Source organism: Vibrio sp. S/42/10, from assembly GCF_029890535.1.
GTDB classification, from domain to species: Bacteria; Pseudomonadota; Gammaproteobacteria; order Enterobacterales; family Vibrionaceae; genus Vibrio; species Vibrio cyclitrophicus.
Genome location: NZ_JAKMZC010000012.1, coordinates 1 through 169,172 on the forward strand (window position 1 = coordinate 1; position 169,172 = coordinate 169,172).

The 169,172-nt window shown below is 42.6% G+C and carries 143 protein-coding genes and 4 pseudogenes; 66 read left to right on the forward strand and 81 right to left on the reverse strand.

What is annotated here, in order from left to right:
• Nucleotides 1-757: 757 nt before the first annotated feature.
• Nucleotides 758-1,459, forward strand: coding sequence for a hypothetical protein (locus L8S15_RS13820; RefSeq protein ID WP_280573665.1), 702 nt, complete (start codon nucleotides 758-760; stop codon nucleotides 1,457-1,459).
• 381 nt (nucleotides 1,460-1,840) lie between these two features.
• Here the strand turns inward: L8S15_RS13820 and L8S15_RS13825 are convergent.
• Nucleotides 1,841-2,866: pseudogene (locus L8S15_RS13825) on the reverse strand (IS110 family transposase).
• A gap of 89 nt (nucleotides 2,867-2,955) precedes the next feature.
• Here L8S15_RS13825 and L8S15_RS13830 point away from each other — a divergent pair.
• Nucleotides 2,956-3,678: a hypothetical protein gene (locus tag L8S15_RS13830; protein ID WP_016788688.1), complete on the forward strand. Its 723-nt coding sequence runs from the start codon at nucleotides 2,956-2,958 to the stop codon at nucleotides 3,676-3,678.
• Nucleotides 3,679-3,887: 209 nt separating this feature from the next.
• On the opposite strand, the pseudogene L8S15_RS13835 reads toward L8S15_RS13830, so the two are convergent.
• Nucleotides 3,888-4,475 (reverse strand): annotated as a pseudogene (locus tag L8S15_RS13835) (transposase).
• 151 nt (nucleotides 4,476-4,626) lie between these two features.
• On the opposite strand from L8S15_RS13835, the gene L8S15_RS13840 reads away from it, so the two are divergent.
• The 13 genes from L8S15_RS13840 to L8S15_RS13900 all read left to right on the forward strand — a co-directional run bounded on the left by L8S15_RS13840 (nucleotide 4,627) and on the right by L8S15_RS13900 (nucleotide 10,779).
• Complete coding sequence (locus L8S15_RS13840) at nucleotides 4,627-5,037, forward strand: hypothetical protein (RefSeq protein ID WP_010441004.1); 411 nt, start codon at nucleotides 4,627-4,629, stop codon at nucleotides 5,035-5,037.
• A gap of 107 nt (nucleotides 5,038-5,144) precedes the next feature.
• Nucleotides 5,145-5,522 carry a hypothetical protein gene (locus tag L8S15_RS13845; protein ID WP_016768474.1) on the forward strand — a complete coding sequence of 126 codons (378 nt, stop codon included), beginning with the start codon at nucleotides 5,145-5,147 and terminating at the stop codon, nucleotides 5,520-5,522.
• Between the two features lie 147 nt (nucleotides 5,523-5,669).
• Entirely contained in the window at nucleotides 5,670-6,179 is a 510-nt protein-coding gene (locus L8S15_RS13850; protein ID WP_171343984.1) for a ClbS/DfsB family four-helix bundle protein, read from the forward strand.
• Between the two features lie 86 nt (nucleotides 6,180-6,265).
• Nucleotides 6,266-6,622 (forward strand): hypothetical protein, encoded by a 357-nt coding sequence (locus tag L8S15_RS13855; protein WP_016789330.1) that lies wholly within the window; start codon nucleotides 6,266-6,268, stop codon nucleotides 6,620-6,622.
• A gap of 44 nt (nucleotides 6,623-6,666) precedes the next feature.
• Nucleotides 6,667-7,197, forward strand: a complete 531-nt coding sequence (locus tag L8S15_RS13860; protein ID WP_016797689.1) for a GNAT family N-acetyltransferase — start codon at nucleotides 6,667-6,669, stop codon at nucleotides 7,195-7,197.
• Nucleotides 7,198-7,330: 133 nt separating this feature from the next.
• Nucleotides 7,331-7,795: a GNAT family N-acetyltransferase gene (locus L8S15_RS13865; RefSeq protein WP_016797688.1), complete on the forward strand. Its 465-nt coding sequence runs from the start codon at nucleotides 7,331-7,333 to the stop codon at nucleotides 7,793-7,795.
• Between the two features lie 141 nt (nucleotides 7,796-7,936).
• Nucleotides 7,937-8,374 (forward strand): GNAT family N-acetyltransferase, encoded by a 438-nt coding sequence (locus L8S15_RS13870; protein WP_280573674.1) that lies wholly within the window; start codon nucleotides 7,937-7,939, stop codon nucleotides 8,372-8,374.
• Nucleotides 8,375-8,483: 109 nt separating this feature from the next.
• Nucleotides 8,484-8,681: a hypothetical protein gene (locus L8S15_RS13875; protein ID WP_016768471.1), complete on the forward strand. Its 198-nt coding sequence runs from the start codon at nucleotides 8,484-8,486 to the stop codon at nucleotides 8,679-8,681.
• Between the two features lie 168 nt (nucleotides 8,682-8,849).
• Entirely contained in the window at nucleotides 8,850-9,254 is a 405-nt protein-coding gene (locus L8S15_RS13880; RefSeq protein WP_016788687.1) for a DUF1801 domain-containing protein, read from the forward strand.
• A gap of 176 nt (nucleotides 9,255-9,430) precedes the next feature.
• Nucleotides 9,431-9,763, forward strand: a complete 333-nt coding sequence (locus tag L8S15_RS13885; protein ID WP_016768469.1) for a hypothetical protein — start codon at nucleotides 9,431-9,433, stop codon at nucleotides 9,761-9,763.
• 62 nt (nucleotides 9,764-9,825) lie between these two features.
• Nucleotides 9,826-10,107, forward strand: coding sequence for a hypothetical protein (locus tag L8S15_RS13890; RefSeq protein ID WP_010440984.1), 282 nt, complete (start codon nucleotides 9,826-9,828; stop codon nucleotides 10,105-10,107).
• 89 nt (nucleotides 10,108-10,196) lie between these two features.
• Nucleotides 10,197-10,529 carry a YnfA family protein gene (locus L8S15_RS13895; RefSeq protein ID WP_010440983.1) on the forward strand — a complete coding sequence of 111 codons (333 nt, stop codon included), beginning with the start codon at nucleotides 10,197-10,199 and terminating at the stop codon, nucleotides 10,527-10,529.
• A 34-nt stretch (nucleotides 10,530-10,563) separates the two neighbouring features.
• The gene (locus L8S15_RS13900) at nucleotides 10,564-10,779 is read left to right on the forward strand and encodes a DUF6434 domain-containing protein (protein ID WP_010440981.1); all 216 of its coding nucleotides are present in this window, start codon (nucleotides 10,564-10,566) and stop codon (nucleotides 10,777-10,779) included.
• Between the two features lie 87 nt (nucleotides 10,780-10,866).
• Here L8S15_RS13900 and L8S15_RS21850 read toward each other — a convergent pair.
• The 5 genes and pseudogenes from L8S15_RS21850 to L8S15_RS13920 all read right to left on the reverse strand — a co-directional run.
• Nucleotides 10,867-11,113, reverse strand: a pseudogene (locus tag L8S15_RS21850) (hypothetical protein); the annotation flags it as partial.
• Between the two features lie 11 nt (nucleotides 11,114-11,124).
• Nucleotides 11,125-11,457 carry a DUF3316 domain-containing protein gene (locus L8S15_RS13905; protein ID WP_010440976.1) on the reverse strand — a complete coding sequence of 111 codons (333 nt, stop codon included), beginning with the start codon at nucleotides 11,455-11,457 and terminating at the stop codon, nucleotides 11,125-11,127.
• 585 nt (nucleotides 11,458-12,042) lie between these two features.
• Nucleotides 12,043-13,008, reverse strand: a complete 966-nt coding sequence (locus tag L8S15_RS13910; protein ID WP_016788682.1) for a porin — start codon at nucleotides 13,006-13,008, stop codon at nucleotides 12,043-12,045.
• A gap of 173 nt (nucleotides 13,009-13,181) precedes the next feature.
• Entirely contained in the window at nucleotides 13,182-13,793 is a 612-nt protein-coding gene (locus tag L8S15_RS13915) for a hypothetical protein (RefSeq protein ID WP_016797687.1), read from the reverse strand.
• 49 nt (nucleotides 13,794-13,842) lie between these two features.
• Nucleotides 13,843-14,763: a LysR family transcriptional regulator gene (locus tag L8S15_RS13920; RefSeq protein ID WP_016766855.1), complete on the reverse strand. Its 921-nt coding sequence runs from the start codon at nucleotides 14,761-14,763 to the stop codon at nucleotides 13,843-13,845.
• 404 nt (nucleotides 14,764-15,167) lie between these two features.
• Between L8S15_RS13920 and L8S15_RS13925 the strand changes: the two genes are divergently transcribed.
• From L8S15_RS13925 to L8S15_RS13935, 3 genes are all read left to right on the forward strand, one after another.
• Nucleotides 15,168-16,346: an efflux RND transporter periplasmic adaptor subunit gene (locus L8S15_RS13925; RefSeq protein ID WP_016786444.1), complete on the forward strand. Its 1,179-nt coding sequence runs from the start codon at nucleotides 15,168-15,170 to the stop codon at nucleotides 16,344-16,346.
• Nucleotides 16,347-16,358: 12 nt separating this feature from the next.
• Nucleotides 16,359-19,487, forward strand: coding sequence for a multidrug efflux RND transporter permease subunit (locus L8S15_RS13930; protein ID WP_102308837.1), 3,129 nt, complete (start codon nucleotides 16,359-16,361; stop codon nucleotides 19,485-19,487).
• A gap of 433 nt (nucleotides 19,488-19,920) precedes the next feature.
• Complete coding sequence (locus L8S15_RS13935) at nucleotides 19,921-20,844, forward strand: LysR family transcriptional regulator (protein ID WP_010440963.1); 924 nt, start codon at nucleotides 19,921-19,923, stop codon at nucleotides 20,842-20,844.
• Between the two features lie 269 nt (nucleotides 20,845-21,113).
• Here L8S15_RS13935 and L8S15_RS13940 read toward each other — a convergent pair whose 3' ends face one another.
• From L8S15_RS13940 to L8S15_RS14040, 21 genes are all read right to left on the reverse strand, one after another.
• On the reverse strand, nucleotides 21,114-22,616 hold the full coding sequence (locus tag L8S15_RS13940; protein ID WP_280573686.1) for an efflux transporter outer membrane subunit: 1,503 nt from the start codon (nucleotides 22,614-22,616) through the stop codon (nucleotides 21,114-21,116).
• 11 nt (nucleotides 22,617-22,627) lie between these two features.
• A complete protein-coding gene (locus tag L8S15_RS13945; RefSeq protein WP_280573804.1) occupies nucleotides 22,628-25,756 on the reverse strand; it encodes an efflux RND transporter permease subunit in 3,129 nt (1,042 codons plus the stop codon).
• 10 nt (nucleotides 25,757-25,766) lie between these two features.
• Nucleotides 25,767-26,879, reverse strand: a complete 1,113-nt coding sequence (locus L8S15_RS13950; protein ID WP_280573687.1) for an efflux RND transporter periplasmic adaptor subunit — start codon at nucleotides 26,877-26,879, stop codon at nucleotides 25,767-25,769.
• 99 nt (nucleotides 26,880-26,978) lie between these two features.
• Nucleotides 26,979-27,857 (reverse strand): LysR family transcriptional regulator, encoded by an 879-nt coding sequence (locus L8S15_RS13955; RefSeq protein ID WP_010440956.1) that lies wholly within the window; start codon nucleotides 27,855-27,857, stop codon nucleotides 26,979-26,981.
• Between the two features lie 152 nt (nucleotides 27,858-28,009).
• Nucleotides 28,010-28,669, reverse strand: coding sequence for a sugar transferase (locus L8S15_RS13960; protein WP_065612507.1), 660 nt, complete (start codon nucleotides 28,667-28,669; stop codon nucleotides 28,010-28,012).
• A 9-nt stretch (nucleotides 28,670-28,678) separates the two neighbouring features.
• Nucleotides 28,679-29,866 (reverse strand): glycosyltransferase family 2 protein, encoded by a 1,188-nt coding sequence (locus tag L8S15_RS13965; RefSeq protein ID WP_280573697.1) that lies wholly within the window; start codon nucleotides 29,864-29,866, stop codon nucleotides 28,679-28,681.
• Complete coding sequence (locus L8S15_RS13970; RefSeq protein ID WP_065106937.1) at nucleotides 29,863-30,963, reverse strand: glycosyltransferase; 1,101 nt, start codon at nucleotides 30,961-30,963, stop codon at nucleotides 29,863-29,865. Before L8S15_RS13970 ends, L8S15_RS13965 begins: the two co-directional genes overlap by 4 nt.
• A 329-nt stretch (nucleotides 30,964-31,292) precedes the next feature.
• The gene (locus tag L8S15_RS13975; RefSeq protein WP_016793293.1) at nucleotides 31,293-32,717 is read right to left on the reverse strand and encodes a chain-length determining protein; all 1,425 of its coding nucleotides are present in this window, start codon (nucleotides 32,715-32,717) and stop codon (nucleotides 31,293-31,295) included.
• Nucleotides 32,714-33,832, reverse strand: a complete 1,119-nt coding sequence (locus tag L8S15_RS13980) for a glycosyltransferase (protein WP_016797680.1) — start codon at nucleotides 33,830-33,832, stop codon at nucleotides 32,714-32,716. The genes L8S15_RS13975 and L8S15_RS13980 overlap by 4 nt, the downstream gene beginning before the upstream one ends.
• On the reverse strand, nucleotides 33,825-34,610 hold the full coding sequence (locus L8S15_RS13985; RefSeq protein WP_280573701.1) for an acyltransferase: 786 nt from the start codon (nucleotides 34,608-34,610) through the stop codon (nucleotides 33,825-33,827). Before L8S15_RS13985 ends, L8S15_RS13980 begins: the two co-directional genes overlap by 8 nt.
• A 93-nt stretch (nucleotides 34,611-34,703) precedes the next feature.
• A complete protein-coding gene (locus L8S15_RS13990; RefSeq protein ID WP_280573703.1) occupies nucleotides 34,704-36,077 on the reverse strand; it encodes an O-antigen ligase family protein in 1,374 nt (457 codons plus the stop codon).
• Nucleotides 36,078-36,388: 311 nt separating this feature from the next.
• On the reverse strand, nucleotides 36,389-37,546 hold the full coding sequence (locus L8S15_RS13995) for a glycosyltransferase family 4 protein (RefSeq protein ID WP_016792522.1): 1,158 nt from the start codon (nucleotides 37,544-37,546) through the stop codon (nucleotides 36,389-36,391).
• The gene (locus L8S15_RS14000) at nucleotides 37,527-39,056 is read right to left on the reverse strand and encodes a sigma-54 dependent transcriptional regulator (protein ID WP_102286221.1); all 1,530 of its coding nucleotides are present in this window, start codon (nucleotides 39,054-39,056) and stop codon (nucleotides 37,527-37,529) included. The genes L8S15_RS13995 and L8S15_RS14000 overlap by 20 nt, the downstream gene beginning before the upstream one ends.
• Nucleotides 39,057-39,267: 211 nt before the next feature.
• Complete coding sequence (locus L8S15_RS14005; RefSeq protein WP_016792524.1) at nucleotides 39,268-39,690, reverse strand: Hpt domain-containing protein; 423 nt, start codon at nucleotides 39,688-39,690, stop codon at nucleotides 39,268-39,270.
• Between the two features lie 396 nt (nucleotides 39,691-40,086).
• The gene (locus L8S15_RS14010; RefSeq protein WP_010440936.1) at nucleotides 40,087-41,331 is read right to left on the reverse strand and encodes a glycine betaine/L-proline ABC transporter ATP-binding protein; all 1,245 of its coding nucleotides are present in this window, start codon (nucleotides 41,329-41,331) and stop codon (nucleotides 40,087-40,089) included.
• Nucleotides 41,324-42,223, reverse strand: a complete 900-nt coding sequence (locus tag L8S15_RS14015) for a proline/glycine betaine ABC transporter permease (protein ID WP_102286224.1) — start codon at nucleotides 42,221-42,223, stop codon at nucleotides 41,324-41,326. Before L8S15_RS14015 ends, L8S15_RS14010 begins: the two co-directional genes overlap by 8 nt.
• A 259-nt stretch (nucleotides 42,224-42,482) precedes the next feature.
• On the reverse strand, nucleotides 42,483-43,475 hold the full coding sequence (locus tag L8S15_RS14020; protein ID WP_010440931.1) for an ABC transporter substrate-binding protein: 993 nt from the start codon (nucleotides 43,473-43,475) through the stop codon (nucleotides 42,483-42,485).
• 612 nt (nucleotides 43,476-44,087) lie between these two features.
• Nucleotides 44,088-44,777: a tyrosine-protein kinase family protein gene (locus L8S15_RS14025; RefSeq protein WP_010440929.1), complete on the reverse strand. Its 690-nt coding sequence runs from the start codon at nucleotides 44,775-44,777 to the stop codon at nucleotides 44,088-44,090.
• Entirely contained in the window at nucleotides 44,777-46,876 is a 2,100-nt protein-coding gene (locus tag L8S15_RS14030; protein ID WP_016795303.1) for an SLBB domain-containing protein, read from the reverse strand. The genes L8S15_RS14025 and L8S15_RS14030 overlap by 1 nt, the downstream gene beginning before the upstream one ends.
• Nucleotides 46,873-47,706, reverse strand: coding sequence for an OmpA family protein (locus tag L8S15_RS14035; RefSeq protein WP_016790727.1), 834 nt, complete (start codon nucleotides 47,704-47,706; stop codon nucleotides 46,873-46,875). The genes L8S15_RS14030 and L8S15_RS14035 overlap by 4 nt, the downstream gene beginning before the upstream one ends.
• A gap of 61 nt (nucleotides 47,707-47,767) precedes the next feature.
• A complete protein-coding gene (locus tag L8S15_RS14040) occupies nucleotides 47,768-48,097 on the reverse strand; it encodes an STAS domain-containing protein (protein WP_010440922.1) in 330 nt (109 codons plus the stop codon).
• Between the two features lie 298 nt (nucleotides 48,098-48,395).
• On the opposite strand from L8S15_RS14040, the gene L8S15_RS14045 reads away from it, so the two are divergent.
• Nucleotides 48,396-49,238 (forward strand): DNA ligase, encoded by an 843-nt coding sequence (locus tag L8S15_RS14045; RefSeq protein WP_102286226.1) that lies wholly within the window; start codon nucleotides 48,396-48,398, stop codon nucleotides 49,236-49,238.
• Between the two features lie 143 nt (nucleotides 49,239-49,381).
• Here L8S15_RS14045 and L8S15_RS14050 read toward each other — a convergent pair whose 3' ends face one another.
• Nucleotides 49,382-50,752, reverse strand: a complete 1,371-nt coding sequence (locus L8S15_RS14050; RefSeq protein ID WP_010440918.1) for an MATE family efflux transporter — start codon at nucleotides 50,750-50,752, stop codon at nucleotides 49,382-49,384.
• A gap of 162 nt (nucleotides 50,753-50,914) precedes the next feature.
• On the opposite strand from L8S15_RS14050, the gene L8S15_RS14055 reads away from it, so the two are divergent.
• Nucleotides 50,915-51,523, forward strand: a complete 609-nt coding sequence (locus tag L8S15_RS14055) for a riboflavin synthase subunit alpha (RefSeq protein ID WP_280573715.1) — start codon at nucleotides 50,915-50,917, stop codon at nucleotides 51,521-51,523.
• Nucleotides 51,524-51,740: 217 nt separating this feature from the next.
• Here the strand turns inward: L8S15_RS14055 and L8S15_RS14060 are convergent, their stop codons facing one another.
• Both L8S15_RS14060 and L8S15_RS14065 read right to left on the reverse strand, forming a co-directional pair.
• A complete protein-coding gene (locus L8S15_RS14060) occupies nucleotides 51,741-51,944 on the reverse strand; it encodes a CPXCG motif-containing cysteine-rich protein (RefSeq protein WP_280573717.1) in 204 nt (67 codons plus the stop codon).
• A gap of 93 nt (nucleotides 51,945-52,037) precedes the next feature.
• The gene (locus L8S15_RS14065) at nucleotides 52,038-52,904 is read right to left on the reverse strand and encodes a fructosamine kinase family protein (RefSeq protein ID WP_010440913.1); all 867 of its coding nucleotides are present in this window, start codon (nucleotides 52,902-52,904) and stop codon (nucleotides 52,038-52,040) included.
• Between the two features lie 546 nt (nucleotides 52,905-53,450).
• Between L8S15_RS14065 and L8S15_RS14070 the strand changes: the two genes are divergently transcribed.
• Nucleotides 53,451-53,795, forward strand: coding sequence for a DUF3802 family protein (locus tag L8S15_RS14070; RefSeq protein ID WP_010440912.1), 345 nt, complete (start codon nucleotides 53,451-53,453; stop codon nucleotides 53,793-53,795).
• A 154-nt stretch (nucleotides 53,796-53,949) separates the two neighbouring features.
• Here the strand turns inward: L8S15_RS14070 and L8S15_RS14075 are convergent, their stop codons facing one another.
• Nucleotides 53,950-54,435, reverse strand: a complete 486-nt coding sequence (locus L8S15_RS14075; protein WP_016768083.1) for an NlpC/P60 family protein — start codon at nucleotides 54,433-54,435, stop codon at nucleotides 53,950-53,952.
• 104 nt (nucleotides 54,436-54,539) lie between these two features.
• Here L8S15_RS14075 and L8S15_RS14080 point away from each other — a divergent pair, with 104 nt between their 5' ends.
• On the forward strand, nucleotides 54,540-56,588 hold the full coding sequence (locus L8S15_RS14080; protein ID WP_280573721.1) for a methyl-accepting chemotaxis protein: 2,049 nt from the start codon (nucleotides 54,540-54,542) through the stop codon (nucleotides 56,586-56,588).
• A gap of 156 nt (nucleotides 56,589-56,744) precedes the next feature.
• On the opposite strand, the gene L8S15_RS14085 is transcribed toward L8S15_RS14080, so the two are convergent.
• Nucleotides 56,745-57,554 carry a sterol desaturase family protein gene (locus tag L8S15_RS14085; RefSeq protein WP_016784874.1) on the reverse strand — a complete coding sequence of 270 codons (810 nt, stop codon included), beginning with the start codon at nucleotides 57,552-57,554 and terminating at the stop codon, nucleotides 56,745-56,747.
• 74 nt (nucleotides 57,555-57,628) lie between these two features.
• On the opposite strand from L8S15_RS14085, the gene L8S15_RS14090 reads away from it, so the two are divergent.
• Together L8S15_RS14090 and nagK are read left to right on the forward strand one after the other, a co-directional pair.
• Nucleotides 57,629-58,369 carry a tRNA-uridine aminocarboxypropyltransferase gene (locus tag L8S15_RS14090; RefSeq protein ID WP_171343986.1) on the forward strand — a complete coding sequence of 247 codons (741 nt, stop codon included), beginning with the start codon at nucleotides 57,629-57,631 and terminating at the stop codon, nucleotides 58,367-58,369.
• Between the two features lie 163 nt (nucleotides 58,370-58,532).
• Complete coding sequence (gene nagK / locus L8S15_RS14095) at nucleotides 58,533-59,441, forward strand: N-acetylglucosamine kinase (RefSeq protein ID WP_146493351.1); 909 nt, start codon at nucleotides 58,533-58,535, stop codon at nucleotides 59,439-59,441.
• Between the two features lie 136 nt (nucleotides 59,442-59,577).
• Here nagK and L8S15_RS14100 read toward each other — a convergent pair whose 3' ends face one another.
• The 6 genes from L8S15_RS14100 to L8S15_RS14125 all read right to left on the reverse strand — a co-directional run bounded on the left by L8S15_RS14100 (nucleotide 59,578) and on the right by L8S15_RS14125 (nucleotide 64,928).
• Entirely contained in the window at nucleotides 59,578-59,844 is a 267-nt protein-coding gene (locus L8S15_RS14100; RefSeq protein WP_004733780.1) for a DUF2960 family protein, read from the reverse strand.
• Between the two features lie 251 nt (nucleotides 59,845-60,095).
• Nucleotides 60,096-61,913, reverse strand: a complete 1,818-nt coding sequence (locus L8S15_RS14105) for a bifunctional molybdopterin-guanine dinucleotide biosynthesis adaptor protein MobB/molybdopterin molybdotransferase MoeA (RefSeq protein WP_280573725.1) — start codon at nucleotides 61,911-61,913, stop codon at nucleotides 60,096-60,098.
• Nucleotides 61,913-62,497, reverse strand: a complete 585-nt coding sequence (gene mobA / locus L8S15_RS14110; protein WP_010440899.1) for a molybdenum cofactor guanylyltransferase MobA — start codon at nucleotides 62,495-62,497, stop codon at nucleotides 61,913-61,915. The genes L8S15_RS14105 and mobA overlap by 1 nt, the downstream gene beginning before the upstream one ends.
• Entirely contained in the window at nucleotides 62,475-63,194 is a 720-nt protein-coding gene (locus L8S15_RS14115) for an energy-coupling factor ABC transporter ATP-binding protein (RefSeq protein WP_010440897.1), read from the reverse strand. The genes mobA and L8S15_RS14115 overlap by 23 nt, the downstream gene beginning before the upstream one ends.
• A 10-nt stretch (nucleotides 63,195-63,204) precedes the next feature.
• Nucleotides 63,205-63,903: an ABC transporter permease gene (locus L8S15_RS14120; protein ID WP_016784878.1), complete on the reverse strand. Its 699-nt coding sequence runs from the start codon at nucleotides 63,901-63,903 to the stop codon at nucleotides 63,205-63,207.
• A 218-nt stretch (nucleotides 63,904-64,121) separates the two neighbouring features.
• Nucleotides 64,122-64,928 (reverse strand): substrate-binding domain-containing protein, encoded by an 807-nt coding sequence (locus L8S15_RS14125; protein ID WP_016768075.1) that lies wholly within the window; start codon nucleotides 64,926-64,928, stop codon nucleotides 64,122-64,124.
• Between the two features lie 302 nt (nucleotides 64,929-65,230).
• Here L8S15_RS14125 and L8S15_RS14130 point away from each other — a divergent pair, with 302 nt between their 5' ends.
• The 3 genes from L8S15_RS14130 to L8S15_RS14140 all read left to right on the forward strand — a co-directional run bounded on the left by L8S15_RS14130 (nucleotide 65,231) and on the right by L8S15_RS14140 (nucleotide 70,629).
• Nucleotides 65,231-66,694 carry a sigma-54 dependent transcriptional regulator gene (locus L8S15_RS14130; protein ID WP_016799945.1) on the forward strand — a complete coding sequence of 488 codons (1,464 nt, stop codon included), beginning with the start codon at nucleotides 65,231-65,233 and terminating at the stop codon, nucleotides 66,692-66,694.
• The gene (locus tag L8S15_RS14135; RefSeq protein WP_102286237.1) at nucleotides 66,684-68,711 is read left to right on the forward strand and encodes a cache domain-containing protein; all 2,028 of its coding nucleotides are present in this window, start codon (nucleotides 66,684-66,686) and stop codon (nucleotides 68,709-68,711) included. The genes L8S15_RS14130 and L8S15_RS14135 overlap by 11 nt, the downstream gene beginning before the upstream one ends.
• A gap of 298 nt (nucleotides 68,712-69,009) precedes the next feature.
• Entirely contained in the window at nucleotides 69,010-70,629 is a 1,620-nt protein-coding gene (locus L8S15_RS14140) for a methyl-accepting chemotaxis protein (RefSeq protein ID WP_016791633.1), read from the forward strand.
• Between the two features lie 143 nt (nucleotides 70,630-70,772).
• Here L8S15_RS14140 and L8S15_RS14145 read toward each other — a convergent pair whose 3' ends face one another.
• Both L8S15_RS14145 and L8S15_RS14150 read right to left on the reverse strand, forming a co-directional pair.
• Nucleotides 70,773-71,660, reverse strand: a complete 888-nt coding sequence (locus tag L8S15_RS14145; RefSeq protein ID WP_010440875.1) for a mechanosensitive ion channel domain-containing protein — start codon at nucleotides 71,658-71,660, stop codon at nucleotides 70,773-70,775.
• 1 nt (nucleotide 71,661) lies between these two features.
• The gene (locus L8S15_RS14150; protein WP_010440873.1) at nucleotides 71,662-74,007 is read right to left on the reverse strand and encodes an AAA family ATPase; all 2,346 of its coding nucleotides are present in this window, start codon (nucleotides 74,005-74,007) and stop codon (nucleotides 71,662-71,664) included.
• Between the two features lie 461 nt (nucleotides 74,008-74,468).
• On the opposite strand from L8S15_RS14150, the gene L8S15_RS14155 reads away from it, so the two are divergent.
• Entirely contained in the window at nucleotides 74,469-76,052 is a 1,584-nt protein-coding gene (locus L8S15_RS14155) for an ABC-F family ATPase (RefSeq protein ID WP_010440871.1), read from the forward strand.
• A 175-nt stretch (nucleotides 76,053-76,227) separates the two neighbouring features.
• On the opposite strand, the gene fdhD is transcribed toward L8S15_RS14155, so the two are convergent.
• Nucleotides 76,228-77,073 (reverse strand): formate dehydrogenase accessory sulfurtransferase FdhD, encoded by an 846-nt coding sequence (fdhD, locus tag L8S15_RS14160; RefSeq protein WP_010440869.1) that lies wholly within the window; start codon nucleotides 77,071-77,073, stop codon nucleotides 76,228-76,230.
• Between the two features lie 353 nt (nucleotides 77,074-77,426).
• Between fdhD and L8S15_RS14165 the strand changes: the two genes are divergently transcribed.
• The 11 genes from L8S15_RS14165 to cobB all read left to right on the forward strand — a co-directional run bounded on the left by L8S15_RS14165 (nucleotide 77,427) and on the right by cobB (nucleotide 89,031).
• The gene (locus tag L8S15_RS14165) at nucleotides 77,427-77,891 is read left to right on the forward strand and encodes a DUF3305 domain-containing protein (RefSeq protein ID WP_010440867.1); all 465 of its coding nucleotides are present in this window, start codon (nucleotides 77,427-77,429) and stop codon (nucleotides 77,889-77,891) included.
• Nucleotides 77,881-78,552: a DUF3306 domain-containing protein gene (locus L8S15_RS14170; RefSeq protein WP_010440866.1), complete on the forward strand. Its 672-nt coding sequence runs from the start codon at nucleotides 77,881-77,883 to the stop codon at nucleotides 78,550-78,552. Before L8S15_RS14165 ends, L8S15_RS14170 begins: the two co-directional genes overlap by 11 nt.
• A 300-nt stretch (nucleotides 78,553-78,852) precedes the next feature.
• On the forward strand, nucleotides 78,853-80,514 hold the full coding sequence (locus L8S15_RS14175) for a 4Fe-4S dicluster domain-containing protein (protein ID WP_016797694.1): 1,662 nt from the start codon (nucleotides 78,853-78,855) through the stop codon (nucleotides 80,512-80,514).
• A 9-nt stretch (nucleotides 80,515-80,523) separates the two neighbouring features.
• On the forward strand, nucleotides 80,524-81,156 hold the full coding sequence (locus L8S15_RS14180; protein WP_010440860.1) for a molecular chaperone TorD family protein: 633 nt from the start codon (nucleotides 80,524-80,526) through the stop codon (nucleotides 81,154-81,156).
• 76 nt (nucleotides 81,157-81,232) lie between these two features.
• Nucleotides 81,233-81,433 (forward strand): twin-arginine translocation signal domain-containing protein, encoded by a 201-nt coding sequence (locus L8S15_RS14185; protein WP_016768068.1) that lies wholly within the window; start codon nucleotides 81,233-81,235, stop codon nucleotides 81,431-81,433.
• Between the two features lie 10 nt (nucleotides 81,434-81,443).
• A complete protein-coding gene (locus L8S15_RS14190) occupies nucleotides 81,444-84,299 on the forward strand; it encodes a formate dehydrogenase subunit alpha (protein WP_016792532.1) in 2,856 nt (951 codons plus the stop codon).
• A gap of 11 nt (nucleotides 84,300-84,310) precedes the next feature.
• A complete protein-coding gene (fdh3B, locus tag L8S15_RS14195; RefSeq protein WP_010440854.1) occupies nucleotides 84,311-84,919 on the forward strand; it encodes a formate dehydrogenase FDH3 subunit beta in 609 nt (202 codons plus the stop codon).
• A gap of 13 nt (nucleotides 84,920-84,932) precedes the next feature.
• Entirely contained in the window at nucleotides 84,933-86,006 is a 1,074-nt protein-coding gene (locus tag L8S15_RS14200) for a formate dehydrogenase subunit gamma (RefSeq protein WP_016768065.1), read from the forward strand.
• On the forward strand, nucleotides 85,990-86,406 hold the full coding sequence (locus tag L8S15_RS14205; protein WP_010440849.1) for a hypothetical protein: 417 nt from the start codon (nucleotides 85,990-85,992) through the stop codon (nucleotides 86,404-86,406). The genes L8S15_RS14200 and L8S15_RS14205 overlap by 17 nt, the downstream gene beginning before the upstream one ends.
• Before the next feature lie 413 nt (nucleotides 86,407-86,819).
• Nucleotides 86,820-88,040, forward strand: coding sequence for an ammonium transporter (locus L8S15_RS14210; RefSeq protein WP_193846651.1), 1,221 nt, complete (start codon nucleotides 86,820-86,822; stop codon nucleotides 88,038-88,040).
• A 256-nt stretch (nucleotides 88,041-88,296) separates the two neighbouring features.
• Nucleotides 88,297-89,031: a Sir2 family NAD+-dependent deacetylase gene (gene cobB / locus L8S15_RS14215; RefSeq protein ID WP_010440846.1), complete on the forward strand. Its 735-nt coding sequence runs from the start codon at nucleotides 88,297-88,299 to the stop codon at nucleotides 89,029-89,031.
• A 94-nt stretch (nucleotides 89,032-89,125) separates the two neighbouring features.
• On the opposite strand, the gene L8S15_RS14220 is transcribed toward cobB, so the two are convergent.
• The 5 genes from L8S15_RS14220 to potA form a co-directional block, all read right to left on the reverse strand.
• Nucleotides 89,126-90,163, reverse strand: coding sequence for an extracellular solute-binding protein (locus L8S15_RS14220; protein WP_016767212.1), 1,038 nt, complete (start codon nucleotides 90,161-90,163; stop codon nucleotides 89,126-89,128).
• Between the two features lie 219 nt (nucleotides 90,164-90,382).
• Nucleotides 90,383-91,417: an extracellular solute-binding protein gene (locus L8S15_RS14225; RefSeq protein WP_010440842.1), complete on the reverse strand. Its 1,035-nt coding sequence runs from the start codon at nucleotides 91,415-91,417 to the stop codon at nucleotides 90,383-90,385.
• A 148-nt stretch (nucleotides 91,418-91,565) separates the two neighbouring features.
• Nucleotides 91,566-92,336, reverse strand: coding sequence for a spermidine/putrescine ABC transporter permease PotC (gene potC, locus L8S15_RS14230; RefSeq protein ID WP_010440840.1), 771 nt, complete (start codon nucleotides 92,334-92,336; stop codon nucleotides 91,566-91,568).
• Entirely contained in the window at nucleotides 92,336-93,193 is an 858-nt protein-coding gene (gene potB / locus L8S15_RS14235; RefSeq protein ID WP_016767210.1) for a spermidine/putrescine ABC transporter permease PotB, read from the reverse strand. The genes potC and potB overlap by 1 nt, the downstream gene beginning before the upstream one ends.
• Nucleotides 93,177-94,292 (reverse strand): spermidine/putrescine ABC transporter ATP-binding protein PotA, encoded by a 1,116-nt coding sequence (gene potA, locus L8S15_RS14240; RefSeq protein ID WP_010440836.1) that lies wholly within the window; start codon nucleotides 94,290-94,292, stop codon nucleotides 93,177-93,179. The genes potB and potA overlap by 17 nt, the downstream gene beginning before the upstream one ends.
• Before the next feature lie 330 nt (nucleotides 94,293-94,622).
• Between potA and L8S15_RS14245 the strand changes: the two genes are divergently transcribed.
• From L8S15_RS14245 to ttcA, 4 genes are all read left to right on the forward strand, one after another.
• A complete protein-coding gene (locus L8S15_RS14245; RefSeq protein WP_010440834.1) occupies nucleotides 94,623-95,462 on the forward strand; it encodes a hypothetical protein in 840 nt (279 codons plus the stop codon).
• On the forward strand, nucleotides 95,455-96,303 hold the full coding sequence (locus L8S15_RS14250; RefSeq protein WP_010440832.1) for a glucosaminidase domain-containing protein: 849 nt from the start codon (nucleotides 95,455-95,457) through the stop codon (nucleotides 96,301-96,303). Before L8S15_RS14245 ends, L8S15_RS14250 begins: the two co-directional genes overlap by 8 nt.
• A gap of 121 nt (nucleotides 96,304-96,424) precedes the next feature.
• Nucleotides 96,425-97,075 (forward strand): DUF2987 domain-containing protein, encoded by a 651-nt coding sequence (locus tag L8S15_RS14255; protein WP_010440830.1) that lies wholly within the window; start codon nucleotides 96,425-96,427, stop codon nucleotides 97,073-97,075.
• A 320-nt stretch (nucleotides 97,076-97,395) separates the two neighbouring features.
• Complete coding sequence (gene ttcA / locus L8S15_RS14260; RefSeq protein ID WP_010440828.1) at nucleotides 97,396-98,289, forward strand: tRNA 2-thiocytidine(32) synthetase TtcA; 894 nt, start codon at nucleotides 97,396-97,398, stop codon at nucleotides 98,287-98,289.
• Between the two features lie 121 nt (nucleotides 98,290-98,410).
• Here ttcA and uspE read toward each other — a convergent pair whose 3' ends face one another.
• From uspE to ccoN, 10 genes are all read right to left on the reverse strand, one after another.
• Nucleotides 98,411-99,361 (reverse strand): universal stress protein UspE, encoded by a 951-nt coding sequence (gene uspE, locus L8S15_RS14265; RefSeq protein ID WP_010440827.1) that lies wholly within the window; start codon nucleotides 99,359-99,361, stop codon nucleotides 98,411-98,413.
• A gap of 132 nt (nucleotides 99,362-99,493) precedes the next feature.
• Entirely contained in the window at nucleotides 99,494-100,240 is a 747-nt protein-coding gene (locus L8S15_RS14270) for an FNR family transcription factor (RefSeq protein WP_010440825.1), read from the reverse strand.
• 86 nt (nucleotides 100,241-100,326) lie between these two features.
• Nucleotides 100,327-101,001: a sulfite exporter TauE/SafE family protein gene (locus L8S15_RS14275; protein WP_010440823.1), complete on the reverse strand. Its 675-nt coding sequence runs from the start codon at nucleotides 100,999-101,001 to the stop codon at nucleotides 100,327-100,329.
• On the reverse strand, nucleotides 100,991-101,263 hold the full coding sequence (gene ccoS / locus L8S15_RS14280; protein WP_010440820.1) for a cbb3-type cytochrome oxidase assembly protein CcoS: 273 nt from the start codon (nucleotides 101,261-101,263) through the stop codon (nucleotides 100,991-100,993). Before ccoS ends, L8S15_RS14275 begins: the two co-directional genes overlap by 11 nt.
• Nucleotides 101,263-103,635 carry a heavy metal translocating P-type ATPase metal-binding domain-containing protein gene (locus tag L8S15_RS14285; protein WP_280573756.1) on the reverse strand — a complete coding sequence of 791 codons (2,373 nt, stop codon included), beginning with the start codon at nucleotides 103,633-103,635 and terminating at the stop codon, nucleotides 101,263-101,265. Before L8S15_RS14285 ends, ccoS begins: the two co-directional genes overlap by 1 nt.
• A gap of 5 nt (nucleotides 103,636-103,640) precedes the next feature.
• Nucleotides 103,641-104,120 (reverse strand): FixH family protein, encoded by a 480-nt coding sequence (locus tag L8S15_RS14290; RefSeq protein ID WP_010440816.1) that lies wholly within the window; start codon nucleotides 104,118-104,120, stop codon nucleotides 103,641-103,643.
• 85 nt (nucleotides 104,121-104,205) lie between these two features.
• On the reverse strand, nucleotides 104,206-105,180 hold the full coding sequence (gene ccoP / locus L8S15_RS14295; RefSeq protein WP_010440814.1) for a cytochrome-c oxidase, cbb3-type subunit III: 975 nt from the start codon (nucleotides 105,178-105,180) through the stop codon (nucleotides 104,206-104,208).
• A complete protein-coding gene (locus L8S15_RS14300; RefSeq protein ID WP_009846708.1) occupies nucleotides 105,180-105,356 on the reverse strand; it encodes a CcoQ/FixQ family Cbb3-type cytochrome c oxidase assembly chaperone in 177 nt (58 codons plus the stop codon). Before L8S15_RS14300 ends, ccoP begins: the two co-directional genes overlap by 1 nt.
• A gap of 9 nt (nucleotides 105,357-105,365) precedes the next feature.
• Nucleotides 105,366-105,986, reverse strand: coding sequence for a cytochrome-c oxidase, cbb3-type subunit II (gene ccoO, locus L8S15_RS14305; protein WP_016767204.1), 621 nt, complete (start codon nucleotides 105,984-105,986; stop codon nucleotides 105,366-105,368).
• A gap of 11 nt (nucleotides 105,987-105,997) precedes the next feature.
• A complete protein-coding gene (gene ccoN, locus L8S15_RS14310; protein WP_008221953.1) occupies nucleotides 105,998-107,431 on the reverse strand; it encodes a cytochrome-c oxidase, cbb3-type subunit I in 1,434 nt (477 codons plus the stop codon).
• A gap of 252 nt (nucleotides 107,432-107,683) precedes the next feature.
• Here ccoN and L8S15_RS14315 point away from each other — a divergent pair, with 252 nt between their 5' ends.
• The 6 genes and pseudogenes from L8S15_RS14315 to L8S15_RS14340 all read left to right on the forward strand — a co-directional run bounded on the left by L8S15_RS14315 (nucleotide 107,684) and on the right by L8S15_RS14340 (nucleotide 114,032).
• Nucleotides 107,684-108,049 (forward strand): hypothetical protein, encoded by a 366-nt coding sequence (locus tag L8S15_RS14315; protein ID WP_280573764.1) that lies wholly within the window; start codon nucleotides 107,684-107,686, stop codon nucleotides 108,047-108,049.
• 115 nt (nucleotides 108,050-108,164) lie between these two features.
• Entirely contained in the window at nucleotides 108,165-109,349 is a 1,185-nt protein-coding gene (locus L8S15_RS14320) for an FIST N-terminal domain-containing protein (protein WP_016767202.1), read from the forward strand.
• Nucleotides 109,349-111,073: an ATP-binding protein gene (locus L8S15_RS14325; protein WP_010440805.1), complete on the forward strand. Its 1,725-nt coding sequence runs from the start codon at nucleotides 109,349-109,351 to the stop codon at nucleotides 111,071-111,073. Before L8S15_RS14320 ends, L8S15_RS14325 begins: the two co-directional genes overlap by 1 nt.
• A gap of 275 nt (nucleotides 111,074-111,348) precedes the next feature.
• Nucleotides 111,349-112,260, forward strand: a pseudogene (locus L8S15_RS14330) (ISNCY family transposase); the annotation flags it as partial.
• A gap of 225 nt (nucleotides 112,261-112,485) precedes the next feature.
• Nucleotides 112,486-113,085 carry a porin family protein gene (locus tag L8S15_RS14335; RefSeq protein WP_010440796.1) on the forward strand — a complete coding sequence of 200 codons (600 nt, stop codon included), beginning with the start codon at nucleotides 112,486-112,488 and terminating at the stop codon, nucleotides 113,083-113,085.
• 332 nt (nucleotides 113,086-113,417) lie between these two features.
• On the forward strand, nucleotides 113,418-114,032 hold the full coding sequence (locus L8S15_RS14340) for a DUF2971 domain-containing protein (protein ID WP_280573768.1): 615 nt from the start codon (nucleotides 113,418-113,420) through the stop codon (nucleotides 114,030-114,032).
• 88 nt (nucleotides 114,033-114,120) lie between these two features.
• On the opposite strand, the gene L8S15_RS14345 is transcribed toward L8S15_RS14340, so the two are convergent.
• The 4 genes from L8S15_RS14345 to matP form a co-directional block, all read right to left on the reverse strand.
• The gene (locus L8S15_RS14345) at nucleotides 114,121-115,341 is read right to left on the reverse strand and encodes a hypothetical protein (protein ID WP_016767715.1); all 1,221 of its coding nucleotides are present in this window, start codon (nucleotides 115,339-115,341) and stop codon (nucleotides 114,121-114,123) included.
• Between the two features lie 142 nt (nucleotides 115,342-115,483).
• Nucleotides 115,484-115,795, reverse strand: coding sequence for a hypothetical protein (locus L8S15_RS14350; protein WP_010440791.1), 312 nt, complete (start codon nucleotides 115,793-115,795; stop codon nucleotides 115,484-115,486).
• A 104-nt stretch (nucleotides 115,796-115,899) separates the two neighbouring features.
• On the reverse strand, nucleotides 115,900-116,208 hold the full coding sequence (locus L8S15_RS14355; protein ID WP_010440789.1) for a DUF3634 family protein: 309 nt from the start codon (nucleotides 116,206-116,208) through the stop codon (nucleotides 115,900-115,902).
• A 21-nt stretch (nucleotides 116,209-116,229) separates the two neighbouring features.
• The gene (gene matP / locus L8S15_RS14360; protein WP_010440786.1) at nucleotides 116,230-116,685 is read right to left on the reverse strand and encodes a macrodomain Ter protein MatP; all 456 of its coding nucleotides are present in this window, start codon (nucleotides 116,683-116,685) and stop codon (nucleotides 116,230-116,232) included.
• Nucleotides 116,686-116,874: 189 nt separating this feature from the next.
• On the opposite strand from matP, the gene L8S15_RS14365 reads away from it, so the two are divergent.
• Both L8S15_RS14365 and fabA read left to right on the forward strand, forming a co-directional pair.
• A complete protein-coding gene (locus L8S15_RS14365; RefSeq protein ID WP_010440784.1) occupies nucleotides 116,875-118,527 on the forward strand; it encodes a Lon protease family protein in 1,653 nt (550 codons plus the stop codon).
• A gap of 70 nt (nucleotides 118,528-118,597) precedes the next feature.
• Nucleotides 118,598-119,113, forward strand: a complete 516-nt coding sequence (gene fabA / locus L8S15_RS14370; protein WP_010440782.1) for a bifunctional 3-hydroxydecanoyl-ACP dehydratase/trans-2-decenoyl-ACP isomerase — start codon at nucleotides 118,598-118,600, stop codon at nucleotides 119,111-119,113.
• A 248-nt stretch (nucleotides 119,114-119,361) separates the two neighbouring features.
• Here fabA and rmf read toward each other — a convergent pair whose 3' ends face one another.
• The 14 genes from rmf to L8S15_RS14440 form a co-directional block, all read right to left on the reverse strand.
• Nucleotides 119,362-119,535 carry a ribosome modulation factor gene (rmf, locus tag L8S15_RS14375; RefSeq protein ID WP_016767713.1) on the reverse strand — a complete coding sequence of 58 codons (174 nt, stop codon included), beginning with the start codon at nucleotides 119,533-119,535 and terminating at the stop codon, nucleotides 119,362-119,364.
• A 160-nt stretch (nucleotides 119,536-119,695) separates the two neighbouring features.
• The gene (locus L8S15_RS14380) at nucleotides 119,696-121,408 is read right to left on the reverse strand and encodes a DUF3466 family protein (RefSeq protein WP_046209385.1); all 1,713 of its coding nucleotides are present in this window, start codon (nucleotides 121,406-121,408) and stop codon (nucleotides 119,696-119,698) included.
• 9 nt (nucleotides 121,409-121,417) lie between these two features.
• Nucleotides 121,418-123,334, reverse strand: a complete 1,917-nt coding sequence (locus L8S15_RS14385; protein WP_016767711.1) for an ABC transporter ATP-binding protein — start codon at nucleotides 123,332-123,334, stop codon at nucleotides 121,418-121,420.
• On the reverse strand, nucleotides 123,312-123,572 hold the full coding sequence (locus tag L8S15_RS14390; RefSeq protein WP_012603885.1) for a glutaredoxin family protein: 261 nt from the start codon (nucleotides 123,570-123,572) through the stop codon (nucleotides 123,312-123,314). The genes L8S15_RS14385 and L8S15_RS14390 overlap by 23 nt, the downstream gene beginning before the upstream one ends.
• A gap of 26 nt (nucleotides 123,573-123,598) precedes the next feature.
• Nucleotides 123,599-125,719: a bifunctional 23S rRNA (guanine(2069)-N(7))-methyltransferase RlmK/23S rRNA (guanine(2445)-N(2))-methyltransferase RlmL gene (gene rlmKL, locus L8S15_RS14395; protein WP_010440775.1), complete on the reverse strand. Its 2,121-nt coding sequence runs from the start codon at nucleotides 125,717-125,719 to the stop codon at nucleotides 123,599-123,601.
• Nucleotides 125,720-126,226: 507 nt separating this feature from the next.
• Nucleotides 126,227-126,775, reverse strand: a complete 549-nt coding sequence (locus tag L8S15_RS14400; RefSeq protein ID WP_102286255.1) for a cell division protein ZapC — start codon at nucleotides 126,773-126,775, stop codon at nucleotides 126,227-126,229.
• Between the two features lie 204 nt (nucleotides 126,776-126,979).
• Entirely contained in the window at nucleotides 126,980-127,990 is a 1,011-nt protein-coding gene (gene pyrD / locus L8S15_RS14405; RefSeq protein ID WP_065100841.1) for a quinone-dependent dihydroorotate dehydrogenase, read from the reverse strand.
• 307 nt (nucleotides 127,991-128,297) lie between these two features.
• On the reverse strand, nucleotides 128,298-133,139 hold the full coding sequence (locus L8S15_RS14410; protein ID WP_016783652.1) for an NAD-glutamate dehydrogenase: 4,842 nt from the start codon (nucleotides 133,137-133,139) through the stop codon (nucleotides 128,298-128,300).
• A 228-nt stretch (nucleotides 133,140-133,367) separates the two neighbouring features.
• A complete protein-coding gene (locus L8S15_RS14415; RefSeq protein WP_010440766.1) occupies nucleotides 133,368-133,586 on the reverse strand; it encodes a DUF2835 domain-containing protein in 219 nt (72 codons plus the stop codon).
• Nucleotides 133,587-133,829: 243 nt separating this feature from the next.
• Nucleotides 133,830-136,436 (reverse strand): aminopeptidase N, encoded by a 2,607-nt coding sequence (gene pepN, locus L8S15_RS14420; protein WP_016792149.1) that lies wholly within the window; start codon nucleotides 136,434-136,436, stop codon nucleotides 133,830-133,832.
• Between the two features lie 217 nt (nucleotides 136,437-136,653).
• Entirely contained in the window at nucleotides 136,654-137,337 is a 684-nt protein-coding gene (locus tag L8S15_RS14425) for a hypothetical protein (protein ID WP_010440762.1), read from the reverse strand.
• A 273-nt stretch (nucleotides 137,338-137,610) separates the two neighbouring features.
• Entirely contained in the window at nucleotides 137,611-139,605 is a 1,995-nt protein-coding gene (gene prc, locus L8S15_RS14430; RefSeq protein WP_016767706.1) for a carboxy terminal-processing peptidase, read from the reverse strand.
• Nucleotides 139,606-139,622: 17 nt separating this feature from the next.
• A complete protein-coding gene (proQ, locus tag L8S15_RS14435; RefSeq protein WP_010440758.1) occupies nucleotides 139,623-140,246 on the reverse strand; it encodes an RNA chaperone ProQ in 624 nt (207 codons plus the stop codon).
• 97 nt (nucleotides 140,247-140,343) lie between these two features.
• Nucleotides 140,344-140,835, reverse strand: a complete 492-nt coding sequence (locus L8S15_RS14440; RefSeq protein ID WP_010440756.1) for a GAF domain-containing protein — start codon at nucleotides 140,833-140,835, stop codon at nucleotides 140,344-140,346.
• An 89-nt stretch (nucleotides 140,836-140,924) separates the two neighbouring features.
• On the opposite strand from L8S15_RS14440, the gene L8S15_RS14445 reads away from it, so the two are divergent.
• The 4 genes from L8S15_RS14445 (at nucleotide 140,925) to rsmF (ending at nucleotide 148,324) form a co-directional block, all read left to right on the forward strand.
• A complete protein-coding gene (locus L8S15_RS14445) occupies nucleotides 140,925-142,721 on the forward strand; it encodes an ABC transporter ATP-binding protein (protein ID WP_016783654.1) in 1,797 nt (598 codons plus the stop codon).
• 54 nt (nucleotides 142,722-142,775) lie between these two features.
• The gene (locus L8S15_RS14450) at nucleotides 142,776-144,113 is read left to right on the forward strand and encodes a paraquat-inducible protein A (protein WP_029189206.1); all 1,338 of its coding nucleotides are present in this window, start codon (nucleotides 142,776-142,778) and stop codon (nucleotides 144,111-144,113) included.
• The gene (locus L8S15_RS14455; protein ID WP_010440750.1) at nucleotides 144,100-146,757 is read left to right on the forward strand and encodes an MlaD family protein; all 2,658 of its coding nucleotides are present in this window, start codon (nucleotides 144,100-144,102) and stop codon (nucleotides 146,755-146,757) included. The genes L8S15_RS14450 and L8S15_RS14455 overlap by 14 nt, the downstream gene beginning before the upstream one ends.
• A 145-nt stretch (nucleotides 146,758-146,902) precedes the next feature.
• Complete coding sequence (rsmF, locus tag L8S15_RS14460) at nucleotides 146,903-148,324, forward strand: 16S rRNA (cytosine(1407)-C(5))-methyltransferase RsmF (protein WP_016792148.1); 1,422 nt, start codon at nucleotides 146,903-146,905, stop codon at nucleotides 148,322-148,324.
• Between the two features lie 341 nt (nucleotides 148,325-148,665).
• On the opposite strand, the gene L8S15_RS14465 is transcribed toward rsmF, so the two are convergent.
• Entirely contained in the window at nucleotides 148,666-149,574 is a 909-nt protein-coding gene (locus L8S15_RS14465) for a S1-like domain-containing RNA-binding protein (protein WP_016767702.1), read from the reverse strand.
• A gap of 28 nt (nucleotides 149,575-149,602) precedes the next feature.
• On the opposite strand from L8S15_RS14465, the gene L8S15_RS14470 reads away from it, so the two are divergent.
• Nucleotides 149,603-150,958: a hypothetical protein gene (locus tag L8S15_RS14470; RefSeq protein WP_010440743.1), complete on the forward strand. Its 1,356-nt coding sequence runs from the start codon at nucleotides 149,603-149,605 to the stop codon at nucleotides 150,956-150,958.
• A gap of 62 nt (nucleotides 150,959-151,020) precedes the next feature.
• Here L8S15_RS14470 and L8S15_RS14475 read toward each other — a convergent pair whose 3' ends face one another.
• Together L8S15_RS14475 and L8S15_RS14480 are read right to left on the reverse strand one after the other, a co-directional pair.
• Nucleotides 151,021-151,506: a DUF4442 domain-containing protein gene (locus L8S15_RS14475; protein WP_010440741.1), complete on the reverse strand. Its 486-nt coding sequence runs from the start codon at nucleotides 151,504-151,506 to the stop codon at nucleotides 151,021-151,023.
• A gap of 159 nt (nucleotides 151,507-151,665) precedes the next feature.
• Nucleotides 151,666-152,553 (reverse strand): putative PEP-binding protein, encoded by an 888-nt coding sequence (locus L8S15_RS14480; RefSeq protein WP_010440739.1) that lies wholly within the window; start codon nucleotides 152,551-152,553, stop codon nucleotides 151,666-151,668.
• Between the two features lie 208 nt (nucleotides 152,554-152,761).
• Between L8S15_RS14480 and L8S15_RS14485 the strand changes: the two genes are divergently transcribed.
• Both L8S15_RS14485 and L8S15_RS14490 read left to right on the forward strand, forming a co-directional pair.
• A complete protein-coding gene (locus tag L8S15_RS14485; RefSeq protein WP_010440737.1) occupies nucleotides 152,762-153,820 on the forward strand; it encodes a 3-deoxy-7-phosphoheptulonate synthase in 1,059 nt (352 codons plus the stop codon).
• A 12-nt stretch (nucleotides 153,821-153,832) separates the two neighbouring features.
• Nucleotides 153,833-154,315, forward strand: coding sequence for a YajQ family cyclic di-GMP-binding protein (locus L8S15_RS14490; RefSeq protein WP_010440735.1), 483 nt, complete (start codon nucleotides 153,833-153,835; stop codon nucleotides 154,313-154,315).
• Between the two features lie 199 nt (nucleotides 154,316-154,514).
• On the opposite strand, the gene L8S15_RS14495 is transcribed toward L8S15_RS14490, so the two are convergent.
• Nucleotides 154,515-155,456 carry a bifunctional precorrin-2 dehydrogenase/sirohydrochlorin ferrochelatase gene (locus L8S15_RS14495; RefSeq protein WP_010440733.1) on the reverse strand — a complete coding sequence of 314 codons (942 nt, stop codon included), beginning with the start codon at nucleotides 155,454-155,456 and terminating at the stop codon, nucleotides 154,515-154,517.
• A 481-nt stretch (nucleotides 155,457-155,937) separates the two neighbouring features.
• Between L8S15_RS14495 and L8S15_RS14500 the strand changes: the two genes are divergently transcribed.
• From L8S15_RS14500 to L8S15_RS14525, 6 genes are all read left to right on the forward strand, one after another.
• On the forward strand, nucleotides 155,938-156,966 hold the full coding sequence (locus L8S15_RS14500; RefSeq protein WP_010440731.1) for an amino acid ABC transporter substrate-binding protein: 1,029 nt from the start codon (nucleotides 155,938-155,940) through the stop codon (nucleotides 156,964-156,966).
• A 71-nt stretch (nucleotides 156,967-157,037) separates the two neighbouring features.
• Nucleotides 157,038-158,243: an amino acid ABC transporter permease gene (locus tag L8S15_RS14505; RefSeq protein ID WP_010440729.1), complete on the forward strand. Its 1,206-nt coding sequence runs from the start codon at nucleotides 157,038-157,040 to the stop codon at nucleotides 158,241-158,243.
• 1 nt (nucleotide 158,244) lies between these two features.
• On the forward strand, nucleotides 158,245-159,342 hold the full coding sequence (locus L8S15_RS14510) for an amino acid ABC transporter permease (RefSeq protein ID WP_010440727.1): 1,098 nt from the start codon (nucleotides 158,245-158,247) through the stop codon (nucleotides 159,340-159,342).
• Nucleotides 159,343-159,364: 22 nt separating this feature from the next.
• On the forward strand, nucleotides 159,365-160,129 hold the full coding sequence (locus tag L8S15_RS14515) for an amino acid ABC transporter ATP-binding protein (protein ID WP_010440725.1): 765 nt from the start codon (nucleotides 159,365-159,367) through the stop codon (nucleotides 160,127-160,129).
• A 280-nt stretch (nucleotides 160,130-160,409) separates the two neighbouring features.
• Nucleotides 160,410-161,075 carry a Bax inhibitor-1/YccA family protein gene (locus L8S15_RS14520; RefSeq protein WP_016767698.1) on the forward strand — a complete coding sequence of 222 codons (666 nt, stop codon included), beginning with the start codon at nucleotides 160,410-160,412 and terminating at the stop codon, nucleotides 161,073-161,075.
• A 157-nt stretch (nucleotides 161,076-161,232) separates the two neighbouring features.
• The gene (locus tag L8S15_RS14525; protein ID WP_004733621.1) at nucleotides 161,233-161,562 is read left to right on the forward strand and encodes a TusE/DsrC/DsvC family sulfur relay protein; all 330 of its coding nucleotides are present in this window, start codon (nucleotides 161,233-161,235) and stop codon (nucleotides 161,560-161,562) included.
• Between the two features lie 50 nt (nucleotides 161,563-161,612).
• Here the strand turns inward: L8S15_RS14525 and yccX are convergent, their stop codons facing one another.
• Nucleotides 161,613-161,900 (reverse strand): acylphosphatase, encoded by a 288-nt coding sequence (gene yccX, locus L8S15_RS14530; protein WP_010440721.1) that lies wholly within the window; start codon nucleotides 161,898-161,900, stop codon nucleotides 161,613-161,615.
• Between the two features lie 88 nt (nucleotides 161,901-161,988).
• Between yccX and L8S15_RS14535 the strand changes: the two genes are divergently transcribed.
• Complete coding sequence (locus tag L8S15_RS14535) at nucleotides 161,989-163,392, forward strand: methyl-accepting chemotaxis protein (RefSeq protein ID WP_280573797.1); 1,404 nt, start codon at nucleotides 161,989-161,991, stop codon at nucleotides 163,390-163,392.
• Between the two features lie 135 nt (nucleotides 163,393-163,527).
• Nucleotides 163,528-164,721, forward strand: a complete 1,194-nt coding sequence (locus tag L8S15_RS14540) for a class I SAM-dependent methyltransferase (RefSeq protein ID WP_016797718.1) — start codon at nucleotides 163,528-163,530, stop codon at nucleotides 164,719-164,721.
• An 82-nt stretch (nucleotides 164,722-164,803) separates the two neighbouring features.
• On the opposite strand, the gene L8S15_RS14545 is transcribed toward L8S15_RS14540, so the two are convergent.
• On the reverse strand, nucleotides 164,804-169,159 hold the full coding sequence (locus L8S15_RS14545) for an Ig-like domain-containing protein (RefSeq protein ID WP_280573801.1): 4,356 nt from the start codon (nucleotides 169,157-169,159) through the stop codon (nucleotides 164,804-164,806).
• Nucleotides 169,160-169,172: the final 13 nt, after the last annotated feature.

Below are 169,172 nucleotides of genomic sequence, written 5' to 3' on the forward strand. Positions count from 1 at the left end.
AGCATTTTTATAACCGTTATAGACTGCACTCAAGTCTTGGATATCGAAGCCCGCATGAATATGAAGTCATGACGGGTTAAAGAAGATAGGGTGTCCATTTTATCGGGTGAAGATCATTCGCAACGCTTGGCATTTTTACTCTGCGTTGCGTTTAGTGTTTAAGGTGGTATGCGGAAGCATCGGTATTGCGTTGCTCACACCTTAACAGGGCGTTAGCAGTCTACATCACTCGATGGCAAATTTTGTGACAAATCGAAGTTTTTTCGTTAAAATCATCTTTATTATTAATAATTTATACGCTATGGGATGTAGGATTGGGGACTTTTGAACAAAGTGAAATGCCTGGACTTATCAGTAAGTTTTCTAGTGCTATCTTGACTGGAGGTAGCTGGCTGTTTCCGATAGGCTTACTGCTAATGACATTTCTTATGAAATGTTTTGTGTACAAGCGAATTTCTGGGCTTAACTTTTATCGCTCATTAATTGTGTTGCCTATTGAAATTAAAACAGTAGCGTGTTCATTCGTATTTGCATCTGCAGTACTTCAACCAGTTCATGCTATTGGGTTATTGTCAATGGCAATGCTTGGTCTGTTCGTATTGGGTGTATCAATTGGCATTTACAATTATCTAGAGGTAGACAATATAACCCAATTGAACTCAAAAAGAGCGAACGCTTATCTTTTCTTATCATTTATAGTGTCTGCTTATATGCTTCATTTCTCAATTTTAGTTATGCAAGTCAGCGAGGTTGCAAAATGATTGACATTAATAGCCTTGCGATTGAAACGCTAATCCAGTCAATGCCGACAATGCTTATGATTGCGGTAGGTTTTGTTTCTATAAGGGGATTGCTAGCTTCTTACTTAAAATCAAAAGAGTACAGTAAGGATAGCTATCGTAAAGATCTAGAAGTTGAAATTGCTAAACTCAATGCCAGAATGACTATGAGTCAAGATCGTTTTGAAAGTGTCAATCATCTAGTAATAGGTGGTAACCAGAAAATCCGCAAAGATAGCGCTGATGACTTTCTAGAAAGGATGGGTGTAAGTAAGGATGTTGAGGTTAAAAGTAAGACCGTCTTTGTTTTAACTCCTTTCAATGATGAATACGATAAAGACTATCAATGGGTTAAAGAGGCATTTGTAAGACATAAATATACTTGTACTAGAGGTGATGATGTCAAAGTCCAAAATAACTTGTTACCCCATATCATTAAGGAAATGTTAAGCTCGAAACTTGTTGTTGCAAATATTTCAGGGCGAAATCCTAATGTATTTTACGAGCTTGGTATTGCTCATGCGTTAGGTAAAGATGTTATATTAATATCTCGAAGCGAAAAAGATATAACCTTTGATTTGTCTTCTTCTCAAATAATTATTTACCAAGATAAAGAAGATCTTAATTCTTCTATTAATGAGTGGTTGGTTAGCCTTTTAGAGTCAAAATTAGACAGCTAACAAAGCATTTAAGAGTGATTCCCAACGCTTGGAACTTTTCATTCCAGCGTTGGGTTTTGTGTTTATGGTGGTATGGTTAAGTTTCGTGGTAGCGTTGCTCACACCTTAATGCGGCTACATGGATTCCCCCGGTTGTCAAACATCCGCTAAACTTATGTTGATGGGTTTTGGACTGCCGCTCTACATTCGGCCTACTTATCGACGATTCGCATACGTCGTGGCCCTGATGACTTTGCGCGACTGCGGTGCCTTATTCGTTAGATGACATCTAGTGTGTCCGCCGCATTAACAGGCTCTCCGCAAGTGGTCTTAACCTATCTCCATCATTAGCGTCTGCAATGACCCGGTGGGTTTAACTCTTTATGCTGCTTAGTTTTTTATTTAAGCAGCATAGTTTTCGTATTCTGTTTGATTGTGTAAAAGCGACCATATAATTCGTGCGTTCTTCGCGGCCAGTGCCACTATTGCTCGGTTCATTCCTCTTCGTTCTAGAACGCCGCGACACCACTGACTTAACTTATCTTGCTTGTCGCCAAGGTTGGCAATCACGGTCCTTGCGCCATGAACTAATAGTGTTCGTAAGTATTTATCACCGTGTTTGGTTATTCGGCCTAAGCGAGGTTTTCCTCCTGTGGAATATTGCTTTGGTACGAGTCCTAGCCAAGCAGAGAAATCACGGCTTTTATCAAATTGAGAGCCATTGCCTATCGAAGCGAGTATCGCAGTAGCGGTTTGAGGACCGATGCCTCGAACCCTCATCACTCGTTGAACATTAGCGCTGACCTTAGCAAAAGAATCAAAGACTTGTTCAGTATCGGCGATACGTTGATTCAATTCACCAAGGTGGTGATAAGCATCGGCTATTACTGTTCTAGCGAGATGTGGCAGTTCATTTTCTGCATCTTCGAGCATTAAGGGAACCAGTTTCATCAATGAAGAGCGACCAACGGGAATGATCAACCCGAACTCAGAAAGTAGGGCGCGCATGCGATTCATAAGCGCGGTGCGTTCACGAACCCAATGCTCTCTCATTCTATGTACCGATAAGATAGCTTGTTGCTCGGGGGACTTAGCAGGCACAAAGCGAGTTGATGGCCGCTGAACAGCTTCTCATATGGCAACGGCATCATTAAGGTCGTTCTTTCCCTTGGTTCGATAAGGAATTACGTATTTAACAGCCATAATGCGGGTGTCGTGACCCAGTTTATTGAGTGTTCTTGCCCAATAATGTGCACCACCACACGCTTCAACACCTATACGCATGAGTGGCATATTTGCTATTGTAGTCAGTAGTTTAGAGCGGGTTACTGACTTATGAAGTATGACCTTACCATTTTGGTCTACGGCATGAAGACTAAAGTGGTTTTTAGCTAGGTCGATACCGCAGAAATAAGAATAATCAGACATGGTGCCTCCGATGCATTTAAGTACCACATAAGTGTGGCAGATCCTCGGTAGGGGGAATCCATGTCATTCGTTAGGCAAACAGAGGAAATATGAACAGCAAAATTCAGAATCGAATAGAAAAGAATGAGATGATGCTTTCCAGTATCGTAAACACCTACTTTCTAGCTGATCAAAATCAGAAGTTGTTCGGCCAATTATTAGACAACCCCGATTTACTTGCTCGTTGGGATGGTTCGTACGCAGCCAGTGGAGCTAACAGTATTCGATTTTCTCTATATATGTACGTACTGTCAGAAATGCGAGCAATCTTGTTCGATACGCACAAGAAAGTAGCAAGCATTCATAATGTTTTTAAGAGCCTTGAAGACGAAAGCTTTTTAAATCAATTAAGAAAATGGTTTTGTGACACGAGCCAAAAGGAAATTCTATCATTTGACGGAGATTTATCTGAGGACACAAAAGACTACATCCGCGCAGAGGATAGCAAGTTGAAAGCAACTTGGTTTGATCAACTTCTTGAGCAGGCAACTACCAATTATGAAGTGCTGCTTACTTCTGAAATTGGTTCACGGGTAAATAATGCTAGAAATAAAATGATATCCCATAAAGAATTCCAATCTGCTGATGGTTCGGGGCGAAGAGTGTTTGAAGCCAATGACTTCGGTTTAGTTTACTCTGATGCAAAAGACATTATTGAAATGTCTCATGACATCATTTTTCCACTATATAGCCTATTTACTAAGTCTCACTTTGATAGTGAACACTCAATGAATCATCACAAAATTGTTGCCGAAGAGTTTTGGGCGAAATAGTTTGCCTAACAATAAATTTAAGAGTGATTCACAACGCTTGGCGGTTTCACTTCAGTCTAGTTTTGTGTTTATGGCACAATCCGTTAGGTAAGGTAGTGGCGTTGTTCACACCTTAATTTGGCGTTGTATTGTCATCATTTGATATTGCTTTGACTCGGTGAGTGTTAACCGTTTACATAGTTATTCTTGTACTCTTTTCCTGTTGTTAATCATGCCCATATTATACGAGCATTCTTTGCTGCTAGGGCGACAGCTGCTCGTTTATAGCCTCGTCGTTCAACGAGTTGATTTAACCAAATACTGTTGCGATCGGTTTTCTCTTTACATCGTGCAATAACAGTTCTTACGCCATGAATAAGTAGAGTGCGAATGTGTTTTTCGCCTCTTTTGCTAATGCGACCAAGATGGACATGATCACCTGTTGAGTATTGTCTTGGAACCAACTCTATCCAAGCGGCAAATTGGCGGCTAGAGCCAAATTGTTTGGCGTCATTTACGGTCTCGACACTGGCACTGTGTTCATCGACTCCTGGAATATCCATATCCATCAGGGCTTTGGCTGAAGCCATCTCAGGGACTAAACCAGAGACTCTGCGATCATAGTGCAGTATTTCTAGGTTAAGGTATTAAATCTTGTTCGATAGATCTTGAAGCAGTTCTCTCGCTCAAAGGTGTGCACCAGAGCAAGTCTCGATGCAAATGAGGCAGAGCGGTAACTTAGCGAATGTGTCTAAGATTTTGTTTTTTTTAACAGTTTTGCGTAGGATGCACTTGCCATATGCATCAACGATGTGAATACTAAACGCATTCTTGTCGAGGTCACGTCAATAGTTTGAATGGTGGGTATAGTAACTTCTAGTTCTTAAGCGTGTACTAAATAAGTATGCCACACAGAGTGTCAGGTAGAAGGAGTCTATATCATTCGTTATATTTTTTATCGAGAATTATATGAAAAAATTATTGTTATCAACTATTGCTTTAATAATGGTCGCTGGTTGCCAGTCTACACCGGTTCAGAATGAAGAAACGACAATAGCTGATGTATTAAAAGCTTCAGTTAACGCAATTAACAAAATTGCACCACAAATGGTTGATAGTGAGACCCGAATTGATAGTTCGTATGCAGTTGAAAATAAGTTGGTGTATAAATACACCTTGATAAATTACAGCGTGGATGATTTCGATACTGAAAAAGTCCAAGAAATAATTACTAAGCAAGTAACCGGTTTTGTTTGTACTTCGCCAGGGATGGAATATTTTGTAGATAATGCTATCGATATTTCTTACCATTACTACGATAAAGATAGTAAATACATCACGGAAGCTAATGTAAAAACGGCGGACTGTTCAAAAATCTAACAAGTCACTCAAAAACGGAAAGATTACTGTTAGCTCTCGCTTGTGCTCGCACATTTTAGCCAACCGTATTTTTTCGCCTAGCTTAGCGCTATAAATGAGGCGGTGTAATGGTTATTAAAGCGGTTAAAGCACAGTATCGATTACCGATGAAATATCAAAAAATCACGTCTTATGTTGGTTTTTTTGGTGTAATTTTGGGCATCTTCTTCTGTATTAAATCAAGCATGCTGTTAACAGGTTGGTTTGGCGTTGATCTTAATTTACCGTTAAGCCAATTAGATGGTTCAGAGTATGGTGTTTATCAATTTCTAGGTTCACAGATCTTAGTGCTAGTATTGTCGGTGTATGCCGGTGTTGTATGTGTCGCGAGTGTTTTTTCTTTAGTAATGTGCCTTTTAGGCAAGTTTAGTTTACGTGAAGCAATTAGTTATACGTTGTTCTCTAAATTTCCTAAGGCATGGATGAATCCATACTCAAATTTATAACAAACCATTTAAGTAGATTCTCAACGCTTGGCATTTAAGGTTTAAATCAGCTTTAGGGATTACGGCACAATTAAGCACCACATAAGTGTGGCAGATCCCCCCCTATAGGGCGAATCCATGTCATTTGTTATGTTAATGGAGGTTAAAATGTCTTCTGTACCAAGAAATAAGGATGAATTGGAGCTAGCTATAAACTCGATATTTCCGAAACTCATGGCTGATTATCGTTCAACTCCAGAAAGGAAAGTTCGTACATTTGGAGTAGAGGGGAACGTCAAAGGTACAACCATTAGCGTTAGTGATACAGTGGCTTACTTGATTGGTTGGGGTAAGCTCGTTCTTAAATGGCATCACCAAAGATCTCAGCATAAACAGGTAGATTTCCCGGAAACTGGTTACAAATGGAACCAATTAGGCCCACTCGCCGAAAGCTTCCACGAGGAGTATCGTGATTGGAAATACGATGATTTACTCATTGAACTTGAGTCGACGGTTAACGAGATACTTTTACTCATTTCAAGCTTAAGTGACCATGATTTGTATGGTGTTGCGTGGTATGAACAATGGACTTTGGGGCGCATGATTCAGTTTAATACGTCATCACCTATGAAAAACATACGTACTAAAGTTCGGCGTTTCAACCGAGAATTCACATAACAAGTAGTAAAGCAGGACGTCAATGCTTGGTATTTTACGATACGTTGGGTTTTGTGTTTACAATGGTAGGTTTAGGAGTATTGAAAATGTTTTTTTCTAGTTCATATCAACCCTTAGTTAATGGCACTCATTTGTGTGAAGAGTTGGCTAGGTTTTTATCCAAAAACAAAAGTAACTTTGAACAGAAACTAGTTCCAGATCTGTCTCACATAGATCATATGGCTCACAATGTTAATGGTATTGAAGTTGTAAAGATTTCTTACGTGAGTTCCAATCAATATCAACTCGACTATTCATACGATTGGGAAGTCTATCGTGGTTGCTCTGACATGAATGACGCTGGTATCGAGCATGGAAGGGTACTGTTTGTCCTCAATGATAACGGTTCCATTGAAATTGATTTCCCTGAATATGAAGAGCGTGATACATGTGATGAATTTTAGTACTGACAAACGGTTTATAAGCACTTGTTAACATCGGAGTTTAGATGGAAAGTGAAAGATTAAAATTGGAACCTCCTTCCTTAAATTATATCGATGCTATGTATGGAGTCATTGAGGAATGTAAGCAAGATCTCTCCCAGTTTTTGCCTTGGGTTTCAGGCTTATTATCTAAACAAACTTTAGAAGATAACACTAAAGAAGCAATGGTGAATTTTGCCAGCTGTACTGGTGAATTTTGGTTTAATATCATTGAAAAGAAAACAGGGTTGTTTATCGGCGTTGTAGGTTTTATTGTCAGAGATAAATCCGTACCATATTTTGAAATTGGCTATTGGTTACAAACTTCAAAAACTGGTTTTGGCTACATAACTGAAGCTGTTGGTTTGGTTGAACAATACGCTTTTCATGACTTATTAGCACTACGATTAGAAATTAGAATGGCAGCGTCAAACCTTAAGAGTCAGGCTGTTGCAAAGCGTTGTGGTTATGAGGCTGAAGCAACACTAATTAACTCTAGGCGACTGCCGTCAGGTGAGATCGATAGCACGATGATTTATGCTAAAACGCGATGCTAACAAGCCATTTGATCAATCCAAGCAGACAGCCAACACGTGGTATTTTAAATTCCAAATTTGTTCAGAACTCACATTGAATTTCAAAACAAGGCGTTATATCGTTTTCTGAGTTCATCGTTTTAAAGGATTAGACATGATTAAGCTCAGACCAATGACCTCAAGTGAATATCCAGCTTATTGTGATTATTTTATTGATGATTACAGTCGTGAAATTGTTGAAAACTATGGTCATTCATTGGATAGGGCGATTGAATTGGCTAATCAGGATCTTCTTCGTAGTTTTCCAAATGGCTTAGAAACTAACGTTCATGCGTTGTTGTGCGTTGAATCGGGTTCAGAATTGGTTGGTTATTTGTGGCATTCAATTAATGCAGCTGACAAATCCACGTTTATTTATGACTTCTTTATTTTTCCAAACTTCCGTAATAATGGTTACGGAAAATTGGCAATCTCTGTTCTTGAATCGCAATTGAAATCGGTTGGTATTGAACAGATAAAGCTGAGAGTTGCTTACCAAAATCAGAGAGCGTTAAAGCTGTATCAAGAAATTGGCTTTGCTATTTCTGGCTACAATATGTCAAAGAAAATAGTCACTTAACATTCTCGATATAGTACATCCACCCAATTTGCTATCTTCGCCACTCTAGGCTACTTTTGGTTTACCGCGTTGAGTGGTAAGTTTGGACTTAATCGCATAGCAGAGAACGTGTTATGCAGGTATTAGGCTTACGGAGTAGGAATGGATATTTCCCTCAGACAGGCAAGTGAAAAAGATATTCCTTTTTTACTTTCACTGCGCGATAAAACGATGAACCAATATTTGGAAGATGTTGGTATATCAACAACTAACGAAGAGCATGAAAAGCGAATACGCTATGAATTTGCGCATGCGAAAATCGTTGAGTTGGACAATGAACCCATTGGATTATTCAAGGCTACCTACAATAAAGATCTTAACTACTGGCATTTGGTGCAAATTCAAATTGATCCCGAATACCAAGGTTTAAAGATTGGTAGGACGTTGATTAATGGATTGATCGAGAAAGCTGTAATAACGAGCTCTAAAATAGGTTTAAGTGTCATTAAAACCAATCCCGCTCAACAGTTGTATTTGCAGATGGGTTTTGTGATTGTGAAAAAAGCGGATGATGAGTACTTGATGGAGCTGCAAGCGTAACAAACACTTAAGTAGAACTGTCTCTTGAATAAGCATAGAGTCATTGACGCACCAGGTCTAAGTACAACAGTTGAACGATGGTCACGACAAAGAAACCAAGGGAATCAACATGAAACAACGAATATTCAGAAATATGCAGTTAGCTGTAAGTATTGGATCTGGTTTTGCGATCTATCAGTACTTTTTTATGACAGACGGTGCGTTTGATTTTTATGGGCCAATTGTGGTGTCTGCTTTTACGTTTGTAGTTAGCAGTATTGGTACCGTTCTAAAAGAAATAATCATGCGCAAAAAGGAGACTGCGTGAGAATAGTGGAAGCAAGTCGGTCTGATCTAGAGTATTTCTTCGAGTATATAGGAGCGCTGCTTCTTGAAAATGTGGTTTGGGTTCAACAGGACACTTAGCAAGCTATATAGCCAAGCATAGTTTGAGTTAGCAGCGCCTTTATATCGCAACAAGTGAATCGGAGGTTCAATGGACAAAGCAATCAAAACACATTTCGACGAGTATCCTGATGATGTTCGGGGCCGGCTTGAAGAGTTACGTTCATTAATCTTTGAGCTTTCCTCTGATTTGGGTTTAGGTGACGTCGAAGAGTCTCTGAAATGGGGTGAGCCGAGTTACAGCGTTAAGACAGGCAGCCCAATTCGAATCGACTGGAAATTGAAATCGCCAAACAACTATTTCTTGTTTTTTAACTGTCAAACAAAGCTAGTCGACACATTCAGAGAGTTACACGATGGTACGTTGGCATTTCAAGGTAATCGGTCAATCGTCTTGAACCTAACAGAACCACTTCCAAAGGCGCCTATTAAGCAGTGCTTAGAGCTCGCCTTAACTTATCAGCAACGAAAACATCTACCGCTTCTTGGCGCGTAATTCTCACGCGCTGTTATGTGCTCAACTGAATGTGATTAAAATTTGAAAAGTACGCTTGCAACTGATTTACAAGGCTTGGCACTTCTCGTTTAATGCTAGGTTAGTGTTTAACGTCTTATGGTTTAGGTTAGTGGCGTTACTCGGACCGTAAAGTGATATATGAACAAGGACAGTTTATGAGTCAACAAGAAATCTTTATAGGGTTTATTGCTTATGGGCTTATCAGTAGCGTTATTGGATTTTTTACATTTTTTGTCATCAAAAACGCTAAGTTCAAACAAGCGTTGTGGACTTTCCAGAATGTTACTTTTGGTATTTTCTTAATTGGATATATCTATTTATCGGGTGGTGGAGGAGCAAAATTGTTGGTCTGGGTTCCATTGGTCACTTTAGTTTCCATTTACAATGTCCACTCTGTAAAATTTTGTAGTTCATGTGGAAAAACTAACACAAGAAAAAGCGGATTCTCGGCCATAAAATCATGTGGCGATTGTGGTAATACTTTATAGTGAAGCATCGACATAACAAGACGTTAGTGTCATCTTGAGTTTCAGCTTAAAAAGGAAGTGGTATGAATTTAGATAAAGCGAAGAAACGGATTGCTAAACAGGTTAAGAAAGGCGACAACGGCTACCCTAAAATTACGTTAGCGTACTTTGGCCCAACAAAAGAGGTTGCAACTCAAGTAGCCGTCCAATTTGTAATGGGCGAGGGAGACAGTGTTCAAGAAGAGCGTTTTTCTTGTGAAACTGAAATTAGAGATAATGAGCTCATTCAAACAACCTTACTCAAGGTAATCGAACGCGCTAATGTTAACTCAGTGATTGAAGTTGAAGGCGTAACTGTTCTCTAGCTTTCAATATCTAGTTTTTATTTTGAGTCTCGATCCTAAGGTGGCTCTATATTTCTGCTAGCTTGATTGGTTAGCCGATAAGGTATTTTGTGATTGAATTTAAAACAGTAGGTCTTTTTGTATTAACTGCGATAGCGGAAATCGTCGGCTGTTATTTGCCTTACCTTTGGCTTAGGCAAGATAAGAGTATTCTGATTTTAATTCCGGCTGCAATTAGTCTTGCTGCGTTTGCTTGGTTACTCACTCTACATCCGACAGCGACAGGTCGGGTTTATGCGGCATATGGCGGTGTGTATATCTCGGTTGCATTGATATGGCTGTGGTTGGTTGATGGCGAAAAACCGACAACGTGGGATATGGTAGGTGGCTCAATCGCTCTACTTGGTATGGCGATTATCATGTTTGGTCCTCGAAACGCGTGATTCATGTATTGAGCGAATAGAAGAGGTTAAAGCCATGGAAAAGGTTGATTGGCATAAGAATAAAATTGACGACAGTACCGTTATTACAGATAGCTACAAAACGACTCAGAATGTTCGCCGATATTTCAAATCCCAATTTGGTGAGCAGTTTAAATTCAACCGTGATTTTATGCTTTGGATGAAAAGTGCGACTGGGTTGACAATGGGTGATGCCTTGAAAGAATGGGCTAAGCGACATCCAGACAGTTGAGTTTTATATAATGACAAAAATACCGCTGATCGAGTCAGCGGTATTTTTTATTGAGAGCATTGGTTTGAAGAGTCGCGTATAGCTTCTCTAGTTTGCAGAAGCTAATTCGACACTTTGTATTTCACTAGCAACTTGCCAATCTCCACCTAACGCTTTATATACCGCAATCGTGGTGTTGATTATTTGAAGCTTTTCGGCCACTTGGCGATCTCGTATCACTTTTGTTGCTTTGTTCGTCGAACAAAGGCAAATAATCGACTAGGCCCGCTTTATATAATGACTTCGCTTTGCTTACGGCGTTATCCACGGCGTCTGTTGCTTCATCTATGCGTTTGGGTTTCTAGATTAGTCACGGTCAAACGCAGTGAATGCGTAGTCTTGCTGTAGGTTTGCTTGATATTTACCACTTTCTATTTGTTCAACTGATACATTTGATTCACCTAGGTGTACGTTACGTACAAAGTGATGTTGATTCGTTGGTAACGTTGCTTTTAGCTCTTGATTGCTCATTGTATTTAGTGAAGAAGCAAACTCTTCAGCAGCGTTTTGTGCCTGTTTCTGAGTGGCAAAAACACCCACATTTAGATCGGCTTCACGATCAATTTGAACCCAAGAAGATGAAGCGAAAGAAGCTGAAGTAAATGCAATAGTTGCTGCAAGAGTAATAATGCGTTTCATAATGTAATCCTCAAATAATTTTATTTTCTTGAGGCGCTTTGCCTCGGTACAACGCTATTATTATGCAGAATTGAAGTGTGATAAATATCACATTCTTCTTTTCACTGATGTTAAAAATGCACGAATAAAGGCTTGGTTTTCCATTTTTGACCCAGGTGTGGTGACATTTTTAACGTTGGAGGTGTTTTTATACAGTTTGTGAAGCTTATAGAAACTATTAAATGAAGAGATCATCTAGTGACAATGCAGCTAAAGGTATAGCTACGTAATAATTTTATATTTTCGATTTTTTTCTTTGAGAGGTTTATGTTTTTAGTGAAAGTGAAAGTGAAAGTGAAAGTGAAAGTGAAAGTGAAAGTGGCGGGTGTTTGATAGGTAAAAAAAGCAGCAATAAATTGCTGCTAGAATATTTCGCAGTTAATAAGTAACTTTCAAAGGCAGTGGGGAAAGTCAACGAGGTAAATAATATTTTAAATATAGTGATTTGTCTCGATAATAAATAACCATACATTGTGGTAATACTTGCATCAAGCTATCTTTAGATATAAAAAAGCCCACTATAAGTGGGCTTTTTCTTGATTAATATTAGAACGAGTAGCGAAGTGCTAACGCTAAAATATCATCTTCACCGTCTACGTCGGTGATCTTGTATTCAGCAAGTGTTTTGAAGTTAGGAGTTAGGTTGTATTCACCACCTAGTGAGTAGTAATCAACTGTATCTACACCGTCTTTCTCTAGGTTGTTATAACCGATTAGAGCGTTAAGCTCTTTAGTTACCTGGTAAGTAACGACTGCTTCAATACCTTCGTAGTCAATATCGTTATCCGTACCATCTTTTTCCCAGTTCTCGCCATCGCTGAACACTACTGCAGCGTACAGATCTTCGTAGGTGTATGAAACTGCTGCCGTTAGAAGTTCAGAATCTGCGCCAGCAGCTGCACCTTCACCTTCGTTGTAACCTAGTGCTACTTTCATGCCAAACGGCAGTGCATAGTCTGCTGCAATGCCGTATGAAGAGGCATCTGTTGAAACTTGGTCATTCTCGCCTTGGTAGCTTACGTGTACATTAAGAGCATCGTAAGAACCCGTTGCTTTGAATACAGAATCTGAACGGCCAGTACCAAATAGATCAGCACTTACACCTGCAGCTTCGTTACCAAACTCTGGGAAGATATCTGTGTAATCAGACACTAGTGTTACTGCACCAAATTGGCGACCGTAGCTAACCGTCCAAAGCTCAGAACCCACACCTACGTAACCTTTACGTACGTCAAATTCGTCTTCGTTTTCGTTGCCGCTATTAGATTTAAATTGCAGCTCGTACAAACCGAATGCATATAAATCATCATTAATTTGAGATTTTCCGTCTAGGCCAACACGGATGTAGCTTTGGTCTCCGTCGATATTTTTATCACTAGAAAAATAGTAAGCACCTTGAGCTCTACCGTGAATATTCAGTTCAGTTTCTGAATCAGAGTAAACTTGTGCTGCATTAACTGCAGAGCCAAAGATTGCGGCACCAATTGCCAGCGAAATGATTTTCTTGTCCATATTTTAATTACCACTACATTGTGTTTTAAGTCGAAGTAATTATCTATACACATGGATTATTTAAAAGTGAGTAATTATCAATTAACTATGGTAAATAATAAGCACAAGTATTTGGTATAAAATATTCTATCTTATTGTTTTTCGATCTTTTATCAAAAATGATAGGAACTTGGTTATCTTTTTTCTCTTATTAATATAATTCCAGAGAGAAGGAAAGAGTAACCGAAGAATTCTAGTCCTTCTTCAACTAGTGTTTTTATATCTCTATTGTAGCCATCACCTAAAAAATCCATCCAGAAGCCTTTGTAGCCGGCAATGCGAGAAAATATAAAGAACATAAAGAAACCGATGACCCAGATAAGAAAACTATCTGTAGTGAAAAATCGGTTTGCTCCAGCAATGATGCTTTTTTGATTGGAAAGCAGTTTATAGAAGATTATTGCTGATATGACACTAGCGGGGACCTTCCAAAAGCCATGAAAAAAGAACAACTCAAACACTTGGTCAAGTTCTCTCGAAACGAGCAGTAACATGATCAGAGAATGAATTTTTAATATCGATGAAAAGGCATGACTCTCTCGCGCTTTGAAGTAACTGATTAGTGCAGTGCCTAGAAGGATAACAACCTGGCTGATCTCAAGTACAGAGCTCTCTTTGGTATGAGAGTCAAAGTGAATACTAATGTAAGCAATGACTAATGTGAGTACGCAGCTATGTAAAATAATGAACGTATCAAAAATGCGGTTGCCGCGTCGTTCGTCATAAATTGGGCTGATATATTGCATTATATGAATCCAGAAAGTGGTAAAACGATAGAGTAAAACGGGAGCCTTGTTACAAGTAGGTTTCCCAAATCGGCGTTGTACCAATTTCATTCTGTATTGAGTCGATAAACAGCTTGGCGAGAGGTTGTTGATTACGGTGTGAGTACATAGCAAATATATCGCTGTGAGTTGATAGTTGGTATTCAGGTAGAAGTTGTACAAGTCCTTGTTTTTCTAGTTCTTCCTGTAGCATGAATTGCCCAATAACAGCATAGCCAAGGCCGTCTTTCACTGCGTCCATGATGAGATCAGTTTCGTTTACCTTGTACTTGGCATTCATATTGAAGGTTTTGATTTCACCAGCTTGTTCGTCATCGACAATTCTAATCTTGTCCGATATGAAAGATTCACTTGAGTAAACCACCGCTGGTAGCTCTATCAACTTTTCCAGTGTTTGCGGATTACCGTGTCTTGCTAAGAAACCTTCTGAAGCAATGATGGCTAATTTATTGGTCGCAAGTTTGCGCACAATCATGTTCGACTCGCGAATTGGGCCGATGCGAAATACAACGTCGTAACCTTCACTGATCACGTCAACTTTATGATCAGAGAGTAAAACTTCTACCGTAATGTAGGGGTACTTGTGCATGAAGCTTTTGACGGCTTTTTTAAGGTATGTACGACCAAAGAACGACGAACTCGAGATCTTTAAATGACCCCGCGGCTCAGCGTGAAAAGTGTCTGCAAGCTTTTTGGTCTCAGTCAGCAGCTCACGTATTTTCTTCGCCTGTTGGACCATCTCTTCGCCAGCATTGGTGAGTGATAGCGATCGGGTCGAGCGGTTGAGCAGTCTTAGCCCTAGGCTGTCTTCTAATTTTTTTATCTGTTTAGACAGTGCGGAACGGTCAATGTGGTTCCTATCGGCCGCCTTTGCAAAGGTGCCGTATTCAGATACGTCGAGCAGTAGTTCCAGTTGAGTAGCTAAGTCCATACTCAAACTCCTAGTAATATTTTTGCAATTAGATGTGATGAAGTGCGCATTCTACAAAACCTATTCGCAAAAATTATGGTTTTATTTGCACTTTACTAGTGTGTTTTGTGCACCAATATCGAGATACTTCGATAACTCTTCCGTTAGGCCATGAAAGTGTACAAAGAGTATGCAAATGTCCTCTAGTTAGACGTAATGGTTATTTTGTAGATGAAAATACAATAACGGTAATAGCTTGCTGGTAAAGAGGCTGAAAAGTACGTTGAACCCGTGATAACAAGGGTTCAACGATCAAGTCGGGTTTTCAATCGTGCAAATTAGGCATTACTAAATGTTTGAATTGGGGGCTTTTCTGCATCACCGCACCTTCTTAGAATAGCCGCCGCAAATAGGTGAGGTTATTTATGTATAAAAAAATGATTGCTGCTAGCGTGTTGTTAGCAGTGCTTAATGGGTGCAGTGGCGAAGAGGCAAAGGCCTTAGCGCCATCGAAGGTTCTTCCTGAACTCGATATTGCACAAGTGGCGCAAGAGCCAGTACAACAGTGGTTTACTTACACCACACGCATAGAAGCGCCCAAAGAAGTGTCTTTAATGCCGCGAGTGTCGGGAATGATCGAGACGATTGAGTTTCAGGATGGACAACGAGTGGAAAAAGGCGATCTGTTAGTGACACTAGATGCTCGTCCATTTGCTGCTCGTGTTGAACAGCTTAAGGCTCAGAAGTCGAGTGCACTAGCCGCACTTTCTCAAGCCAAGAGTGAACTTAAGCGTGCGGACGAGTTGATTAAACGCAGAGCTATATCTGCAGAGCAGGCTGAAACGCGTTCTACAGCGGTGAAGCAACGTGCGGCGGAGCTGTCAGCAATTGTGGCTCAATTGAAATTAGCTCAACTAGACTTGGATTTTACACGTATCTATGCGCCCATCAGTGGCACAATTTCTCATGCTTTTATCACTGAAGGTAACAACGTTAATCCCAACCAGAGTGTGCTTACAGACATCGTCTCTAATGGAAAGGTATATGCGTACTTTAATGTGGATGAACGTACTTGGAACCGATACTTTTCTAGAACGACTGTAGAGTCTGAATTACCAGCTCGTCTTACTCTGTCTGGGCTATCTGATACATCGGTCACGGGGAGAGTTGACTTCGTTGATAACGCCATTGACATTAATACGGGTACGTTGACTGTGCGCGCCGTTTTCGATTCAAATAAACATCCTTTGTTGGTAGGTTCGTTTGGCCGTGTGCAAATCACAACCAGTGATGAGCAAGATGTTTTATTGGTTCCAGAGCGAGCAATAGGTACAGACCTAGAAAACCGTTTTGTTTTAACGATGAATGAAGCAAATGTCTTAGAATACCGACCTATAGAGCTGGGCGAGCGCTACGGTAAGTATCGAGCTGTTATTAGTGGCCTAGAGAGCAGTGATTACATTGCGGTAAATGGTCCAGCAAAGGTTGGGCCAAATACTGAGATTATTCCACGTCCTGTGGATCTTGATCTTTCAAGTACGCGATTGACATTGGCGAAGCTAGAAACGCAAGAGCAAAGTGTCTCTTCGATGCAAGGTCAATAGGAGTAGAGAATTATGAAATTTGCGCACTTCTTTATTCAGAGACCCATTTTCGCATCTATGCTTTCACTACTCATTCTTATTGCCGGTGGTATTTCTCTGTTTCAATTGCCGGTCAGTGAGTATCCTGAAGTAGTTCCTCCAACCGTAGTGGTGACAGCCAATTATCCAGGTGCCAACCCGAAAGTGATTGCTGAAACGGTTGCTACACCATTAGAGCAGGAGATCACCGGCACCGAGAATATGCTGTACATGTTTTCTCAAGCGACGAGTGACGGTCGTATGACACTAACGGTTACTTTTGCTCTAGGGACTGATCTGGATAAGGCTCAAGTACAGGTACAAAACCGTGTGAATAGTGCGCTTCCGCGTCTACCGCAAGCGGTTCAACGCCTAGGTGTTATCGCAGAGAAAGCGTCACCCGACTTAACGATGGTGGTTCATATCTACTCGCCAGATGAGAGTCGAGAAATCAGTTACCTGTCTAACTACACAAATCTCTACATCAAGGATGAAGTCGCAAGATTAGGTGGTGTGGGTGACGTGCGGCTATTCGGCGGCGGTGAATACTCGATGCGCCTCTGGCTTAACCCAGATGAACTCGCTTCTCGTAACCTAACCGCGATGGATGTGGTTAATGCTGTACGTGCCCAAAACCAGCAAGTTGCAGCAGGCTCGTTGGGTGCGCAACCTGCGAGTATCGATAACCAATTTCAGATTCTGTTAAATGTAAAAGGCCGTTTGGCAGATCTTGATGAATTTCGAGATATCGTAGTCAAAGTTGGCAAAAACGGTGGAATAACACGTCTTCGCGATGTCGCTGAGGTCGAGTTAGGTCAGAATACCTATGCGTTAAGAGCAATGCTGAATGGCAAACCTGCAGTGGCGATGCCGATTTTCCAGCGACCGGGTTCTAATGCAATTCAGTTGTCTGATGATGTACGTTCTGTTATGGCGAATTTATCTGAGAAGTTTCCACAAGGTGTCTCTTATGAGATCGCGTATGACCCTACCGTCTTCGTACGAGAGTCTATTGATGCAGTCATTCACACGTTGTTGGAAGCGATCATTCTCGTTGTGATTGTGGTGATATTGTTTCTGCAAACATGGCGAGCATCAATCATACCGATTATTGCAGTCCCAGTGTCTTTGGTCGGGACATTTGCAGTCATGCAGTGGTTAGGCGTGTCTATTAATACCTTGTCTCTGTTTGGTTTAGTGCTCGCAATAGGCATTGTTGTCGATGATGCGATTGTGGTGGTTGAGAATGTTGAGCGGAATATTCATAACGGTCTCTCTCCATTGGATGCGACAAAACAAGCAATGTCGGAAGTTACAGGGCCAATCATCGCGATCGCTTTGGTCTTGTGTGCGGTATTTGTACCAACGACCTTTATTACTGGTTTATCTGGCCAGTTCTACAAACAGTTCGCATTGACGATTACGATCTCGACCATCATCTCTGCGTTCAACTCTTTGACGCTGTCGCCTGCGCTTTCTGCTCTTCTGCTTAAAGAGAAGGACGCCAAGCCAGATTGGTTGACACGTGTATTGGATACCATCTTTGGGCGTTTTTTATTTGCACCGTTCAATAGACTGTTTGATGCAAGCTCAAATCAATACCAAAGCTTGGTTAAAAAGCTCATTCGAATGAGTGCGATTGTTGTCGTGATCTACTTTGGTTTACTCGGTAGCACAGCGACCTTGTTTAACGCAGTGCCAGGAGGCTTCATCCCGCAGCAAGATAAACAATACTTGGTTGCAATAGCTCAATTACCTGATGCAGCGAGCTTAGACAGAACCGATGCAGTAATCCGTGAAATGGAGCAAATGGCGCTCGAAATTCCGGGGGTGGCGCAGACAATCTCTTTCCCTGGGCTTTCAGTGAATGGTTTCACTAACAGCCCAAATAGCGGCATTGTTTTTGTTAGTTTGGAGTCTTTTGATAAGCGTACGACGCCGGATCTCTATGCTAATGCTATTGTTGCTGAGCTCAATAAGCGTTTTTCTGCTATTGATGAAGCGTTTGTTGGGATTTTCCCACCCCCTCCAATTCAAGGCCTGGGCTCTACAGGTGGATTTAAATTGCAGATTGAAGACCGTTCGAATAAAGGATTCGAAGAGCTATTCAATCAGTTAAACCAAGTGATTCTGGAAGCGCGCGCTCGCCCTGAGCTCATAGGTTTGTATTCGACCTTTAGGGTTCAAGTTCCGCAAATGGAGATCAACATTGACCGCGAGCAGGCTATGTTACAAGGCATTCCGCTTGAGCAAGTGTTTGATGCATTACAGGTTTACCTTGGCTCTTTATATGTCAATGATTTCAATTTGTTTGGTCGTACTTATCAAGTGAACGCACAAGCGGACGCGAATTTTAGGGTCGATCCGAAACAGATTTTGAAATATGAAGTGAGAAACGCTCGCGGTGACATGGTGCCTTTAGGAGCTGTGCTGGAAGTCGTTCCATCAATTGGTCCAGACCGAGTGATGCACTACAACGGATACCCAAGTGCAGAGCTTAACGGTAGCCCAGCATTTGGTTACAGCTCTGATCAGGCTCAAAGTGCTATTGAAGAGGTACTGGCGCAAACCCTATCTGAAGGTATGGCTTATGAATGGACGGAGGTGACATACCAACAGATCATTGCGGGTAATACCATGGTCTATATCTTCCCATTGGTCGTGCTACTGGTGTTTATGGTTCTGGCGTCTCAGTATGAGAGTTTAACTTTGCCATTCTCTATTATTTTGATTGTGCCTATGACCATCTTATCGGCGTTGGCTGGGGTTTGGTATGTTGGGGGAGATAACAACATTTTCACTCAAATCGCCTTGATTGTGTTGGTAGCCTTGGCAAGTAAGAACGCGATCTTAATGGTTGAGTTTGCAAAAGAGCTAAAAGATCAGGGACAAAGCCCACTAGATGCTATTGTGGAGGCGTGTCGGTTGCGTTTACGTCCAATCTTAATGACTTCCATTGCTTTCACTGCGGGTGTTATTCCGTTAATGCTTGCCACTGGTGCTGGTGCAGAAATGCGTCAAGCGATGGGAACCGCGGTTTTCTATGGCATGCTTGGCGTAACCGTATTTGGGTTATTGTTAACGCCAGTCTTTTATATGTTGGTGAATAGAAAGCGGAATTGAATCTAATTCTAATTGAAGATTAGGCCTAAATTGAAAAGCCCTCTAACGTTTGTCGTAAGGGGCTTTGTTTTTGATATCTGTTGTCTGTCGAATAAAGGGGTTATCTTTCTCGGGAAAGCATACCATTAATAGTTTTCTGCGTTAGCTCACTGACTTGATTGATGTTTTTCTGTTTATATCTTTCTAATTTTGCTTGTTGGTGATCTTTTTAGTTGTCTTGTGTGGGGTTAGCAGACTGCATTGCTTTTTCCTTGCGTATGAACTCATTTCGTTGTGGTACATGAAAAACGACCGATCACCTCATGGCTTGGGCTTGAAGATTAACTACATAGTACTTATTACTGTATTAGGCGCTGCCTAATAATTTTATAAATTTAAGTGACACTTCATGTGCAGTAATATCTTGTACAAAGTGTCAAAGTTGGACGAAACAATGGACTTAGCAACACGATTAGAACTGCTTCTTGAAGTTTCCAAAGCAGGATCTTTTGCCAAAGCTGCAGATAGGCTGAACGTTGATCGCTCTGTTTTATCAAAGCAGGTAAAACAACTTGAGGAGCACTTAGGTGTAAGGTTGATCAATCGCACAACCCGCTCACTTTCGTTCACTCATGTAGGAAAACAGATCGTAGAGCAAGCAGTGAAGGTGAGTGAGTTGCTTGAAGATACGGAAAATATAGCCGCGTGTTTCTATAAAGAACCTATCGGTAATCTCCGTATATCGAGCACGACTCTGTTCGGTCGTCGGTTTCTGCAAAAAGCAGTTGAGGAGTTTCTAACTCGTTACCCAAGAGCGTCGATTGAATTGATACTAGATGATAGCCGTGTTGATTTGGTGGGCGAGGGGTTTGATATTGTCTTTCGTATTGGCCCAATGAGAGATTCGTCGATGATTGCCAAGAAGCTTGCCGACAACAAAACGGTCATAGTTGCCTCAGAAGCATTTATTGATAAGCACGGTATGCCACGCAGCCCAGAAGAGCTGACGATGTTACCAAGCATTATCTACTCACATGCAGGTTTTGTTGCGGACAAAGTTCAGTTCTATCTAGAGAGTAACACTGGGGAGCTTGAAACTTACGCCCTAAAAGGCAACTACCGAGTGAACGAGCCTGAGTTAATTGTCGAAAGTATAAAAGCCTCGCTCGGTTTTGGTCAGATAGGCCAATTTATGCTGAATGAAGGTTTGGCTGAGCAAGGTTTGGTGCAATTGTTGCCAGAGCGCGAAATTCCGTCTTTTGGTGATATCTATGCTATGTACACTCATCGAAAGCAGTCGCCGCTGGTGTTGGCCTTTATTGAAATCGTTCAAGAGATCATTGGTACACCACCAAGCTGGGAGAAGCACTTCGCTTAAAGAGAAAGATATATCAATCAGCTACTTGGTAGGCCTAGTTATTAATTATGCATTCAGTACAGCATGGTTTTTTTGTACGGATTGGTGTTGCCTGAGGTTACAGGCCCGTTGACATCCGGAATTACGGATAGTTTTCAGAGATTGAAACCTGCATCTTCATGTTGAGCAGGTAAAGATAGTTGAGTTTTATATAATGACAAAAATACCGCTGATCGAGTCAGCGGTATTTTTATTGAGATCATTGGTTTGAAGGGGTGTGTATAGATTTCCTAGTTTGCAGAAGCTAATTCGACACTTTGTGTTTCACTAGCAACTTTCCAATCTCCACCTAACGCTTTATATACCGCAATCGTGGTGTTGGCCGTTTGAAGCTTGGCGGCTACTTGACGATCTTGCATCGCTTTTTGTTGTCTTTGTGCGTCGAGTACCGACAAGTAATCAACTAGACCCGCTTTGTATAATGACTTCGCTTTGCTTACGGCGTTGTCCACGGCGGCTGTTGCTTCATCTATCCGCTTTTGGTTTTCTTGGCTTCTGCCATAAGCGAACAATGTTGAGTCTACTTCTGCAAACGCGCTGTCTACCGAGTGTTGGTAGTTAAGCGCAGCAGAACGGAATCTAGCTTCGTTCATTTCCACCATGGCTTCACCCCTGCCACCATCGAATACATTCCAACTGATGCCTGCAGATGCAGCCCAACCGAACGAGTCGCTACTGAACAGATCATCAAAGCTACCTGCGGTGATACCTGGTGTGCCCGTTAGGAAGAACTTCGGATAGCGATTAGCAATGCTGGCGCCGAGTTCTTCGTTAATCGCCGCCATTTCACGTTCTGCGATTCGGATGTCTGGGCGTTGTTCCAACAAGTCAGAAGGTAACCCCGTAGGGATAATGTCTGTCATTCTTGGCAAGGTAAATTCGACAGCTAAACGCTGATTCACGCTTATGAGTGATTGACCTAACAATACTGCCATACGCTGCTTGTGAACTTGCTCTGCTATCTCCAGTTGCGGCACGATAGACTCTGTTCCGGCAAGCATTGCTTTGGCTTGAGCAAGGTCTAGTTCAGAACCATAACCACTTCTTACAACCTTGGTGACCAGTTCCAGTGTTTGCTTTTGATCTTGAATGTTCTCAAGGGCAATCGCTTTACGTTCTTGAGCGCCACGGTATTGCAGGTAGTTGTGAATCACATCTGCGGTGATCAGTGTGTTCAAACCGGATTGGAATATTTCAGCTTGTTCAATACGAATCGTTGCGGCGTTGGATTGCTTGTCAATTCGACCAAACAAGTCCATTTCCCATGCTATGCTCGCACCTAAGAAACTACCATCGTGTTGCGCTTCCAATAACGACATGCCTGTTGCAGATTCAACTGCGTCTGACGCCCCAAAGACTGGGCCGAGTAGGGAGTCGTTCTCACTCAGTTGATAGTTGTAGTAACCGCCGCCAACGTTCACTGTGGGTACTTTGAACGATTCAACGACACTCTTGTACGAGTTAGCGATCTTGATGCGTTCTGCCGCCAATTTAAGAGGGATGTTTTGGTTTTGAACGTCGGTCACTAATTGGTTTAGCGTAGGATCATTAAATTGCGTCCACCAGTGACGGTGTTGTTGGTTTGTCTCGCTGTGGTTCTCGCTATTCTGGCTGTAGAGAAAAGTTTCAGCCATTGTTGTTTGTGTTTCTTCGTAATCAGGTCCAACCGCACAACCTGTAAGCAGTAGTGCTAGGGCAATAGGAGCCACTTTAAACCGAGGTAATAGATACATGTTTATGCTCCTTATTTGTTAATGTTTGGTTGGTTATCATTTGGAGTTCCACTGACTGTACAATTGGGTGTTGCTTCAAGGGTGACAATTGCATCTTGAATGGCTTCGTTGACCGTAGTCGCACTCTCTTCTGAACGATAGAAGAGCTTATATAACGCAGGCATTACGAATAGTGACAATACGGTTGCAGCGGCAAGACCACCGATAATGGTTGCGGCCATTTGATCAAATAGCAGGTCGGTTAACAGTGGAATCATGCCAAGAGCAGTGGTTAACGCCCCCATTGAAATTGCCATGGTTCGGTTTACGGTAGCTTCTTTAATCGCGTCTGATAATGAACGACCATTGGTACGCTCAAGCTCAATTTGATCCATCAACACGATGCCGTTTTTGATGATCATCCCCGTGAGTGTTACTGCACCAATCAATGCCATAAATCCGAACGGTTTATCTAACAGCAATAAGCTGAACGTTGCGCCAGTTGCAGCTAATGGCAAGGTAGTGAATATGATAACGGGCTGTTTGAAACCATTGAACATCGCGACCAAGATAATCACCATTAACAAGACTGCTTTTGGAAGTTGCTTGAGAATATCGCTTACGGCTTTGTGTTCGTCATAATATTCGCCACCCCATTCAAGGCTGTAACCATGAGGTAGGTGAATCGCTTCGATTTGATCTTTGATGGAGTTTCTGACAGCCGCTGGCGTGGTGTAACGACCCACACCTGCTTGTGCTGTGATAGTTTTCACACGGTCACGACGCCAAATCATAGTTTCTTCACTGGTGAGTTCGAACCCATCAATAACTTGACCTAGAGGCACGCTGTGCACACCAAGTAGTGAACGCACAGGCAGTGTTTCTAGTGATTCAATTGAGCTTTCAGTTCCACGTAGTTGGATCGTCACCAACTCATCGTTTAGGTTCATGCGGCCAAGAGGCATGCCTTCAGACGCACGCTTCATTGCAAAGGCGATATCTGCTCTATTAATACCCGCTAGGCGAATTTTGTCTTGGTTGATGATAGGTTCAACCACTTTACTTTTCTGGCGCCAGTCATCACGAACGTACTTGGTATCGGGGTGCTCCGCTAGAATCGCTTGAGCTTGTTCAGATAGGTTGTGTAGAACGTTAACATCAGGGCCTGAGAAACGAGCTTCAACGCTGAATTTATCTGAGGTTGCGAGTTTTAAGCTTCTAAAGCGTGGGTCGGCGTTTGGAAATTCCTCAGTTAACCATTTGTCACCACGAGCAATTAATGGACTCAATGAAGGGAAGTCAGTCGCGTTGATTAAAATTTGGCCGTACGCAGGGTCAAACGGTTCTGGTTCAATGGTTACGGAGAAACGTGGGGCACCGGCACCGACATAGGTTGAAATGCTGGTCACTTCCGGTTGTTCTAATAACCAAGCTTCGATACGCTTCATGTCTTCCGATGTTTGCTCCACCTTTGCGCCATTCGGTAGCCAATAATCCAAAAACAGGATAGGTCGGTCGGCTTGTGGAATAAAGTTAACAGCAATACTTGGAATTGCGAGCGCCGTTACTAATATCAATGGAACCAGAGCGCTCAATGCTTTTAGCGGGTTATCTACGGTCCAATTAACACTCTTACGGTATAAGCTGATTTTAGTATTTTCTTTTTGCTTCGTTGGCTTGATGAAGATCCAACACATCAGTGCAGTGAAGGTCATCGCGACAAACCAAGATAACAACAGAGATGAAGCGATGATTAGGAATACTGAGCTAGAAAACTCGGCGGCATCTGTTTTTGAGAAGATAACTGGGCTTGCACCCATGATAGCGATGACGGTTGCACCAAACAGCGGTGTAGCGGTTTCTTTTACTGAATCTATTGCCGCTTTAGTACGGTCAATCCCTTTGTTGATTTTAACAATCATCATATCGGTTATAACAATCGCGTTATCGACCAACATACCTAACGCCAAGATGAACGTGCCTAACGAAACCCTATGCAAATCAATAGAAGTTAAGTTCATGTAGATTAGGGTCAGTAGGATAGTCAGGATCAAGCTAGTACCAACGATCGTGGCACTCTTTAGTCCCATGAAAACGGCAAGTACGATAAATACAATCGCGACACTTTCAACTAAGTTGTTGACGAAATTATCAATCGATTTTTGCACTTCATCTGGTTGATTGGCAACGGTTGCGATATCAACACCGAGTGGAAGAGTCGCTTGGAAATCATTCACGATACGGTTGATGTCATCGCCTAACGAAACAACGTTAACGCCAGTAACAGGGCTCATCGCTAAGGTCACCGCGGGTGAGCCGTTATAGCGATTTTCAGTCATCATTGGTTCTTGGTAACCCATGGTGACTTCAGCAATATCACCCAGGCGAATTAGGCCTGTGCCAAATTCACTTACACCGCCTTTAAGCATTAAGTTTTTGATGTCTTCCAGAGACGAAAACTCACTGGATTGTTGAACCCGGATTCTTTCGCTACCCGCGGAAAACTTACCCGCTTCAAATGTTGCGTTTTGCGTGTTCAGTTGACTCCAAACTTGTGCCATCGATAGACCGTATTGAGCCAGCCGTTCGTCTGGGATATCAATATGCACGACGCGAGGTTGAACGCCGTGTAGCTCGACTTTTTTAATGCCATCAACGGTTTTGATGCGTCGTTGTAATTCTTCTGCGTAACGGCGCAATTCGACAGGTGATGCATCTTCACTGTGTATTGAGAAAAGCATGCCATACACTTCAGAGAATTCGTCTTGTACAACGCTGATTTGGGCGGTACTGGGCAGAAGTATCTTCATATCAGACACTTTACGACGCAATAGATCCCACTCTTGTGGTAATTGGTCTGATTGTAGTGACTCCTTCAAGTCTACAAATACCATCGACATACCAGGGCGAGACAGCGAACGAAGTCGGTTTAATGTCGCCATTTCTTGAAGCTTAGTTTCGACGGTGTCAGTGACTTGTTGTTCAACTTCTTCAGCTGAAGCGCCAGGGTATAGAGTGACGACCACAGCGGTTTTGATGGTGAAGCTTGGATCTTCAAGCTTGCCTAAATCGAAATAAGAGAATAGGCCTGCGATCACACTCAATGCAGTGAAAAACAGGATGAAGGTGCGTTGTTTGATCGCAAATTCAGCTAGATTCATCATGGTCTACCTACAGGCTCTTGACTTGGATATTTGAGAAATGCTGACCTTCGATCACGTACTGAGAGCCGCTAACGATCACGTAGTCGCCATCTTTCAATGTCGATTCAACACATGCTGAGTCTTTGTTAAGCGATACAACATTAACCATTACACCTTGTGCTTGTTCGTTTTCGATCGTGAACACTTGCTCGATACCCGATTGATTCACGATGGCTGAATAAGGTAGACAGAAGTTGTTAGAGATTGCACCTAGCTGAGTCGACAAGGTTACTGCTTTGCCCGGTAAGAGTTGTCCAGATACTTGTTCATCAGTGAGTAACGCTAAACGGTAAGTCACTGAGTAGGTTTGCTTGATTGGATGTGGCTGAGTCGAGATCTCACTGGCGTAAGCCGTTAGTTGATGTTTTGACCCATACCAACTGATTCGCGATTGTTGATCTGAGCTGAATTTATGAATGAGATTTTCAGGGACATCAATTTTAACTTCAAGTTGGTCCGGGTTGTGAATCGTAAACACAGAGATGCCCGGTAGAACTTGCTCGTACTGATCGAAGTTGGAAGAAGCAACGATTCCATCGAAAGGCGCGAGCAGTTGAGTATAACGAATGGCGTCTTTGGTACGGCGAATGTTTTGCTCAACGACTTTAACGGCTGCTTCGCTACGCTCGTAACCACTAATTGCTCTGTCTAGGTTAACGTTAGCAATGGCGTTGTCATCAATCGCTTGTTTTACACGTGCGAGTTCTGCCTTGGCAAGTTTGTGTGCTGATTTCGCCTCTAATGCGCGAGCTTGTAACTCCTCTAACGCAACTTGGTAGTCGTGCGGGTCAAGTTCTGCTAAAGGTTGACCTTTAACTACGGTATCACCGGTCGACACTAGGATCTTTTGGATGGTGCCGGGAACACGAAATGCCACGCCTGCGGTTTCAGAAGATTGCAGTTTACCTGTAAACGATTTGTGAGTTTGATTCGCTAGTGGTTCTAGCTGAACGACTTGAATCGGGCGATCTTGTTTTTTCTTCTGACCCATGCCAGATGGTGTGGTTACAACGGATTGGTTACAACCGATAAGAGACAGAAGAGTCGCTGCAAGTAGGGAATAGCGATAGATTGGCATCATGAATTGCTCCTAAATATTGATAGAGCAATTGTATCTAGATGTAAGTCAGAGATAATCAGTGTTAACGGTATAACACTGTCATGCTAATCATGACAATAACTAAAGATTTGGCAGTTCTTGTAACAAGAAATCAATCAATAATTGGCTAGCATGACTCAATGCCTTGCGTTGTGGATACAACAACCAAGCCTCATCTTTTCGCATAGTATCGGTCGGGAAAAGGTTAATCAGTGAACCGTCTTTGAGCTCTTGCCTCACCATGAGTTCTGGTAATAGAGCGATACCTCGATGACGTGTTGATGCGCCTTTTACGAAACCGATACTGTCGCTGACGATAGAAGGTTCGACCTTAACTACTTGGCCTGATATCTCCCATTCTTTGTCTATATCGCCGCTTGGCCAGCGAAAACAAACACACGGAAAACGAGAGAGTTCTTCAATCGTTGAGGGTTTGCCATATTTCTCAATGTATTCTGGACTAGCAACAAAAATACGTTGTAAATCCATCACCTTACGCGCCACCACGTTGGAGTCACTTAAGCGGCCACCATGCATGGCGAGATCTAGTCCTTGGCGGTACATGTCAAGAAAGCCGTTACTGATACTTCTTATATCGAGTTCAACCTCAGGGTATAAATCTTGGAATTTAAAGAGCGTAGATTGAACGATATCGCCTGTCTCTGGAAGCAAACCAATTTTCACACGACCGTGTGGAACTTCTAAAAGGTTAGATGCCATGTGGTTGGCTTTTTCAAGTGCACTTAATGCTTTCAGTAACTCGTTATAATAAAGCTCACCTGACTTAGTGACCGATAAACTTCGAGTGGTACGAAAGAACAATTGGATATTGAGTGTTTTCTCTAAATCGTTGATCCGTCGACTGACATTCGCACGTGGTAGATCTAATGCGTTAGCTGCAGCGGTAAAGCTACCAAGTTCAACAACGGTCGTGAATAGTTTAAGGTCTTCGATTTTCATAATGATGGACGTGTTCGAATGCTGACTTGGGATAATTGGTTGGTATCGTATATCAAATGGTATATAAAATCGAAAAAACCGATGAGCAATGATGAACTCATCGGTTTTAGTTAAATTAGAATCTAGCAATGGTAAGCAACAAAATCCAAAGTTTAGCGACCGCGTCCGTCCAACATAACAACAATTGTTTTAGTAATGATGCTTAGATCTGCTGCAATCCAAGATTTAACAGAGCATAGACTCAGAGCGTAACTGTGATCAAAACCGACTTTACGACGAACATCATCTATGCACGTGTCATAACCTTGATTAACTTGAGCTAGCCCCGTGATACCAGGCATTACGCCGTATGTGCGGTCAGCGAAGTATGGAATTTCATTTTCCAATTTGTTGTAAAAGGTTGGACGCTCAGGGCGAGGGCCGATCAGCGACATCTCACCTTTTAATACATTAAATAGTTGTGGAAGTTCATCAAGACGCGTCTTTCTCAGAAACCGCCCAACAGGGGTGATGCGAGGATCGTTCTGAGTCGCCCAAACCGCACCAGAACGTGTTTCTGCATCTTCGTACATGCTGCGAAACTTCATGATTTCAAATATTTCCATCTTCTCAGGTGTTGATTTACCAACGCGCAATTGACGATAGAAGATCGGCCCGCGTGAGGTTAGCACAATAGCCAGTGCTATAAATGGGAACACCGGAGATAAGATAACTAACGCGAATAAAGAGCTTACAAAATCAAAAGTACGTTTCGCGCGAGCAATTTTATTTTGGTATAAGTTTTGGTTAGATAGTTGGTCAATGTTCATCATGGTCAGTCCTTAACGATTAGCTCGAGTCCAAGCGGCGTTTTCGAGTCCTAGTAGGTAACGTATGCCACCAATGAAGTTGGCATAATGACCAACGATTAAATATGAAATTAAAGAAATCGGTTTATTAGTGAGATTCTTAGGCATGATGTAACCCAGTACACCGATGCTATAAACAGCAATTTGCGCCCAAAGCATGACTTCGAATACTAAATAATCTCTAAGAAGAACTGAGCACACTAAGCAAACAATCATTAAATAGGGTGTTAACAGTCTTAATCCTTTTCCGGAGAAGAACGCAAACGCGATACCTTTAAATTTGGGGTTGAATAGGCCAACTAATCGAATTGCTTGCTGCATATTGCCTGCAGAAATCCTTAATCGACGTTTAAAGTCAGTTCTCAAGTTGGATGCTTCAAGCTCTAATGCCACCATCTGTGCTTCGTATACCGCGATGAAGCCTTGTTTTACGATTTGCATAGGTAAAATGAAGTCATCATTGATGGTATTTAGAGGCAGTGGCTCAAACAAGCTCGTTCTAATTAAATAGAAAGCACCGTGAGAACCTAAACTAGAGCCCATCGCCGCTTCGCACTCTTTAACAACGGTTTGATACTTCCAGTAAGTGTTTTCACCTTCGTTCCCAGTAGGGCATAGTTGATAAGTCGCATTAACAACACCAACCTTGTCACTTTCAAAATGCGCACTTGCGATTAACAGTGCATCCAATGATATCAACGCTGAAACGTCACTCAATGCTGTGATGTCACTTGTTATGCTCGTCACTTCTTCGTTGATAACAGAAACTTTTCCTCTGTTTTGTACATGGTCATGTATTTCAAAGTAAATATCGCTGCACATCGCTTCTTGAATGGTCATCTGCGCGATTTCGACCGTGTTGTCAGTACATCCGTCGCAGGCAATAATCACTTGCAATTTCTTTTTAGGGTAATCAAGAGCGGATAGGTTACGAATCTTGTCTGCTATCCATTGTTCTTCATTAAATGCAGGCACAAGGATAGTGATAGTTGGAAGTGTGCAGTCTTGCTCTACATCTTTATAGCAACGAGAGTTTTCGCTTACAGTACGAGCTGGATGGTGTCGTGCATACCAACGTAACAGTATTGGATATGCTGCGTGGTGATAAACAATCAAAGCGCTAGAAAACAAAAATAAGCCAGCGAGTATCCAATCGTTCATGCGAAGGCTCCTTCAGAAATGTCGTTGTAAGAGGAGACCATTTTTACAATGTCGAAATGTTCAAGTACGTAACTCCGTGGGGATAAAAAGCATTCATTTTGGTTTTCTAACAATGCGTTGGCGAGCCCAGTAATGCTGCCACTTTTAACAAGTGTGCCACTCACTGGGCATAAAGTTTCATCAACCGCTCCAACGTTCATTGCGACCGTCGGGATGTTGCAGGCTTGAGCTTCAAGCGTTGAAAGCGGTAAACCTTCATATCGGGATGGAAGGCAGAATACGTTTAATGCACCATAGAAGGTTGCCATGTCTTCAACTAAACCAAGAAATATTACGCGCTCATTTAATTGCAGTTTGTTGGTTAATGCTGCCAATTGTTCACGCTTAGAACCGACTCCAGCAAATGCCACTATGGTATTGGCTGGTAGTAGGGCAAGCGCTTTGATGAGTTGGTCTTGGCCCTTAACTTGTTCTAGTCGACCTGCGCAACCAATAATATGTTTGTCGAGTGGCAGATTGAGTTTCGCTCTGGCCTCTGTTATTGGCTGCGGTCTAAATTTGTCACAATCGACGCCATTTTTAATAGTAATGATGTTTTTGTAAGAGAAGGCGCGGCAAAGTTGTTTGTAAACACGAGTAGCATCAGCAACGAGAGTGGGCTGAGCGGCTTTCAATGCAAGAGCTTGCAGGCGACGACGTTTAGTGTTGTTTAGGTGCCATGCGTCGTGCTCGGTGTGAATTCGTGTTGGCACTCCCGTTATGCGTGCAGCATAGCCGGCGTACAGCAATGGGCCAATGTGATGAGTGTGAACCACGTCTGGGCGGATAGCTTTGAACGCTTTAATTAGCTTGAGAATGACATTGAATTGAACGCCTGGCTCTTTGTCTAGAAATACGATTTGGTTGTGGTAAGACTCTAGTTTCGGCCAATTATCGATAGATTCTTGCTTTGTTCCCTCTAAGCTTACAATCAGCACCTGGTCATACGGTTTAGCAAAGCGAAGCAAATCTAAGGTAAGTGTCTCTAGACCTCCGGGTGCAAGGTGCTGAACAACATGTATTACCTTCTTTCCATGTTTAGCGAGTTGGTTTCCCATAATTTTCTCCCTGCAATAAAATGGTCTAAGTTTGTTCGATGTTATTTTCTCATTAGACAATTGCACGAGTTATGCCAACTTATTAATTGTTATTTATCATGGCCTTATGTTTTTTCTTATGTTGTTGCTTTGTCATTCTCAATATAGGAATCAAAACACAATGATGGAATGAGTGAGTGAAAGCGAAGGTAAAGTACATGCTTAAACTGGCAGATGCTCAAAGATCAGGAATAAATAATAGTCGAAGAGTGAATACGTTTAGAAAGAGAAACACCAGCACTGAGCTGGTGTCTTGGTTCAAATTTAAATCGGCGTAGCTGGTTTTTGAACTAGCTCATTCTCGGAATAACAGTGATCACTGGCACACCTAAAATGTCTTCGATTTCTTCCTTACGTTTAATGGAAGAGTCGAACAATTCGAATAACACTGCCAAACCTATACCTAAACCAATTCCAGCTACTAGTCCTGCTAGGACAAACACGAAGGTTGGCATGTTTGACTTTACGCTCGGAGTGAACGGTAAATCGATGATTTTAACTCGTTTGTTCTGTTCGAATACACCTAACGACCCGGTTAGCTGAGCCATTTCATAACGTTCCGTCAACTCATCGTACAGTTGACGTTTGATATTCACATCACGTTGAAGTCGATACATCTCTTTGGCGTTTTCACCGAAATTGTTAGCCTTGTTTTCTAACTCAAAGATCATTGTTTTCAGGCTCTTGGTCTCTTCGGTTAATGATTCAAATTGAGCTCGAACTAATTGCAAGCTGTGTAATTGGGTCACAAGAAGTGGTTGAGTATCTGATAACTTGTTCAATGTGGTGCTACTGGCAATGTCCCATAACTGATCACTGTTCATACTCGGTTGTTTTAGATCGAGTAGCATTTTTCTTTCGTTCTCAAGGCGATCTAATTCACGAACTTTTGCTTGCACGGCACTGTGTCTGTCGGTGTATTTGGCTTGTAGCAAAGTGAGTTCACTACGAATATCAATAATCTGATCTTCTAAGCGCCCAATCACGGGGTTGGTTTTTGATAATTGTTGATCAATCGAACCTAAACTTTTTTTAACACCAGATAATTCCGCTTCTTTTTCTGCAAGTGTTTGTTTGAGTGAAGCTAAACGATTCAAGCTCTGACTTTGCACTTCTGGTGTTGAGTGTACGTTTTCATTTACATAGAGCGCTAATGCTTCTTCTGCATCAGCGAGTTCGGCACTGCGTTCATCAATATGAATTTTCAAAAAGTCACTAGAATCTTGAATGGATGAACGTTCCGGGGCTAACAACTGCTCAATAAAGTGTTCGCTGACAGACTGAAGGGTCGCTTCCATACCAATCGATGTGTTTGAGCTTAGGCTGATTTTGAGAAAATCTTTGCCTAGCTGAGTCACGGATAAACGTTTAGACAAATCAGATATAATTTCCTCACGGTCCAAACTCGACATCTTTGGAGTAATCAGTTCAAGCTCTTCTGCTACCGAATAGAGGACATGACGGCTATGAAGCAGTGTTCTAAGTGCACTGATGCGATCTTTAAGCATAGTTGAAACGGCAATGTCCTCTAAAAAAGGGTTCATCTTCGCCGTTTCTTGAATCAACATACTGGTATGAGCATCATATTTTGTCGGCGCTAGCTTACTCACGCCGAAACCAACGAAAGGAAGGATAAGAATCGGTACCATAATTACGTAACGCTGACGCCACGCCGCGTTCAAAAGAACTAATAGTCGCAATTTAAGATTATTCATAATAGCTCCAACATCCAATGTACGAAGTTACCACGGTTCTGCCAGCTGTCTTTTTCAACGATTGATATCGGTGAATTTGAAAGTTGGCGAGCTCTATCGAGTGCCTTTATCATTTGTTGTGCGTTGTTAACGGTTGTAACGTGTTCTTGATAAGGCAAGAGAGCAGGGAATGGCGTTGTAACAATAGGCGTTCCTGCTGCTAGGTATTCCATGAGTTTTAATGGACTACATGCGCGAATTTGTTCGTTATCAACGAAAGGCAGCAGACTCACATCCCAGTGCTGGGAATAACTTGGTAACGTATGATGTGGTCGTGGTCCAAGGTAATGCACGTTATTAAGTGTCGGCAGCGCTAAGTTATCTAATTCGTTTGGGCCAATAAAGACGAAATCCCATTCCGGCATTGCGCTAGCAACATGTCCAATCATTTCATAATCTAACCACTTAGATAAGCTGCCATAAAAGCCCGCGATTGGTCGATGATTACTCGGCAAATCGTCCGCTCTAACTGTTGGTGTTGAGAAGAGACCAACATCGACTCCGTGTGGCAATAGTTGAGATTTATCTTCAGGAAATTTAGTCATGAGCTTCTTGCTTGCTGCAAAGATTAGATCTGACTTTTCGATGAGTTCATATTCATGCTCAGTAATGGTTTGATGGTCAACACCGGCTAAGGCGCTGAAATCGTCTCCACAATAATAAACCACTGCAGATTCGCCAAGGTGACCACATAGGTCAACAGCCGTGGGAAGTGATGTCCAAAGAATTGGAGCGTAAAGGTTGAGCTCTGCAATAATCGGCTTAAGTTGTTTCAACATCATTCGTTGCGCCAGCTTTCTCGATAATTTAGACGCTGGTGCCGGTATCGTCTTTAAATTGACGACTGTAATGTTGCTTTGCCCATTTGAGTCGAGCATATTCTGTGTTACTGCGTTTGTCTTACCCAATAGTTTGTTGAACGCACGAGAGACATCTTTTACTGAAAGTTTAGGCTGTCTCAAACCAATTGAATTTACCCAAAGCACTTTGTGTGTTTTAGCAAGATGACGAACAAGATGTTGAGTCGATGACGGAAGACCGCCAAAGTCTTCACCGAATACGATTAAATCACGCATGATCACCTCCACGAGTTTCAAATGAATCAAATGCATCAGATTTCTTCACTTCTTCGGACTTAATTTGACCAACGACTCGAGCAGGATTACCTGCGGCGATTGAAAACGAAGGGATGTTTTTCGTAACCACACTACCAGCTGCAACAACAGCGCCTTCGCCAATGGTCACGCCACCTTTTATAGTGACGTTAGTGCCTAACCACACGTCTTGCTCAAGAACAATGTCGCCGATTTGTTGAGGGTCGTCACCTTCACCTGCAGCTCGACGTTTTGCATCAAGCGGGTGGCCAGAGTACCCAAACAAGAATGCACCGCCAGCGATGCGAACATTGTCTGAAATGATGACTTTACCTCCCACGGCAATCGTTGACTGCCAACCAATATCGACATTACTACCAATGGAAAGAAGAGGGTGCTCTAAGCACTCTAATGGCTGAGTACAGCCTGAAAATGTACTGTGGCCAGAGATACGACAGTTATCGCCAATTGAAATCTGTAGTGGACCGCTCACAAATGGCAAGCCACCGTATAGATACAAATGCTTTCCACATTGAGCGATTCTGCCTTTGAATGTGGGCGTCCAGTAGAAGAATCGGGTAAAGCCAGAAACCATATTTGCAACCAACTTGTGTGCTTGGTATAGGCAGCGATTAAGTATTTGTGGGGTAGGTAGCTCGGCGCTTCTTAGGTCTTTCAAAATGAAAAATACATTTCTAATTCGAGAATTAGGATGAAATTTAAGCCAATGTTTGAATTGATGTATGGATGCTGACGTCATAATGAAGTTCCTTCTATGTTGTTATATAGATGTACTTTCACATTACGTGCCACTAAATTTATTTATTTATTTCAGTTAGTTAGAGTTTTTCTTTTAGGTTGTCTCATTTTGACAAGCAGTATGAGACACGTTTGATACGCAAACTGTGAGTGCAGCTAGAATGTAAATTGGCCAGTTGAAGCCTTGTGTGAGGAAGGTGCCAGATACTATGGTACCGACTAAACCGGCATACACGGCATAAGCGACGGCATTAAGTTCGGGTACGACAGACGTACCGGCTTGAGATAACCGTGCTAGTGTGGCTCTTGAGGTTCTGATTAACGAGATAATCAAAGTGACAAAAATGACTAAGCCAATAAAGCCTGTTTCTGCCAGAACGCCAAACCATGTGCTGTGAACTGCGTGATTCAAGCCGTCCCAATAGGAGCTATAGAAGAAGTAGTTTGAGTAGAAGTTATTTAAGCCAACACCTGTCAATGGATTTTCTACCGCCATTTTAAAGGCCGCTTCCCAAGCGTAAATTCTCCCCATGGCAGATTCATCAATACCTTGTTCCGCTGCCCCTCCAGATGATCTATCGCCTATACCTGCGACAAAATAGAGTACTATCGCGCCGACCGCCCCCAATGATATTAATAGCACTTTTGAACGAATGAGTTTCAGAGCAAAGATACCAACAACCGCAATCGAGCCAAGTAACCCACCTCGGCTTTGAGTAGCGATAATCGCAACTAACAATAAGACACAAACTAATGCACTAATTATCCGCTTGAAATTGGAAATACCGGGTGTAATGGTTTGGCTAATGGCGAATGCGAGCGGGAAAAGCAACACCAAGGCGAGATCGTTCGGGTCACCGAGCATCGAGCCTAAATCTCGTCCAATAGTCACCCTAGAACCTTCGACAATACCAATACCGTTTACTGAATTATAAACAGCGATGATACTCACCAAAGCCCCTGCATAGATAATAGTCATCGCTGTCTTTGCGAGGTTTTCCGTCGTATTAACCAACCAAGTAATGGCGAGCGTCATGACGATGATCTTCCAATAAATGCTTTTAAATTCTGCAAATGCGATTGAACGGCTAGATGCGAACACAAGGCCAACAATGGTCAGCAACCAAAAGATGGCCAGCCAGCTCAGTGAATGGTGCCAGAATATCTTAAGCTCTCTACTGATTAACGAATGCCATAGCAGTGCCGATAATGCTCCCAAAGATAACAGTAGAGGTATCTTTAATGGGTAAAGTTGAGGTAGTGCCTCATGAATTCTGAAGAATGAAAATACGACGAACAAAAGCACAAACCAAAACGCTTTATTGATAACGAATAAAGCGCCCAGCGGTATAAAGGCAAGCACGATAACCACCGCAGGATGAGGAACTAAATACCAAGCAGCACCAATTATTAGACTCATGGTTGAAAGCCCAATAATGAGTGGTGTTCTGTTGGCTTGGTAGTTCATCGCATCTCCTTGCGGCTTGCACATCAACGGATTCAGGTAGTCGAACTTTCTGAAAACTATCATGATTAAAATTTACGAAATATCGGCTTCTAAACTCAATAGAAAAATTTTGCGCGTATTAATAGATAGCAAGGTGAGTGCCACATGTGAATTGTAATTAAATCATTGAATTTAATGATTATTTACCTGGCAGGTTTCGATGGGTTTTGAGGTTATTTCAAATTGAGAATCAGATTGAATAGAAGCGTTACAGAGATCGAATTGGTTAACTAGACAGAATCTATCAACGAAAAGCGTTGATTCGATGAAAATTAGCAATCATAGCAATCCAATATTTGGGGAATAACCGCTTGTGGAGAGTACCTTTCGACGATCGTGTTTCTTGCTTTATGACTCATCGCTGTTTTTCCTTTAAGTGAAAGTCGCAACCAATTTTTTAAGCAAGTGTTGAGTTCAGTTTCATTTTTGGCAATGTAACCACTGGTTTGATGTTCAATCAATTGTGGTAAATTACCAACCGCAGCCGCGATTACTGGAATACCACGTACCATTGCTTCGAGTGCCGCCATCGGTAATCCTTCATATCGAGAAGGTATCACCAACACATCGATGATTTGCCAAGCATAATCCATACATGATTGGTGTCCATGGAAAGTAAGATTGGTAGGCGGGTTGTTCTCTAATATTTGCCTTTCTGGGCCATCTCCGAAAATATGAAATCGATGACTTGGGTGTGAGTTGGCCAGCGTCACGAACCTATCGGCTGCTTTTTCGTGACTCAAACGCCCAACAAAACCTATATCATAGATAGTTGTCGTATCTTCTTTAACATCTTTAACGAAACCAGAAGCAAAAAGGGACGATGGGCTTTCTGGAATTGAAATGAAATTATTGAGCAGTGTCGTTTGAGAGGGGATCTTATCCTTTATTTTGTCGCTCACTACTAAAGAGTGATTTGAGATAAAACCACTGTATCGATCTAAAAAATCGTACAACCACACTTTTCCTGTTGGCGTTTCACCGGCATGGTAAGTGGATACCTGATACAACTTGTTGGGCTTGACCAAGGATAACTTTGTCACCTTACTCATGATACTCGCTTTATAGCCGTGAGCATGAATGAGACATGGTCTATGTTGGTCAACAGCTTGTCTGATCTGCGACAACACATTCGAACCATTCGGTGCAAGATCGCAAAGGTTACAAAAGGGGATTTGTAATTGAGTTAAGCGTTGAATGATTGGAGGTTCTTGGGTGAACTTGGTGAGAAGGACGACTCTTACTTGTTTTTGGTGCTCAATTAAACCGAGGGCTAATTCAATAACATGAGTTTCGATTCCTCCAAAGGTTTGGCTGTCGATCAACAACCAAATCTCGTTTGACTTAATTTTATTTGGATCAAGAGCCAATTGTTCTTGATCCGATGTAAGGTGTGTTAGGACCGTATGACTAGGCTTGATTGTACTCATCTTCCGATTCCCAAGCCTGTTTCTTACGATAAACAGTAGAAGGGCTTAGCTCTAGCAATACTGCTGCATTTAGTACATTACCATCACAATGATTAATCGCGTGTTGAATGGCTTCGCGTTCAATTTGCCACATCGGACGAATTGCACCGTCGGTGGTCATTAATGGCGGTGTCATTGGTGCCTGTTGCGCTGGTATTTGATGATGTTGAGTTGCAGAGTTGAGTTCGAGTTCCTCTGGTGTCAAGGGTGGTAACTTGGTTTCAGGGGTCGCTGAATGTTGGGGGACTGCTACTGGCGACATATTTCGTATCGGATTGACACTTTTGGACGTTCTGATGTCCGTTTTATTAATTGGTGGCGGCACTATATCTTTAGTCACACTGGTTTCATTGTTCAACACCACGATATTTCTAATGACATTCTGCAATTGACGAACATTGCCTGGCCAAGGATAACGCTTCAACAACGCTTGCGTCTCTTTGTCTATCGATCTGAATTTTTTCTTATCTTGCTTGGCATATAGCTTCAAGAAGTGGTTCGCCAAGGTGACAATGTCACTCCCGCGTTCTCTTAGTGGTGGCATCTCGATAGGCACAACGTGCACACGGTAGTATAGATCTTCACGGAACCGGCCTTCTTCCACTTCAACCAGTGGATCGCGGTTGGTTGCGCAGATGATTCGAACGTCGACTTTAATCTCGCGGTTACCACCGAGTGGTGTGAAAGTACCTGTTTGTAAGAACCTGAGGAGTTTTTTCTGCATCTCCAGTTCCATTTCACAAAGCTCATCGAGAAATAAGGTGCCGCCATGAGCTTGCATGGCTGAACCTTTTCGATCGGTTGTCGCACCAGTAAAAGCACCTTTGATATGACCGAAGATTTCACTTTCCATTAGGTCTCGAGGTATAGCGCCACAGTTAATCGCAACGAACGGTTTATCGCTACGTTGACTTTCTTGGTGTATCGCTTCCGCACAGACTTCTTTACCTGTACCACTCTCACCATTGATAAAAACACTGGCTGTAGTTGGCGCAACTGAGTCAATGATTTTGTAAACGGCTTGCATCGGTAGGCAAGAGCCTATGAAATTATGGAATCGGTCACGATCGAATTTGGTTTGAATATCGTCGACCAAGTTTTCGAGCTTCGCTCTGCGCAAGTGAAGATTAACCGATGTTTTTAAGCGATCTGCTTGAATGGGTTTTTCCAAGAAATCTTCTGCACCTCGTTGAATGAGGTCAACGGCGATATTCACAGAGCCGTGCGCTGTTGCAATGATAACCGCAGTCGGAACCTCGTTCTCACTGATCCAATCTAAGACCTCTTCGCCTGGCATATCCGGTAGTTTTAAATCGAGGATGACGAGCTGTGGTGCATGTCTCTTTATAAATGTTTTGGCTTCAGCGCCAGTTTCGACATGAAATATGTCGTATGGCTCATCTTTAACGTACTGTTTATAAAGTACGGCAAGGGAGGTGGAGTCTTCAACCAACAATACTTTAGGGCGCATTGTATAATTCCTTTTGAAACTTTATCCTAACCAATCAATAACATAGTGATATGTGGCCATCAATACGAAACTAGTGTAATTGTTACCTACCGCATGCAATATTCTAATAAACAATTGGCTTTAGCGATCGCTGACACTGACTATGCTTAAGTTTGTCTTTACAAGAGTGATGTTATAGCGGCAACTAGCCAACATTGATATTCAAATAGGTTTAACCAAAGCCTTGGTCTTTTCTTTTTAGTAGGGCTTTAATCGAACGTTCTGCAAGCTCTAACAGTTCATCAACTCTAAGAAATACTTCATCATGCTTTTGTTCTAAACATTGTTTTTCTAACGTTCGAGCGAGCACAGACAGAGGGCGGTTACCTAACGCGAGTGCAGTGCTGCCGACGGTATGAACTTCAAACTCTAGAGCTTGAATATTGTTATTTTTGGCTGCTTGTCTTACTGCGGCCAAACGGATTTGTGATTCTTCTACGTAATGATCGATTAAAATTGGAATAATCTCTGCACTCGTATCACGAATCATTTGTTCTAAGATACTTTCATCTACAAGCTCTGTATCGGCCAGTTGTGCATTCGCTTGTTCATTCAAACCAGCAGATGTCTCTGAAGCTAAAGTCGAATTATTCACACTAAATCCTTTCATTGTGTGTTGAGGAAATGCGTTAGCTTGAGGCTAATATCCATGAGTATTATTAAGTTTTAGTCATTTTCTAGAATAATTTCAACTGCTTGGCTTAAAAACCATGGCATGAATCAGTTAATATGGAGTGTGTATCTAGTAAAGTTATAGAAGTAATACTCTGATTTTTCTAATATTTACTCAAGAAATATGAACTTAGATGATTAGTAAACGAATTTGCATTAGATTGAGTCAGAATGACAAGCAAAGAGACGCACGCTGAAAGCTAAGAAAAGAAAAAGGCCACTGCATTTATTCATACAGTGGCCTAGGCTATTGCAGTTAGTTAAGTGCCAACTAACGATAAACTCCGAAGCTTAAAAGCTTAAGAGCGAACAAATTAAGCTAAGAAGCCTTATCGATATCAATCTTTGGTTTCGGCTTTGGGGCTGGCTCTACTTCTTCCTCGCTATTCTCAGTGAATATTTCAGCAACAGCACTTCGTTCTAGTTCGCCTTTAAGATTACCATCTTCATCAACAACAGGTAGGGAGTAATCACATGACATTGTATCAGGCAATATTTCTTCGATAACAGCATCAGGAAGTACCGCTGGTACTTCCTCATATATCTCTTCACTGAAGTCGTGTACTGACACATCTTCCACGGCGTCTTGCAGGCTTTCTTGAGTGACTAAGCCTTGATAGCCCTCATCTGTTACGTGGTAAGCGTAATCGTTTTTCAGCATCTTCATTTGAGCAAGCGCACCTTCAATCGTTTCTGAAGTGATGCGGTAAAGAGGAGGCTGCATCACCGTCTCAACCGTTAATGCACGCGCGCGGTTCACGTCTTTTACAAATGCTTCAACATAATCATCCGCAGGGTTAAGCAGAATTTCGTGAGGCGTACCTTGTTGGACCAACTCACCATCTTTCAAAATTGCAATTCGGTCACCTAAACGTAGTGCCTCGTCGAGATCGTGGGTGATGAAGATAATCGTTTTATGAAGTTTCTCTTGTAGCTCGATCAGTTGATCTTGCATTTCGCTTCGAATCAACGGATCGAGCGCCGAGAAGGCTTCATCCATCAGTAGAATTTCAGCGTCAGTACATAAAGCACGCGATAAGCCGACACGTTGTTGTTGACCGCCAGAGAGTTGAGCAGGGTATTGTTGCTCATAACCCTTAAGCCCAACGGTTTCAAGCCACTCAGTCGCCTTTGCTAGCCGCTGCTGTTTCTTGATCCCTTGAACTTCGAGACCGTACGCAACGTTTTCAATGACCGTTCGATGGGGCATTAAACCAAAACGTTGAAAAACCATCGACATTTTATGGCGTCGAAACTCTTCTAGTTCTTTGGTATTAAGGTTCATGACATCAATACCTTCGACGGTGATCTTACCTTGAGTCGGGTCAATTAGGCGGTTGAAGTGACGAATTAGTGTCGATTTACCAGAACCAGAAAGCCCCATGATAACGAATATCTCGCCACGGTTAATTTCTAGGTTAATCTCTTTTAAACCAACAGTGTGACCAGTGTCTGCCAATATGGCATCTTTGTGCTCGCCGTTGGTAACTCGGTTCATCACTGACATTGGTTTTGGTCCAAACACTTTGTATAGACCACTAATTTCAATCAATGGTTTAGTCATGTTTGAATCCTCCTAGGTGTGCGTTGGTTCTACGTGCATAAGCTTGTGAAGCTCGGTCAAATAAGATAGCCAAAGCCACAATCGCGAAACCATTCATTAGGCCTAAAGTGAAATATTGGTTAGTGATTGATTTAAGAACCGGTTGCCCTAAGCCTTTAACGCCAATCATTGAGGCGATAACAACCATAGACAGTGCCATCATGATGGTTTGGTTGATACCGGCCATAATCGTTGGCATCGCAAGCGGTAACTGAACACCCCACAAACGTTGTTTCTTACTTGCCCCGAATGCTGTCGCGGCTTCTAACACTTCTTTATCTACTAAGCGTATACCAAGGTTAGTAAGACGAATTACTGGTGGGATAGCGTAAATCACAACGGCGATTAAACCTGGGATTTTACCAATACCCAAAAGCATCACTACTGGGATTAGGTAAACGAACGCAGGCATGGTCTGCATGATGTCGAGGAGTGGTGTCACGATTGATTGCACGCGATTAGAACGAGCCATCGCGATACCAATTGGGATCCCTAGGAAAATGGAGACTAAAGTACATACTGTTATAATACTGAGTGTCCGCATCGTATCTTCCCACATACCAAAGTAACCGATGAGAAGCAGGGAGCAGATACAACCCAAAGCCAATTTCCAAGAACGACTCGCGGCGTAAACTAGAGCGGTACAAACGCCAAGTACGATAAGCCAAGGGGTCGAAATAAGGAGTTTTTCAAACCAAACAAGGAAGGAAAGAAGGGGATCAAATAGTGATTCGATCATTTCTCCGTATTCACGGGAAAATTCACGGTATGCGCCATCTAGCGCCTTTTTTATTGCTCGCAAATCAGAGCGTTCCATCTCAGGAAAGCTTGATAACCAATTGCTGTCAGCCATTTTTATATCCTTATAGTCCGGAGCCACTTGTTCGTTAAGCTAACCCCATTTTTATAAGTTAGGGGTAATTAAAGTAGTGTTAGCGAACAAGGCTCCGAATCATGAATAACATCAAGTATAGCGACGTTATTTCCATTTTATTGAGCGTAATGATTGTTGAACTGCAGTTATCGTTGACTCCTAGCTATCAGTGAATCTAGCGATGTTCAAAAATAACGGCGATCAAACTTAGTAAGTTTGGCTATTGCCAAACGTAGTATTACAGCTCAGCTTCAACTTTCTTAGCCACTTCTTCCGAAACCCATGGGTGCCACACTTCTGGGAACTCGCTCAAGAAATGGATACTCGCTTCTTCACCATCTGCTTGGTTATCTTCCATCCAAGCAAGAAGTGAGTTCATTTTGTCGTTAGTGAAACCACGCTTTGTAAAGTAGTCGTACGCTTCGGGTGCGCGTGACGCAAAACTTTCTGTCGTAATAGTATGGACTGGCGAAGGCGGGTACATGGTAGCTTTCGGTGAGTCACAGTCTTCTTTAGTTGTACAGTTAAGGAACTCTTGTTCGTCAACGCCACTTCCAAAGTCAACTTTCACCATGTCGTATTTACCAAGAACGGCAGTCGGTGCCCAGTAATAACCAAACCAAGCTTCTTCGCGTTCGTAAGCTTTTGCGATCGACCCAGATAAACCGGCACTCGATCCTGGGTCAACAATAGTGAAGCCGCTATCTTCTAACTTAAGCGCTTCAAACAAGTTTCCGGCACTAATTTGGCAGTTCCAACCAGCTGGACAGCTGTAGAATGCAGATGTATCTGGGTCCTCAGGGTGTTTAAACATGCTTGCGTTTTTACGTACACCTTCGATGGTCGCCATCTCCGGGTACTGTTTAACTAAGTAAGCTGGAACCCAAAAGCCTTCTTCACCACCGTTTACTAGTGCTTTTCCTGCATAGCGGAGGCGTTTCTCGTTCACACCTTTATCAAGTGCGTCTTTAAGGCTGTTACTCCAAAGTTCTGGTGCGACATCGGGTTGGCCTTTTTCAATCATAGAAGTGCCAGTTGGCATGGTGTCACCAGGGATAAGTTCAGCGTCACAACCATAACCATGTTCTAAGATGAATTGGTCGATATTGGCGATCAGTGTTGCAGAGTTCCAGTTCATATCTGCGATTGTTACGCTGCCACATTCTCCAGCGTTAGCATTACCGCTGGCTGCTGCTACTAACAAAAATACGGAGCTTAACTTGTATTTCATATTGAGTTTCCTTTCTCTTTAATAATACAACCAAGCTAATCAAGGTCACTTGACTAACTAAATTGCTCGATGGTGATCCTTTCTGTGTATTGAACCATTTGAGCAGAAGGAGGGATGGGATAAAACAGAGTAGATAAGCGCGCAAAGCAGATAAGTGTGATTCGCTTGATTCATCCACTGTGTTTCACAGCCATCGGATAACTTTGTCAAACTATTACAAATTCGTCAAAAACCACCTCTATTTATAATCTTAGGGAATAATCGTACAAATTCCATCTTTGATGCGATCTACGTGGCACTTTAACAGTCTGGGTCACATTCCAGCGAAATTAGGCACAGAGGTGTTGATTTTAGAGTGGATTTGAAGGTGCTAAGACCATGATTGGCGAGTGTGAAATGCGTTGAATGTGCTTTAAAATCTGATTTTAACAGTTAATTTCGGCAAAAATTATCAATTTTGATTTGAGTGAAAAGTAAAGGGAAACGACTAAACAGGTCTCTGTCACTTTAGAATGGCAGCGAGTAAATGCTATTTAAATCTTATTATCTGACGAGCTCGAAGTATTTGATACAAATGGTGCCGAAACCTAATTCTGTTGAAGAATTAGGCCATCACATTGGTAAATTCAAGAATTCATTGCGATGAAGTCTATTCGCCAAGTTGTCGCGAACTTTTTGAGGGATAAACTTCATCCGATTCACCTGTCTAACAAGCTCTTGAGCAAAACTAGGGTGTTGTTTCATGTTCATCACACAACCCATCATAGAAATACTCTTCGCTTCGAGTAATTTCTTCGCTTGAGCAAGGTGATGGATTGATGTTTCTCCGTAAGCAACAACCAGCAGCGCACCATCACAAGCACTCGCAACCGATTGAGCTGGAATATTGCCTTTATTAATATTGAGCAAAGGTGAGGTGTCAACGATCACACGGTCATACTTTTCTAACCATTGAGTCACTGCTTTTTGAAGCGTTGCTGGGTCTTTATATGCCAATTGAGTCGATACCACGTCCGGAGCTGGGACGCCTATGAACATGCGCTGTGATTCGATGTGTTCAATAAGTTGCCCCGACTGATCTTCTTCAAGCACGTTCACATTCTTAAAAGCGGGATTAAACAAGTTAAGATCAACATATAGAGTCGAATGACCCGCCAATAAGAAACGCTCTGCAAGTGCAGTAGCAACAGATGTTACGCCGTCACCAGAGTGGCAAGCAGTGACACAAATTGAACGTTGATCGTTAAGTTCTGAAGCTAGGTACAATTGTTCAACTTCGGCATGTGTTGCTGAAATAGTCATTATAAAGCTCCTATTAGGACGATAGTGGTCGTGATGCGTAAGATGTCGTCTAAACCTACACGTGCTTTTTCAATAAAGCTTTCACGGCGGTCAGGGATGTAAATCGTGTCTCCTGCGCGCAGCACCGGTAGGTTGTAAATATTGGCAGTTTTACTAAATTCAACAAGGTCAAAGGTGCGAGCTTGCCCTTGGCAGCAAGACATGTTCACAATGGTAATTTTTTCTACGTAAGCACTGTCTGTAGGGCCTGCGGCTTCGGCCAAGATATCAAGAATGGTCATGTTGTCATTAAACACATATCGACCAGGGTTGTTAATGGCACCAAGGACACGAACCGTCTCTTCTTTTGGTGTATCTAACCAGTTTTTGCCTTTTTCTGGGATGTAGATTGTATCCCCAGTAGTTACGTTTGGCAGTAACGATTCATCACCTGTTTCAAAATACAGCGACAGGTTCAGTTTACTGACCTTAGAATAAGTTTTATCGCGATGTGTAACACGAACATTATGTATGTCAGCGTCCTTAGTTGGACCATCAGCTGCTGACAAGATATCTAAGAAGTGCATGTCTTTTGTAAAGCGGTAACGACCTGGCGCATTCACTTGTCCAAAAATGTAGATTGAAGCGTCTGAGCTTTGACGTACCCATTGTGATTTATTGTCGGATGGGTCTTGTGGTAAGTCGTGCACTCTTACGATAGAACCTGCTCGTATATAAGGCATTTGATCACGCGGTGCGCCATTTTTAATGAACTCATCAAGATTAAACACAACTAACTTTCTACCTGTCACAACTTCAATCTTTGAGGTGTCTGCACGTAGTGTTGGACCGCCAACATGTGCTAACAAGCCCATGAAGTTCATTTCATCTGACCATTCGATACGGCCAGGTCGGTTCACTTCACCAATCACGTTAACGGCTCTGTCTGGTGTGATTTTTAACCATGATTTTTCGTTCATGTCTGTTTTCTCAGGAACAAAAATCGCATCACCCGCTTGAATTGAAGGGGGAGCTGAATTTGCAAGACCTTCTGTATAAGCGGCCAGATCGAACTTAAGTACGCGACCGTTGGATTTGATCACACGGATTTGTCTCGATTCAGCAAAGCGAGTAGGGCCTCCTGCGTTAGCCAATATATCCATAAAGGTCGCGCCTTTTTTTCCTTCAAAAGCACCAGGCGCAGCAACTTCACCCATGACATAAACCGTGTTCGCACCAGATTTAATCTCTTCTTCCTGTTTAGGGACAAAAACCGTTGAACCCGGACGGAGAATTGGAAGCATGCTTTCATCGCCAGAATCTAGATAGCGCTTTAAGTTGAACAGAGTCGGTGTGTTGTTCGAGATAACACGGATTTGCTCGACACTTGCGTAACGCGTTACGCCACCAGATCGCATCAATACGTCGACTAAGTCTGAGTTTTCTTTATAGGTAAAAGAGCCTGGAGCATTTACTTCACCAAAAACCTTGATAGAGTTACGAGAATCAGCGCTATCACCTGAGTTAGCAAGCTTCGCGGCATCAAACTCTTGTTCAATGTTGCCCACTAAAGGAGACGCTGGAACAAACAACGAATCGAGCGATTGAAGGGTTGGAAGAGTTGATTCGTCCCCTGAATCTAAGAAACGTTTGTAGTTAAATTCTGTGTTATCGGAGCCACGCTTTAGGATGAGTTTGTCTAATTGTGCACCGGGACGTAAACCACCCGCAGCATACAATGCCATCTGAATGCTAGAACCCAGTGACAATGTGTACTCACCAGGTTGCTCAACGTAACCTTGGACAGAGATAATAATTTGCTGTTCTTTCACATAAACGGAAGCGTTTGATAGATCTTTGTAAGCGGTTGCCAGTGCCTCTAACACTACTTTATTTAATTGGTCATTGTCGTAACCCGCAACAAACACAGTGCCAACTTCAGGAAGGGTAATTCGGCCGCGCTTGTCGACTTGGAAGCCTGTGTTCAAAGTGCTTTCACCAGGTACATTAACTTGAATAAGATCGCCCACTTGTACTGCACCTGTAAACTCATCTTCAGCAGTGGTCAGTGTCGAAAAACAAAGCGAGATGCTGAAAATCAGCGTCATTATAATTTTCATAGCGCACCTCCCATTTTCTCAGCATTTTCAGGCGAAATAATTTCAATACTTACTCGGCGATTGGTCAGGTGTGTCCCGTCTGTTTCACCTTCGAAAAGTGGTACGGTTTCACCAACAGAAACAGCTTTAATTCTAAGAGCATCTAACCCAAATATAGTTAGATAACGTTCTACTTGTTTAGCACGTCCCAGTGCCAATTTGTCGTTGTATTCTTCAGGACCTGAAGCATCGGCATGACCAGTGACAACTAAGTCCAGCGATTTGTGTTCTTTCAATAGGTTGGTCGCTTCAGCAAGTCGTCCCATGTATTTTGGGTTAACTTCAGTTGAGTTTTCAGCGAATTGGTTGTCGACGTTGAGTAAATCGTACAGTTGCTGAATGACAGAAAGTTGCATACGGAATTGGTTTTCGTTTTTAGGTGGCTCGCAACGCGCTTGAGAAGTCACGTAATCAAGTTGAACTTCCAGTTCATTCAAGCGCTTTCTTTGGATAACCAAATCGTTAGCTGCATCTAACAGCAATCCGCCTTGCAGTTCACGAGCGATACGGTTTTGTTTTTCGATAGCTTGAACGACAGCCGCAGGGAAGCACCAACGTGCCCCTTCTTGTATTAGGGCATCTAGATGGAGTTTTGCTAGTTGCCAATCGAAACGCAGGCCGTGTTCTGGGCCTAGAGGTTCGTCTGGCATAACAGGCGAGAAATCTGAATTTTGATAGTTTGTGGAATCGTAACTTTCAGCTAATCCGCCGGTACCATGTTCTGGGTAGCTTGTGCAACCCAGAAGTAGAGCAGACAGAGAAAGGGCTATGTAGTTTTTCAGTATTTTCATGCCAACGTCCTTGTTTTTTCTTTTTATTATTATTTTTTGTTACTTCTAGCTTAGTGGATCTTCATGAATTAGTAGGATTTTTTGAGTTAACTGGGATCGCGTGACCGATGCGTAATAAATTCATGATTTCAAGTGGTTGGCCTGATACATTTTCTAAGCGCATGTTCCTTTCTCGCTCAGTAAGACGTTTGAACATGTATACAATAGCCCCCACGCCTGATGAATCAAGAAACTGAACTTGGCTGAAATCAACTTCGATTTCTTGGTGACCATCGTTTGAAATAACATCATCAATATCGGTTTGAGCATCTCGGCTACCCGCTGCGTCTAGGTTACCAAAAATTGAAAGAGTCAATGTGGTTGTGTTTAAGTCAATCTTACGTAATTCCATAGCGTTATCTCCTTGAATGTATGAGTTAACAAGAGCACGTAATATGCCAACTTTTATATTGTTTATTTTCAATAGCTTAAATTGGTGTTTGTATTGGTTATCATATTGAGAAAGTTAAATTCTCATTCTGAGAACTAAAAATGAGTGGCTTTTTGAGAGCTATAACCAATTAGTTTTGCGAATGAAACGCTAGTCCGAATAAGGTTGATGGTTGAGTCGCATCTTTAATTAAATACCACATACTGAAACTAAGGACCATTTAGGATATAGCGTACTTGGGATAAAAAGAGAGCAAACAATGAGATTAACGAAATTGGCGATTGCGACCCTTTGGGCTTGTTCATTCACATCTCATTCTTCTTACTTACCACCAGAACACTTGGTTTTAGCCAACAACTACCAGCAAGGCATCGATGTTTCTCAATACTGGACCAGTGAAAAGCTAGATGGTATTCGAGCCTTGTGGGATGGCGAATATCTTTATACTCGCAATGGCAACCGAATTTATGCACCTAATTGGTTTATAGAAAAACTGCCAAAAGTTCAGTTAGAAGGAGAGTTGTGGGCTGGAAGAGGTAATTTTCATATCGTTCAACAAACTGTTTTGGATCATATACCCAGTGATACCGCATGGAGAAAGATTGATCTTATGTTGTTTGATATGCCTGGCGCAGCAGGTGATTATCAGAAACGCTATTACAATATTATTCATTGGGTCAGTGTGATTAATGAGTCCCACGTTGGTTATGTCGAGCATTATCCAATTCATAACGAAGAGACCTTGTTTCACCAATTAGACAATGTGGATGAACGTAATGGTGAAGGTTTGATGCTGCGTAAAATCACCAGTCGCTATCAAGCAGGTCGAAGTAATGATTTGTTGAAATTGAAAAGGCACCACGATGCCGAAGCAACGGTGATTGGCTATAAAGGTGGGACGGGTAAATACAAAGGAATGATGGGTTCGATACTGGTTCATACCGAAGAGGGTGTTGAGTTTTACATAGGAAGCGGGTTTAGCGATAAATTGAGATTGGCGCCGCCAGAGATTGGTAGTCGAATTACCTTTCGATACAACGGATTCACTCAAAATGGCAAGCCCAAATTTGCGCGTTTTGTCAGAGAGAAAAGTGAATATTAAGACATACTCGATATAGTGACCCGACAAATGCTATATCGACTTAAAAATAAATGCCTGTCTACACTTACCTTATAAAAAGAGCCCTGTAAATCAGAGCTCTTTTTATATGCGGTATCGATTCTTGCTGTTTGTTGAGAGCTAAATTAACGAGAACTAAACTCGAGCTGCACGTCATCATCCTGTTTATGCATCCAATGAAGACGCATGCCTAGCATAATAGCGGCTGATGTTAGACCGATAATGAAACCAATCCAAAAGCCGTGAGCGCCCATTGGTTCAACAATCCAATCTGTCATACCTAAAATGTAACCGATCGGTAGGCCAAGTAACCAGTATGCGACGAAAGTAATGTTAAAAATCGATCGCATGTCTTTGTATCCACGAAGAGCGCCCGCAGCTATCACTTGAATTGCATCAGTACATTGATAAACCGCAGCGAAAATAAGCAGCTGCATTGCAATGGTGATTACTGCTGTGTTTTCTGTGTAAAGCAATGATACTTGCTCTCTGAACAACACTGTCAGGGCCGCTGTCATCAATGCAGTCACCAAACCAACGATGATGCCAACATGTGTAGCAATCTTTGCGCCTTCGGTATTGTTTTCACCTAACTTATGACCAACACGAATACTGACAGCAGCGCCTATACTCATTGGAATCATGAATATCAAAGACGAGAAGTTGATCGCAACTTGGTGCGCAGCAACAATCAATGAGCCTAATGGAGCGACCAGAAGCGCAACAACAGCAAACAAGGTCACTTCAAAGAACAGAGCAGCAGCAACAGGAAAGCCGAGTTTGAACAGTCGAATTTGTGCCTTTAACTCTGGTTTATGGAATTGACCAAAGATGTTGATCTTCGCTAGTCGTTTTGAAGTCAGCACATACGCAAACAACAGAGCAAACATTATCCAGTATACGATAGCGGTTGCGACGCCACAGCCAACACCACCAAGAGCCGGTGCGCCAAGCTTACCGTATACAAACATCCAGTTGAGCGGGATATTCAATAACAAACCGATAAAACCAATGACCATCGCGGGTTTCGTTAAAGACATGCCGTCAGTAAAACTTCTCAAAGTTTGAAAAAGTAAGAAGGCTGGTACCGCAAACATGACTGCATACATGTAGCCAATGGTTTTTTTCGCCATTAAGACTTCTATATCCATCAGCTCAAGTATTGCTTGAGTTTGGAACAGTACACCGATGATTGGTAATGAGATAATTAACGCAAGCACTATGCCTTGTTGAATTTCGTATGGAATCTTTGCTTGTCTACCAGAACCGTTAAGTTGAGCAACAACAGGGACCAATGCCATCAGCAAGCCGACACCGAACAAAATCGAAGGCAACCAAATACTCGCAGCAATAGATACTGCGGCCATATCAATCGCACTTACGCCACCTGCCATCACAGTATCGACAAAACCCATTCCGGTTTGTGCCACAGATGCGATCAACACTGGGGTCGCAAGTTTGATTAGATTCAAGGCTTCTTCTTTGTAACGATGCACAAATTACTCCAGATTAGAGATTAAATTAGATTGAAAATGTGGGAATGGACACTCTGAAGAAATCAAAGACGCTGATCATTAAGCTTCCACTGGACGAATCATAAAGAAATGTCACAATAACTGCTATGAAAAACTGTTACTAAAATGCTAAATAGGAATCTTATGTTTACAGGTATCGTTCAAGGTATGGCAACACTGGTTGCGATAAACAAAAAAGAGTCGTTTCAAACCCATACCATTGAGTTGACAGACAAAATGGTAGAGGGCTTAGCGATTGGTGCTTCAGTAGCTCACAATGGCTGTTGTTTAACGGTAACTGAAATTTCAGGAAACCGTGTTGCGTTTGATTTAATGCAAGCAACGTTAAGATTAACTAATCTCGGTCAGTTGAATATTGGGGAAGAAGTAAACGTAGAGCGTGCAGCTAAGTTCGGTGATGAAATTGGTGGCCACAGCATGTCCGGACACATTACGCTAATGGCAAAACTAGTTGAAGTCATCAAAACGGAAAACAACCGTACACTATGGTTTGAAATGCCTGAAGCGTCGATGAAGTACGTGCTAAGTAAAGGCTACATTGGTGTTGATGGATGTTCACTGACTATTGGTGAAGTCGAAGACAACCGTTTCTCTGTGCATCTCATTCCAGAAACATTGAATCGAACTTTGTTTGGAGGACGTGAAGTCGGAGATGAGGTCAATATTGAATTCGACCCTCAAACACAAGCGATCGTCGATACCGTTGAACGTGTTATGGCGAACAAAAAGTAGCCTGAACCGTTAGCTTTAGGCTGGCTTGCACGTTTAACTATGATGGTTAAACGAATAAAAGTTGAAGCTGGCGGCTGAATAACTAGTGAAAATCACAAGCTGTATCATTCGATGGCTTAAACAATAAAAAGAGCACTTGATGTGCTCTTTTTAGCTTTGTTGTTGCTAGTATGACTTTAGGTATGTGGCAACAGTCATACTTGTTAGCAAACCTTTTTTAGAAAACCTGTTCGTCATCGGCATCAATCGATAGGTTTATCCTATCTCTAACTTCGTCGACCTGCATGTCCAAGTGAATGGCGTTGCAGCAAGCGGGGCAGTCATCGTAAAAATCCTGACTGCCATTGGAGGCGTCGAGCGTTATGCTGATTGCATGCCCGCAATGAGGGCAGGACATGTGTTTTTCTGTGTATTTATGCATGGCAAGTTCTCCTCACTGTAACTGATACTAACCTAAGTCGCTTATATCGATCGTGATAGCTTGAATCGTTTTGGCCAACCACCATGATTGGTACTAAACGGCTTGAATCTTCTGAATACATGCTTCGGTTTGCGCTAAATATTCGCCGCCAAATTGATTGCAGTGATTGAGAAGATGGTACAAGTTATAAATGTCTTTTCGATCAGTATAGCCAACGTCCAAAGGCATGACGCTTTGATAGCCTTCATAAAACTCTTGAGGGAACCCATGAAACAATTCTGTTAATGCAATATCACATTCATGGTCACCCCAATAACATGCAGGGTCGTAACAGATAGGGCCAAACGCTGAATTAGCCACGTTACCATTCCAAAGATCGCCATGAAGTAGTGAAGGGGGTGGGTTACGGCTCGCTAGTCGCATATTCACCATGTCGACTATATCGTCAATGTCGCCAAATTCGATGCCTTTTTCTTTCAACAGCTGAAGTTGGAAACCAATACGTTGTTCAGAGAAAAAACGTCCCCATTTTTTATGCCACGGATTAGGTTGAAGAGTAATGCCTATGTAATTGTCTTGATCGCAACCGAACTCTTTTTGCTCTCCCCATTGATGAAGTCGGGCAAGCTGTACACCAAAATCAAAGCTGTTATTGCCAGTTTCAAGCGGCTTAGTTGGCAAGTAATTCAGGATAATGAACGAGCACTCCTTAGTCTTACCAATAAGCACAAGCTCAGGTACATAAACGGTGGAGGTATCTCTTAATAAGCGCAGGTTCTCAGCTTCTATTTCAAATTTAGGTAGAAACTCTCGTTGATTTACCTTAACAAAATAACGCTCATTGCCGTCGCTAATCATATAGCAATCGTTAATGTCACCACCAGAAACCTTAGTACGTTCAGTGATCTGAAAGTTGAATAAAAGTGTATCTGAAAGCTGTTGAGAAATGGCCTGCCACATAGGAAATCCTCAAAGAACGGTTGGTTAGAAATACGGTTTGTTGATTAACAATAGTTTAGGATAAAACTGAGCGATTTATAGACGCACTAGTCAATGTTCTTAATTCTAAGCCTTCTTATGATGAATGAATTGGCTAATCTGTGAACTCAAGCTAATTCAATACCATTGATAACTCGATAAAAAATGACAAATGGTAGCCATATGCACTTTGGAATAAACCTCACAGTTGACGTTCAATGTTAGGCTACTAACTAGAAAAGTGCGCATGGGTTGTTATTGTTTACGCTTAAATTTTAGTAGGTACTCATGCTAGGGTAAGTCATGGATAGCAAAACTTATGTTCTTGCGTATTTAAAAATGTTGAAAGCTATTGCTAAGTCGAACTTTCTGGCTTTATTTGTATATTGATTCAATTTTGAGCTTAAATGCTAACAGGGATCATTTAAATACGACTTTTGATAATAAAATGATGACAAATGACTTCATTTACATAGTATTAGCTTAATACGTATTAATCTGCTCTAGAGCTTAAAACGGAGATTTATTGTGGTTGTAGAAACCGATGGCTATTTGGCTTTAATCGAGCACTTATCGTTCAATTTGGATGTATTTACCAACAGTAATGGTGATACAGGAAATGAAAGTGTAGAAGACATTGTTACTGACATGATTTCAACCAACATCATGGCTATCTTTGAACAAAATCCTGAACTGCACTCTAGCGTGCGCTTTCAATTGTTGAAAGAAGCAGATGCCGTAGTCGCTGATTTAGGTGAAGTGCTTGCGGGCGTTTGGGCAAAGAAAGCAACTAACGAGCAGATTGTGTTCCTAGACGAATACATCGCCTTAGTTAAAAACTTATTTGATACTGCTGTCGCTAAATACGATTAACCGTCAGAGCTTATTTCTTTAAGCATTAGAAGTTTTAAGCACCAGTATTTTGAACGACTCTATTTGAAGCACTAATATTTTAAGCGTTAGTGCTTCTTACGTACATCTATTCACCGGGTCGTAAGCGTTATCAAAGAGGCGAAAGACTGACGCGTTATATGCGCCTAAAGTGCCAAAACTTCGAAGCCCAATAAGGGTTATCCAACCTTGAGATAATCACACCTTTAGATGTCGATGCATGTAAGAACTGTTTGTTTCCCAGATAAACACCTACATGTCGTACTTTTGGTGAGGTTTTGAAAAATACTAAGTCACCACTTATTGCTTGCTCATACGCAATTTCTACACCTTGTTTACTCTGATCTTTGGTTGTGCGCGGCAAAGCCTGTTGCGTTGCATTCTGAACAGCGATTTGAACGAAAGCCGAACAATCTATTCCTCGAAATGAAGTGCCGCCAAAATGATAAGGGACACCTTTCCATTGCTCGTACACGCTCAAATACGCATTTGCGGTAGCTTGCTCTGATTTCGATAAGGGTTTTGACGGTACTTTATTGTAACTAAAAGGCGGTGGCGTAGAGCTACAAGCAGTCAATGTTACTAAAGTTATTGTAACTGCAAGCATTTTTCTGATTTTCATATGTAACTCTTCTGACAAAAAACTGAAATAAAAACGTCATCAACGACTTCTAGTATACGGAACAACTTAAGGATATCTCTTTTCGTAGTCAAACTGGATTTCACATGCCCGACACAAATTTATCAATAAAACCTTCACGTTATACATTCTCGCTCATTCAAACCGTCACTGCTGTATTTATTTCGATTCTTTTGCTCGTCACCTTTTTATCGATGGTCAGTATTCGAGGTGTAGAGCGGGTTGGAGGGCATTTTGATACGTTGTCTGAACAAGCATTGCCCCTAGCACTAAACAACGCTCAGTTGACGCAGAGCGTATTAGAACAAGTAAAACTCCTTACCTACAGCACGCAATCAACCGATTTAGACACACTCAACACGACACGATCAGCAATTGAGCAATTAGCTGCAGAGAGCAATCAAACGCTAGACGAACTTCTTTTTATTTCTCAATCCTTCCCCGATGCGATTTCTCTAGAGCAAAAGCAAAGCCTGATTGATGATATGGCTCAGCTACAACATATGACCAACAGCGTGTTATTGGCTCAGATTGATATTCAAGGTAAACAAAACCTCATTGATAGCCAAATAGGAGGGTTTCGCTACGGTGTTAGTTCTATTGGGCCTGAAATGAATCGTATTAGCTCTTTTTTAGTTCAGAATAACCCCGAAGCACATGATGCCGCTAACCGATTCACGGCAAGTGCTTCGGCAATGGCGAACACATTCTTAATGCTGTTGATGCAATCTGACTTAGACAAAGCGGAAGATGAATTTCGAGAGTTAAGAAATCGCATTGCAGGAATAAACTTAGCGTACGACGATTTTTCAGAATGGCATCCAGATATTGTTGAGTTTGCCAGCCTGACTGCACCTTATGACATGGTGAAAGAAGGATTCACAGAAGAAGGGGTGATCAAACAGATCCTCTGGAAATTAGAGTTAGCTGAAAAACAAAAACAGAATTTAGCTGAAGTCATTACCTTAGCGAACAAGGTTATCGGCACACTGAATCAATTATCATCGACGGCTTCACACTTGATTGATGCAAGTGAGTTGATTGTAAACCAAACCATCACTAACATTGACAGGGTGTTATTCACTAGCGGTTTAGTGATCGCTGTGATCATTATTATTTCGTGGCTTGTGCTACGTCATTGGGTCAACAAAGGCTTAAAAAACATTACCCAGCAGCTGAATTTACTCGCCGAACATGACTTTTCTAAACAAAGCGAATTAGTAGGGCCATTAGAGCTGCAGGTTATCGCATCACAGTTAAATACCGTCGTAGATTCCACCGCCGACTCAGTTCGCTTGGTCACTCGAAACTGTGAAACACTTTATCAAACAGCAGAAGTTAGTCACGATGCTGCAGAGCAGACGAATTCAAGCTTAAACGAGCAGAATGAATCTCTGCAAAACATGATCACAACGATTACTCAACTTGAAGCTTCTATAGGCGAAATTGCACGTATCTCGAATGCATCGAACGATGACGCTCAATTAGCGGAAGATGAATCGGTCACCGGAAGTCAGGTGGTTGGCTTGAATCAACAGCGTCTTCAGGCATTAGAGCACTCGTTAAGCTTGAACGAAGAATCGATGGCAGATCTAGACGGGCGAGTAAAACAAATTCGTGAAATGGTTGATATGATCAGTGGCATTGCTGAAAACACCAACTTATTAGCCCTTAATGCTGCGATTGAAGCTGCACGTGCCGGAGAACAGGGCCGTGGCTTTGCAGTGGTTGCAGATGAAGTAAGAAAACTGGCGAGCGGTACATCCCAGCAAACCACCAATATTCGCAGCATGATGAATGAGCTGGTGGCTGCAGCTGATCGATCTCGTATGTCAGTCAGCGAGTCTCGAAGCGAAATGGCTAATGCATTGAAAACCAGTGGTGATGTAAAACAAGCTTTTGAGAAAATCGACGTAGCAGTCAGCCAGATAAAAGGTAGAGTTGAGCAAATCATGGTCGCAACCGAACAGCAAGCTCGCGCTACTGTTGATGTAACCCATTCCATTACACGCGTGTCAGAGCAGGGCGAAAACACTAAGCTACAGCTAGAGTCTATGATTGAAAGCTCAGAGCAAGTTGCTGACATTGCAGGGCACCAACAAGCGATGCTTCATAAGTACGTATTAAGTAGATAACCAGTTAGAAAAGATTTCTCTGAATAACAAGCCAGCGTCTCGATACCAAGAGCAAGGCGCTTAAACTCATTATTAGCGCGGAATGACTAATAAATGGTTTGAGCGCCTGCTTTTTTTGGGCCTTATATTGAAAGATGGCATGTAGAAAACAAACCGCTACTTTGATTTTCTTGAATGTGGGTAATGGACAAATGGTTGACGCAGCATGAAATCCAATCTCTGTTCTTTGCCATCTTGTATCTCAGGCACGCCAATGTGGACGTGATCGTGTCCAAGCATAGGCTGGGCACGATAAGTCTTAAACCAGATATCCCAAACCGATAAAAAGAAGCCAAAATTAGAATGGGTTTCTTTCACAATGACCGAGTGATGAACACGATGCATGTCTGGTGTCACAATCACTTTTCTCAATCGCTTATCAATCCAAAGTGGTAGACGTGCATTACTGTGGTTAAACATCGCGCTCGCGTTAAGCACAATTTCAAATATCACCACGGCAATCACTGGAACCCCAAGGGTGATCACTAAACTCACTTTGATAAGCATAGAAAGCATCATCTCAATTGGATGAAATCGTGTACCTGTTGTGACATCAATATCTAGGTCGGCATGATGCACTCGATGTAATCTCCAAAGCCAAGACACACGATGAAACACCAAGTGTTGCAGGTAAATGGCGCAATCCAACAGCAATACACAGATCAGTACAACGAGTTCTTTAGGAAGTGACAGGGTATTAAATAAACCCCATTGATTGTCTTGTGCAATGACAGCCGCTTGGAATGCAGCAATAGGAATAAGTGTGGCTAGCAGAAAACTGTTGAGTGCAACCAACGCAAAGTTGTTCCCCCAACGGAACCACTTATTTTGAGTTAGCGTTTTGCGTGGAAAACGGTACTCCCAAATCGCACATAATCCAAAAACGACAATAAAACAAACAAGGCGAAGCAGTGATGGGTCTTGCATGGGAATTCCTTCTATCATTCTACGGTCACTGTAAGTACAATCGTGCAACTTTTCTAGATCTATCGTTATTATCCATGAGAATCCACGCTTTTCACCGTTTATATCAACACCGCTTGTCTATTGCTACTAAGCCGTTTAACGCGCGCGGGTGCAAAGTCGTGCGATGCGAATACTGCAAAATAAAACAAGACAGCTGCATCTGCGAGCATCAACCGAATATAGATACGAATGTCGCTACGATGTTGATCTTGTCAGACAACGAAATCTTGAAGCCAAGCAATACAGGCCGATTGATTGTTGATACGGTCAAAGACAGCTATGCCTACCTTTGGCACCGTACTGAGCCGAATCAAGAGATGCTTGATGTTCTAAAGGATGATAAATATCAACCCATTGTTGTATTCCCTGAAGGCTACACCGATGACAAAACGCGAGTAGTTCAAGATTTACCACAAATGCGCGATCCTAATAAAACACTTCTTCTTATCTTCATCGATGGTAGTTGGCGTGAAGCGAGACGCATCTTCCGCCGTTCAGAGTATCTGCAAGATTTACCTGTGTTGTCGATTGAGCCTGAATCGGTTTCTCAATACATGATGAGAAAGTCAGATAACGAACAACACCTCTCAACGGCAGAAGTCGCCAGCTTAGTTTTAAAGCAAGCTGGAGAAGAAGAGGGCGCGAAGACTTTACAACTTTGGTTTGAAGTATTTCGTGAAAGCTACATGTTAAGTAAGACGCGTTATAAGTCAGATCCGACTAAACCTAGCTTGAATGCTTTCATAGAACACAGCAAAAATGAGAAGTCACTCTAACCTTTAACCGCTATGTGCTGACTTGTTGTTCAAACAGACTCGAACACAAGATAAGTTTGTTATCTATCACGGTTTGTAGGGGGAGTGTTATGGATAATGCTCCTTAGTTGTTTATTTACAAAATTTTATTTGCCCGAATTTAGGGAAGAATTGGAGAGATTTCATGTATTACGGCTTCGATGTTGGCGGCACAAAAATTGAGTTTGGTGCATTCAACGAGAAACTTGAGCGAGTGGCAACAGAGCGTGTACCGACGCCAACCGATAACTATCAATTATTACTTGATACGATTGCTGGTTTAGTAAAAAAGTACGATAACGAACTGTCTTGCGAAGGCAAAATTGGCCTTGGCCTTCCTGGCATGGAAAACGCAGACGATGGCACTATGCTTGTTGTTAACGTACCTGCATCAACAGGTAAGCCGCTACGTACAGATCTAGAAGCGCTTATCGGTCGTAGTGTGAAAATCGAAAATGATGCGAACTGTTTTGCGCTTTCAGAAGCATGGGATGACGAACTTAAAGATGAACCTTCAGTTGCCGGCCTGATTCTTGGTACTGGTTTCGGTGGCGGTTTAGTCTTCGACGGTAAGGTATTCTCCGGTCGTAACCACGTGGCAGGTGAGCTAGGCCATATGCGCCTTCCTATCGACGCATGGTTCCACCTTGGCGACAACGCACCGCTACTAGGTTGTGGATGTGGCAAGAAAGGTTGTCTAGACAGCTACCTATCTGGTCGTGGCTTTGAGCTGATTTATGATCACTATTTTGGTGAGAAGAAAAAAGCAGTTGAAATCATTCAAGCTTACAACGAAGGTGAAGCAAAAGCTGTTGAGCACGTAGATCGTTTCATGGAGTTATTGGCTATCTGTTTTGCAAACCTATTCACAGCGCTTGACCCGCATGTTGTTGCGCTTGGTGGTGGCTTGTCTAACTTTGAGCTTATCTACGAAGAGATGCCAAAACGTATTCCTAAATACTTGTTGCCTGTGGCGAAATGTCCGAAAATCATCAAAGCAAAACACGGTGATTCAGGTGGCGTTCGTGGTGCTGCATTCCTTAACATTAAGTAATCTCAACTTAACGTTAAGCGATTAAAAACTATAAATAAAAATGCCGCAATCTCGAAAGAGGTTGCGGCATTTTTTATGATTTAGTGTTTTTGTTGCTAGAAGCTAGAAGCAGCAAAGAAACAAGCTCCAAGAGGACTTACTTCTTCTTTTTGCCAACACCAAGGTTATCTTTTTGCTTCAACGTAAGCTTGGTAAAGCCAAGCTTACGGAAATAGTTATCTTGGTAGTTACGAACAGCTTTAGTATCAGAAATAAACTCAAGCTGTTGCTCAGTTTTTAGATACTCAGTGATGTCGATACCTTCAGCTGCCGCTACAGCTTCTTGAATCGTGCGGTGTTCTTGTTTAGAAAACAGTAACTCTTTGTCTTCGTCTTTATAAGTGTACAGAATGGTACGAGCCATGATGCTCTCCAATAGAATTATTACTTTGCGCGCACTCTACATAAAAACCGTACGTGGCTCAAGGCAATGGTAAGAAATCTTAAGATTATCGCTTATCGCGATCTAAGCTTTTTGTCTGTCAGGAAACGAACAGGTTGTCTTTCACGAAACGAATAAACAGAAAGCCCCTTAGTATCGAACGATCAATATAGGGGCTTCGTCTATCTTTTAGTAAAGTCTGCTAATTCAAATTTAAGCTAATGAGCTTTAAATTAAACACGACCCTGCAGTGGAATAATCGTGACTGTCTCACCAACTTTCACTGTATCAACCGCTGGCGAGATTTCGATTAAGCAGTTCGCTTCGCTCATAGAGCGCAGAATGCCTGAACCTTGTTTGCCAGTAGTTTTCACTTCAAGCACACCAAATTCACTCATCGAGAACACACCACGGCTGAACTCAGTACGACCTTGGCGTGAACGTAATTGCTCAGTCGCTACCGCGTTTGCTTTCACTGGTGTCCAGTTGGTTTGTCCTTGCAGTTTACGGATTGCAGGTTCAACGAAATTAATAAACGACACCATTACCGCGACAGGGTTGCCCGGTAAACCGAAGAATGGTTTGTTTTCAATCTTACCGTAAGCAAGAGGGCGACCTGGACGCATATTGATACGCCAGAAGTTAATTTCACCTAGTTTGTCTAGCGCGAGTTTAATGTAGTCGGCATCACCAACTGAAACACCCCCAGACGTTAGTACCATATCAGTTTCCAACGACGCAGCATGAAGCACATCCATCATCTTTTGTTCGTCATCTTCGATGATGCCGTAATCGACAATGTCACAGCCAAGCTTTTGAAGCATGCCGATAATAGTAAAACGGTTTGAATCGTAGATAGAGTTTGGTTTTTGCTCGCTACCGGGCGCTTGAACTTCATCACCCGTCGAGAACACGCCCACTTTTACTTTACGTAGAACAGGACATGTACCAAAACCTAACGACGCCATCATGCCCATTTCTGGTGCTTCGATGCGTGTGCCACGTGTAAAGACGGGTTGGCCGATTTCTAAATCTTCACCCGCCATACGGACATTTTGTCCAACCGAGATTTTAGCACCAGGGAAGCTAACTGTGTAGCCTTCTTGAACGGCTTGCTCACGCATAACAACCACATCAACGCCTTCTGGCATTGGTGCGCCCGTCATGATCTTAACAGCTTCACCCTGTTTAACGGTTTTGTCGTAGCTATGGCCAGCCATAACTTCAGCAACCAGTTGGTAGCTATCCAATTCTAAGTCTTCACTGCGAATCGCGTAGCCGTCCATTGCAGAGTTGATGTTTTGAGGCACATTGATTGGTGAAATAACATCTTCAGCCAATACGCGGCCGTAGCCTTGTAGTAATTCAACACTCTCTGTGAGTTCGAGCGCGTCAATACTATCGACGATCTTTTGTTGGCCTTGCGTAACGCTTAGGCCAGCAGGAGAGAATGAGTCACAGCACACAACAGGTGTATCGTCTTTTGAAGATGAACACGACGCTGTTTTGCTTGTTGTCGATGAAGAATCAAATGACTGAGCATATTCGATGATGAAATCACGAATCGCGTCTAAGTCGCTGATCGCCATTTGTGGCAGTTCGGATTCCACTTGTCTGTCTGCAGCAATGGCAATAATGTTGTCATCATTCGGATATAACCATGGTTTACCTACTTCATCTCGGTGCAATTCAATTTTAGGAAAAGCGATGTTCTTACAGCCTTCAACCAAAATCAGATCAAGTGTGTTGGTATCAAAGCGAGTCAGCAGGTAATCAAAGTCAGCTTCGGCTTCTGGCGTTTCTGTCATCATCACGTGACGGTTACGCGAAGCGATCAGCATTTGATTGGCTCCAGCCTTACGTAAGCGGTAACTGTCTTTACCCGGCTTATCGACATCAAAATCGTGGTGAGCATGTTTTAACACACCAACTTTTAAACCCGATTCAGTCAATAACGGAAGCAGAGCTTCAAGTACCGTTGTTTTTCCTGTACCGCTATAAGCAGCAAAGCCCAATAAAGGAAGGTTAGGGCGTTGTGTTGAATCTTTCATTATTGAAGCGTTCCGAATTGGGTGAGTTCTTCTGGCGTGTTCAGATTAACAAAGCAGTTAGGTGAATCGCTAAAATCGACATATTCCGTGACACACTCTTTGTATAGCAAGATGATCTTACGATCACCACGTTCCAAAAACGCTTCTAGCTTTGGCAGAACACGTTTGTGGAATAGAGTGAATACAGGTTGTTTAAATTCGCCATCATGCGCGACAAGAATGTCACTGTCTTCTTTAACTGCAGAACAAAAACGCTCAACAAGGTCGTCACTGATTTGTGGGCTGTCACAAGGGACAAAGCCGACCCAATCTGTGGTCGCGTTTTGAAGGCCAGCATGAATGCCACCTAAAGGTCCTGGATAGTCAGGAAATGAATCGGAAACAACCGGAGCAAATGCCTGGTAACTGTCTAGGTTGCGATTGGCATTGATAGTAATGCTGACATCTTGCTGTGACAGTTTATTAATTACGTATTGAATAAGCGGAGACCCGTTGAGCTCAACGAGTCCTTTATCTTTCCCGCCCATACGACTGGCCTGTCCGCCAGCCAAAATAACCCAACTAGTTTGCGTGGGAAGCAGCATAAATATTCTCTTGTGCTCTGTTTTTTTGAATAATTTGCAGAAGCGGTGATTCAGTCAAAGTGTTGTCTTTAATCCACCATTGCTTCTTACATAAATCGGTTAACGCGTTGGTTTGATGGCTAGTAATGACCAAACTTGCGCCTCTCTGAAGAAGATCTTCAGCCATAATCACCAATCTTTCAATAGATTCTTTATCTAAAGAGGCACTTGGTTCATCCATAAGCAAGATTGAGGGCTTTAGAATCCAAGCGCGCGCCATGGCAACGCGTTGACGTTCACCACCAGACAGCACAGAGATGTGCTCGTCTGCTAAGGTTTCCAAACCTACCATTCTCAGCGCGTTAATTATTTGAGCTCGCTTATCTTTTTGGCTCTCTTTATTAAAGCGAATACCATAAGCGACATTTTGGTACACCGAACCATCAAAAAGATAAGGGGTTTGGTGTAAATAGATGATGTCCTTGAACTTCAGTCTCGGGAATAAAATCTGCTGCCAACTTTGGGTAGGAGATTGAATGCGTCCAGAGCTAGGTTGGATAAGTCCTGACAAGATTTTAAGTAGGGTCGTTTTACCAACGCCATTATCACCTTTAAGATAAATGGCATCATTAGGGCCAATCGACAATTCGGGAATATGGAACAAAACACGCTCTTTGTAGCGCATTGAGATTTGCTGCGTTGTTATTTTTATACTCATGACAGCGTTCCTAAGTTCTTAAATAGCCTTTTCCTCTCACACTAGAGAGAAAAAAGTTAAGGGCTAATGCCAGTGCAAGTAAAACCATACCCAGCGCGACACCTTGTGCGAAAGCGCCTTTATGACTCTCCATGGCAATAGCCGTTGGGATATTTCTTGTCATCCCCATAATGTTGCCACCAACCATCATCGAACAGCCCACTTCAGTGACGATGCGAGAAAATGCAGCGATGGTGGCAGCCATTAAAGGAAAGCGAGTTTCCCAAATTAAAGTACATGCCACTCGAGTGGTTGATACTCCCAGGGTACGTGCAGTTTCAACCGCGCGACGGTCACTGGCTTGCAGCGCACCATGCATCATTGCGACAAGGATCGGGAAACAGATCAGCATCTGACCTAAGATCATCGCCTGTTGCGTGAATAGCAGTTGCCAATCGCCCAAAGGGCCAGAGCGCGATAGCATCATGTACATCAGCAAGCCGATTACGACAGTCGGAATAGCTTGTAAGGTGTTAATCACGGAAAGCAGCGCCCACTTCCCGGGAAACTCTGTGTACGCTAATAAAAAAGCCATGATGATTGCAGGTACGATCACCAGTGAAATGGCGGACAAAGACACGCTGAAAGATACCGCGACGATTTTCCACAATTCGTAGTCAAAGCTCACTAGTAAATTTAATGCATCAAGCGTTGTTTGCCATAAGGTCATGATGTATCTCGTTTCGATCGACAATAAGTCTTAGTAGGTATGACTGATTTAATCATAGCTGACTGAATTTGCTTGAGGCTTAATTGGTCAGCTATCGTATCTTAAAGTGGTCTTTTGCAAGAGTCGTTGTTAACAAAAGCTAACAGCTTTTACCAAGTAACTTTCATGAACATTATTTCTTCATTAATGTCACTTGGTAAAGGATAGTGCTTTGTTGACTACTCTGCGCTAGCAACAAACAACTGCTTACCGTGAAGCTTAAAGTCGTTGATTAGCTTTTGACCTTTCGGGTTCACCAACCAATCACTGAATACTTTCGCTGCTTGGTAGTTGATGCTTGGGTAACGTTCTGGGTTCACCAAAATAACTTGGTAAGGGTTGAAAAGGTTTTTGTCGCCTTGGAACAACACTTTAAGATCAAGTTTGTTTTGGTAAGCCAACCAAGTTCCGCGGTCTGTCATGGTATAACCTTGCATCTCTGATGCCATGTTTAGGGTAGGCCCCATACCTTGACCAACGCTGCGATAACCACCGAAGTTGGGTTCCATTTTAGTTTGAGCCCAAATACCCATCTCTTTTTTGTGAGTACCTGAATCGTCGCCACGAGAAACAAAAGTAACGTTGTTTTCTGCAATGGCTTTGAATACTTCAGCGACGTTTTCTTGAGACGCAACCTTAGCAGGATCCGTTTGAGGGCCAACGATAACAAAATCGTTGTACATCAGCTTGCGAGGTAGAACACCGTAGCCTTTTTCAACGAAGTTCGCTTCGGCCTTAGGAGCGTGCGTCATCACAAGATCAACATCACCATTTTCGCCCATGCGAAGTGATTTGCCTGTACCTGCAGCGAGTACGTCGACTTTGATACCAGAATCCTTTTCAAATTCAGGTAATAAGTAATCGAGCAAACCAGAATGATAAGTACTTGTCGTGGTTGCAAGTTTGATATGAGTGGTGTCTTCTGCGCTGCTAGCCGTGTAACTGACGATAGATAGAGCTGCAAGGGTTAAGGGAATTGCTTTCATTATTATTATGTCCATTCTGTTATAAATGAATGACATGCCTTCAGTATAAAGGGCTCAAAGAAGGTCATGTACATAAGATGCTAATTGTTGTAATTAGAAATCATCACCTTACAAGCAAGCTTGATGCCAATAAATCATGCATCAGATCTCATTAAATTACTGTTATTTCGGACTAAGTTGCGCCATTTGACGCGAAAAATTGAACCAAAACATGAGCTAGGACAAAATGTCGCATATTGCCCCTGTAGCACAAAAGGTTAATTGGTACACTCTGTCCCAACTTTCACTGTGGGCTTATCAATATGTCTTTACCTAGTTCAACTGCATCTAATCTCAACCCAAACACATTGACTCAATATCAAGCATTTTCTGTCTTGGTGGTCGACGATGAAATTGGCATGCAGGCCATTTTGAAAAAAGCACTAGGTAAGTTCTTTGGTAAGGTCTCAAGTGCGGGTTCTGTAGAAGAGGCTGAGGTCCTCCGTTGCAATGAGCATTTTGATCTGATCGTTCTCGATATTAATCTTCCAGGTCGTTCTGGTATTGAGTGGGAAGAAGCCTTTAATGATGCAGATAAGCGTGCAGATGTCATTTTCATGACTGGTTACGCCGATCTAGAGATGACCATATCAGCGCTTAAGCTTGGCGCTTCTGATTTCATTCTAAAGCCGTTCAATTTGGAGCAGATGATACAAGCCGTACTTCGCTGCATGGATAAGCGCTTAGACCAACGAATGCAATATGCGCTAAAGCGAGATGTTAGCCGTCATATTAAAACCGAATTGATCGGTAATTCAGACAAAACCAAACAGCTTAAACAACTTATTAGTCAGTTTGCGCCATCAAGAGCCTCAGTGCTTATCGAAGGTGAATCCGGAACAGGTAAGGAACTGGTCGCGCGTGGTGTACATGAAGCCAGCAAACGTACGGGGCCATTTGTACCGATTAACTGCGGCGCGATTGCACCAGAGCTTTTAGAAAGTGAGTTGTTTGGTCATACATCAGGTGCATTTACTGGCGCGAAAAAAAATAGAGAGGGTCTCTTTAGAGTCGCAAGTGGTGGCACACTGTTCCTTGACGAAATAGGTGAGATGCCATTACCAATGCAAGCAGCTTTATTACGAGTTTTAGAGCAACGTACGATTCGTCCTGTCGGCAGCGAGAAAGAGATCGCCGTCGACGTTCGAATTGTCGCTGCGACCAACCGAAACTTACAGGATGAGGTCGACAAAGGACATTTTCGCCGTGATCTCTTCTATCGACTCAATGTACTTAAGATAGATGTTGTTCCTCTTAGAGAACGTCCATCTGATTTGATTGAGCTTGTTCCGTACTTTACACGTTTATTATCAAGTGAACTTGGTATGCCTGTCCCTAATTGGGCGCATGAAGATATCTTGGCAATGAACGAGTACGAATGGCCGGGGAATATCCGTGAGCTTAAAAACTTAGTCGAACGATGCATTCTATTAGACAAGCCACCAGCTCACTATTGGCGTGAGATTAACGGTGATCCAGCACCAACGAGTATATCAGTGACGGTGTCACATGGGTCTGAAGTGCCTAACTTGGAAAACTATGACGCGGCAGAAGGGTATCCAAACAGTTGGACACTCAAAGAAGTGGAAAAAGCACATATTGAGCAACTAGTGAGTTTTCACGATGGCAACAAATCTGCTGCAGCGAGAGATCTCGGTGTTGCACGAAAAACGTTAGAACGTAAGTACAAAGATTGGAACACAGAAGGTTCTGAATATGCCGATTAGACGTCTTTGGTGGTCTAAGTGGACGTTCCGTTTCAAAACAATGGTACGTTATCGCTTATTGTTCCTGACATCCGCTCCGATTATCTTAACGCTCTGCGCATTGGTTGCCATTACCTTGTATTGGTCGGTTCATTATACGTGGCAGGGCGCGTTAATTGATGTCGATGAGCGTTTGGATGTCGCAGACAACAGTATTCATTTGATTCAAAGCCAACAAGCTTATAATGTTCAAGCGTTTGCTGAGTCTTACAATTTCCGAGTAAAGCTCACCAGTAATGGTTCGAAAGAAGACTTCACTCGCTGGGTGTCAGAGAACAAGAAACGCTATAAGCTCGATTTTCTACGCTGGCGCAGTGTTGAGCAAATGGACAAAAAGCTTGAATACCTTGATCTTACGCACAAAGAGTCCTTTTTTAATGTGCTTACTCAAGATGAACTGAATGAACTCGATCGCAATCTAGCGAAACAAGCCGAAGTACCAATACTCAACGGGCACGATGTCGAAACTCGAGGTTTGGTCAGTCGCACTGTTGTGTCAATTAGAGACAAACATGACCATGTAATTGGTTTTCTTGATGGCGGTATTTTACTCAATAATAGTACCCAATTAGTTGATCAGATCAGCAATCTGATATACCCACAACGCGATGGTTTTAATCGACGTATTGGTACCGTTACTGTATTTCTAGATGATCTTCGCGTTAGCACGAACGTTCCGCTAAGTAGCGAGGACAGTGCAGGACGCGCTATTGGTACTCGCGTCTCCAACGAAGTTCACACAAAAGTGCTCAATGAAGGCAAAGAGTGGCTTGACCGTGCATATGTTTACGATGCGTGGTACATCACCGCTTACCAGCCGATCCATGACCAATTCGACAACGTCATTGGCATGCTTTACACCGGTTATCTAATTTGGCCTCTCATACAAACTTATTTAACTAATCTCGGTGAAATAAGCATTACCATTGTATTGCTATTGCTAGCTTCGGGTTTGATCGTCCATCGTGGCGCGCGTGATCTTTTCAACCCAATTGAACGCATTCATAAAGTCGTCAAGCTTGTCCAAATGGGGCAAGACAAGCGAATTGGTACGCTAGGATTGGATGATCAACACGAACTGACACTGCTCGCTAAACAGTTTGACAAGATGTTGGATCTTCTACACGAGCGTAATCAAGAGATTCAACAAGCGGCGTCAGAATTGGAATGCAAAGTTCATTCTCGTACCGCGAGTTTGAAAGAGAAAACTGAAGAGCTTGAGCTTCACATTCAACTACTCAACCAAGCGAGAGATAAGCTGGTGGTCAATGAAAAGTTGGCAGCACTAGGCGAGTTAACCGCAGGAATTGCGCACGAGATTAATAACCCAACAGCCGTGATTTTAGGCAACGTAGAGTTGATGAAGTTTGAACTAGGAGATGACATTGGTCGAGTCAACGAAGAAGTCCAAGCTATCATGGAACAAATCGATCGAATTCGAAACATCACACGAAGCCTGCTTCAATACAGCCGACATGGCGGTGTTCAAGACGAAGTCACATGGCAACATATCAACCCGATAGTAGATGAGAGCATCACATTAGTGAAAACGGGCGCTAAGAAGAAAGGTATTGTTTATGTCTCTAACCTTAGTGCAAAAACATCTGTTGAAGTTAATCGAAATCAACTGCTACAGATCCTCGTGAACTTACAAATGAACGCGATTCATGCCATGGATGGGCAAGGTACATTGACGATTTCAAGTGAAGATTGGGTTGAAAATGGTGTGTCTCATGGCGCTATCGTTCATGTTAAAGATGAAGGCTGTGGTATTAAGGAAGAACAACTAAAACGTATTTTCTCGCCTTTTTATACCACCAAACGCGACGGTACAGGCTTAGGCTTATCAGTCTCTCAAAGTATCTTGAGTCAGACTGGTGGTGAAATCCGAGTTGAATCTGAGGTAGGCAAGGGAAGTTGCTTTAGTATCTACCTTCAACAAAAAGCAAAACCGCAATTGCTGGTGTCCAACCTCTAAACTAAATACCTGATCGAACCGTTACTTACGCTTAGATTCGATCCTCCGTTAGAGGTTACCTAATTAGACCTCTAACGTTCCTGGGCTTCTCTCTTTTTTCTGCCCAGGCACGCAAATCACGTCCTACTAATCTATCACAAGCCAAATCTCAACCTCTGCCTGTTTGACGAGTGCCTCTTTTTGATTATGTAACACAGTGTATATTCTTCAGTCTTGATGCATATCATCTGAACTGTATGAAATTTTGATACCTTGATCGAAAATTCATAATCAAAACAAATAATAAAGTCAGTCAGCTATGAAATTAAGTAACCTTTCTATCAAATCAAAACTCGTATCCATTGTCATCTTATCGGTTGTTCTCTTGGTAATGACGTCTACTTTTAATCTAATACAGCAGCGCGCGAGCTCCATGGAGGAACGGCAAGATAAGCTAAGTGCTCAAGTTGAAACTGCAGTCAGTTTGGCGAGCTACTATTACAGCCAACGTAACGTGCTTGGCGAAGCAGTCGCAAAAGAACAGGCTCTACGCGCAATCGAGACACTTCGCTATGACAGCACCAACTATTTCTGGATCTTAAATCAGCAGCTCAACATTATTAGCCACCCATTAAAGCCCGAACTGAACGATACGAATGCGGGCAACTTAAAAGATGGTGCGGGTAAACATCACTGGCGCGAAATGGTCACCATTTCTCGTTCTCCTGCGGAAAAAGGCTTTCTCGATTATCAATGGATGAGCCCTCAAGGTGAACTCAAAGACAAGATTTCATATGTACAATTATTTCCTGAATGGAACTGGGTGGTTGGCTCTGGAATATTAGTCGCAGACATACAAGAGGCATTTTACGCATTAGCAATCAAAGAAGGGCTGGTTGCCGTGGTGTTCTCAGTCCTTTTGTTTGCGATGGGTTATGCGATTTCCAATAATATTCTTGTACCACTCGACAAGCTTATCGGTAACACTCATAAAATTGCCGATGGCGATCTTCGTGTCCGCATGAACATGATGCGAAAAGATGAACTCGGCGATATGAGCCATCAGATCGATACCATGTTAGATAAACTTCAAAGTACGTTGCGAACCGCGAATGAGTCTGCCGACTTATCCAGCAATATGGCGAGCCACATAGCTCAAGCGAGTGAAGAAGCCGCAACCAGTGTTAACTCTCAACATGCACAACTTGAGTTATTGTCTACCGCGATGACAGAAATGAGTGCGACCATTTCTGATGTTGCCGTAAATGCCGAAAACACAGCAGAGAGCACCAATAAAGTGGTGGATCATGCGAATCAAAACGACCAAAACATGCAGGTGACCTCCAAAACGATATCTCAAGTTTCAGAAAACATTTCGACAGCGAATGACCTTGTGAGAGACCTACAATCCGGTGTGACTGAGATAAGCCAAGTGGTGAGTGTGATACGTGATGTATCCGAACAAACCAACTTATTGGCGCTAAATGCTGCGATTGAAGCGGCACGTGCTGGTGAGCAAGGAAGAGGGTTTGCAGTGGTTGCAGATGAAGTTCGTAACCTTGCGAGTCGTACTCAAAATTCAACCAACGAAGTCCAACACACAATAGAGAAACTCACTCAGCAAGCAGAACGAACCTACAAAGCGATGCAAAGCAGTAATGAGAAGGTCGATCATAGTGTCGTCGCTTCCAATGACACGCGCCAACAACTTGATGTGATTGTTACTGAATTACATAACGCGAACGACATGGTGGCACAGATTGCTGCAGCCTCGGAGCAGCAGAGTGCGGTAGCAACAGAAATGAGTGAAAGTGTCACTGGCATTCATTTAGCCGCGAATGAAGTTCTACAAGCATCACAATCACTGGCAGAAGACAGTCAGAAAATGGCTAACACCACAGAGTACCTAACAGAACAGTTGAAATACTTTAAGGTATAAACCCAACAACTCTTACTCTTAGTCTTTCCGCACATAGAAACCTCATAAAAAAACACCTCCGCACTTGAGATAAGTTAGGAGGTGTTTTTGTTTATCGATAACGAGAAGGTTAATTCACTCTCCAAGCGTTAAACCGACTTCGATTAATGCGCAGCCACTGAAATTTTCGGAGGGTTGATATTGTGCTTTCTGAACTCCTTCATTACACGCAAAGTAATGTCGGTTTCAAACAACTTCTCATATGCGGTGTCCACTACGTAAGCTTTACAAGTTAGTTGTATCGCTAAGTAGTTATCCGTAATCGTCTGTTTTACTAAAACCGTGACCGGCTTAGGTAAATGAATATAGCGACTTGAAGAAGCCGCTTCTTGGATTAAGTCACGGGCTAGAGTGATGTCTTCATTCATTCCGACGTAAAACGGAATCACCACCTGCATATCCAACGCACCATAGTTACCACTGGTAGTGACTTCATTTAAGAACTTGTTGTTTGGAATTGTGATGATGTCATCATTCAAAGTTCTCATGCGCACAGAACGCAAACCAATCGTAATTATGTCGCCGTAATTACCTTCAAACGTGACGCGATCACCAACTTGAAAGGGTCTATCGATCATCACCGTGATACCCGCGATAAATGATGCTGCCAAGTCTTTAAGCGCAAAGCCTACTGAAACAGCAAGAGTACCCCCAATCAAAGCCAGTATTTGGTCGTTAATTCTAAAACTCATCATGAACACGATAAGACCCGTGCTTACGTAGATAAAGAACTGAGTAAACGACTGCAGTTTTTGTAGCAACATTCTATATTGCACAAACTGGCTACCAAAGCTGGTCACCAACGAATTGATGAACTTAAGCAACAGCCACATTGCTGCAATAACGATCATGGAGAAGAACACACCGCTCCATCGTACCAAGCTTGCAATCTTAGAGATGTTCTCTACGTTGGCTAACTCTTCCGTTGCATAGGTCGGAAAACTCACGGTAGTCGCTAAGCCAACAAGTAATAGGACAAATAACTTCTTCATTTCACTTCACCAATAAATGTTGACGGTCGAGAACGTTAGTAATGTGACGGAACCAGTGATCCGATATCTTAGCCTTGTCTTCATTCCAACCAATGTAACCGCGACTTTCGAAATAACGCAGAATCCCGGTAATCTCAGCAATACTCAACTGAGTACATTCAGACAGCACTTCTGGCGACGCGATTTCCAACTGCACGATAGAACGAAGCACAGCCAGCATAGGTTTAGGCATGTTTTCTAGCTCTTGAGCTTCTGGTACGTGGAACAAGCGTACCACGGCTTGATCTGTCTCTTTATTTCGATTCAGAGATAAACGGAAGAAGCGCAGGGCAACGGTAGGGTTACCATCGGAGTAATGCCATAGAATTCGATAAAACCCTTTACGAGCGCGTTCCTCTTCTGTCATGTCATCTTGATCCCACTGCTTAGGAACCACCAAGCCATCAAATGACAACGGCTTTTCTAACTCGTTGTTGATGCGACTCGTTAAAAGCTCACTCACTTGTTTTTCTGTCCAACGAGGAAGGAAGCAAACCAGGTCAAACAACAAGCGCTCACCACGAGCTCGATCAACAAAGCGCCAGCTTGATTTGGCAATCGACATGACTACACGGTGATTTTTTTTAGAACGACGAAGCAAGTTTGTTAGGCGGATAAGATCAGATAATCCGCCCACCATAGGCTTGACTAAGCGCTGTGCATTATCAATCGCAATAAGATAAGTGGTTTCGCTTTTACGTAGATGCGCCAAAATCTGAATCTCGGTGGCTTCCTCATCCAAACCAATACTCACTGCTAGATGGGCTAGGAACTCTTGGTACCCCGCATATGGGCAGCTTACGTAGACTGGTTCGGCATTTGACACCTTGTGCAGCAGGGTATAAAGCAGAGTCGTTGAGCCAACACCACGCTCGCCAGACACGATACAAATTGCAGGGCTATCTGACATGAGGTAGCGAGAAAGCTGTTTCACCTCGTCGCCGGCATAATCAATAAGCGTGCTGTCTATTGAACCCGGTAAAATGTATTCAAAGGTTTGGTCGCCTTTTATCCTCACTAAATTCTGTTGGTTCTTATCAAGGTCAGACTGTTTCGCCACTTCAATTCGAAACAAATAAGCTAAGGCTTGACTAAACAGAGTGTAGTTAGAAAGTAGAGCCATGATTCGATGCTGAAAGTTATAAACACTCAACCAAGCGATCCCCAGCGCTGTTGCAACAATATTAAGGAGAAAAGTGTCCTTACGGTTTACCGCCCAATTGACCCATACTGGTCGATCGGAGATGTGTTGTAATGTATCGAATACTTTTGCTCGCCATAATCGAAGAACTGAGATAGTAACCAACACAAACCAGAAAAACAGAACGCTGTATATCCAACTGTAGATCGTGCCTTTGCCCAGGGTTATGCTCGATATTTGCAGAATCACACCCGCAATAATGAAGCTCCACACATAACGGCGAATTGTTGATAGACGCAGAGCAATCACTTCTTGATTAGATGTGCGGCCTAAACGGTAAGCAAATTCGAGGATAAAGCTAATCGCAATCGAGCCACCAAGAATCCACCATGTGAAGATCTCAAGGAAAATCAGGTGTTGCAGGCTAGAGATGCTAGAAAGTACTCTCAATGAAAGTGTAATGGCAATTAGCCAAGCAATCGCTCGATCAGCGCGGCTGATATACCAAATCACGCGAACTAGGAAAGGAGGGTTCGTTTTCGCTTCAAGAAAGTTAATTCGAAACAACTCAATCAAGCGAGTGCTGTTGGCAAGCCACCACACTAAACCGAAGTAGATGAACAACACTTTTAACGACGCGCCAATCACAGGTACGGGCGAAATAAAGATATCGTTAACTAACGCCTTGAAGCTACGGATCTGAAAATAGACCAGATATTCAACGTTGAGCTTAGTCAGATCCCACTCTTGTTTAAACTGAGTTACCCCATAAGGGCCAAAACCTGTCAGGCGTTCTTTGTTTGCAGTGGTCGTCTGTTCAAGCAGGTGCTGCTTACTGACGTTCAAACTATTCAATGTCACGTAGCTTGACTCAACCGCAAACCACAGATCGACATTGTTGTTTTCTTTGTAGGCTAACAACTGCTGGTCAAATGTCGTGATTTGCTGATTTTGAACTCGAAGCACTTCAGCCAATAGAGTGTTGACTTTGCGTTTATCCAATTCATCCATAAACAAAGGATCGGGTAGGGCATTGATACGGTTGTCCAGATCTTTGACTGCGTTCGATACCTGAGGTTGTGATTGTAAGTCATATTCCAAGTTGGCATGACTGGGCCAAGAGAGCATGGCTAATAAAAGCAATAAGAAGCGCGATAGTGAACGCATAAAAATCTCTTAGAATTATGAGGTTAGGATTACTATAGTTAGTTAATCTTGCTTTGTGAAATCTAACCACTTTTCGGGGGCGAGTACTTTATTCCTGTTTCTTTCATCATTGTCATGAAATTGTCAGGGATTGGGCTAGTATTTGAGCAGTTAGCTATGTCGCTGGTTGCTAGGCTGAAAGCAGGTTCAACTATAACAATGCGCCATGCGATATATTCAATTATCAGCATTACATCAGTCGTAATATAAAACCCAATAACGACTGGTGTTCGCTACTTTGTTTATCTTGAAGAAAGACATTTTTTCTCTGCAAAATAGAAAATCAAAAGTGTGAGTCAGCTCAAACTATGATTTGGCAAGGTTATCACTCACTTAATGGTTAGTAATTGCAATCAATACTTGCAGTTAAAGCCCTGAACAAGTAACGTTGCGGCGTTTTTCACATTAAAAAGGTAACGGCATTGATCTCCACAGCAAATATCACCCAACAATTCGGCGCTAAGCCACTTTTCGAAAATATTTCAGTTAAGTTCGGCGAAGGCAACCGCTACGGTCTAATCGGCGCGAATGGCTGTGGTAAATCGACATTCATGAAGATCCTATCAGGTGAACTTGAGCCGACTGCCGGTAACGTAAGCTACGATCCAAATGAGCGCGTTGCAAAGCTAAACCAAGACCAATTCGCTTACGAAGAATTCACGGTAATCGACACGGTTATCATGGGTCACAAAGAGCTTTGGGCTATTAAACAAGAGCGTGACCGCATTTACTCTTTGCCAGAAATGAGCGAAGAAGACGGCATGAAAGTGGCTGACCTTGAAGTTCAGTTCGCTGAAATGGACGGCTACATGGCAGAAGCGAAAGCGGGTGAGCTTCTTCTTGCGGTAGGTATTGAAGAATCAATGCACTTCGGCCTGATGAGCGAAGTAGCACCGGGTTGGAAACTTCGTGTTCTATTGTCTCAAGTACTGTTTGCAGACCCGCATATCATGCTTCTTGACGAACCAACGAACAACTTGGACATGGACACCATCAAGTGGTTGGAAGATACGCTAAACCAACGTAACTGCACAATGATCATCATTTCGCACGACCGTCACTTCCTAAACTCTGTTTGTACACACATGGCTGACCTTGATTACGGCGAACTTCGTCTATTCCCAGGTAACTACGATGAGTACATGACGGCTGCGACTCAAGCTCGTGAGCGTCTACTGTCTGACAATGCTAAGAAGAAAGCACAAATCGCTGAACTTCAAACGTTCGTTTCTCGTTTCTCTGCTAACGCATCTAAAGCGAAACAAGCGACGTCTCGTGCTAAACAAATCGATAAAATTCAACTAGACGAAGTTAAAGCGTCTAGCCGTCAAAACCCATTCATCCGTTTCGAACAGTCAAAAGAGCTATTCCGTAACGCGCTTGTGGTTGAAAACCTATCTCAAGGTTTTGAAGAAGACCTATACAGCAAGTTCGATGCAATCTTCGAAGTTGGTGAGCGTGTTGCTATCATCGGTGAAAACGGTGTAGGTAAAACAACACTACTTAACACACTAGCTGGCGCTCTTGAGCCTCGCACTGGTGAGTACAAGTGGTCTGAAAACTCAAACATCGGTTACTACGCTCAAGATCATGCTCATGATTTCGAAGAAGACATGAACCTGTTTGATTGGATGAGTCAATGGCGCCAAGAAGGTGAAGACGAGCAGGTTGTTCGTGGTTTCCTAGGTCGTATGTTGTTTGGTCAAGATGACATTAAGAAATCTGTAAAGGTTATTTCTGGTGGTGAGCAAGGTCGTATGCTTCTTGGTAAGATTATGATGCATAAGCCAAACATCCTACTAATGGATGAACCAACAAACCACATGGATATGGAGTCTATCGAAGCGCTTAACTTGGCTCTTGAGAACTACAAAGGCACATTGTTCTTCGTATCTCACGACCGTGTATTTGTAGACTCGCTAGCGACCCGTGTTCTTGAAATCAAAGATGGCAAGATCAACGACTTCCGCGGTACATACGCTGAATTCTTGAAAGCTCGTGGCTAAGCATTAAGCTGACCTTAGTTTCCTACTCAGCAGGTGGGAAACTTGAAGCTTTAACTAAGAAAACGCCGTCATACTGAAAAGCATGACGGCGTTTTTGTATCTATATATTGTGAGCCACTAACTCTTCACATCAGAATTTCACATTAAAAGCAGTTAGTGAATCACCAAGTCAAACTCACGCTTTTTGTCCGGGTGCTGATTGTTCACCTTTCACATCAAAATCGATCTTGTCTGCACCGGTGAACACTTGGAAACGTAAACCTTTAGCACGAGCAATCGTTGTGATACCGAACTTCTGAGCCAAGTCTAAGCCCATTTGCGTTACGCCAGAGCGTGAGAGCAGAACAGGGATACCCATCTGCGCAACCTTAATCACCATCTCAGACGTTAAACGCCCTGTGGTATAGAAGATCTTATCTTCACCTGACTCTTTGTTAAGCCACATCTCACCAGCCAATGTATCAACGGCATTGTGTCGGCCAACATCTTCAACAAACGATAGAACCTTGTCGTCTTTGCAAACCGCACAACCGTGCACCGCGCCGGCTTTCTTGTAGGTATCATTATAATGAGTCAATGCTTCAAGCGCTGTGTAGATTTCAGATTGCTTGATCTTGTTTTGAGGCACTTGGTAATCTTCCAACTGCTTCATCACGTTGCCATACATGGTGCCCTGACCGCAGCCAGAGGTCACTGTTTTCTTCTTAAGCGCTTGCTCAAGTTGGCTCGTATCTTCTTTGGTAATAACCGCAGCAGAGCTGGTTTCCCAATCGATGATGATAGATTCAACCGCTTCGGGATCGGAAAGGAAGCTCTGGTTTTTCAAATAACCTAATACTAATGACTCAGGACGAGAGCCGAGTGTCATCAGGGTTACGATCTCTTTCCAGTTCAACATCACGGTAAGAGGGCGTTCGCAAGCGATCTGTTTAGTTAGTTTCTCACCATATTCGTCGAACACTTCAACTTCGATTGTCTGAAGTGGGTTTTCGCTGGTTTTTATTATGTTTGGTTTTACCACAATCACTTCCTACTTAATGAGATAGGTTTGTAACAAGGAGGTCTAGCACCGCTCTGTTAATTGATTCTTTAGTTCATACTTAAAGCAAATCTCATTCCAAAATAACGGGGATTGATGGAAACATGAAGCATTAGATTAAAATAGCGCAAAATATGAGAGTTCATCGTGTGGAGTTGTATGAAACAACCGCTATCAACTAACGTTATAGTGACAACTTGATGGCGGACGCTATAGATACGCTCTCGCAATTAATCCATATTGGCGTGTTTATTGCTTTATGGGGTGTATATGATTGCGCACAGTACAAAATGTCCAAAGTGCATTCAGACCAAAGAAAATCAATTGGGTGAAGTATGTCTGAGACAAAAGAATTCAAAGAACAATATGAAAAAACTGAAGCAGCTTGGCCAATCGGTGTCCAAAGAATAGAGAAAGAGATCAAAACAGGTATCTGGGTAACCACGCAATGGGAATTGACGGGATTTGAACTGTCGCCAGAATACGATACCCAAGACGTTTGTTTGCTTCAATTACATAAAGACGAGCGTACAGACTACCGTTTCAACCTAAGCTCTCAGCAACCTAAGCTATTCTTAGTGATGGATAACGTCGATTCTGGTGTTAAGCCTGTGATTCAGTTACTTACGGCATCACAAACCGTTGCAGGGCAATACATGGACGGTGACAACCAAGTACTTTCATACGACATTCCGTTGCCTGTACAAGCTTGGATGGAAGCGTTCATCGGTCGTCATGGCGAGTTATTAGAAGCAAGACGTAAAAAACGCAAAGGCGCGGGTCGATCAAATGGCAACTAACTTTTTTAGTCGTTGGTCTCAACGAAAGCTTGATGAATCTACTGACGAGTCTCAGGAAACAGAACAAACGCTTGAGATAACTGAATCTTCTTCTGAGATTTCGTCAGGTCAGTCAAATGCATCCTCTGAGATCGAACAAGTCGATACTGAAGCTTCTACTGAAACGACGTTGTCATCAGCAGGCGCTGAAGAGGCGACTGATGTTCAAGGTTTAGCGCCAGAAGAAGACGTTTCTGTTGCTCAATTATTGGTTTCAGAAGCATCAGAAAGCGTAAAAAAAGCGGCGTTGCGTAAATTATTCCTCTCAGAAGAGTTCAACGTTCGTGATGGTTTAGATGATTACGACGATGATTACAGTAATTTGAAGTCTCTTTCTGAAGGGGTTGCGGAAACCTTGCGTGATTGGGTTAAAGATAAAACAGAAGAAGAAACTACGCTAGAAGAAGAGCAAGTCATTGATAATAAAGATGAGGGTGACGTTTTAGAAGGTACTGAAAGCGATCTTGAGGTCTCTGACAATGAACTTGAAACGTCAGAAAGTGCCGAAATAGCCGAAGAAGAAAAAGAACTGTATAAAAACACAGTTCCCGATATTGGCGCTGCAATATCAGACGAAGCTGACCTGAAAAAAATGGGACAAAATATACCACACAAAGAATAGGTACATTTTGACTAAACACTCAATGAACCGCTTGCGACAAAATGTCCCAAGCGTTTTTTTTATTCTTAATTCAAATGATAATTACGCAAGAATTCACTCTAACCTATTGAAATGAAATGGATATTAAATTGGCATGGCATTTGCTAAATAACGTTTATTATCAACTTTTTTGTAGATAGCCTGAGTAAGATTGACTTGTTGAGCAATCTCAAACGGTTAAGCGATTACTCAGCAAGTTCTCGAACGCTAACTACAATGAAGGTTGAACAGATTATCCATGTCCAAAGATGGAACTGAGCAATGCTTAAACAATTATTAGAACAAGCAACTTCAAATAACGCTAAAGCAAGACTGTATGCCTTTGAAAATACAGTTGAGTTAACAAATCTGATTCCACCTACTGTTAGCTACGAAAGCGGCGGTAACACTCTTATTATTGGTCCAACTGCGATCATTGAAAGTGCTGCAGCTCAATTACCTCAATTGACGAGCCTAACCTTATTGTCAACAGACGGCGAGAAGGGCACAAACCCGGAACTGTACTTCGCGAATTCGGTTCAAGTATCCGGTTTCCTTGGTACGTTTGAAATCGTGATCGAAAGTAAAGGCACATCAAGCAATCTGGCGAAAGTCGCGATTAATCACGATTGTTTCGATGTTGTTCTGGACTTATGTCTGAATAGCTGCATGACAGAAGAAGTCCCTGTACCGGGTTATTACCCAGTAGGCCGCGGCTATCCAAAGCTGGCTGAAGCGTTAGAAGAGATTCCAACGTTAATGGGCACGTTTGATAAGCCTAAATTCTTCCGTTTAGACACAGATCTTTGCGCACACAGTTCACGTGGCGTTAAAGGCTGTGAGCGTTGTGTTGACGCTTGTCCTGCTGGCGCACTGTCGAGTGAAGGTTCAGATAAAACAGGTCACAAGATCGAGATTAACCCCTATCTATGTCAAGGCGTTGGGACTTGTGCAACAAGCTGTCCTACAGAAGCGATTACCTATGCGCTTCCAAATCCTGACGATACTCAAAAGTTCATTGAACGTACGCTAGCTAACTATGAGCAAGCGGGCGGTCTGGATCCTATCGTGCTTATCTGTAGCTCACGTCATGAAACCTACAATGTAATGGCGCTTAAAGCTCTGCCGGATAACGTGATTCCGGTTGTCGTCGAAGAACTGCCTTCTATTGGTGTCGATACGTGGTTTGCAGCTTTGGTTAATGGCGCGACTCAGGTTCTGTTTGCGGCTTCTCGCTTTATGCCAGAAACCATCATTCGTGTTCTGAATAACGAAGTCGGGATCGCTCAAGAGCTTCTTGACCAAATCGGTATTCCAAAAGAAACCATTGATATCCTTTATCTAGAATCGCTTCGCGAAGGTCCTCCGACATTGTGTGTGGATTCGTTTGACCTTGCACTTGGCGATCTTCAAGGCAATAAGCGTCAACGTTTGTTCACAGCACTTGATGCGATGTCTTCATCTCGTATTCCAGTTGAGAACATTGTTGAGCTTCCTTCGAATGCACCATACGGCACGGTTTCATGTGAAAGCAAAGATTGTACTTTGTGTATGAGTTGTGTGGCGGTGTGTCCAACACGTGCTCTGCATACCGACGGTGCGTCTCCATCGCTTAAGTTTGTAGAACAAGACTGTATTCAATGTGGTCTGTGTGAAAAGGCATGTCCTGAGAACGTACTTACTCTGACTCCTCGTATGAATTGGGTGAAAGAAGAACGTCAGAAGGCGGTTGTAATTCATGAAGAGAAAGCAGCGGAATGTTTACGTTGTCATAAGCCATTCGCACCACAGTCTATGATTGACATGCTACAGAACAAGTTACGCGGTCACTCTCATTTCTCGGATGAGACAGCAATTAATCGTATTGCGATGTGTGAAGACTGCCGTGTGGTAGACATGTTCGATTCAATGGCTCAAGACCCATTGAAACAATTGAAATACTAGGAGTTCGCCTTGGATACTCATTTAGATCAAGAACAGACACTAAGAACTGAAATCTATCTGGTTCTTTCTGCATTGTTTCGTAGCGCACCTTCTGAAGAGGTGATCGACTTTCTCAAGACGCTAGACATTGAAGCATCAGAAAGCGCGATGCAGAAGGCTTGGATTGCGATTCAACAAGCAGCAACCGAATCAAACCGCGAAGCATTAGAAGACGAATATCAAGACTTGTTCATTGGCATTGGTCGTGGGGAGATTGTTCCATTTGGGTCTTGGCATAGAACAGGATCGATGATGGAGAAACCATTAGCTGAGATCCGTCACGATCTTGAATTGCTTGGCATTGAGCGTGATGAGCAGGTTAAAGAGCCTGAAGATCATATCGCGGCTCTTTGTGAAGTAATGGCGATGCTAACCGATGAAGAAGACGCGTTACAACAAGCCGTTTTCAATAAACATATCGGTCCTTGGTTTAACTCATTTACACGTCAGCTTGAAGCAGCAGAGAGTGCCAACTTCTACAAATCTGCAGCTCAGCTATGTGAAGCATTCTTAACGTTGGAGCAGGTTCGTTTCAGCGTGAATACAAAAAGTAGTAAACACAAATTAAAGATTGATGTGAAAAACGTCACTGATTACGAGTAATCGAGCAGTACGCGATTATATCGATAGAGGGGCATGAAGCCTCCAAAAAGATCTACCGCAAGGTAAGGAAGCAATGATGAAAGATAATAAAGAAATAGATACAAGCCGTAGAGACTTACTCAAAGGTTTAACGACTGCAGCCGTTGCTGGTGCCGTTGTCGCTGGTACAACCAAAGTGGCAACCGCTTCAGAAACGGTTGAAATACCTGAAAAAGACGTGAAGAAGACGGGCTATCGTGAAACGCAACATATTCGCGATTACTACGACACACTTTAGGAGATAACGGATGAAATTTGTCAAACGCTCCGATAGTGTGAGCAAAGAAACGAATCAGCTAGGTGTGTCTCGTCGCGCCTTCATGAAAAACACTTCACTTGCTGCTGGTGGCGCGGTTGTAGGCGCAAGTCTATTCGCACCGGGCATGATGAAGAAAGCACAGGCTAAATCAGTCGATCCAGAAGCGAAAACAGAAGTAAAACGTACTATCTGTTCTCACTGCTCCGTAGGTTGTGGTATCTACGCTGAAGTTCAAAATGGTGTATGGACGGGTCAAGAGCCTGCTTTCGATCACCCATTTAACGCTGGTGGACACTGTGCGAAAGGTGCAGCACTACGTGAGCACGGCCACGGTGAACGTCGTCTTAAGTACCCAATGAAATTGGAAGGCGGTAAGTGGAAGAAGCTTTCCTGGGAACAAGCGATTGAAGAAATCGGCAACAAGGCGCTAGAACTGCGTAAGGAATCTGGCCCTGATTCGGTTTACTTCCTCGGCAGTGCAAAACACAGTAACGAGCAAGCTTACGCATTCCGTAAGATGGCGTCTTTGTGGGGAACAAACAACGTTGACCACCAAGCTCGTATTTGTCACTCAACCACAGTAGCCGGTGTTGCGAACACTTGGGGTTACGGTGCGATGACAAACTCGTTCAATGACATGCACAACTGTAAATCAATGCTATTCATTGGCTCGAACCCTGCAGAAGCTCACCCGGTTGCGATGCAACACATCCTGATCGCGAAAGAGAAGAACAACTGTAAAATCGTAGTTGCGGATCCTCGTCGTACGCGTACTGCTGCGAAATCTGATCACTATGTTTCTCTTCGCCCGGGTTCAGATGTTGCCTTCATTTGGGGCATCTTATGGCATGTATTTGGAAACCAATGGGAAGACAAAGAGTTTATTCGCCAACGTGTATTCGGTATGGAAGAAATCCGTGAAGAAGTGGCGAAATGGAACCCAGCAGAAGTTGAACGTGTGACAGGCGTAAGCGAAGAAGACGTTTACCAAACTGCGAAACTACTTTCTGAAAACCGCCCGGGGTGTATTGTTTGGTGTATGGGTGGTACTCAACATACTACTGGTAACAACAACACACGTGCTTACTGTGTCCTTGAGCTTGCGCTAGGTAACATCGGTAAATCAGGCGGCGGTGCAAACATTTTCCGTGGACACGATAACGTACAAGGCGCAACTGACCTTGGCGTACTGTCTGACACACTTCCAGGCTACTACGGCTTGTCTGAAGGTTCTTGGCGTCACTGGTCTAAAGTCTGGGAAGTTGACTTTGACTGGATCAAAGGACGCTTTGACGACAACGCATACGGCGGTCAAAAACCAATGAACAGTGCAGGTATTCCTGTATCTCGTTGGGTTGATGGTGTGCTTGAAGACAAAGACAAGATTCGCCAACGCGAAAACATCCGCGCCATGTTCTACTGGGGTCACGCGGTGAACTCTCAGACTCGTGGTCCAGAGATGAAGAAGGCGATGCAGAAGCTGGATATGATGGTTATTGTTGACCCATACCCAACAGTCGCGGCAGTAATGAACGATCGCTCCGACGGCGTTTACTTGCTTCCAGCAACCACTCAATTTGAAACCTACGGCAGTGTAACGGCGTCAAACCGTTCTCTACAGTGGCGTGACAAGGTTGTTGATCCTCTGTTCGAATCTAAACCTGACCACGAAATTATGTACCTTCTTTCTAAGAAGCTTGGTTTCTCTGATCAGTTGTTCAAAAACATCCGTGTTGAGAACAACCAACCACTGATTGAAGACATCACTCGTGAATTCAACAAGGGTATGTGGACAATCGGCTACACAGGTCAAAGCCCAGAACGTTTGAAAGAGCACCAACAAAACTGGCACACGTTCCACAAAACCACGCTTGCAGCAGAAGGCGGCCCAGCAAATGGCGAGACTTACGGTCTTCCGTGGCCATGTTGGGGCAACCCAGAAATGAAACACCCAGGTACGCACATCCTTTACGATACGTCTAAACCGGTAGCAGAGGGCGGCGGTAACTTCCGTACTCGTTTCGGTGTGGAGTTCGAAGGTCAAAGTATCTTGGCGGAAGACAGCTACTCGAAAGGCAGCGAAATCAAAGACGGTTACCCAGAATTCAGTGACAAACTTCTGAAGCAACTGGGTTGGTGGGACGATCTAACCGCAGAAGAGAAAGCTTCAGCGGAAGGTAAGAACTGGAAGACTGACGTTTCTGGTGGCATCCAACGTGTGGCTATCAAGCATGGTTGTATCCCGTTTGGTAATGCGAAAGCACGTGCAATTGTTTGGACATTCCCAGATCGCGTACCTCTACACCGTGAGCCACTTTACACACCACGTCGTGACCTTGTTGCTGATTACCCAACTTGGGATGACAAAGAAGCGATTTTCCGTGTACCTACGCTTTACAAGTCAATTCAAGACCAAGACAAGTCTGGTGAATACCCAATCATTCTGACTTCTGGTCGTCTGGTTGAGTACGAAGGTGGTGGTGAAGAAACACGTTCTAACCCTTGGCTAGCAGAACTTCAACAAGAGATGTTTGTTGAAGTGAACCCGAAAGACGCAAACGACATTGGCTTCAAAGATGGCGATGATGTTTGGGTTGAAGGTGCAGAGAAAGGCCGTATCAAGGTCAAAGCGATGGTGACTCGTCGTGTTAAACCGGGTTTAGCGTTCTTGCCGTTCCACTTCGGTGGTAAGTTCGAAGGCGAAGATTTGCGTTCTAAGTACCCTGAAGGCACTGATCCTTACGTTATTGGTGAATCAGCCAATACCGCAACCACATATGGTTACGACCCTGTCACGTTGATGCAGGAAACGAAAGTAACCCTTTGTAATATTCGTAAAGCGTAAGGAGTCTTAAAATGGCTAGAATGAAATTTCTTTGTGACACCAAACGTTGTATTGAATGTAACGGTTGTGTCACTGCATGTAAGAATGAAAATGATGATGCTCTGGAATGGGGTATTCAACGTCGCCGCGTTGTAACACTGAACGACGGTGAACCGGGTGAAAACTCTATCTCAGTAGCATGTATGCACTGTACTGATGCACCTTGTATGGCTGTGTGCCCAGCAGACTGTTTTGAACATACAGAAGACGGCATCGTACTTCACAATAAAGATCTGTGTATCGGTTGTGGTTACTGTTTGTTTGCTTGTCCGTTTGGCGCACCTCAATTCCCTAAACAGGAAGCATTTGGTGAGCGCGGTAAGATGGACAAATGTACCTTCTGTGCTGGCGGCCCAGAAACAGAGCCTGGTTCTGTGGAAGAGCGTCAGAAGTACGGTGCGAACCGTATTGCTGAAGGCAAACTGCCAATGTGTGCTTCGCTTTGTTCGACAAAAGCGCTGCTTGCCGGTGATGCTGAGCAAGTCTCTGATATCTTCCGTCAGCGTGTTGTAGAACGCGGTGCGAAAGGTGCTGGCTGGACAGACGGCAACGACCTTTCTTACGATGCGATGAAGAGCTAGTTAGGAGAGACATATGCTTACAATGTTTAAGCGTCTCTTCCTTGTTGTGCTGCCGATGTTGGCAGCACTAACAATGCTGTCTCCTTTGAGTCATGCATCTGAGACGAACTCATCACAAACTCAATCGAGCTCTGCTGAAAGAGAAATCACACAACTTGCTGGCGCTGATTTTTGGCGACAAGTAAGAAACGGTGAGGAAGGTTACACCACCTCTCAATCTGCTGAGCACGGTGTGTTGATCAGTACTCCAGGTCAAACGTGGTACATATTGAAAGAGAAGTGGATGTCGCCAGCCGGTGCTGTTGCTATCTTTGGCAGTATTGCTTTCGTTACTTTAATGTACGTTGTGATTGGCCCATTAATGCTAAGTGCGCCAAGAACGGGTCGTAAGATCAAACGTTGGTCTCGACTGGATCGTGCGTTGCACTGGAGCATGGCGTTTACTTTCTTAACTCTCGCGTTCAGTGGTTTGATGTTGGTTTACGGCAAGCACTTTTTGAAACCCTACATTCCAACTGACCTTTGGGGCTTTATCGTTCTATTGGCGAAGCAATACCACAACTACATCGGCCCGATTTTCTATGTGCTGTTGATGGCTGTTCTTATCAAGTGGTGGCGCAAGTCGATATTTAAAATGGTGGATGTCCAGTGGTTCATCAAACTGGGTGGTATGGTCGGGAAACATAAAGGTTCTCATCCATCGGCAGAATTCTCGAACGCGGGTGAAAAAGCGCTGTTTTGGCTGTTAATTGTGATGGGCAGTGTGGCGGCAATCAGTGGTTTGGTGTTGGATTTCCCAATATTCGGTCAAACACGCCGCCATATGGAACTTTCAAACCTTGTTCATATGATCGCCGCTCTTATCCTTATTTGTGGCTTTGTGTTCCACATTTATATCGGTTTGTTCGGTATGGAAGGCGCATTAGAAGGTATGGTAACAGGCGAAGTTGATGAAACCTGGGCTAAAGAGCACCATGACCTTTGGTACAAAGAAGTGATGGAACAAGAGAAAAACGGCGTTGAACAAAGCGCTAACGTAGCAACAGAGAAAACGGAAGGGGTGAATAAGAATGAACAAACCTCATAAGGGTATTTGGGTTGCTTACATCCTAAGCTGCTTTACACCATTTACTTGTCTTCTCTCTGGTGTGATTGCCATTATCTACGCGGGCTATCGTTTAGATAAAGGCGAAGACGGCGAAGTCGTGGATACCCATTACTACGGCTTGATTCGCTCGTTCTTCTTGAACCTGACGTTTTTTGTTGTGCTTATCGTCACGGTAGCGACCTCTAACGGCGTATTGATCGGTGTGAACGATTACTGGTATCAAAACCATATTATCGATGACATCGCTTACTACATTCCATATGTAGGCATGTTATTTGGTGGTGTGGCGATTGTGGTTTGGTTTATTCGTATGTATCAAGGCATGCAGCGTTTAAGTCAAAACCTACCGCAAAACCCGACAACAGGTCCAAACCTTTAAGCGTTTATATGTAAGTCGTTTGGGTTACCAAACTCGATAATAACTCCTTTGTCGATGAGTTAACTCTAATCAGCGAAAGACATTAAAAGCCCAGTGATTCATTTCTCTGGGCTTTTTGTCGTTTGGTCGCTAGGTAACTGATCTAATGCCCTACAATGACCGCATCAATATAGTGCAAATCCCTCAATTGGTGCAATCAGTTATCAAATATTTTCTCTTTCTGAGAACCAATAAAGTGCACTTTAGAAATTAACCACTAAAAATCAATAACTTAAAATCAAACTCTGTTGCACGTTTTTTGCGTAACCAAGTTGGAACGCATCTTGCGTTTACTGTTGAGTCTTTAATTAATTGCAGCATCAATTCGCACGAATCTAGTGCAATTGAGACAAAAGCTAAGGGAGAAAGCTTTAATGAGTCAAACGGTTACCCAAGTTAATAGCGCAGTAGAAAGCTTGACGCAGAGTTCAGACACTCTATTTCTATTATTAGGCGCGATCATGGTCTTCTTAATGCACGCAGGCTTTGCATTTTTGGAAGTTGGTACAGTAAGAAAGAAAAACCAAGTTAATGCATTAGTTAAAATCCTCTCTGATTTTGGCGTCTCTGCTATAGCTTACTTCTTTATCGGTTATTGGGTCGCTTACGGCGCGCATTTCTTTGCTGACGCAGAGACGTTATCGCAAGGCAATGGGTATGAGTTGGTTAAGTTCTTTTTCTTAATGACGTTTGCAGCCGCCATTCCTGCCATTGTTTCTGGTGGTATTGCAGAGCGTGCTCGTTTCTATCCAATCCTTATCGCAACTTTGTTTACCGTTGGTTTCGTTTACCCATTCTTCGAAGGCATCATCTGGAACGGCAATTTTGGTTTCCAAACTTGGCTAGAAAATCAGTTTGGTTATGGATTCCATGACTTCGCAGGCTCTGTTGTGGTTCACGGTGTTGGCGGTTGGATTGCATTGGTCGCAGTTTACTTCCTTGGCATGCGCAGAGGTCGAATCCGTGCAGGTAAGCACACCAACTTCGCGCCATCGAACATTCCATTCTTAGCGTTAGGTTCTTGGATTTTATGCGTAGGTTGGTTTGGCTTTAACGTGATGTCTGCTCAAGCTATTAATGGGATCAGTGGCCTAGTAGCGATGAACTCATTAATGGCAATGGTTGGCGGTATTCTTGCGGCTCTAGTCGCAGGTAAAAATGACCCAGGCTTCATCCATAATGGACCTTTGGCTGGCTTAGTCGCTATTTGTGCCGGTTCTGACTTAATGCACCCACTTGGCGCTTTAGTGACTGGCGGCGTGGCAGGCGCGCTGTTTGTTTACTTATTTACTTACATGCAAAACAAAACTCAGATTGATGATGTACTGGGTGTTTGGCCTCTACACGGCGTATGTGGCGCTTGGGGTGGCATTGCGGCAGGTATCTTCGGTCAGCAAGCATTCTGGGGGCTAGGGGGGGTGAGTTTCGCGTCTCAGGTTGTTGGTACATTAGCGGGTATCGCTGTTGCTCTGATTGGCGCTTTGATTGTTTATGGCGTACTTAGCAAAGTGACAGGTCTACGCTTGAGTGAAGAAGATGAATTCAACGGTGCTGACCTTTCAATTCATAAGATCTCATCGATCAACGAAGACTAACGTTGGTCACTTCGAAGATTCATAGACTCTTCGAATCAATATCAGTGAAAAAACTAAGCGGCTTCGGTCGCTTTTTTTGTGTCTGGTGAAAACAACTAAGAGTTTTAATAACAGAGCCAAATGATAGACAAGCGAGTTCTGTCACAAATAACTAATGAATTCAGTTGGCTAAGACTATGGTCTAATCCCTAAAACTATTGTTGGAATTTGAACAGTGCTAAGCTGTTACAAAGTGACATATTGAAAAGGACGTTATATGCATTTCCCATATCGAAATATCGTAATTCTTACTGGCGCCGGCATCTCTGCGGAATCAGGAATACAAACATTCCGAGCACAAGACGGATTATGGGAAAACCATAAAATCGAAGACGTTGCGACACCTGAAGGGTTCGAGAAAGATCCGGATTTGGTACAAGCGTTCTATAACAAGCGTCGTCACGGCCTGCAAAGCGAAAACATCCAACCAAATTCGGCCCATAAGGCGCTAGGCGAGCTTGAAGACAAACTTGATGGAAAAGTAACAATCATCACACAGAATATCGACAATCTGCACGAGAGAGGCGGTAGCAACAACATTATTCACATGCACGGTGAACTGCTTAAAGCGCGCTGCAGTGAGTCGAATCAGGTTATCGACCATAAAGACAACATCGAGACAGGCGAGCTTTGTCACTGCTGTCAGATTCCCGCACAGATGCGTCCACATATTGTTTGGTTTGGTGAAATGCCATTAAGAATGGGGGATATCTACTCGGCATTAGAAGAAGCAGACCTTTTTATCTCGATTGGTACATCTGGCGTCGTCTACCCAGCGGCAGGATTTGTACATGATGCGAAAATGCATGGTGCACATACAATAGAAATCAACCTTGAACCAAGTGCAGTAGAGAGTGAGTTTGAAGAGAAGCGTTACGGTAAGGCAAGCATTGAAGTGCCTAAACTGGTGGGTGAGTTATTATGTACAGAGAAGGGTTCTTTAACGGCCTAGGCCTTGTCTTTAATAAAGCACATCAGTTTCTTAATCTGAAAAAATAAAGCGGCTTACGCCGCTTTATTTACTTAACTGATTACCTAACAAAAACTTAGTTATTTACTTTAAGTTTTTGGAAATACTCGTCGTAGATAACGCTCGCTTCACCAACTTCATCTTGCCATACACCGTTATCCATTACTGACTGTGGTGGAAAAACGTTCTTATCTTCAGAAAATTCTTTCGGAAGAAGAGGGTAAGCTGTTTTAACTGGCGTTGGGTAACCGATCTCTAGAGCAATTTTCGCAGCGTTCTCTGGGCGAAGAAGGAAGTCGATCATCTTATGAGCCGCTTCAGTGTTCTTAGCACCTGCTGGAATTGCTAGGCTGTCCATCCAGAAGATAGCGCCTTTTTCTGGCCAGATAATGTCAATCGTTGCGCCTTCTTGGCGTGCCATGTAAGCAGAGCCATTCCAAAGCATACCAAGAGACACTTCACCAGCTAGGTAAGGGTTCGCTGGGAAATCTGAGTTAAATACCAATACGTTTGGCATTAGCTTACGAAGTTCTTCGTAGGCTTCTTTGATTTCTTCAGGGTTAGTCGTGTTTGGAGAGTAGCCCAGTTTAGATAGAGCGATATGGAAAACCTCACGAGAGTCATCCATCATCATCAATTGACCTTCCCACTGCGTATCCCACAGATCGCCCCAGTTTTTAACTGAAGACTTGTCTAGCATATCTGAGTTGATACCAATACCCGTTGCGCCCCAGATGTATGGGATCGAGTAGTTGTTGTTTGGGTCAAATGGCTTATCTAAGTAATTTGGATCCAAATCAGCAAAGTGGCTTAGCTTAGTTTTATCAAGCTCTTGAAGCATGCCTTCTTTACGCATCTTAGAAACGAAGTAAGTAGAAGGAACCACTAAGTCGTAACCCGTACCTTGAGTTTTTAACTTAGCGTACATGCTTTCGTTAGACTCATAAGTTGAGTAATAGACTTTGATGCCAGTCTCTTCTGTGAAGTCTTCTAAAACTTCATTTGGAATATATTCAGACCAGTTGTAAAAATACAGTTCTTGGTCAGCTGCGAAAGAGGGTGTAGAAAGTAAAGTAGCAGCACACAATGCGCCGGTATACAGTGTTTTTTTCATTACTGTTCCGTTCATTTGTTTGATTTGGAGCTGGGTAGTGAACCCAAAGTAAAAGGATTTCTAAAAATCGCGCTATATTATAGCAGTGATATAACAAAATAGGCAGCCTAAGCTGCCTGTTCATTGTTATTCTTCTTTTTAACTTATTGATTATCTAGGTTGGGTTGTTATGTAAACCAGTGGCTTACAACCAATTGGATAACGGCCAAACGAGTTAATTTACTGACCGGCTTTAAGCTTCATGAAGTAATCTTCGTACTTCACAGTCTTGTCGCCAACCGCAGCTTGCCATTCAACGCGGTCAAGGTCTTCTTGCGATGGGAACAGAGCCGGGCTGTCTTTGAACTTCTCATTAGACGCTTTAACGGCTGTTAGGTAGCCTGTATCACGAGAGATTTGCTCAGCAATTTCAGGGCGAAGTAGGAAGTCGATCATCTTATGAGCTGCTTCTACGTTTACCGCGCCAGAACTGATGGCAAAGTTATCAACCCAACCGATGCCACCTTCTTTAGGGAAAACCAATTGAATTGGTAGACCTTCGTTTTGCGCAGCAGCAGCAGAACCGTTCCACAGCATACCAAGACCCACTTCACCAGACATGTAAGGCGAGCCTGGGTTGTCTGAGTTAAATACTAGAACGTTTGGCATTAGCTTTTTTAGCTCAGCGTAGGCTTCGTCGATCTCTTTCTCGTTTGTTGTGTTACCAGAGTAACCTAACTTACGTAGCGCAATGTGGAACACTTCACGAGTGTCGTCCATCATCATCAGTTGACCTTCAAGCTCAGGCTTCCATAAATCAGCCCAGCTTTGGAAATCTTCTGGATCGTACATATCAGTGTTAACAGCTAGGCCCGTAATAGCGACAACATGTGGAATAGAGTAGTCGTTGTTCGGGTCATATGGCTTATCTAAGTAATTTGTATCTAGGTTCGCAAAATTGTTTAGCTTGGTTTTGTCGATCTTTTGAAGCATGCCTTCGTCGCGCATTTTAGACACGAAGTAAGTTGAAGGAACCACAAGGTCGTAACCTTTATTGTGCGTTTTCAATTTTGCGTACAAAGTTTCATTCGATTCGTAAGTCGAGTAAATCACTTTGATGCCAGTTTCATCAGTGAACTGTTCTAAGATCTCACTGTTGATGTAAGGTCCCCAGTTCATGAATACCAACTCTTTGTTATCTTTTGCAAACGATGGTGCAGATAACATTGAAAGCGCACATGCACTACCAGCTAATAGAGTAGCCCATTTTTTCATTGACGTTAGCTCCAAACTAAACGTTGCCCGAAGGCAGTAGATAGAAAAACAGAATGGCAATTTACCATTCTGTTTATTAATAACACTTTTGTTAAACTTCAAGTATCTTAACTTCTTATCAAGTCAGCCTTTGTATAGAGTAGGAGACTTACTTGATTTTCTCTCTTGCTAACAACTGGGAAATAATCACCAGTACTAACGACACCACTAACATCACTGTTGCTAGGGCGTTGACCTCAGGAGAGATACCCACTTTAACCATTGAGTAAATCTTCAGTGGTAATATTTCATAGGTTGGGCCAGTTACGAAAGAGCTTATGATCACATCGTCCAAAGACAGAGTGAAGCTCAATAACCAACCCGCAGCAACCGCTGGCTTAGCAAGTGGAAGGATGATCTGTTTTAGAATCGTCCACTCGCTTGCCCCTAAGTCTTTTGCGGCTTCTAGCATCTTCACATCAAAGCCATTCAAGCGACTGTAGACCGTTACCACAACGAACGGTAAACAGAAAGTAATGTGCGCTGCAAGTAGGGTAAAGAACCCAAGTTGTACACCCATTACCAAGAATAGCGCAAGAAGCGAAATCGCCATTACGATATCTGGTGACATCATCACGATGAACAACATGCCATTGACGATGCCTTTACCTTTAAACTGGTAACGGAATAGGGCAACCGCAGTTAGGCTCCCTACAATTGTGGCAGCTGTTGCTGAGAATACCGCTACGTTGATCGAGTGCCATGCTGCCTGCATTAGGCTGTCGTTGTTAATAAGCGCGTCATACCATTTAGTCGTGAAACCACCCCATTTCATACCAAACTTATTGGCATTAAACGAGTTAGCAATCAATACGACAATAGGTAGGTATAGAAAGGCGTATACCAGCGCCATAAAGCTGAACTTAACTGTGCGACCCATTAGTCTAGCTCCACTTTCTTGTTCAATAGCTTACCTGCTCGGTAGTAGGCATACAGCATCACAGCCATTGCCATGGTCAGTGCGATACTCGTCGCTGCGCCAAACGGCCAGTCTCGAGCGTTGAGCACCTGGCTCTTAATCACATTACCAATCAATAGGTTTTTAGCTCCGCCTAATAGGTCAGAGATGTAGAACATGCCTAACGCAGGAAGAAGTACTAATAAACAACCACCGATGATGCCTGGCATTGTCAAAGGAAGTACCACTTTCAATAGCGTTTGCAGTTTGTTCGCGCCTAAATCTTTCGCGGCTTCTAAATACGTATCATCCAGTTTTTCAATCGCTGAATACAACGGCAGAATCATAAACGGAAGTAGGATATACACCAAACCGATCATTACTGCTGTTTCTGAGTACATGATACGTAGCGGCTTATCGATAATGTCTAACGCTAACAAGCCTTTGTTTAAGACACCTTGCGTACCCAGTACAATCTTCAATCCGTATGTACGAATCAAAGAGTTAGTCCAGAATGGCACTATCACTAGGAACAACATGATCGGACGCCACTTCACAGGCATTTTTGCCACGATGTAAGCGAACGGGTAACCAACAATTAAACAAAGTAGGGTTGCGACAATTGCCATATAGAAAGAGTGCATTAACACTTTAAAATACAGCGGGTCAGCCAAACGCAAGTAGTTATCGAGAGTGAAAGTCATCTCGATCAAGTTTGCTTCATCACGAGTTAAAAAGCTCGTCCCGATGATCATGATGTTTGGAATCATCACGAACAAAACCAGCCACCCTGTAATTAAAGCAACAATCGCGCTTTGTAAATTAAACTTCTTGCTCATCTTCTAGTACCACTTCCCAGCTCTCAACCCAAGTTACTGCAACTTTTTGGCCCAGTGAGTGATCAACATCAGGGTCATCTTCGTTGAAGAATTCGCTAACCATGACACGCATACCAGATTCAAGTTCTACCACTGAATCTAGTGTCATTCCTTTATAGGTTCGCTCGACAATGTGGCCAACAATACCGCGTTGCTCCGACTCTTTGATTTCTTCGATACGAAGATCTTCAGGGCGAAGCAATACTTGCAGTTTTTGGCCCGGTGTTACGTCTTTATCGTGATAGATAATTGATTCTTCACCTTCGATTGTCGCAACAATGCGTTTTTCATCTTGACGAGATTTCGCTGTCGCTTCGAATACGTTAATTTCACCAATGAAACGAGCAACAAATAAGTTCTTAGGCTCTTCGTAAATTTCTCTTGGTGTTCCATCTTGTTCAATCACACCATCACGCATAACTATAATACGGTCTGACATGGACAACGCTTCTTCTTGGTCATGTGTTACAAAAATAAACGTGATACCAAGTTGGCGTTGCAGTTGCTTAAGTTCGATCTGCATTTGTTTACGAAGTTTGTAATCAAGAGCAGAAAGAGATTCGTCCAGTAAAAGAACTTTAGGCTTATTAACGACAGCACGAGCGATTGCGATACGTTGCTGTTGACCACCAGATAACTGGTGTGGCTTTCGTTGTGCCATTTGTTCTAAGCGCACCATTTTCAAAGCGTCCATTACGCGAGGTTCAATCTCGGTACTTGGAACTTTCTGCATGCGTAAGCCAAACGCCACATTGTCGAAAACGGTCATATGTGGGAATAGGGCATAGCTTTGGAATACAGTGTTAACATGCCTTTGTTCAGCAGGAACTTGTGTTACATTCTGATCAGCTAATAGTATTTGACCACTATCTGCCGTTTCAAAACCCGCAATCATTCTTAGTACGGTTGTTTTACCACAACCTGATGGGCCTAAGATCGTGAGAAACTCACCATGATTTACATTTAGATCAAGATTGCCGATGACTTCTTTGCCATCGAAACTTTTACTAATGCCAGTAAGCTGTACGACTGGCTTTCCTACTGATTTTTTAGCGTTCAACGTCTGTTTTTCTCCACCTTGGTTCTTTTTGAGACCTGTTGCTATACACTTTTAAGGCGCGCATCATAATCACCAAAAACGTGAATTCAAAGCCTTTTTTGTTATTAGAAGACAAAAAATTTCGCAGGTAAAAGTAAACATCCTTTACCATACTGTAATTTACAAGGTTTACATCCCAATAAGTGTCTAATTATTAACCATTAAGGCATAAAAGCAAGGCTTGTTACAGATTCATATTTTAGTTTGTATTCGACATATGAGTATAATGAAGCCAATTTTTTATCAATAAGTTAGGTAGCTTCGATAAAGTAAGCACACCTAGGTATCATTATGAACAACGACATCGAAAAAGATTTTAATTTAGGCGGTAATATCAACCGTGCTCTTTCAGGGGATTATGAGCTTAAAGCAACAGCTGTATTCCAAGAAGCTTGGAAGCATACCGTTAGTCACTTTCTTTCGTTTTCTCCTGCGATTGTTGCTCTTATGTTCGTGCAACTGGCTATTTTCTATATAGCATTGAAATTACAACTGGGTGATCCTGCCATCATCCTAGATGCCGTTATCGACCCAGAAGCGTTTACACCACAGATTGTTGAATCTATTTTCATTGCTAACTTTAGCTATGAAGTAGTGAGTGCACCTATTTACGCAGGCATCAGCCTAATGGCAATGAGCCATGCGGCAGGCTTGCGAACCAAAACGCGTCATATTGGTAAAGGTTTGCAATTTACTGTGCCTGTCATCTTAGTGACCTTGTTCAGTCTAATGTTGCAAGGTATCGCAGGTATGCTATTACCGTTTCTTTCTATCTACTTCTCATTAGCTTTCAGCCATTCAATTCTGTTGATTTGTGATAAGAAAGTGCCTCCTATGCAATCTTTATTGCTTTCTCTACGAGCAGTAAATAAGAAAATCTTCACCGTTGCGTCTATTTATTTAATGGTGATGTTGATGTTTATTGTTGCAGCGATGATGTACGGCATTGGTTTGATCTTCGTACTTCCATTCTTTTTCCACGTGAAAGGTATTCTTTATCGTGAAATGTTTGGCATCAAGTTGAAGCTTATTGCGTCAGATCGTCCAAGTAACGATGACGACAGTAACAATGATGGCAACAACAGTAACAGCGACGATAACAACAAAAATCCACAGGTGTTCGATGCGTAATAATGCTCAAGCAGGCGTTGGAAAATCTCTGGCGTTGAAAGTAACCGCACTGGCGATCGTTGGTTCTATCTCATTAGTTGGCCCATACATTTACCAAGAAGAAGAGCGTCGACGCACAACAGAGCAAAGTTCTAATTCAATCAATCAATTTGGTGACTTGTCGGTTTCTTCAAGCGCACCTGATTTTGCTGCTATCGAAGATGTAAACGAGAAAAAAGACACTTTCTTTTCGTTCTTACGTCCAAGCATCAATATTGAAAATAAACGTATTACGAAAGAGCGTGTATTTTTGACCAAGATTTCAGAGTCAGGTTTGAGCAATATTGACGCTGAAGGTACGTCGTATGCAAAAAGGCTAGGGAAATTGTACAGTTTACCAGTGCCACCTTCAGGTTTAGATCAATCTTGGCTAACTGAAATGCTGAACCGCGTAAACGTACTGCCAGAAGCGCTTGTGCTCACACAGGCTGCTAATGAATCGGCTTGGGGAACATCGCGTTTTGCCACCAAAGCAAACAACTATTTCGGACACTGGTGTTATACCAAGGGTTGTGGCCTTGTTCCGCTACAACGTAACGAAGGTAGCTCGCATGAAGTCGCCACATTCTCTTCAAGCCAAGAATCCGTGCACCGTTACTTCATGAACCTTAATCGCAATCGTGCTTACGCAGCTCTAAGAGCGATTCGTGCAAAACTTGCTGCGCAAGGTGATGATATTTTAACAACCGAGACAGCGACAGAGCTCACCAATGGCTTGTTAAAATATTCTGAGCGAGGTTCAGACTATGTGACTGATTTACAAGCTATGATCCGTCATAACGCGGTATACTGGAAAAAGTAACTCGATTTGATATCAGTTGGTTGCCTTTCATAGTAGGTTATGACCAATCGGCATTACATAAAGAGCAGCTCATGGCTGCTCTTTCTATTTATAAACGCTCAACTTTAACAAGATTATAATAATGAAAAAGACAGCACTCGCTTTATTAGCCTCATTAAGCCTTGGGGTCTCTTTACCCGCTGCAGCGCAAGAGTACATGTTCACGTATTCTAAGCTCTACACACAACTTAAGAACAATACCAAAGAAGGGCACGATGACGTCAAAGTTGCGGTCTTCTTTGTTGATCAACAAGCTCAAACAATTTGCCACATCAGCAAAGCGTGGATGGAAAAAGAAGAGCACTACGAAGAGCTAAAAGTATCTCCAACACATGAATTACTTTTACCTGTAGATCAAAACCTTCGTTCAGCAAACCCACTTATCTTTGTTCAAACTCAAGAGCAAGAATGTGCGTATTCTTTGGTTGTAATGACTCAAGAACCTTTGGCTGGAACAGTTGAGGTTGCACTACTGGAAAGCCTGTTACCACAGATGCAAGCGATGTTAGAAGACGTCAGCGGCATGTTCTCTAGTTGGTTCACGCCGGATGTTGAAGGGTTAACCTTGGAATTTGATAATAAGCTTGAAGGCAACATCGCGCTGTCTAACGGTAAGCAAATCCCAATCACACAAGGGCGTGCTAAATTCACTTTAGAAGAGCTGAACGGTAGTGACAGCATCACGTTGCCAGAGCCAACGGTTCGCGTATTGCCGTACATTCCCGCGCAATAATTTTAAACGGAATCTTTGTTAATGGGGTAAGCGTTAGCAGAATCCTTCCCCTAAACTTTCATGACATACCCTTAAGCAGCCCGATCGAATTAGAGCAGGCTGCTTTTCTTTATCTACAATACATACCTAGATCTGGCCTAGACGCGTTTCTCTAGCCGTTTAAGAGGCTTATCGAATAATAAAAGCAGAAACTTTCTATTACTCAGCTTGTTTATCCTACCGTTACTATTTCAACATGAAATAAAAATCCGTATAATCCACGCCCTAAAACAGTCCCACTAGCAATCTACAGTCGGTAATACGACGGTGTGAGAGTCGCAATGAACCAAAACGATAATAGAAAAGAAACACTTGAATTCAACAAACTTCAGAAACGTCTGAGAAGAAATGTTGGAAATGCCATCATCGACTACAACATGATCGAAGAGAATGACGTAGTAATGGCGTGTATTAGTGGCGGTAAAGATTCATTTGCGATGCTAGACATTTTGCTACGTTTACGTGAAGCAGCACCGATCAAATTTGATGTTGTGGCAGTAAACCTAGATCAAAAACAACCTGGGTTCCCTGAACACATTCTTCCTGAGTACTTTGAAACGCTGAACATTCCTTACTACATCGTAGATAAAGATACGTATTCAGTGGTTAAAGAGAAAGTGCCAGAAGGCAAAACAACGTGTGGCCTATGTTCTCGTCTTCGTCGTGGTACTTTGTACTCGTTCGCAGAAAAGATTGGCGCAACTAAGATCGCACTAGGTCACCACCTGGACGACATCGTTGAGACCATGTTCCTGAATATGTTCCACGGTGCACGCTTAAAGGCTATGCCACCAAAGCTTCGTTCAGATGATGGACGTAACGTTGTTATTCGTCCACTGACTTACTGCCGTGAAACGGACCTAATCCAATACGCTGAGCACAAAGAGTTTCCGATTATTCCTTGTAACCTGTGTGGCTCTCAAGAGAACCTACAGCGTCAGAACATTAAAGCAATGCTAATTGATTGGGATACTAAAACGCCAGGTCGTGTTGAGAAGATCTTCAAGTCAATTCAAAACGTAAGCCCAAGCCAACTAGCTGACCGCGAGTTGTTTGACTTCGTGAATCTTCCACTAGACCGTAGTGAAGACCGTAAAGCGTACGAATTCGAAGAAGCTGAAATTTCATCTTCAAACATTGATGAGTCTATGTTCATCGACGTAACGAATGTTTAGCCATTTGAGTCGATAAAGACGATGTTAACCATTCTGTATTTGGAATGGCACAGCTCTAGATAAACAAAAACGCCTCAAGCAATGCTTGAGGCATTTTTTATAAGTTAAATTTGCCGCTGACTTAACCTTTCGAAAGGTTAGGGTCTAGTGGGCTCACGTAACCTGACGGTTTAAGAGCCAACACGTCACAGTTAATCTTGTCGATAACATGTTCCGCGGTGTTACCGATAAACACAGCAGACAAGCCAGTACGGCCAGTTGTACCAAGAATAACCATCGCAGCGCTGTTTTCAGACGCAACACGTGGGATAACATCTTCAGGCAAGCCTTGCTCAACCACGGTTTGCTCTTCACACATACCGTGTTTCTGGCGTAGTGCTTTCATCGCGGTTAAGTGATGGCCACGAACTGCATCAGTATAAGAGGTTGGGTCAAACTCGGGCAATTCGATTGTGATATTCGCTGGTGTGACCGGGTAGGCGTTAACCAAGAACGGTTCAGCATCCAAACGACCAGTGATCTCAAGTAATCGGTCGACCATTGTATCATTAAGCTCTAAGTGAGCTTCAGTTTCAGAACCTACGTGAACGGAAGCAAAAATCTTCGCATGCTCTGGCCAGAACTCATTCTTAACCAGTAGCACTGGGCTAGGGCATTTTCGCAATAGATGCCAATCCGTTGGAGTGAAGATCACGGATTCTAAGGTATCATGCTTACGCGTGCCTTTGATCAAAATATCGTGCTCACCACTGTAGATTTCTGCAATGATGGCCTCATAAGGGCGATTATGCCAGACCACTTGAACGTTGAATTCGATAGCATCATCAAGGTAAGGTTCTGCGACTTTATTCATCCAGATTTCACGCTGATGAATGACACCTTTGCGCATTGCGTCTCTTTCGTCGACAGAAAGCATCGATGTCATCTCATATGAGAAATCATAGATAGACAAAAAGAAAGTGATACGACTCGTTGAAGTGCTTTTCTTGGCGAGTTGGATAGCACGAACCAGAGCAGGTTGCTCATCGTGATTAATGTCTGCGACAACTAGAATTTTGTTATAGATACTCATAACTAAGCCTACTTTTTAGACCGAACATATAAATAATGTAGCGTAGTTATGGGGAGATTAAGAGAAATATAAGAGGTTTTAAGAGAGAAACATGATGTAGCTCATTATTGAACTACATCATTGATATCTAGACTATTCTTTTGAAACGCCAGCAAGTTCCATCAGCGCATCGTGATCTTCGATAGTGATGTATTTGCCTTTAACGCTCAAGATGTCTGCTTTTTGGAAACGACCTAAAAGACGGCTAATTGTCTCGACAGTTAGACCTAAGTAGTTACCAATGTCGCCACGAGTCATCGTTAAGCGGAACTCTCTAGGGCTGAAACCACGTTGAGAGAAGCGTGTAGAAAGGTTGTAAAGGAATGCTGCAAGACGTTCTTCCGCGTTCTTCTTAGAAAGAAGCAGAATCATTTCTTGGTCACCTTTAATTTCATTACTCATCAAGCGCATAATTTGCTGACGCAATTTAGGCATTTTCCCTGACAAGTCATCAAGAATCTCATATGGAATTTCACATACCATAGAAGTTTCTAGTGCTTGAGCGAAACTAGGGTGTACATCACCCGTAATCGCGTCAAAGCCAACAAGATCGCCCGCTAGGTGGAATGCAGTAATCTGCTCATCACCTTGTTCGGTAATCGTGTAGCTCTTGATCGTTCCAGAGCGAATAGCGTATAGAGATTTAAGCTCGTCGCCGGCTTTAAATAGCTCTTGGCCTTTTTGAATAGGTTTCTTTCTCTCAATGATCTGATCAAGTTGATCGAGTTCAGATTCATTCAAAGTAAATGGGATACAGAGCTGGCTAATACTACAATCCTGGCAGTGGATTGCACAGCCACCAGACTGAACTCGTTTCGTCACAGGCTTTTCAGAAATCATAACAATCTTTCACTATTTGATATACGTCAATATTTTAGCATTCCTTCACCCGGTTGGGTAGTAAAAAAACCGGATTAAAGGAAGCTCTATACGGTATAAATAATGAGCTGTAGCGCCATATATCCGCTATAGATGCCATAAATGAGGATTAAAATTGCGCCTAGTTGGCGAAATAAGTCAGCTTGTTGCAGTTTCTTGAGAAAACTAGCGCCCATTCCCACCGTTAACATGGCAGGAAGAGTGCCTAAGCCAAATGCGAGCATAATTCCCGCTCCGTTATACCAACTTCCTGATACCGCAGCCCACGTAAGCATTGAGTAAACAAGGCCACATGGTAACCAACCCCAAATGAAGCCAAACGGCAACGCATGACTAGGGTGTTTTAGCGGCAAAAATGATTTCCCAAGAGGAGATATATAGCGCCATAGTTTTTGCCCAACTTTTTCAAAGAACAGCAAACCAAACCACCACTTACCAATATATAGTCCCAAGATGATCATGAACACCGCAGCAAACAGGCGAAGCCAAGCTAACAAGGTATTGAAATCGCTCAACTGTCCAATAGAAGAAATGGCACCACCAATCAGACCGCCAATAACGGCATAACTTGATAAACGGCCGAGGTTGTAAAGTAGGGGAATGAAAGGAGAAGGTTTAGCGTTGCCAATCGATAGAAGCGAAGCAATACCACCACACATTCCCATGCAATGGCCTGCACCGATCAACCCAACAAGAAAGGCTCCGATCCAATCAGGCGTCATCATTCTTTTTTTCTAAGTCTGTTTGGATTTCTAAGTCAACGTGATTTTCCTCAGAGGTAAGAGTAATCACTTCGGCTTTTCTTTTCACAACAGGTTTGCTGTCGGAGTTATTGTGAGCATGGCTGTCTTCATCAAAAAGAATATTGTGGCCTTGGCGTTCAAGGTCTTCAAACTGCTCACTTTTAACGGCCCATAGAAAGATTCCGACAGCGATACAAACAAGCACGATCGCGATTGGAATGAGGATATATAAACTTTCCATTATTTACCTTGCTCTTTTAAAAGCCTTAACGAGTTAGACACAACAATAATAGAGCTAGCAGACATGCCAACAACGGCAATGTATGGAGCAACCAAACCTGCGACAGCCAGTGGAAGGATAAGTAAGTTGTATCCCAATGACCACGCTAAGTTTTCACGGATTATCTTACGCGTTTTTAGTGCCAATGTACGCGACTTAAGTAATCTATCGAGTTTATCACCTAAGAGCACCATGTCAGCCGAGGCTTTCGCTACATCCGTACCGCCACCCATCGCAACGGATAGGTGGGCGCCAGCAAGGATAGGCGCATCATTAATGCCATCGCCAACCATCATTGTGATGTCGCTTGCGTCTCTAGAGTTGAGGTAAGCAAGCTTATCTTCTGGTTTCGCGCTAGCAACAATATCGGCAATACCAATTTCTTCCGCAACAGGTTTCGCGTTAATCAAAGAATCCCCAGTAAGCAACGTAGTTTTGATACCTGCTTCTTTGAACTTTTTTATAAACTCAATACTTTCTTTACGAATTGGGTCTTCATAAGTAAACGTTGCGATATGACGACCTGTCATCGACAAATAAATACCATTGCTTTTAGATGGTTGAGATTCACCTAGAATAAACTCGCTACTGCCAATCGCAACTTTTTGTCCGTTCCATTCACCAGTGATGCCTGAGCCAATCACGTTGTTAACAGATTCAACTTCAACATCATCTGCAATGAAGGCTTTGAACGCTTTGGCAATAGGGTGGTTAGCGTGTTGTTCGAGACTAGCTGCTATTTGTAAACAAGTGTCTTTATCGAGATTTGCAAAAGTTTCAACTTGGCTGATACGAATATCACCTTCAGTTAAGGTTCCCGTCTTATCAATGATCAAGTGATTCACTTTGCAAAGCGTTTCAAATACGTGGCCTTTGCGCAGCAAAATACCGAAGTTACCCATGCGGGAAGTTGAACACGTAATCGCTGTAGGTGTCGCAAGAGAGAGAGCACAAGGGCACGTCGCTACTAAAACTGAAAGCATGATCCAGAAAGCATCTTCTGGACGTGTTTGGTGCCAGTAAAACCAGGTACCGAATGAGATAATTAAAATTACCGCCACAAAGTATCTAGCCACTACATCGGCAATTTCAGCAATTCTAGGTTTAGAAAGTTGAGCTTCATCTTGAAGGCGAACTATATTGGAAATCACTGAGTCCGCTTTTGACGTCATCACTTCCAATTCAAACGATTCATCGCCATTCAATGTACCAGCGAAGACCGTATCACCCTCATTCTTAAACACATGGATAGATTCGCCTGTCAGCATGGATTCATCGATATGAATTCTGCCAGACAATACTTTGCCATCTGCGGGAATATGTTCACCCGGTAGAACGCGAATTTGGTCGCCAACCTTCAAAGTTTTAACCGGAACTTGTTCACCGTCTAGCGTTGTCGCCATAGCAGGAACTAGCTTTAGTAGGTTTCCGCTCGCAGCCGCAGCTTTTCGGCGTGCTCGCATTTCAAGGAAACGGCCAAGCAATAAAAAGAAGGTGAACATCGAAATCGATTCGAAGAATACTTCACCTTGCTCGGTTACCGTTGCCACTAAACTCGCGATGTAGGCAAATAGTAAAGCGATCGACACCGGAACATCCATACCCAGTGTTCGGCCTTTAATACTGCGCCAAGCATTGACATAGAAAGGTAACGCAGAATAGAGCAGTACAGGCGTTGCAAAGATCAAACTAACCCAGCGGAAGTAACTTTTGAATTCAGGCTCCAGGCTACCAAACACTTCAAGATAAAGTGCCACAGCCAACATCATGACTTGCATGGTCGCCAAACCAGCAACACCAAGACGATAGAGGTAGTTTTTCATCGAGCGATGATAGGCGGCTTCTTGTTGATCGGCTTCAAAAGGTGCAGCTTTGTAACCTAGTGTATGTATTGCCGATAACAACTCGCTAAGTTTCACTTGCGTATTATCCCAGCTAAGCAAAGCACGATTAGTGGTTGTATTTACACGAATACTGCCAACACCATGTTTTGAGGATACTTGCTTCTCAATCAGCCATGCACAGGCAGCACAAGACACACCATCAAGTGACAGCGTCACTTCTGAGGTGTTTTCTGAGTTACGAACGAACTCTAATTGAACATCTTCATTATCATAATGACTGAGTGCTAGAAGTTGCTCTGGCACGAGATCAGCTTTCTCAGCTGGAGCGGTGCGGTATTGATAATAAGAAACCAAACCGCTATCAACGATGGTCTGAGCTACGGTCTCGCAGCCCGGACAACACATCTTACGAGCCGATCCTAGAATCTCAACTTCAAAATCCGTTTCCGCTGGTACATCTTCACCGCAGTGATAACAGGATTCACACATAAGCTTTAATTCGTTAGTTGAGTAGGTGTATCAATAGGAAAGTTCATGCGGCCTTGCACCAACCATTCAGAGTCATGCGGAGATAGTTCAATAAACCATGGACCTTGCATTTCGTGGTCTAGAGTCAGCGTATAGTTACCCTTCGCATCAGCAGTAAGAAGCTGCGTGAAATCGCGGTCAGGCAATGTTCTGTGCACGAACATAGCGTTAATAGCAGGGAAGTGGTCAAGCTTACCTTTGTCGAGAGTAATGACAACTGAGTTACCTTTCTCGTTAACGGTAGCTGATAGGCCGAGTTCCTTTGCAATATTTACTTTTGAAATATCGACGTTAATGCCTTTTCCTTTTTTATAGTAATCCTCAGTCACTAAATCGACAGAGTTTTGAGTGAACACAATCACCGTCATAATCGTCCAAATCACAACTGTCGCCGGCAACGCGATTAAGAACCACGGCCAAAACTGTTTATACCAAGGCTTTACCATAAAAAATATCTCAAAAAAGAATAAAAAGAAGGGGTTATAAAATAAAGGAAAGACAGCCCCTTAGAAAGAGGCTGTTATTGAAATGTTACTTATTATCCGAGTTGCTTAAGCTCCAAACGTACGATGCAACAAGCTGAACTTTGTCTTCGCCTAGAATATCTTTCCAAGCGGGCATTACGCCAGAACGTCCGTTCATTACTGTTTCAGTTACATCAGCACGAGAATCGCCGAACAACCAATCGCGGTCTGTTAGGTCAGGTGCACCTACTGCAGGGTTACCCTTACCATCAGTACCGTGACATGCAGCACACACGACGAAACGTGCTTTACCTGCTTCAGCTTCACGTACATTAACACTACGACCAGAAAGGCTAAGAGTATAGCTAACTACTTCTTTAACACCTTGCTCGCCTAGAGCGTCTTTCCACGCTGGCATTTGACCAACACGACCGTGCATGATCGTCGTAACGATAGCTTGTGGTTCACCACCATATAGCCATGCGTCATCAGTTAGGTTAGGAAAACCTTTCTGACCACGAGCATCAGAGCCGTGACACTGAGAACAGTTTTGCAAGAATAAACGTTGGCCTACTTTGATTGCGTCAGAGTCTGATGCAATGTCAGGGACAGAACGTAAACCATTTTCGTCGTGAGCTAGCTTTTTGAACGCTTCACCAAAGTAGGTGTTAGCATCATCAAGCTCTTTCGCGTACTCGTCTAATTGTTTGTTTGCTTGAGCCGCAGCGATTGAAGAGCGAGACTCTTCGATACTGCGAACTTCTTGGTTTGAACTTGTCCAACCGAGTAGGCCTTTAAAGTTGCCAAGGCCAGGGTATAGAGCAAGGTAAACCGCTGCAAACACAATTGTACTGATGAAAAGGTATGTCCACCATTTTGGTAGTGGGTTATTAAGCTCGCGAATACCATCGTATTCGTGGCCCATATCATGACCTTCTTCTACGCCTGTTCTATCTTTAAAACACCAACGAAGTAAGACCGCACAACCAATTAGGGTACCAATCGTAATCGCACTAACCCAGATACTCCAGAATGTACTCATTACTTTGTCACTCCTTGATTTTTAGAACTTGTTGCCGGCTCGTCGTCTGCGAACACAAGGTTCGCGTCTTCGTCGAAACGTGATTTACGATTCTTGCCATATGCCCACCAAACGATGCCAATGAAACAAGCAAAAACAGTAACAGTCCAAACACTTTGAAATGTAATAATATCCATAATTATTCCTTATTTCATTGCGTGGCCAAGCGATTGAAGGTAAGCGATGATTGCATCCATCTCTGTTTTTCCTTCAACATCTTGTTTAGCGTTAGCAATTTGTTCGTCTGTGTAAGGAACACCAAATTGATTACGGAAGAGTTCAAGCTTCTGTTTAGTCAATTTGCCATCAAGTACGTTCTCAGCAAGCCATGGGAAACCAGGCATGTTTGATTCAGGAACAAGTTCTCGAGGGTCTAGAAGGTGAACACGGTGCCACTCATCAGAGTAACGATCACCAACACGCGCCAGATCAGGACCTGTACGCTTAGAACCCCATAAGAATGGGTGTTCCCAAACGCTTTCGCCAGCTACAGAGTAGTGACCATAACGTTCAGTTTCAGAGCGGAAAGGGCGAATCATTTGACTGTGACATACGTTACAACCTTCGCGGATATAGATATCACGACCTTCCATTTCCAGAGCAGAGTAAACGCGTAGGTTTTCTACAGGTTCTGTTGTCTGCTTTTGGAAAATAAGAGGGGTGATTTCTACTAAAGCACCAAAGCTGATAGCAATAACGATCAAGATCGCTAGTAAGCCAACGTTTTTCTCGACCAACTCATGGCGATTATTTGAATTTGAGCTCATTCTAAATCTCCTTAAGCCGGTTGAGGGATAGCTTTAAGGCTATCTTTAGGTGCTGAAACAGTTTTGTACGTGTTGTATGCCAATAAGAACATACCAGATAGGAAGATGAAACCACCTAAGAAACGTACAAAGTAGAACGGGTAAGAGGCTTCTACAGACTCTACAAAGCTGTAAGTCAATGTACCGTCAGAGTTAACTGCACGCCACATCAGACCTTGCATCACACCAGAAATCCACATTGCAACAATGTAGAAAACCGTACCAATCGTTGCTAACCAGAAGTGAACATTAATTAGAGATACAGAGTACATACGCTCTTGACCAAATAGTTTAGGAACTAAGTGGTAAACCGAACCGATAGAAACCATAGCAACCCAACCTAACGCACCAGAGTGAACGTGACCGATAGTCCAGTCCGTGTAGTGAGATAGTGCGTTAACCGTTTTAATTGCCATCATAGGGCCTTCGAAAGTCGACATGCCGTAGAATGATAGAGAAACGATTAGGAAACGTAGGATCGGATCGTAACGTAGCTTATGCCACGCACCAGATAGAGTCATGATACCGTTGATCATGCCACCCCAAGATGGAGCAAACAGTACCAAAGACATAACCATACCTAGAGATTGAGTCCAGTCTGGAAGTGCAGTGTAGTGTAGGTGGTGAGGACCAGCCCAGATATACAATGACACAAGAGCCCAGAAGTGAACAATCGACAAACGGTAAGAGTAAACAGGGCGACCAGCTTGTTTAGGGACGAAGTAATACATCATACCTAGGAAACCAGCTGTCAATAGGAAGCCTACCGCATTGTGTCCGTACCACCATTGCACCATTGCATCGATCGCACCGGAGTAAATCGAGTACGATTTAAACGCAGATACAGGAACAGCCAGGCTGTTAACGATGTGCAACACGGCAACCGTGATGATGAAGGCTCCGAAGAACCAGTTAGCTACATAAATGTGCGATGTCTTACGCTTAATCATGGTTCCGAAGAACACGACCGCATAAGCTACCCACACAAGAGTAATAGCAATATCGATTGGCCATTCAAGTTCTGCGTATTCTTTACCAGAGGTTAAACCTAACGGTAAAGTAATTGCAGCGGACAGGATAATCGCTTGCCAACCCCAAAAGGTAAAGGCTACGAGAGGACCACCAAAGAGACGCGTCTGACAGGTACGTTGTACAACATAATATGATGTTGCAAACAGCGCACTTGTACCGAACGCAAAAATAACCGCATTAGTATGCAGGGGACGTAAACGACTGTACGTCAGCCACGGCGTATCAAAGTTTAGCTGTGGCCAAACTAATTGAGCGGCAATCAAAACACCAACGCCCATACCGACAATACCCCACAAAATTGTAACGAGGGTAAATTGACGGACGACCGTATAGTTGTAGTTTTGTTCAAGCTGCTTTTCTTGGCTCATTTGCATGCTTCCAATTTCTTATTTACTACACTTTACTTCCAACACGACTCACGTCGTAATGCCACCCAAATTAGAAAAGGAAATTCAGCCTATTCAGGGCTTTATTTCCACTTGCTGATTTTAAAAAAAAGTGGCATTTTCAACGCGACACTATACTTGAATTAACAAATCAATGACAGAGTAGTAACCTTACGCTTGGTCTGGAATTGGATTTTTATTTAAAAACTTTGAACTTTGTAACAAGGAGTAAAGATTATAATGGCGGCACAAAAGCTAACAAAGGGCAGGCTTGTTCAAATTATCGTCATGTTGGTTGTTTTAATAGCTGCATTTACTTGGAGAACAGTAACATACGACAATTACGCGACGGTGAACTGTATAATTTCAAAACCTTGTGAATTTGGTATTGATAAACATAATGTTTTGATTTCGGGTGATAGCCTAGGGTATTCAATTGAAACATCTGAAACTGGCAAATTTATCATTAGTAATAATGGAAGCGAAATTTTAGAAGAAAAAAGCCCAACCAATTGGCTTTTACAAACTAGTGCTAAGACCTCCTCAATAACAGTTACATTTCCACAACAGGTAAGTACGTTTTCTGTAAACCTTTCAAAAGAGTAATAAGGCCAAAACTGAGTTACTCCTCGGTTCTTTTGATAGAAATATGTACCAAATCAGTGAAATACAATGCATTTAAGTGTTATAAAGAGTGCATTAATAAAGTTTCCAGAAATCTATGAAATTTCTATCAAAAGTCTCTTATGCCTTAAGTGAAAACATCGCGATAGATGAGTTGCTCAGCGGGGTCGAAAACGCCGAGGAAATTGCTTGTCTTATTTGCTACTGCACAGAAGAGTACTCGACGCTCGCTGTACAGCGCTATTTAGTAGATGCTCTTCCAAACAGTCCGATACACGGATGTACCACCTGCCACGGTATCATGACCGAAACTGGGTTCCATTCTGGACCTGTGATTGGTGTACTTATCATCTATGACTCAGGGATCAACGCTTATGGTACTGGTATTGAGCACTTTGGTGAAACCATAGAGCACAGTACCTTCAACGCCATCGATAAAGCACTACAGAACGCCAATCGAGAAGGTGAAATACCCGACCTCATCTTGCTTCACTCGACGCCTGGCAATGAAGAAAAAGTGATGACAGCGATCGATAAGAAATTCGGTACTGAGGTGCCTATTATTGGTGGAAGCGCTGCCGACAACCAGGTTTCTGGAAATTGGAGCATATTTACTGAAGAATCGATCTCTATCAATGGCGTGTCACTAACCGTCATTTTTGCCTCTCAATCTATCTACTCATCCTTCAGTGCTGGTCATACTCCCACTGGTTATTCAGGTATAGTGACCAAAGTAAGAAACAGAATTTTGCTGGAAATAGACCACCGGCCGGCCACAACCGTTTACAACGAATGGACAAACTTCCATTTAGGCGGTAGCGATGATGGATATATTTTCGAAAAATCCTCTGTCTATCCACTGGGCAGAAAAGTCGGTTCTTCATACGATTATCCATATTTCAAATTATCACATTCAATTAGAGAAACAGAATGCAATGGAATCGAGCTGTTCACTGACATCAATAAGGGCGATACTATTTATTTGATGCAAGGTTCTAAGCAACAGTTAATCAGCCGAGCTGCAAACATAATCCATTCTTCTTACTATAATGATATGGATCTCGAGGAAAAATTAGGCGCTATCAACATATTTTGTGCCGGACCTATGCTACATCTGAAACAAGACATGGACGAGGTTTGCGATCAAATAAATCAAGCACTTAATGGGCTGCCATACATCTGCCCATTTACTTTTGGCGAGCAAGGAAGACTCTCTGGTGGCGAAAATGCACACGGAAATTTAATGGTGTCATCTGCAACTTTCTATAGGTTAAAAAAGTAATGAGTTCTGAAGGTCAAGAAGCACTGCAAGAAGCTCGTATTGAACTGCAAAAGCTAAAATCCCGTGAGCGTAAACTGGCTGAAGAGAATAGAGTGATCTTGTCTACTATCTCTGCGATCAGCAAGGCAAGTAACATATCAGAGATATTCTCAAGCTTGGAATATGTACTCAAAAAATACATTAAGTTTGATGACTTTATTGTGGTATCAAGGGTAGGGAAGGAAGGTGATTTCAAAACCCTGCTGACCAATAACAAAGTCTTCGAACAGATGTTGTGGACTGATTGTGGCAAGCTATCGCGTGTCATCAACGGAGAATGTGCCATCCTTTTTGAACCCAAATCATTGGGTGAATTCAACTCTTTGCATCCCATCGTTCTCGACCAAATTAATTCAGTTCTCATTACAGGTATTGATAGTGGGCTGACACAATCTGTTATTATTTTCGTCCATTCCAACACCAAGCACTTTAGTATTGAGACCAAAGCAACCCTAAACCGTTTTCGACCACTGATAGAGCGTGCTGTTTTCGATATTGAGAACAAAGAAAAGCTTGAAGCCACTGTTCGAGAACGTACTGCAGAGCTTGTTACAGCAAGAAAAGACGCGGAACGAGCGAACAAGGCAAAGTCTGAATTCTTAGCTATGATGAGCCATGAACTGAGAACGCCTTTAAACGCTATTATAGGATTGATTGACGCATTAAAATCCACACAGTTAAATGAAGAACAACAATCTATACTGCTTAATATGAGCACATCATCTGAGCTTCTATTAGCGATCATTAGTGACGTATTGGACTTTTCCAAAATAGAATCGGGATGTTTCTCACTTGCACCTCAATGGACCAATGTTAGAGACACTGTAACTTTTGTTTTATCTGAACAAATAAAAGCAGCAGACGAAAAAGGGCTTCAACTCACCGTGACCAGCGATATCCCTGAAGGTGAACTTCATTATATTGACCCGAGCCGCTTGGCACAGATTCTCTTTAACCTAATTGGCAATGCGATTAAGTTCACTAACCGCGGACATGTTCACGTTTCTATTGAATACCGACAGAGTTCATTCTACATAACAGTTGAAGACACCGGGATTGGTATCAGTTCACAGAAACTTTCTTCATTATTTAGTCCGTTCATTCAGGCCGATAGCACAATAACTCGTAGATTTGGCGGCACCGGTTTGGGTTTGGCCATCACGAAACGACTTGTTGAACTCATGCGTGGGCGTATATCTGTAGAAAGTGAACCGGACAAAGGCTCGAAATTTGAAGTACAGTTGCCGGTACTTACCAGAGTAATTAACGATCTCGTAAACGACGAACAGAATGAATGTGCACAAGAACTAAGAAGCCGTTATTCAGTATTAGTTGTCGAAGACAACCCAACGAATCAGATGGTAATCAAACTGATCCTAACGCGACAAGGCCACGAAGTATTTATTGCAAGCAACGGTGAGGAAGCGATTGGCTTTGTTGAAAGAGGCAATGATTCGATAGACATTATTTTAATGGATGTTTCTATGCCAGTAATGGATGGCTTGACCACAACCAAATGTATGAGAGACGCAAACATTCAAACGCCAATCGTCGCGCTAACAGCACACACATCAATAGAAGATAAATATTCCTGCTTAGATGCTGGTATGAATGATTTCGTTACCAAACCAGTGAGAACCAAAGAAATCACCGAGGCAATTGATAGACTGATGCTTGAGATCTAATAAACGTATTCTTAATCGAAGATTAGGAAATATGTTTATTAGGTATTTTATGGTAAATAGCCTCACTGTTAAATAGACTCCTAATTTGAAGCCTAATGGAATGATGGGGCGTTATAGAAAGAGACTAATACTATGCTTGTTAAACTCAATTTAACATAATATACATAATACGCACTGAGCTTGTAAGCGCAAAGTTAAAATGTCCCTTTAGCTCATCACCACTAGGCTTAATTGATATTGGTAAACGCTATGGACATAACAACATGCTGCTGACTATGAGTGATTCAGAGATCAATCGTTTTAAAGTAATTGAAGATGTGTGTCAGCGACGGATACGTCGAGCCGATACTGCCGAGATCCTCAGCTTGAATGTCCGTCACATCCAACGCCTGATGAACCGACTTCGTAAATACGGTGCGAGCGGATTGGCTCATCGCGCTCGCGGTAAGCCTAGCAATCATCGTTATTCAAGTGGTTATCGAAACTCGGTGCTAAGCCTTGTCCGTGAAAACTACAGCGACTTCTCACCAACACTCGCTCAAGAAAAGTTATCTGAGCTGCACAACGTGCCCATATCAAACGAAACTTTACGTCAATGGATGATCGCCGACGGACTGTGGCTTCCACATTCACAACGCAAACCTCGGGTCTATCAGCCTCGTTACCGTCGTGATTGCTTGGGTGAACTTATCCAAATTGGCGGATCCCATCATGACTGGTTTGAAGGCCGCTGTGACAAATGCTGCCTATTGGTGTTCATTGATGATGTGACTGGCCGTCTGATGAACCTAAGATTCAGCGAGACAGAATCCGCGTTTGACTACATGATGACCACGCATGAATACCTTAATGAGCACGGTAAACCCATCGCATTTTACAGTGACAAGCACTCTATTTTTCGAGTGAACCAGGAGAAACACAAACAAGTTGGCCAAACTCAATACGGCCGTGTGTTGAAAAAACTGACCATAGAACTCATCTGTGCCAAGAGCTCTCAAGCTAAAGGCCGCGTTGAGCGAGCCAACCTCACGCTGCAAGACCGACTGGTTAAAGAGATGCGCTTACAAAGTATCGACACCATCGAACAAGCCAACGCCTGGCTTCCCTACTTCATCGACGATTTTATCCATCGCTTTGCTAAGCCCGCTCAATACCTGAAAAACATGCATCGTCAGGTTCGAGAGTCAAAGTAAGGACTCGACGATATTTGCTAAATGACCATCCGACAATAAGTTACATCGTAACATAATTAAATTGTCTGATCTCACCCGTTAAAAAACTACGGTATTGATGTTTTTATTAATGATAAGCATTAAAAATCAGATAGTTAACGGGCATTCTCATTGATTTAAAAAGCTTGTATTTGATAACATATTCCCCAGATAAATAACTCATTATATTAAAGGCTTAATATGAAAATCCGCATGGTCGCTCTATCCTTCTTCACCGCTTTTGGTATCAGCTCTCAGGCTCTTGCTAATGACAATGAAAAACCTTCTAAAGATCTTGGTAGCTTTTATACTGGAGTTGATATCGGTTTTTATAATGAAACTGAATTAGAATATCGCGGGAGTGCAATTGAAGATTCATCTGACCTATCCGACCTTAGTTATAATTTAGTTGGAGGTTATGAATTCAATACCCACGATGTTGTAAAACTAGGAGTAGAAGCTGAATACCGAAAAATAGGTAAAGTGAACTTTAGTGATGTAATGGATATTGAAGGACAAGCTTTCTTCTTAAACGTAAAACCAAAATTCATTGTTAAAGGTGATGTATTAGATTTATACGTATCCCTTCTAGCTGGTATAGGCTCTATGGACATGGAAGCGCGTGCCTTTGGAACCTCCGACTCTAAATCAGAAGTTGGTTACCAAGTTGGTGGTGAGTTTGGCGCCATAGTTACAGACAATATTGACATTCATGTTGGCTATCGCTTTGCACAGGTCGAAATTGAATCTATAGATGTCTCACCTCAAACTGCTTACCTTGGCGCAAGGTACCACTTTTAAACCACCTTCAATATGAAGAACTATACAAATTAAGCCGAACTCATTTAGTTCGGCTTTGAGTTAATCGTTAAATTGAGTTTATCCATGCTTTTTAACCCTACCTGTGCACTCTATTCCGTTACGTTGTATCTTTCTCCACAATACATCAACGCTAACGATAAACAATGTAAAACAAACTACTAACAACAGAAGCTATTTTGTGTTTAAACTTTGATCTATCAATCAGTTATAAGAACAAACAGGGCACTTAAGCAATCAAATGTAATGCATTCGCACTTACATTGTAATTTAAAATGTTAACATCAGGCAATTTTGTAAAATAGGTGTTTGATATGTTACCCAAGCTTTATAAGTTCAGATCCCTTAATGATAGAAATATACAATCGATATCTGAATGCTCGCTGTGGTTTGATTACGCGAAAACCTTTAATAACCCTTTTGAATCTAACCATGCGTTCAACGAAAACCTTCAAAACGATTTCAAAGTCATGTGCTTTTCTCAGTCCAGTGACCACCCTATATTGTGGTCACAATATGGCGATAATTTTAAAGGTATGTGTATCGAATATGATCTTAATTTTTATCGTGGCAAAGCTAAACTCAACTGCTTTGAAGTCCAGTATGAAGATGACCCAACCATTTTTAATTCGTCTCCTATTATCGACTTCAAGACTCATTTTAAAACAGCTAAACTGGGAGCCGAACTGTTTAAGATTAAGCATGCAAATTGGCGTTACGAACAAGAATATCGATGGGTACTGCCTAATGAAGAGATTGTCGGGCATAAATTGTATCTGAATAGAGAATGCTTGAGATCTGTGATTCTTTCGGAACACGCTCCTGTTGATAGGAAACTGAAAGTTCTGATGACATGCCAAAGCCTCGGCATTCCAGTCAAGCATGCTATTGCTCAGCAGAATTCATTTACTTTCCAAGCAATGAACTAAGCTCTACTGTCACGGAATATGGTATTATAAAAAGTTACACCGCAACAATAATCGCCACATAAATTGTGGCTCTTTTGGTTTTCTACACCTACATATGAGTCGTTAACTTGCCTGGAACTTTGCTTTGTACCTGGCTAATCGTCGCCGCTGCCATTTGCACTGTAGAGAACCAATACGGGCGATGTTTAGCGTTGAACAAATCACTATTATCTAACGCCTCATATATAGAAAACTTCCTTCCTTGAGCCAGTGCTGCGCCATAAACCGTTCGTTCAAGAGCAGGAATATCATTAACTTCCTCAAGAAGCGCACGCTTTATAAATTGGTTACTTGGGCTCCAGTCAATGAAATCAACAAGATTTTTAAGTAATTTGAGTTCCAATTGCTCTACCATAGCCTCAAGAAACTGTGTGTTTGGTAGTACTTCAGTGCAAGCGTAATATTCATCATGCTTGTCACTTGCATCTCGGTAACCCAACATAGTTTTCACTAGTGCATCTTCAAACGTTGAAGAAAAGTGGTTACAAATTAAGAACAAAGGCAGCACTCTCAACACACCAAGAAGGATACCAACATTAGGCTCTTTTACTGAGGTTTCTTGAAGTCGAAGTCGCGTCACGTTTGACGTTACTACTAGATGTTGCCAGACCTTAGGGACGATATGTTTAATATTGCCATCATTCCACTTGATAAGCTGCTGGCTCATCAGTAAAGGAAACAATAAACGGCAATTTTCAATTCCTATCTGTCGTGCTGCAACTTTGGGGTCAAGAATGACCTTTGCTTTCTTACCGTACTTGTCTGTGAATTCACGGTTAGAAACAAACTCTATTAAGCTTGAGCTCAATGACCTACTTTTGGCCGATATCTCATGGAGCTTAGAAAAATTTAAGGATGGCGAATAAGCAGTACTAGCGAATTGATTGTAATCTGGTAGATCAGAAAACAAAGAACTTATTAAGGTGCTTTGAAGCTTTTCCAGCATCAGAGCTGAGGCGACATTGCTCACATCATCGATAACGTATCGCAATGTTTGTTGCTTCGCGACGACTTTCTCTCGATGTGCATTAACTCTGTCCTGCTCACAACGCAGCAAAACACGTTGATTGTGAGATATTCGGTCACACTCATCGAATATGACGCTATCACAGTATCGATTTTCTAAACTCAGTAATGTGTCTACTGTGGCTTGCTCAAGCTTATACTCTGGAGAGATTAACCATCGATTAAAGCGAGCCTCAATATTAATTGAGACCTTTCTAGAAATCTCAATGACTTCCGGAGTGTAATTTTTATTTGCTAACAACAACCGTGACTTTCCTTTGCCCTAAGTGTTTTTCGTCTGCATATTCTGCCTTTATAATAAAACTAATATTAATGGAAATCAGAGATTGGTTCACGAAATTGTTTCAATTAAATTAAGGTTATCTAGTTATAGTGCGTTATAGCTATCATTCTGTGATATGTAACCGGATAAACTTCTCAGGAAAGCTGTATTTGTACTTTTTCTTTTTTGGTAAATGCTTTTTGGCCTGTTTACAGATTTGAGGATCGCCCGATGTTCTTACTCTTTTGATTCTTGTATAGCCTTTGAAATGCTTCATCTCAATCATCAGGTCGCAATAGCCCACTACGTCAACATTGCTCTTGCTGACACCTTTGATGACAGTCGCTTTAATCTTCTTTGCTACTGGATTAGTCAATGCATCATCACTGAGTACGTGTAAGGATAAGAAATAAAAAAAGAATATTAGGTATTTCATACTGGTCTCAATTATTAAGTTGGAGAACAGTATGCAAGTAATTGAGATAAATTGAGGACTAACTAAGTATGGCTATTCACCAACCGAGGCTTAATTTTCGACAATTACGCTTTCTTTGAACCTCTAGACTTGAAGCCGTTGTGCGGAAACACGTTACGAATACGTTGTTGAACATTTTTAGGTACCTCTTTAGTGAACTTAAGATTATAGCCAGAGCGTTTTGCGTACACTTTTAGTTCACCTTTAAAGGCGTTGTTATTACCAATTTCTTGAAGGTTATGCTTAAAACTCGGAGGAAGATGACCTTTAACCTGTTCAATAACGCCGTCGTTGAATTTGATTTTCAATACGGGTCTATCTATTGCCACTAACCAAAAAACCAAGACTGCACCGATTAAGATTACATACATCATAATGTCACCACTTATTGATGATTACTTGTCGTCAGAAAGAAGTTTACTCAAGTCTTCTTTAAGGCTTGTTACTGTCTTACTAGCCTGCTCACTACGAGAGGCTTCGCTCACAAGGTATTCAATGGCATCCGATAACGTGCAGCCCAATTCGTTCGCGCGTTGAGATAACTTTTCCCAGACGCGGTAATCAAGGTCGATTGATTTCTTTTTTGTGTGAACTTGTTCAGCATTGAAATGGCGTTTTCGCTTCGCTCTGATCGCTTGTTTAAGCTTGTTATCGAGCTCAGGAGACATGTTGTTAGAGATCCATTCGAGAACGCCTGTAGGTTGGTGTTCAAGCTTCAATAAGGCTTGTACAGCAACGTCAGCTTCGCTTGAATCAATATGGCAAGTGATCGATTCGCCTTCTTTCCATTTCTTGACCAAATAGTTCCATTTCCAACCACATTCCAAGTTTTCAAGTTGCTGATATTTCATGTCTAATCTCGAGTGTAAAACCTAGTGACAGCGTAACCCAAAGCGGGCTAATTAACAATTATTGTCTTGAAAGAATAGACCAAGATCATACTTATATTAGCTTAGTGATTAGTAACTACAACATAGAGCTACAAGCGAGATCGGTTTTTCTATATACTCCGTACCTTATTACCATAATCAGAAACCTAAATGACTCAAGTAGATTGGCGACATGTAACGCCTCAGTATGACGAATATAGTGCTCAATTAGAGCAATTCCCTGACATCTCGCCTTTCCCATTTTCAGACATTCAACATCGATTTAACGATGCGCTAACCCGCTTTGTCCGCTTGTCCAACCTTTCGCGTGTTTTACTTGTAAACGCCCAGGACAACTCAATCTATCGTCAAATGATTGTTGAATCTTTAGTCACTGCATTAGATGATCACACTCTGCCGGTTATAAAAACCGAATCTTTAAATGCTGTTTCTTTGTTTGATCAAGTTCAATCAAAAGACGGTAAAGTCATCGTGACAAAACCCGGCTTACTCGCAAGAGCAAACAACGGCTATTTGATCGTTTCAGCTAACTTGATCTTAGCGAATCCTGGAAGCTGGTTGTTGCTAAAATCAGCCCTGCTTGGTGAAGCTGTAGAGCCGGTCAGTAGTAATCCTGAACACTTAAATCAATCACCTACTTTACCCCTTGCCTACAACATTAAACTCATTGTTGTTGGAGACAGAGCTCAATTAGGTGACCTTGATTATCTCGACAGTGATATTCAAACAGGGTTTTGCCTGTTCAGTGAAATTGAGCAAGACATCAAGCTTTCACAAGACACTTTGACGCAATATCTTGGATATCTAAAGTGGCTTCAGCAACGCTATGAATTACCTAACATCACACAGCAAGCGTTGACGGGGATTCTTACCGCCGGAGCAAGAGAAACTGAAGATCAAAGTTATATCCCGCTGTGCCCAATTTGGCACAATGCGCTATTGAACGAAGCACTCGTGGAAGCGAGCAACGGTGAGATTGATATTCACCATATCCAACAAGCATTACAACACAAATATAACCGAGAGTCGTATCTACCTGAACGCGCTCTTGATGATATTCGAGATGGACAGGTCATTATCGAAACTGAAGGTGAACAAGTTGGTCAAGTAAATGGATTAACTGTTATCGATGTGCCTGGACACCCTGTCTCTTATGGGGAACCCGCTCGTATTTCTTGTGTTATTCACTTCGGTGATGGCGACATTGCTGACGTTGAACGTAAAGCTGAGCTTGGTGGTAACCTGCACGCTAAAGGGATGATGATCATGCAAGCTTTTGTTAGCAGTGCACTCAACCTTGAAGATCCCCTACCGTACGCAGCTTCTGTGGTGTTTGAACAGTCGTATTGTGAAGTTGATGGCGATAGCGCTTCTCTTGCTGAACTGTGCTCTCTAGTGAGTGCGCTTTCTGAGTACCCTATCAATCAGCATATTGCGGTAACAGGGGCTGTCGATCAGTTTGGTCGTGTACAAGCGGTTGGTGGGTTAAACGAGAAAATCGAAGGATTCTATCATGTGTGTAAGCACAATGGCTTAACCGGCGAGCAAGGCGTGATCCTTCCAAAATCTAACTTAAGGCATCTGGCTCTTAAACCTGACCTTATTGAAAGCATCAAAAATGAAGAATTCCATATTTGGTCTGTTTCTAATGTAGATGAAGCGATTCCTCTGATTATGAACAAACCATTTAGAGACGATGAACAAGAAAGCGTTCTGAGTAAAATCGCGGAACGTATTGAAAACTTTGAAAGACATGAGCACCCTATTGGAATTGTTGGACGCATCAAAAACTGGTTTGTCTAGTACTGATCGGACTTGTTTAGCGTACACCTGTTCACTAATATGCACCTATCAAAAATCGGAGTAATTGATAATGCAAAACAAACGTGATTCTTACACCCGCGAAGATCTTCTAGCATCAAGCCAAGGCGAACTATGGCCAGAAGGTCCTCAACTACCAGCACCGAACATGTTGATGATGGATCGCATCACTAAAATGTCTGAAACTGAAGGTGATTTCGGTAAAGGTTTGATTCTTGCTGAACTGGATATTACTCCTGACCTATGGTTCTTCGACTGTCACTTCCCTGGTGATCCAGTAATGCCTGGTTGTCTAGGCCTTGACGCAATGTGGCAGCTTGTTGGCTTCTACCTTGGTTGGGTTGGCGGCAAAGGTAAAGGCCGAGCTTTAGGTGTAGGCGAAGTGAAATTCACAGGTCAAATTCTACCTACAGCGAAAAAAGTAACTTACGAGATCCACATGAAGCGTGTTGTTAACCGTCGCCTAGTTATGGGCCTTGCTGATGGTCGCGTACTTGTTGATGGTAAAGAGATCTATGTTGCTAAAGACTTGAAAGTTGGCCTTTTCCAAGATACGTCAGCGTTCTAATCGGCTTGATGTATTTTAATAAAGCAGCCAAAGGCTGCTTTATTTTTGCTCCAATAAAATCAGTTATAGTGTATCAGGATACCTAGACCTAAATATGAAATAAGTTAAATCCACCAGCAAAACGCACTTGTGATAGCGAAACTATAATACTTTATAGCTCTGGGGAGCTTAGCACTCGTCTGAAACTAACAAGGCTCCAATGTTTCAATCAACAATGGAGCCTTGACCTTGAATTCTTTGCGCCCTATCTATTTATAGAGTCCTGCATTTTTATCATCTTTGGCATCACGCCAACCACCTAACCAATAAGACCGAGAATCCATTTGGCTGTATGGGCAAGCTTCTTGCGACCTACCATTTAAACCAGCTTTGTAGCCTTGAGATTGTGCTCGTTCTAGTCGATCACGCTTTTGTCTCTTCATAGTGCAGTCCTCATACGGGTGTTGATTTACTAACATACAATGATTACAACTTAGCGGAGTTTTTGTGACTCCAACTTTAAGAATCGAACAATTTTTTACTTTTCTCAAGGCGAAAAAAAGCCCGAATTCAGAAATGTGAACTCGGGCTCAAGAGATAAAATTATTTAAATTTTCTACGGAACCCTAATAGACCAAGAACAGTCAAAGTTAACCAACCTAGACTACCGCCTTGACGATCAACTTTTTCTGTATCAGCGCTGCGAGTTTGGATATCGGCTTTACCTTTACCAGCGATAGGAATCAACTTAACAGCAACAACCTCTTCAACTGCATTAGTTGCTGCACCGCCACAATACGAGTTATGTGACGTTGTATCGTATGGTTGTGTTGTTCCACCAACGGTACACTTGATAGCTGTAGCTGAGATCACACCTGCATCATTGATATCGGAAGCATCAATAATTCTGAACTTGTTGTTATCTCCAGACGCGTTGCCGTCATTTGTTAGATCATCTAACCACCAAGCTTGGCCATTAAAGATGTCTACACGACGCTCATCTTTCGAGGAGTCGACATTGTATGGGTAGATAAAGCCTCTATGTCTACGCTCACTACCATCAACCTCACGAGTGGTTTCTGCATCTATTTGACCGACAAACTCATTGAAGTTGTTAACGGCTTTAGCTTCACCACTTGAGCCACCAAAGAAGATACCACCAGACAGGTATGTTGCCGTCGGAGTCACTGCAGATGCATCCGTAACAACGAAAATCTTATTACCTGCACTACCGCTCTCTGGTACATAACCATTACGCTTAGAATAACCCACAGCAAACAAGTTATCGTTGATGTCAGTAGCAACGGAGTTACTGTATCTCGCATCATCGTTAGATGAACCAGACTTAACCTCTGCACCGCTAATAACTTTCGTTGACCAAGAGCCTGAAATGTCTAATGAATCACTAACAAAAACACTTGCGTTCATGTCTTGAAGGTCGCCATTCCCATCTACAGTGTTGTAACCGACACCATAAAAGATCGAACTCGACTCAACAATTGAACGCATACTGCCTTGAGCAAAATAATCGCCTTGTTGGGCATTACCACTTCTGACCCAATCAATTTCTTTTGTTGTTGTGCCACCCCAAATTGCCGCTTTAGAAGCAAACGCCTTATCTGGTTCAGAAGTGTCAGTCGGATCAAATTCTTCAGAGATACTACCTACATTGTAAACGGTACCGTTGCTTGCCGTTATCGCTTTCCAAGCACGAGTTTCTGAAGCTCCAGTTGGCGCCGCTGTCGTCGTAAACAATGCATTATTGCGAATATCATCTTTGGATTTGATCCCCACAGGTTGGGCATTCTCATCTAAAGAATTGATTACCGTATTGCGAGTTTCAAAAGTATCCCCACCTTCAACAAACGCTTTCGCATTTACGTGAGTAAGGTCATTTCTTTCCTTACTCCAAGTGTCATTCCAACGGTTTTCAGCCCAACTTTCACATGTAGAATATCTCAGCTCTCGATAACAATAGTTTTCGAAATCATCACGCTCTTGAATGTACTGAAATGGTGCATCCATTGCGAATGGTACTTCTTCACGATAACTTACCGCTTCAAGCGTATCGCGAGTCTCACCAGCAAGTTTAAATGCACTATCGGTACAGTTGGTTGCAGCTGAATCGAAGCAACCTAACGCAAGCTCATTCGTTCCGTCTGTCGCAACACCAGGTTGAATCGCCACACCATAGATTTCAGAGGCACCTGTAATTGAAGGAGTGACTTCAACGACCTTGTAAAGCGCAGCATTGGCATTAGTTGCAGCTAAAACTAATGCTGCAACTGTAGTTAATTTAAATTTAGTACAAGTCATTATTACTTCTTAACTTTCCTGTTGTAGTGCCTCGAGCTCTTCCCAGCGCTCAAAAGCAACTTCAAGCTCCTGCTCTGCTGCAGATAGCTTATCTAAAACTGGTTGTGTCTGCTCTACAGATTTTGAAAAGAAGCTGGGATCGTTGACTTCTTCCTGAAGAGTTTCAATTTGAGTTTCCAATTCTTCTAAACGCATTGGTAGCGCTTCTAGTTCTCGTTGTAGCTTATACGATAACTTCTTAGGTTTAGCCTTAACTGGCGCAGTTTTGGGAGTTTCCTCAACTACTTTCTCGGGCTTTGATGGCTTTTCAACCTGTCGGTACTCTAATGCCTGCTTTCTTTGCTGCTGGGCATCATGGTAACCACCAACAAATTCTTCAATAACGCCATTACCTTCAAAGATCCAACTTGTCATCACCGTATTATCAACAAACTGACGATCGTGGCTCACTAAAAGAAGTGTACCCTGATAGTTGGCAAGCAAATCTTCTAAAAGTTCCAAAGTTTCTATATCTAGATCGTTGGTCGGCTCATCGAGAATCAATAAGTTGTTCGACTTAAGGAAGATACGAGCTAATAACAGACGGTTTTTCTCACCACCAGATAGTGCCTTTACAGGAGTACGAGCACGTTTAGGAGAGAATAAGAAATCTTGCAGGTAACTCAGTGCATGGCGCTCACGGCCGCCTACTGTCACTTCTTGCTTACCATCCGCTAGATTATCAATTACAGACTTCTCAGGGTCTAGGATTTCACGATATTGGTCGAAGTAAGCCACTTCCAGCTTAGTACCACAATGCAGGCGACCTGAATCTGGCTTAAGTTGATCAAGAAGCAGTTTAAGCACCGTACTCTTACCACAGCCATTAGGACCGATCAGAGCAATACGATCACCACGCATGATGTTGAAGCTAAAGTCTTTAACAATCTCTTTGCCTTCAAAACCAAAGTTAAGATTTTCTGCTTCGAATACAATCTTGCCTGAGCGTTGACCATCATCAATCTGGATAACCGCTTTACCCTGCACTTCACGACGATTGATACGTTCTTCACGCAGCTTCTTGAGAGCACGCACACGGCCTTCGTTACGAGTTCGACGAGCTTTGATACCCTGACGAATCCAAACTTCTTCTTGAGCAAGCTTTTTATCAAATTCAGCGTTCTGCATTTCCTCAACACGCAACGCTTCTTCTTTCTCTAATAGGTAGTTTTCGTAATCCCCCGGGAAAGAGCTCAGTTTACCGCGATCAAGATCAACGATACGTGTTGCCATCGATTTAATGAACGCACGGTCATGCGAGATAAAGATGATTGAACCACGGAAGTCTTTCAGGAAGCCTTCTAACCATTCAATAGTTGCAACATCCAAGTGGTTAGTCGGTTCGTCTAGAAGTAGAACGTCTGGATCACACACTAATGCACGCGCAAGCGCAGCTTTACGTTGCCAACCACCAGACAAATCGGTCAGTTTGGTTTCAGCAGTCAGCTTAAGCGCCGCCATTACGTTACTTACACGATCTTCGAAACGCCATGCGTTTGCGTGATCTAACTGCTCTTGAACACGAGTAAGACGGTTTAGGTTCTTTTCACTTGGGTCAGTACCAATGAGATCCAAAAGATCATGATAGATCTTCAGTTGCTCGCCAATTTCAGCTAAGCCACCAGCAACGTAGTCATAGACGGTACCTTGCTCATTACGCGGGGGATCTTGCTCTAAGCGAGATACAACTACATCTTGTGTGATTTGCATCTTACCGTCGTCCATGATGATATTCCCTGACAGGATCTTCATCAACGTAGACTTACCCGCGCCATTGCGCCCTACTAAACACACACGTTCATTTTCTTGCAGTGCAAAGTCCGCACGATCTAATAACGGGTGATCGCCAAACGCTAATTGCCCGTTATGAATTGTAAGTAATGCCATTCTTTTTTAACCAATCATTAAGTTCTAACAAGCCAAATGGCCAGTTAAGCTCTGAGCTTTGAGAGAAGTCAGAGCTTTCAAATTTGAGCACCGGAATAGTGACCCCGTAACGGGAAAAGAGCTCATCATCAAATGCAATGTCGACAACGTTGACGTGATGGCTAATGTTTAACTGTTCCGTGAGTTTGAATGCCATCTCACATAGATGGCACCCTTCTGTACTGTAGAGAGTCAGCACTCTATATCCTTATACAATCTCTTTGATTATTTGTGTGTAATCAACCAGCAGTTATGAATATGCTTATTACGAGAGAAATCTAATGGAAGCGTCTTAGCTGAGATATTCTGAGCTTTAAGACCTAACGCTTCTAGACCTTCTAGATCCATCTTAAAGTGACGCTTGTTGTTGGAAAACACAATCGTACCTTCTTCACGAAGAAGACGCTTAAGGTTTTCCATCAACTGAATGTGATCACGTTGAACATCGAAAGATTGATCCATACGCTTAGAGTTTGAGAACGTAGGTGGATCAATAAAAATCAGATCGTAAGAACCCTGCTCTTTAACCAACCATTGTAAGCAGTCAGCTTGCACAAACTGATGTTGACGACCAACACGACCATTAAGCTCCATGTTCTGCTTTGCCCACTCAAGGTAGGTATTCGACATGTCAACCGTTGTTGTAGAGCGTGCGCCACCTACTGCAGCATGAACAGATGCACTGCCAGTGTAAGCAAACAGGTTTAGGAAATCTTTACCTGCAGCCATCTCACCGATACGACGACGAGTGATCTTATGGTCTAAGAACAAGCCTGTATCTAAGTAATCATGAAGATTAACAATGAGTTTAACGCCGTACTCGTTCACTTCTAGGTTAGATGAATCTTGAGCCATTTTTTGATATTGAGAACGGCCTTTCTGCTTCTGACGAACCTTAAGAACCACGTTGTTTGCTTCAACGCCCGTTACTTGAATAGAAGCACGGATAATGTCGGTTAGACGGCGCTTTGCTTTATCTTCTGGTACATCTTTAGGCGCTGCGTATTCTTGAATCACAAGGTGGCCTGGGTATACATCAATCGCTACATTGTATTCTGGTAAGTCAGCATCATAGATACGGTAGCAATCTAATTGCTCTTTCTTAGCCCACTTGCCAATTTTACCGATGTTCTTTTTAAGACGGTTTGCGAAATCAGGCGCAATCAGCTGTTCTTGCTCGCCCGTTGGACGTTCTGACATCGGACGATCTGAAATTGAATAGTTTTTTTGGTGACACGGTAACGCACCGTTGTTCAATTTGAACTGTTTTTCTGCACGCATGCGTAAACAGCTAAGTAGTTCGTCTGAACTAGAAAAGATAGACGCGTTACAACCACCAAATTCAGCTTTAAGCTGCGCGCCGAATGCTGTGTAAAGAGCAATAAGACCCGGCTCGGTACCAAGACGTTCACCGTAAGGCGGGTTAGAAACAATCACACCATCAGTAAACTCTGTAGGACGCTTAAGCTTTGCAGCATCGCCTACTTCGAATTCAATCAACTCTTCAACACCGGCACGACGAGCATTGTCACGCGCAGTTTTGATCATACGTTCATCATTGTCGTAGCCATAGAACTTACATTCCACTTTCTTAACACCACGACGACCTTGAACGTTCGCTTCAGCTTTCACTTCAGCCCATAGCTCTGGTTCGAAATCTTCTAGTGATTCAAAACACCACTTCTGACGTTTAACACCTGGAGCCATGTTTGCAGCCATCATCGCCGCTTCAATCACTAACGTACCTGAACCACACATTGGATCTAGGAAAGGCTTAGTTGCGTCCCAACCACTACGAAGAAGAATCGCGGCAGCAAGAGTTTCACGTAGTGGTGCTCGACCTGATTCAGGACGGTAACCACGTTGGTGAAGACCGCTACCTACCATATCAACACCAAGAATCGCTTTATCACGGTGTAAACGAACGTGGATACGAATGTCTGGGTTCTCTTTGCTAATAGAAGGACGAGGTAAAGACTTCTTCTCAAAGCAATCAACAACGGCATCTTTTACTTTCATCGCACCGTATTGGCTATTACGGATTTCGTTGTTCGTACCATTGAAGTCAACAACAAAACGCTTAGAGCTATGGAATTGATTTACCCAGTTAACCGCTGTGGTTGATAGGTACAAATCCATGTCGTCCATACAAGTGAATTCAGAAAGGACACGTACAAATCGAGAAGCCAAACGGCTCCACAAACAACAACGATAAATTTGCTCATTGGTGGCTTTGAATTTAACACCTGCTTGAACAGGTTTTGCGTTTGTAATCCCTAGTTGGGTTAGTTCTTCAACTAATAAATTCTCAAGGCCATTTGAGGTAACCGCTAGATATTGATTCATAGTGTTCTTTTATTGATAAAAATGAGCTCGATTATACCTGAATTTATTACCAGAGCATCACACTAAACTCGTCTTTTCATTGAATCTTTCGACTAACTGGCTAGCAAGTGCACAGTGTCGAAGCGATCGCTTACCCACATTCCCTTAGGACATAAGATTTACTAAACCAACATGATTTGTGACCTAACATCGCCCAAAGTGGTGATTTGAATTTATATTCACATCAAAGTTGGTATATACCAGGTTAAATTCATGAGTGAAAGTTAGCTACAAATGACAATAAACAAGGAATAAATTCGAGTTATTTACACTTTTGGTGATAAAAACAGGCAGGAATTAAGGCGAAAAAATAGTCGAGTGTTCACTATTTAAATGGATAACAGGTGATGTATTTATCAGAATGAGGTTTTTTAGGCACAAAAAAATCGGCTATTAAGCCGATTCTGAGGAAGGTTTTGTGAATTGTGCGCTGTAATATGTGCTAGAAATAATGCTCTAGATTGGAGCTTAACCGACCATCGCTATGTGGCCGTGATGAAGAATAGCGTTCGCGTTTACCATTCTGTCATGCATCACCTTAATAGAGTCACCAAATCGAAGTCCTTTTGAAGGGGTAAGTAAGAACTCTTCTAGGTCGACAAAAGCACATAGGCTCGCACACTCTCCCACTTCTAGTACGATGAAGTAACCTAAGCTATGCTCGTTACTCATTTGTACTATGTCCCCCTCTTGAGGGTGTTCATGGCTTGTACCTTGTGAGTCGAAAAACCAACTCTTAGGCTGCACAGGCTTGTGGAAGCGCTTTGCTGCCACACAATAAAGTGCAAGTTCAGCTTGACGAGGCTCAGACAGTTCTAAGCCAGAAATTTGTTCTTTGAAGGTTTGGTATGAGGATGCGTCATCAACGGTGAATTCATTATCTCTAAACGCGCAGTCCACCAGCTTATTGCGGACCAGATTCGTTTTGAAAATCATATCCTCTCCGAGGCTTAGCATTAATGAACATTGCTGCTCATCGTAATACCAATTCCATGTATCGCTAGGTTTAAGCATCATTTCGTCTCACACTGTTGAACCATTCCATTAGGTAAAACGCAAAATTACCTTCAATTACAGTAATTTTACTGAGCAATAGGCAAAAAAAAAGAGGAAATGAATTCCTCTTTCTTATCGCTTTTCTCTACAACTCATTGAGTTACAGTGTCTCTTTTAGTAAGACGATACCGGATTATAGCCTTTGACTACGATCGATTTTACGAACTATAGATTTTTGACAATATCGCCTACAAGACCTGGGCCTTTATAGATAAAGCCAGAATAAACTTGGACAAGTTTAGCACCTGCCATCATTTTCTCTTTTGCTGCGACATAAGAGTCAATGCCACCTACCCCAATGATCGGCAGTTTGTCACCAAGTTCTTCGTGAAGTTTACGAACCACTTCTGTACTACGAGATTGAACTGGACGCCCACTAAGGCCACCCGCTTCATCGCAATGCTTCATGCCTTCAACAATTGAACGATCCAACGTCGTGTTGGTTGCGATCACACCATCAATCTCATTTTTGACCAATGATTCACAAATTTGTTTAATCTCGTCGTCGCTTAGATCCGGAGCAATCTTAAGAGCAAGAGGAACATACTTGCCATGCTTCTCCTCCAGTTCAGATTGTTTCGCTTTAAGTTCAGACAACAGATCGTCTAGAGCTTCACCGTATTGCAGAGAACGAAGTCCAGGAGTATTTGGTGAAGAGATATTCACAGCAATGTAACCCGCGTATTGATATACCTTCTCCATACAAATCAGGTAATCTTCTGCGCCCTTTTCAATTAGTGTGTCTTTGTTCTTGCCGATATTGATACCTAAGATGCCGTCGTAGTTTGACTTCTTAACGTTCTCAATCAGATTGTCGACGCCTAGGTTATTGAAGCCCATGCGGTTGATGATACCTTCAGCCTCAACAAGACGGAATAAACGAGGTTTGTCGTTACCCGCTTGTGGACGAGGAGTAACAGTCCCGACTTCAACGAAACCAAAACCCATTGCGCCAAATGCATCAATACATTCGCCGTTTTTATCTAGGCCAGCAGCAAGGCCAACTGGGTTTTTAAAAGTAAGACCCATGCATTCTACAGGTCGGTGAGGTAACTGTTGGCGATACAAAAGATCAATAGGTGTGCCTGTGAAGCGTTTGAAATTTTGAATTGCAAGATCATGTGCCTTTTCGGCATCAAGTTGGAAAAAGCCAGTTCTGGCTAGACGGTAAAGCATTGTGCCTCCGATAGAAAAAAGCCCCGTGTAAACGGGGCGATATTATTTACTTATTTACTCAACTATTCAATCTATTACTGTCTGTAGGGGTAAGATAATCGAGTTTGTTAGCGAATGAGGTTCTTTATTAAGCAAACGATACCGTTTCTATAAACACTCGCTGAGTTTGAGTATCATTCACCCTACTACTTCACTTTGTTCCCTTTAACCTAAGCATAATCACTCAATCAAATGAGTAGTTCGACTTTTCCAAACAAAAAAGGCAGACCTTATGGCCTGCCTTTGTATTATCGTCTTTATCTAATCGCTAATCTTTAGACATGCAATTAAGATTTAACAGCATCAATTCACGCAATGCCACTGAGAACTTAGCAAACTCGTGAACCGAACCTACTTTGAATTCGTTCAAGATACTTTCCCAGCGATGTAGAGAAACAGAGTTATTTTCCATCCAATCATCAAGCGCTTTAATCACATCGATGTCCGAAGCACAACCACAGTTGAGTACTTGGCCAGTTAACTGACGTTGTTGCCAATCCAGATCTTCTCTGAATGCTGCACGCGCCAGTGCTTGCCAGTTGTTGTCTACAGCTTGGCCATTGATTTGCTTCAAGAACCAGTGCAATGACAAACGGTCGCCAAGGTTGAAGTAAAGCTTAGACGCTTGTTGTACTGTTTTACCGGTTTCACGAGCTACTGTGGATATATCCAGCGCTGAGTATAAGCTAGACAAACGTGCGACTGAATTAGCCAGTTCTGCATTCACGCCCTGGTCAATCCACACTTGAGCCATTGCTTGATGCTCTTCTACTTCTGAAGCCACAAGATTTTCATCCAGATTCTCAGTTATCGTAACTACATCACCTTGGTATAACTCAATCAATGCATTCACCGATTGCTTACCTGTACGATTTCTTAGCAACCAACGAGCGAGTCGACGAAGAGTACGGCGTACATGGTAAAGCAACTCGTATTGAGCTTCAGAGCTTGAGATGTTATCGAGTTCACGAATACTCTTAAGCACCTGACCTAAACCGTAGATTTCGCGAGATGCTGCGTAAGCATTAGCGATATCTACAATATTTGCGCCCGTCTCTTCTTGCAAGCGAGTCACAAAATTGCATCCCATTTCGTTAACCATTTGGTTAGCGAGTGCAGTCGCAATGATTTCTGCACGCAATGGATGGTTATCCATATGCTGAGAGTAGTTACGACGTAACGCAGTTGGAAAGTATTGCATCAACTGTCGAGCATGGAACTCATCATTCGCAATATCATCACTCACAAGATCTTCTTTAAGTACCATTTTACCGTAAGCAACAAGTACAGAAAGCTCTGGTCTTGTTAGGCCTTGACCCTGCTTTTCGCGCTCAAGCAATGTTTCGTCATCTGGGATATATTCCAAACCACGATCCAAGTACCCTGCTTTTTCCATTGTGTGAATAAAGCGGATTTGCTCTTTGACTAAGCCAACACCTTGGTGCTCAGTAACCGAAATAGATTCGGCTTGGCAGTATGCGTCGTCTAGTACGATTTCGCCTACTTCGTCTTCCATAGACTCAAGAACTTGGTTACGTTGTTTGACGGTTAGATCACCATTAGACACCAAACCATTCAAGAAGATCTTAATGTTAACTTCGTTATCCGAGCAGTCTACACCACCAACGTTATCAACGAAGTCAGTATTAACTCGACCGCCCGTTAGAGCATATTCAATACGACCCAATTGAGTCATACCCAAGTTCCCACCTTCGCCAACAACCTTGGCCTTTAGGTCGCGACCATCGATACGTAGAACGTCATTTGCACGGTCACCTACATCAGTATGAGTCTCGCTTGAAGACTTAACATAAGTACCAATACCACCGTTCCAAAGTAGATCAACGTTCATAGACAGGATCGCTTTGATCAAGTCATTTGGTGCCATTGATGCTTTCTTCGTGCCCAGCATTTTCTGTATTTCAGGTGTCAGAGAGATAGACTTCGCTCGGCGAGAGAAGATGCCACCACCTTGAGAAATCAGGTCTTTATTATAATCTTCCCAGCTTGAGCGAGGTAGATTAAATAGACGATCACGCTCTACCCAGCTTGACGCTGATTCTGGGTTAGGATCAATGAAGATGTGCATGTGGTTAAACGCAGCTTGTAAACGGATGTGCTTAGATAACAGCATGCCGTTACCAAACACGTCACCAGCCATATCACCAACACCTATCGCAGTGAAGTCTGTGGTTTGACAGTTAATACCCATCTCACGGAAGTGACGCTTAACCGATTCCCAACCACCTTTTGCTGTAATCCCCATGGCTTTATGGTCATAACCATTAGAACCACCCGATGCAAACGCGTCTCCTAGCCAGAAGTTGTACTCTGCAGCAACTGAGTTAGCCAGATCTGAGAATGTCGCGGTACCTTTATCCGCAGCAACAACTAAATATGGGTCGTCTTCATCATGACGAACGACGCTCTTAGGTGGGATAACCTCACCCTCGATGATGTTGTCTGATACGTCGAGTAATGCACGGATGAAGCGCTTATAACAACGTTGACCTTCAGCGAAGATTTCATCACGGCCAGACATCATATGCTGACGCTTACAAACGAAACCACCTTTTGCACCAACGGGCACAATCACCGTATTCTTAACTTGCTGTGCTTTAACTAGGCCTAGAATCTCCGTACGGAAATCCTCTTGACGGTCTGACCAACGTAAACCACCACGCGCAACTTTGCCGCCACGTAGATGCACACCTTCAATGTCCGGTGCGTAAACGAAAATCTCAAATACAGGAACCGGTGCCGGGATATCTGGAATCTCACTTGGTCTCATTTTCAGAGCCAACCAAGGCTTAGATTGCTTATTTTCATCTACTTGGTAGTAGTTAGTACGCAGCGTGGCAGTGATCATTTCCATGTAGCGACGAATGATACGATCATCATCCAAGCTTTCTACGTGATCCAACTGCTCAGTGATCTTCTTGATAAGATCTTGTTGGCCCTTCGCGCTACCCTTGAGTTTAGGATCAAAACGCTTGCCAAATAAGCTGACTAGACCTTTTGCTAAATCTGGGTAATGAGACAGTGTGTCTTCAATATATTGTTGACTGAATGGGAAGCCAACTTGGCGCATGTAGCGTGCATAAGCACGTAAAATTGAAATTTCACGACCAGAAAGACCCGCGCCTAGCACCAAGCGGTTGAAACCATCGCTGTCTAACTCGCCCGCCCAAATTGCCGCAAACGCTTGTTGGAAAAGATCACGAGCTTCACGAAGATCAATTGTCTTGTCACTCTTATGCAGCATTGAGAAATCCAAGATCCAATATGTCACACCATTGGTTTTACGGACTTCATATGGAGATTCACCGATAACGCGCAGGCCAAAATTTTCAAGCATTGGCATTACATCTGAAAGGTGGATTGGCTCATCACTGTGATAGAACAACTTCAAACGAACGGCTTTTGAATCCGCCGCTTCTTCTTGAGGACGGTAGAAAAGCATACCCAGTTTGTTGTCTACACTTAACGCTTCTAAACGTTCGATGTCAGCAACAGCTGAGCCTGGCATCATGTCCTCTTTGTACGAACGTGGGAATGCACGCATATACTCTTTCGACAATGGAAGGCCTTTGCTTTCACCAAAGTTTGCAATGATTGATTCAGAGAGACGGTCATCCCATGTAGACGATACTTCCATTAAATTTTGCTCAATTGTTTTCACGTCCACATCCATGTTGTTGTTATCAACACGAACAATATAATGCGTTCTCGCCAGTGGGCTTTCAGAGAAGTATGTTGTGAATTCCACTTCCTGCTCACAACCAAAGTACTGCTTCAAGATGCGTTGTGTTTGACGGCGAAGCTCAGTGTTGTAACGATCTTTTGTTACGTAAACCATACAACTAAAGAAACGGCCAAACGGGTCTTTGCGAACAAACAAGCGCAGAAGATCACGATCTTGCATTTGTACGACACCAGTGCCCACTTCGAGTAGCTCTTCTTCTCGAGCTTGAAGCAATTCATCTCGTGGGTAGTTTTCAAGAATATTGTGCAGTGCTTTGTAAGAATATGAACCCTCACGGTAACCACTCGCGTCTAAGATACGCTCTACTTTTTCACGAACTAGAGGAATACTTTCAACGGTTTGGTTATAAACGGCTGAAGTGTAAAGGCCTGTAAAGCGGTGCTCGCCAATGACCTTACCGTTCTTGTCGAATTTCTTAATGCCAATGTAGTCATTGTAAGCTGGGCGATGAATGCGAGAAGCCGTGTTACCTTTAGTTACGATAAGTACATAAGGTTTTTTCGCTTCTAGACGTGCCGAGTCAGAAAATTCAGACAGCTTAACATTGCGAACGCGATCTGAATTTGCGAACAAACCAAGGCCTTGCTCTTTAGTCGGTTGCAATTCAGTGTCGCCATTCACAGAAACAAGGTCATATTCCTTGTAGCCCATAAACGTAAAGTTGTGCTCACCTAACCAACGAAGAAATGCCAATGTTTCATCAAAGCGCTGGCTGTCGACAGGAATGGTATCTTTCTGCTCTTCAACTTGGTTAGTAACTTCTCCAAGTCTTTCTACCATTTTCAGCCAATCGTTAACAACAAGCCCAGTGTCGGTAAAAATATCCAGCAGTTCCGTTTTGAGCGCTGTCATTTCAGCTTTGCTGCTAAGACGGTCAACTTCGATATGGAAAAGCGATTGGAATGCACCTTCGTTATTGCTAACGCCGACAACACTGCCCTTATCAGAGCGAGATATTTGAGTTGGGTTGTGAAGCATAAGGTGAGAAGAAAGATCGAGACGGGTTAATGCCATTTTTACTGAATCAACCAGGAATGGGCTGTCTGGTACTACAATCTCTACGATTGTGTGAGTAGACTGCCAACCTTGACGACTTACTGTTGGGTTAAATACTCGAACAGAGATTTCGTCGGCTTTTTTTTCATTGATGTGATGCCATAAGCTAACTACAGCACCATATAAATCGGATTCGTTTCTCTGAGTCAAGTCGTCGTGAGAAACATTACTAAACAAGTGTTGAGCAAGTTGAGTTACGAGAGGTCGATGAGCAAGGTCAAGTTTGTCTTGAATCAGTTTGTAAACTTTTTCAAGTAAAACTGGAACCACAGTTTCACGTGCGGTCATAGTCACACTCCACAATTAGAATTATATTTTATTATTAGGGGGATCACTTAATCTGGTGTTTGAAACTCGCTGTTGAGCGCTTTTCTACTAACGAGTTAAGTAAAGGTAATGCATTCATTTATTGTAAAAGCATTATTGAAAAATAGTTAATTGTTTTGGAGGTGGTAGGAGGTGAAATGTTTGATTATGTGATTAAGATTCCTTTTAACTCACTAGGCATGCCAAGCTTTACAGAGCTTCTAACTTAATAAACTTATTTTTTTGGTCAGTTGTCAGTCTAAACCGCCCTCTAACACCTATTTGTGTAAGAAATGGTCTGAATCGAGTTGCAGGTAACTGTAGACGTAAACCTGTCGTTGTTATCACTTGAACTTTGCTTGCCGCCCCAGAATAACTCACCAAGAATTGCTGATACGAAATGTTAAGTTGGAAAATATAGTGATTCATACGATACCTGTATAAATATACAGTGCCGGTGTTTTTTGGCACAAATGGGTTAAAATTAGCAAAGTGTTAGCGCTTATAGCTATGTTCGCACATGCCTATGTTCGTATACGTCTATGGTCCATATACTATGTTTAAGATTTAAAACGACATTTAGGCCTCTAACAAACTGAGTAACATTGAAAGCAAAAAATCAGTGACAGATTCCTCTGTCACTGATTTAGTTTACCTGTTTTATCGCTTAACTTAAGCCTCTAGTGCTTTATTCACTTTTTCAAACAGATCTTTAGCTAAGTTATCCATGTTCTTGAGCGTCTCAAGTTCTTTTATGATCAAAGCTTGACGCTCATCGTCGTATTTACGGAACTTAAGCAGTGGGTCTATTAAACGCGACGCCACTTGCGGGTTGCTGCTGTTAAGCTCGCGTAAGATTTCACCAGCAAACGCATAACCTTGACCTGACTTGTCATGGAATTGAACCGGGTTCATATTTAGGAATGAGCCAACCAAATTACGGGTACGGTTCGGGTTCTTCAAACTGAACGCTTGGTGCGACATCGACGCTTTGATCACGTCAAGCGCGCTTGCACTTGGGTTTGTACCTTGCAAGGCAAACCATTTGTCCATAACAAGGCCATCGTGTTTCCACTTGTCACTGTAATCTGCCATCAAGGTTTCACGACATGCTAGCTGTGCACTGTTGGCCGCCCCCATTGCAGCCATAGTATCTGTCATGTTGTTTGCCTGTTGATACATAGTCACAACCAAATCATTACCCTGTTCAGTATGAGCTAAGTAACTTAGGCAAACTTTACGCAGAGTACGCTTACCAATCGAATCATGATCAATTGTGTATTCAGTTAATGCATGACTGTGATAAACCGCAGACAGTTCATCTTCCAACTCTTTCGCTAATGTCACTTTCATCGCATTTAATACCGACGCAACTGCATCGATATCGACGCGATCATACCAACCAGAAACTTCGTTGTGACTTGGCAATGAAAGCATCTCTGCAATAAATGCAGGCTCCAATGAGTCACTAAGCAATACTCCACGGAACGCATCTACAACAGAAATTGAAAGTTCAAACTCTTCACCTTGTTGAACTCTTTCAACGTTACTGCGGATGTACTTAGCCAGTAGCATTTGACCCGCATCCCAACGAGAAAACTCGTTGCGAGCATTAACCATCAAGAAGATCAGCTCTTCATCTGAGTAATCGTACTCAAGTTTCACTGGTGCAGAGAATTCACGAAGTAATGATGGGATCGGTTGCTCAGAAACGTTTTCAAACACGAAAGTCTGTTCCGCCTCTTTCACATCTAGCACATTGTGAACTGACTTTCCGTTACGTTGTAACTCAATCACATTACCCGTAGCTGTGTACAGTTCTATATCAAAAGGAATATGTAGAGCTTGCTTTTCCGTTTGCTCATGAGTTGGAGCCGTTACTTGTCGAGTTGTTAACGTGTACTGTTTCTTCTCTGCATCGTAATGGCTTTCAACCGAAAGTGTCGGCGTACCTGATTGGCTATACCATAAACGGAACTGAGACAGATCAACACCCGATGCATCTTCCATTGCCGCTACGAAGTCTTCACACGTTGCTGCCGTGCCATCGTGACGTTCAAAGTACAACTTCATGCCTTTTTGGAAACCTTCCTCACCCAACAATGTGTGGATCATTCGGATCACTTCACTGCCCTTTTCGTATACCGTTAATGTGTAGAAGTTATTCATTTCTATCACTTTTTCTGGGCGAATTGGGTGAGACATTGGACTCGCATCTTCAGCGAATTGTGGCCCGCGGATAATACGAACATTGTTGATACGATTTACTGCGCGAGAGCCAAGATCAGAAGAGAACTCCTGGTCACGAAACACCGTTAAACCTTCTTTCAAGCTTAACTGGAACCAATCACGACAAGTAACTCGGTTACCCGTCCAGTTATGGAAGTATTCATGACCGATTACTGCTTCAATACCAAGGTAGTCTGTATCTGTTGCTGTTTGGTCATTAGCTAAAACGAACTTAGAGTTGAATACGTTCAAGCCTTTGTTTTCCATCGCACCCATATTGAAGAAATCAACGGCTACGATCATGTAGATGTCTAAGTCATACTCAAGATTGAAACGCTCTTCGTCCCACTTCATGGAGTTAATCAAAGAAACCATCGCGTGGTTTGCGCGGTCTAGATTGCCTTTGTCGACAAAGATTTCTAAATCAACATTACGACCAGATTTTGTGGTGTATGCGTCACGAAGTACATCGAAGTCACCCGCAACTAAAGCAAACAAGTACGCTGGTTTTGGATGTGGGTCTTGCCATTTCACCCAGTGACGACCATTTTCAGCTTCGCCTTGATCTACTCGGTTACCGTTACTGAGTAAGAATGGATTCTCTGCTTTGTCCGCAATGACAGTTGTCGTGAACTTAGCCAGAACATCTGGGCGATCCATGTAGTAAGTAATACGACGGAAACCTTCAGCTTCACATTGAGTGCAGAAAGCACCACCCGATTTGTATAGGCCTTCAAGCGCACTGTTCCCCTCAGGGTTCACCTCAGTCACGATGGTCAACGTAAAGTCTTTCGGTAAAGCGTTCAGAATAAGCTGAGTTTCAGATAGCTCGTACTGAGTCCACTCGTTACCTTCAACTACAACAGAAACCAGCTTCAAGCCTTCACCATCAAGTACTAAGGTCGAGCTATCTCTCTCTTGCTTAACACTAGACACCGCCGTAATGATGGATGCTGAATCGTACAAATCGAAAGTAAGGTCGATTTGAGAAATAGTGTGAGATGGTGATTGATAATCTTTACGATACTTGGCTTGAGGTGTATGTGCCATGACGGGTTCCTTTTGATCGTTATACGTAATTTTTCTTAACTGTATATATCTAAAGGTTGAGCGCCAAGAACACAAGAGGAAAGTTAAAAAAAGAAGGCATTGTTGGAAAATGCCTCCATGTTTTGCTATTTTTTCAATCAAATCAGAAAGGAACGCCTAAGAAATGACCTGTACACCATATTATCAACGAACGGCGTTTTACAAATAAACCGAATACTTATCGAATACGATTGAGCACCGCAAACATATCTCCCTCTTCACCTTGAAGGGTCAACACATCGCTATTTAGTGTGTAACGCGTACCGTGTTCACCATTTTCATATAAGAGCACCAACTGATCACCCTCTGTGTAATAAACACCACGACGAACCACTTCACTGCCCACTTCATCGGATACTCGGAACATAAATACAAAGTCAGGTTGAAGTACTAAATCCATTTTTTGAATGTTACTTGCCCGCAAGTCACTACCTGAAAGTTCGGCACTTGACCAAATCCCAGCCAAGGCGTTTGGCAACGCTTTGGTAAACATAACACCATTAAGGTTCAGCATATTGTGATTACTGCTATAGGCGTAAACCTGAGGTTCTGAAGTATTCAAACCAAGGATGAGCGTATCTTCATTGGCGTTATACAAACCTTCCCAATGGTCAACGCTGTAGTCTTTCTTCTGAATATCAATGGTGAACGAGTAATTAGAATCAAGGGTCAATTTGATCGCCCTGAAATTTTCAGTGCCTTGATCTGGTTCCGGATTCATTAAATACCAATCACCAAGCAATAAAGGAAGATCAAAATGGGATAGATTACTGTCGCTTTTTGATTGTTGCGTGCTTGAAGCAACCTCGCTCCCAAAAGCAACAAAACTTACACAAGATAAAAATAGTAGAATCCATTTCATAAACGTCCCCTCGTTTTCTTTAAGCTTAGGCACGTAATGAATAGAAAGCGAAAAAATACGATCCAAGTCACTAAATTTTAAATGCGAAGTAACTTAAATGTCATTATTAAACGCAAAATAGAGCTAGATACCCTGAATATTGGATGTGTTTTGCGTCGATCCCGACCGATACGGTCAAATATTTCTGTCAAATATTAGGTATAAAAAAAGCGAGCCTAAGCTCGCTTTTTAAATTATGTATCTTTAAACAATCACCTTTGATAGGTAACTGCTCTACTTTTTGATCATATCCAGCATGATAGCAACAGACTCATCAAGGTAAGCATCGGGAGCTTCGTAGTCTTTAGGAATATCATCCAACGTTTTAAAAGCTTCTTGCTTAGCAGCCTTTTGACGTTGATTAATACGTTCTAAGCGGAGTACATCTGCTTCATCGCTTTCTTGCTGACGAATCTTTTCATTAAGAGAAAGGTCGTTATCATCTTTATCTGCTTTATACTTTTCAATATCTTGTGCAATAAAGCCAAACTCCATGTCAGTCGCGATACGAGCTTGGTGTTGAGCGGTTAAAGCTGCAACTTTTTCATCGTTACGCTGTAACACTGAGTAATTCGCTTTATCGATACTATCCCAAGGCAGAGCGTTATCTTCAACACTTTCCCCAGTATCTGCCGGGTCAATTGGCGTTGGGTAAGCAATATCAGGCACTACACCTTTGTTTTGCGTACTGCCACCATTGATTCGGTAGAATTTCTGGATTGTGTATTGAACGTAACCCAACTCTTTATCGAACAAATCATAAATATGATTCAAAGAGCGATGCTGTTGCACCGTACCTTTACCGAAAGAGTTTTCACCCAAAATGATTGCACGACCGTAATCTTGCATCGCGGCTGCAAAGATTTCAGATGCTGAAGCACTATAGCGATTCACCAATACCGTCAACGGACCTTGGTAACTGATTTGACCATCAGTATCGCTGTTCACTTTAACACGACCGTAGCTATCACGAACCTGGACAACGGGGCCCTCTTTGATAAACAACCCAGAAAGTTCGGTTGCTTCAGTGAGTGCACCACCACCATTATTTCGAAGATCGACAATGATACCATCGACACCTTGCTCTTTAAGTTCGGTGATCAGTTTATCGGTATCTTTAGATAGACCAACATAGAAACTTGGTACTTCGAGTACACCAATCTTCTTGCCATCTTTCTCGATGACTTCTGATTTAACAGCTCGGTCTTCTAAACGAATCTTATCGCGTACAATTGTGACAACGTGACTTTTTGCATCTTTACCATCAGGCAAAATCTGTAGCTTAACTTTGGTCCCTTTCGGGCCTTTAATCAATTGCACTACATCGTCTAAACGCCAGCCGATAACATCTACTATCTCTTCGCCATCTTGACCAACACCAACAATACGATCGCCATCACTTAGTTGTTTGCTATTTGACGCTGGGCCACCAGCAACTAATGAGCGAATAATGGTGTAATCATCTGTCATCTGAAGCACAGCGCCAATACCTTCTAAAGATAGGTTCATCTCAGATTGGAATTGCTCTGCATTTCTTGGAGAAAGGTAACTGGTGTGCGGATCAACTTCACGCGCGAATGCGTTCATGTAGATTTGAAAAGCATCTTCATTGTGCGATTGCGTAATACGCTTCATCGCATTGTTGTAACGCTTTTCCAAAACTTCTTGAATCTCTGGCCACTCTTTACCAGTGAGTTTTAGATTCAACGCATCGTATTTAACGCGTTTTCTCCAAAGCTCATTCACTTCAGCGATATCTTTTGGCCATTCAGCTTCACTACGATTGAGTTCAATACTTTCATCGGTATCAAACTTAATCTCTGTATCAAGCAAAGACAATGCATATTGAAAACGTTCAAAACGCTTCTGCATAGACAAATTATAAACATCAAATGCAATCTGGTTATTGCCTGCTTTCAACTGATCATCAATTTGTATGGATGAAGCAGCGAAAGAGTCAATATCAGCTTGAGTGAAGATATTACGATTATAATCCAGCATCTCTAAGTAACGATTAAAGATAGCTTGAGAGAAATCATCGTTGAGATTGAAGTGTTTATAGTGAGAACGAGTAAATCGAGAAGTAACACGTTTACTAGCAGTTTCGTGTTGGACCTCAGGAGCGAGTAGAGGTAAATCGTCCTGATCTAATTTGGCTTCGAGAGCCTGAGCTGAAGCTGCTAGCCAAAAGCTAGCAGCAATCAGTGTCAATTTTGAACGGCATTTCATGCGTAGGAGTATCTCCTTTAAGCGCGCAAGTGCTCCGCTTTAACAACCATTTGTAGGCCGTTTGCTAACTGAACACGCACATCTTCCTTATTGATTTCAACAATGGTCGCAGCCATGTTTCCTTTACCCATGTTCACATTTACTTCGTTGCCAGCGACAAATTCGTCAGCGTTCAAAGCGCGTGTTTCAACAGGCTTTTCTACTTTTGGAGCTTTAGGCGCTTGACGACGAGGCTGTTGAGCTTTCTTCGCCTTAGGTTTCGCTTTGCCTTCTTCACGAGCTTTCTGTGCTTGTTCTTTACGACGAGCTTGCACTTTAGCTTTGCTTTCTGCAAGTGTAGCTTTAGCGTGCTCTACATGCTCTTCTTCTAATGTGCCACACGCGTTGCCGTCTAGGTCAACACGATCTGCGCCAGCTTTTACGCCGTGCAGATAACGCCATGATGATGTGTACTGTCTTAACGCTGCACGAAGCTGAGTCTTACTGACTTTTTCGTCTTCATTTAGACGTTCAGCAAGATCTTGAAAAATACCAATTTTAAGTGGTTTTGCTTCACCTTCTAGAGTAAAGCATTTAGGGAAACATTCAGCAATATATGCGATAACTTCTTTGCTGTTTTTTAACTTTTCAGTGTTTTCCATGTGGGTTCCTGGTTTTTGCGGTTTTCCGCGAGCATTAAGAAAATATTTTTACGTATTATAGAGAGATGCTTGGGAAAAACCACAGTAAGAGAATAATTTATGCCTTGTTCGCGTGCGAATTAAGCAGCTTTTCCACTTCTGCCATGAAAAATGTCAATCCGTCTTCGTCTATTTGCGAAAAACGACCAACATTTGGGCTATCTATATCAAGAACGCCCGCTACTTTTCCGTCAATTGAGAACGGAATAACGATTTCTGAGTTACTCGCAGCATCACAAGCGATGTGACCTTCAAACTCATGAACATCATGAATGCGTTGAACTGTATTCGTCGCAACCGCAGTTCCACACACACCACGCCCTACAGGAATTCGCACACAAGCAGGTTGACCTTGAAAAGGACCAAGTACTAGTTCGTCTTTTTCCTTAGCTTGGTCTTGCTTTATTAAATAGAAACCCGCCCAGTTCAATTCATCCAATTCCATAAACAACAGTGAACTTATATTAGCTAGATTAGCAGTTAGATCGGTTTCTGATTCAATTAATGCAACAGCTTGTTTGGTTAAGCGTTGGTAATGTTCTATTTTCATATTAGCTTCCAATTAAATTGAGACTTCCATTATCAAGAGAACGCAGTAAAATGCGGCCATCAAACTAAATAGGACTTATTCTCATTACAATGAACAATTCAGAAGACACTATTAGCCGTTCTTGGTTAATAACTCAAGTAAAAAAACACAAGTCCAAATTACTGTTTGCTAACATTATTGCCATTTTTGCAACTCTCATTAGTGTCCCTATCCCGTTGCTGATGCCACTAATGGTTGATGAAGTTTTACTTGATAAGCCGGCCTCTGGCTTAGAAATGATGAATCACCTGCTTCCATCATCGTTACAAACACCCACAGGTTACATTGCGCTAACTTTGCTGTTAGTCATCCTCATGCGAACGACCAGTCAAGCATTGAATATTCTGCAGGGACGTCAGTTTACGCTTGTATCCAAAACAATCACCTACCAAATGCGTAGTAAGATGATAGATAAGCTTGGGCGAATCAGTATTCGACAATACGAGACCAAAGGCAGCGGAGGTATTAATGCTCACCTAATTACAGACATAGAGACCATTGATAAGTTCATTGGTTCTACCCTATCTAAATTTATCATCAGCTTTTTAACTGTGCTCGGAACGGCGATCGTTCTACTGTGGTTAGAATGGCGACTAGGTCTCTTTATCTTACTGGTCAATCCTGTTGTTATTTATTTTTCTCGTAAACTAGGCAGCAAGGTAAAACACCTTAAGAAGTATGAAAATCAGTCTTTCGAACATTTTCAAAACCGCTTAGTAGAAACCTTAGATGGCATTTATCAGCTACGAGCAGCCAATAAAGAACGAATTTTCCTAGATGAACTTAAGGTCCAAGCGAACCAAGTAAGAATCGATGCCGACAAGTACGCATGGCAATCTGAAGCTGCAGGTCGTGTTTCATTTTTGCTGTTTTTACTAGGCTTCGAGCTTTTCCGTGCGGTTGCGATGCTAATGGTATTGTTTAGTGACTTAACCATTGGTCAAATATTCGCGGTATTTGGTTACTTATGGTTCATGTTAGGTCCCGTCCAAGAATTGCTGGGAATTCAATTCTCTTGGTATAGCGCCAAAGCCGCATTGCAACGTATCAACGACTTACTTCAATTAGAAGAAGAAAAACGACCGATAAGTAAGATCAATCCGTTCAATGAAGATAAAGAAGTGACAGTAGACATAGACAACGTTACATTTTCTTACACATCAGAAAACACTGTTTTAAATAAACTATCGCTGCATATTCCAGCAGGTAAAAAAGTCGCTTTAGTCGGCGCTAGTGGTGGTGGAAAATCAACACTGATCCAACTGCTCATTGGGGTTTATCAGGCAGATTCAGGTTGTATACGCTTTAACGATGAAACCACCGATGACATTAGCTTTGACGTAATTCGAAGTCAAATTGCCGTTGTTTTACAACAACCTATACTCTTTAACGATACATTGAGGCATAATCTGACCCTTGGAGCCGAATACGATGAAATGTCGTTATGGCGATCTCTAGAAGTTGCTCAAATGCAAGACGTGATCAAGCAACTGAGTAATGGTCTTGATACTCAAATAGGCCGAAATGGCGTTCGCTTATCTGGCGGTCAAAGACAACGCCTAGCCATTGCCCGCATGGTGTTGAGTAATCCGAAGTTTGTTATTCTTGATGAAGCAACATCGGCATTAGATACTGCAACAGAGGCGGCACTACACAAAGCATTAAGCGAATTTTTGAAAGATCGCACAACTTTGATTGTGGCTCATCGATTATCAGCGGTGAAACAGGCCGATCTAATCTATGTTTTAGAAGACGGGCAAGTGACACAAACGGGAACACATGGTGAATTGGTTGAACAGCAAGGACTATATCAAACACTCTATGGCAGTGTGCAATCGCACGCCTGATGTATGTTGTTCCGAGCGTTTAAGTGAGATAAAAAGCCTGGCTTACGTTTCAACTTGGGAGGTCGCGTGACCTCCCCATCATTAACTACCCCTTTATCAACTCAACACCAGTTGTCAACTAAATCTCCGTTAACAGCTGAATCTTCGTTAACAACCGAGCACCAGTGCGACAGCAGCTCCGTACGTCTTTGTCAGGGTTGCGAACTCCCGGTTGATAAAATGGACATCCCACACGGCAAATCCGCGTATTGCCCTAGATGTGGCACCCAACTTTATCGAGGTGGTACACCGAGTCTTTCCGGAAATCTAGCAATCGCCATCACTTGTCTGTTGCTGTTTATCCCTTCTCACTTTTTTGAATTCATTAGTATCCGTCTGATTGGGGTGATGATTCCAGCTACATTGCCATCCGGTGTATTTACGTTAATGGGAGAAGGCTTCCCACTACTTGGTTTACTAATATTATTCTGTAGCTCAATAGCACCGTTACTGGTGTGCAGTTCTGTACTCATCACCCATGTATCACTACGTTTTAAGATTTTTGTGCCATTTCGCTATTCGCTAGCGATTATCCAAACCCTTAAACACTGGATGATGTTAGACGTATTCTTGGTAAGCGTCGCGATTTCCTGTTTCAAACTACAAGATTACTCTGACATTTTTGTCGGCCCAGGATTGATAGGTTTAATTCTATTGCAGTTGTGTAGCGTGTTACTGGTAAGTCGTATTAGTGTGAGACGTTATTGGGAAGCATGGGCCAAAGAGTCAGACTACGCGTTCGCCGAGAGTAAGAACGTTCATTGTCATAACTGCCACCTATCTCAACCTGATGGACATGCTTGTGTGCGTTGTCATCATGAGTTGTATCACCGTAAGCCCTACTCTGTACAAAAGACGTGGGCGTTGTTGTTTGCAGCGACCGTCGCCATCATACCGGCAAACGTCATTCCAATATCGATCCTGATTACCAACGGACAAAGACTGGAAGATACGATTCTCTCAGGCGTTGCTTCACTAATTAATAGCGATATGTATGGCATTGCAGTGATCATTTTTGTTGCCAGTATTGTCGTGCCTGTGGCAAAAATTCTTGGCCTTGCTTACATCCTAATTTGTATTCAAACGAAGCGCGCGGTCTACCACAGACAACGTATGACCATCTACTTTATTGTTAAATGGGTGGGGAAATGGTCCGTAATGGATCTGTTCGTTATTTCGATCATGATGACCTTGGTCGACCGTGGGCAAATTTTAAATTTTACACCAGGTTATGGTGCTGTGGCTTTTGGCGTCGTGGTTGTTCTCACGATGTTGGCAGCTGAAAGCTTAGATCCTAGGCTAATTTGGGATAACTACACCTCTAAAGATGAGTCAGTGAATGAACAACAATAACCAATCACAAACGTCATATTCACCAGAAGTCAGGAAAAACAAGGGCATCTCGCCTTTGTGGATTCTTCCTATTTTGACTGTCGTGCTCGCCGGTTGGCTGGTAATGAAGTCAATACACGATGCTGGTCAACGTGTGCAAATCTACTTCTCAGACGCTGCGGGGTTAGTCGCAGGACGCACAACCATTCGATACCAAGGCTTAGAGGTCGGTATGGTTCGTGACATCACATTATCTAAAGACCTATCTAATATTTACGTTGATGCTGATATCTACCCTGAAGCTAAAAAGTTACTGTCGAAAGGCACGCGCTTTTGGTTAGTGAAACCAACGGCGAGCTTATCCGGTATCTCTGGGTTAGATGCGCTGGTGTCCGGTAACTATATTGCGATTCACCCAAGTGAAACCAAAGAAGAACCTGAAACCGTATTTCATGCATTGGAGTCATCCCCTTCCGATCTCTTGGCGTCTGAGGGGCTTAACATCTCTCTTACAACTAAAGATCTCGGCGGCGTGTCTATTGGTTCTCAAATAGTCTATCGCAAGATTCCAATTGGTGAAGTCTACAATTACCAGCTCAACGACAACGCGAAATCAGTGACAATTCAAGCTGCAATTAAAGATGAATATAGCCACATAATCACTGATCAAAGCCGTTTCTGGAATGTAAGTGGCTTGGGGGCGAGTATTGGTTTCTCTGGCGTTGATGTTCGCTTAGAAAGCTTAAGTGCTCTATTAGGAGGCTCAATTGCGGTTGATTCACCTGGAGAAGGTCAACCGGTCGAGATGAACACCAAATTCAAGCTCTACCCTGATTTGAAAACTGCGGGTCGTGGTATTTCGATCCAAATCGCCGTTCCGGACGACAACAAGATCAGTGCGACTGGCGCTCCAATCATGTATAGAGGCATTGAAATTGGACAAATCACCAACTTATCTTTGAGCGAAGGTCGCGAACACGTGATTGCTTCTGCTGCTATCCAACCTGCATTCAGTGACTTTTTAAACAGCGGCAGTAAATTCGTTCTAGAAGAAGCGGAACTGTCGCTAACAGGGATGAAAAACATCGCGAATTTGGTAACCGGCAATTTCCTTACCTTGGTACCCGGTGAAGGTGACAAGGCTCGCAAGTTTACTGCTATTCGTAAGAATGAGTTCAGTCAGGAACAAGAGAAGTCGGTCTCGATTCGTCTAACGTCGAACAATTCATTTGGTTTAGATGTTGGAACCCAGTTGTTATACAAGGGAATCGCTGTGGGCTCTATCATTAACGTAGGGTTAGTAGAAGGTGTCGGTACTGGAAGCGACAAGCACGAAGTGTTCATGGATGCTTTAATCGACAACGAATACTCTCACTTGATTAAAAGCCACAATCGATTCTTTGTTACAGGCAGCGCGACTGCAGAACTAACAGAGTCTGGATTAAGTGTAACAGTACCACCTGCTAAACAATTACTGTCAGGCTCCATCAGCTTTGTGAGCGAAGGTAAAAACCAATCTCGCACCCATTATCAACTATTTCAAAGTAAATCATTGGCAGAGATAGCAAAGTTCAATCAGACTGGTTCAAAAACATTGTCATTGTTTGCTAGTGAGTTACCTTCAATTTCCAAAGGAAGCCCACTGCTCTATCGTAATCTTCAAGTCGGCAGTATCTCAGATTTCCAACTCGCTGATGGCGGCGTAAGAATTAAAGTTACGATTGAAAACCGCTATACGCACCTAATCAACAAGCATACTGTTTTCTGGAACCGATCTGGTGTAGAAGTAGATGCGTCTTTGGCTGGGATCAGTATTAAAGCTGCACCGGTAAAAACACTGATTCAAGGTGGTATCGCCTTTGATTCGTTACCTGGAATCGACAACAAACTAGGCGACGTATGGAAATTATATAACGATTCGAAGTCAGCTCGTAAATTTGGTCGTGCCATTACGATTACTTCTGCAGGCGATCAAGAAGTCAGCAAAGGTACTACCATCAAATATCAAGGTGTCACAGTTGGTGAAGTGACCTTAGTTATTCCTAACTTTAACAAAGGTGGCATTGAGATTACGGCTCGCATTTTACCCGAGTATGTCGACAAAATTGCGGTCGCTAACAGTCATTTCTGGCTCGCAGAACCAGAGATTGGGTTGAACGGTATTAAGAACGTTTCCGCATTAATATCCAAATATATCAACGTCGAACCAGGCCAAGGTGAAAGAAAAACGAAGTTCAAACTGAGCAAAGGGCCTGTCCAGCCAGAAGGAAAGATATTCCAACTGCAAAGTGAAACACGAGGGTCTGTATCGGAAGGAACGCCTATCTTATTTCGTGAGTTAGAAATAGGTACCGTTATAGATGTCCAGCTCGGCGAATTTGCAGACCGCATTATCTCAACGATTCAAATTAAGCCTGAATTCGCATACTTGATCCGTGCAAACAGTGTATTTTGGAACGTTTCTGGTGTAGATGTTTCTATTGGCCTCACAGGTGCAAACATCAAAGCTGGGACCGTTGATAGCCTAATCAGAGGTGGGATAACTTTCTCAACGCCACCAACGAATGAACTACAACCTTTGGCAAGTGAAGACCAGTCTTTCTACTTATATCCGCAAGCGGAAGATGAATGGAAATCATGGAGAACGGCTATACCTAAGCCATAAGCCGAACTTCTGTTACGGTACATATAAATTTAACTAAAAGTGCAGCCATTGAGCTGCATTTTTATTGTTTGAAACAAATATGGTTTAGGACAATCTCATTTTGCTTTAAACTGCCCGCATTAACGCTATAAATCGAGATACCCTTTTGCACGCTAACGTATATATCCCAGAAGAATTCCTAACTCACATTAAAGGCATTATGCCAAGCCACTTGAACATGGCTTCTTTTATCGCATCTTGTCAAAAGCCACTTCGTAAAAGTATTCGAGTAAACACACTAAAGATCAGTGTCGAAGACTTTCTCGTACGTGCGAAAGATAAAGGTTGGGAACTGGAACCTGTGCCGTGGTGTGAAACGGGATTTTGGATCACCGCTAATGAAAGCGAGACGCCTTTAGGCAATACAGCTGAACACATGTCTGGCTTATTTTATATCCAAGAAGCCAGCTCTATGATGCCACCTTCTGCATTGTTTCAAAGCGAAGAAGACTATCAAGCCGTGTTAGATACAGCAGCTGCACCCGGCTCTAAAACAACGCAAATCGCGGCGCTAATGAATAATCGCGGCGTACTGGTTGCCAATGAGTACGCTGCAAGCCGAGTGAAAGTACTTCACGCTAACATCGAGCGTTGTGGCGTTCGCAATACAGCGCTGAGCAATTTTGATGGACGAGTATTCGGCGGCTGGTTACCAGAACAGTTTGATGCCGTATTACTCGACGCCCCCTGCTCTGGTGAAGGTACGATTCGTAAAGACGCGGATGCCATGAAAAACTGGACGTATCAATCAGTGGTCGATATTGCTAATACCCAGAAAGACCTGATTGAAAGTGCGTTCCACGCGCTAAAGCCTAACGGCGTATTAGTTTACTCGACTTGCACATTAAGCACAGAAGAAAACCAACAAGTATGTCATCACCTAAAAGAGACTTTTGGTGACGCAGTAGAATTTGAATCCCTTGAATCACTATTCGACAACGCAAAAGCAACCACGACGGAAGAAGGCTTTCTTCATATATTCCCACAGGTATATGACTCTGAAGGTTTCTTTGTCGCACGCATCCGTAAACTGGCATCTGTTACTCCACCAGAAGTTAAAAAACGCCTGGGTAAATTCCCATTTGAAAAAGCGTCAAAGAAAGTTCAACAAGAAGTCGCTGAACAACTGATGAGCACGCTTGATATAGAATTACCAACTGATACTCAAGTATGGATTCGCGATAAAGACGTTTGGTTGTTCCCTGAAGCATTAGAGCCAATGATTGGTGAGTTCCGCTTCTCTCGTATGGGCATCAAGATCGCTGAAACTCATAAAAAAGGCTACCGATGGCAACACCAGGTGGCGACAACACTGGCTACAGGCAACGAAACTAATATTGTAGAGCTATGTATTGAAGACGCTCGAGAATGGTTTATGGGGCGCGATGTACGTCCTGAAGGCCTATCGGGCAAAGGAGAAGTATTGGTGAAGTATAACGGCGCAATCATCGGCCTTGGAAAGTGGGTAGGTAACCGAGTTAAAAATGGCTTACCAAGAGAGCTGGTACGCGATAAAAATCTTTTCTAATCCTACAATTAAAGGCACCGCCGTCTTTTATGCGCAAAAAACAAAAAGCCCAAACAACGTGAGTTGTTTGGGCTTTTTCTATTTCACTTGAGAAACTATTAACTGTTTTATAGCAACAGTGCGATTAGCGCAAATTAAAACATTGTCAAATCAACGTTTAATTACATAACCATCAATTCAAGTCACTATTTGTGTGATGAAAAATCGCATAATGGAGAATTTAAACTAGACTTTGCTCTATTAGACACAGAACTACAACGATTAGCGTAGGCTCTTCGGAGCCCTTTCCCCTAAGCCCAAACAGGAAGGTTTGGGCTTTTTTTTACCTATAATAGTTTCGCTTATTCAGCTAAACGGATGCCTTCTTTATCGATAGCAATCTTGCCTGACTTGTACAAACCGCCGATCGTCTTTTTGAATGTGCCTTTACTGGTTCTGAATGCAGAGAAAATCGCTTCAGGTGAAGACTTGTCATTCAAAGGCAAGAAGCCACCTTTCTTCTCAAGCAAATCCAAAATCTTAGTGCTTAGATCATCCATCTTGGCCACACCGATTTTTTGAAGAGACAGATCGATTTTTCCGTCTTCTTCACGAACGTTCTTGATGTAGCCTTTCAACGTTTTACCAATGAACAACTTGCCGATGATATCTGATGGGAAGATCATGCCCCAGTGTTCACCGTTCACGATCGCTTTGTAACCAAGTTGGCTGCGCTCAGCGATGATAAGATCTACTTGCTCATTTTGCTTATAAGTCGCAGGCGTGTTGTCTAACCACTTGTTAAACTTCGTTGTACCAACAATGCGGCTAGATGCTTTATCAATATACACATATACTAAGATTGATTGACCTTCGTTTAAACGTCCGCGCTGCTCGCTGAAAGGAACCAGTAGATCTTTCCCTTTCACGCCCCAGCTCATAAATGCACCGGTACTGTTTACACCTTCAACCGTCATTAGGCCAAACTGCCCTACTTGAGCTATGGGTTTTTCAGTGGTTGCTGCGATCTGGTTGTCAGAATCAATGTATAAGAAAACATCTAACTTTTGACCAATTTCAACACCTTCAGGAGTAAACCGTTTCGGAAGCAACACAGTTCCATAGTCGCTAGCGTCAAGGAATACACCGAAGTCTGCTTGTTTTACTACTTCTAAATTGTTTATTTGACCAATATTAATCATCAAGATTGTCTCTACTTTAAATTTGGCGGTGATTATACGTGATCTCTGATATGCTTTCGCTAGTTTCATTCATATTTTTACATTCTAGGAGACATCGTTGATCACCGTTGATAAACAAGATGCGATAACACTTAAAATTAACCATGCGATGGCAAAAACAAAAAAGCTCGACATGGACGTTTATCTATTCATTCCCGGTGAACTCGGGCTGACGCCTGAAGTGCTTTCTGAAAGTGCATTTTTTTATAGCTCGATTACACAAAACCGTGCCTACTATAGTGATAAAACACTGTTACCACTCGTACACAGTCGTTTGGCAAAACGTGGACGCTTATCAACGACTCAATATCGTGTGAGTTTGAGTTTGTTCGCATATCAATACGTTATTGCTTTAGATAAAGCCGTGAGCAGCTTAAACAAGACAGATAGTGACGACGTAACGGCTGATGAGGTCGACGAAGTCATTGAGCTTGCGTTAGATATCTTGAAAAAGCTCCGCCGAAGCATTCCTTATGAAGAAAACCTCAAACGCTACTACGCAAACATTGATAACTACCTTTCTTGGTACACAGAGCAAAAGTTCTTGTCACTGGTCTCACATATGCCACGTGGCAGTGAATATTCAACCATCAAAGAACGCCTTTTAATACTATGCGAAAAAGAGACGGCTCACCGGAAGCTCAATCGCTACAACTCCACGAGAGTTCGAGAAGACGTCACTCGTTTGAGCAACAAGATGCGTTTATTGCGCCGCTTGATTGAACACCCTATCGTGCTCAAAGAAAAGACCACCTCGATGGGAAAAAACGTAAAGCGTGCAGTTAAAGGTATCGCTACCGGTTTGGTGATGGTGGTCGTGACAACAACCGTTATATTAGCTCGTGATTTCTTGGGCGAGATTACCGCTTCTTTTATCGTTTCGATGTCATTTATCTATGCGTTGCGCGAGATCTTCAAAGATGACTTAAGAGATATCCTTTGGCGCTGGCTTCGTAAGGGCAAGCCAAAATGGAAACGTCGCTACTTTGATCCGACGACCAACAAATCAGTTGGCCACAAATTAGAATGGCTGGACTACGCGAGCTTTTCTAAGCTAGCTGATCGTATTCAGTCGATCCGTAAGAAGCGCGTGGTACAGCGTGAAGAACAAATTCTGCACTATCGTTCACATACAGAAATGTCTACCTCAACCTTCATGAGTGGTTACGAAGAGACTCGTGAAACGCTTTCTATCAGCTTGAGAGCTCTAACCCGTCTAATGGATAAAGGGTCGAACAAGGTTTATCGCTTGAACGAGGGGCAAGTGAGTCGTGAATCAGTAGAAAAGCGCCATCTACTCAACTTGATCATCAAAGAGAACAATCACGACAACGAACCAACATATTACCGTTGGAAAATCGTTATGAACCGTTCAAAAATTGTTGATATTGAAGAGATTAGCCAAGAATCGTAGAACGCCGCAGTATGTGGTAATCACATACTGCGATTTTGGTTTGTTATTGTTCGATATGAAATTTAACGCTTTGAAGGAACTTTTTTAATAGACAGTGTCAATTGAAACTCCGCCATGGGTTCATCACCATGTAAAGAAGGACAAGTCGCGATGATCGTTACGGTTTGATTAACACGTTCGCCAGTCGACATTGTTTCAGCCAGCATAGTATTGATGAGTTCACCGTCATTACATGTAAAATGCACATCAGCTTCAGGACGCTTTAAGAAGTTTCCCGTCACCTCTTTAAATGCTAACGATATTTTTTCCCCTTGCTGTTGGGATTTACTCATCGCAAGAAAGCCCCCGGCAACATCTGCGCCCACAGCTAATACACCAAAATACATACTATTTAAGTGATTCTTCGTTCGTCTTTTTAGGGGGATCTTAAGCTCGACATGCTTGTCATCAAGGGCGAGTAACTTCGGCCTGCATAACCAAATTAATGGCACTTTGAACATGCCAAACATAGTTAAGTAGAGATTTGCTTTTTGTAGAGGGGTTAGCATCCGAGTCACCTAGCATAATTAGTCCTCTGACCAGTTAATAGACTCAAGATCAAAATGTCAAAAAAATGTTACAAAAAAGAGATATCATCGGCAATGATATCTCTTTCATTCTTAAAGCATTAGTGTTTCAAATCAAACTTATAAACGTTGCGAATTGAATTACGCGGTAATCACCGTTTCAACGCCTTCAAGATCTGCGATATAGCCTTGTAAACGAGGGTAATCAACCAAACCTTGAGTCACCAGCAATACAGGTTTCTTCGCGTGCAACGTTGCTTTAACGATCATATCCAATAGGGTAATAACGGCCTCATTTTGAGGGTCAAAAGCATGTTGTTGAGCTTCATTTTGTTTATCTACACCTAATGTAAAAGATGCCAAGCTATCAACATTAACCACTACACCATCAAAATAATGCAGTAATCGTTCACTCAACAATACCGCTGACGGTACATCGCAAGAGAACAGAACTTTCAAACCGTTGAGGCCACGTGGTAAGCCTTGCTCGGCAAGCAAATCGATAATCTTCGCGGCATCACTCAATGCGCGAACGTAAGGAACAACCACTTCAACGTTGATACCCTGCTCTCGCAATGTTTTGATCACCTGACACTCTAGCGCGAATGCCTTGCTGTATTCCTGTGTCGCGTAGCGAGCCACACCACGAACCCCAAGCGCTGGGTTAACTTCTTCTACTTCACAATGACCACCTAGCAATGAACGGAAGCCATAACTATCTGCGCTGCTCAAAGCAATCCGAACTTTAGTGTGACTAGGTTGAATTGCCGCTTGAATTGCCACGACAAGTGTAGATACAAAATGTTCATCGACAGTCTTATCACCAAGAATGGCATTTAACGAGGTTTTCTCTATATCAGAAAGAGTCTCTATATGACTTTCAATACTTGGGTGATAGAAAACACGGTCCATAACCAATTCAGATAATGAAACGTAGAGATGGTTGGAATTATTATTATCGTTATAAGAAGGCAGCACATCACCTAAGACAAGTTCTGGGTGCAAAGTGCTTTGATTTTCTTGAGTCATTGCTGCTCCAGCATTTTTATATTGTGTTCAAACGAAAATACCGATAGCTGCCTGTTAATACAAGTGAAAATCCCCTATTTGCCGCCGCGCTGCTGATAAAAATAAGAATATTAGCAATAACAGAGATAACTTTGACTTAAGAGAGTTTATTCCTCTGTTCAATTCCGTTATCTTAACCACTTCGCAATAGAATAAAAAAAGCTATCACATGCCATTAAAAACTGATGAGTTGAGAACCCAAGCTCTGGGTCCTATGCCAACTCCTGCCGAATTAGGCAATGCACACCCTATTACTGACGACGTTGCTGAGCGCATTAAAAATTCTCGCCGCCAAATCGAAGATATCCTAACGGGTCGTGATAACCGCTTGTTAGTTATCGTTGGCCCTTGCTCTGTACATGACACAGATGCAGCTCTTGATTACGCAGAGCGTCTAAGCCAAATTCAAGAACAGTATAAAGATGAACTGTTCGTCGTAATGAGAACCTACTTTGAGAAACCTCGTACTGTTGTAGGATGGAAAGGTTTGATCACCGATCCTAACCTTGACGGCTCGTATGCTCTTGAAACGGGCTTAAACAAGGCTCGTAAGCTTTTGCTAGACATCAATAAACTTGGCCTTGCTACTGCAACTGAGTTCCTTGATATGATCACTGGCCAATACATTGCAGACCTGATCACTTGGGGCGCGATTGGCGCTCGTACAACAGAATCTCAAATTCACCGTGAAATGGCTTCTGCACTGTCTTGCCCTGTTGGTTTCAAGAACGCAACTAATGGCAACATCAAGATTGCTATTGATGCTATTCGCGCTGCGCATGCTTCACACTACTTCTATTCTCCAGATAAGAATGGCCGCATGACAGTTTACCGTACTTCTGGTAACCCATACGGTCACGTAATTCTACGTGGTGGTGACAAAGGCCCGAACTTCGATGCTGAATCTGTCGATAACGCATGTAAGCAATTAGCTGAATTCGAACTTCCTCAACGCTTGGTTGTAGACTTTAGCCATGCTAACTGTCAGAAACAACACCGTAAGCAGTTAGACGTTGCACAAGATATTTGTGAACAGATAAAATCTAACAAGAATCAAATTGCAGGCATCATGGCGGAAAGCTTCATTGTTGAAGGCAACCAGCCAATGACAGACATCAATAACCTAGAATACGGCAAATCTATTACCGACCCATGCCTTAGCTGGGAAGATACTGCAACAATGCTCGACATGCTTGCAACGGCAATTAAAGATAGAAATTTAGCTTAAGGACACAACACAATGCCATCATTTGACATTATCTCTGAAGTAGAATCAGTAGAACTACGCAACGCTGTAGACAACGCTAACCGTGAACTATCGACTCGTTTCGATTTCCGTGGCGTAGAGGCTAGCTTTGATTACAAAGATGAATCAGTAAAACTGAGCGCTCAAGACGATTTTCAGCTAAAGCAGATGCGCGATATTCTTCGTAGCAACCTGACAAAGCGTAATGTTGATCCTAACGCGATGGAAGCAAAAGCCGCTGATCAAACAGGTCGAACTTGGCACCAAACGGTTATTTTTAAGCAAGGTATCGAAACGGATGTCGCTAAAAAAATCGTCAAGCTAATCAAAGACAATAAAGTGAAAGTTCAAGCCGCTATCCAAGGCGACAAAGTTCGTGTAACGGGCAAGAAGCGCGATGATCTGCAAGCGGTTATGGCCTTAGTTCGTAGTGCTGAGCTTGGTCAACCTTTCCAATTTGATAACTTCCGCGATTAATTATACTGACAATAAAGCGACGGCTTTAATCACCGATCGCGAATAGGCAGCACCGCAGAAGGTGATTTCGATACATAAACAATTATCGAAGATGCAATTGGAAAAAAGCCACTTCTTTTAGGGAAGTGGCTTTTTATTTGTCGGAGCATTTTTCCAGAACATCGACAGTCTATTTAGATTTTTCCGAAAAGCTCTTTCCTCAATCTAATACTCTCGCAGAAGACAGTTTCAGATCTTTACCTGCCAGTAAATTAAACTCTACGCTTGCTGGTGGAATGAAGACACACACTCTTAAGTTTTCCGCTCTTGCTTGCTCTAACTTGGTAGAAAGCTCACCACTGTTAGCATAGCTCTCCCTTTCCGCGTCTCGACGACACAAATCGACGAACTCGAATGGACAATCATTCGGAGCAAGAACAAGCTCCGCTTCTTGCATCAAACGTAAAGCTTTCATTGGTAACAGCTCAATATCTTGCTCGAACTCAATCCAAGTGACCTGTCCTTCATTGTCAATGCCTTCAGTCAACGCTTGTTGGTAATACGCTTCTAATTGCTCTCTGTCTGCCACCTGCTCTATAAAACTTGATGACAGAAACCGTTCCCAAAACTTACGACGCTCGTCGACAGTTGGGAATGACTCTTTGATCGAATTGCGTTTTGATGCACCAAAATCTGCGATCAACCCTATGTTTTGCGGAAGTATCGTTTCGAGTTTTTCTCTAATATTTCTCACTAAAACAGGTGATGCACCGCCGCTAGAGATCGCAATTTGGATTCTTCCGCGATTTATCATCGAAGGAGTAATGAAGTCACAATAAGGCAAATCATCGACCACATTGACTAAAATACCCAGTTTTTTCGCATCATTATGTACTTGATGGTTAAGACTTGGATTGTCTGTAGTCGCCCAAACTTGTAGATAATCTTTTGAGATAATTTGTGACGAGTAAAAGTTTTGTACCCAATGAAGTTTACTCTCGTCAACTAGCTGCTTTAAGTAAGGTGCAACCTTGGGAGACACCAAAGTCACATTAGCCCCTGCTCTTAATAAGCTATCTACTTTTCGGCAAGCAACCTCACCCCCACCAACCACTAGAATTGGCTTATTCTCTACATCCAAAAACATTGGGAAATAACGCATGTTCTTCCTTGAGACTACTTCAATAACTATTCAACCATGCTACCAAATTTGGAGCACATTAATAACTATCCAAGTGTAATAAAAATATTTATTCACCAAATTTCAACATTTCTTAAGTTTAATGTTTCATCATTGTGATGTTGATTCAGAATATTTATCTAGTCGATTATCAATATAAAAATCTAAATCTTGTTGCACCAACAGTGTGAACCGTTGCACTATTTACATTCACTTAACATTTGGTCATTCTAATTGTGTTCGGATTTGTGATTTCATTCAAAATTCTTTTTAAATTATACATTTGTGAAAGTACGGATCCTTTCCTAACCTTATAAACAGTTGCTTAAATCGCACACAGTTTCATTTGCAAAATGCAACAGGTTTGATTTGAGTAACAAGGTCATAGAAAACGCAACACATATAGAAAAACTCAAACGAGCACGAGTATCAGGTGTCACCTGGTTAACAAGGAAGGATACAAATGACAAATAAACTAACACTTCTTGCTTCAGTAGTAGCTGCATCAACTGCGATGATGGCAACATCAGCATCAGCGGCAGAAAGCACTCTGGACAAAGTCACATCTCAAGGCTTTCTAACTTGTGGTGTAAGTACAGGTCTTCCAGGGTTCTCTAACCCTAACTCAAAAGGTGAATGGGAAGGAATCGATGTTGAGTATTGTCAAGCGCTTGCAGCGGCTGTACTCGGTGACAAGACTAAAGTTAAGTATGTACCTCTAACAGCTAAAGAACGTTTTACTGCGCTTCAATCTGGCGAAATCGACGTACTATCTCGTAACACAACATGGACATTACATCGTGACACGGCTCTTGGTCTGAACTTCGTTGGCGTTAACTACTACGATGGTCAAGGCTTCATGGTTAAGAAAGATCTTGGTCTTACAAGTGCTCAAGAACTTGATGGCGCTTCAGTATGTGTTCAATCAGGTACAACGACTGAGCTTAACCTAGCCGATTACTTCCGTAACAGCGGCATGTCTTACAAGCCAGTGGTATTTGATACAGCAGCGCAAACATCTAAAGGTTTCGACGCGGGTCGTTGTGACGTTCTTACTACAGACCAATCTGGCTTGTATGCACTTCGCTTAAACCTAGCTGATCCTAAATCTGCACAAGTACTTCCTGAAATCATCTCTAAAGAGCCTCTAGGCCCTGTGGTTCGCCAAGATGATGACAAATGGTTTAACGTTGCTAAATGGACACTTTCAGCAATGATTAATGCGGAAGAGTACGGTATCTCTTCTAAAAACGCTGACGAAATGCTGAAGTCGAAAGATCCAAACATCAAACGTATTCTTGGTGTAGACGGTCCTAAAGGTAAAGGCCTTGGTATTCGTGATGATTGGGGTTACCAAGTAATTAAACAAGTTGGTAACTACGGTGAGAGTTTTGAACGTACTGTTGGTACAGGTTCTCCACTTCAAATTTCTCGTGGTGTAAATGCATTATGGAATGCGGGCGGCTTTATGTACGCTCCACCAATCCGTTAATAAATTTTCAAGCATCAACTAGGGCGGAGTTTTCCGCCCTATTTATTAAATGGATTTGAGGTTATAGTAGTATGAAACCTAATGAAACTATTTCTCCAGCTCAGACAAAGCCACAGCCCAAAAGTGCCAACCTGTTATACAACCCCACTTTTCGCTCAGTCATTTTTCAAATTATCGCTGTCGGAGCTCTTTGTGCCTTCTTTTACACGATTGTAAACAACGCACTCACTAACTTAGATTCCCGTGGTATTGCCACTGGTTTTGATTTTCTCTCCCAAGAAGCTGGTTTTGGTATCGGCTTAACACTCATCGAATACGACGAAACATTCTCATACGGTCGTACTTTCTTTATCGGTCTTCTCAATACCGCTTTAGTTTCAGTACTAGGCATCATGTTAGCCACAGTACTAGGCTTTAGTATGGGTATCGCTAGACTCTCTTCGAATTGGTTAGTTAGCCGATTTGCAGCTATCTACATTGAGATATTCCGAAATATCCCTCTTCTTCTACAAATCTTTTTCTGGTATTTCGCCGTTCTTCAAGCATTACCTTCCGCTCGTCAAAGTATGAGCCTCGGTGAAGCCATTTTCTTGAACGTGCGTGGTTTGTATTTTCCTGCGCCAGTATTGGAACAAGGCAGTAGCATTGTCATCGCTTCATTAATTGCCGGTGTTATCGCTACTTTTATCATCAATATTTGGGCTAAAAACAAACAGAAGTTAACTGGCCAACAAACACCTATGTTGCGTATTGCGGCAGCGTTAATTATTGGTTTACCACTGGTTACTTACTTCATTATGGGTATGCCTATCTCGGCAGATTACCCAGTATTGAAAGGGTTTAACTTCAAAGGTGGTATTAGCATTATCCCAGAGCTTGCTGCATTAATGCTTGCTTTAAGTATCTACACAGCGGCATTCATCGCGGAGATCGTGCGTTCAGGTATTAACGCGGTGAACCATGGGCAAACAGAGGCTGCAATGTCTCTAGGCATCCCTCGTTCAAGAACACTTAAGCTGGTAATTATTCCACAAGCCTTAAGAATCATTATCCCACCTCTAACCAGTCAATATTTGAACCTAACTAAAAACTCATCACTTGCGATGGCCATTGGTTACCCTGATCTTGTGTCCGTTTTTGCAGGAACAACGTTGAATCAAACTGGACAAGCTATTGAAGTAATTGCGATGACAATGGGCGTCTACTTAACCCTGAGCCTATTAACATCCGCTCTAATGAACATATACAACCGCAAAGTAGCGTTGGTGGAGAGATAAGATGAGTACACATCAATTTCAACCGGACCTTCCGCCTCCAGCGAACACCGTTGGACCTGTCGGTTGGTTACGAAAAAATCTATTTAATGGTCCAGTAAACAGCGTTGTTACTGTGGTTCTAGCCTACTTCGCTTTTACCCTTTTATGGGCTGTAGCAGACTGGGCATTCCTAAGTGCAGATTGGATAGGAACAACACGAGATGCCTGTACTAGTGACGGCGCTTGTTGGGTTTTCATTAGCGTTCGTTGGGATCAGTTCATGTATGGCTTCTACCCTGAAGCCGAGCTGTGGCGACCTCGCCTTTTCTACGCAACGTTAGCTTTTTTTGTCGCGATATTAGCTTACGAAAAAACACCTAAGCGTACGTGGATTTGGTTATTTTTTGTAAACATCTACCCTTTCTTGATTGCTGGTCTTCTTTACGGCGGTATCTTCGGATTGGAAGTGGTTGATACACACAAATGGGGCGGATTACTGGTTACACTGATCATTGCTCTTGTCGGTATTGTTGTATCGCTGCCTATTGGTGTCGCGTTGGCTCTGGGTCGTCGTTCAGAGATGCCAATCATCCGCAGTATGTGTACCGTTTACATTGAGATCTGGCGTGGCGTTCCGCTTATTACGGTTCTGTTCATGGCATCAGTAATGCTTCCACTCTTCTTATCTGAGGGAACAGAAACCGACAAACTGATCAGAGCACTTGTAGGTGTTGTGTTATTCAGTGCCGCTTATATGGCAGAAGTAATTCGAGGTGGTTTACAAGCAATACCAAAAGGCCAATACGAAGCCGCGGATGCACTGGGATTAAGCTACTGGAAAAAGACCGGGCTTATCATTCTACCTCAAGCCTTAAAAATCACGATTCCTTCAATTGTGAACACCTTCATTGGTTTATTCAAAGATACTAGTCTTGTATTGATTATCGGTATGTTTGATGTTTTGGGAATTGGCCAAGCCGCGAATACCGACCCTGAATGGCTAGGGTATTCAACAGAAAGCTATGTATTTGTCGCGTTAGTGTTCTGGGTATTTTGTTTTGGCATGTCGAGATATTCGATATGGCTAGAAAACAAACTTCACACCGGTCACAAACGATAATTAACAAGATCAAGGACGTATTATGACGCAGCAAACAGAAAACAACTCTCAAGGTCTTATGATTGAGTTGAAAGACATGAACAAGTGGTACGGTGAGTTTCACGTACTAAAGAACATTAACCTTGAAGTTAAAAAAGGTGAGAAAATCGTTATCTGTGGCCCTTCTGGCTCAGGTAAATCAACGATGATTCGTTGTATCAACCGATTGGAAGAGCACCAAAAAGGCGATATCTTCGTTTCAGGTAATGAGCTGACTGAAGACTTAAAAAACATTGAAGCCGTGCGCAGAGATGTCGGCATGTGTTTCCAACACTTCAACCTATTCCCTCACCTAACGGTTTTGGAAAATTGCACGCTCGCTCCTATTTGGGTGAAAAAGATGCCTAAGGAAGAAGCTGAAGCAATTGCAATGAAATACCTAGAGCGCGTAAAAATCCCTGAGCAAGCAGACAAATTCCCAGGTCAGCTTTCAGGTGGTCAACAGCAACGTGTGGCGATCGCTCGTTCTCTATGTATGAATCCTCAAGTTATGCTTTTTGATGAACCAACGTCGGCACTCGATCCAGAAATGGTTCGCGAAGTGCTAGATGTAATGGTCGAGCTAGCTGAAGAAGGCATGACCATGCTATGTGTAACGCACGAGATGGGTTTTGCTAAAGAGGTCGCCGATAGAGTAATCTTCATGGATGCAGGTGAGATTATTGAAGAAAACAATCCTGTCGATTTCTTTGAAAACCCACAATCAGATAGAACACAAAACTTCTTGAGCCAAATTCTGCACCATTAATGTGTTATGATGCATAAACTAAAGAGGCGGCTTCGGTCGCCTCTTTGTGCTTCAAGGTCAAGACAAAGAACGGCATTCAATATCATTGAAAATTAGAATATCGATCCAATGCAACGTTTTATTCCCCATTAAGAAATAATTTGTTACATCTTCAGAAACACTTAACCGACTATTTTGATTATTATTTTAGGTATACAAGAGGAATGAAAGACTTGATTTTTCGAACTTTCACCCCCATAAATGTACTAATAACTATTGAAGTCACCTTACGAGGAAGATTATGAACAGCCCTATGTTTTCACGCACAGCATCTCAAGAAAGTGCTCTGCAAACCAATAAAGTATTGCGTAATACTTACGCACTACTGTCTATGACACTACTTTGGTCTGCTGTTGTAGCAGGCGTATCTATGGCGATGAACCTTCCTCGTCCTGGTCTTATTATCATGCTAGTTGGTTTCTACGGCCTACTTTTCTTGACTGAAAAGAACCGTGACAACAGCATGGGTCTAGTCTTCACATTCCTGTTTACAGGTTTCTTAGGCTATACCATCGGTCCAATCTTAAACATGTATGTTGGTGCAGGTATGGGTGATGTCATCCTTACGGCACTAGGTGGTACGGCATTGGCATTCATGGGAGCGTCAGCTTACGCTCTTACAACAAAGCGCGACCTTTCATTCCTTAACGGTATGTTAATGGCCGGTTTCGTTGTACTGCTAGTCGGTATGGTTGCAAACATCTTCCTACAAATGCCTCTACTATCTTTGGCAATGAGCGGTATGTTCATCCTATTCTCTACTGGTGTTATCTTGCTAACAACGCAAAGCATCATACGTGGTGGCGAAACGAACTACATCTCAGCAACGATCAGCTTGTATGTTTCTATCTACAACATCTTCATCAGCCTATTAAGCATCTTAGGCATTATGAACAGCAACGACTAATTACCTAGCGTTGAAAACTTAAGCCCAAGAGACTATCTCTTGGGCTTTTTTATACCTGTAAGTACAATATTTTTCTAGATGACTACAATATCTATTGAGTAAGGTAAACTGGGTCATGTACCCTATTCTTATAGTATAATTTGATTCTGGACTAAACATGTTTGAATATAACGGTAAGCAAATCGAAACCGACGCTCAAGGCTACCTATTGGACTACACACAATGGGAAGAAGGCATGATCGAAATTCTTGCTCAAGATGAAGCTATTGAACTGACTGATGCACATTTGGAAGTCGTACATTTTGTAAGAAGCTTTTACGAAGAATTCAAGACTTCTCCAGCCGTTCGTATGCTTGTGAAGGCGATGGAAAAAGCTCACGGCCCAGAGAAAGGTAACAGCAAATACCTTTTCAAGTTATTCAAGAAAGGTCCTGCGAAGCAAGCAACCAAACTTGCCGGTTTACCTAAACCAGCAAAGTGCCTGTAAAAGACTAGCTGTTTAAGGTAACCCTCAATATCAATACTGTAGTGCGTTAACTACAGTATTTTGAATTCGCCAACACGTACCACTCTAAGATCTGCTTCTGTAACATCATATTTGACAACATGGTCGACTGTCGCACTAGCAGGTCCTATTTGTAACCAAGCGTACAACTTATTAATCTGCTCCATCTCCCCGACAGCTAACACTTCAACTCGCCCATCATTCAAATTCATGGCGTATCCTGAAATATCCAAAGCTTGTGCTTGTCTACTGGTGTGATAGCGAAAACCAACACATTGAACGACGCCCGACACGACAAATATACATTGTGAATTTTTCATAACGTTGCCTCATAAATTATATGAATGATATAGTTGCTATTCTATTCATTCACCGCTTATTGGTGGACTTACTTCGAGTATAACGATTATGAAAGAAATCCCATTTCGTTGGATTGACAAATATCTCATTCACCTAAAAATCCAAGAAAAGTTCTATCTACTCTTCTTATTGCCTCTTCTCGCCCTAGTGATATTAACTCTCGTTTTAGATAGCGCAGCGGACTCTTTACTTGCCCACCTTTATCAAGAAGAAATGCTCTTGATGAAAGGCCTTATCGAAGCAGGCCAACTCACTAAAGATCAAGTCGCTCAGCTTGTTAGTCATTCTGAAAGCATTTCTCTAGGCTATGGTACGGGATCCGTTTCATTGATGAACGGCGCGTTCAGTTTAGTCGCAAACCATGATCAAAACCTATGGTCGGCTTTATCTACAAAGCAAGTTTCTATCATTGCGGTTACTCTGACCTTAATTGCGCTTGGCGTTTATTACATCATGACTTTCATTGGCGGAGCGATGTTCTCCATGAACAAAGCATTGAACACTCTCGCCAATGGTGATTTAACTTGCCGTATGAACTACTTCTTAGTTCGTGATGAGTTCAGCGAAATTGCGATCACTATTGATAAGGTTGCCGAACGTGAGCAAAATATGGTTCTATCAATCCAAGAGTCTGTCGCACTCATGCAACAGATCAGTTCGGATTTGAATCAGTCAACACAACAAAGCTCAGATATTTCAGGTAATCAACAAGAACACCTGAATAGTTTGGCAAGTGCGACGGAACAAATGGCGGCGACAATTCGTGAAGTCGCTACCCTTGCTCATGAGTCTAGCTCACAAACGATGGACGCTCGCGGCGTGGCCCAGAGCGGTCAAGTAAAAGTTTCAAACACATTGGAGTCTATCTCTAACCTATCTCAAGAGATCCAATCCGCTTCACAAGCAGTAGAAGAGCTTGATGCCAACGCGGCGCAGATCGATGAGGTGGTCGCAACCATCAATGGCATTTCAGAGCAGACCAATCTACTCGCATTGAACGCGGCTATCGAAGCCGCTCGTGCCGGCGAGCAAGGTCGTGGATTCGCTGTTGTTGCCGATGAAGTTCGTGCCCTTGCAGGTCGTACTCAACAAGCAACTGTTGAAATCCAAAGCATGATTGAATCATTACAACGTAACAGCCAATCACTAACCAAACTGATGGAAGTAACGGTAAACAACGCTAATGAAGGCCAGACACTGATGTCGGAAGTGAATGTCGAGATCGGCTCTTTAGCAGAAAAGAATCAATCTATCTCAGACAGTAGTATTCAGATTGCTACAGCCGCGGAAGAGCAAGGTGTTGTTGCAGATAACATAGCTCAAAGTGTTGAGGAGATTCGTCATCAGTCAGATAGCATCTGTGAAATGATCAGTAAGAGTAATTCCAATGTTGACCAACTTCGTAAACAAAGTGATACGATGGAAGGTTTGCTGACAGGTCTCAAAGCTTAATACTTATATCTAACCAGTAGTGCTGATTAATCATTACTAGGGCTGCTTGTGCAGCCCTTTCTTATTTGCTTTTCAACTGTACTTCCTCGACAATACCCCATACCCCTCCTTCAAATTCAACAAACAGAGTAAATTATGACTCCTTCAATTCATCTAGCTAAAGGCCGTGACAAATCACTACGCCGTAAACACCCATGGGTATTTTCACGCGGTATCGATAAAGTCGAAGGCGAGCCAAAATCAGGTGAAACTGTAGACGTATACACTCAAAATGGTCAGTGGCTTGCAAAAGCGGCTTACTCACCGGAATCTCAAATTCGAGCTCGTGTTTGGACATTTGAAAAAGAAGAAATCAATAAAGTATTCTTCGTAAAACGAATTCAAGACGCGCAATCTTTGCGTGAAGATATCATTGAACGTGATGGTCTAACTGGTTACCGCCTTACTGCAGCAGAGTCTGATGGCCTTCCCGGTATCACAATCGACAAATATCAAGATTTCCTCGTATGCCAATTACTTAGCGCCGGAGCTGAGTTTAATAAGAACATACTTGTTGAAGCTTTAATTGAATGTTTCCCTGACTGCAATATTTATGAGCGTTCTGACGTAGCAGTCCGTAAAAAAGAAGGCTTAGAACAAGTTGTTGGCGTACTTCACGGTGAAGAACCACCTAAATCAGTGGTCATTGAAGAAAACGGTGTGAAAATCAGCGTAAACATTATCGAAGGCCATAAAACGGGCTTCTATATGGACCAACGTGATAGCCGTAAAGAATCGATGAAATACGTTAAAGGCAAAGATGTCCTTAACTGTTTCTCGTACACAGGTGGTTTTGGTCTGTATGCCCTTAAAGGTGATGCTAAGCGTGTAATCAATGCAGACGTTTCTCAATTAGCTCTTGATACAGCTAAGTTCAACGCTGAGCTGAATGAGTTCGACATCTCGAAAAAGCGTGCAGTATTCCTAAACGCAGACGTATTCAAACTACTTCGCGAATACCGAGACCAAGGCACGAAGTTCGACGTAGTGATCATGGATCCACCAAAATTCGTTTCAAGTAAGAACAACCTGACATCTGGCGCGAACGGCTATAAAGACGTTAACATGCTTGCGATGCAAATACTGAAACCAGGTGGCACTCTACTCACCTATTCTTGTTCAGGCTTAATGGGCGCTGACTTATTCCAAAAAATCATTGCTGATGCGGCACTAGACGCAGGCAGAACCGTAAAATTTGTCGAGCGCTTCGAGCAAGCAGCCGATCACTTAACAGATACAGCCTATCCAGAAGGTTTCTACCTAAAAGGTTTTGCTTGTAAGGTGCTTTAATCTTAGTGCTTTAGAATCTAGCTTTTATAGCAAACAAGATCTATTAAAAAAGGGCCTTTCGGCCCTTTTTGTTATTCATGAATTAAGAGTTTGGTAGGTTAGTCATTAGTGAATTTACTAAATTCGTCAATTCATCACCGGAATAAACACCAGAAGAATCAACGTCAAAACCACTAAGATTACTTGCTTGGCCCTGCAACACTATAGTTTGAGAACCTTGATCATTAGTAATTGTTAACTCTAGGTCTTGGTTGTTATCGCTAATCTTAGCTGACAAATGTTCAAGAACATCATCCATTGTATTTTCATCATGAAGGAGTTCAGATAAATCAATACGGTCACTGCCCACTTCAAAGTCAGTAATAACGTCTCGATAGTCGTCAAGCGGTTCATCTACCCACTTGAATATATCATCACCTTCTCCCCCGACTAAGATATCATTTCCTAAGCCACCAATTAAGGTGTCATCACCACCTTGACCGTAGAGAATATCTCTACCTTCACCGCCTTCAATCGTATCGTCACCACCACGCGTGTCTCCGTCAACATTAAAAATCTCATGATTATCACGGATATATTCATATACTTCTAATCCAGAAGGCTCGATACCATTTGACATTTCTGTCAAAAATGAAGTTAACGCGTCTATACCAGAACCATCAGGTAACGAATCAGGGCGTATCAAACCGTTCTCTGCCCAAGGTAGATTATCAGTATTAATCGCATCGCCAAATAGAATATCATTACCTTCATTACCAATAACTTCATCATTACCCATATTAGCAATATCGTATATTACATCACCTCTTTGAAGCACAGCATCTAATTCATCAGCTGTATTTACTATTTGAACTTCTCCAGAAGGCGCTAGTACGGGGGATAAAAGCGCGATTGATGCAATTCGAACATTACTCTGATTATACTGGCTCGCATCAAAGTTTATTTTTATATAATACTGACCCTCTGGCAAAGCGTCACTGGTGACTGATTGTGTCATCCAAGCTCTACTGGATTCGCTTCCGGATGCAACTAAATCATTCGAACTATCATAAATCCCCCACTCGAAACTACCACCGTAGAATGAAGCTTCAAAGTCAATCATTTGCCCGTTCACAACTGTAAATGCGGTACTCGTCCACTCTGATTTATTACCATCATTACCTCGATCATAATCTTCCACATATAACAAGCCACTGTTTGTATAAACCCAGCCAGAGCTATCTTGACCTGTGCTAGTTCCAGAAAGAGAATTCTCAAAGTCAAATAAAACAGATGACTCATACAAACCCTCAACCGCAGACATTGACGTTTGGTTAGTATTATCAAAGAACTTTAAAATATCTACACTGATGTCACTACCAATGCCGATAGCTTGAACCTGAGCCTTCTCCGATAAAGATGCAAATGCCTCTAGAGCACTTTTTAATGCATCGTCATTCATCTCACTATTGCTACTGACATAAGGTTCACCATCCGTTAAGAAAAATGCCAAATTCTCGCTATCGTCACTAGTCATGCTAGCAAACCAAGAATCTGCTAACGATAGTCCTTTCTCATAATCAGTAACACCGCCAGCTACTAACTGTGTATCAATACTATCTAACAAAGCTTCATATTGTGGGGTGTTAACCGTAATATTTTGCGCTTCAAAATTAAATTCGATATTGGTATCGAAAGCAATAAGTTTGACGTTTACAGTCCCATCATGACTGGCAAGTGACTCAACCAAGTTTTTCAGTGCCGCTTCAACCATTTCAATTCGCGTAGTACCATCAGTTAGCGCGGCCATACTGCCCGAAGTATCCACAATTAGTGCTATGTTGTAATCCAACCCTGGTACTACAGTTTTAATAGTACCTCCGCTATCACCTAACACTACATCGTCACCTGAACCACCGCTAACAATATTATCGCCGTTAGGATCAATTTCGGATATCGCGATAGAACCTGTTTCATCTTGAGCGTACTTAGGTAGGTCAACGGGTTCACCTTGCGCGTCAACTTCTTGAGCACCAGCTGTGACGGTTAACACTGGATTCGATCCTACGGGCGCTTCGACCATAACAGAAACTTTACCGTCACTATCTAATGCATCTACAGGAATTGTCCATGTACCGTTGCCGTTATCTGTACCGATGCTCAACATTGTACCAGTTGGAACACCACTCACAGTAACCTCGGTGATCACTTCACTACCGTCAGAATCGTTTAGCCCAACACTCAAATTAAGCTCAAAAAACTCTGATATCTTGACTAATGTACCATTTTCAAATTGATATTTTCCATCTTCGAAAAATATCGTCTCAATACTATAAAAGTCATGTCTAGCTGGAGCTTGGCCTACGGGAGTATTCTTTGGTATAAGAATCATTTGACTACCATTTGGCAAATTCTCATATACAACAGTAAAATCAGATAAAGAGCCTGGTACATAAGCACTATCAATGCCCGTACCTCCATCATAGTTGGTAGAAGCATTAATATTTTGACCAACTAAAATATCGTCGCCGGCTTCTCCCTGTAAATTACTTGAAGCACTTGTTGTACCGCCCAACAAAATATCATTATCATCACCACCAAGAAGGTAATCAGCAACTGATGCCCCCCCTAACAATATGTCTTCACCACTTCCACCTTGAGCTTGAAGGTATAAACTACTGCCATATTCGACAAAATCATCCCCACCTAAAGCTTCAATCCAGTTCCCACTATTAGAAACTAAATAGTCGTCAGATTCTGTCGCGATATCTGTAGATTGTAATCCTTCTTTAGTATTAGCTACTAATTCCAAAATACTATCTAGGGGTGTTTGTGTACTTATTAAAAGTTCAGCATCTACAACCAAGCCACTAGATTTTGGTTCTACATGAACAGTTACAGTCGCACTATCAGTCAACCCGTCTGCGTCAGTCACTACATAAGTGAAAGTCGCGTCACCAGTAAACCCATCATCGGGCGTGAATTGAATATCACCACTCTCACTAAGGCTCACTGTACCGCCGCTAACAGAAGTTACTGACTGAATTGTAAGACTATCACCATCAGGGTCACTGTCATTCGCTAACAAGCTAGCCGCACTAATTGTGGTTAATAGCCCTTCAACAGTGCAAAGTTCATCGTTTAATGTAGGGGCATCTAACAAAGGAGAGAAGTCACCAATTAGATCTCCATCGCTATCATACTGACCGATATCAACATCAAGAACAGCGTCTCCACCTTGATCCCAGTAAACAATTTCAATTGTATGGTAACCGGCATCAGTGATTTCAAAGACATTATGAATTCGCTCTGTTGGTGATTGGTTACTGTCTACTTCAGCAACGACAACGCCATCAATCTTGATTGAATAACCGTCGTCAGCATTCACCTTAAGCGCAAATTCCCCTTCATCTAAATAAATGGCCCCAGTTAAATTGAACACTCCATCGGTCGTACCGTTAGGAACATTACCAGAAATACTATCCGCGTCGTCACCTAAGAAGTCACTCAATTGAGCGTCATCATCAACTCCACTCTTCACGCTCAGAGAGTAATCGAGATCAGTTGCAGAAAAGGTTACATCCGGGTCACTCGCGTTAATCACTGAGAGGGCCGTCGCTACACTGCTCACTTGACTATTGTGTCCGTAATAAGCACCTGATAAACCGTGAGTATGAGTGTATGTATCGTCGTTGGCGATAGGAGAAACATCGTAGTCGCCGTCGGTCGCGTCCGCCGTCGCCGTCGCTTCGTTACCCGCGTCGTCTGAGGTCGTCACGCTCGCTTCTACGCGCGTATCTTCATCATCAACCAGGTCGCTGCCGTCAACTTCGATGCTGTACACCAAGTCGCCTTCGTCGTTTGCGAACACATCGCCTGTGTAGGCTTCGCCACTCACCGTTAAGGTCACGGTGTCGCCCGCTTTCACGTCGCCGCCAACGGTACCCGTAATGACCACTTTGCCATCCGCTTCGTCCGCGTTCACGGTGTTGTCCGCTGTGATTGGGTCGATCGTAATGCTCGCCGCCGCTTCGGTATCGATGATGACTTCAAGCTCGGCCGACGTCGCGCTATTGCCCGCATCGTCCGTCACTTTTACGCTCAAGTCGTAAGTGCCATCCGCCAGGTCGGCGCTCGGCGTGAAGCTCCAAGTGCCGTCTTGCTCTTCGGCCAGCGTGCCTTCTAGGGCAACGCCGTCTTTGAGCACCACGATACCCGCGGCCACCACATCGTCATCGATGTTGCCCAGCGAGAACGTCGGCGTCTTGTCATTGGTTAGGTTGTCTGTGTCGCTGTCGCCGCTGTCGCTCGACGCAACCAGATCGATGGTCGGTTTGCTGATATCGGTATCCAGTTTCGCACTGTCTGTGCCTTTATCAGACACGTTACCCGCCGCATCGGTAATGGTCGCTTCGACTGTTAACGTCGCGCCTTCCGCCGGTGCATCGACTGTCGTCAACACTTCGCCTGCT

Bases quoted from the DNA above. Each gene is read 5' to 3' on its own strand.
- L8S15_RS13865 (WP_016797688.1), top strand. From the start codon at position 7,331: ATGATTAAGCTCAGACCAATGACCTCAAGTGAATATCCAGCTTATTGT.
- L8S15_RS14120 (WP_016784878.1), bottom strand. From the start codon at position 63,903: ATGACCTTATGGCAAACAACGCTTGATGCATTAAATTTACTAGTGAGC.
- rlmKL (WP_010440775.1), bottom strand. From the start codon at position 125,719: ATGAATCAATATCTAGCGGTTACCTCAAATGGCCTTGAGAATTTATTA.
- pyrD (WP_065100841.1), bottom strand. From the start codon at position 127,990: ATGCTTTACCGTCTAGCCAGAACTGGCTTTTTCCAACTTGATGCCGAA.
- L8S15_RS14035 (WP_016790727.1), bottom strand. From the start codon at position 47,706: ATGAAAATACTGAAAAACTACATAGCCCTTTCTCTGTCTGCTCTACTT.
- L8S15_RS14440 (WP_010440756.1), bottom strand. From the start codon at position 140,835: ATGAAAATAGAACATTACCAACGCTTAACCAAACAAGCTGTTGCATTA.
- L8S15_RS13860 (WP_016797689.1), top strand. From the start codon at position 6,667: ATGGAAAGTGAAAGATTAAAATTGGAACCTCCTTCCTTAAATTATATC.
- L8S15_RS13935 (WP_010440963.1), top strand. From the start codon at position 19,921: ATGGACTTAGCAACACGATTAGAACTGCTTCTTGAAGTTTCCAAAGCA.
- cobB (WP_010440846.1), top strand. From the start codon at position 88,297: ATGCATTTCCCATATCGAAATATCGTAATTCTTACTGGCGCCGGCATC.
- mobA (WP_010440899.1), bottom strand. From the start codon at position 62,497: ATGCTGCTTCCCACGCAAACTAGTTGGGTTATTTTGGCTGGCGGACAG.
- L8S15_RS13830 (WP_016788688.1), top strand. From the start codon at position 2,956: ATGAACAGCAAAATTCAGAATCGAATAGAAAAGAATGAGATGATGCTT.
- L8S15_RS14165 (WP_010440867.1), top strand. From the start codon at position 77,427: ATGTCTGAGACAAAAGAATTCAAAGAACAATATGAAAAAACTGAAGCA.
- L8S15_RS14515 (WP_010440725.1), top strand. From the start codon at position 159,365: ATGACGCAGCAAACAGAAAACAACTCTCAAGGTCTTATGATTGAGTTG.
- L8S15_RS13965 (WP_280573697.1), bottom strand. From the start codon at position 29,866: ATGAACGATTGGATACTCGCTGGCTTATTTTTGTTTTCTAGCGCTTTG.
- L8S15_RS13845 (WP_016768474.1), top strand. From the start codon at position 5,145: ATGGTTATTAAAGCGGTTAAAGCACAGTATCGATTACCGATGAAATAT.
- L8S15_RS14055 (WP_280573715.1), top strand. From the start codon at position 50,915: ATGTTTACAGGTATCGTTCAAGGTATGGCAACACTGGTTGCGATAAAC.
- L8S15_RS13950 (WP_280573687.1), bottom strand. From the start codon at position 26,879: ATGATGCCAATCTATCGCTATTCCCTACTTGCAGCGACTCTTCTGTCT.
- L8S15_RS13840 (WP_010441004.1), top strand. From the start codon at position 4,627: ATGAAAAAATTATTGTTATCAACTATTGCTTTAATAATGGTCGCTGGT.
- L8S15_RS14250 (WP_010440832.1), top strand. From the start codon at position 95,455: ATGCGTAATAATGCTCAAGCAGGCGTTGGAAAATCTCTGGCGTTGAAA.
- L8S15_RS14015 (WP_102286224.1), bottom strand. From the start codon at position 42,223: ATGGCTGACAGCAATTGGTTATCAAGCTTTCCTGAGATGGAACGCTCT.
- L8S15_RS14490 (WP_010440735.1), top strand. From the start codon at position 153,833: ATGCCATCATTTGACATTATCTCTGAAGTAGAATCAGTAGAACTACGC.
- L8S15_RS14285 (WP_280573756.1), bottom strand. From the start codon at position 103,635: ATGTGTGAATCCTGTTATCACTGCGGTGAAGATGTACCAGCGGAAACG.
- L8S15_RS13980 (WP_016797680.1), bottom strand. From the start codon at position 33,832: ATGCGTGATTTAATCGTATTCGGTGAAGACTTTGGCGGTCTTCCGTCA.
- L8S15_RS13910 (WP_016788682.1), bottom strand. From the start codon at position 13,008: ATGGACAAGAAAATCATTTCGCTGGCAATTGGTGCCGCAATCTTTGGC.
- L8S15_RS14200 (WP_016768065.1), top strand. From the start codon at position 84,933: ATGCTTACAATGTTTAAGCGTCTCTTCCTTGTTGTGCTGCCGATGTTG.
- fdh3B (WP_010440854.1), top strand. From the start codon at position 84,311: ATGGCTAGAATGAAATTTCTTTGTGACACCAAACGTTGTATTGAATGT.
- L8S15_RS13850 (WP_171343984.1), top strand. From the start codon at position 5,670: ATGTCTTCTGTACCAAGAAATAAGGATGAATTGGAGCTAGCTATAAAC.
- rmf (WP_016767713.1), bottom strand. From the start codon at position 119,535: ATGAAGAGACAAAAGCGTGATCGACTAGAACGAGCACAATCTCAAGGC.
- L8S15_RS14275 (WP_010440823.1), bottom strand. From the start codon at position 101,001: ATGACGCCTGATTGGATCGGAGCCTTTCTTGTTGGGTTGATCGGTGCA.
- L8S15_RS14505 (WP_010440729.1), top strand. From the start codon at position 157,038: ATGAAACCTAATGAAACTATTTCTCCAGCTCAGACAAAGCCACAGCCC.
- L8S15_RS14465 (WP_016767702.1), bottom strand. From the start codon at position 149,574: ATGAAACTAGCGAAAGCATATCAGAGATCACGTATAATCACCGCCAAA.
- L8S15_RS14400 (WP_102286255.1), bottom strand. From the start codon at position 126,775: ATGATGCTTAAACCTAGCGATACATGGAATTGGTATTACGATGAGCAG.
- L8S15_RS13875 (WP_016768471.1), top strand. From the start codon at position 8,484: ATGAAACAACGAATATTCAGAAATATGCAGTTAGCTGTAAGTATTGGA.
- L8S15_RS13985 (WP_280573701.1), bottom strand. From the start codon at position 34,610: ATGACGTCAGCATCCATACATCAATTCAAACATTGGCTTAAATTTCAT.
- L8S15_RS14385 (WP_016767711.1), bottom strand. From the start codon at position 123,334: ATGGCATTACTTACAATTCATAACGGGCAATTAGCGTTTGGCGATCAC.
- L8S15_RS14040 (WP_010440922.1), bottom strand. From the start codon at position 48,097: ATGGAATTACGTAAGATTGACTTAAACACAACCACATTGACTCTTTCA.
- L8S15_RS14020 (WP_010440931.1), bottom strand. From the start codon at position 43,475: ATGAAATACAAGTTAAGCTCCGTATTTTTGTTAGTAGCAGCAGCCAGC.
- L8S15_RS14205 (WP_010440849.1), top strand. From the start codon at position 85,990: ATGAACAAACCTCATAAGGGTATTTGGGTTGCTTACATCCTAAGCTGC.
- matP (WP_010440786.1), bottom strand. From the start codon at position 116,685: ATGAAATATCAGCAACTTGAAAACTTGGAATGTGGTTGGAAATGGAAC.
- L8S15_RS13885 (WP_016768469.1), top strand. From the start codon at position 9,431: ATGAGTCAACAAGAAATCTTTATAGGGTTTATTGCTTATGGGCTTATC.
- L8S15_RS14030 (WP_016795303.1), bottom strand. From the start codon at position 46,876: ATGAAAATTATAATGACGCTGATTTTCAGCATCTCGCTTTGTTTTTCG.
- L8S15_RS14010 (WP_010440936.1), bottom strand. From the start codon at position 41,331: ATGACTAAACCATTGATTGAAATTAGTGGTCTATACAAAGTGTTTGGA.
- L8S15_RS14415 (WP_010440766.1), bottom strand. From the start codon at position 133,586: ATGAATCACTATATTTTCCAACTTAACATTTCGTATCAGCAATTCTTG.
- L8S15_RS14340 (WP_280573768.1), top strand. From the start codon at position 113,418: ATGTTACCCAAGCTTTATAAGTTCAGATCCCTTAATGATAGAAATATA.
- L8S15_RS13855 (WP_016789330.1), top strand. From the start codon at position 6,266: ATGTTTTTTTCTAGTTCATATCAACCCTTAGTTAATGGCACTCATTTG.
- L8S15_RS14325 (WP_010440805.1), top strand. From the start codon at position 109,349: ATGAGTTCTGAAGGTCAAGAAGCACTGCAAGAAGCTCGTATTGAACTG.
- pepN (WP_016792149.1), bottom strand. From the start codon at position 136,436: ATGGCACATACACCTCAAGCCAAGTATCGTAAAGATTATCAATCACCA.
- L8S15_RS14480 (WP_010440739.1), bottom strand. From the start codon at position 152,553: ATGACTCAAGAAAATCAAAGCACTTTGCACCCAGAACTTGTCTTAGGT.
- L8S15_RS13955 (WP_010440956.1), bottom strand. From the start codon at position 27,857: ATGAAAATCGAAGACCTTAAACTATTCACGACCGTTGTTGAACTTGGT.
- L8S15_RS14190 (WP_016792532.1), top strand. From the start codon at position 81,444: ATGAAATTTGTCAAACGCTCCGATAGTGTGAGCAAAGAAACGAATCAG.
- L8S15_RS14350 (WP_010440791.1), bottom strand. From the start codon at position 115,795: ATGAAATACCTAATATTCTTTTTTTATTTCTTATCCTTACACGTACTC.
- L8S15_RS14290 (WP_010440816.1), bottom strand. From the start codon at position 104,120: ATGGTAAAGCCTTGGTATAAACAGTTTTGGCCGTGGTTCTTAATCGCG.
- L8S15_RS14145 (WP_010440875.1), bottom strand. From the start codon at position 71,660: ATGAAGAAGTTATTTGTCCTATTACTTGTTGGCTTAGCGACTACCGTG.
- L8S15_RS14085 (WP_016784874.1), bottom strand. From the start codon at position 57,554: ATGCAAGACCCATCACTGCTTCGCCTTGTTTGTTTTATTGTCGTTTTT.
- L8S15_RS14105 (WP_280573725.1), bottom strand. From the start codon at position 61,913: ATGAAAGATTCAACACAACGCCCTAACCTTCCTTTATTGGGCTTTGCT.
- fabA (WP_010440782.1), top strand. From the start codon at position 118,598: ATGCAAAACAAACGTGATTCTTACACCCGCGAAGATCTTCTAGCATCA.
- L8S15_RS14425 (WP_010440762.1), bottom strand. From the start codon at position 137,337: ATGAAATGGATTCTACTATTTTTATCTTGTGTAAGTTTTGTTGCTTTT.
- L8S15_RS14315 (WP_280573764.1), top strand. From the start codon at position 107,684: ATGGCGGCACAAAAGCTAACAAAGGGCAGGCTTGTTCAAATTATCGTC.
- L8S15_RS14355 (WP_010440789.1), bottom strand. From the start codon at position 116,208: ATGATGTATGTAATCTTAATCGGTGCAGTCTTGGTTTTTTGGTTAGTG.
- L8S15_RS14445 (WP_016783654.1), top strand. From the start codon at position 140,925: ATGAACAATTCAGAAGACACTATTAGCCGTTCTTGGTTAATAACTCAA.
- L8S15_RS14170 (WP_010440866.1), top strand. From the start codon at position 77,881: ATGGCAACTAACTTTTTTAGTCGTTGGTCTCAACGAAAGCTTGATGAA.
- L8S15_RS13975 (WP_016793293.1), bottom strand. From the start codon at position 32,717: ATGAATAATCTTAAATTGCGACTATTAGTTCTTTTGAACGCGGCGTGG.
- L8S15_RS14045 (WP_102286226.1), top strand. From the start codon at position 48,396: ATGAGATTAACGAAATTGGCGATTGCGACCCTTTGGGCTTGTTCATTC.
- L8S15_RS14150 (WP_010440873.1), bottom strand. From the start codon at position 74,007: ATGCGTTCACTATCGCGCTTCTTATTGCTTTTATTAGCCATGCTCTCT.
- L8S15_RS13915 (WP_016797687.1), bottom strand. From the start codon at position 13,793: ATGCAATATATCAGCCCAATTTATGACGAACGACGCGGCAACCGCATT.
- L8S15_RS14525 (WP_004733621.1), top strand. From the start codon at position 161,233: ATGTTTGAATATAACGGTAAGCAAATCGAAACCGACGCTCAAGGCTAC.
- nagK (WP_146493351.1), top strand. From the start codon at position 58,533: ATGTATTACGGCTTCGATGTTGGCGGCACAAAAATTGAGTTTGGTGCA.
- L8S15_RS13995 (WP_016792522.1), bottom strand. From the start codon at position 37,546: ATGAGTACAATCAAGCCTAGTCATACGGTCCTAACACACCTTACATCG.
- L8S15_RS14245 (WP_010440834.1), top strand. From the start codon at position 94,623: ATGAACAACGACATCGAAAAAGATTTTAATTTAGGCGGTAATATCAAC.
- L8S15_RS13870 (WP_280573674.1), top strand. From the start codon at position 7,937: ATGGATATTTCCCTCAGACAGGCAAGTGAAAAAGATATTCCTTTTTTA.
- L8S15_RS14090 (WP_171343986.1), top strand. From the start codon at position 57,629: ATGAGAATCCACGCTTTTCACCGTTTATATCAACACCGCTTGTCTATT.
- L8S15_RS14000 (WP_102286221.1), bottom strand. From the start codon at position 39,056: ATGCGCCCTAAAGTATTGTTGGTTGAAGACTCCACCTCCCTTGCCGTA.
- L8S15_RS14075 (WP_016768083.1), bottom strand. From the start codon at position 54,435: ATGAAAATCAGAAAAATGCTTGCAGTTACAATAACTTTAGTAACATTG.
- L8S15_RS14175 (WP_016797694.1), top strand. From the start codon at position 78,853: ATGCTTAAACAATTATTAGAACAAGCAACTTCAAATAACGCTAAAGCA.
- L8S15_RS14025 (WP_010440929.1), bottom strand. From the start codon at position 44,777: ATGACTATTTCAGCAACACATGCCGAAGTTGAACAATTGTACCTAGCT.
- L8S15_RS14210 (WP_193846651.1), top strand. From the start codon at position 86,820: ATGAGTCAAACGGTTACCCAAGTTAATAGCGCAGTAGAAAGCTTGACG.
- L8S15_RS13820 (WP_280573665.1), top strand. From the start codon at position 758: ATGATTGACATTAATAGCCTTGCGATTGAAACGCTAATCCAGTCAATG.
- L8S15_RS14125 (WP_016768075.1), bottom strand. From the start codon at position 64,928: ATGAAAGCAATTCCCTTAACCCTTGCAGCTCTATCTATCGTCAGTTAC.
- L8S15_RS13945 (WP_280573804.1), bottom strand. From the start codon at position 25,756: ATGAATCTAGCTGAATTTGCGATCAAACAACGCACCTTCATCCTGTTT.
- ccoS (WP_010440820.1), bottom strand. From the start codon at position 101,263: ATGGAAAGTTTATATATCCTCATTCCAATCGCGATCGTGCTTGTTTGT.
- L8S15_RS14500 (WP_010440731.1), top strand. From the start codon at position 155,938: ATGACAAATAAACTAACACTTCTTGCTTCAGTAGTAGCTGCATCAACT.
- L8S15_RS14535 (WP_280573797.1), top strand. From the start codon at position 161,989: ATGAAAGAAATCCCATTTCGTTGGATTGACAAATATCTCATTCACCTA.
- proQ (WP_010440758.1), bottom strand. From the start codon at position 140,246: ATGGAAAACACTGAAAAGTTAAAAAACAGCAAAGAAGTTATCGCATAT.
- L8S15_RS14255 (WP_010440830.1), top strand. From the start codon at position 96,425: ATGAAAAAGACAGCACTCGCTTTATTAGCCTCATTAAGCCTTGGGGTC.
- L8S15_RS13940 (WP_280573686.1), bottom strand. From the start codon at position 22,616: ATGTATCTATTACCTCGGTTTAAAGTGGCTCCTATTGCCCTAGCACTA.
- L8S15_RS13990 (WP_280573703.1), bottom strand. From the start codon at position 36,077: ATGAACTACCAAGCCAACAGAACACCACTCATTATTGGGCTTTCAACC.
- L8S15_RS14135 (WP_102286237.1), top strand. From the start codon at position 66,684: ATGCCGATTAGACGTCTTTGGTGGTCTAAGTGGACGTTCCGTTTCAAA.
- potC (WP_010440840.1), bottom strand. From the start codon at position 92,336: ATGGGTCGCACAGTTAAGTTCAGCTTTATGGCGCTGGTATACGCCTTT.
- L8S15_RS14225 (WP_010440842.1), bottom strand. From the start codon at position 91,417: ATGAAAAAATGGGCTACTCTATTAGCTGGTAGTGCATGTGCGCTTTCA.
- L8S15_RS14495 (WP_010440733.1), bottom strand. From the start codon at position 155,456: ATGCGTTATTTCCCAATGTTTTTGGATGTAGAGAATAAGCCAATTCTA.
- L8S15_RS13900 (WP_010440981.1), top strand. From the start codon at position 10,564: ATGGAAAAGGTTGATTGGCATAAGAATAAAATTGACGACAGTACCGTT.
- L8S15_RS14080 (WP_280573721.1), top strand. From the start codon at position 54,540: ATGCCCGACACAAATTTATCAATAAAACCTTCACGTTATACATTCTCG.
- L8S15_RS14270 (WP_010440825.1), bottom strand. From the start codon at position 100,240: ATGATTTCTGAAAAGCCTGTGACGAAACGAGTTCAGTCTGGTGGCTGT.
- L8S15_RS13960 (WP_065612507.1), bottom strand. From the start codon at position 28,669: ATGATGAACATTGACCAACTATCTAACCAAAACTTATACCAAAATAAA.
- yccX (WP_010440721.1), bottom strand. From the start codon at position 161,900: ATGAAAAATTCACAATGTATATTTGTCGTGTCGGGCGTCGTTCAATGT.
- L8S15_RS14130 (WP_016799945.1), top strand. From the start codon at position 65,231: ATGTCTTTACCTAGTTCAACTGCATCTAATCTCAACCCAAACACATTG.
- L8S15_RS14410 (WP_016783652.1), bottom strand. From the start codon at position 133,139: ATGACCGCACGTGAAACTGTGGTTCCAGTTTTACTTGAAAAAGTTTAC.
- ccoO (WP_016767204.1), bottom strand. From the start codon at position 105,986: ATGAGCTCAAATTCAAATAATCGCCATGAGTTGGTCGAGAAAAACGTT.
- ccoP (WP_010440814.1), bottom strand. From the start codon at position 105,180: ATGAGTACATTCTGGAGTATCTGGGTTAGTGCGATTACGATTGGTACC.
- L8S15_RS13970 (WP_065106937.1), bottom strand. From the start codon at position 30,963: ATGGGAAACCAACTCGCTAAACATGGAAAGAAGGTAATACATGTTGTT.
- L8S15_RS14100 (WP_004733780.1), bottom strand. From the start codon at position 59,844: ATGGCTCGTACCATTCTGTACACTTATAAAGACGAAGACAAAGAGTTA.
- L8S15_RS14220 (WP_016767212.1), bottom strand. From the start codon at position 90,163: ATGAAAAAAACACTGTATACCGGCGCATTGTGTGCTGCTACTTTACTT.
- L8S15_RS14300 (WP_009846708.1), bottom strand. From the start codon at position 105,356: ATGGATATTATTACATTTCAAAGTGTTTGGACTGTTACTGTTTTTGCT.
- L8S15_RS14365 (WP_010440784.1), top strand. From the start codon at position 116,875: ATGACTCAAGTAGATTGGCGACATGTAACGCCTCAGTATGACGAATAT.
- L8S15_RS14520 (WP_016767698.1), top strand. From the start codon at position 160,410: ATGAACAGCCCTATGTTTTCACGCACAGCATCTCAAGAAAGTGCTCTG.
- L8S15_RS14455 (WP_010440750.1), top strand. From the start codon at position 144,100: ATGAACAACAATAACCAATCACAAACGTCATATTCACCAGAAGTCAGG.
- L8S15_RS14060 (WP_280573717.1), bottom strand. From the start codon at position 51,944: ATGCATAAATACACAGAAAAACACATGTCCTGCCCTCATTGCGGGCAT.
- L8S15_RS14475 (WP_010440741.1), bottom strand. From the start codon at position 151,506: ATGCTAACCCCTCTACAAAAAGCAAATCTCTACTTAACTATGTTTGGC.
- L8S15_RS14540 (WP_016797718.1), top strand. From the start codon at position 163,528: ATGACTCCTTCAATTCATCTAGCTAAAGGCCGTGACAAATCACTACGC.
- L8S15_RS13890 (WP_010440984.1), top strand. From the start codon at position 9,826: ATGAATTTAGATAAAGCGAAGAAACGGATTGCTAAACAGGTTAAGAAA.
- L8S15_RS14140 (WP_016791633.1), top strand. From the start codon at position 69,010: ATGAAATTAAGTAACCTTTCTATCAAATCAAAACTCGTATCCATTGTC.
- prc (WP_016767706.1), bottom strand. From the start codon at position 139,605: ATGAAATGCCGTTCAAAATTGACACTGATTGCTGCTAGCTTTTGGCTA.
- L8S15_RS14510 (WP_010440727.1), top strand. From the start codon at position 158,245: ATGAGTACACATCAATTTCAACCGGACCTTCCGCCTCCAGCGAACACC.
- L8S15_RS13920 (WP_016766855.1), bottom strand. From the start codon at position 14,763: ATGGACTTAGCTACTCAACTGGAACTACTGCTCGACGTATCTGAATAC.
- L8S15_RS14485 (WP_010440737.1), top strand. From the start codon at position 152,762: ATGCCATTAAAAACTGATGAGTTGAGAACCCAAGCTCTGGGTCCTATG.
- L8S15_RS13880 (WP_016788687.1), top strand. From the start codon at position 8,850: ATGGACAAAGCAATCAAAACACATTTCGACGAGTATCCTGATGATGTT.
- L8S15_RS14065 (WP_010440913.1), bottom strand. From the start codon at position 52,904: ATGTGGCAGGCCATTTCTCAACAGCTTTCAGATACACTTTTATTCAAC.
- L8S15_RS14380 (WP_046209385.1), bottom strand. From the start codon at position 121,408: ATGACTTGTACTAAATTTAAATTAACTACAGTTGCAGCATTAGTTTTA.
- L8S15_RS14320 (WP_016767202.1), top strand. From the start codon at position 108,165: ATGAAATTTCTATCAAAAGTCTCTTATGCCTTAAGTGAAAACATCGCG.
- uspE (WP_010440827.1), bottom strand. From the start codon at position 99,361: ATGAGTATCTATAACAAAATTCTAGTTGTCGCAGACATTAATCACGAT.
- ttcA (WP_010440828.1), top strand. From the start codon at position 97,396: ATGAACCAAAACGATAATAGAAAAGAAACACTTGAATTCAACAAACTT.
- L8S15_RS13925 (WP_016786444.1), top strand. From the start codon at position 15,168: ATGTATAAAAAAATGATTGCTGCTAGCGTGTTGTTAGCAGTGCTTAAT.
- L8S15_RS13905 (WP_010440976.1), bottom strand. From the start codon at position 11,457: ATGAAACGCATTATTACTCTTGCAGCAACTATTGCATTTACTTCAGCT.
- potB (WP_016767210.1), bottom strand. From the start codon at position 93,193: ATGAGCAAGAAGTTTAATTTACAAAGCGCGATTGTTGCTTTAATTACA.
- ccoN (WP_008221953.1), bottom strand. From the start codon at position 107,431: ATGCAAATGAGCCAAGAAAAGCAGCTTGAACAAAACTACAACTATACG.
- L8S15_RS14185 (WP_016768068.1), top strand. From the start codon at position 81,233: ATGAAAGATAATAAAGAAATAGATACAAGCCGTAGAGACTTACTCAAA.
- L8S15_RS14335 (WP_010440796.1), top strand. From the start codon at position 112,486: ATGAAAATCCGCATGGTCGCTCTATCCTTCTTCACCGCTTTTGGTATC.
- L8S15_RS13930 (WP_102308837.1), top strand. From the start codon at position 16,359: ATGAAATTTGCGCACTTCTTTATTCAGAGACCCATTTTCGCATCTATG.
- L8S15_RS14115 (WP_010440897.1), bottom strand. From the start codon at position 63,194: ATGAGTATAAAAATAACAACGCAGCAAATCTCAATGCGCTACAAAGAG.